The organism is Pectobacterium zantedeschiae (assembly GCF_004137795.1).
GTDB lineage: Bacteria > Pseudomonadota > Gammaproteobacteria > Enterobacterales > Enterobacteriaceae > Pectobacterium > Pectobacterium zantedeschiae.
Genome location: NZ_NWTM01000001.1, coordinates 1,437,622 through 1,668,307, shown reverse-complemented (window position 1 = coordinate 1,668,307; position 230,686 = coordinate 1,437,622). Strand labels below are relative to the sequence as shown.

Here is a 230,686-nt window from a genome sequence, read left to right as displayed (position 1 = left end):
CGTTGAGTGATCAGTTTACCGATGTTAAACATCACGGACTCAATGCTGGCGGGAATACCGATACTGAGCACTTCATAGAGAATCGACAGGGTGAAAGGTGCAAAGTAAGACTTGAAAGGAATGCGCAACGCACCGTTAAAACCGTGCATCAGCGTCAGAATTACGAGTATTGCGCCGATATACCGTGAAATGGTAATACCAATGCCTGCACCGATAAAACCGAGTCCGTCCCAGGAGAGGGCTCCGTAAATTAGCAGACTGCTGATGGCAATATTGAGGATATTCATCCCGATGTTGATGACCATTGGCAATTTGGTTTTACCTGCGCCCCGCAATGCGCCGCAGCCGACTAACGCGATGGCGACGGCAGGATATCCCCACACTGTCCAGCGAAGAAACGTGAGAGCAAGCGCTTTAACCTGTTCGTCGGCCTGTCCTGCGATCAGATCGATAATCGCTGAACCGGCGAATTCAACCAGAACAACTAACAGAAATGAGGACAGAACGAGTAATGACATCGATTGGCGAGCAGCAGAGCGTGCCTGCTTTCTATTGCGTTGCCCTAGACTGAAGGCGACAACAACGGCTGTCCCCAAGGCGACAGCGGTAAAGAAGGCGATAATAACCATATTGAAGCTGTCAGCCAGGCCGACGGCTGCCATGGCTTCTTTCCCCAGCCAACTGACAAGAAAGGTACTGAAAACCCCCATTAGCACGACGCAGAGGCCTTCAATAAAGATAGGGAAGGCTAGCGGTGAGATTTCTCTCCAGAAGAGAACGCGGTTGGAGTAACGCTTTTTATACCAGTCTGTATCTTTTAATTTTTTCATGAAACGGTCTTGGATAGATCTCAAGTTTCCCAGTAGGTGCGGTAAACAGAGCCACAAGAGGGCTCGCAAATAGCATTATTTTGCACCGTATTTATTCATACAGTGACTTATCCATACCGTTACTGATCCATTTTGTACGATCGCGCAGCATGGCTGTTTTTTAAAATGGCGTTCCTATTTACAGAGTATCAGCCGCCAAATCGATGTCCAGCTTGGAGTGCTTTCCTTGCATGGAAAGTTGTTGCACGTAGCTATTATTTAATTTAGATTTTACTTAATTAGAATAATCTAAATTAATGATGGCACGCATACAAGCTGCGATATCACCTTCATTGCCGACTGAACGACGCATTATGACGGAATTCAGTGGCTCAAAAGAGGATCACGATCATGTCAACACCACTTGCCATTTCACCCGCCCAGGCTCGAAAACTGCTAGATGAAGGCGCGGTTCTGATCGATATTCGCCAGCCAGAAGAGTACGCCCGCGAACACATTGCACAGGCGAGGTTACACCCGCTGAATTCCTCGGATGGGTATTCCCTTTTTGAAGTGGATAGGGAAGGGAAGGTTGTGATTTTTCATTGTTTGTCTGGCATGCGCTCAGAACAGAATGCTGAGATTCTGGCGCAGTCTGTGTTTCCAGCAACGGCTTTTTTACTTAATGGTGGAATGACTGCCTGGAAAAAGGCGGGTTTTCCAACAGAAATCAATAATAAACAACCAATTGAGTTAGTACGGCAGGTTCAAATCGCCGCTGGCGTACTGATTCTGAGTGGTGTATTACTGGGTTACAGCGTAAACAGCACGTTCTTCCTGCTCTCTGGTTTTGTCGGAGCAGGGTTGTTGTTTGCTGGAATGACGGGTTTTTGCGGCATGGCAAGGCTGTTAATGAAAATGCCGTGGAACCGTGGTGCTAAACGCTGATTTGCCGGGATAGTAAGCGGAGTGTTAACCAACAACGTTAAAGAATAGGGGCAGTAATATGGATATGAAGAACATTCCGTTTGGTACGACTGATTGGTCACAAATCGAACCCACTGAGCATAAAGGGGAATCGGGTATCGCATATTGGCGGACACAGCGTTTTGATAATATTCGAGTCCGTATTGTTGAATATACACCTGGCTATTTGGCCGATCACTGGTGCTCAAAAGGGCATATCCTGCTATGTCTTGAGGGTGAACTCCACACTGAATTAGACGACGGTCGTGTTTTTGTGCTCAAGCCGGGAATGAGCTATCAGGTCGCGGATAACGCGGAAGCTCACCGCTCCTATACTGAAACGGGCGCTAAACTGTTTGTTGTCGATTGATGTCAGGGGGCTAGTTCGGAATCACAGAGATTAGCCCTCGATTTTCGTTAGCCCATCCTATCTAGGTTCGCGTTCGTCGAACCAGGCAAATCACCAGTAAAAATCGCGCTACGCCATGTCCCCAGTTTGGTACTGTAGGAACATGCAGTTATGCCGCATTGTGAGCGTTATGACATAAGTAGATTAGCCAATCTGTCGAGATGGGGGAGGATCGTCTGTATAGAAACTCAAAGTCTTGATAGGGAAGATAAGTGACTCGTTTCTAAACCTGCTGTTGACATTACCATATGACCATGCAATTGGTATGGTTAATTAGCGTGCCGGGTATATTATCTACACTATTCAGGAGTGACGATTGTGTCCATCAGAATTGAACTTGCAGAACCGATGGAAGTGCTGAGTCTTCGAGTCGTTGGCCCTTACTACGAGAAAATCCCGCAGGGATTTGATGAAATACTCTCGTGGGCAAGGGAGCATCATCTTACCATCGACAAATCACTGGCATTTTACTGGGATGACCCAAGTAAAGTGGAGGCAGATAAATTACGGGCAGATGTGGCAATTACCTGTAAAGAGATACCGTCAACATTATCAGAAGACGCGGAAATACGTAGGGAAATCATTCCCGGAGGGCTTTATGCCGTAACGCACACCATCGTTGAGAATGGTGATTTTGCGAAAGCATGGACCGATTTTTATAAAGCCATTAGCAGCCAGGGATACCGACCAGCAGGCGATATCTGTTATGAAAGCTATTTGTGCGATGGAAGTAGCGGCAACTGGGAAATTGAAATATGGCAGTCTGTTGAATCTGTTGGCTCGAGCGGAAAAAAATAAAGTTTTAACTCAATGAAATGTATTAATTACTTTTCATTTGAATATAACTCGCTGAGTTATTTGATATCCATATTATCCTAATTATTGTTTTTTCATCAATAATCTTAAACGTTTACTAACGATCATGTTATTTATTACTGGTTGTCAGAACTAATCGTTTTCTAACATGAAACACTACCAGATCACATTCGAGAAAACATGACTATCTTCGCCGATTATACCAGTCACAGAACTTCCCAAAGATAAGCATTAGGATGATTGCAATAACCAAATGATAGACCTTCTCGCTCCAAGGTGCATATCCAACAAAGACAATATAGCAAATCCAGAAAAAACAAAGCGTCAGCAGTAAAAATCCTAACTGGTAGGATAAAAATAATAAAATTTTCTTAATGGCTTTAAGCATGAGATTTAATCTTTTTTCCTACTTTATCAATCAATGCGTTAAACATGTTATCGGCATATACTCTTTTTACTTTTAGTGATTCCATAATCGGCTCTACCTTATCAGTCAGTTCATCCAGATCTGCTTCGGTTATTGTTATTCCGTTCATGAGTGACAAGGTTACTTAGCTGCAATTGTAGTGTAATAGACGAATGGGCGGAACACATTCCTATTATATTAATATACTGCTATCTATTTGATGTAAATTAATCTTGTTAGAGATAGTCGTTATTGAACTCACCATGGTTGCAGATATGCTCACGTTTCAACAGAAAGATAAAATGTGAAAGCGATTACCAGAGACCAAAATATTGGCTTTCAGGTTTAGATAGCTTTTATGTCGTGAATAGCTCAAGGAATTTGTAGCGAAAGAAGGTATCATCTATGCCACTCGCTTAAAGAATTATCTGGTCAAGAATTGAGCGCGAGAGATGATGGATCGCAGGCGTTATTTTTATGATTAACTTATTATATGAGGGACTATGAACAGAAATATTTTTCCAGATGATTTTCTAGAACAACTTAGCAAAATAACGATTAAAGAAATCCCTGAACCTAACTTCTTTGATGTAGGTGGATGTGGGTATTTGGAAAACCCTACATCAGATTTAATGGTATTGTTTATGGGGGGACATGAAAAAGTAACGCCGTGGTTGTTGAAGGCATTATTAAAAGTGTTAAAAGTAGATGTTGAGGGTATGGATTTTTCGTCGCTCACTGCCGAAAGGGAAGTTGTCTGTAAAGACGGTGAGAGAATCGATATTTTAATAAGGCATGACAGATTTATAATAGGTATAGAGAATAAAATCATATCCGGAATTAACAATCCGTTTGATAAGTATGAAGAACGAATTAAAGAATACATTGATAATAATCAGGATGTATATAAGTGTATCCTCAAACCTTCATGGAATAAAAGCTCAGTAAATAATGACTGGGAAATTATTACCTATACAGAGTTAGCTGAGATGGCGATTTCTCTTTTTGGCCAGGATATGATTAATGAACCATTAAGTAAGTGGTTGATTTTCTACAAGGAATTACTGTCCCATCTATCTGCGTTGAGCGAGGAAAAAATGAGTAATTTATTGAATAATGAACAGTCTGATTTTATCTCGGAAAATTTCGGAAAACTCATAAAAGCTAAGCAACTGTTAGATTCGTTTGAAAATGATATCTATCAGGAAGGCAGGAGTGTCGTTGCAAAAATACTTCCTGACAGCAATATCACCAAGAGTATAAATAACTGGGATGAGGATTATAAAGCATTACATTTCATGCCTAGTGTGTGGGGGGATGGAAGTACGTATATGACTTTGGTGTATAGACCAGAGAGCAATGGGGATGGAATTGAATTTTATGTCAATTCTGAAATTAATAAAAATCAATATCCTGATATAGCCTATCTCAAGGAGGAGGTAGAAAAGAGCATAGCCAATAATGATTTCATACCGAGTGCAAGTAATGAAGATTATGCTGTCACTCTCTTGAAAAATGGAACCCATCTTTCTCTCAGTTTCTGGGGACCATCGAAAGATAAGAAGGGAGCAATGACGTTGCTGCATGATATGACGGTATGGGTGAATGAAAAAATAAAATCGACTTTGTAAGAACAAGGTCTTTACCCAATATGGGTTACCTTAACTCCAAAATGTAACCCATCTGGGATGACGGCACGGTCAGTTGCCTTGGCGCTTTTGACCTCAGTATTGTTCAGGGGCTTTGTCTGACGTGCCATATCGCTCTCCAATCAAATCCGCAAAGCTGTTTAGGCATAGGGTTTAGGCTACATGTTGCGTCGTATGCCTATATCTATGCCTAAAAAGTGTGGATTTCAATGTATCAATATGGAATTCAGTAGACAACAGAAAAACAGCAGGCTTATGCAACCTACTGTTTAATCTGTTCTTTATAGTTTTGCACGAAAGGATTAAAGTAAGCATTATAAATAATTGGAATATATAATTTATTTCTCATATTGATATTTGATATATGCCTATAGCTATGCCTAAAAGTCAAAGTCAGCCCACCAACAGAAAATATTGCCTCAAACTTCGAACCTTCAGAGGGTAAAGTATTACATTAGATCCACGCTATTCAAGTGATAGGAAATCTGGAAAGGGTGATCAGTAACTAGTCGTTCAGGCTAGTTCAACTATCCTTTCTGGACGGAAGAACAAAAGACACTGGATGGCAATTAAGATCACCATAGATATTAAATGTAAAATATATCGTTATTATCTAATTGATGAAAAAGAAGTTTAATAATTATTTCTTGCCATTTTTTTATGATTTTTTTGTAAATTATCTATTCATGATTTAATAATATATTGCACCTAGAGTGCTTTTGTAAAATATCTCAAGGAGAGGTCATGGATCATATTAAAATGAATACATTTATGTTTAGTAATGGTGAGCGATATTGCCATGTTATTAACAGCAGGACTGGAGAGCCACTTTTTGATCCTAATCTCTATATGATGACGAACGTCAGGAAAGAGTCTGTGTCGATCAACTCGATGGAGGCGGTTGCCGGAAGTCTGGTGTTATTTTATCGATTTTTGTATATGAGAGAAATAGACATCGTGGATCGGATCACCCGACTGAAATTTTTAAGCTCTCATGAAATCGATGCGCTGGCTGATTTCGCTTCGGAAAACTTCAAAAATAGAAAAAAACTGTCCGGTAGTCGAGGAGTGAAAGAGCCGACAAAGTATTCCAGACTGACATTCATTTGTCATTATCTTGACTGGCTATGCCGGTATCACTTACCACATTCGGTAGACGTAAACCTTGACGACAAGATCATGAGGATGGTGGTTGATCTGAAAAATAAAAGGCCTAATTCTGATGGATATCGTGACTATATCCCTGAAAAATCCTTAACGAAGGCGCAGAGAGATATTTTATTTAAAGTTGTCAGCGTTGAGTCTGAATTGAATCCATTTTCTCCTGAGGTTCAGGCACGGAACAGACTCATCATTGTATTACTTTTCAGTTATGGGATCAGAGCCGGTGAACTTTTAAATCTCAGGATCAGTGATATTAATTTTGCTTCTTCCTCTATCACTATCCAACGCCGCGCCAATGACAAATCAGATCCAAGGGTTAAGCAGCCTCTTGTCAAAACGCGGGGAAGGGAGTTCACTTCTGATGAAGAAGTTATGTCTGAATTATATAATTATATCCAGAACGACAGGCGAAAAATAAAAAATGCAAAGAAAAATGATTTTCTTTTTATTACCTACAAGAAAGGGAATACACAGGGAAAACCCTTGTCGATGTCGGCTTACCGGAAAATCATCAATACGATTAGTCAATGCTCACCGGAATTATACGGGTTAACAGGACATCAACTGAGACATACATGGAATGATAATTTTTCCTCCATGTCAGACGCCCATGATCTTTCTGAGGTAGGAGAAGGGCAATGCAGAGGGTATTTAATGGGCTGGGTGCCGGGATCTGAGATGGAGAAGATCTACAACATAAGACACATTATTACAGAAGCCAATAAAATTTCACGGCATGTTCAGAAAAAAATAATCAAGGAGATGCGATGAATAAAGTGAAAGAAAACCAATCCCATTTAATGGTAACACAGTCAGGTTATTCATTTTCTCTCTCCGATACGTATTGGCATCTGGATAAAAATAATACGGTCGATGTTTGTTCTGTCTTGCAAACATTACCCCCGTCATTGCATGAGGGTTATCTCAATACACTGGCTTTTTTTGCCAGTAAACGGAGTGCGGGTTACGTGGTAAATATCAATAACAGCATGAAGCGTTTTATCCGTGAGACGTCTCCTGGTTACATTAATGAATCAGCGATCCTGAATTACAAAGGCTCACCCGCAACACCGCTGGCAAGTCTGGTGACGCTGAGATGTTTTCTGATTAAGTGGCATTTTCTGGGTTATAAAGGTATCGATGAGAGAGCTATTACTCTGTTGAAAGCCATGAGAATAAAGGTTAAAGCGCCCGGAGACGTTGTAAAACAGGAAAACCCGGAAAAAGGTCCCTTAACGGATACGGAGCATAGCGAATTAAATAAGGCGATCCACCGGGCCAGAGAAAACGGTCATATCACACTGTCTGAGGCTGCGATGGCATTGCTGGTCAGCCTGACCGGGAGACGGTCATTGCAAATCACCTCATTAAAATACCGGGACATAAAAGAAGAGGGTAAGGGGGAGGGGGGCTGTTTCATCAATTTCCCCAGAGTAAAACAGAGGCTCGGATTCAGGGCGACCTTCAGACTCCTGAACGTTGATGAATATCTGTTTGATATTGTCAGGCAGCAGGCTGAGGCGTCGGTAAGCCGGATTGAACATATTCTTGGCCGTGCGCTTCAACCTACAGAAAAAGAGGACGTGCCTGTTTTTCTGTGTGAGTCGGTATGTCATCTGAGACAAGGTCAGAATATGACGGCGTTACTGGCTTCGGACAGGCTTCACGCTTCCCGAAACAGGGTGAATGCTGCACTGCTGAAAGTGGTGAACGCAGAGCAAGTCATCTCTGAAAGAACCGGTGAAATCATGAAAATAAGTTCGCGACGGCTCCGTTATACCCTTGGAACCAGAATGGCACGGGACGGGTATGATGTGCAGCTTATTGCGGAACTGTTAGATCATTCTTCCCCTGCCTGTGCCGGAATTTATGTTGAAAATTTACCTGACAGTGTCATCAGGATTAATCAGGCAGTTTCCGACAAATTATCCTTTTTTGCCGATGTTTTTCTTGGGAAGGCAAAGCCGAAAGAAAAAAGCGGCTTATCCTGCACGACAGCCATTCCGTGCCATCAGTGCCTTTATTTCAGATCTTTCACTCACCACTGTAATAACGAGGTGGCGCATGGGTAATGTGACCGTATTCAAATCTCAGGCTGCATTGAGTGTGGAAAGGAATACCGCCGCTTTTACTGTTTTTTGCCGGGATAAGCTTACCGTATTTGGTGCGGATTTGGACTGGTATTCGCCTGTCTGGAAAGGCATTGCAACGTTCCGCAAGCTGGGGACGGGGAGACGTGTATTGAGACATGAAGATGTCATGGACAGCGATTTCATTTCTTTTGCCAAAAGCTACCTTCGCTATAATCAGGCTTTACGTCCGGTCAAACATCACGGTGCGGCACTCATGGCACTGAAGTGTCTGGAAAAAGCGTTGTTGCAGGTTTGCCAGAATGCCCATATCTATAACACGTCGGTTTTAGTGCTGGATGAAGCGATGCAGGCAGCCAGACAGTATTATGAAAGTAATGTGTTATACCAGTGTGGCGCACAGCTTGAGAAACTGGCGCAGTTTCTTACGGATCATCACTTCGTCACCTGTGGTTTTTTTCGCTGGCGCAATCCGACTAAACCGGATATGAAAAATCACTACCTTCCTGAGAAAGACGATCCCGACAGAAAGCATAAATTACCGGACGAACGGGCTGTATTCGCCATCGCTGAAATTTTTTCACGACCGGATGATGAACTCAGTGAGCGTGATTTGTTTACCACCTCAGTTTTTGCCTTGCTGATGTGCTCACCAAGCCGTATTTCAGAAATTCTGGCATTACCGGCAGACTGTGAGATCACCCGAAAAGATAAAAATGGCGTGGAGCGTTACGGGCTTCGCTTTCATGCCGTCAAGGGCTATGGAGCCACAATCAAGTGGGTGCCGGATGTTATGGTGCCTGTCGCCAGAAAAGCAGTCAGCCGGTTGCGCAGCCTGTCGGAAAATGCACGTTCAGTCGCGCGACGGGCAGAAAAGCAAAAACACTCAGGAAAACGGGCTTCACCTGAGTCTTCCATGAAAGAGCCGCTCTCACCCGATGTGATGCAGGCTCTGCCTGCGGATTTCCCCTGGTTTGATAAAGAAAAACTCGTGCCATACAGCAACGCGCTGTGTCTGCTGAACAAATATCAGTGCTGTGAGAAAAGACAGACAAGAGCTTTTCAGATTTGCAGGCCAGCGTATCATTTCTTTGAATCTAATATCGCGAAGATGACATCTTCCGGCGCGGTGAAGAACATCTTTGCGCGTCATGGTTATACCGATGATGAAGGGAGCCCCTTATTTCTGCGCTCCCATCAGCCGAGACACCTTCTCAACACGCTGGCGCATCATGGTGAACTCTCCGAACTGGACATCGCCAAATGGTCAGGCAGGGTCAGTGTCATACAGAACCGTGCCTATAACCATGTTTCTCAGGAAGAGATGCGCAAGAAAATCCAGGGACTGAAGCTGGGCGCTCGCGGCTACACGCTGCCTGTCAGTATCCCCGTTATCACAGAAGAGCCGGATCACGGTGCAGTTCACGTCACGCCCTACGGTTATTGCGTTCATGATTATCTGATGCTCCCCTGTCAGAAATTAGCCAGCATGTTGTATTATGGCTGGGCAGAGGGAATGAATGAGCATGAGCGTATCGAAAAAATCCGTCAGCACCTTCAGATAGCGAAAAAGGCGGTGAAAGACGAGTATTTTGGTGCTGATAAGTGGGTGGCGCATCACGAAGCTGTATTATCGGTTTTAGAGAAAATGCAGAAATAAAAAATGAAAATATAACTTATAAAATTAATCCTCAGGAGGCAGTATGGCAAAACATTTAACCGCATCAGATATCACGATAATAAAAAATACCCTTCATCTCTGGAAAGGAAAGTTGACATGGGAAGCGCTTTGTATTGAAGTTGCCAGTTTTATCGGAAAGAAACCCAGTCGTCAGTCATTAAATATGTATGAGGATATCGTGGCTGCCTATTTAATGAAAAAGAAAATGATACAGGCAAGCCAGATTGCACCAAAGAAACCGGCCAGTCTGAAAATTGCGGCGCAAAGAATAAGACATCTTGAGAAAAACATGGAAATTCTTGAACAGCAAAATAACCGTTATAAAGAACAGTTCACATTGTGGCAGTATAATGCCTATAAATGTGGTATGAAATTACACCATCTTAATGCACCATTACCCGAAAAGAAGAAAGGCTGTAAAATAAAACAGACAGCGTAAATATATTTTTACTAATCACTTGATTTTTAATTTAATGATGATATCTATATCTTGTCAGGACGACAATATTAATCATTTTAATGCAAGGATGCATAGCTATGAAAAAAATAAATATGAATATAATGGAAAGATATCTGCTGTTGCTGGACAGGTTCGTTGATAAACTTAACGAGTCTGGTTTTTCAGAGGCAGAAATCACAGCGCAGTCTTATCTTTTTTGCGCAGGATTTTACATTAAGTATCAACAAGACATAGAAAATCTGACGTTCTCGAATCGTGAAGTGGTGTTGAGCTTTTTGCTTCTCTCTTACTATTGCCATATCGAAAAAATCAGCGATGATTTGATAGATAAACCACGACTGAACAAAGTTTTTCTCTCCATCATCAGTTTCATCACCAACAACGGTGGAAGAACTGAACGTATTTATATGCATGAAAAGAAAAAGTATGATGCAAACAAGCTAATAAGAGCTTCAACGGGCGTCAGGAAGAGTGGTTGTCGATTGTGATGAAAAATGTATTAGCTCTGATCTGACACTGTTGCGGCACAGAGCTAAATGTAATATAACCTGTATATTTCATGGGATGTTCGATAAGTATTAAAAAAATATACGTATCGAGGAGATAAAATCATAAAAGATAGAAATAGAAAGTAAAAACATACAGATAAAAAAAATCCAGATAGCACATGTCACTAAGAACTGAACCCCTCGTGGAGCTCCCCATGGTTTCGATATTTTGGTTACAACCCAAATAAATACAGCTATAAAACAGCAAACCCCAGCTAGTGCTAACAGAGATATTATTACCACTCCCAGAAGATTTCCTACATCTATCTTATCAGTCCTTGCGACCAAGGCTAACAGACCTGCGGTAACTGTTGCTATCGATATTCCCGCAATGGTTGTGAGATCAGCAATAACACTTAGTTTCTCTTTCGCATTCCCTTTCGTCAAAGTTTCTAAAATTATTTTCATGGTGAAGAACAACCTGACTATATGTTAATTTAAGAATTCAATTGTCATAACAATATCAGATAGATAAGGATATTGTTATGATAATTCTTATGTCTGTTTTTCGTTGTGAGTTCAACCGGTGGTTGCAGCATATCTGATTTGATTGTGTGCCGTCCTCAAAAACTGTTAGTTTAGTCTAAGGTAATGCGGATGAAAAAGCCCGTAGCGATGAAACTACGGGCTGATGCTTTCCCTAATGCTGTTTATGATATATCAGTTATTTGGAGGGGGAAATCTTCCACTTTCCTTCAAATTTAAAGAACTTAAACTCCATAGTTGAGATTTTTTCACCCAGGAAGGGGAGTTTTGTAGTGGCATAGTTAATTTGGCCACCTGAATAGAGGTGATATCATCGCCTCATAGTCAAAAACAGGTGACATTATGACCGGACGTAACAGACGCAATTTTAGCCCTGAGTTTCGCCTCGAAGCTGCCCAGCTTGTACTCGATCAGCATTACACCATTGCCGCTGCTGCCACGGCAATGAATGTCGGTAAATCCACGATGGATAAGTTGGTCCGCCAGTTGAAAGAAGATCGAGCGGGAAAATCCCCGATAGCTTCACCAATGAAACCTGAGCAGATTGAAATACGCAAGCTGAAGAAAAGACTTCAACACATTGAAATGTAAAGATATATATTAAAAAAGGCTACCGCGTTCTTGATGTCAGACTCCCTGAACAGTTCTCATTAGTTGAGAAGCTCAGGGCGTGGTTTCCTGTTGCCGTTGTGTGCAACGTGTTTGGGGTTCACCGCAGCAGCTATAAATACTGGCGGCAGCCAAAGAAGCCTGATGCCACACGCGTGGTATTACTCAGTCTTGTTCGTGAGAGCTACCGCGAAAATAATGGCTCCGCAGGTGCACGTAATATTGCCGCGATGGTCACTACCAAAGGCGTAAAACTGAGCCGCTGGCGGGCAACTAAGCTGATGAAAGAACTTAATTTCATCAGCTGTCAGCAGCCTGGTCATCGATATAAGAAAGCGTCTAAGGAACACGTAGAGATCCCCAATTATCTGGGACGCCAGTTTGCAGTAACAGAGCCCAATCAGGTCTGGTGCGGTGATATGACTTATATCTGGACGGGTAAACGCTGGGCTTATTTAGCCGTTGTGCTTGATCTATTTTCCCGTAAACCGGTTGGCTGGGCGTTGTCATTCTCCCCGGACTCAGCACTGACAGGTAAAGCGCGTCCATGGTCTGGGAAGCGCGAGGAAAGCCCGCTAATGTGCTGTATCATTCTTATCAAGGTAGCCACTATACCAGCAGAAATTTCAGACAGTTACTGTGGCGATATCAGATAAAGCAAAGCCTGAGTCGCTGGGGAAATTGCTGGGATAACAGCCCAATGGAACGTTTTTTTGGAAGTCTGAAAATGGACTGGGTGCCGGATAATGGATACGCTAATTTTAGCGAAGCCAACACAGCGATAACGAATTACATCACGGGATATTACAGCCGACTCAGACCTCATCACTATAATGGCGGTTTGACGCCGAATGCATCAGAACGATTGTTCTGGGAAAACTCTAAAGCCGTGGCCAGTTTTGCTTGACCACTACAAATCTATCCTCCCTTGTGGATCGTCAAATTGCAGACATAAAAAAACCAACCGGTTATGATTGGTTTTTGGGATATGGCAGGTAGTCAAGAAAGGTTCTAGCCCTTCAACTTAGACATTATGGCATGAAATTCATCAATATTTTTGCTATTGATCTGCCTGCTGCGAATTACGATAGACTTCGTAAGGTTTGCCATCAACGAAGCATGACATATCGCTGATACGAACAACTTTTTGCATTTGACCAATATCATAAAGATAAGGTAAGCCATCACCATCAACTGCAAAAAAGGTTAATAGTTTACCCGTATGCTTAACGATAGCCCCACCACCAGTATTCGGTGAGATAACCATTTCGAAAAGTTCTAAGCCTTGATTATGATCTGTTGTAGTTTCTCTAAAGCACGTATGGGAGATCATGTCGTTAGTTATATTGAGGAATTCGAAAGTAACATATGGTCTCATGGATATTTCCTTCAAATTTAGTAGGATTTATATAGTAACCTATAAAAAGTCTAATAAGAATGATGCTAGTCATCCTTATTGAGGAACATCAAGAGAGCGGAATCCATTTTATCCGTGAACTGAACTTGTATTTATTGGATTTGATCCTATATATCTAGACGTTTTTGCTCTCTTATGGTTGCGATAACTTCCTGCATATATATTCCCGTGATGAGCGATATCCCAGTGCACTATGCGGATGATGTTCGTTGTAATGACTGAAGGCCACCGCCAGATTCATCACCGCTGCCTGGCTGTTCGGTTTCGGCATGATGCTGATGTAGTCCCGTTTTATCGTCTTCACGAAGCTTTCTGCTATGCCGTTACTTTCCGGGCTTCGCACTGCTGTTGTGCAAGATTCCAGTCCCAGCAACCGGGCTAACGCCCGCGTATCATGAGTCCTGTAGGCTGAACTGACCTGCTACCTATTGTTTAAGACGCATCGATGTAAGTATGCATTCCGAACTTCCGCTCCTCGCTCAATGCAGCCTGTCAGATTTGATTGTGTTCTGTCCGCGAAAACTGTTAGTTCAGTCTAAGGTAATGCAGATGAAAAAGCCCGTAGCGCTGAAACTACGGACTGATGCTTTCCCTAATGCTGTTTATGTCATATCAATTATTTTGAAGGTGAAACTTTCCATTTGTCTTCAAACTTAAAGAACTTAAACTCCATGGTTGAGGCTTTCTCACCCAGAAACGGAAGTTTTGCACTGTATTCGACCGTGCATTTGTAGCCTCCATCGCTGTCTTTTTCTTTACAAGCGATTTTCTTAGCTGAATTGAAAACGACTCTGGCTGATTCAGACGGTGCGCCTTTGTTCATTTCTTCAGTAAAAGACTGCATTGCTTTCGTAATGTCAGTATCGGACGGTTCGCTGTCGCAGCCGGTAAGAAAAAATGACAGCACCAGTAACCCCAAAGATAATTTTTTATTCATCATAGCTCTCGTTAGCTGATTACTACCTGTTAAAAGGCTCCGTGCTTAATCTCACTGGCACCAGCACTGAACTCATAGGAATTGACCTTTTCACCTTTAAACGTAATGAGGATAGATTTTTCTTCAATATCCGTTCCTCCAATCAGCACCCCGACAAGAGGAATGTATGATGTAGGTTTACTGCGGTAGTTATGCATCGAATAAGACCACTTTTCCTCATCATCTGAGGCAATGCGTTTATCCGGCTTACCAAATGCGGTTAATACTTCTGACTTGGTGGTTTTTCCTTTCACGATTTTAGCTTTTACGTCTTCCGGCGTTACATTTTTCAGTGTTTGATTACCGAATGAATAACATCCAGAGAGTGTGAGTGATACCAATGCGACGATAATGAGTTTTTTCATTACTATATGCCTTGGGATTTATTATTAATTAATTTTTAACGTGTTAATGATTTAACAAAATGTCTGAATTCGATATCAAACTTGTCAACCCTGATGTTTAACAACCTGATCAGAGCGTGACAGACTAGTGTTGATAGCAAATAGGTATGCCAGAGTTCGACGTTGTCGAAATTGAAAAGAAAAATGCAAAGTGAAGTGTTAGCAATAATATTAAGCAGGATAAAAGTAACAGCAAAAAAAGGTGGGACAGGCATAGCAGAACTATAGCTTGCAGCAGTAAACTGAAATCTGGGCCCCAGAAGCAGCGTAATGGCACTTGGCCCAGATACAACAAAACATCTTCTGGGGAGGTTAATTTGTCGCTCTTTGGTGGTTTTATTAACAATCACTGCATCTTCAAATGATGTATAAGCGTTATGATCGCTATAGCAGTGAAATGCGTATTTTTTAATACGATGCGATTCTCTGAACGCCAACCCATGCGCAGAGATTTGTGTTTCGGCTCCGTCATCTTTTTTTACCCACAGGGTATCGTTGTTCGGGTCATAGCTGATGACCGTGCCTGAGAACGTTTCCTGAAATGTATATGCCCGACCGCAAAACTCAAATTTCTCGGTAGTGATTTGTTCTTTCCATTGTTGACGCACCCAGTCTCTGGAATCAGCGTCTTCTTTCCGGTTTTTCCTGTAGGTAAAAAAAGTCCAGATCAATAGAGGAGCAGTGACGGGCAGCCAGAGCCACCAGACTCCGATGGCATTTCCTCTGGAAAACCAGTCAATAAATAAAGGCAGCAATAATGCAGCCCAAAAACGTCTCATGAGTAAAATGCTCATACAAATTCCTTAATAGCTGAAAGTGAAGGTCATATTCGATGTATGAAGAAGTCAGGAACTATGCATGAGACGAGTTGTGTCATTTCATAACCTTTCGTTAGTTGAATAAGTAAATAGAACAGTTAAATCAGTATTTTATGAGATATCGCAAAGCTACATTTTGAACAGTTGTGATTAAACAAAGCAAATCGCTTGTAACGATCGATGGTTTACTTATGATAGATAAAATCTATTATAATTTATTTATAGATCGGTTATATCGATCGTTAATCTTGTCTTTTTTGTATGAAGAAGAGCTTGATGTAAGCCTTGCCAGCCCTACATTGGGAATGATGATGGGTGTGATTTTGGGGTAGTTTGAATGGTGTTTTTTGGTGTTAACGACGTAATTTCTATTATTTTCCCGCCAGTGATTGTGTTGTGTCTTCCTGGACGTTTCAGGATAGGGATTCTGAGTTTTCTCAGAACCTCAATGATGGTGCTGAGGTAGGGGATGGTTTCTAACCATCTGAACGTTGAAATCGCATAGCTTCGATTGGGAGCTTCTTTTACTGCTTCGGTTGCATGTGCTTCTTTACCACCGGCACCAGCTTCTTTTACTGCTTCGGTTGCATACGCTTCTTTGGCATTAGCATCAGGGAGAAGCGCTTTGGGATAATTGATTGCGTATTCGTCCTGACCAGCGTCTTTATTAAGGGCAAGCGTTTCGATGGGACTGTTAACGTCTTCTGTTGTGATTTCAGGGGCATCTATAGCAATGGTCATATCAAGAGCTTCGCTAACAGATGCTTCACTAACAGAGGTTTTCAATGAGAACAGAAAGTCATTATCGCGTTCAGGTTGGTAGTCGAATCTGTTTTGTAAGGCAGACCAGGAGTAACACTTACCTAGCTGCGATGCCTTGAAAGCAATCCCACCGTATTCGAATGAGAAGCCGTTCATTTTTCCTGTGGAAGCGATATTCGGGACTGCCATGATGTTTCGTGCGGCAAGCTGCTGCACAAATTCAGTGGTTGATAGTTTGCTGATTAATAATGTATCAAGGGCTTCCTGAATGATGGTTTTCGGACATAGCTCACCAGTCCTTTTCTCCTGCATCGCTTCGTTACGTGATTTTTTGCGTTTTGGCTTAGGGGAGGGCGACGCTGGGGATAGTGCTGCTCCCGATTCTGGCCCTTTGGTTCTTGTCAGATGGTGATCTTCTTCAAGCTGCTGAATGATACGTGTGCTGATGAGATTTTCGTTCTTACCAAGGTAGAGTTTTCCTGCATATAGAGAAACTCTGCTGGCTATGATATGAATGTGTTGGCCGTCAGCATCGTCATGTAGGATATAGCATTTCAGATGCGTTTCAGCGAAGCCCATGCGTGCCATGTAGTCATCAGCGATTTTTGACCACTGAGCATCTGTCAGCGCTTCGTTTTTCGGCAGGCGAAGCGAATTGTGCCAGACAGGTTTAGCGACATCAGGGCGAAGCATTTTTGTAGTATTAAATTCAGCGATCAGATCTCCGGCTATATCTCCCATCATGTTTCCACCAATGACGTTAGGTGTGCATTTATGGTGAGAGCCTGATCTTAATGCATAGAGAACGACACCAGCGAAGCTCTTACACCTACGGATTTTTTGCATTCCCTTCATGGGAAGCTCTCCACATATTAGCGGTGATCAGATTTGTGCGAAGCTCTGAGATCTGACGTTTCACAGCGAAGAGTTCTGTCTGTGTGAGGGAGCTTCCTGCACTTTTCTCATCGAGATGGACAACCAGCTTATTCAGCTTCTGTGAAATCTCACCAATGATTTTCCAGGCTTCTAGATTAATAGAGGGAATAACGGAGGGAAGGTTATGCTGAAATGCCATACGCAGCCATTCACCTTTGCGATAACGGCCACGGCTTTCATTCAGAAGCGACAACTCTTCATTATTTAATCTGACACTGACGCAATGGCAGCGAAGGATATTATTAAAAGTATTATCCGTGCTCATATGAACTCCTTTTCATATAAAAATAAAAGCATATTCCGTATGCTTAGAATTACTTATATGACAGAAGCCAACAATGTCAATGCATGATGTTGATTTTTCTTTTAATTTTTTTCAACCGAAGGGCGAAAAAAACAAGGGAGAACTCGAAGAAGCAGCGCAGCGCTTCGGAGAGTTAGCCCTTGTTTAATTATTTAAAAGTCGTTGACTAAATTTTATAATATGGTGGTTGTAATGTAACTGATAAATTAAAGGAGGTAATATGAAAACATCAAGGTTAATATGTTTTTTTTCTTTGTTGATAATTAATTTTTTGTGTTTAATGTATCTTTTTAATATTGGTGTCGCAAACGTAAAACATGATGCTTTAGGGCAATTAGCATGGGGGGTAAATATTATTAGTTTTATGACTTCTCATTTTATATGGGAATATTTTTGTAATGATGTTTTTTCCTTTATAGAAAAAATTAAGAGTTTTTATATTCATCATAAGTAATTAGTAATTTGATGACTGTTGAGGTTGCTAAGGCTGTTGTTATTAAATAGCCGATTAAATTTTTCATTGTTGAGTTGAAAAAATCCATAGGGTTGTTTGTGGTATTCATTATTAATGAGCATGCTGCAAATGTTGCTCCTGCGTAGATGAAAAAGTCATTGGCATGTTTCATTTTTTTTCCATGTATAGGGTAAAGATATTTGTAATTGTAATATCCAAATATAAATGGAATTATAAAAAAAACATAGTAAATATATTTTTTATAAAACACACTAATATATGTAAGTATAAGTAATAAAAGAAACAGTAGAATTAACGATGCCATTAATACAATGGTAACAGTAATAATAGATATGATTTTATTTTTCATTTATTGCTCGTATGTATGAATGCTATCGACAATGTTATTTGTTAAATAACCAATTGAAATTTTTTATAAGGCCGCAGTTGCGGCCCAGAAATTATGCGTATTGTATTAATTTCCAAGTGACAGCTTTGCCGTCATAAGGAGGAAATCGATTCCCTTTTGCAATAGGTGCTGTAGTCGAAGGATTTCCTACTACCTTCCAAACACCACTTTCAGGGCAATTTTCCCCTGTTTTTCCAGTTGTTCCGATTGGCGATTTTGTCATTATAAATATCCTTAATTATAGAAAATGATAGAAGAATTCTCCTGAGAATTCGGAGTTATTATAAACAAAAATGATTGTATTTTAATATTTTGATGTTTTTATCTTATGTATTGATAGGTGAATCGATTAATCATGTGTAATTAATGTATAATTTTTAAATTTTTCTGATATACATTGTATTTACGATTTGATTTACTTATAAAGTAATATTTAGCATGGTAATTATTCAAGCTGTCAAGAAAAAATGTCCAGTCTACTGTTTTTACCAAGATAATTTACTTGAGGGTGTAATAATAATAAAATGTCATAAATTTTAAGTTACATTGTTTAACATGGAAATCCTTATGCATTCAGTCGAGCCTTTCCCAAAAGGTGAATATCCCATTCATAGAGTACAAACTAAATAAAAAATACCATTTAGATATTATTATCTTTCTATCCTTTTGTCGTTCAATACTATTGATGCAAAAGGATCTGGCTAAATATAGACCAGATCCATTTAACAGTAGGAATTGAGATAAATTTATATCATTAGATTGGTGCAGTTTCTGTCGAATGAAAATCCTGATATAGCCAGTCGAGCCTTTCCCAGAGGATGAACGTCAGGATCTCTTTTACCTGTGGCTGTTTGGTCTCGATCACTGCGTAGATCAACGCTCTGCACTGGTCGATGATCTCTTCTTGTTCTAACGGAGTGTTATCGAACAAGACGCACCTCCGTAGCTTGCCAGAACAGATTAAAATAACGTTTACTGGATTGCTTAAAGTGCTGATCTTCCAATAGGGAATTGCTAGACTTGCTGATAGCCATGTCGTTAGTCCTATAACGTTGTGGTCAGCCCCTGTCTGGTAGGCCAATACCTTTCAGGGGCGAAACTGGTGATGAGTGTAATGTGCTTTTGTGATAGTGTACGTACCTATGGAATTTATCATATTGAAAAAGGTACGTACATGTCAACGATAAAACGAGATACGAAAAAATCTTCATTCGTGGGGAAATCACCGACCTTCCAGATTCGGATCTCGCCTGAGTTACGTGAACAGTTAGATGAAGTCGCAGCAAAAGAAGGCGTCAGTCTCGGCAATTGGTTCAAAGAGCTTGCCCGTAAAGACCTTCGCGATCAGGGGATTGAGCCGAAGGGGTGAATAGGCATTCTCTATTTTACCTGTTCTTGCACAGGAACTAGCAAAATCTATCTCACAGGAAATGTAAGTGAATGATTAAGTCGAAGATCTACTAGTAATAGCTGCGACGTATAAAAAATTACAGGTAAACAGCTTAGAATTATTGATACAATTTCTTATGAGCAATGATTCATGCCACTTTGATCTGTGGTTAGATTAAAAAATGAGAAATTCAGGTTTCTAGATTGATATATCATAGCGGGAACTTCATCACGTATTTTATATTCATTCCGAAGGACAGTGAATGAACGTTGAGTGTTGGAGATCATTTTGATAAGTATAGGAAAATTTTTGAATAGTCTGCTCTACATATTTTATGAGGATTAAATTAGATGGGAACGAATAGAGAGATAGCTATACATGCATTAAAGCGGTATCTTACCAAGAATTATGCAACACATATAGATATGAGCAATGTTGGGAGTAAAGCTGTAGATAAAGAGTTTAACCTAATGTCTCGATGCATTGCTGCACTATCAGTAAAAATTCATAATAACGAATTAGAGTATGATGTCTGCGCTGATTGTGTTTGTGATGGAAGCGATGATCATGGTGTTGATGCTATTCATGTTAATCATGAAAAGAGGACAGTGACAGTTGTTCAGTCAAAATTCGACTCAAGTGGCAATGGTTCTATAGGACGAAGTGAAATAAATGATTTTCTTAATTCATGCAAAGAAATTCTTTTAGAGAAATATAATCTTTTTAATAGCAGGTTTAGACGTTCAGAAATAGACTTAGATCAAGCTTATGATGCATCATACAAATATATTTTTGTTTTCTCCTATAGTGGAGGAAATCAGTTAAGTGTCGAAGTTCAAAGTATAATAGATCAAAATAGGAAAGAGCTTAATTATGATATTGGACCCGACGCAACTGCTATATCTATTATAAATTTGGATGATTTAAGGGACTTTATAAGCAATCCGAATTCTGTAAAAATTGATATGGATGATGTTGAAGTTCTCCAATATGGATTAAGCGATCATCCTTTACCAGCGGTGCATGGTATTGTTACTGGGGATATCGTCGCCCATTGGTGGGAGGATTATGGGGATAAGATTTTTGAGAAGAATATACGAGGAGGGCTTGGAGATGGTTCTGAAGTAAATCAAGCAATAAGAGATACACTAATTAGTCGTCCTGAACTATTCTATTATTTTAACAATGGCGTAACAATTCTTGTTGACTCTTTCGAACCTAGAAGACGTAATAATATAACCAGAAGAGAATCAGGTGGTTTTGATTTTAAAAACATGAGTGTTATTAATGGGGCTCAAACCATAAGCACTATTGGTAAAGCTTACTTATCTGGTGATGTTACGGCAGATGACTTGAGTAAAGTTAAAATATCTTGCAGGTTTATTAAATCACTTATTAATAATGATGTGGATTTAGCTGACAATGATTTAAATAACATATCATTAGATATAACTATAGCTAACAATAATCAAAATAAAGTTACATCTAGAGATTTTGCTTCTAAAGATCCAATCCAAATAGAGCTTAGAAGATCTATTGCCTTGGAGCATCCTTATCAGTATGAGATAAAAAGAAGTGATATGCCTCAAGCAAATCCATCTTCATATGTAATGGATATGGATGATGCTTTAAATGCATTAGTTTGTTGTAACTTCATTCTAAGAAACATTGCTAATTTAAAGTCTAATAGAGGACGATTCTTCGAAAGTCTATCTGGACCTTTATATAAAAGCGTATTTAACCCTAGTATTACTAGTGTTAAAGTTATCAATGCAGTGAATGTTTATCGTTCATGTTTGCAATACCTTTTATCGTTAGAAAAAACATGTGTTATAAAAAGAGATGAAAAAATTGTTATCCATGGTCGTTATGTATTGATTTCCATTGCGATGAATTCTTGTCTTAATGTTTTGAACTCGTCATCAGTGATCGCTGCAACGTCTCTGCCAAAATTTGAATCGACTATAGATAGTGCTTTTGACAGAATATCGGCCTATATTGATGAGCACTATCCAACAAGTCATATGCCAAGATTATTTGAAAACCAGAAAAAACTAAAAGAGCTTTATAGCCTTTTTGATATGGCGTGAAAATAAACCATATGTATTAATGATAGCCTCCTTTTACAGAGGCTTTTTCTTAAAATTCAGTTTTAACCATATCGAGCAACTATGAGCTAAAAGAATGTGTCAATGCCAATAATATATACCCCCCCTAAAATAAGGTAATGATTACGTAGTTTGTAGAGTGATTATTAGAGATAAGGTTTGTTTTTAAGATAGTAATGGTTGTCTTACAAAATAAAAAATGTGATTTTTGACATAAAAAACAAAAAACATTATAATATAAAATATAATTCAAAGAAGGAACATAAACATGAAAATTAGAAATAGCGGTAGCATTGATTTTATACGTTCTGATTCTAAAGGTAAACATGAACTTTACAGCTTTATAATGAGTGGGAAGATAGTAGGAGAAATAACTTTATCTAACGGTGATGTTTATGAAGTAAAAAAATCTGATGAATCATATTCTGATAGTGAGGGTTTTACAGTTAGAAAAATAAGATAGAACATTAATTTGTATAAATGGAGTTATTTAAGTGAATATAGCATTTACGGCGTTCTTTATTTTGTTATTAGTGCTTCCCGGTTTTTTGTATTTAAGTAAGTATGATAAAAAAGAGAATATATCATTAGAAAAGAAAAGCTTAGATGCCTCATCTGCTCAAGCCTTTTTTGTTGCGTTAATAATGCATATTATTGCGATCTCTTTAGCTCATGTTATTTTAAATAAAACTATAGATTATAAAATTGTTTTTAAAATACTTGTGAATGATAAGTTAATACCTTCAGAGGTAGATTCTGTTACTTCTAGTGTAAATTGGATTTCCATCTATTTCATTTTTATATTTTTACTTTCCTACTTCTCGGGAATTATTATGCAGTGGTTAAGGTTTAAATTTAACCCAAACAAAGAATCATGTTACTCTTTTAATTTACCTTGGTATTATGAATTAAACGGTATAGTTGAGAAAGATAGTCCGATACCTGATATGATTAAAATCACTTGTATGCTTGACTCTAATAATAAAACATATCTATATAGTGGAATTCTTGAAGATTTCTATCTAAATCCTGATGGATCACTCGATAGAGTAGTTATATCAAATGTTGAGAGAAGGATGTTGAAAGATAATATAAATTTAAAACTAACTTCAAATTTGAATAGTGATAAATTAATTATTAAATATTGTGAAATAAAAAACATTGCTATTAAAAGAATATTTATTAGTAATAATTAAAATTAACTGTTTTTTGTTCATCTTGCATAGGGGAATAAAATGATGACATTAAATATATATCTCAAGTTAGTGGTAAAATATAGCTAGTATACTATGTGTATATGGCTTAAATTTTTTTCCTGATTTTTAACCCTGCTATCACCATTGTTGATGGTGTGTTTTAAATTAATTTAATATATTCCCCTTAAGGCATAATTATATCAATTTTCATAAATACTTTGCAGAGTTCCGTTGGAAAAATTGAGCCACCATTATTTTTCTCAAACTTGCATTTACAAATTAAAGTAAAAGAGATTCATCGAAAAGCCCCAACCACCATGAACGGGCTAAAAGGGTAGTAGTTATTGTTTCTTGTTCGCAAACTCAAATGGGCTAACTACACCACTGCGGTTCGCATCCAGAAAATTAGCCCACCATTGCAGCATCAGTTTACGCTCATCGAGATGTTCAGCTTTGTGGATATAAGCGGCTCGCACAGAGTTGCGTTCCTGGTGACTAACATGATATTTCCTGTTCCGGGACTGTAAGTTGCTCATTTGCTGTAATGGCTAACTTAGCCAGCGACAGAAATGATGCTTGTTTTACCATATGAAGCTGACTCAACATGCTCTCCCCACCAAGCCATCATTTCTCTGCGCTGTTCAAGATACTGCGCCCTGTTATAGGCTCTCCTGACTTCATTAGTATCGATATGCGCTAACGCTGCTTCGATTACATCAGGGGGAAATCCTTTTTCATTGAGGATGGTCGAAGCAATGGCTCTCATACCATGAGCTACAAGCATATCTTTGAAGCCCATACGTTTGAGTGCCATGTTCGCTGTCTGGCTGTTCATTGGCTCAAGTGGATTACGATATCCGGGGAAGACATAATCCCTGTGCTTACTGATGGGCTTCATGACTTCCAGAATCCCCAGCGCCTGCTCTGAGAGTGGGATAACGTGCTCACGCTTCATCTTCATACGGCCCGCAGGAATACGCCATTCTTTTGCGTCAAAATCGATTTCATCCCAGCGTGATTCGGCAGCTTCGGCTGGTCGAGTCATGGTGAGTAATTGCCATTCGATAAGGCAGCGGGTTTGTCGCCCAATGCTGGCAAATGACAGTGTTTTCATCAGAAGTGGTAATTGCTCTGGCAAGAGGGCAGGGCGATGCTTCACCTTCGGCTTATGGAATGTTCGTCCAATTCGTGCGGCTGGATTTACAGATACCAGACCAGAGTTGAGGGCATAATCCATGACTTCATTAATACGCTGACTAAGACGTTTAACCGTTTCAAGTCTTCCAGCCGCATGAGTGGGTTCTAACGCTCCAATAAATCGTTGAGCCGTGATGTTAGCAATAGGCATAGAGCCAATGTGTGGGAACACATACTTGCTCATGGAGCGCCAGATATCGTTCAACGTATGTGTTGCCAAACCTGCTGATTCTTTAGTTTTAAACCATTCGGCAGCCACTTTTTCAAATGTGTTTTCTGTAGCATTTTTTTGCCGTGATTGCTCTGCTTGCTTATGCTCCTGCGGATCAACGTCTTTGCTAAGAAGAAGCCGTGCATCTTCACGGAGCTTACGTGCTTCGGCAAGAGATACCGAAGGGTAAGAGCCAAGGCTAATCATTGCACGTTTGCGAGTGAAGGGTTTGTAGTAGCGAAAACGCCAGAGTTTTGAACCGCTCGGAGTGACCTGTAATTCTAAACCGTCTCCATCGTAGAGGGTGACGGCACGGTCAGTTGCCTTGGCGCTTTTGACCTCAGTATTGTTCAGGGGCTTTGTCTGACGTGCCATATCGCTCTCCAATCAAATCCGCAAAGCTGTTTAGGCATAGGGTTTAGGCTACATGTTGCGTCGTATGCCTATATCTATGCCTAAAAAGTGTGGATTTCAATGTATCAATATGGAATTCAGTAGACAACAGAAAAACAGCAGGTTTATGCAACCTACTGTTTAATCTGTTCTTTATAGTCTTGTCTGGACTTCAGTAGACAAAACGTTGGGGGGAATTTGGTCGGCACGAGAGGATTTGAACCTCCGACCCCCGACACCCCATGACGGTGCGCTACCAGGCTGCGCTACGTGCCGATGCAGTGGTATTTATACTACCTTTTCCTGACCTTATTGCAATAGCCAGCGAGAACGACTGCTTTAGATTTAGGCAGTTAGTTGGCAATAAAGCGTCTTTCATTGGTTAGTACCTGCAAGAGCAGGGCAAGCTGCGGTTTTTCATCATTCAACCGATTTCCCGCTGTATCGTAAGCCCGGTAGTTACCGTTGCTTTCCAATACGATGATTTGTTCCGGTGTTGTGATCAGCAGCGTGCCGCCATTACCGTTAATCAACCACGGATAGCGCCGCTGGGCAGAGAACAAATCTTCACCTTGTGAATAATCATCCGTGCCATTTTTCACATGGAGCAGGCGTTGCATTAGCGTGGTCATGACGTCTTTGTTATCCGTCATCTTGGTAATGGTCTGTGCCGGCGTATTCGGCCAGTGAACAATAAGCGGTGTTTGCCATTGTGTTCGGGTGAAATGTGCCGCGTTGCTGGTGCTGGCATTCTGGTTTTGTGCGGTTGTCACAATGACGACTGTGTTATCCAGAATGTTCTTTTCCTGCAAGGTACGAATGATTTGGCCAATCTGACGATCAACGTCCTGAATATTCACTCTACTGCTTGGCTCAGCATCTTTGCTGGAAGCATTTTTTGGCGCACTGCTCAACTCAACGTAAGAGAACCAGGGTGCTGGATTACTATCGTTATTGAGCCACTCTTGCCATTGCGCGATGATGGCATCGCCGCTTTGCTGCTGCGGCGCGGGCAACGAGAAATCAGAAAGCAGCGCCTGACGATAGAGCGGACTGTTGAAGCCGTTCGCTGAAAATAGCCCGAATTGATAACCCTGTTGGCTTAGTGCGGCGATCAGCGCTGAGGGTTTACGCGCACTCAATATGCCATCCATATAAGTCGTCGAGAGGCCGTAAAACAGATTAAACAGAGCGGCATCTGGCTGAGAGCCCGAATCGTAGTGATCGCTGAAGCGCACGTTTTCTGAGGCAAAGCGCGACAGATTAGGCATACGATTTTGTATGGCGTCAGGCTGGGTATCGTCGATCATCACCATCAGCAGGTTATAGCCGCTGCCGTTATCGCGGAAGGTGATGTTATTGAGCGGATATTCTACTGTCATAGCCTCAGGATTACCCTGCTGCGTCAATCGGCGTTGATATTCCTGCGCATCCAACAGGCCATGTTTTTCCAAAAACCGACGAGCCGTCATTGGATAAGATAGCGGTAAGTTGGCACGCTGCATGGTAATCGGGCGATAGAAATTCGCATCAGCCCAGATGTACATCAGGTGCGACGCGAAGAACGCCGAGATGAAAACACCCGCCAATGGTTTGCCAAAGTGGCGGCGGTTCAGGCTGCGTAATTTTTGCCAGCACCAGGTGCCAAATAGCATTTCTGCCATGAAAATCAACGGAATGCCGATAAACATCCACTGCCAGTCGCGGGCAATTTCCCCTTGTCCTGGGTTGACGACGAGCTCCCAAACGGTGCTGTTGAGGTGCAGGTGGAAACGTGTAAAAACTTCAACATCGACTAACAGTATCGTCAGTCCGGTTGTTGCCAACGCCGCAGACAAGAACCGCAGCAGACGCTGCGACATCACAATGAATGTTAGCGGGAAGATAACCAGCAGGTAGGCAGCAAAAACGATAAAACTGAAATGGCCAAGCCAGCTAACCAGTGCGTAAATCCGACCGAACAGGGAGGTTGGCCAATCGGCAACAAACAGATAGCGGCTACCCAGCCCCAGAGTGAGCAAAATGTTGAATAAGGCGAACCAGTGTCCCCAACTGATCATCTGGGAGACTTTTTCGCGGTAGCGCTGACGGTTGGTTACCATACGTTGGTCAAAACTTAGTGAGCTTTATCGGCTTTTTTAATTGAAGCCTGTAGGGCTTCAGCGAAAGAACGCGCCAGAACCTGACGTTGAGCTGGCGCTATGCTGGTATTAATCAGGTTCGTCACCATGTTACCGAGCACCATTAAAGCAAGATCGGTCGGCGCGTGGTGCTTTTCCAGAACATTGACCATCTCAGAAAGCAGTTGTTCAACGTGTTCGTCACTATAACGGGATGATTGTGGCATAAAATGGCGTATCTCAAGCTGGTAAAGTCGCTTATCTTACCGTATAGGCTTATGCTTTTCCGCACTTTTATCATTAACGTACTTTTATCATTAAGTAGTGTAGACGCTTAGCGTGCGTACAGGTGAGAAGGTGCGGCTTTATGTGTTGCAGGCCGTTCGTATCAATGCTTGAATACGCGCCTTGCCAAAAGGAGAGTTACCATGAGTCTGGATATCACCCAGATTGCCCTGCATCAGCTAATTAAACGTGACGAACAAACGCTGGAAATGGTGTTGCGTGATTCACTGCTGTCGACCAACGCAGCAGTAGAAGAGATGATGGCTGAACTGCATCGCGTTTACAGCGCCAAGAGTAAAGCCTACGGGCTGTTTAATGAGCAAAGCGAGCTGGCGGATGCGCTGCGGGCTTGTCGCAAAGGGGATGAGGACTTTCTGAGCTTCTCACGTGCCGCAACCGGGCGTCTGCGTGACGAGTTGGCGAAGTATCCGTTTGCCGAAGGTGGCATCGTGTTGTTCTGCCAGTACCGTTATCTGGCGGTCGAATATTTGCTGATATCGGTGCTTAATAGCTGCAACAGCATGCGGGTTAATGAACAGCTGGATATCAGCACCACGCACTATCTGGATATCAATCACGCCGATATCGTTGCCCGTATCGATCTGACTGAATGGGAAACTAATCCTGAATCCACGCGCTATCTGACGTTCCTGAAAGGCCGCGTCGGACGCAAAGTGTCTGACTTTTTCATGGATTTTCTTGCGGCGTCAGAAGGGTTGGACACCAAAGCACAAAACCGCGGTCTGCTGAAAGCGGTTGATGAGTATTGTGATGAGGCTCAACTGGATAAAAACGAGCGCCAGAATTATCGTCAGCAGGTGTATAGCTACTGCAATGAGCAGTTACAGTCTGGTGAGGAAATCGAGCTAGCATCGCTATCGCAGGAACTGCCACCGCTGGGTGAGAAAACCTTTCAGCAGTTTTCAGCCGATCAGGGGTATGAGTTAGAAGAGAGCTTCCCCGCCGACCGCGGGACGCTGCGTCAGTTGACCAAATTTGCTGGCAGTGGTGGTGGTATTAGTCTGAACTTTGATGCGTTATTACTGGGCGAGCGGATTTTCTGGGATCCAGCGACAGATACGTTGACGATTAAAGGCACACCGCCGAATCTGCGCGATCAGCTACAGCGTCGGACGAGTGGTAGCAAGCAGTAGACATTGAGCCAGCGGATGTCTCTGTGTGGGCTTTTGTGAATGAAGATATTTTTATAAAAAAAACGCCGCATAAGCGGCGTTTTTCTTTCCCGGCGTCCCGGAAAACGACTTCAGCGCAAACTAAACGCGAACGAAGTCGATGTGAGTCAGTTTTGGCTTGTAAACGTGACGTTGTACAGCCTGAACTTTAACTTGAACTTCTTTGCCATCGATAGACAGGATCAGTGTTTCACCGTAGAAGCCTTCTTTCGCTTCCTGGTTTTTTACTGAATCGTGATCCAGTTCGATAGATACTGGTGCTTCTGAACCACCGTAAACGATGGCTGGGAATTTACCAGCGGAACGCAGGCGGCGGCTCGCACCCTTACCCTGACCTTGACGTGCTTCTGCTTTGATAGTAATCATTTTCTTCTCTACTTATATAAAGTAATCCTGCTACAGGCGACCCAGCAGCAGGTGGGGTTATTCAGCTTTTGCGAACAAAAGCGGGCTGAATTCTAGCGGAATATGGTTCCGCGGGCAAATGAATCCCAACATTACTTAGCCGCGTAGTTCATTGGCGCGGCGAAAGCGTCCCTGATAATCAAAGAGCTTTTCGCGTATTTGCCAGAATTTCCCGTTTTTACGGGCGACGACAAAATCGGGCGCACGCAATAATTTTTGTTGTGCAATGACGTCGGCGGTATTCTGCCAGTTAAATGGCGTTCCCGGTGCGCGTTGGTGAACGCGTAAAAATCGTTGTAGAAAGACGTAGCGCTGGGCGGGGGTATACAGGTGAAAACATTCGCTAATGCCGTCACCACCGTCTTCATCATGGTAGGTAATTTCTAGCCATTCTCCCTTTGCATTTTGACCTTGCTCGAAACTCATACCGCTACAACGCAAAACCAGCGCATCTTTCAGTTTCAGTGCGGCTTTCAACATATCGTCGGGGTCGACCAAGACCTCGTCACACTGGTGGCAGCGCCGCGCGGCAATGTCATTTTCGGCGCCGCAATGCGGGCAAACTTTAAACCGAAACCGGAAATCACACTGTTGGCGTTGGCCGCTTTCCGTCATGTCCCAGCCCTGACAGCGGCGGCCATAGTGTTCGATAATATCGCCGTCCGGGGTGGTTTTTCCCCAGAATAGGTTAGCAAAACCACACTCGGGGCAGAAAACCTGCACTGGCTGGCTACCTGCATGGGGTTTACTGTTGCCTACCTCTGGCGTGTAGAGGTCGTGTGGGTTACCCGCGTAATCCAGTATCAGACAGTCCTTTTTCCCTGGATACAAACGTAAACCGCGTCCGACAATTTGCTGATAAAGACTCACGGACTCCGTTGGGCGAAGGATGGCAATGAGGTCGACATGCGGGGCGTCGAAACCGGTTGTTAACACTGCCACGTTGACCAGATACCGCAGCGATTGCTGTTTAAAGGCATCAATCAGTGCATCTCGTTCGGCTGGTGGCGTATCGGCGCTGACCAACGCAGCCTGACCCGCGGGTAACAGCGCTGCAATTTCTTTGGCATGTTCGACGGTGGACGCAAAAATCATCACACCGCGCCGTGTTTGCGCATAATCGACAACCTGACTGATGATGTGCGGTGTGATGCGGTGCTGACGTTTGAGTTCAAGATTCAGGTCAGCTTCGCTGAAAAGTCCGTTGCTGCGGGCGACAAGTTTGCTGAAATCATATTGCACCACTGGCATATCCAGCCGATCAGGCGGCACCAGAAAGCCATGTTTGATCATGTAGCGTAGCGGTAGCTCATAGATGCAGTCGCGGAACAAACAACGCTCGTCGCCGCGCATCATGCCGTGATAGTGATACTGATATATCCAGCCTTTGCCAAGTCGATAGGGCGTGGCGGTTAAGCCGAGCAGTCGCAACTGCGGGTTGGTCGTTTGCAGATGCTGGATGATTTGTTGATATTGACTGTTGTCATCATCGCTAATGCGGTGACATTCATCAATGATCAGCAAGGAGAAGGCGTTATCGAACTGGTCAAGATTACGTGCGACAGACTGCACGCTGCCAAAAACCACCTTTCCCTGACTCTCTCGCTGTTGTAGCCCCGCAGCGAAGATATCCGCTTCCAAATTCCAGGCGCAATATTTGGCGTGGTTTTGCGCGACCAGTTCCTTGACGTGCGCGAGCACCAGCACTCGACCACGAGCAAGCCGCGCCAGTTCGGCGATCACTAGACTTTTCCCTGCACCGGTAGGCAAAACGATGACCGCCGGTTGGGTATGGCGCCGAAAATAGTCGAGTGTGGCGGAAACAGCCTCACGCTGGTAAGGCCGCAGTGTGAATGACATCGCTAGTGCTGGCAGATTTTACTGGCGCTAGTGGTGAAACCCGCATCTTGCGGGATAAATTTTCCGCGTTCAGACAAAAATTGCACCAGCATTGAAGCCGTCATGTTTTCGGCAGAGCAGGTATGAAAACGTGCGGCGTTGCCGAAGCGGGCTTCAATGGTGGTAATCAACTGTTCGGTGGTAAATGACTCGCCGGATGCGAGCATCATTTGCAAAACTTCATGACCGTGAATAGATGACATGCGATTGCCCTCAAAATGTAAAAAGTTGCCGCTATTATACCTTAAATAATTCAACTTTCGGGAAGGCGGCAGACAGAGGAGCCCTGATGAGCTTACTTAAGTGAGTGAATTTGGGTGACTACGCGCAGCCTGACGGTTGGCTAAAAAGAGCAATCGATGGGCGGTGAATTGCAGGACGTGCGGGTAAAGCCCCGTTATACTATGGCCTCATGATTTGAAACAGGTAGTTAGTTTTAATGCGATTGGACAAATTTCTATCCCAGCAACTGGCAATTAGCCGTTCGCTGGTGGCGCGTGAACTGCGTGCGCAGCGTGTTACCGTTGATGGCGAAGTGGTGAAGAGCGGTGCGTTCAAGCTATCCCCCGAGCATAACGTTGAATTTGATGGCAACCCGCTGGAACAGCAGAGCGGTCCACGCTATTTCATGCTGAATAAGCCCCAAGGCTATGTCTGCTCAACGGACGATCCCGATCACCCCACCATTCTGTATTTCATGGATGTCCCGGTGGCGCACAAGCTGCATGCGGCAGGGCGCCTGGATATCGATACCACGGGGCTGGTGCTGTTAACTGACGATGGACAATGGTCACATCGTATTACCTCGCCTAAGCATGAGTGTGAAAAAACGTATCTGGTGACACTTGAGCTACCGCTGGCCGAGGACACCGCAGAGCAATTTACGGCGGGCGTACAGCTGCATAACGAGAAGAATCTCACTAAACCCGCTACGCTTGAAAAGATAACGGATCATGTCGTGCGATTGACGATTAGCGAAGGACGCTATCATCAAGTGAAAAGGATGTTTGCTGCGGTGGGAAATCGCGTTGTGGAGCTACACCGCGAGCGTATTGGCGACATCTGTCTGGATAGTGAACTAGAGCCGGGAGAATTCCGGGCGTTAAGTGCTGAAGAGATAGCCAGCGTAAAATAATTCTATTAAGAACGACCTCATTTCTCATCTGGAGTTAGTTAGTGCAATTACGCCGTTCTTCTCATCTCGGGCTGATTTTTATTCTCGGCCTGATTTCGATGCTAATGCCGTTAGCTATCGATATGTATTTACCTGCGTTACCGACCATTGCTAACGAGTTTGGGGTGGGGGACGGGCATGTCCAAATGACACTCAGTACTTACGTGCTGGGTTTTGCTATCGGTCAGATGTTCTACGGACCGATGGCGGACAGTCTGGGGCGTAAGCCTGTTATTCTCGGCGGTACGCTGGTTTTTGCGTTTGCAGGCGTGGCCTGTGCGCTGGCGCAAACAGTAGAACAGTTGATTTACATGCGTTTCCTGCACGGCGTTTCCGCAGCAGCAGCAGCGGTCGTTATTAATGCGCTGATGCGTGATATGTTCTCGCGGGATGATTTTTCTCGCATGATGTCGTTTGTAGTGCTGGTGATGACTGTTGCCCCTCTAATTGCACCGATTGCTGGTGGCTGGCTGCTACTGTGGTTTAGCTGGCATTCCATTTTCTGGACGATCTCTGCCGCGGCTTTTCTGGCGTCAGCGCTGATTTTCTTTTTTATCAAAGAAACCTTACCGCCAGCGAAACGGCAGAAATTTCATTTGCGTACGACGATCGGGAATTTTGCCATTCTGTTCCGCCACAAGCGGGTGTTTAGCTATATGGTGGCAAGTGGGCTCTCGTTTTGCGGCATGTTCTCTTTTCTGAGTGCCGGGCCGTTTGTGTATATCAATCTGTATGGCGTTTCTCCTCAGAATTTTGGCTACTACTTTGCCCTGAATGTCGTCTTTCTGTTTGTGGTGACGCTGTTTAACAGTCGCAATGTACGGCGTCTGGGTGCTATGGCGATGTTTCGCGCGGGGCTGGTCATTCAGTTCGTGATGGGGATATGGCTGGTGATTGTCTGCCTGTTCGATCTCGGCTTCTTACCCTTGGTGTTTGGCGTGGCACTGTTTGTCGGCTGTATTGCGATGGTGGCGTCGAATGCAATGGCGGTTATTCTTGATGATTTCCCCCACATGGCAGGAACGGCCTCATCCTTGGCTGGCACGCTACGCTTTGGTCTTGGAGCGATTGTAGGGGTTATCCTATCACTGGCTTCATTCAACAGCGCCTGGCCGATGGTGCTATCTATGGCGCTTTGTTCGATCGGTGCATTTATGCTGTATCTGTACGCACATCGTTCCCCCGCGGCCTGATTTTTCCCTTCTTTCAGATGCAGGTAAGTGTGCCTGCATCTGAATGTGTCCTTCTTCTCCTTCTCCTTCTTCTCCTTCTGACAGCAATCGTCTGTCATTCCTTTTTGTTTTGCTAATGTAAAATATTTGACCTAAAAGTGAACGATGAGGCTAAAAAGGGTTGAGATATTAAATGGAAAAGGTTACATATAGCCGGAAAAGAAGAGCGATTCGTGATCAATTTGGCATTAATAGCGCTTGCAATCAGGTTTGTTAGCCACTGTCACGATATGCAAAATATGTGTTTGTTATTTTTTTGTTCACGAAAAGTGGCGAAAAATGGTGCGAGCACGCTACTATGATAAATATGTTACTATTTTGTGAATTATTACCTGAGGAAAACAGTAGTGGACGGTTTTCAACTTTCGGTAGTTCATCGTTTGCCGCAAAGTTATCGCTGGTTATCGGGTTTTACGGGTATCAACGTTGAACCGATTCCGCTGAGCGGCAGAGAAGAAGACAATAACCTGATTGGCCTCAAGCTGTTGAGCCATGATGGCGATATCGCATGGGAAATCATGCGCCAGCTTAATCAATCCCTGTCTGAAATACAGGTTGAATGCGCCGTTCTGGAATGGGAAGGCGAACCGTGTCTGTTTTTGCATCGCAATGATGAAAGTACGGCAATGTGCCGTCTGAAGAATGTCGGTGTCGCCATCGCTGAATCTGTATCGGCACAGTACCCTTTTTAAACCGTAGCGTCAGCAGACTGGCTGGCGCTACGGTATTCTCTTATTACGCTGACGGTGCTTTTGTCGTACAGGATGAGAACTGAAGCAGCTCCCGCGTATAATGTTCTGCAGGGTGCGTGAATATCTGTTTACATTCTCCTTGTTCGACCACTTCTCCCTGCCGTAACACAATAACCTGATGGCACAGCGAGCGGATAACCTGCAAATCATGGCTGATAAACAGGTAGGCGATTTTGTGCTTTTCCTGTAATGATTTCAGCAGTGCCAGAATTTGCGCCTGAACGGTTCTGTCCAGCGATGATGTGGGTTCATCGAGGATCAGCAGTTCCGGTTGCAGTATCAGAGCACGAGCGATAGCGATACGCTGGCGCTGACCGCCGGAAAATTCTGATGGATAGCGGTAGCGGGTGGTGGGATCAAGCCCGACCTCCTGCATCACCGCCACCACGCGTTGTTCACGCGCTTCTTTGCTCAAGGAGTGATGGACAGTCAATCCCTCAGCAATAATTTGCTCCACATTCAGCCGTGGGTTCAGTGCGGAGTTCGGATCCTGAAAGACAACCTGAATCCGGTGACGGAAGGGCAGCATTTGCTTACGGGTTAGCTCTTGCAGGGATTGGCCATCAAACCAGATATCACCACGCGATTGGATCAGACGCAGCAGCGCTAATCCGGTTGTGCTTTTCCCGGAACCGGATTCCCCCACCAGACCCAGGCTTTCACCTCTCCGTAAGGCAAAACTAATATTGTTAACTACCTGCTTTTCGTCAACAGTGCGGCGTAAAAGGCCGCGTTTGATAGGAAATGAAACGTGCAACTGTTCCACTCGCAGGAGCGGTTCACCGTCGTCCTCTATCGGCTGCGGCTCGCCTGACGGCTCTGCGTCGAGCAATTGGCGCGTGTAAGGATGCTGCGGCGCGCTGAAAAGTTGCTGACAGCTGTTGTGCTCTACTGCCTGACCTGACTTCATTACCGACACGTTATCCGCCAACTGACGGACGATATTCAGGTCGTGGGTGATGAACAGTAAACTCATCCCCAATTCCTGTTTCAACTCGTTCAGCAATTTCAGTATTTGCGCCTGAACGGTAACGTCCAGCGCCGTTGTGGGTTCATCTGCAATGAGTAAATCGGGTTGGGTCAGTAGCGCCATGGCAATCATGACGCGCTGACGTTCCCCACCGGAAAGCTGGTGCGGGAAATCATTCAATCGGCTTTTAGCCTGCCGAATACCCACGCGATCCAGACAGGTGATAACTTCGCTACGAGCTGCCTCGGTACGCATACCCCGATGCAGAGAAAGTACTTCAATCAGCTGCTTCTCAATGCTTTGCAGGGGGTTAAGCGACACCATTGGTTCCTGAAAGATCATCGCAATTCGGTTACCGCGTATCTGGCGCAGCGTTTTTTCATCGGCATGCAGTAGCGATTGCCCTGCAAAGCGAATATCGCCTTGCGGATAAACTACGGGCGGGGAAGGGAGCAAGCGCAAAACCGACAGTGCGGTGACGCTTTTCCCCGAACCTGACTCACCGACCAGCGCTAGCGTCTCTCCGGCATTCACCGCCAGTGAAAGTTGGTCGACAACACGCTGTTCCCGATCGCCTTTGCGGAAGGCAATGCTGAGATTATCTATCTGCAATAAAGGTGAACTGGACATATTAATGTGCCTTGCTGGGGTCAAAGGCGTCGCGTACCGCTTCGCCGATAAAAATGAGTAAGGAAAGCACGATGGAAAGCACCATAAACACGGTAATGCCCAGCCACGGTGCCTGAAGGTTATTTTTCCCTTCCAGCAATAAGGTACCTAATGATGGTGAGCCCATCGGCAGACCAAAGCCGAGAAAATCCAGCGATGTCAGTGTGGTAATCGAGCCGCAGAGAATAAAGGGCAGATAGGTCAGCGTCGCGACCATCGCATTTGGCAGCATGCAGCGGAACATAATGGCACGATCGCTGACGCCCATTGCCTGTGCGGCGCGAATATAGTCAAAGTTTCGCGTACGCAAAAATTCTGCCCTAACCACGCCAACCAGGCTCATCCAGCCGAAAAGTACGGTAATTGCCAATAGCCACCAGAAGTCCGGCTGAATCACGCTGGACAGCAAGATGATGAGAAACAGCGTCGGCATGCCAGACCAGACTTCGATAAAGCGTTGGCCCCATAGGTCAATACGTCCGCCGTAATAGCCCTGTGTCGCCCCGACGATAATGCCAATCACGCTGGACAGAATGGTGAGCGCTAGACCGAACAGCAGTGAGATACGGAAGCCATAAAGTACCTGTGAGACGACATCTTTCCCCTGACTGTCCGTACCCAGCCAGTTCTGCCAGGAGGGCGCTGACGGAAAAGATGCGGTGGTGGCATAGTTTATGGTGTCATAGCTGTAGCGAATCAGTGGCCAGATGGCCCAACCGTGGCTGCTGATACGTTCGGCGATATAAGGATCGCGGAAGTCAGCGGCGGTATCTAACTGCCCGCCGAACGTTCTCTCGCTATGATCAATAAGTACAGGCGTATAGAGCTGACCGTCATATTTCACCAGCAGCGGTTTGTCATTGGCGATCAGTTCTGAAAACAGGCTGAGGATAAACAGCACCATGAAAATCCACAGCGACCAGTAACCGCGACGATTACTTTTAAAACGCGCCCAGCGCGCCTCATTAATCGGGCTTAAGCGGCTCATTGGCGTCCCTCAAAATCGATACGTGGATCTACCAGCGTGTAGGTTATGTCGCTGACGATATTCAGCAACAAACCGATCAGTGTGAAGATATATAGCGTACCGAACATGACGGGATAATCACGTTGCAGCGTAGCGTCATAGCCCAGCAGGCCCAACCCGTTGAGAGAGAACATGACCTCAATCAACAGTGAGCCGGTGAAAAACATGCTGATAAAGGTGGCGGGGAATCCTGCAATCACCAGCAGCATGGCATTACGGAACACGTGGCGGTAGAGAATGCTCTTTTCATCCAGCCCTTTTGCTCGCGCCGTCACGACGTATTGCTTGCGAATTTCATCCATAAAGGAGTTCTTGGTAAGCATTGTGAGGGTCGCAAAACCGCCAATCACGGAAGCCAGAACCGGTAGCGCGATATGCCACAAGTAATCGGTAATTTTGCTGTACCACGGCAGGGTGTCAAAATTGCTGGAAATCAGGCCTCGAAGCGGGAACCAGTCCAGATAACTGCCACCCGCGAATAGCACAATCAAAATAATCGCAAACAAAAACGCGGGAATGGCATAACCGATAATGATTAGCGTACTGCTCCAGGTATCGAACGGTGTGCCGTTCTTCACGGCCTTCTTAATACCAAGGGGAATCGATATCAGGTAGACGATTAGCGTACTCCACAGCCCCAGCGTAATCGAAACTGGCATGCTCTCTTTGATCAGTTGCATCACTGAGGAACCGCGAAACAGGCTGTCGCCGAAGTCAAAACGTGCGTAATCCCACAGCAGTTTAAAATAGCGTTCATGGATCGGTTTATCGAAGCCATAGCGTTTGGTGATTTCCTCGATGACTTCTGGGTCAAGTCCGCGTGAGCCTCTATAAGCATTCTCGATGTTAGGCGCGCCGCTGGAGCCTGTGCGTGCCATCCCGGCATCTGTTCCGCTATTAGCGGTATAGCCGCTACCATGCCCCATTTCGATCGCTGCAATGGCCTGATCTACTGGGCCGCCAGGGGCAATTTGTACAATGAAGAAGTTAATCGTAATAATCGCCCACAGGGTTGGGATGACCAGCAAGAGGCGGCGTAACAGATACGTTCCCATTTTGATTCCTTAACGTCGCTCTGCGGGCAGCGTAGCTGCCTGTTTGGTATCGAACCACCAGCCATCAAAACCTAGCGAATAGGCCGGGCGCACAGCAGGCATGGCAAACTTATTCCAATAGGCAAAGCGGTCGTGATTGGAATACCACATCGGAATCATGAACTGATTCCAGGTCAATACTCTGTCCAACGCGCGGCCTAATGACAGTAGTGGTACTTTCTGTCCTTGATACTTAACGATATCCTCAATGAGTGAATCAATCGCGGAATCGTTGACGCCAGGTCTGTTGTAGCTTGAATTGATGTACTGCGAGCTCCAGTACATTTGCAGGTTGTCACTGGGGTAGAGGAACGCAGGGTACACCATTGCCGTCATATCGAAATCTCGCTTACGAATACGGTTGTTGAACTGCGTGCTATCGATATTACGCACGTTCATGGTGATGCCCAATTTTTTCAGGCTCTGCTGAAAAGGCAGGACATACTGCGAGTTACCGGCGCTTGGTAACAAAAGCTCGAACGTAAACGGCTGCCCAGTTTTGCTACTAACCAGCTTCTGATCTTTCAATTCCCAACCCGCCTCTTCCAGCAGCTTGAGTGCCTTAAGCCAATTTTGTCGGTCATAGCCGCTGCCGTCGGAGGAGGGGGGCGCGTAGCTAGGGCCAAAGACTTCGGCTGGTACTTTGTCCTTCAGGGGGGTCAACCAGGCCAATTCCTCAGCGCTGGGTTCGCCTTTAGCGGCATACTCGGTGTTTTGGAAATAGCTGTCGGTACGTTGATACGCGTTGTAATACAGCGCCTTGTTCATCCAGTTGAAGTCAAACGCCAGAGATAACGCCTGACGTACGCGACGATCCTGAAACAGCGGTCGCTGGATATTGAATGCTAGCCAGCGTGTATCTTGGGCGGATTGATTAACCTGATCCTGCTTAATGATGTAGCCACGCGCAAAGTTGCCACCCTGATATTGGGTCGCCCAGTTTTTTGGCGATCCTTCCTCTCGCAGATCGAAGGCACCCGCTTTAAAGGCTTCTAGTGCGACGCTGTCGTCCAGATAGTAGTCGTAGCGGATTTTATCGAAATTGTACTGGCCTTTATTGACCGGCAGATCGGCACCCCAGTAGTCTTTCACGCGTGAATAGGTGACATATTGCCCCGTTCGATAGGCGGTAATGCGGTAAGGACCACTGGCCGGGGGCGGATACGATAGCGGCTCGCTGAATTTATGATTCTTCCAGAATTTCTCCGGCATGATGGGCAGAGTAAGCAAGCTGAACATGCGGTTCTTGTCGGACACGGGAAAATCGAAACGTACAGTCAGCGGTGCAACAGCCTTGGCGGTAACATCTTTAAAATAGATGCGGAACTGCGGCACACCTTGCGTCATAAACATATTGTAGGTGAATGCCACGTCGGCAGCGGTGATCGGTGAGCCATCATGAAAGCGGGCTTTGGGATTCATCTCTATTTCAATCCAGCGGAAATCCGCTGAATGGCGTGTCGTTAGCGCGACCAGCGGATAATAGCTGCCGGGCTCGTCATCAGAGGGAGTGAAGAGCGAATCGTAGAGCCGTTCCGTGCGCGCTGCGGCCACGCCACGTAGTGCGAAACGGTTGAAGTTATCAAAAGTACCTAGTGCGCTGAGGGTGATGCTGCCGCCCTTGGGAGCATCAGGATTGACATAGTCAAAATGGCTGAAGTTCTCGGCATATTTGGGTTCACCTAATAGTGCAAAGCGGGTGCTGTTTTCAATCGTTTCGGCATGCAGCCCAAAATGGGTCGTGCAAAGCAATACGGCAGCGATAACGCGTTTTAACATCTGACGGCAATCTCCTGCGAGCGGACGTTATCTGATTAGGCGACGAGTGTAGACATGCCATACTGTAACGTCGGCGATGCCGATTTGTTCGGCATAAAGTTCTTGAAATAATTAACATTCCCATCGGGACGTTGCGTGTTTTCTTTTTATCATGAAATCAGGTGATAAACCTACCTTAATCACGGCCTGTTAATGTTTCAGGTTGTTGAGTCAGTCATATTTTGCGCAATATGCCGCAGAAGGGAAAGAACGCAGTGGCATCGAAGGGAATAGCAGGAATAAAAAACGCCGCTTAGGTTATAAGCGGCGTTGGTGTTGTCTCGTTTCGTTGGCTAGTTAAGCAATACCACAGCAAGGAACGGATATTGTTTAGCTTACTTTTCCTTTACTCAGAACACGACGTCCTTCTTGATAACGCTTATTCCAGTAGTCTTCCGTCATTTTGGAGATAATGACGCCACTGCTGGTTGATGCGTGGACGAACTGATCGTTACCGAGGTAAATACCAACGTGGCGTCCGGTTGAACCTGCACGGAACAGAACAAGGTCGCCAACGCGCAGTTTGTTGCGCTGAATCTTCTGGCCCATCTCTTGCTGTTCATAGGTTGAACGCGGTAAATCCATGCCAAATTGTTCGCGGAAGGTGCGCTGAACGAAAGCTGAGCAGTCAATGCCACGGCGACTATCACCGCCTAAACGGTAACGAACACCTTTCCAACTGGCATATTGGTTAAGTAACTTGGACTTGACGTCCACATTACGAACCAGTGCTTCAAATTCATCCTGAGAGGCTTGCAGTAAAAGACCATCTTTATCATTAACTGCATGCATATCAGTTTGAGCTTTATGGTTATATGCACTATTACTTCCACATGCGGAAAGCATCATTGCTACCGCGACGGCAGGCACTGCCCGCCAGATATATCTCAGAATCGGTTGAGACTTGACCATTATTGTTATGTTCCCTTGCTGTCCTTAACGATAAATATCGCTATGTAGTATCCCCATTTGAGTGGGGCATAAATGCCAAACGAAAACGAGACTCAGACTAAATCAGAGTTTCTTCTTAGCCAAATACTCATCAGCGAAAGTGTGCCAGAATGCACATTATTTCTCTTTCCGCCGCTAGTTCAGTATGCGCTAAAAAGCAAACTTGAACGAGACTACCGCAACAGCAGCAGGATTGCGAGAAGTTTTAACTAATTTATTTATAAGATTTAATGATGTGTTCAGCTAAAAAATGTCGATGTAAAAAATCTGAAATCATAAGGATTTATACTGTCGATTTGTTAGGTAATAGTCGGTTTAATAGAGCAATAGCGGCATCGCTTGCTGGTGTTAGTAACCACCAGCTCAGGCCTACCAGAACAACCGAGAGCGAGCCAACTGCAATATCGGTAAACCAATGTGCGCCGATCATGATGCGAGGCAATGAGAATATTACCGTGATGGCCAAGCCGATAGCGAAAGCGGTGCGGGTAAAATAGCGCAGCATAAAGGCAGCAAATATCATCAGCATCATCCCGTGGTCGCCTGGGAAACTATCTGATGAAGCATCTTTGGTAGGAATACCGGTTAAGTCTGAAACACGGTTGATGTCACTGAAATAGAGTGTTGGGCTGGCGTGTTGCACGGGTAATAAATGTCCTGCCTGGTTCAGTACTACGGCAGTTAACAGCATTATAAAGCCGATGATCAATAAACGGCGACGCTCTGTGGGGGTGGCCTTCAGATAAAACGACAGATACAGTAAACCCATCGCAATGAGCGCACAGCCGTCAAAGGCGCGGTTATTGGTAATGGCGACCAGATGTAAAAATGTCGGACTATCAACCAAAAGACGGTTGAAATAGAAAAAGATGTTACTGTCTAGCGTGAGCCAGAAACCATGGTTTTCCGGCAGGTACCAAGATAAAAACAGACCAATACCTACTACATTGAGTACTAAAATAGAAGAAAAACGAGCAAATGACATAAGGTAAAGCATCCAAACAAAGACGAAAAGATTTCAGTCTAGTCCACGTTAGTTAAACGAGCCTTTAACAACAAGGCTTGTAACGTATTCCATTCTGCTGGTGTTTCATTGATGACTTCGATACGGCTATCAATCGGTGCCGTTGATCGCGTTTCTATATTAAGATCGAATCCCTGACGGTTGACGACAAGTGTCCCTTCTTTTATACGCATCACCCCCTTAACTCGGTTCACGGGGGAAAGGCGGACCCAGTCCAGCAAGGCTGCGGTGTCAAAAACGGTTTCAGGCTCGAATATCCAACCGCAGGCATGGTAGCCCTGTCCTTGATTAAGAGAACGTCGCCAGGATTGTCCACCCGGTAGTTTCAGCGCGGCCAAACCATTGGTTGGTTGATGTGAATGGTGGTGGGCGCCGTCGGGCAGTTCACGTATGTTATGTCGCGGCTGATCGAGCTGCTGCCGGTCAACGTTTCCCTGACAGACTTCGATAATTTGCCGAGAATCGCCGCTTACCTGTTGCCAGTGCTGTAAGGCCGCGAGATCGTCGGTGGTATAGGTATCGCGCTTGTTGGCGATAATAATGTCAGCCGCGGCAAGCTGATCGCGGAAATTCTCATTTTCCGTGTAACGTGTGTCGCTTAACTGACGGGCATCCAGCAGACACAGCGTGGCCTGTAATGTCAGCCAAGGCTGATAGATATCACTCGTAAGCAATGAGAGAATTTGTTTCGGGTGGCCGAGACCCGTGGGTTCGATGAGTAATCGATGCGGTTTTTTCTGTTGCAGCAGCATATTCAGGCCAACCTGCATAGGCAAGCCGTTTACGCAGCACATGCAGCCACCAGGAATTTCTTTCAAAACCGCGCCGCTATCTGCCAGCAAGGCACCGTCAATGCCCACTTCACCAAACTCATTAACCAGCACCGCCCAGACTTCATCTTCCGGTTTTTGCGACAGAAGATGGCGAATAGTGGTGGTTTTTCCACTACCAAGAAACCCCGTAATCAAATTGACTTTCGTTAGCATGGCAGGCTCCTATGTAAATGGAAGGTTGAGATGTGCCGGATATGTCATCCGGCGACAGGTATCGTGCTGATGGTGCAAGGTATGCTGTTAGTCTGCGCGGCCCATGTAGCGACGTTCTGGGATGTGAATACGGATTTTTTCACCTGCGCTGAGATACTCTGGGACGGGGATAACCAGACCAGTACTCATGGTTGCTGGTTTGTTACGTGAGCTGGCGGAGGCACCTTTAATGCCGGGCGCCGTCTCAATAATTTCCAGGTCTACCGTTTGTGGTAGTTCCAGCGCGATGATTTGGCCATCCCAACTTAATACCTGAATCCCTGGCATTCCGCCCTCAGGGATAAACAGCAGCTCTTCTTCTATTTGATCTTTTTTGAAGAGGTACGGGGTGTAATCTTCATCATCCATAAAGACGTATTCGTCGCCGTCAATGTAAGAGAAGGTGACCGTACGTCGTGTCAGCGTGATGGTATCGATAATGTCGTCACCTTTAAAACGCTCTTCCACTTTCAAACCCGTGCGGACATCAGAAAAACGCATTTTATACAATGTACTGGCACCGCGGGCGCTGGGGCTTTGGACATCGATGTCCTTTACCAGCAATAACTTGTCGTTATAGTTAACGACCATTCCACGTTTAATTTCGTTCGCTCTTGCCATAAAAATTACCTGCTATAAGGAGTGTGATTTTTGTGGCGACACGTTACTCGCGCCGGAGAATTCAGGCAAGCATATACTCGTCATACTTTAAATTTCATGTGCGTTGGTCGCGCTACTCGGTTCATCCCTGAGCCTTGCCCTAAGGGCTAATGCTTAACACTGTTCAAAACGAATACATTTTGTCCTGAAACTCGAATTATTTAGAGTATAGGAAAAGGGGCGTGTGTTGGTTTTTTGCTACGGGGCTGCTATCGTGGCGATCTCTATCTCTTGTCAGCCCACCGGAGAGCTTGCTGATGGACTGTCGCCCCCACTGCGGTGCTTGCTGCATCGCAGCATCGATTTCAACGCCTATGCCGGGCCTGCCGCACGGCAAGCCTGCAAACACGCCCTGTATTCATCTTGATGAGGCGATGCGCTGCGGGCTATTCCATTCCCCTCTGCGGCCTGCGGTTTGCGCGGGGCTAAAGCCGCGTGCGGATATGTGCTTCAGCCACCGCGATGAGGCGATGATTTATCTGCTCAAGCTGGAAGCTGACACTGCGCCTTAAATGGCGGCGGTCAGGCGTCTTTTATGCGCCACATGCAATAGATAGAACCGACGATCATCAGTAGCGCGAAAAAGAAAACGGCGTGGTAGTCCCAGATTTCAGCAACAATACCGGCCAGCGAACCAGAGATGATCCAGCCAACACGAGTGGTGTTGGTAAACAGCGTCGTCGCAGCCCCTGCTTGTCCAGGCATTAAATCCTGAAAATAGAGCATGCCGATTCCGGCTAAAATCCCGATGAAAATGGCGTTCAGCACCTGTAGCGCTAGCAGTGCGGTTTCTCCATTGAAGAACAACAATCCACTGAAGAACAGCAGGCCGGATCCAACCGCAAGCCGCATCAGGAAGCGCTTACCGAAGCGTTTGGCAACGTAACCCGCAATCAGCATCACCGGAATTTCCAGCCCCGCGGCAACGCCCATCATGATACCCGCCAGCTTTTCTGGTAGGCGTAGCTCATGCACCAGATACAGCGGCATATTGATGAGGTAAATCCCGTTGCAGGTCCACATTAAGGTACATGCTATGAACAGCAAGAGCGTGTCCCGACGGTTGCGGCGCGGTGATTCCAGCGTGGAGGTGGTTTTCTCCACGGTTTTAGGCATGGAGGGCAGAAAGCATTTGACCAAAATGCCGCACAAGATAAAGACGACGGCGGCGGTCAGATACATCGTCGTGAAGCCGAATCCTAATGCCAGTGCAAAGGCGATGGGCGGGCCAACAACCCAGGCGAGAGAAATTTGCGCGCGGAGAATAGAGCTGAACATTGCCGCTTCACGACAGGTTTTGTCCGCATGCTCGCGTGCCAGCGCAAAAAGTTGTGGGTTTGCGGTTGAGCCAAAACTGCTCAGCAAGACGCCGATAAAAAGCAGAATAAAGTAGTTACGGTTCCACGCAAACAGCATGCAGGCCAGCGCGCCCAATAGGCAGCAAACGAAGATCAGCGATTTTCGATCGCCCTGGCGATCCGAGCGAGTAGCAAGTATTTGACTGACGATGATGCCGATAACCGCGCTACCAGTATAAAACATGCCGACCAGAAAAGGGCGAGCCTGCACTTCACTGGAAAGAAAGAGGCTGAGAGTAGGGAGTTGCAGGGCACCGGCCGTTCCAGTCAGAAAGGCAATAACCAAAAATGCTGACGATGTTAGGTCAAGCGGACGTCGCGTTGTGTTTGCAGGAGTAAACATAAATTGGTAGCGCTTGGAAAATAGGCAGAGGCTGTCGAGCGCGACATAGTACGCGGGTTTATAATGAAACAGAAATCTTGTTTCATTATTTTTCGTCAGCACGGCTTCAGCCATTTGATGGTTTTTGTTGGCGGGCAGCGTGTCATCCACGTTAAAATGTGCGTGATGTCAAAATTCTGTTATGTCAGCAGCGCAGAATGCTTGCATAAATGTCGTAATAGAATGAGACTTTTGAAACGTTTCAGCGGAATTTTTTTTGAAACGCCCTAACAATCGACACATTTTTTTCTCATAAAAGCTGAAACGATTCAACTTTCAGCAAGAGAGGAGAGCCATGTTCCAGTTGTCACAGCAAGATATTCATTTGGGCGCAGCGGCCAGTAATAAGCAGGAAGCTATCCAGCTTGTTGCTTCAGCACTGACCGATGCCGGGTGCGTTAACGCAGGGTATGTCGACGGCATGCTACAGCGTGAACAGCAAACATCTACCTATTTGGGAAGCGGTATTGCTATCCCTCACGGCACAACCGATACCCGCGATCTGGTATTGAAGACCGGGGTTCAAGTATTTCAGTTTCCTCAGGGGATTGCCTGGGGTGAAGATCAAACTGCCTATGTGGTGTTGGGGATCGCAGCCCGTTCTGATGAACACCTTGCGTTGCTGCGTCAGTTGACTCACGTCCTGAGCGACGATCGCGTAGCGGCACGTCTGGCAAGCACAACCTCAGCAGAAGAACTCCGTAGCCTGCTGATGGGCGAACAACAGCTGGCCGAGTTCCGTTTTGACACCTCGCTGATTGCGCTGGATGTGGCGACCGATAATCTGTTGACGCTTCAGGCGCTGAACGCTGGTCGTCTTCAGCAGGTTGGTGCAGCAGACGCCAGTTTCGTCAGCACCACCGTCAGCAATAAGCCGCTGAATCTGGGACAAGGCGTGTGGTTCAGTGATAGCGCCATCGGTAACCTGAGCAGCGCGGCTGCGGTAGCGCGTCCGGCCGCACCTTTCAGCGTTGATGGTGAAAATGTTGCCTTGCTGGTGACGGTTGCGGCGGCTGACGATCAGGCTTTTGCACCGATCGATTATCTGAGCAACCTGCTGATTGCGCAAAAAGCAGAACGCTTGCTGACGGCCGATGCACCGACGCTGCTGGCACTCTTGACCAGCGACGTACCGGAAGAGAGCGAAGTGCTGACGGCTGAATTTGCCATCCGCAACGAACATGGCCTGCATGCCCGTCCTGGCACCATGCTGGTGAACGTGATCAAACAGTTCACTAGCGAGATTACGGTGACCAATCTGGACGGTACTGGCAAGCCAGCAAATGGCCGCAGCCTGATGAAAGTCGTCGCGCTGGGCGTGAAAAAAGGTCACAAACTGCGTTTCACCGCCAGCGGTAGCGATGCGGAACAAGCACTGGCCGCTATTGGCGATGCGATTACGTCCGGTTTGGGCGAGGGGGCAGCATGAGCAGGAGAGTAGCCACAATCACCCTGAATCCAGCTTACGATCTGGTTGGTTATTGCCCGGAAGTTGAGAAAGGCGAAGTCAATCTGGTTCAGACAGCGGGTCTGCACGCCGCCGGTAAAGGTATCAACGTTGCCAAAGTGCTGAAAGATCTCGGGATTGATGTCACGGTAGGTGGCTTTCTGGGTAAAGACAACCAGGATGGTTTTCAGCAATTGTTCAGCGAGCTGGGCATTGCGAACCGTTTCCAGGTTGTGCCAGGACGTACGCGTATTAATGTCAAATTAACCGAAAAAGATGGCGACGTAACCGACTTCAACTTTTCCGGTTTTGAAGTAACACAGCAAGACTGGCAGCGTTTCGTCAATGATTCGCTGAGCTGGCTGGGGCAATTCGACATGGTCGCCGTTAGCGGCAGTTTGCCTGCTGGCGTCGATCCTGATGCGTTTACTGACTGGATGTCTCGTCTGCGCACGCAGTGTCCTTGCATTATTTTCGACAGCAGCCGTGAAGCGCTGGTGGCGGGACTGAAGGCTTCTCCCTGGTTGGTGAAACCAAACCGCCGGGAGTTGGAAATATGGGCTGGGCGTAAATTACCTGCGCTGGCTGATGTGGTGGATGCTGCTCACGCACTGCGTGAACAGGGTATCGCGCATGTTGTGATCTCACTGGGCGCGGAAGGCGCGCTGTGGGTGAATGCATCTGGCGCGTGGCTGGCAAAACCACCTGCCTGTGATGTGGTGAGTACGGTAGGGGCGGGCGACTCCATGGTTGGGGGGTTGATTTATGGCTTATTAATGCGTGAGTCCAGTGAGCACACTCTGCGTTTGGCTACGGCGGTTTCGGCTCTGGCCGTCAGCCAAAGTAATGTAGGTATTACCGATCGTCCTCAGTTGGCCGCGATGATGACGCGTGTCGACCTGAAACCCTTTAACTGATACAGCAGGAGACAAACAATGAAAACGCTGCTGATTTTGGATAAATCACTGGGCCTGGCGAGAAGCCAACTGGTGAAGAACCTACTCGGCGCTGCCGCTGCGAAAGCAGGGGTGACGTTTACAGAACAAGCTAACGACGCTGAACTGGCGATCGTTCTGGGTGCATCCGCTGCGTCGGATAGTGCACTGAATGGCAAGCAGGTTTATGTCGGTGATATCGAGCTGGCTGTTTCACTGCCGGACGCTTTTTTAGCGAAAGCGCAGGCTGAAGCAACGACGTATCAAGCTGTCGCGTCAGCTTCCGTTCAGCAACCCGCAACTGCCAAGCGTATTGTCGCGATAACGGCGTGCCCGACTGGCGTCGCACACACGTTTATGGCCGCGGAAGCAATTGAAAGCGAAGCAAAAAAACGCGGTTGGTGGGTTAAAGTGGAAACGCGCGGTTCCGTTGGTGCTGGTAACGCGATTACGCCAGAGGAAGTGGAGCAGGCCGATCTGGTGATCGTTGCTGCCGATATTGAAGTCGATCTGGCGAAGTTTGCTGGTAAGAAGATGTATCGTACCTCGACCGGGCTGGCATTGAAAAAGACGGCGCAGGAGTTAGACAAGGCGCAGGCTGAAGCTAAAGTGTATCAGCCATCTGGGCAAACCAGCGCTGCAAGCGCGAGCGAGTCTGGCCAGAAAGGTGGAGCAGGTCCATATCGTCACCTGTTGACTGGCGTGTCTTACATGCTGCCGATGGTGGTGGCGGGCGGCCTGTGTATCGCGCTGTCGTTTGTTTTTGGTATTGAGGCCTTCAAACAGGAAGGTACGCTAGCTGCCGCACTGATGAAGATCGGTGGCGGTTCTGCCTTTGCGCTGATGGTGCCGGTGCTAGCGGGCTATATCGCTTTCTCCATTGCGGATCGTCCAGGTTTAACGCCGGGTCTGGTTGGCGGGATGTTGGCAGTAAGTACGGGAGCGGGTTTCCTCGGCGGGATTATTGCCGGTTTCCTAGCGGGTTATATTGCCAGAGCGATCAACAATAAGCTGATTCTGCCGCAAAGTTTGACTGCGCTGAAACCGATCCTGATCATTCCGCTGTTCGCTACGTTGATCACTGGTCTGATCATGATTTACGTCGTCGGTACGCCGGTTGCGAAAATCCTCACCGGCCTGACAGGTTGGCTGCAATCCATGGGCACGGCGAATGCGGTGATTCTGGGGGCAATTCTGGGTGCGATGATGTGTACGGATATGGGCGGCCCGGTTAACAAAGTGGCCTACGTTTTCGGCACGACGTTGCTCAGTAGCCAGATTTATGCGCCGATGGCCGCTGTAATGGCTGCGGGTATGGTGCCACCGTTGGCTATGGGTCTGGCAACTGTACTGGCAAGCAAGAAATTTAACCCGACAGAGCGTGAAGGTGGTAAAGCGGCGTTTGTACTCGGCCTGTGCTTTATCTCCGAAGGTGCGATTCCTTACGCAGCGCGTGATCCAATGCGCGTTCTGCCTTGCTGCATCGTCGGTGGTGCACTGACAGGTGCGCTGTCAATGGCGGTGGGGGCTAAGCTGATGGCACCACACGGTGGTCTGTTCGTACTGTTAATTCCAGGTGCGATTACCCCAGTTATCGGTTATCTGTTAGCGATCATTGCGGGAACGGTGGTAGCTGGCGTGCTGTACGCATTGCTGAAACGCTCTGATGAACAACTGGCGAAAGTCGCGTAAGCCTGATTATCGTCATGAATTTTACTATGCAGGATAGTGGCGGAGAACGTTAACCGCCACGCTTGCAAAGTGAATAAAAGTATTGCCATGACACAAGGATGTGGATGAGATCGCGCCAGTTGGTATTCACCAGCTGGCGCTTTTTTATTGGAGTAAAGAGGATAGTTAGCTCTTGGCTTCGGACTTGAGCCAGGCGATTTCGTCGGCCCAGATATCGGGATTGACCGTTTCCAGAATCATCGGGATACCGTCAAAACGCGTGTCTTTCATGATGTAACTGAAAACGGTTTTGCCGATATTGCCTTCTCCCAGACTGTGGTGTCGGTCAACGCGACTGGCGAACGTGCTTTTCGCATCATTTAAATGCATTCCGCGTAGGTAGCGGAACCCAACAATACGGTCAAATTCAGCAAAGGTTGCTTCGCAATCCGCTTCTGTTCGCAGGTCGTAACCGCCAGCGAAAGCGTGGCAGGTATCGATACAGACGCCGACACGGCTTTTATCTTCCACGCCGTCGATGATGGCCGCCAGATGTTCAAAGCGAAAACCCAGGTTACTACCTTGCCCGGCTGTATTTTCAATCACGGCGGTGACGCCGTCTGTCTCCGCCAGCGCGATGTTGATGGACTCGGCAATACGTCTCAGACAGTCTGCTTCCTCAATCTGTTTCAGATGGCTACCGGGGTGAAAGTTCAGCAGGCTCAGCCCAAGCTGTTGGCAACGAGACATTTCATCAATAAACGCGATGCGTGATTTCTCTAATGCTTCTTCGTCCGGGTGACCCAGATTAATCAGATAGCTGTCGTGAGGCAGAATTTGTGCCGACGTATAGCCGTACTGTTCACACGCGGCTTTAAAACGGTCAATGACCTCTGTGCTGAGCGGCGCGGCCTGCCATTGGCGCTGATTCTTGGTAAATAAAGCGAAAGCCGTCGCCTTTATCTCATGTGCGCGAATCACGGCCTGATCGACACCGCCTGCTGCGCTAACGTGCGCCCCGATGAATTTCATGTTGGTCTCCTCTGATAACCGAGACATTATGGCATCGTCGCGTAGGTTGATCAGATGTTAACAGGTAAATAATTCATCGTTAGCCGAATAAATGCTCAAAGAACAGATTGATGCCTGCACCACCGATTATCAGCCAGATAAACAGAATAAGTGCCAGCAGCAGCGGTTTTGCCCCTGCCTGACAAATAGCGTTGAATCGGGTCGTCAGACCCAGTGCGACCATCGCCATCATCAGTAGTACATTATCAAGTTGAACTAACTGAGTGACGAGTGTCGGAGAAAAGAGCGGGAAGGAATTGAAGGCGGCGACGGCGATAAACCCTAACGCGAACCACGGGAACATGAGTGGAACTGCGTTTTCCGCATCACTTTTTTGCGTAGTTTTTCTCAGAAAAAATCCGAGTATAAGAAGGAACGGTGCCAGCATCATCACGCGCAGCATTTTGCTGATGACGGCGATGTTCTCCGTCGCACCATCGACGGCATGCCCGGCGGCAACGACCTGAGCGACTTCATGGATTGTTGAGCCAAAATACAGGCCGACAATTTGCGGTGTAACCTCAATCCAGTGATGTTCGAGATTGAGCTGGTAGATCCACGGATACAAAAACATCGCCGTCGTACCGAAAATCACCACGGTCGAAACCGCGACGGCAATCGCATTGCTAGGTGCTTTGACAACGGGGGCTGTTGCCATTATCGCCGCGGCACCGCAGATGCTGCTGCCAGCACCGATGAGAATCACGGTTTCATTGTCGAGTTTCAGCCAGCGTTTTCCAAGCCAACAGGCGAGCAAAAACGTCAGCGTGACGACGGTAAGATCGACGGCGACACCGGTAAAACCGACGGCAGCAACTTGCTGAAAGCTGAGCCGAAAACCATAAAGTATGATGCCCCAGCGGAGTAAATGCTGTTTGGCCCACTGTACGCCAGGATCGCACAGCGGATGAATTCTCGGATAAACGCTATTTCCCAGTATGATTCCAATCAGGATCGCTAATGTCAGTGAACCGGGTCCCCAGTGGGCGATTTTCGGAATATTTGCCAGCCAGAGAAGTGAAAAAGTTATTAAACTTACTAGCAGCAGGCCGGGTAATCGCGCTTTTGCTCCATCGGGTGGAGTCATCGCTTGTAATGTCGCAGGAAGAGCCATGGATTGGGTGCCTATTCTGACCGTGCCGAATTGAGAAGCCAGCTTATAATCCACGAGATTAAAAGAGAAATTGATTATATATTTATAACCTATAGGTATTTCAGATAAAGAGCGCACTATGCATATCACGTTACGTCAACTGGAAGTCTTTGCCGAAGTACTGAAAAGTGGTTCAACGACACAGGCCTCCGTTGTGCTTTCACTTTCTCAATCGGCAGTCAGCGCCGCTCTGGCGGATTTAGAAGGGCAGTTGGGTGTTCAACTTTTCGACCGCGTGGGTAAACGTTTGGTTGTGAATGAGCATGGCCGTCTGCTGTACCCCAAGGCGCTGGCATTGCTTGAGCAATCGATAGAAATTGAGCAGCTCTTCCGGCGTGATAATGGCGCACTGCGTATTTATGCCAGCAGTACCATCGGCAACTATCTATTGCCCGCGATGATTGCACGCTATCGCCATGATTACCCTGAAATTCCGTTGGAATTGCATGTTGGCAATACCAAAGATGTGATCACCCGAGTGTCCGAATTCAGTGTCGATTTAGGCTTGATCGAGGGGCCTTGCCATCACCCAGATCTGATTACGCAGCCCTGGCTGGAGGATGAGCTAGTGGTATTTTGTTCTCCTGAACATCCGCTCAGTCGGGGGACGGTATCATTAGCAGCGCTGGCGGATGCGCACTGGATCCTGCGTGAACGCGGTTCAGGTACGCGAGAGGTGCTAGATCATCTGCTGTTGACGCACCTGTCACATTTCCATCTGGTGATGGAGTTGGGTAATTCAGAGGCGATTAAACATGCGGTTCGTCACGGGATTGGTATCAGCTGCCTATCGCGGCATGTCATTGCTGAACAGTTGGCGTCAGGATCGCTGGTGGAACTGAAGGTGCCGTTACCTAAACTTACGCGGACGCTGTATCTGGTACATCATCGACAGAAACATCTTTCAAATGTATTGCAGCGTTTCCTGAGTTATTGCTGTGAAACGCCATAGCGAAAATATTTTCTGCTGCTAATAATCGGGCGCGAGTTATTAAGCTCTCTTATAACTCGACGATCTTAACTATCCTGCACAACGCTATTTGCTACAATCCCGCCTCGATTTTTAGCACGAGCATGCAGGATAACAATGGCTCAGCACGATATTCAACAAACTACCCAGGGCGCACCGACCCTGCGCCGTGAACTAAAAGCGCGGCATTTAACGATGATCGCGATTGGCGGATCGATTGGAACCGGGTTATTTGTCGCCTCTGGTGCGACGGTTTCACAAGCAGGCCCCGGTGGCGCACTCCTGTCTTATGCCCTGATTGGACTGATGGTTTACTTCCTGATGACCAGCCTGGGCGAACTGGCGGCGTTCATGCCGGTGTCCGGTTCATTTTCTACCTACGGTTCTCGCTATGTTGAAGAAGGTTTCGGCTTTGCACTGGGCTGGAACTATTGGTACAACTGGGCGGTGACGATTGCGGTCGATTTGGTCGCCGCGCAACTGGTGATGGGATATTGGTTCCCTGAAGTCTCTGGCTGGATCTGGAGCGCTTTGTTCCTGGCGCTGATGTTCCTGCTTAACTATATTTCCGTGAAAGGGTTTGGCGAAGCCGAGTATTGGTTCTCACTGATTAAAGTGACGACAGTCATTATTTTCATTGCCGTTGGCGTGATGATGATTACGGGGATCATGAGCGGTGCGGAAAATGCGGGATTCCACAACTGGCAAATCGGTGATGCGCCCTTTGCGGGCGGCTTTTCCGCGATGATAGGGGTCGCAATGATCGTCGGTTTCTCTTTTCAGGGGACTGAACTGATCGGCGTGGCGGCGGGGGAGTCTCAGGATCCGGGTAAAAATATACCCCGTGCGATTCGTCAGGTTTTCTGGCGTATCCTGTTGTTTTACATCTTCGCGATTCTGATTATCAGCTTAATCATTCCGTATACCGACCCGAACCTGCTGCGTAATGATGTTAAAGACATTACGGTAAGCCCGTTCACGCTGGTGTTTGAGAATGCGGGTCTGCTGTCTGCTGCTGCCGTCATGAACGCGGTCATCCTGACGGCGGTGTTGTCGGCAGGTAACTCCGGCATGTATGCCTCTACGCGGATGCTGTTTACGTTGGCATCGGAAGGCAAAGCGCCCCGTATTTTCGCTAAGCTGTCAAAAGGTGGCGTACCGCGTAATGCGCTGTATGCCACAACCGTGGTGGCGGCGCTGTGTTTCCTATCTTCTTTATATGGCAACCAAACGGTTTACCTGTGGCTGCTGAATACCTCTGGTATGACCGGCTTTATTGCCTGGCTGGGGATTGCGATCAGTCATTACCGCTTCCGTCGCGGCTATGTCATGCAAGGTCATGACCTGAGCCGCTTGCCTTATTTATCGAGTTTCTTCCCGCTTGGTCCGATCTTTGCGTTTGTTCTCTGCCTGATTATCACGCTGGGGCAGAATTATCAGGCATTTCTGGAAGATAAAATCGACTGGTATGGCGTCACGGCTACATACATCGGTATTCCTTTGTTCCTGCTGATTTGGTTCGGCTATAAGCTGTCTCGTGGAACGTGCTTCATCAAGTATCAGGATATGACGTTCCCGGACCATAAAGATTAATCACGAGAACTCTGTTACCGAAATCTGCTTTTAGCTTGTCATCTCTTTTACGCCGCCGATAAAATTTTTATCAGCGGCGTTTTTATTCGTCAATATTCCATTTTTATATCAAATATTTTGAATTTGATTGTTTCAGCGTAATCTCTCCAGAACGCTTTTTATCCTGCTTTTTCTGCGTGTTGGAACGAGGAAAACTGGCATTTATAAACCGCAGTTAAACGAAATTAAAAATGTTAATAATTATCATTTACGTTTATATGCATTCCCTTACACTATTTCTCGCAAAAAAAATTCAATAAAATAACGAGGAATCATGAACGGAAATTCTCTGATTAATCTCAAAAATGCAGTGGCTCTGGCATTAGCGGCAACAGCAGCAAACGCGGCGATAGCGGCAGGTAGTGATGATGTTCTGGTAGTCACCGCGAGTGGTTATGAGAAAAAGTTGACGAATGCGCCAGCTTCCATCTCTGTCGTTAGCGAAGAGGAACTCTCTCAAAAAAGTTATCACGATTTGGGAGAAGCGCTAAGCGGTGTGGAAGGCGTTGATGTCCGCAGCGGAACGGGCAAAACCGGTGGACTGGATATCAGCATCCGCGGTATGCCTAGTAGTTACACCCTAATTCTGATCGATGGTGTACGTCAGAATGCCAGCGGAGATACAACACCGAATGGTTTTGACACCATGAATACGGCGGTGATGCCGCCGTTGTCAGCCATTGAGCGTATTGAAGTGATTCGCGGGCCAATGTCGACACTCTATGGCTCCGATGCGATTGGCGGTGTGGTCAACATTATCACCAAGAAAGACAGCAAGCAGTGGCGTGGCAGCGTTAATCTGTCACATACGGTGCAAGAACATCGTAAATGGGGCGATAGTTCCACGCTGGGTTTCTATACCTCCGGCCCGTTGGTGAATGACCAATTTAGTTTGGCATTGCGCGGTAATGTGGAACATCGTCAGGGATCAAGCATCACCTCACTGAGCGGGACGGGTGACACGCGTGTTCCGTTCCCGACCAAGACTGATAACTACACTGTTGGTGGGAAGCTGAACTTTAAAACCAGCGACGCCAATACGCTGTGGGTTGATGGCGATATATCACGTCAGACTTACGATAACCGCAGTAGCCAACTGGGCCCGATTGGTGTTGGTGGCGGTGGATACCTCGATGAATTGCGCTTTGAGCGTAATAAACTGGCCATTGGCCATGATACCGACCTCTCGTTTGGTCGTTGGAGCTCAAATCTGTCATATGCAGTGACCGAGAACAAGGGACGACTGCTAACACCACGCGTATTGAATACCGCCAATGCAAGCCTTTCTGGTCGCGATCGTGAACTGAAAAATACCAACACTATATTTGATTCCATGCTGGTGTCCCCAGTCGGAGAGGATCATCTGCTAACGGTCGGCGGACAATTCTGGGATGCACGCCTCAAAGATGGCATCGTGCTGGCAAACAGTGGTGAAACGTTCGAACAAAAAAGCTGGTCGCTGTATGCAGAAGATGACTGGCAGTTACTCGATCCGCTGTCTCTGACGTTAGGTGCTCGCTATGAGAAACACGATAGCTTCGGTGGTCACTTGAGTCCGCGCGCCTATCTGGTATGGAATGTCGCAGACGACTGGACGGTAAAAGGTGGTGTCAGCACGGGTTACAAAACCCCCTCTCTGGCACAGTTACATAATGGCGTCAGCGGCGTTGCGGGGAATGGCTGGTCGACGGTTCTAGGTAATCCTAACCTGAAGCCGGAAGAAAGTACCAACTTTGAGACGGGGCTGTACTATGAGAATGCCGCCAACGTAAAAGCCAACATCACCGGTTTTGTGAACAATTACAAAAACAAAATTGATAGCTATACGATTAGCAGCAATAGAATAACGTTGCCAAATGGTAGAGTGGTTACGGAAAGCGTTGGTTCTAGCCGCAACATTGGTAAAGCCAGAACTCAGGGTGTTGAATTCGCAACGTCTTTCCCTGTGGTTGTTCCAGAATTAACGCTGGGACTGAATTATACCTATACACGCAGTGAACAAATCGGTGGGGATAATCCCGGCGCTGCACTCACTAACACCGCTAAGCATATGGCGAATGCTCGCCTGAACTGGCAAATTGACGAGCAGTGGGCTACCTGGTTGGCCGCCGAATATCATGGCAAAACCCCGCGTTTTCTCAGCAATTATGCCAATCTGAGTGATGATGAGAAGCTGGTGTATAATGCGCGCGGTGCCAACTTGAAAGCGTGGACGGTGATGAATTTGGGCGCCTCTTACAAAGTGACGAAAGATGTTACTCTGAATGGTACGGTAAACAATTTACTGGATAAGGACTTCTCCCAAGTACAATCGTATAACGGATACTACGCTGGTGATTACTTTGACTCCAGCCGTTCTACGACAGGTTATGTCACTCCGGGCCGTAACTATTGGATGTCAGTCAACGTTAACTTCTGATTGTCGTCTTTCCCCGAAGCGGATGTTCATCCGTTTCGGGGTGTTAACATGTTGCTCTACAGACTCTTTCATCCATATTTCTGCTTCACTCCGCTTTGCTAATTCCGCCTTTTTCTTCACCACACATTGATCTTTTCTATTTTCATCATGCTTTGTTGCCCTATTTTTGTGATATTTCTGAATATCGACGATAAGAATGTCGATGAATGAAATTCATTATATTAGGTATTGTTAATTGCTTTAATGCTGACTACGCTTCACGTTACGGAGTGATGGATTTTCAATGAGGCAGGAAGTGCAGCGTTATTAATACGTTCGTTGTCTTGTGTCATACAGAGAATTCGATTCATTATTTTTTATGAGCATACCTGTCGTGATTGTCGACTGCGGAACTCTTGATATCTGCAATCGGACATCAGTGTATGAATAGCAACCAGGGCGCGATGATGTTAAAAATTACCTTTTTGGATAAAGGCTCACTGCCTGAAACCATTTTCCTGAAAAAGACGAGTTTTAGGCGTCCACAATGCCGCCATGAATGGATTGAATATAACCATACCTCACCCGATCAAGTTATCGCCCGAGCCAAAGACACCCACGTTATCATCACAAATAAAACCCTATTAACACGAGATACTTTGGCCGCGTTGCCTACGCTGAAGCTGATTGCCGTAACGGCAACAGGGACTGACAATATCGATCTTACCGCAGCAAAAGAACTGGGGATCACGGTCAAAAATGTACCGGGATACTCGACACAAGCTGTATCCGAGCACGTTATTGCCATGATGTTCGCGTTGAAGCACAGCCTTATGGCATGGTATCGCGATCAGCTGGGCGATCGCTGGGTCAGTCAGTCACAATTTTCTTACTTCGATCACCCGGTCAAGGACATTGCGGGGTCTACGCTGGGTATCATCGGCGCAGGGACGATTGGGCGGGAAGTTGCGCGTTTGGCCCAGGCGCTGGGAATGAAGGTGATTTTTGCCGAACACCGAGGAGTATCACAGTGTCGTACCGGGTACCTGCCGTTTGAGGAAGTTCTGCGACTGGCGGATGTCATTTCACTCAACTGCCCACTAAATACGAATACGCGGCATCTGATTAATTCGGAGACGCTCGCATTGTGTAAGCCAACCGCGTTTATTATTAACACCGCCAGAGGCGGGCTGATTGATGAGAACGCGCTGGCATCGGCATTGCACCTGCGTGGAATTGCTGGTGCAGCGCTAGACTGCCTGACGCAGGAGCCACCGGAAAAAGATAATCCATTAATGATCGCGGCGAAAACCCTGCCTAATCTTCTGATTACTCCGCATATCTCCTGGACATCCGCCTCATCGCTGCAATTGTTGATGGAAAAGACGATTGAGAATATTGATGAGTATGCCCAGCAGAATGGACACAAATAAGGTGTAATTTGATTTCGCCGGGTATGAGGGAATATTACCCGGCAACGAAAATATGATATTCATCAATTTTAATTCATTATCAAAATTGAACGTTTGACTAGATTGAATCTTTCGTAATCTATTGTCTGCTTAACTTTTTATATCCAGTGAAGATGAACAGAGTGATACCTCAGTATTAAAGCAGTCATGTATTCTTTGTGATTATTCCTACATTTGTTTTTTATTGGAAATATTTACCTGTAAATAATAACAAATGTAAATAGTATCGCGTGGTGGTTAATTTCGTCTGCGATTAAAGCCTATTTAAAGCGTAATGGGAGAAAGGATTGATGGGGCGTTGAGAATCCGCCCCATTCATCTGACTGGGGCGGAAGCGAAGAGGTATTAGCGTTTCTGGATATACGTCATCGCCAGTGCGAGCGCCAGAACCAGACCTTTGATGATATCCATGGCGTAATAAGGCACTGAAAGCATAACCAGGCCATTTTGCAAGACGCCCAGAATAACCGCACCGAGCAATGTACCCAACGCATTCGGCTTGCCGGATCCCGCCAGAGAGAAACCGATGTAGGCTGCGGCAACGGCATCCATAAGGTAGCCGCCGCCAGCATTGACCTGTGAAGAACCGATGCGTGATGCGAGTAAGATCCCGCCTAGCGCGGCGAGTAATGAAGAGAACACATATGCCTGTACCCGATAACGCGCTGTGCGAATGCCAGCCAGACGAGCGGCTTCCGGGTTGCCGCCAATGGCATACATCCGGCGACCGTGCTTGGTAAGGGACAGATACAACTGCACCAATACCGTCACCGCCAGCATGATAACAACAATGACGGGCACCTGACCCAGCGTGGCAAAGAACTCAGGAATGACGCCTTCCGCCATTTCACCGCTGGGCAACACCATATTCTGCGTGATAGAACCGCCATAGCTGTAGGTCATCGCGACACCCTGAATAACAAACAGGCTGGCAAGCGTTGCCAGCATATCGGGAATCTTCAGCACGACGATGAGAAAAGCGTTGAATAGCCCGACCAGCGTACACAGCAGGAGTGTCAGGACAATCGCGCCAGTGGTACCGAATCCGTGCCAGACAAAAAGGGAGATAACCAGTGCATTGGCCAGCGACGCGGTTGATCCTACGGAAAGGTCAAATCCGCCTACCGACAGTGAAATAGAGACACCAATCGCAATCACCGTGACAATGGCGATAGAGCGCAAAATATTGATGATGTTATACGGATCAAGAAAGTTATCCGACGCCAGCCCGAAGAGGGTAATCAACGCGACAACGGTAATTAGCATGCCCCACTTATAGAGAAACTCGAAAACGTGGTGACGGAAGGGGAGCGCCCCGTTAGATGAAAGTGGGTGACTCACGCGGGAGTTCCTCCGGTTGAATATAAAAGTAGGGTTTCTTCGTCAATCTCAGCGGCATTCAGCTCTGCGACAATGCGGCCATCCCACAGCACGCAGATGCGATCGCAGAGTCCGACAAGTTCGGAAAACTCGCCCGATGCATAAATAATGCCTTTGCCCTGTCGGGCTAGGCCGTCAATCAGTGTGAACAGGTCCTGTTTGGCCTTGATATCGACGCCTTTGGTGGGTTCATCAAAAATCAGCACGTGTGCTTCACTGCGTAGCCACTTGCCGATGGCGACTTTTTGTTGATTCCCACCCGACAGGCGCGCTAGCTTTTGCACCGGGCCGGTGGTGCGAACCGCAAGCCGCTCAACAATCTGTTTTGCCCAGCGCAATGCCTTGCCACGGCTGAATATCCCCCAGCGGGAAAAGCTATCGGTTGCGGTGATACTGAGATTCATGGTGACGGATTCATCAATAAAAATGCCTTCCTTGCGTCGCTCTTCAGGAACCAGCGCCAGACCTTGCTCGACGGAGTGGTGAGGCGAATGAGGTCGCCAGGGTTTGCCACGATATTCTCCCTGTGCGATCTGGCAGGGCTCCGCGCCGAATAGCGCTTTGCACAACTCGGTTTTACCCGCACCCGCCAGCCCGGCAATGCCCAAAATTTCCCCTTTGTGCAGCGTAAGCGAAATATTGTGGAGCAATGTCTCGTCGTGCAAACCCGTGACCTGAAGCAGCGTCTCTTCGGAAGGTTCGGTACGGCGTGGTGGAAAGATATCATCAAGCCGGTGCCCCAGCATTCTCTCTACAATCTCTTCTCCACTCAGCCCTTGCATTGCGCCGCTGCTGACAAACTCACCGTCACGCAGGACGGTCAACGTATCGCAGATTTCGCTCAGTTCATGAATACGGTGGGAAATAAACACGATACCGATGCCATCGGCCTGTAAGCGACGCACGACCTGAAAGAGGCGCGCGCTTTCAGCTTGATCCAGCGGAGCGGTGGGTTCGTCTAAAATCAGGAAGCGGCACTCGTGGGATAATGCGCGGGCGAGCAAAATTTGCTGTTTCTCCGCCAGCGAACAGGTATCAAGCCGTTGACGGACATTAAGGTGGACGCCAAGTTGATCGAGCAGCGCCTGTGCCTGACGATATATCTGCGACCAACTCAGCAGATGCCCGTCCTGCGCTAGCGTATCCAGCATAATGTTTTCTGCCACGGACAGTGTGGGAACCAGCGCGACGTCGACTTCCTGCTGTACCAGATGAATGCCGTACCGCTTGGCGTCACGCGGTGAATGAACATCGACCTGTTTGCCATTAATCAGAATGTCGCCCTGATAGTGATCGTAAGCGCCTGACAGGATCGTCATCAGCGTGGATTTACCTGCACCGTTTGCGCCAGTCAGGGCATGAATCGAACCACCTTCCAGTGTGAAATTCACCTGCTTGAGGGCGTGGAAACCAGAAAAGGAGATGGAAATGTTGTGCATTTCCAGTCGGCTTTGAGGGGGTGAGGTCATGGTCGGTAACGCTCTTGGCGGTCAGGGTCATGAAATAACGGAAAAGAAAGGTAGCATATATCCCAGAAAATTTAATACAGCTTCACGAGTTTGAGCGCCGTGGGCTATGAACGAAAAAGCATAAATTAAATAAAAAAGTTCTTAATCTGCCGAAGGCAAGTGAATAAGATGCAATTATCAACAAGGTAGAGACTCATCTACCAGACAAACATAAGATAATAGCCGCGCTCAAGATAAGGGGCGGTGAGGAATGTTCAAACATGCACACCACGACCGTTCGCGTACAGGTTGGCCCTGCCAACTATTTCTCTTTTCCCGGTGCTATCGATAAGTTACTAGAGTTTTACCCGCCAGAGGTGCTGAAAAACGCGCTGTGGATCTACGGTGAGCGTGCTATCGCTGCGGCTCGCTCCTATCTTCCGGCCGAATTCGAGGCACCTTCAGCTCGACGCGTTCAATTTGGTGCGCATTGTAGCGAGGGGGAAGTCGCAAAATTGGTGGCTCATGCGGGCGAGGAATGTCAGGTAGTCATTGGTGTCGGCGGCGGGGCGGTACTGGATACCGCGAAGGTCGCTTCACGTCATATCGGCGTACCGCTGGTGGCCATTCCGACTATTGCGGCAACCTGTGCGGCCTGGACGCCGCTGTCCGTCTGGTATAATGATGCCGGCCAGGCCCTGCGCTTTGAAATTTTTACCGATGCCAACCATCTGGTGCTGGTGGAGCCGCGTATTATGCTCGCAGCGCCGGTGGAATACCTGCTGGCAGGGGTCGGTGATACGCTGGCAAAGTGGTATGAAGCCGTCGTTCTCAGCCCCCAACCTGAAACGCTACCGCTTTCCGTTCGTCTGGGCTTACAGACTGCACTGGATATCCGCAATGTATTGTTGCAACAAAGTGCGGCTGCGTTAGAGGCCGTCAAACGTGGTGAGTTGACGCAGGATTTTCTGGACGTAGTGGATGCGATCATTGCCGGGGGCGGCATGGTTGGCGGTCTGGGAGAACGATACACTCGCGTAGCGGCTGCGCATGCGGTTCATAACGGCTTGACGGTGTTGCCGCAAACCGAACGCTTCCTGCACGGTACTAAAGTGGCTTATGGCATTCTGGTACAAAGTGCCTTATTGGGCGACAACGCAACATTGCACCAGTTGAAAGCGGCGTTCAACGTGTTTGGTTTACCCACATCGTTGGCTGAGTTGGATGTGGATATTCGCGATTGCACGGCGCTTCAGGCCGTGATTGCACGCACTTTGCAAGCGGGGGAATCTATTCATTATCTGCCGTTGGCGCTAAATGAAGAGGTCTTGCTGGCAGCATTTAACGCCGTTGAGGTGAGCGGGGAGTAAATCACTGGGAAGCGGCGGAGAATATCTCCGCCCTTAAACAACTACTGTGTTTTCTCGTAGGGGAATGAATTTTTGATATAGCTGGCGTAGTAACGGTACTTTGTTTTGCTTGCCATCAGCTCTTCATAAATCATGCGTGCTACGCCGCTATACAGATAGATGCTTCCATTCAGTAATTCGACTTCTAACTGACTTTTTTCTGCATCGTACCCGACCGAAAACAACTCTGTTGATGAAACTCGTTTTCTCTGCAAAATTAATCACTCCAAACGTATCAATGCCGCATCCTGACGGTATACCACCTTTCGAGCGCTCTAGCCATATCGTGTTATAGCTCGAAATATATCGGGGTAAACCGCAGCATATCTTCATTAGCTCATGAATAATCAGTAAACGCTCACAGAATTCCTGCTCTGTCGCCTATCAACCAGTTTGTTATTCCTCATCGATGAGATGATTCTCGATCGTATTGTTAATCCTGAGCAAGAGCCCGTTGAAAAGCCGGTTGGCTTTCTATCCGCTCAATGTATTGCTGGATATGCGGGTAGCGGTTGAAGTCCAGTCGGTTCTTCGCTAAAAACAGCGGTACTGCCATTTGTATATCGGCACCGCTGAGCGACTCTCCAGCAAACCAGTCTTGTTTACTCAAATATTGTTCGATGAACTGAAGCTGAGTGCTCAATCGCGGCACAATAAAGGCCTGCTCAATACTTTGCACAATTTTTCGTGCTATCGGGCGGATGAAAAACGGCATCGGTGCGGACTCTGTTTTCGCTAATACCAGACGCATCACCATAAGCGGCATGAGCGAACCTTCGGCAAAATGTAGCCAGAAGCGATAGTCCAGCAACGCTTGTCCGCTCTGTGGGCGAAGCCTGCCATGGCCGTAAGTCTCAATCAGGTATTCCACAATGGCCCCAGATTCGGCAATCGTCAGTTCACCATCGGTAATTACCGGCGATTTGCCTAACGGGTGGATCTGCTTGAGCGACGCTGGTGCGCTAAAGGTTTTTGGATCACGTGCGTAGCGAATAATTTCATAGTCAACGCCCAGTTCTTCCAACAGCCAGGTCACGCGAGTTGAGCGGGATTTTTCGAGGTGATGAACGTGTATCATCATGTTTCCTTTTTGTTTGTTTTGGTTCCGTCATTGAGCACGGGGCAGGTGTGTGACTGTTTTACTGAGATTTGCTGTAACAGGGAAGGGAAATAGCACTCGGGAAGCGAATTGTCCCCGAGTGCTGTTATCAGCTAGATGAGCATAGCACCATTATTTGAACAACTATCATGCGAACAACTATTCTTCAAACAGATACTGTGCGTGAAAGCGCAGGTGATCTTCGATGAAACTGGCGATGAAGAAATAGCTGTGATCATAGCCGGATTGTGTCCGCAGCGTCAGCGGCCACGCATACAGGCTTGCCAATTCTTCCAGCTTTGCTGGTTGCAACTGGTCGGGTAGGAACTGATCGCAATCGCCCTGATCGACCAATATTGGCAGCTTCTTCTGACTGTTTGCCAGCAAATGGCAACTGTCATACTGCAACCACTGCGTTTCATCGTCGCCGAGGTAAGCGGTAAGCGCCTTACGCCCCCATGGAACCTGGCTTGGGTTAACGATCGGCGCGAATGCTGATGCAGACAGAAATTGCTCTGGGTTGCGTAGCGCCAGCATCAGCGCGCCGTGGCCGCCCATCGAATGTCCACTGATAGACTGGCGGCTATTCACGTTAAAATGCTGCTGAATCAGCGCCGGTAATTCGGTACTGATGTAGTCATACATCCGGTAGTGTGTTGCCCAGGGAGCCTGCGTGGCATTCACATAGAATCCCGCACCCTGACCCAGATCGTACCCTGCGTCATCCGCAACATCATCGCCGCGCGGGCTGGTATCCGGCATTACCAGCACCAGACCCAGCTCGGAGGCAACGCGCTGTGCGCCTGCTTTCGTCGTAAAGTTTTCGTCGTTGCAGGTTAACCCAGACAGCCAGTAAAGCACGGGCGGCGGGGTGTCATCCTGTGTCGGTGGCAGATAAATGCTGAACGTCATGGCGGTGTTCAGCGTTTCTGACACATGGCGGTAGCGCTGTTGCCAACCGCCAAACATACGGTGTTCTTCCAGCAGTTCCAGTGATGAGTTCATCGCTGTAAAGCCTCCTTTCTATTCCTGACAGTGGCGCAATTAATCGAAATGAATCACGGTACGAATCGATTTGCCTTCGTGCATTAAATCGAATGCCGTATTGATGTCGTCCAGCCCCATGGTGTGGGTGATGAAGTCATTCAGCGGGAATTCACCTTTCAGGTAGCGATCGACAATACCTGGCAGTTCACTACGGCCTTTTACGCCGCCGAAAGCAGAACCACGCCATACACGGCCAGTGACCAGTTGGAATGGACGTGTTGCAATTTCTTCGCCTGCGCCCGCCACGCCGATGATGATGGATTCACCCCAGCCTTTATGACAGCACTCTAGCGCGGAGCGCATGACGTTAACGTTACCGATACACTCGAAGGAGAAGTCCACGCCGCCATCAGTCAGCTCAACAATCACGTCTTGAATTGGCTTATCGTAGTCTTTCGGATTGATCAGATCGGTGGCACCCAGTTTACGTGCCAGGTCGAATTTGCTGGTATTGAGATCGATACCAATGATGCGTCCGGCACCGGCCATGTGGGCACCGATAATCGCCGACAAACCAATGCCGCCAAGGCCGAAAATAGCAACCGTATCGCCTGCTTTAACTTTTGCCGTATTCAGCACGGCACCCATGCCAGTTGTAACGCCACAGCCCAACAGGCAGACTTCTTCCAACGGCGCTTCTTTATTCACTTTCGCCAGTGAAATTTCAGGCACGACGGTGTGTTCTGCGAAGGTGGATGTTCCCATATAGTGGAAGATTGGCTGGCCGTTTTTGGAGAAACGGGTGGTGCCATCTGGCATCAGACCCTTGCCCTGCGTGGAGCGAATAGCCTGACATAGGTTTGTTTTGCCGGAGCGACAGAACTTACATTCACCACATTCCGGGGTATAAAGCGGAATGACGTGATCGCCAACGGCGACGCTGGTTACGCCTTCCCCGATGGCTTCCACAATCCCGCCACCTTCATGGCCAAGAATCGCCGGGAACACGCCTTCAGGATCTTTGCCAGACAGCGTATAGGCATCGGTGTGGCATACGCCAGTAGCGACGATCCGCACTAACACTTCACCTTTCTGAGGTGGCATCAGATCGACTTCTTCAACCGACAGTGGCTGGTTTGGACCCCAGGCGATGGCGGCGCGGGTTTTAATCATTTGCATGGTGGATACTCCTAATGGCATACCGTTATTGGTTGTTAGTTGAATGATAGGGCGCAGTGTTCATCACTGGGTCGCCTCTATTGAAAATGGTCGTTCACTGAAAATAAATGCTCATTCCGGCTGAGTGGACTGCTCGATAATGAGTTTTTTAAGTGCTTCGACATTGGGGCCGAAAGCGTCGCGCCGCCAGACTAGCCAGGTTGAGGCGGCTGCGATGTCGGGGGGTAATTCATGTACCTGAACGCGTGCCCCAGCAGGTAACGATTCGAGGACGGTATACGGCAACATGGCTAGCCCAGCGCCGCTGGCCACACAGGCAAGCATGGCGTGATATGAGTGGATTTCCATGATGGTAGCAGGGACGACACCATCCTGACGGAACCAGTTCTCCAGGCGCTTTCTGTAGGAACAGCTGGGGCGAAAGGCAAACAGCGTATCGTGGCTGGCATCTCGAGCATGTGTAATCGGCGAGTGTGCAGGGTCGGATATCAGCACTAATCGCTCCGCAAAGCACGAGCAACCATTCAGTTCATCGTACACGACGGGGCCATCAACTAACGCCGCTGCCAGCGTTCCTGCCCGCACGCGCTCGATGATTTCTCCTGACGTGCCGGTATTTAGGGACAGCGAGACATTCGGGTAACGCAGATGATAAGCCGCTAATAGCGTGGGCAAGCGGGTTGCTGCGGTGCTTTCCATCGATCCTAACGCGAAGTTGCCCGCAGGCTCCCCCGTACGTGTCATGCTGATCGCTTCCTCGCTGAGCGCCAGAATGCGCTGTGCGTAGCATAAAAAATTGTGACCAATCGGCGACAGACGCAGACGCTGTTTCTCACGGATAAACAGATCGGTGCCCAATTCCTGCTCTAACTGGCGTAACCGCGTGGTCAGATTTGAGGGCACCCGATGAAGCTGCTCTGCGGCGCGCGCGACGGATCCCGTTTCGGCGACGAGGCAGAACATGCGGAGTTGGGTCAAATCCATATCTTTCTCTTTTTGTAATGAACTAACGTTTGATTATTCATTTTTTGTGAAGTGTAGCGGCAAGCTGTGCATTTCGCAACTGGCTTAGAGCACGTTGATGGTGAACACAACCTAAATCTGGCGGTATGAAACATGCATGAGTGATGAAAATTACGGGCGTAATTATCATCAGGATTAATATCTGGATTTAGAAAGGAAAGAAATCGATGAAATGATCGCGCTCTGAATTAATAGCACCGCAATTACCTATTACAGCAAATAGGACATATTCTCTAAGAAAAGAGAACGGGATAAAAAATAAGAATAATCACAGAAAAATAAATTCGTATCTTCCCTGACACAATAGCAGAAGAGGGGAAATAAATAGATAATTAAAATAAACAGTTAAATGTATAGGTAAATAGTTGTAACCAAGCAATAGCCAAAAACTATCGCATTTCTTCATTTTGATCGCATTTGTTGATGTAAGGGCGTAAAGTGCCCGGCTAAAGTGCCGATAATGTTAATGTGTATTAGAAATACCTTATCGTTATTGTAAGGAAGTGTATCTTTTTGTCATTAAAGGAAAATAACTCTAACTAATGAGAGCCTTAGCTCTTCATTAAATGACGTAACACCCGGCGTATTTCCAATTAAAAATGTGCAGCCATGTTGTAGAAAGCGCAGAGGAAAATCGCCAGATAATTTATAGGAGTCTTCTGTGAACTTTTTAAAAAATATCACCATCAGGGCAATGCTTTTAACAATATTGGGGCTGTTTTTGGTTGTATGGGGTGGAGCATCTTTCTTTACCTCTACGTCATTAAGCAGCATGACTAAACTATTGGAGTCCGGCGAAACTCAGCGTAAAAACGTAGAGATGCTGGTAAAAGGCAATGACCAGTATTTTCGTACGGTTACTCGCTTGTTGCGTTCGATGGATTTTCAGGAAACGAGCGAAACTGCGGAAGCAGAAAAAGTATTTACGTCAGCAACAACGGCGTTTAAAAATACATCAGATCAACTGGCTGCGTTTAAAGCCGCTGCACATGTCGGCGTCGATAAAGATACGGCAGACAATATGATCGCGGCGTGGACCCAACTGCTGGATAATGGGTTAACGCCGATGCTGAATGCCGCGCGTGATAACCGCCAGGAGGAGTTTCGTCAGCTTTTCCGTAAAACGTACCCACCGCTGAGCGTGGCGTTTGGCAGCAATATGGAAAAATATCAGACCGCGATTATTTCGTCGTCAGAGACGTCAATGAATGCGGTCTATAGTCTGGCTAGCTGGAGTAATCATATCCTGTTAGGTGCAGCGATTATTGGGTTGCTTATCCTGCTGTTGACAGATCGCTATCTGGTTCATTACCTGGTCAAGCCGTTGAATATGATCAAAGGCTATTTCCAGGTACTGGCTGCCGGGCAGCTTGGCCACCCGATTGACGAGTTTGGTCGCAACTGTGCCGGACAACTAATCCCTTACCTGAAAGAGATGCAGGGAAGTCTGGTCAATACGGTTTCTATCATCCGCGACAGTTCAGCGTCGATTCATCAGGGCTCAAGTGAGATCAAAAGCGGAAACAACGATCTGTCCGCACGTACCGAGCAGCAGGCAGCCGCACTGGAGCAGACGGCGGCTAGCATGGAAGAATTGAGTGCGACGGTGAAACAGAATGCCGATAACGTCCATCAAGCCACGAAGCTGGCGCAGGAAGCTTCTGTGGCAGCGAAAAAGGGTGGCGATGTCACGGCAGATGTGATGGCGACGATGGCGAGCATTACGACAAGCTCAAAGAAAATTGCCGACATCACTAGTGTGATCAACGGTATCGCTTTCCAGACCAATATTCTGGCGCTGAATGCCGCGGTAGAAGCAGCCAGAGCCGGTGAGCAAGGTCGCGGTTTTGCGGTCGTTGCGGGTGAAGTCCGTAATCTGGCGCAGCGCAGTGCTCAGGCGGCGAAAGAAATTGAAGGCCTGATTACGGAATCAGTTCAACGCGTCAACATGGGGTCAAATCAGGTCACACAAACTGGCGAAGCGATGGATTCCATCATTTCTGCCATTACCCGTGTGAACGATCTGATGGGAGAAATCGCATCGGCATCGGATGAACAGAGTCGCGGGATTACTCAGATTGGTCAGGCTGTTACCGAGATGGATGGCGTTACGCAACAGAACGCCGCACTGGTACAGGAGTCTGCTGCCGCCGCTGCATCTCTGGAAGATCAGGCCCGGCAGTTGACGGAAGCCGTATCGGTGTTCCACTTGTCGGCCACAGACGGGCATCGTCGTCCTCAGCAACGTCTGGCAGAGAAAGCGCCAGCTGCGCAGAAGCCGATGTTATTAGCGGCCGCTGGCGGTAAGAAAGGCAATGCCAACGACAACTGGGAAACCTTCTGATAATTTCATGACAAACGGCGTCAGGACAGTGGCGGCCGCAAAAGTCAGGTAATTTATCGTTAAAAGCACTGAGATTATGTTCTCAGTGCTTTTTTGTTTATCGCAGAATAGCCGTTTTACTGTGTACTCTTCTATCCTTGCTACGGCGCACAGGCATACCCACTGCGCTTGATAACTTGAATCTATTTCAACAATCATGACATACAATCGCTGGATAATCGTTACTCTCTCAACTAGAGTGTTGACGGCGCTTGGGTCTGACCGAGGCCGTGATAGTGCGATAGGCATAGTTACACCTGCAGGAGAATAATAATGTCATCACTAAGTAAAGAAGCCGTTATGGTGCACGAAGCGCTGCTGGCACGCGGTCTGGAAACGCCGCTGCGCGGGGCGCTGTTGGATCGGGATACGCGTAAGCAACGTATTGCCGAGCATATGACGGAAATTATGAATTTGCTGAGCCTCGATCTGGGCGATGACAGTCTGGCTGAAACACCGACGCGTATCGCCAAAATGTACGTTGATGAAATATTCTCCGGTTTGGACTACGCCAACTTCCCTAAAATCACCATCATTGAAAACAAAATGAAGGTGGATGAAATGGTCACCGTGCGGGATATCACATTGACCAGCACCTGCGAACACCATTTTGTGACGATCGATGGGAAAGCTACCGTGGCATATATCCCGAAGGATGGCGTCATCGGTTTGTCGAAGCTCAACCGAATCGTTCAGTTTTTCTCGCAGCGTCCTCAGGTGCAGGAGCGTTTAACGCAGCAGATTTTGGTCGCGCTACAAACGTTGCTTGGAACAAACAACGTCGCAGTCTCAATTGATGCGGTGCACTATTGCGTGAAGGCGCGCGGCATTCGTGATGCGACCAGTGCCACAACCACGACATCGCTAGGTGGTCTGTTTAAATCCAGCCAGAACACGCGTCAGGAATTCTTGCGTGCGGTACGTCATCATAATTAATCCTCTCGTATAGGCGATGATGAAGAAAAGACATTTTGTCATCGCCAAATCAGCAAGCACCTTCGCTTTTTCTCCGTCAGTGCATACAATCGCTACTTTGATGATTTGAAAATATAATTTGTATGCCTTCTCAAACTGTACCATCACCTCATTTGCCACCCTCGCGGATCGTTGCGCTAGATTTTGCACGCGGTATCGCTATTTTGGGCATTCTGCTGCTGAATATTACGGCGTTTGGTTTACCGCATGCGGCATACCTGAACCCCGCATGGCAGGGACAAACCACATTATCTGATGCCTTAACATGGGCTGCGATGGATCTGATTGCACAGGCGAAATTTTTGACACTGTTTTCTCTTCTTTTCGGTGCGGGACTACAGCTTCTGCTCTCGCGGGGGAAACGCTGGGTACATGCACGCCTGTTCTGGTTGATGATCATCGGGCTGATTCATGCCATTTTTCTGTGGGATGGTGACATTTTGCTCGACTATGCGCTGATTGGGCTGGTGTGCTATGGCATGATTCGCCATGCGGAGAGCAGCCGCTTGTTAATGCGCACCGGAGCGGTTCTGTATCTTGTGGGAATAGGCGTGCTATTTGTCCTGAGCCAGATTCTGAGTTTACAACCGGGAAGATTCTGGCTGCCAGGCATGGCAGATGTCACCTATGAGGCATATTGGCGGGCGTTAGGTGGACCGGTAGCGTGGGAAAATCGCATTGATCTGTTAACGGAAAGCCTGTTATCGCTGGGCGTGCAGTACGGCTGGTTACTGGCGGGATCGATGCTGCTAGGCGCAGGGTTGATGCGCAGCGGCTGGCTGAAAGGTGAATTCAGTACTGCACACTATCGTAAGGTTGCCCTTTGGCTGATTCCGCTGGGTGTGGCAATTAATAGCATCGGTGTGGTGGGGCAGTGGCTGGTGGGCTGGGAGTATCGCTGGAGCGGGCTATTATTGCAGATCCCGCGTGAGCTTAGCTCACCATTACAGGCGATAGGGTATCTTGCGCTGTGTTATGGTTTTTGGGCCACGCTGTGCCAATGGCGAATCACGTATTGGATTACGGATATTGGACGTATGGCGCTAACCAACTATTTATTACAAACGCTGATTTGTGTGGCGTTGTTCAACCAACTTGGCCTATTTATGGCCTTCACCCGTCTGCAACTGCTGGCGCTGGTTCCCGCTATCTGGGTCGTCAATCTGGTCTTTTCCCACTATTGGTTACGTTATTTCCGCCAGGGGCCACTTGAATGGTTGTGGCGTAAACTCACCAATGCGATAGGGAAAACGGCGTAGGAAGATGCACTACGGTGCCGCTTTCTCTTTCAGCGGCGTGGGTTCCTGCGCTGTTTTCGTTGGTTGGTAAGGTTTAGTCTGATTCACTGGTGAAGTCAGCACTTGTTCCGGCAGAACGGCAGGGTAGTCTGGCGCATCTTCTGGGATCTTATGCTCTGCGGGAATCGGCACCTGTGGTCCTAAAAAGCGCGGCTCGCGTTTGAGAATATACAGGTCGAACAGTGCGCCGAGACGAGCACCAAATTCACGAACTCGCACGGTCATCATGTTTTTGGGTGACGGCACGGCGTAGCACTGTGCCTGAATACCAAGGTGCAGCGCGATGAAGAGTGCACGCTCACAGTGGAAACGCTGGGTGATGATGGTGAAATCGTTGGTATCAAACACCTTGCGCGTTCTGACGATGGAATCCAGCGTACGGAAGCCAGCATAGTCCAGCACGATATCGGAAGGTGGAACGCCTGCAGCGATCAAATCGCGACGCATTGTCATTGGTTCATTGTAACTTTGCAGCGCGTTATCACCGCTTAATAGCAGGTAGCTGACTTTCCCGCTGTTGTAGGCGTTAATCGTTCCTTGCATACGGAACAGGTAATACTGATTGATCACGCCAGTGCGGTAGTATTTTGCTGTCCCCAATACGACGCCGACCTGACGTGGCGGCAAGGTCTGAAGCTCATCGTAAATAAATGGCGCGGTTTTCCAACTGATCCAGCGATCGAGGGCAAAAGCAGAGAGCAGCAGCACGCCAATGAGGGCTAACAAACCGAATGTCAGGCGTTTCCACATGCTTATGCCTCAGGTAAGGCGAGTAGACTAATCATGTCTCAAGGCTACTTTACCTGACAGGGTGACGCAAGAAGCAGGCGAGGAACAGACGGTTTATTGATTGAATTTTCAGCGTTCGGGGCGATAGGGTGTGGAAATAAAACGCCAGCCTTTCGGGCAGAAAAGCTGGCGTGATGAGCGTATTAAACGCGGCTACCCCACAGATCGTATTCGTCAGCATGTTCGATTTTTACTTTGACGATATCACCGACTTTTACGCCAGTTTCTCCGTTCAGGTAAACCGCACCGTCTATCTCTGGCGCATCGGCCATGCTGCGTCCAATCGCACCTTCTTCGTCGATTTCATCGATCAGCACCAGCACTTCACGGCCAATTTTATCCTGCAAACGCTGGGTGGAGATTGCCTGCTGAAGCTGCATGAAGCGGTGGAAACGTTCTTCTTTAACTTCTTCCGGCACCTGACCTGGCAATTCATTAGCCGCTGCGCCTTCGACCGGGCTGAATTTGAAACAGCCTACACGGTCAAGTTTGGCTTCTTTCAGGAAGTCGAGCAGCATCTGGAAGTCTTCTTCCGTTTCGCCGGGGAAGCCGACAATAAAGGTAGATCGCAGCGTTAAATCAGGGCAAATTTCGCGCCAGCGCTTAATGCGCTCCAGCGTTCTTTCTACCGCGCCCGGGCGCTTCATCAGCTTGAGGATCTTCGGGCTGGCGTGTTGGAGCGGAATGTCCAGATAAGGCAGAACTTTCCCTTCGGCCATTAATGGGATCACATCGTCTACGTGTGGGTAAGGGTAGACATAGTGCAAGCGCACCCACACACCCAGCGAGGCCAGTTGCTCACATAGGCTGACCATACTTGTCTTGACCGGTTGGCCATTCCAAAAACCGGTACGCTGCTTCACATCAGCACCGTATGCCGAGGTGTCTTGCGAAATCACCAGCAGCTCTTTTACTCCAGCATCGACCAGACGTTTCGCTTCATCCAGTACCGAACCGATCGGCCGGCTATCCAAATCGCCACGCATGGAAGGAATGATGCAGAACGTACAGCGGTGGTTACAGCCTTCTGAAATTTTCAGGTATGCATAATGACGTGGTGTGAGTTTCACACCTTGTTCGGGAACCAGACTGGTAAACGGATTGTGCGTCGGTTTAGGGACATATTGATGAACGTGTGACAGCACTTGCTCGTAGCTGTGCGGACCGGTAATTTCCAGAACCTTAGGATGCACTTCGCGTATTTGATTTTCTTTGGCGCCCAAACAGCCTGTCACGATGACTTTGCCGTTTTCATTCAGCGCTTCGCCGATAGCTTCCAGCGACTCTTGTACGGCGCTGTCAATAAAACCACAGGTATTGACGATAACCAGTTCAGCGTCGTCATAACGTGGCACGACCTGATAACCTTCAGTACGCAGTTCGGTCAGAATCCTCTCGGAGTCGACGAGGTTTTTCGGGCAACCAAGGGAAACAAAGCCGATACGTGGTTGTGGGGGGGCGATATTGCTCATAAGGATAAAAAATAGTCAAAGTTATGTTCGTTAGGGCAGCGATTGTACCGATGTCAACATCAAATGCCTATAAGAAGATGAGGGAGAAAGCGATAACAATGGGGTTTTTTGCCCACGGGACGTAGGGGCGAATACCGTGCGTTTAAGCACTGAGAGACTCAGTGAGACTACGGGGAGAGGTGTTCCTGCGAACCTGTCCCCATATTTATCTTAAAAATGGCCTTAAGTGACAGGCATGAAAGGGAGGACTCACTTTTTCCGTTTTCCGGCGAAATTGTAGCGAATCATTAAGGCCAGTAGCCAGAAGCGTGGAGGGTAGAAGCGATATCTGTTAGTGGCTGTGCCTTCCGGTTGTGTTTTACGCCAGATTTAGCTTATCCCGACAAACCCATCCGTTTGATGCCGCCACAAACGGGCATATACCCCCTCTCGTGCCAATAAATCGGTATGGTTTCCTACTTCGACAATTCTTCCCTGTTGCATTACCACCAGACGATCCATTTTGGCGATGGTTGATAGGCGGTGGGCGATAGCAATAACGGTTTTTCCTTTCATTAATATATCCAGATTATCCTGAATAGCGGCCTCTGCTTCCGAGTCCAGTGCTGATGTTGCCTCATCCATCACTAAAATAGGGGCATCTTTCAGCAATACGCGTGCGATGGCAATACGTTGACGCTGACCTCCCGATAATTTGATACCCCGTTCTCCTACATGTGCATCTAGTCCTGAACGACCTTGTGAATCGGCGATTTGCATGATGAATTCATCTGCTTGTGCATTCCTCAGTGCTTGCATCAACTCTTTATCAGTGGCGTTGTATTTACCGTACAGCAGGTTATCGCGTATCGAGCGGTGCAGCAGCGAGGTATCTTGTGTAATCATCCCGATTTGCTCCCGCAGACTTTCTTGTGTCACGTCGGCAATATTCTGGTTATCGATGAGGATACTTCCACTTTGCAGGTCATAAAGGCGAAGAAGCAATCCGACCAACGTTGACTTACCTGCTCCAGAGGGCCCGACGAGACCAATTTTTTCCCCAGGCCTGATGCAAAAATTGAATTCTTCAATGATGTGGTGTGAGGTGTTGTAACGAAAATTAACCTGCTCAAAGGTGATAGCGCCATTCTGTATATTCAATGACGGAGCATCTACTTTATCGGTAATGCCAATAGGTTGAGAAATTGTCTTCATGCCTTCTTGTACGATACCAAGGTTTTCGAAGATGCTATTCATCACCCACATGATCCACCCTGACATATTTGCGATACGAATTATTAAACTGGTCACTATCGCGATCGCGCCAGCGCTTAGCAAGGATTGCGTCCAGAGCCATAGCGCAAAACCGATACTACCGATGATCAACAGATTATTCAGCATGATGATTGCCAGATCCATACTGGTGAGTACACGGTTGGCCATCTGCATTTTATGCGTTTGTTCTTCCATTGCATCCCGAACATAGCGAGTTTCAAGCATGGTATGAGAAAATAACTTCAAAGTGAAAATGTTGGTATAGCCATCAACGATACGCCCAATGAGTTTTGAGTTGGCCTCTGTTGACTCAATAGTCCGTGCCTTGACCCGTGGCACGAAATAGCGGATACAGCCGATGTATAATGCTACCCAGATAATAAGTATTAACATTAAACGCCAGTCCATTTCTGACAGCAGAAACAGCGTACTTAATATATAAATCAGCACATGCCAAATAGCAGAGACCGCCTGAACAGCTGAGTCACGTAGTGCTCCTCCTGTTTGCATAATGCGTTGTGCGATCCGTCCGGCAAAATCACTTTGAAAGAAATTCAGGCTCTGCTTGAGTACAACATTATAATTCTGCCATCGAATCATGTTCGTCATACAAGGGTTAATCGATTGATTAGTGAGTAAGTTACGTAATCCCATAAAAAAGGGATGAATGACGAGCATAAGGGTCGCCATCCAGAGAAGTTCATTACCATGTTCACTAAAGAAGCGGTTATTGGGAGTGATGCGGATGAGATCGATAATACGGCCTAAATAACTGAGTATCACCACATCAATAAGCGCGGTAATTCCCCCTACGACTAATAGTACAACGAAGCTTGGCCAGACTTGATATAGATAGTGAAAATAAAAGGCTCGTAATCTATTTGGGGGGGTATCTGTTGGCGCATCGCGGAAAATAGCTATCAGTTGCTCAAATCGACGATAAAGCATACCTACCTCTTTTATATTCATCCCTGAAGGAAGTAGCCTGCTCTGATATATCACAGCAGGCTTGGCTGTATTTTTCGATAATCCGTGAAAGTTTACTTTTATGCTCAATCTGGTAGACCTTTCTTAGCATAGGATCTTAGATAGAGAGGAAAATATCTTTCCCGAAAATACGCACGGCATGGTCATAAAAGCGGGACCAGAGTGTTACTCCCTGACCTAAGTAAGCCAGGTGCCACGGTTTAGGTGTGTTGACGAAATGGACAATAGTGGCGTTTTCATGAATTGCACTCACCGGCCGACCTGGGGGCATATAGCAATTATATTTATTATCCAGTGGTAGATAGAGGCCACGGATCGCTTTGTTCAGTGCGCACTGATCCTGAAAAATGAGTAAGTTGTCTGTGTCTTCACTGTAGGCAATCGCAGCTTCTATTGCGGGTAATGTAGCTGGGTGATGGAAATCCAATAGCATCACACCAGAGTTAAAGTAGCGGCCATTAGTGATACCATGCAGCTTGATCGCTTTGTCTACCAGAGGGTCAATCTGATCATTGCACGCCGCCAGCGGGAACTCTTCCATATCCATATATAACAGCGGCAGTGGTGAAAATTGGACAACAACATCTGAATCAAGATATAGGGCGCGGGCTACACCACATTGGGATAGGTAACGGCTGGCATAAATCCGAGCGTATGCCATTGTGCTCTGTACATCTCCCATAGTGTTAAACCCGTACTTAGTACGGCATTGAGAAAGTTGCATTTGCAACGTTGAGACCACTCGTAGCGTCAGAGACGAAAATTCCTTGTTGAAATTGTCTGCAATACGTTCCCATAGGCTATGGGTTTCCGGTAACACGAAAATATAGAGATCTGGTAAATTTTCACTACGTTCGATGGTGAGCGCTAACGAAATGAGTGCGACAATCGCTGGTGCGGTATACTCTGCATCGGTACAGAAAAAAATGGCACTTTCGGAAACGGTATGCAGTGGTGAAGGATGAACACCAAGTGAAGATTGTTCCTGTTGCTCTGTATTTTCTGGTTTATGATCTTGGTCGTTCCCGTTATGAATTCGTTGTTGCGTTGAATCTAATGTTATTAGTGCGCTCCGTAAGCGGATCAGGTCGGGTGAAGTAAACCAACCGTGCAGTTGTTCTATGGCACGTATCAGCCTGATTGTTTCTCCTGTCTGAGTCGCAACCAGCAAAATATGTTTGGCGTTGTACTGATAAGAAAAATCAAGGTTGAGCCAGATTTCTAACAAGGGAACAACGTCGTCGTAGCGCGCTAAACTGATCAAGCAATAGATAGCACTTTGGATAAGACGAGGAGATAGCGTTTCATATGCGCCAAGATCGGTCAACCATGCCAACCCTGCTTCTGGATTACCGATATCGCACTCGTAGCGGATACGAAGCCCTAAAAGTTCTTCAGACACCCTATAATCTCGAATTGGAATATTTTCGAACTGTTGGCGCAGTTCGTCTAAACGCCGGTCTCTAAATAGGTACTTTAAATAAAGTATACGAGTATTGAGATGCTGGCCGGCAAACTCTGACAAATGTGAAAGGATGGCATTCGCTTCTTTTAGGCTCCCGGCATTAATCAGACGGGTTGCGCTGTGGACAAGGCCGTCATAATTACGAGAAGAGTAGGCTATAGACGCGTTGTTAAAAAGTCTGGCAGTTGCACTGTCAGCACCATATTGCAGGGAAATGTTCAGATAACTGGCGGCCAAAATTCCCGATGAAAGCGATGTTTGCTGCTGGAGTGCAAGCAGCACCTCACGAGTATCATGCTGGTTGAGAAGTGTTTTGAATATCGCTACATGAATATCTTCAGGTGATGCATTATTGGTAAGAGAAGATGGATTAGACGTTGATTGTCTCTCTGGTTGCAGTGCGAGGTTTGGCAGCACTAAGTTCCGATCCTGTTTGGACATATCTATGTTCCTTGTATTGTTGGCTTTCTAAAATCGATACTAAACGTGAGATCTATCGGTGGTGTTTAATATGTGTCCCTCGTAGTGCGATCTTCGCTTATGGCATAAAAGACCTCCTCGCTGACTGTCTCTATTGCATGGTGCTTGTAGCCAGCCCAAAGTGCGGCTCCTCTACCGCTGTAGGTAAGATCCCAAGGTTTAGGCGTACTGATAAAATGCACGATAGTTGCATTCTCATCTTGAGGATGGGCCGTATCGTCAGGAACAATGAACCAGTTAAACCTTTCATCCAAATCCAGATACAGTCCCTGCACGGCTTTGTTTAGAGCGCATTGATCGAGATAGAGCAGTTTATTATCGAGTTGCTCGCTATAAGCGATGGCCGAATTTACTGTTAATTGCGTTGCTGGGTGCTGGAAATCAAGCAGTAAAATACCGGAATTGAAGTAGCGCCCACTTGGAATACCGTGCAACTTAATGGCGCGGCTGATTCTTGGGTGTGTACGTTCAGTACGTGCTGCGAGTGGATATCCTTCCATGTCCATATGCAGCAAACTCGTTGGTGAACGGCGCACAACAATATCGGAATCCAAATACAATGCCCGTGTAATGCCTAACTCTTGCAAATAGCGACTTGCGTAAAGCCGGGCGTACGCGGTGATGCTCAGCATTTTGCCGTAGTTTTGAAACCCGTAATGCGCCCGGCTTTCATCGAGATTTATCTGTAATGTCGACACAATTTGCACTGTCAGCGTAAATTTTTGGGCAAAGCAGTGTGCTATGTGGAGCCAGATGTCATGCGTTTCAGGCAGAACAAACATGTAAATTTCGGGGAGATCCTTAGTCTGTGTAATCGACATTGCCAATGAGGTTAGCGCTACCAGCGCTGGAACGTTATATGCGGTATCAGCACATAAGAAAATAGCGTGTCTTTGCCTTGAGGCTGTCATGGATATCATGTCGTTGGCGTAGGGGAAGGCTAGCTCTCTGGTGCTTTGGTGCTCATCAACAGAAGTAACTTTCGCATGAGCAGAATGGCGTGCTTCAATTGTTTGGAGTAATGCGCTACGCAGGTGTAACAGATCGAGCGAAGTGAACCAGCCATGTAATACCTCGATAGCCCGCACGAGCCTCAAGGTGCCACTGCTTTTTGACGCCGTATTCAGCACCAGTTCCGCGTGATCCTTAAAAGAGAAATTGAGACTGAGCCATGTTTCAAGTAAAGGCAAGGCCTCCTCAAATCTGCCGAGGTCGTTCAGGCATTGTGCCGCAGACCACATGAGGTCGACAGGTAACGTGTTTAGAGGACCTAACTTCTCCAACCATGTTAGCCCTGTATCGGGCCGTCCCGTCATACACTCGTATCTAACACGTAGTGTAAGGAGCTCAGTGTTGAGCTGATAATCGCGTAAAGAAATACGGACAAATTGTCTGTGCAACTCGTCGAACTGTGCAGTCTTAAGCATGAATTTCAAACGGAGAATCTTGATATCTGAAGTGTGGCCAGTGAATTCACATAGATGTGAAATGACCGACTCTGCATCTGACATCAGCTCTGCGTCGATTAGGCGAGTTGCGACGCCGACCAGCGCCTGATAACAGCTATGCACGTATGCCATTTGCACGCTCTTTAGCAAGCGGGCGACACCTTGGTCGGCACCATAGCGGAGGCATAATTGCAGGTAGCTAGCTGTCAAAACACCCAGAGAAACATTGGCGTTCTTTGTTTGCAGTGCAGCAAACGTGCGACTGGCATCGTGCAAATTGAGCACTATTCTGCTTATCTCAATATTGAGGAATGTGTCGGTTATGGTAAGGCCAGCCGAAGGCTCGGTTATTCGACTAGCCGATAAATGACCTGAAACCAAGGGTGGTGCAACGGGCCCTCTGGTGTGGTGTGAGAAAAAAAAATCCTTGTCTTGTGCCGTCATCTCTGCACTCCCTATTGCGGATATCGTGAGTTGGTACTGTCACCCAATGAAATGACGGCCAACGGTATCCGCCCGTAGTTGTACTACCTGCACTAGTATCAGACGCGGTCTCGATGGGACTGCGCCTATTAGATCGATAAAAGATTTGAAGCGCCCTGGTGTTGATAGGCGTTAGTGTTTATTAAAAGCCGTCTTCCTTCGCGGAGGGACGGGGAGGGGTAAAACAAAAAAGCTCATCGCCGACTATGCGTAGCGCATGGCGTTGGTATTCATTCCATAGCTTGAGGCCTTGTCCAGCGTAGCCCGCTTGCCAGGGTTTTGGTGCTTCAATGAAATGCACAATAATGGTGTCATCAACCGTCATTTGTGTTGGGCTACTGGGTGGCATGAATCTGTTGTACCGCTCATCCAGCGCCAGATAAAGCCCCGAAATGGCTTTGTTTAGTGCGCATTGGTCAAGGAAAAGCAACGAGCTATCCCCTTGTTCGCTATAAGTAATTGCGGTATTAATGTTAGAAATTGTGGCCGGATGCGTGAGGTCAAACAGCAGCACTCCAGCATTGAAATAACGCTTATTGGCAATCCGATGTAGTCTTATTGCACGTTTTATCAGCGGACTATTTCGGTCAGTGCGTGCAGCCAATGGGAACCCCTGCATATCCTCATAGAGCAGGGATAAGGGCGAATGCAGGATCACAATATCAGAATCCAGATAGAGTGCACGGGCCACGCCGATATGATGTAAATAGCGGCTTGCGTAGAACCGTGCGTAGGCTGCTGTACTCAATTTCTCACCCGCGCTATAGAAACCAAAATGTGCTCGTTTTTCATCCAGCTCCATCTGTAATGTTGATACAATTCGTAGCGTTATGGCTTGAAACGTTGCTGAGAATCGATCGGCAATACGTTCCCAACGGGGATGTATTTCGGGTGGAACAAAGATATAGATATCTGGTGGATTCTTGGCGCAGTCTATCGACATCGCCAATGACGTTAACGCTACAACGGTCGGGAGACTAAACGCGGCATCTGTACAGAAAAATATGGCATATTCAGATAGGGGGGGCACTAACGACAAAGGGACATCACCGAATGTTTGAGAGTTGCCTGTTGGAAGGGGGACGTTAGTTTGAACTGGGTAGGACGTGGTATAAGCCTGAAGCAGCGTCGTGCGCAAGCGGACCAGATCAGGACTGGTAAACCAGCCATGGAGGTGTTCGATAGTCTGCACCAGCCTGGGCGTTTCCCCCGTTTTTTCCGCCACCCGCAGCACGCGCTTAGTGTCCCTCTGATAGGAAAAATCAAGGCTAAGCGATGCTTCTAGTAAGGGAATAGCTTCCTCGTATCGTTCCAGCGTAGTCATGCAATCCACGGCCCACCGGAGTAAGAGAGGCGGTAGCGTGTTGAGGGGGGATAAGGCTATTAACCATTCCAGACCTGCTACTGGATTCCCCATCACACAGTCATATTTGATACGAAGCGCAAGCAGCTCGTCTGACGTTTGGTAATCTTTCAGGGGAATGTCTTTAAACACTGAACTCAGTTCATCAAGCTGTTCGAGTGCAAATAGATATTTTAAGCGCAAGATACGTTGAGCGGGATGCCGACTAGCGAACTCCGATAAGTGCAAAATAATCGTATTAGCCTCGTCCATGAAACTGGTGTTAATCAAACGTGTTGCGACATTAACAAGATCATTATGAGTGTTTCGGTTGTAGCGCATTCTGATCTTCTGAAACAGATTGGCCACACCGCGATCGGCACCGTACATTAGGCAGAGTTGTAAATAGTGGGCTGACACATGAGCTAAAGTCAGTTCTGGCATTCTCTGCCGTATTATTTCAATCACTTCCTTTGCATCATGTCTATTGAGCAATATTTTAAATACTTCCGAGTGAATATCCTGAAGTGGTTGTGTACTGGAATAATGTTCTTTTACAGGGTGAATAACTGATTCTATTCTAATATTTTCTGGAGGATGTGGTAATAAACTATCGTGTGGAATAAGTAAATCTTGGCCTTGTTGTTCCATATATGCACTCCTTGCTATTAGGATTTTTATGTGATGTACGTCACAGACTCTTCAAGTTAATGAACGATTTACAATTGACCGTTATTAATGGATGCGTTTTTTATTGCTTTGTATTGATTTGAAAAATTAACCATGATGTAGGTGTAAATGGCTTATTGTTTTTTTTGTTCGATGTTTAATTATGTGGGTTTAATTTATTCCTTTTTGTATAGATACGAAAAAATCGTATCTTATGCTAATATTTGTGGCAAATGAATATTTCAACAACCGCATTTTATGCACATTGCTGAGTGTTGGCATGTTTTTAATTGAATTCGAAATGGTTTCTATATTCCATGCAATATCAGGATGTAGATTCTAAATAGCTCTAATTTCAGAAAGATGGTAAACAAACAAAATAGAAGCGTGTGGGCATGAGATCAAAAGCTTCCACTTATTGGCTTGTCGTAACTTTTTTTTTGCACAAACATCGCCTGCCGCCTAAATTTACAGGACTTTTGTTGGATGGAGACAACGCTATGTCCTATTGCCCGATGCCTTGCAATTCTGCTTCACACACTCGGTTACGACGATTTTCTGCTGCGCCACACTGGTTGCTGCTGAGCGCAACGTTGCTGTTTTCCAGCCAGCTATTGGCGGCCGAACCGAAGGTGACTGAATTACAGGATAAGCTGGATCACCCGTGGTCATTAGCATTTTTGCCGGAAAATCAGGGAATCTTGATCACGGAACGTGCTGGGAATCTACGTTTATGGAAAGCGGATAGCGCGTTGTCTGCCCCCATTGCTGGCGTGCCGAAAGTTTTCGCCAAATCACAAGGTGGGCTACTGGAAGTTGCGCTATCGCCGGATTTTGCGCAGAACCGTCGCATCTACCTGAGCTTTGCCGAGGAGGGGAGCGATGGCAAAGCGGGAACCGCCGTCGGGTATGGCAAACTTTCCGAAGATAATAAGCGGTTAGAGAATTTCACTATCTTCTTCCGTCAGGAACCGAAGCTGTCGACGGGTAATCATTTCGGCGGCAAGCTGGCCTTTGATCGACAAGGGTATCTGTTTATCGCACTGGGTGAAAACAACGAGCGCCCGACTGCACAGGATCTGGATAAGTTACAAGGTAAAATTGTTCGCCTGACGGCAGATGGCAAGGTGCCGTCCGATAACCCGTTTGTTAACACACCTAACGTACGTCCTGAAATCTGGTCTTATGGGCACCGTAATCCACAGGGATTGGCGATTAACCCATGGTCTGGTGTGCTGTGGGAAAATGAACACGGCCCGAAAGGCGGTGATGAGATCAACATCCCTAAAGCGGGTGAGAATTACGGCTGGCCGATTGCAACACATGGCATCAACTATTCCGGGCTAAAAATTCCAGAAGCGAAAGGAAAAGAGATCGCAGGAATGGCGAATCCTGATTTTTACTGGGAAAAATCACCGGGCATCAGCGGGATGGCCTTCTATAACAGCGATCGTTTCCCGCAGTGGAAAAACTCGGTCTTTATCGGTGCACTGGCAGAGAAGAACCTGATTCGTCTGACGCTTGAGGGTGACAAGGTCGCTTCACAAGAGCGTTTGCTGAACGATCGGGGTGAACGTATCCGCGACGTAAGGCTGGGACCTGACGGCTACCTCTATTTGCTGACCGATCACGACAATGGCAAATTACTGAAGGTTGGGCTGGAGTAAAAAATCAGGCACCGCAAGGTGCCCCGTTGACAAACCTATGGAACGAGAACGGGGGTAATGGGATAGAAGAGTAAAGCGTTTGCGCCATGGATGGCGCAATCCGAGCTTACAGGGATGTACTTGCAGCGTCTTTACGATCTACCCATTATCACCGCTCTGCATACTTTGTCAGCAAAATCAGGCACCGGAAGGTGCCTGTGTCCACTTAAGACAGCGGAATCATGACGTGCTTTTGGTAAGCCGGACGTGCTGCCAACTGCTGATACCAGCGCTCCAGATGAGGATGCGTCTGACGTTCAATCGGCATATTTAGCCAGCCGTAGACAACGCAGCCTAGCGGAATATCACCAACGCCAAACCGATCGCCGGATAGCCACGGCTGACGAGCCAGAACCGTATCGACAATACTGAGCAGACGTTCACATTCAGCCATGCCTTTCTGTACCAATGCCATATCGCGTTTTTCCGGCGCGATGCGCACCATATTAATGAACACCGGGCCGAAAGACGCTGCAAGTGAGCTCGTCCAGTCCATCCACTTTTCTGCACCTGCACGTTCGCCCGCATCAGCGAGATACAGCGAATTCTGGCCGTACTGTGCCGCCAGATAACGTACGATGGTGTTGGATTCCCACAGCACCAGATCGTCGTCCTGCAAACAGGGAATGAGGCCATTAGGGTTCATCGCCAGATAATCAGCATCATGATTACGGCCGAATTGTCCGCCAGCCACTATGTGTTGATACGGCAGCGCAAGCTCTTCCGCGCACCACAGGACTTTCTTGACGTTGGTCGAATTGTCACGACCCCAAATCGTTATCATACCTACCTCTTTCTGCATAAAGGATGTTCAAATGTTTGCGACAGTCGATGAGAAATAATGATATGCCTTTTTAGTCTTTATGATTTAACTTGTCATTCTTAATAATGACAGCAAGTTACATTCAGACAGGAAAGTTACACAATGAAATTGACGCATTCTGTTCGCGCCGCTCTGGGCATCACGCTGTTTGCCGCCAGTTTGCAATTTGCTGTGGCCAGCAGCGATCCGCAGACGATCACGTTTGGCGTAGCACCTGGGCCGTATGGCGACATGGTGAATCTGGCGATTAAACCTGAGCTGGTGAAAAAAGGTTACAAGGTCGTCGTGCGTGAATTCAGTGATTACGTTCAGCCCAATCTGGCACTGGCAAACGGCAGCATCGACGCCAACCTCTTCCAGCATACACTCTATCTGGAGAAATTTGCCGAGGATAAAGGGTTAAAAATTTCTCCACTGATTGTTGTACCGACGGCAAGCATGGGCTTCTATTCGAAGAAGATCACATCGCTGGATGAGCTGAAAAAAGGAGATGTGGTCACGCTATCTAACGATGCCACCAACCTGGCACGTGGCCTGCGTTTTCTGCAATCGATAGGGCTGATTAAGATTAAGGCTGATATCGATCCAACCAAGGCTTCTGAGAAAGATATCCTTGAAAACCCACGTGGGTTGGTTTTCAAACCGATGGAAGCGGCACAGTTGCCTCGTACGCTGGATAGCGTGACGGCATCGCTGGTGAACGGTAATTTTGCGCTGGCATCAGGCATGAAGCTGTCATCGGCCATCAAGCTGGAAACGCTGGATGAGAACCTGAAGAATGTTATTGCCGTGCGCACCGACGATCTTGATAAGCCATTCGTGAAAGATACAAAAGCGATTGTGGAATCACCTGCGTATGCCGCTGTGATCAACGATCCTGCGTTGATGTATAGCCAGTTCCAGAAACCTGAGTGGATGCAGGCAAAAACGCCAGCGCCCGCACAGTAAGCGTTAAGCTGTACAGAATACTATTTGGCCGGTCTATGACCGGCTTTCTTCTTTTCCGCTCAGGCCAGGAGTTTGCGGATAATGATTCAGTTAGAAGGGGTTAGCGTTGACTTCTCACAAGGGAAGCAACCAGAAAATCGCGCAGTGGACAATGTGTCTCTGCACATCCAACGCGGAGAGGTTTACGGTATTGTCGGCACTAGCGGTGCGGGAAAAAGTACGTTGCTGCGGACCATCAATCTCTTACAGCGGCCGACCTCTGGCCGTGTGCTCGTCAATGGCGTGCTCATCAGCGAATTAGCAGGGCAGCCGCTGCGTGAACAGCGGCAAAAAATTGGCATGATATTTCAGCATTTCAACCTGATGCAGACGCGGACCGTGACAGAAAACGTCGCGTTTAGCTTGAAAGCTGCCGGGAAATCTAATGCGGAAATTGCTCAGCGCGTGCCGGAAATTCTGAATCTGGTGGGGTTGTCTGATAAAGCATCGTCTTACCCGGCACAGCTCAGCGGTGGTCAGAAACAGCGGGTGGGCATAGCCAGAGCGATTGCCAACGATCCTGAAGTGTTGCTGTGCGATGAACCGACCTCGGCACTCGATTTGGAAACGTCAGCCGCCATTCTGGTACTACTGAAAGAGATTAACGAGAAACTCGGTATTACCATCGTGCTGATCTCCCATGAGATGAGCGTGATTAAAGCTGTCTGCGATCGGGTCGCAGTGATGACGGGTGGTCGGGTGGTAGAAGAGGGGGATGTTTTCGATATCTTTGCTACGCCACAGCACGAATTTACCCACCAACTAGTATCTCATACGTTGGATCTCGCCTTGCCGCCTCGCTTGCTGGAGGACTTACAAGGCACATTATTGAAGATTCTATTCGTCGGTGAATCGGCGGAGCAGCCTGTGCTATCGGACGTTGCAACGCGCTTTGGTGTGTCCGTCAATATTCTACACGGTAAGATCGAATACATTGGTAATCGTGCGTTAGGCATACTCGTGGCGCTATTGACTCATCCATCAGACCCCGAAAAAGTGGCGGAAGCGGTGAAGCATATTCAGGTAAGAACGGCGAATGTGGAGGTGCTACATGGCTGATTTATGGATCGATCTGATCGCAGCGTTTGGTGAAACATTCCAGATGGTGGGCATTTCCACGCTGTTTGCTGTAATCGGTGGTTTACCGCTGGGGCTGCTGATTTACGTTACGGACAGGAACCTGTTCTGGCAAAATCGCGCCGTCTATCTGTTTGGCACCGTGTTGGTGAATATCATCCGTTCTATTCCCTTCGTTATTCTGCTGGTGCTGCTGCTGCCGCTTACACAGATTCTGTTGGGCAATACAATTGGACCTGTGGCGGCGGCAGTGCCGATGTCTGTCGCGGCGATCGCATTTTATGCCCGTCTGGTAGATAGCGCACTGCGTGAGATCGATCCCGGTATCGTGGAAGCGGCTGAAGCCTTTGGCGCCAGTCCGATGCGCATTATTGGCACGGTACTGTTGCCAGAAGCAAAAGCAGGACTATTGCGTGGTCTGACGATTACGCTCGTAAGCCTCATCGGCTATTCGGCGATGGCGGGCATTGTCGGCGGCGGTGGAGTCGGTGATTTGGCGATCCGCTTCGGCTATTACCGTTATGAAACCGAGGTTATGGTAATTACCGTGATTGCACTGGTTATTCTGGTGCAGGTGGTGCAGACGCTGGGTGACTGGCTGTCGAAACGCGCCGATAAACGCGAGCGCCGTTAGGCGTCACGTCTGGGCACGAGGGGGGACTGATGCTGCCATATCCCCTCGTACTTCTGCTATTTTTCTGATTATTCTACCGTTTGCATTTTCAGACATTCCTTATGTTTCGCTAAGTCCTTTTTTTATAAAAGTTTTTTTAGAACATTTCATTTCTTTGACTATCTTTACAGAAGCAGCGGTTTTCATCCTAGGGGTGACGCGTTACCTTTGTATGTTACTAAAGTTTTCAAAACATATTGAAAATTAATAATTTTTAACGACTGATGGACATTGCGGCGAACTCATGAAAACAACTCCTTTCCTGACCAGACTCACGTCTTTCTCTGTAGGTACGGTATTGCTTGTTGGTTTGGTGCCTCTCACCTATGCGGAACAGTTGCCAGCCGTGCCGCAAATTGACGCCAAAGCCTTTATTTTGATCGATCACAACAGCGGCAAGGTGCTGGCGGAAAGTAACGCCGATGAGCGCCTTGATCCTGCCAGCCTGACAAAAATCATGGCGAGCTACGTGATTGGGCAGGCTATCAAATCCGGTAAAATTCGTCCGACGGATGAAGTCACAGTTGGAAAAGATGCGTGGGCAACGGGTAATCCGACGCTGCGCGGATCGTCTCTGATGTTCCTGAAGCCGGGCGATCGCATCCCGGTTTCTGAGTTAAATAAAGGGATTGTCATTCAGTCGGGTAATGATGCCAGCATTGCACTGGCTGATTACGTCGCGGGTAGTCAGGATGCATTCGTCAGCCTGATGAACAATTATGCAAAGGCGCTTAATCTGACGAATACGCATTTTCTTACTGTACATGGTCTTGATGCGCCGGGGCAGTACAGTACCGCGCGCGATATGGCGCTCTTAGGGCAGGCGCTGATTCGCGACGTGCCGGAAGAGTATGCATTACACAAAGAAAAAGAGTTCACCTTCAATAATATTCGTCAGCCTAACCGTAACCGTCTGCTATGGAGCACGAACCTGAATGTGGATGGTGTGAAAACGGGTCACACCAATGGCGCGGGGCATAATTTGGTGGCCTCGGCAACGGAAGGCAATATGCGCCTGATTTCCGTGGTGTTGGGGGCACAAACGGATGCCATTCGTTTCCGTGAAAGCGAAAAATTGCTCACATGGGGCTTCCGCTTTTTTGAAACGGTAACGCCGATCAAGACAGATGCACCTTTTACCACGCAGCGAGTATGGTTTGGCACGGAGAAGGAGACACGGCTTGGGGTGGCGCAGGATGCGGCATTGACGATCCCAAAAGGGCAGATGAAGAATCTGAAAGCCAGTTTCACGCTGAATCAGCCACAGCTCTCGGCACCGTTAACCAAGAATCAGGTTGTTGGCACCATTGACTTCCAACTGGATGGTAAAAGCATCGGACAGCGCCAACTGGTGGCGATGGATGATATCCCAGAGGCCGGCTTCTTTAGTCGTCTCTGGGATTCGGTGATGATGAAGGTACAGCAGTGGTTTGGTGGGTTATTCGGCTAAGAGTCTATCCTAGTAGGGCTACCAATAACGCCGACTAGAACAGACTCTAATTTCCCGGATGGATTAACTGAATGCTGTTGTTAGAGAAGTAACGTAGGTATTGTTCTCCGGGGGCGCTGTCTGAAATCACCGTATCAAACAGCGTCATCGGGCCGATACAGGCGCGTTTGATCTGACCGAATTTGCTGTTGTCTGCCACAATAATGATTCGCTGTGCGGTCGCCATTGCGCGCTGCTTCATGCCTAGCTCGGCAAAATTAAAGCAGGTCGCGCCTGCGTTAAGGTCGATGCCTGCCGCAGAGATAAAGGCTTTATTCGGGCAAATGTTGTCCAGTTCACTGCGCTGGTTGAGCGGGGTGAAAATCGCGTTATCTGGATGATATTCCCCGCCGCATAAAATCACTCTGCACGCCTTTTTCTCCTGCAACGCCAAAAAGGTGTTCAGGGAATAGCAAATCGCAGTAAAAGGCAGCTCGTCGGGAATTGCATCAATAATGAAGGGAATGGTGGTGCCACAGTCGAAAAAAACGGTATCGTTTGCCTCCACAAGATAGGCGGCGGCGGTACCGATAGACTGCTTTTCTCTTACGTGTTTAGTCTGCTGGTCGGAGACAAAGTAGTTCGTGACACCGTTATTTTTCAGGTCGCTAACGACGTAGCCGCCGAGCAGCATGACGCTGGTGGAATCTGCATTTAGATCGCGGCGCACGGTCATCTCGGACACGCCGAGTAGCTGTGCGGCGTCCTTAAGATGGAGTTTATCGGTTTTCTTTAGTGCCTGAGCCAGTCTACCGATTCGTTCGTCGCGCCGCGTTTCCATAAAATTCCCTGCTAGTAGCTATTTTTTGTTAGTAGTTTCCTGCTGCGGCAGTTTCACCTGAAACGATAGCAACGCCTGAACTGGTGCCAATACGCGTGGCGCCAGCTTCAATCATACGTTGTGCCGTTTCGCGATCGCGAACCGCGCCGGAGGCTTTTACACCCATTTCGTTGCCGACGGTATTGCGCATCAGTCGAACGTGTTCTTCGCGTGCGCCACCCGTGCTGAAACCGGTAGATGTTTTGACGAACGCGACATTCAACTGACGACACATTTCACACACCAGCACAATCTGTTCGTCATCAAGCAGACAGGTTTCCAATATTACCTTCAACGGTATAGCCGCGCAAACCTCACGCACGGCCTGAATATCTGCTTTAACGGCGTCAATTTTCCCACTTTTCAGCCAGCCGACGTTAATTACCATGTCGATTTCCTGTGCTCCGGCATCAATCGCGGCTTTCGCTTCAAAAGCTTTACTGGAGGTCAGGCCTGCACCGAGAGGAAAACCGATAACGGAGCACACCTGTACCGTTGAACCTTTCAGTTTTTCGGCCGCTAAGGGAACGTAACCGGAATTAACACAGACGGCATAAAAATGGTGCGCTATCGCTTCATCGCACAGCGTGACGATTTGTTGTTCAGTGGCGTTTGCTGCCAACAGAGTGTGGTCGATATAGCGTGCATAGTCAGTCATGATAAATCCTTGGTTGTGTCGATAGAAAATCAGATAGCGTGATTATGGCACTCAATGATTTGAATGTCACAAAAATAACAAAAAAATTAATATTTGTTATTTTAATAACAAACAATGAAGCGAATGTGATAGCGGATGTGTGGATATCGGGAAATAGGGAAGAGGTATACTCTAATTAATTCAAATTTCAGGATAAAAACGGCAAGACGTTTTTGAACAGCGCTTGCGCTGACCCCGGAGGGGAGAGGCCATAAGGCCGAATAACGCTGCTTGCAGCGGCCCCTACGGGGCGATACACACGCAAGTGTGCCGAGTAGCGTAGCCAACTCACATGCAATTTGAAGTATGACGAGTATAAGGCAGAAAAGAAAACGCCCATCGTTCTTGAACCTGAAAGGCGGGAACGATGGGCTCCTCAATAAGGGGAATCAAAGAAAAGCAGTGGCACTTACTCAGACTTTAGATCAAAGAAAAAGTTCTGATTTTTTAGAAAATAATATTGACGATTTTTTACATTTCTCAGCCGGGCAATTCAGGCCAGATAACCACGATAAGTGAACCTGCTAGTGTGAGCAGCACGTTAGCGATGGCGTAGGTCCCCGCATAGCCGAGAGCAGGAATATTACTGCGTGCCGTATCGCTGATGATCTCCATGGCGGGTGCACAGGTCCGTGCGCCCATCATGGCACCAAACAGTAGCGCTCGGTTCATTTTCAGTACATATGCGCCGAACAGAAAACAAATCACCACCGGCACAAGGCTGACAATCAACCCTGAAGCCAGCATCTGGATACCGACTTCTCCCAGGCTACTGTTGATTGTGCTGCCCGCACTCAGGCCTACGCCCGCCATAAAGACCATGAGGCCAAATTCTTTGACCATGTTGAGCGCGCCTTGCGGAATGTATCCGAAGGTTGGATGGTTGGCACGCAGGAAGCCCAGCATAATACCGGCGAAGAGCAATCCGGCTGCGTTTCCGATGCCAAAGGTGAAGTTACTGAACTGGATCGTGATCAGCCCGACCATCATGCCGATAACAAAAAAGGCGCAGAAGGCCAGCAGATCGGTGACCTGACTGTGAATAGAAATGAACCCGATTCTGTCAGCAATGCTTTTTACCCGGCGGGCGTCACCGCTGACCTGTAAGACATCGCCTTTATTCAGTACGACGCTATCGTCAATCGGCATTTCAATCTGGCTACGGACAATTCGGTTAAGGAAGCAGCCGTGATCGGTCAGCTTCAATTGACTGAGGCGCTTGCCGACGGCGTTGTGATTCTTGACGACAATCTCTTCCGTCACGATGCGCATGTCCAACAAATCGCGGTCAAAAACTTCCTTGCCATCGCGGAAGTTGGAGTTCAGGCGGGAATGGGCATCGGGATAACCGACCAGCGCGATTTCGTCGCCGATTTGCAAGACGGCATCGCCATCGGGGCTGGCCAAAATTCCGTTGCGTCGAATGCGCTCAATGTAGCAACCCGTTTGGCGGTAGATCCCCAGTTCGCGCAAATTCTTGCCAGCCGCCCAGTCTACTAGCTCAGGCCCAACGCGGTAGGCGCGAATCACTGGTAGATACACTTTTCGCTGGCTGTCCGCATCCAGCCCGCGCTCGCGTGCAATCTGCTGCGCGCTGGTGGGGAGATCCTGATGTTGGAGTTTGGGCAGATAGCGGGCACCAAAAATGAGGCTGACCAGCCCGACCAGATACGTTAGCGCATAGCCCAGACTCAGGTGATCTTGTTCAATACTGAGTTGACTCCCCAAGCTGGCGGTATTGCGCAGCGTGTCACCTGCGCCGACCAGCACTGGCGTTGATGTCATGGAGCCTGCTAGCATCCCCGCCGTCAAACCAATCCCCCAGCCAAAGAGTTTGCCTAGGCCTAACGCCAGTAACATAGCGCTGCCGACCATCACCAGTGCCAGCATGAAATAATTTTTCCCGTCGCGGAAGAAAATAGAAAAGAAATTCGGCCCCGCTTCGACACCTACGCAAAAAATAAATAACATAAAACCGAGGCTCAACGCTTCGGTATTAATCGAGAAATGTTGTTGGCCGAGTAATAAAGAAACCACTAAAACGCCAATAGAATTACCGAGTTGTACTGGTCCGAGTCGCAATTTTCCCAGACAGAGTCCTAATGAAAGAACCACGAATAAAAGCAGAATGTAATTCCCGTTTAACAAATCAGCGACGTTTATATTCATGGAATGCAACTTGTTGTTTACCAGTAAGTTCTTGATGTTATTCATTATAGCGGCTAGATTTAGCCATGAAATGCATGAATTCCCGCGACGGCATCAATACGCGTCAGCTGAAAGGAATCAGCCTCATTCAGTATAATTTATCCGATAAAAATTGTTCAGTGTAATTATTGTTTAATTTAATGATTGTGGTGCCGCTGTTAACGAAATACGCGGATTATCGTCTTTTTTACAGACAACCAGTGCGTCGAATAAATCGTAGCGAAGCCTCATGTTTTTCATATCGGGGAATAGATACACCAATCATTTTTACCATACCGAACGCTTTCGGTATTTGGTTGATGAAGATTGGGAGGCATATTGAGAGGGGCGATTTATGGCAATAAATAAAGGTTGGGTCGGTGCGACCTGTTGTTTTCTATTGTTCACCGTGGTGTTTCTGAGCCAAAAGATTGAAGTGTCGGATGTCGTGGTGAATGATGGGCTGCGCGGTAGTCCTGGTATGTTGCTCTTTGTGTTGCCCGGTATGGTGGCCTGTTTTCTTTCCTCCCGCGGTCGCCTGCTTTACCCGTTGTTCGGCGCGTTGGCGGCTATGCCTGTGTGTTTATTGATTCTCCACCTGTGGAATACGCCGATGCGTTCTTTCTGGCAAGAGCTGGCCTATGTGATGAGTGCGGTCTTTTGGTGTGTGCTGGGGGCACTGGGCATGCTGTGTTTGCGTAGCCTGTATCGACGCTATCTTCGCTAAGTGAGTTCTGGACAATAGCCCATAAAAAAGCGCGGACTTTCGCCGCGCTCTTGTCCTGCCAGTCTGATTATTATGACTGGAACAGAGCCAGATGCTCTTTGGCATAGGCTTCAAAATCGGTGCAGCCACCGATATGTTTTTCATCCAGGAAAATCTGCGGCACGGTTTCAACCGGCTTTCCTACCGTCTTGGACAAATCTTCTTTCGAAATGCCTTCTGCGTGAATGTCTACATAGCGGAAGCTGAAGTCATCACGTTGCTCGGACAGTTTCTCTGCCAGTTCTTTCGCACGTACACAATAAGGGCAAGCCGGGCGCCCGAAAATTACAGCGAACATGTAAACTCCTTTGTAAAAGTAGAAAATGTGCTCATTCTTGAAACGTATAGCGTGACGCCTGTTGCAGACAAGGTCACGGCTAAAAATGTTACGGTTAATGAGGTTACTGCGAATCGCGCTACTATGCCCGTATTCATTGATGAAAAAAAGTAGTCATTACCTGTTACAACGATTTGTTGAAGCTATTTATACCCGTCATACTTCAAGCTGCATGTGCGTTGGCTAGACAAATTCGTTCCCGACGAATCTGTCTTTCTCTTGCCGCGTTACGAGGCCCATAAATGAGCCTCGCCCTGCGGACCAACGCTTCACGTTGTTCAAAACGCCAACGTATTGTCCTGCAACTCGAATTATTTAGGGTATAAAGAATGAAATAACTTTACCGACCCAAGGATGCCCGAGTGACACCAACCATTGATTTGCTGCAACGCCACCGTTCTATTCGCGCGTTTACATCTCAGGCTGTGACGGATGATCAACGTCACGCCATCATTGCCTCCGCACAAAGTGCGTCCAGCTCCAGCTTTTTACAATGCAGTTCCATTATTCGTATTACCGATCCTGCCGTGCGTGAAACGCTGGTTCACTATACCGGCGAACAAGGCTATGTGGCGCAGGCGGCAGAATTTTGGGTCTTTTGTGCCGATTTCCACCGCCACGTGGAAATCTTCCCACAGGCTGAAACCGGGCTGGCCGAGCAGTTGCTGATTGGTTGTGTCGATACCGCGCTCATGGCGCAGAATGCACTGACTGCCGCCGAATCACTGGGGTTGGGTGGGGTTTTTATCGGCGGAATCCGTAACCGAATTGCTGATGTAACGCAGTTGCTGCAATTGCCGACATTAGTGATTCCGCTGTTTGGCCTGTGCCTGGGGCACCCTGACGCTGAACCAATGCTGAAACCGCGCATGCCAACCGCCATGATGCTGCATGAAAATGTCTATCAGCCGCTCGACCGCGATGTGTTGGCGCAATACGATCGGCAAATGGTGGAATATTATCTACAGCGTACCGGGAGCCGCCGCGAAAGTTGGAGTGAGCACGTTGAACGCACGCTGAAAAAAGAGTTACGTCCGTTCATGTTGGACTACTTACATCAGCAAGGATGGGCGATACGCTAGTATCAGTAGGATATTTATGAAGATAGCCATTCTGTCTCGTGATGGGGCGTTATATTCCTGCAAACGTCTGCGTGAAGCGGCTGAGGCGCGCAAGCACAGCGTTGAGATTATTGATCCGCTCTCCTGCTACATGAATATCAATTCGGCGGCCCCGTCAGTGCATTATCGCGGGCGTCGGCTGGATAAATACGATGCGATTGTTCCGCGTATTGGTTCACAGATCACGTTTTACGGCACGGCGGTATTGCGCCAGTTTGAAATGCTGGGAAGCTACCCGCTGAATAATTCTGTTGCGGTGATTCGTGCTCGTGACAAACTTCATTCATTGCAACTGCTTGCCCGCGAAGGCATTGACCTGCCGATCACCGGATTCGCTCACTCGCCGGATGATACCGGTGACCTGATTGCGATGGTGGGCGGTGCGCCGCTGGTCGTCAAGTTGGTGGAAGGCACGCAGGGGATCGGTGTCGTATTGGCCGAGACACGTCAGGCTGCGGAAAGCGTAATTGATGCCTTTCGCGGGCTGAATGCGCATATTCTGGTGCAGGAATATGTGCATGAAGCTCAGGGTAGGGACATTCGCTGTTTTGTTATCGGCAATCGGGTTGTTGCGGCCATTGAGCGGCAGGCGAAAGCGGGGGAGTTCCGTTCAAACCTGCACCGCGGTGGTACGGCGAATAAAGTGAAAATTACGGCGCAGGAACGTGCGATTGCCATCAAAGCAGCGAAAACATTGGGTCTGAATGTGGCGGGTGTTGATATTTTGCGTGCCGATCGGGGGCCGTTGGTGATGGAGGTGAATGCTTCCCCGGGGTTGGAAGGCATTGAAACGACAACCGGACTCGACATTGCTGGCATGATGATTGAATTTATTGAGCAAAATACTCAGAGGCTCGTCGCAACATCAGCAACAATAGCCAAAAGTTAGCTTTCTGAAACAGGGGCTGCACCGTAAAATGGGGGCTGACTCTTAGTGTGTGGACATTGGGCTAAGGCTGACCTGCTGCGTCGTGGCGCTGCGGAACGAGGAAAGCGGGCGATGAAGTGCTTTTATCGTGGCATCGTCGCTCAATATTCCGTAAGCTATGTGCCGTTTTTGACATTGTTTCTGTTTTAATGCGGTTTCTGTTAAGCACCGCTTCTGCGTAAACGGTGTTCTCTTTTCAACAACGCTGTCTGTACGGCGGCAGGTATGAGGCAAACATGATGGATTCACTCATCGTCCCGGATTTGGCTATGCTACGGCGGTGGCTGGATCAACTGAATATTCTGTATTTTGAATGTGATTCCTGTCAGGCACTCCATCTTCCTCATATGCAAAATTTTGATGGTGTGTTCGATGCGAAAGTTGATCTGGTAGATAACGTGATCCTGTTTTCCGCACTCGCTGAAGTGAAACCCAGTGCGCTCATTCCTCTGGTCGGCGATCTAAGCCAAATCAATGCTAGTTCGCTGACCGTCAAGGCGTTTATTGATGTTCAGGACGACAACCTGCCGAAACTGATTGTGTGCCAGTCATTCAGCGTTGCCGCAGGCATGACGTTGGAACAATTCAGACATTTTATGCAGCAATCCGAAGAGCAAATCTCAATGGTGATCCTTGAGGCCAGCGCTAATAATCTGCTGTTTATCGGCGAGGAAGAAGAGGGCTCTGCTGCCAGAGTCATGACCTCACATCTGCATTGATACGGTTGCTGCCAAAGGCAGCAATTGGTTTTACTTATTTTCCTTTCACCGCCATTTATTCTGGTTATTTACCATTGTTGCCAGATATTTCTCTTTGTTTGCCGCTAAACGCCTCCATCACATCGATAAAATGTGAATAAATAATCGTTAAAACCCATTTTTTACGTTCAAGTATGGTGCGTACGATGTTGTGGGGTTATGCTTTATTCCTGTAAGAGACAGACAGTGCAATCAGGGCTATGTCTGTGTCTGAGCGAATAAAAATCGGTGCATACTCATTCACCGGTTGAATAGCGCGGCAGGATATATTTTGTATCGGAACGATACATGCTTACTCCCATGAATCACCCCCTTATATGGAGGAAGGAACGGATGTTCACCCAACGTAAAAAATGGCTATCGGGTGTTGTTACCGGCTTGCTGATGGCCGCGTCCGTCACCGCATCTGCGGAAGAGAAAACGCTGCATGTTTATAACTGGTCCGACTATATCGCACCGAACACGTTAGCCAATTTCCAGAAAGAAACCGGTATTAAGGTTGTCTATGATGTGTTTGACTCCAACGAAGTGTTGGAAGGCAAGCTCATGGCGGGCAGTACAGGTTTTGATCTGGTGGTGCCTTCTGCCAGCTTCCTGGAGCGCCAGCTCTCTGCGGGAGTGTTTCAGCCATTAGACAAGAGCAAACTGCCAAATTACAAAAATCTGGATCCTGAGCTGATGAAGCTCATTGCGCAGCACGATCCCGGTAACAAATATGCGTTGCCTTACCTGTGGGCGACCACCGGCATCGGCTATAACGTTGATAAAGTTAAAGCCGCGCTGGGCGCCGATGCACCCGTTGACAGTTGGGATCTGGTATTGAAGCCAGAGAATCTGGAAAAGCTGAAAAGCTGCGGCGTATCCTTCCTGGATGCACCGGAAGAGATCTTCGCCACCGTACTGAACTATCAGGGTAAAGATCCGAACAGCACCAAACCGGGTGATTACAGCACGTCAGCGACCGATCTGTTGCTGAAATTGCGTCCAAGCATTCGTTACTTCCATTCGTCGCAGTACATCAACGATCTGGCTAACGGCGACATCTGCGTCGCAGTGGGTTGGGCGGGAGATATCATGCAGGCGGGGAACCGTGCGAAAGAAGCGAAGAACGGGGTAAATATCCAATACAGCATTCCGAAAGAAGGTGCGTTGGCATTCTTTGATGTCCTCGCCATCCCGAAAGATGCTAAAAATCTGGACGAAGCCTACGCGTTTCTGGATTACCTGATGAAGCCGGAAGTGATGGCGGAGATCAGTAATCACACGTATTACGCGAGCGGTAATCTGGCCTCCTTGCCTTTGGTGAACGAAGAGATTCGTAACAACCCTGGCGTTTACCCGCCAGCAGATGTTCGCGCCAAAATGTTTACGCTCAAGGTGCAATCTCCTCAGATTGACCGTACGCGTACCCGTGCATGGACGAAGGTCAAAAGCGGCAAATAGCCTTTTGGATCTGAATAGTGACCCAAGCGTTTGATGGTTGCTGGTTTCAGCAACCAAAGAATGGATGGGTACAAAATACTCTAAATAATTCAAGTTTCAGGCAGGCGGCAAGGGAAGGCATCCCGATAAGCTTACTCAAGTAAGCGATTCGGGTGACAAATCTGCTAGGAGCCGATTTGAACGTAGCCAACGTACATGTAATTTGAAGTATGACGAGTATTAATGTGGCAAAGAACAGGCGGAGATACCGCCTGTTTGCGCTCTATATTGTGTTATACCGCTGACTGTAAAAAGTGCCTACTGGCGACATCAGCGGTGTGACTTGTTCTGCTTTTGCCGGAGAGCAATGCGAAGTGAATGACGCGATCCCCCGCCCTCAATTAAAACCTCAAAAAGCGGCCACGCCGCTGCTGGAAGTGCGTAACCTGACGAAGTCGTTCGATGGTCAGGCCGCCGTCGATGATGTCAGCCTGACAATTTATAAAGGCGAAATCTTTGCTCTGCTGGGTGCCTCTGGCTGTGGAAAATCCACGCTGTTGCGCATGCTGGCAGGTTTTGAGCTCCCCACGCAAGGGCAGATTGTTCTGGATGGTCAGGATTTGTCATTGGTGCCGCCTTACCAGCGACCCATCAATATGATGTTTCAGTCTTATGCGTTGTTCCCACACATGACGGTGGAAAAGAATATCGCGTTTGGTCTGAAACAGGACAAGCTACCGCGTGCAGAAATCAAAGATCGTGTGGAAGAGATGCTGTCGTTGGTGCATATGCAGGAATTCGCTAATCGTAAGCCGCATCAGCTTTCCGGTGGTCAGCGCCAGCGTGTTGCGCTGGCACGTAGTCTGGCTAAGCGTCCAAAACTGTTGTTGCTGGACGAGCCGATGGGTGCGCTGGACAAGAAATTGCGCGACCGCATGCAGCTTGAAGTGGTCGATATTCTGGAACGCGTAGGCGTGACCTGCGTGATGGTGACGCACGATCAGGAAGAAGCCATGACTATGGCCGGTCGTATTGCCATCATGAATCGCGGCAAGTTCGTACAGATCGGCGAGCCGGAAGAGATTTATGAGCACCCGAATACGCGTTTCAGTGCGGAGTTCATCGGCTCGGTCAATATGTTTGAAGGCATATTGCAGGAGCGTCAGGACGATGCATTGATCATCAAAAGCCCCGGGCTGGTGCATCCACTGAAAGTGGATTCGGATGTCTCGGTAGTGGATGGCGTTCCGGTTTACATCGCGTTGCGTCCTGAAAAAATCATGCTGTGTGAAGACGTTCCGGCTGACGGCTGTAATTTCGCCGTGGGGGAAGTGGTGCATATCGCTTATCTGGGCGATTTGTCGATTTACCATGTCAGACTTAACAGCGGACAAACCATTAGCGCGCAGTTACAAAATGCCTACCGCTATCGTAAAGGCGCACCGACCTGGGGAGATGAGGTTCGGCTGTGTTGGGATGCGGATAGCTGTGTGGTTCTGACGGTGTAGCGAGGAAGAATGCCATGACTCTATTTCCTGAACATCACACGGCGGAACCACCGGGCAAGGCCAGACTCTGGCTGCGTGTGTTGATGGCGCGCTGGCGTCAAAAGCACGGGCGCAAGCTGGTTATCGCGCTGCCGTATCTATGGCTGCTGCTGTTGTTCATGCTGCCATTCCTGATTGTATTTAAAATCAGTTTCGCTGAGATGGCGCGAGCAATTCCGCCTTATACCGATCTGGTTTCCTGGATGGATGACAAGCTGGATATTTCCCTGAACCTTGGGAACTACCTGCATTTGTTGGACGATCCGCTGTATTTTGATGCCTATATGCAATCGCTTCAGGTTGCTGCAGTATCGACGCTGTGCTGCCTATTTATCGGCTATCCGCTAGCTTGGGCAGTGGCGCACAGTAAACCCTCAACGCGTAATATCCTGCTATTGCTGGTAATTCTGCCGTCATGGACGTCATTCCTGATTCGCGTTTACGCCTGGATGGGGATTCTGAAAAATAACGGCATCCTGAATAATTTCCTGCTTTGGCTGGGCGTGATTGATGAACCGTTGATCATTCTGCACACCAATCTGGCGGTTTATATCGGTGTTGTCTATTCCTACCTGCCGTTTATGGTGTTGCCTATCTATACCGCGCTGACGCGGCTGGACTATTCGCTGGTGGAAGCATCGTTGGATCTGGGGGCTCGGCCGCTAAGAACCTTCTTCAGCGTGATCGTCCCGCTAACGAAAGGCGGCATTATTGCGGGCTCGATGCTGGTATTCATCCCCGCCGTGGGGGAATACGTGATTCCAGAGCTGCTTGGCGGGCCGGACAGCATTATGATTGGCCGTATTCTGTGGCAGGAATTCTTCAATAACCGAGATTGGCCAGTGGCCTCCGCGGTTGCCATCGTCATGCTGCTGCTGTTGATTATGCCGATTATCTGGTTCCACAAACATCAGAGCAAAACTGCGGAGGGGGAAGCGTGAATAATTTACCTGTCGTTCGCTCACCGTGGCGTATTGTGATTTTGGTGCTGTGCTTTACGTTCCTGTATGCGCCGATGCTGATGCTGGTAATCTATTCGTTCAACAGCTCCAAGCTGGTTACCGTGTGGGCAGGGTGGTCGACGCGCTGGTATGTCGAGCTTTTCCACAATACGGCAATGATCAGTGCGGTGCTCCTGAGCCTGACGATTGCCGCCGCCTCGGCAACGATGGCCGTGATCCTCGGAACGATCGCCGCCGTAGTGATGGTGCGTTTTGGCCGTTTCCGCGGAGCTAATGGGTTTGCGTTTATGCTGACGGCTCCGCTGGTTATGCCAGATGTGATTACCGGCCTGTCGCTGTTGTTGCTTTTTGTGGCATTAGGGCATGCCATTGGGTGGCCAGCGGAAAGAGGGATGTTAACTATCTGGCTGGCGCACGTCACGTTCTGTACTGCGTATGTCACGGTGGTGATCAGTGCTCGTCTGCGTGAGCTGGACCGTTCGATTGAAGAAGCGGCGATGGATCTGGGCGCTAACCCGCTCAAAGTCTTCTTCATTATCACGGTGCCAATGATTGCTCCTGCGCTGCTTTCCGGCTGGCTGCTGGCGTTTACGCTGTCGCTGGACGATCTGGTTATCGCCAGCTTCGTCGCTGGGCCTGGTTCGACAACGCTGCCAATGCTGGTATTCTCCAGCGTTAGAATGGGCGTTAATCCACAAATTAACGCATTGGCTTCCCTGATATTGTTAGTCGTTGGTATTATTGGGTTTATCGCCTGGTGGTTTATGGCGAGAGCGGAGAAGCAGCGCTATCGCGATATGCAAAAAGCGAGACGCGGCTGATTCGATTTCTCACCGTAATTTGTTAGCCTAGCGAAGTTTCCAGCAACGCCGCCAGAGTATGGGGGCGTTGTTGTTTTATATCAGCATCCAATTTTATGTGGGTGTCGTATTTTGGGCTGATAAATGGCCGCATAAAGGGAGAGCGTTGAAATTCTGTACACGAAGAAGGAAATGACACAACGCAAAGTTTATGCCCCGGTGCCAGTCATGGTGGCGGGGATTGCGATTATTGCTACCCGTTTTTTGGGGATTTTGCTGCTAGTGTGGGAGTTAGGGCTCAGCGATTTGAGCGGCTGGATTGGCAGTAACGCGGAAGCCTGGGATTCGACGTTAGTGCTAATGCTATCGCTTGTTATTGTCGGCATTGAGATCCGCTGTGGCTTTGCTGTTTTGGCCGGTGTGAACTGGGGCCGATGGGGGTATGTAGCCTGTCAGGCCGTGGTGGTGTGTTATCTGTTACTGGCATCGTTCAGTGAATTTATGCCGGCGATATTCCATATATCAGGAGAGAATAATGCAGCCGTGCTGCACCAACTCCTGCTGCAAAAGATCCCAGATCTTCTGGTTATTGTTTTACTGTTTCTGCCACGACGCAGTAAGCGCTTTTTTCTGCGCCAGAAATAGACATTTCTCTCTCCTGAGCCAGTCGATCCGCTGGCGTCGCCCATGAGTAAGCGGAAAGATCGCAGGGTGACGCCATCAGGGTGGTATAATCCTCTCATTCCGTCTTATTTTTTAATAGTTAGATTTTTATGCATTGTGCCCGCTACAGCACGGGAACCTGTCGTTCCTGCCAATGGTTGGAAAAAGCCTACCCACAGCAACTATCCGATAAGCAACAGCATCTTGAAGGTTTGCTACAGCCGCACGCCGTGCAGCGCTGGTTGCCAGTGCAGCCCTCTGCGCAGTCTGCGTTTCGTAATAAAGCCAAAATGGTGGTGAGCGGCAGCGTGGAACGCCCGCTGCTGGGGATGCTGCATCGTGATGGAACGGCGGTGGATCTCTGTGATTGTCCGCTTTATCCGCACAGCTTCGCGCCAGTTTTCGACGTACTTAAAGTTTTCATCGCCCGTGCAGGATTGACGCCTTATAACGTGGAGCGTCGCCGTGGAGAATTGAAATATCTGCTGCTGACGGAAAGTACGCAGCGCAGTACGTTTATGTTGCGCTTTGTCCTGCGCTCGGAAACGAAACTGGCGCAGTTGCGTGCCGCTTTACCTTGGTTACAACAGCAGTTACCGCAGCTTGAAGTGATATCTGCTAACATCCAGCCCGTGCATCAGGCAATTATGGAAGGAAAAACGGAGATTATCTTGAGTGATGCTGCCGCGTTGGCTGAGCAGTTCAATCAGGTGCCGCTGTATATTCGCCCGCAAAGTTTCTTCCAGACTAACCCACAGGTGGCGGCTGCACTCTATGCGACGGCGCGCGACTGGGTTGCAGAACTGAAGATTACCAGCATGTGGGATCTGTTTTGTGGCGTCGGGGGGTTTGGCCTGCATTGTGCCTCATCCTCAATGCGTTTGACGGGCATTGAAATCAGCGCTGAGGCGATAGCCTGCGCACGTCGCTCTGCGGAACAGCTGGGTTTAACACAGGTGGAGTTTCAGGCGCTGGATTCAACGCAGTTTGCGACAGCAAAAGCGGAAATACCGGATTTAGTGTTGGTGAACCCGCCGCGTCGCGGTATCGGTAGCGAGCTGTGCGCCTACCTGAGCCGGATGGCGCCAGACTATATTCTCTATTCTAGTTGCAACGCCGAAAGCATGGCAAAAGACATGACGGAGCTGAGGAATTACCGCGCGCTGCGCGTACAACTGTTCGATATGTTCCCGCATACGGCACATTACGAAGTGCTGACGTTATTGGAAAAATATTAGATTGAATAAGTAAATGTATTTGTCAAATCAGAGAGGGATTTTATGATCGAAAGCTCTATTATTTTCATTTTAGTAATACTGCTCCTTGCTTGGGGAGTAATGTCCGGTTTTTTTTATAGACAACCATCCTTCATGATTATTATCGGGCTATGTTTTTGTTTTGCGGGTGCCATTGTTATCGCTTCATTTGAGAGCCTGGAACCTCTAGAGCTTTTTAAAGACGTAAAATTATCTCTTTCCATCGTTAATTATACTATTGCTGCTGCGGGAGGGAGTTTGATTGCTGGTGGACTTATGTTGAAAGCCCAGCACGCGGCACGAAAGGAAAGAATAGAAGCAGAAAGAAGCTTATATCTTGAAGTCACACTGATAAATGATCTTATCGACTCTTTTGAAGAAAAAATGAAAAAAATGGATACCTCAGATGTCGATGAATTTAAACAAACATTAGCAGACGGAAAAATAGTGCTATATGAAAAAATTCAGGCATTGAAAGAAAAGAAGAAAAAGCTAGATAAGCTTGAATATGAATAACTAGCACAGTAGATAAGCATTGGATGGTTTTACCACCCAATGCTTGTTTAATATTATTGTGGGAACCACTTGTCATTGATGGTTTTATAAGTGCCATCGGCTTTGATGGCATCCAGCGCTTTATTTAGTTTTTCCAGCAGCGCCTTGTCATCAGGGCGAACGGCAATGCCCAATCCAGTGCCGAAGTATTCAGCATCAGTCACATGCTCGCCAACTGTTGCCAGTTCAGGGTTTGTCTTAATCCACTCATTGACGACAGCGGTATCGCCGAATACCCCGTCGATACGACCGTTCTTCAGATCCAGTACCGCATTTTGATAGCTATCGTAAGAGACGGTCTGTACTTCAGGGTGCTTATCGTGCATGTATTTCTGGTGCGTCGTACCGTTTTCCATACCAATACGTTTGCCTTTCATCGCGGCAAAGTCGCTGAATTTCCCTTTTTGCGCAATCACCACGGCAGAGTTGGCATAGTAGGGCTGGGTGAACGCCACCTGCTTGCTACGTTCAGGGGTGATATCCATACCGGAAATGACCGCGTCATAGCGACGGAATTTCAGCGCGGGGATTAGGCTGTCAAACGCCTGATTGGTGAACGTACAGGTGGCTTGCATTTGTTTGCACAGCGCTTTCGCCAGATCCATATCGAAACCGACAATTTCGTTGCTGGCATCCAGTGACTCAAATGGCGGGTAGGTGGCTGATGACGCAAAACGGATGGTGTCTGCGGCGGTGGCGCTGAAGGCGATTCCTGCCAGTAAGGTGGCGAGCACTAATTTTTTCATTACTTACTCCTGTCTGTTTTTCTTATACGGTAGACTTGCGGAAACATTCCGGCGTCATGGCGATTACCATGCCAGTAATTGAATTTATATGCAATTAAAATGATTAATAAATCGATTTATTGCATGTTTTTACATCAGCACGCCATAAAAAAAGCAGGCTATCAAAGCCTGCTTTCTAAACGGATAAGTGCGTTAAAGATCAGTTGCGGCGTTCGAATACCAGTGAACGGCGTTCAACCCAGCGCATCAATAGCGTTAGTAACCCGTTGACACACAGGTAGATAATCCCAGCGGCACCAAACACCATCACGTCATACGTACGACCGTACATCAGTTGGCTGTAGCCCATGACTTCCATCAGCGTAATGGTATAAGCCAGCGACGTGCTCTTAAATACCAGCACCACTTCGTTTGAATAAGAAGAGAGAGCACGTTTAAACGCGAACGGCAGCAAAATGCGTAATGTTTGCTTCTGATTCATTCCCAGAGCCGCGCAGGATTGCCACTGTCCGGCAGGAATGGCTTTTACCGCACCATAGAACAGCTGTGTGGTATAAGCCGCGCTATTGAGCGCCAGCGCTACCATCGCACACAGCCACGGTTGTGAAAGCAGGTTCCACAGCCAAGGGATTTGCTGAATAGAAGTAAATTGCCCTGGGCCATAGTAAATCAGGAAGATTTGCACCAGCAGCGGCGTACCGGTAAACAACGTAATGTAGCCTTTCGCCAACAGTGATACGACAGGCGTTTTTAGCGTCAGCACGACAGTCAGCAGCAGTGACAGCACCAGCGCCACGACAATCGAGACGGCGGTTAACGTCAGACTGGTATGCAGACCTTTTAATAGCTCAGGTAAATAAGCGAGCATCAGGAAGGTCTCCGCTCAAAACGCGTGGTGTGCAGATCAATGCGTTTCAGCACATACTGACTTAACAGCGTGATAACCAAATAGATTGCTGCCGCAACGACGTACCAGGTAAAGGGCTCCTGCGTCCGTGTCGCAATACTTTTGGTTTGCAGCATCAAATCGTTAACGCTAATCAGGGAAACCAATGCGGTATCCTTCAGTAATACCAGCCACTGATTACCTAATCCGGGTAGGGCGTGACGCCACATCTGCGGCATAATCAAGCGGAAAAAGATCGCAGACTTACTGAGCCCCAGCGCTTGTCCAGATTCCCATTGTCCTTGCGGTACCGCTTTCAGCGCACCGCGCAGCGTTTGAGACGCGTAAGCCGCATACAGCAGCGCCAGCGCAATCACACCACACAGGAAAGGGCTGATTTCAAACATGCCAATATCCAGTTTTACCGGAATCTGCACAATGAAAAGATTCAGCGTAAAACCATCCGCCAACATCATCAGCAGTTGGGAAGAACCGAAATAGATAAACAGCACGACCAGAATTTCTGGCAGACCGCGCAAGAGTGTGACTATCGCTGTACCCGTCCAGCTAACGGCTTTCCAGCGAACGGTTTCCCAAACGGCAAACAGCATCGCCAGCGCAAGGCCGAGCACCAGTGCACAAACGGCAAGGCCGACGGTCATCCCGGCGGCGCTTGCAAGAGGTTGAAATTCAATCATTGAGCGTCAGATTACTGCTGGAACCATTTTTTGTAGATGGTCTCGTAAGTGCCATCCTGCTTGATTTTGTTGAGCGCATCGTTGAATTTTTTCAGCAGCTCATCGTTATTCTGGCGTACCGCGATGCCCAGACCGACACCGAAGTAGTCTTTATCCGTTACGTTTTGACCCACTGATGCCAGTGTATCGTTCTGCTTCAGCCATTCGTTAACTACGGCGGTATCACCGAATACCGCATCCAGACGGCCATTTTTCAGATCCAGAACTGCATTCTGGTAACTATCGTAAGGCACAGTGTTGATATCGCTGTACTTTTCCATCAGATATTTTTGATGGGTCGTGCCATTTTGCACGCCAACGCGTTTGCCTTTCAGCGCAGCGACATCGGCAACTTTTCCTTTCTGGGCGATAAACAGGGCAGCATTATCATAGTAAGGCTGAGTGAATGACACTTGCTGCTGACGCTCTGGCGTAATATCCATTCCCGCGATGACGGCTTCGAAACGACGGAATTTCAGGCCGGGGATCAGGCTATCGAAAGCCTGATTGCTAAATGTGCAGTTGGCCTGCATTTCTTTGCACAGGGCGTTAGCCAGATCGATATCAAAGCCCTGAATCTGGTTATTGGCATCAACAAATTCGAACGGAGGATAGGAGGCTTCTGTCGCGAAACGGATAGTATCCGCGGCGTTAGCAGAGGCGGCGGCCCCTACTGCGAATAAGGCTGCAACAATCAATTTTTTCATTATCATTTTCCTGATAGCAATCAATGTGATAAATAACCAGCGAATTCAGGTGTCTGCGGCTGGGTAAAGTGCGTCGCATCCCCCTGCTCAACGATGCGGCCGTTTTCCATATAAACCACCCGGCTTGCCGTTTTACGAGCAAATTCAACTTCGTGGGTAACGATGACCTGCGTAATACCGGTTTGTGCCAATTCACGGATGATGTTGACGACCTGCGCGGTAATCTCTGGATCCAATGCGGCAGTGGGCTCATCAAACAGCAAGACTTGAGGTTCCATCATTAGCGCACGAGCAATCGCTACGCGCTGTTGCTGCCCACCCGAAAGATGAAGAGGAAAGCGATCGGCAAAATCATTAAGGCGCAGGCGAGTCAGCAACTTGTCAGCACGGGCTCTGGCTTCTTCTTTACTTAGCCCCAGCACGCGGCAGGGCGCTTCGATCAGATTCTGCACCACGGTTAAATGTGGCCACAAGTTATATTGCTGGAACACCATCCCGACGTTCTGGCGCAGTTCACGGATCGCGCTGTCGGATGGCGTGCGCTGAAAATCAAACTGATTACCAGCGATGGAAAGTGTGCCTGAACGCGGCATTTCCAGCAGGTTAAGAACGCGTATCAGCGAACTCTTTCCTGCCCCGCTAGGGCCAAGAAGAACCAGCGTTTCACCCGCAGGACAATCGAGGGTGATATCAAATAGCGCCTGGTATGTGCCGTAGAAACAGTTAATGCCGTTTAGTTGAATACTCATGCGTAAGAATTGAATAGACATTGATGCGGCGAATGTTAACGTCGGCAGAATAGTTATGCAATCACCGTGGGTTAAAATTTGCCAATAAGCGATTTGTTGGTTAAATAATAGCACAAAATAATGTATTACGACCCGAGCCCCGCTATAGGAGAGATGAATGCAACTATCTACTACGCCAAATCTGGAAGGCTTCACCATTACTGAATATTGTGGTGTCGTGACCGGTGAAGCCATTTTGGGAGCGAACATCTTCCGTGACTTTTTCGCTAGTATCCGCGATGTTGTTGGCGGACGTTCCGGTGCCTATGAAAAAGAGCTGCGTAAGGCGCGTCAGATTGCGTTTAAGGAACTACAGGAACAAGCTGAAGAGTTAGGGGCGAACGCCGTTGTAGGCATTGATCTTGACTATGAAACCGTCGGGAAGGATGCCAGTATGCTGATGGTAACCGTCAGCGGCACTGCCGTGAAGGTTCGCCGCTAGTCGCTAATGGGTTAATTGAGCGAGAATGGGCAAACACGTCGTGGAAAAGCACGGATATAGTGGAATAACGATGCTGAAATGGATGGTCTGCATAGCGTTGGGACTGTTGGCGGGTTGCCAGACGGCTCCCTCGTTGCAGGAACAGAATAATTATGTACTGGAGACGGCATTACAGTCGCGTGCGCAGGAATCCCGTATCCGCTTTTTGGTCATTCATTACACGGCGGAAGATTTTGCCACCTCGCTGAATATTTTGACGGACGAGCACGTCAGCGCCCATTACCTTATTCCGGCACATCCGCCGTTGCGGCACGGCAAGCCGCTTGCCTGGCAACTGGTGCCTGAATCTCAGTCCGCCTGGCATGCCGGGGCGAGTAGCTGGCGTGGGTTTAGTCGACTGAATAATTCCTCGATTGGTATTGAGATTGAAAATGCAGGCTATCAGCGCACGCTAACGGGCTATACCTGGGAGCCGTTCACCGCTTCGCAGATTCAGCTCGTGACCGCCATCGCTCGTGATATTGTCGACCGTTATCAGATTGCACCGCAGAATGTGGTGGCACACAGCGATATTGCCCCGCAGCGGAAACAAGACCCAGGACCGCTGTTCCCCTGGCAGGCGCTAGCGCAAGCGGGCGTTGGTGCCTGGCCGGATGCGCATCGGGTGGCGTTTTATCTGAATGGGCGTCTGCCGTTGCAGCCAGTGGATGAAGCGATTCTGTTGGAAAAGCTGGCGCGTTATGGTTATGCGGTGCCTGAAACGATGACGACACGCGAGAAGCGGCAGGTGATTGCCGCTTTCCAGATGCATTTCCGACCTATGAACTATCAAGGTCAGCCAGATGCCCAGAGTGAAGCGATTGTCGACGCACTGCTGGAGAAATACGGCAGCCGCTAAACCGCGTCCTTCTCCGCCAGTTTCGCAATACGTGCTGCCATGCCACGGAAGATAAACAGGTGAGCAGGCATCATCAGAAACCAGTAAACCAGCCCGTTGAACCCGGAAGGGTGCCAGCGGGCGCGGACATCTACGGTTCGGTGAGTGCCTTTGTCCGTGATAGTAAAGTTGAGTTTACCCAGCCCCGGTGCTTTCATGCCGAATAGCAGTACCAACTGGCGCTGTGGCGTGATCGAGATAACCTTCCAGCCGTCAATTCTGTCGCCCACTTCCAGCGTTGGGCGCTCGGGGCGTCCATAAGTCACGCCGTTACCGCAAAGATCGTCCAGTCGGGCGCGGATGTTCCACAGCGTATTCGCGTAAAAATAGCCCTCTTTGCCACCGACCTGCTGGATGACCTGCCAGAGCGCCTGACTGGAGGCTGTCGTCTCCATCGTATGACCCGCCTGCTTGGGATAAAAACCGTAATTCGGCTTCCAACGTGCACGTACCTCGGTGTCGTCGCCCCAGTCAGCCTGCTGCACGCTCTCCATTTCGCTTTGCAGCGTGAGACGCACTGCGTCATCAAAGCTCATCAACTTTTGTGGAATCAATGCCTGTAGCTCACGTCCATCGGCCTGTAAGTCGTGTTTTAACCCCTGAATCAGCGCGCGGGCGATGGATGGGGGAACGGATGTCACCAGATGCAAGAACCAGACAGACACCAGATGCGTCGGCATCGGAACGGGAATCAGCACTCTGCGTTTACCGCTGATCTGAATGAAACGCTCAAACATCGTCTGGTAACTGATGTATTCGGGGCCCGCGGCATCCATGATGCGATTCTCTGTTGCGGAGTGATGTGCAATGTCGATCAGATAAACCAGCAGGTTATCCAGTGCAATAGGCGACGATTTAGAGCGTACCCAGCGCGGCGGCGTCAGCACAGGAAGGTTATAGACCATATCGCGCATGATCTCGAACGCCGCCGAACCCGCGCCAATAATAATGCCCGCGCGCAGCTCCGTGACGGGAATACCACTACTGCGTAATACATCACCGGTGATTTGGCGCGCCTGCATGTGCGGTGAGGTGTCATCTTTCGCCTGAAGCGACCCCAGATAGATAACCTGTTTTACGCGGCTGGAGGACAGCGCCAGCAAAAGATTCATGGCAGCCATGCGCTCTCTGGCAACGAAATCTGCACCGTCACCCATGCTGTGCACCAAATAATAGAGCGTTTCCGCTCCCCACAGGCCATCAGGCAGGCTTTCTGGTCTGGTGAGATCAACCTGCTGGCAGTCAACGCCCGGCCAGTTTCGTGACGCGAGGGATTCGGTATTTCGACCGGCAGCGATGATCCGCTTGCCCTGTTTGCTTAAGCGTTCGGTTAAATGGCGGCCAATGTAGCCAGTTGCGCCCAGAATCAGGATCGGGGCTGAGGGGGATGTCATGCGCCAGCGGCTCCACAGCAAAATATAACCATGGCTTACTATAACGGGGAAAAAGAAGAAAGTGAGAAAAAGTGTGCGATAACAAGGCGTAATTTACTATGGCCTACCTGCCCGATAGCTGTGCTACCGAGCAGAAGGGGGTAAAGCGGGGGAGAATATCAGGCCAGAACGGTGTCGCCTTGTAGCTGGCAACTACAGGCCAGAACATAGCCTTGTGCGATCTCGGCTGGTGTCAGCGTCATGGTGCTGGTTGTAGTGTAATTACCAGACAGCACGCGGGTTTTGCAACTCCCGCAAACACCAGCTCGGCAGGCGGCGAGAACCTGAACCTTATTGGCTTCCAGTGCGGCCAGCAGGCTGATACCCACCGGAACACGCAGATTTTTCAGCGGACGACTGATGGTCAACGTGAGCTGGTCGGCATCTTCATCCACCACGTCATCTGCCGGGCGGAACTGTTCTTTGAAGATGCGGTTTGAGGCCACGCCACGCTGTTGACTTAGAGTTTCCATCTGGTTCATGTACGGCGCCGGGCCGCAGGTCATCACGGTACGGCTGGCGATATCTGGTACGTGTTCGGCCAGCAGGTCGCCGCTGATACGTCCGGTGAGGAAGCCGGGCGCTGCATCAAACTCTGCCATCAGCGTTAGATGCAGCTGCTGCGGGTAGCGCTGCATCAGATCTTGCCATTCGCTGGCGAAGATCACCTGCTGTGGATTGCGCACGTTGAAAATGACGTGGATGTCGGTTTGCGGTCTGTTTGCCAGCAACCAGCGGCACATTGACATAATCGGCGTGACGCCGCAGCCTGCTGCTGCCATCAGGTAACGATCGCTGACCGCGTTGGTGCAGGTGAATTCTCCTTGTGCATCGGACAGCCATAGATAATCACCGACTTTCAGCGTTTGAGTCAGCCAGCGTGAACCGACGCCGTCGTCCAGCCTTCTTACTGTCAACGTAATAAAGCGGCTGAGGCCTGGCGAAGACGAGATCGTATAAGCCCGTAGCGTTTCCTCGCTGTTAGCAATGCTGACTAGCGCATACTGACCCGGCTGATACGGATAAAAATCATGATTAACCAGTGAAATCGTCCAGACATCCGGCGTTTCCTGGGTAATCGAGTGCACCTGCATGCGGTTAGAACAAAGCGGTGTCGGCCCAGCGTGTGGTACTGGCATCGTCATAGTCAATCTCCATAACAAACGGATACGGTGAAGCGTGTAAAAATAGCGGCCTATGGGAAGGTAGGCTTAGCATGAGGCATCAATATCGACACCTCACGCTGCGTGACGAGGAACGCGCTCCTCCGTCCGCATTGATTCATCAAGCGGCCAGAATGGTGTTCATGTCCTGTTCAACGGTGGTAATTGCCCGCATACCGAATTTGTCATTCAGAATGGCAAGCAGATTGTCCGTCAGGAAGCCCGGTGCAGTTGGCCCGGTGTAGATATTTTTCACGCCGAGGGACAGCAGGGTGAGTAGGATGACAATCGCTTTCTGTTCAAACCAGGACAGTACCAGACTCAGCGGCAGATCGTTGACGCCACAGCCCAGTTTCTCTGCCAGTTTGACAGCCAGAATAATGGCCGCGTAGGCGTCATTACATTGGCCGACATCCAGCAGACGCGGCAGACCTTCCAGTGTCCCGAAGTCCAGTTTGTTGAAACGGTATTTACCGCATGCCAGCGTCATGATCAGGCAGTCTTGTGGGACATTCAGCGTGAAGTCAGTGAAGTAGCTACGTTCTTCACGGCTACCGTCACATCCACCAACCAGGAAGACGTGGCGCAGTTTTTTCTGTGCAACCAGATCGATCACGGTATCGGCGGCGCTCAGCAACGTTTCACGACCAAAGCCGACGGTGATCGTGTGCTCGATTTCGCTGTACGGGAAACCAGCCAGACCCTGTGCTTGTTCGATAACCGGGCTGAAATCGTCGCCTTCCAGATGATTCACGCCCGGCCAGCCGACGATGCTACGCGTCCAGATGCGATCGCCGTAGTTGCCTACGTTCGGGTCGATAATACAGTTAGAGGTCATGACAATTGCGCCAGGGAACTTGGCGAATTCGGTCTGCTGGTTTTGCCAGCCGCTGCCGTAGTTACCTGCCAAATGCTTGAATTTTTTCAGCTCTGGGTAACCGTGCGCAGGCAGCATCTCGCCGTGGGTATAAATATTCACACCCGTGCCTTCGGTTTGCTCCAGCAACATGCGCAGATCTTTCAGATCATGGCCGGAAATCAGAATGGCTTTACCGGCAATCGGGCGCACGTTAACGGAGGTTGGCTGTGGGTGACCGTAAGCATCGGTTTCGCCATGGTCGAGGATCGCCATGACGTTGAAGTTCATTTTACCGATGCCCATCGCGTTGTTCAGTAGGGTGTCAACATCGGATGGCTGTGTGCCCAGCCACGCCATGAAAGCATGATATTCGGCATAGATAGCGTTGTCATACTGACCGAGAACGTGGGCGTGCTCCATGTAGGCCGCTGCACCTTTCAAACCGTAGAGGTTGAGCATGCGTAAGCCATGGACGTCATCACCGATACTGGCTTTATCGCTGTCTAGCGCAAAATCTTCCGCTTGTTGCAGCAAGGCCGGAATATCGTTGCCAGCAAGTTGCAGTGCCGCCATCGGGTGATCTACGGTCACCGTGGCATCGTGCAGACGACAGCGAACCGCCAGCGATTCACGCAACGTAATGGCTTCCTGCGCGTAGCCAATAATACGTTGGGAATCGAAGTTAACGTTGGTTAACGTAGAGAAGAAGGCACGTGGCGCAAAGCTGTCTACATCATGATCGATAATATCCAGCTCGCGTGCTTTCAGCGCCCAGGCCGAAAGTCCTTGTAGCACAGCCACCAGCAGGTCTTGTAGATCGGAGGTTTCTGCGGTTTTGCCGCACATGCCCTGCGCGTAAGAGCAGCCATTTCCAACAGGGGTACGAATCGTTTGTTCACATTGCACACAAAACATAATGACTTCCTTTTTTTAAGTTGCATTTAAAATGCTTGTTTAAAGCATAGTGTCAGCCGAGGCAGGTAAAAAGGCTTTTTTAATGCAACTTTAGGTAAATTTGATTTAGCGCAATTTTGGTGATGGGCAATGAAAATCACTCTCAATCACAGCCCATAAACGAGGGGAAAAAGGTGAGAAGTAGGCGCTTATGAGGTAAATAATGCCATCAATATTGGTGCCGCGAGGCTTAACAAGAAACCGTGTACGATGGCAGCAGGTACGATATCAACACCCGCGCTGCGCTGTAAAACGGGCAGTGTGAAATCCATCGATGTTGCACCGCACAGGCCTAATGCGCATGAGCGATTGCGCTGTGCCAGCGCAGGAATCAGCATAATCGCCAGTAACTCGCGGGTCAGATCGTTGAAAAATGCCGCACTGCCGATGACGGGGCCGAGGGCGTCGGTCAGCAGAATGCCTGATAGCGAATACCACCCATAGCCGGATGCCATCGCCAGACCGGTTTTTAGCGGTAGCCCCAGAATCCACGCAGCAAGCAGGCCGCCACCGAGGGCGCTGATACCCACGATGAGCGCAATAACCAGACCGCGACGATTTAATACGATCTGACGCAGCGTCATTCCGCTGTTACGCAGTTGAATGCCCACCAAAAATAGCAGAAAAATCAGGGCATACTCGCTGCCTTTACTGGCGTGAGTGAACCCTGACCATTGCGTTAAACCGAGCGAAAAGCCTCCGAAGACTACGCCGCAGAGTTTGAATGATTCAACGATCATACGCAGTCGGGAAGGCGGGGCTGCATCTCTAAACTTGCTCTGCCACGCGCTACGTTTTTCCCACAGCCACAGCGCAACACCGTTTGCCGCGACAATGCACAACGCGAAGACAGCGGTGTAGCGGAAGATCAGTAACAAATTACTGCTGAGATTTTCCAGAAATGCCAGACTAATTCCCATCAAAAACAGAATAACGTACACCATCCAACTCAACAGTTGATTAATCAGCTGTAATGCTTTTTTGGCACGTAGCGGTACCAGATAGCCAATGATGAGCGGTAATAAAATAATTAATAATCCTGAATACATCACAGAATTGATGTCCTTACGCGAGAAAAACGGCGCTAACCCGTATTTTAGGATTGGCGGGGGTTGCCGTCGTTAGACAATGAGGCTTTTCTTCTTCATTTGTTACCCCGAGAGATGTCTATACGACGGAAATACAAACCGTGCATTGACAGCATCGTGGGATTCATCGGCTACACTTGGCGGGAAGAAAAACGATAATCTATTAAAATTAAACAAATTATCGGAGCGAGTAAAGCGCTGTCTGGCAGGATATTCTACTCGGAGGGGATCTTACCAGCAGAAATCCGCAGGCAGCCGCTACAGGAGAGAATAATGCATCTGGAAAGTATTGAAATCCTGGGGTTTCGGGGAATCAATCGTCTGTCGCTGACACTGGACGAAAATAACGTGCTGATTGGGGAGAACGCCTGGGGTAAATCGAGCCTGCTGGATGCACTCTCGCTGCTGTTGGCACCGACGTTGCCGCTTTATCATTTTGACATGCAGGATTTTCACTTCACTCCGGGGGATGAAAACAGTCGGGAAAAGCACCTTCAGGTTATTTTTACTTTTTGCGAGACGGCACCTGGCCACCATTTATCTCCTCGCTACCGTTCGCTTAGCCCCGTTTGGGTGGAGGGAAACGAGTCGTTATACCGCGTTTTTTATCGGCTGGAAGGTGAGGTGGACGAAAGTCAGTCGGTTTTCACCTGGCGCAGTTTTCTGGACGCCGACGGGCATCCGATACCGCTGGACGATATTGATGAGCTGGCTAGAGAAATTATCCGCCTGCATCCGGTGCTACGGCTGCGCGATGCGCGCTTTATGCGACGTCTGCGTTCGGGAACGCTGGCGGCGACGTTAGATAACAGCAATGAAAAGCTAGCTCAGCAGTTTGAGCAACTGATGCGTGAGCTGGTGCAAAATCCACAGAAGCTGACGGATAAAGAGCTGCGCCAGGGATTAGTCGCTATGCGGCAACTGCTGGAACACTATTTTTCCGAGCAGAACGCCACGGGTAACGACCGACGCCATCACCGCCATGCGCGAACGCACAACGGTAAATCGTGGCGGTCGCTGGATAACATCAACCGCCTGATTGCCGATCCCAATAGCCGCAGTCGCCGAATTATCCTGTTAGAGCTGTTCTCCACGCTGTTACAGGCGAAAGGGTCTGTGGCGTTGGATCCCCACGCTCGTCCACTCTTGCTGATTGAAGACCCGGAAACCCGGCTGCACCCGATTATGCTGTCAGTTGCGTGGGGGCTTCTGACGCAACTGCCACTTCAGAAAGTCACGACGACCAATTCGGGAGAGCTGCTGTCGCTGGTACCGATGGAGCAGGTGTGTCGTCTGGTGCGAGAGTCCTCAAGGGTTGCGACGTACCGTATTGGTCGTCAGGGCATGAACGCGGAAGACAGCCGGCGGATTGCGTTTCACATTCGTTTGAACCGGCCAGCCTCGCTTTTCGCCCGCTGTTGGTTACTGGTGGAAGGGGAAACCGAAGTCTGGATGTTGAATGAGCTCGCGCGTCAGTGTGGCCATCATTTTGAGGCGGAAGGGGTAAAAGTGATTGAGTTTGCCCAGTCGGGTCTTCGGCCATTGCTGAAGTTCGCGCGTCGTATGGGGATTGAATGGCATGTGCTGGTCGATGGCGACGATGCGGGGAAAAAGTATGCGGCGACGGCGAGGAGCCAGTTAATCGTACAGAATGAAAGTGAGCGAGATCATCTGACCGTCTTGCCGGCATCGGACATGGAACACTACATGTATCGTGAGGGATTCAGCCAGGTTTATCACCGCATCGCACAACTACCGGAGAAAGTGCCGCTATCGATGCACAAAATTATCATCAGGGCTATCCATCGTTCATCCAAACCTGATCTGGCAATTGAAGTGGCGATGGAAGCCGCCGCGATGGGCAGCGATGCGATCCCACCGCTTATTCGCAGCATGTTCTCCCGCGTCCTGTGGCTGGCCCGCGGACGTGCGGATTAGATGCGCGCGACGCATAGACTCTAAATAAAAATGCCGTTCAGTGTGCTGAACGGCATTGGTCGCATTGTATTAATTTTTACTGTTTAGCGTCGCGTGTTCTGAGTAGAAGTGTAGGGTGTATGTAGAAGGGGTCAGGATGCGGCCTCGGCGATTTGCGGGACGATCAGGCAGGCATGATTGCCTTTCGGCCCTTGATGAACATCAAACCTGACAACCTGTCCGGCTTTCAGAGTCCGGTAACCATCCATTTGAATCGTTGAGTAGTGCGCGAAGATATCGTCACCGCCCCCTTCTGGACAGATAAAACCAAACCCTTTGGCATTATTGAACCATTTAACAGTACCTGTCTCCATGCATTGACATCCTTCGCAAGAGTATTCTTTTCAGTAAGGTGTGGTTATTTGGTTACTACGAATACGAATTGATTAAAACCTCATCAATTCATCCGTACACTTTAGTGAAATCGATCCCGGCGTCAAGCGATCCACCGCGTGGTGGGGAAGAGAGTTTGTCAAAGTTTGATGCAGATAACGCTATTGATGAACCAGCAATCGTGTTGCGTAATCAAGATATCGAGTGCAGGCCTTGAATTTTGCTTTCCGGGAACCATTTCATTCCTCAGGTGGTAAAATAAAAAGTAGACGTGCTACTGTAAATGTAGAAATACCCGTAATGCCGATTGTTTAAGGATCGAGATTCCGGGGGCTACCACGATGCGAGGCATCCCAGCGAGAGTCTCATCATCAGTGTTTCCCCCTGAACCCATACTTAAGTGGCTGGGATTAAAAGGTACCCGTCATCTTTCAAGTCGCAGGCACGCATTTCCTGCTTCTCGGATCTATTGGGAATAAACAGACCAATGTCGCGAGTCGCGATGTTCGTTACATGATGTGGATAGAGAATGGGAAACAATAGTACGTGGTCACAATCGGAAAGCCTGACCGCCGATCAACAGAAAGAAAAATTGCAGCCACCGTCCATGTATAACGTGGTGTTGAATAACGATGATTACACCCCGATGGAATTTGTTATTGACGTTCTGCAAAAGTTCTTTTCTTATGATATTGAACGTGCCACACAGCTTATGTTAACTGTGCATTATCAGGGTAAAGCAATTTGTGGCGTATTCAGCGCTGAAGTGGCTGAGACCAAGGTCGTACAAGTTAATCGTTATGCCAGAGAAAACGAGCACCCGCTGCTCTGTACGCTGGAAAAAGCCTGAAGTCAGGCGATTTATTGGGAGAGGTGCCTATGCTCAATCAAGAACTGGAACTCAGTCTCAACATGGCTTTCGCCAGAGCGCGTGAGCACCGACACGAGTTTATGACCGTGGAGCACCTGCTGTTGGCTCTACTCAGTAATCCGGCCGCCCGTGAAGCACTGGAAGCCTGCACGGTAGATTTAGCCGCGCTACGCCAAGAGCTGGAAGCCTTCATTGAACAGACCACTCCAACATTACCGCAGAGTGACGATGAGCGCGAAACTCAGCCGACGCTCAGCTTCCAACGCGTACTGCAACGCGCCGTCTTTCATGTGCAGTCCTCCGGCCGCAGTGAAGTGTCTGGCGCTAACGTTCTGGTCGCAATTTTTAGCGAACAGGAGTCCCAAGCCGCCTACCTGCTGCGTAAGCATGACGTTAGTCGTCTGGATGTCGTGAACTTCATTTCTCACGGCACGCGCAAAGAAGAATCCGATCAGGCGCCGAACGCTGAAAGTCCCGTCAATGAAGAACAGGCAGGAGGGGAAGATCGTATGGAAAACTTCACCACCAATCTGAATCAACTGGCTCGCGTTGGCGGTATCGATCCGCTTATTGGCCGGGATAAAGAACTGGAGCGCACGATTCAGGTACTGTGCCGTCGCCGTAAAAATAACCCACTGCTGGTCGGTGAGTCCGGCGTGGGTAAAACCGCGATTGCTGAAGGGCTGGCCTGGCGTATTGTGCAGGGCGATGTGCCGGAAGTGATGGCGGAGTGCACGCTGTACTCGCTGGACATCGGGGCGCTGCTGGCAGGCACCAAATACCGCGGTGACTTTGAAAAACGCTTCAAAGCACTGTTGAAGCAGCTAGAGCAGGATAAAAACAGCATTCTCTTCATTGATGAAATCCACACGATTATCGGTGCTGGCGCAGCGTCCGGTGGTCAGGTTGATGCGGCTAATCTGATTAAACCGCTGCTTTCCAGCGGTAAGATCCGCGTTATTGGTTCCACGACGTATCAGGAATTCAGCAATATCTTTGAAAAGGATCGGGCGTTGGCGCGTCGTTTCCAGAAAATCGATATCACTGAACCTAGCGTGGAAGAAACCATACAAATCATTAATGGTCTGAAGCCGAAGTATGAGGCTCACCATGATGTTCGCTATACGTCAAAAGCGGTTCGTGCGGCAGTAGAGCTGGCAGTGAAATACATCAATGACCGTCATCTGCCAGATAAAGCCATTGATGTAATCGATGAAGCCGGCGCGAGAAGCCGTTTGATGCCAGTCAGCAAGCGCAAGAAAACGGTCAATGTGAGTGACATCGAATCGGTTGTTGCCCGTATCGCTCGTATTCCAGAAAAAACCGTCTCCGCCAGCGATCGTGATGTGCTGAAAAACCTCAGCGATCGCCTGAAAATGCTGGTGTTTGGGCAGGACAAGGCTATCGAAGCGCTGTCTGAATCCATCAAAATGAGCCGTGCAGGACTGGGTCAGGAGCGCAAGCCGGTAGGCTCCTTCCTGTTCGCAGGCCCTACGGGGGTTGGTAAGACGGAAGTGACATTACAGTTGGCAAAAGCGCTGGATATCGAACTGCTGCGCTTTGACATGTCTGAATACATGGAGCGTCATACCGTCAGCCGCCTGATTGGTGCACCTCCAGGCTATGTGGGCTACGATCAGGGCGGTCTGCTGACGGATGCGGTGATCAAGCATCCTCATGCCGTGCTGCTGTTGGATGAAATCGAAAAAGCGCACCCAGACGTCTTTAACCTGCTGTTGCAGGTGATGGATAACGGCACGCTGACAGATAACAATGGCCGTAAAGCGGATTTCCGCAATGTCATTGTCGTCATGACTACCAATGCGGGCGTGCGGGAAACACAGCGTAAATCCATCGGTATCATCCATCAGGACAACAGTACGGATGCGATGGAAGAGATTAAGAAGGTGTTTACGCCGGAGTTCCGCAACCGTCTTGATGGCATTATCTGGTTCAACCATCTGTCGACCGATGTTATCCAACAGGTTGTCGATAAGTTTATCGTTGAACTTCAGGCACAGCTAGACGCGAAAGGCGTGTCGCTGGAAGTGAGCGATGAAGCGCGTGACTGGCTGGCAGAGAAAGGCTATGACAAGGCGATGGGTGCCCGACCAATGGCGCGCGTGATGCAGGAAAGCCTCAAGAAACCGCTGGCCAATGAGCTGCTGTTTGGTTCGCTGGTGGATGGTGGTTCTGTAACGGTGGAACTGGATAAAGAGACGCAACAGCTGACCTATGGCTTCCAAAGCGCGCAGAAGCGGAAAGCGGAAAGCGTTAATTAATCGATACCGTTTGTTATCTAAAAGGGATGCTGATGCATCCCTTTTTTACTGGTGCGTCGACTATGGCTGATTAGGATACAAGTAAAGAACCTATCTAGGATCGCTTCTGACTAAGAAATGTTGCTTGTGTCCGTCGCGCAGACTCTCAATCGATGCCCATCAGGATCTATGGCAACAAAGGTATAGCCGAATTCAAGATTTATTGGTTCGAGTTCAAATTTTACGCCTAACTTTTTCCACTCCTGATATATCGTGTCTACATCATTTTGGGTGACATCGGACAGGCAAATTTCAAACCCACCAAATTGGGCTTGAGGTTTTGGATCAATTCCTGATTTAGACTGGATGCCTAAAATAAAGTCGGAGGCGAGAGGAAAAACAGAGAATTCCTCATAGGCTTCTAATGGTTCCGATTTTAATATTTTTTTATAAAATTCAGTGCTTAATAAAACATCTTCAACATAAATGATTAAGCTATTCGGTTTAAACATGTCACGTCCTTATATGAGCATTTCATCAATCATATCGTTATTCATCTTAACTATAAGTCAATTTTCTTTGAAAAAGAGATGATTTTATCTGACCCGATCGTTTAATCAGGATTAAAAGCCGATGAGTAGGGTGACGCTAGCGTGAAGGTAGGGACGGGAATGCACCAAAAAACAAAAGCCCTTGCCAATGAAGGGAAGGGCTGGGGAGGGAGTCACATCCTCATATACCGCTGTTATCAGCGATGAGCTAACCGGTTAACGGCTGCGGAAGACAATGCGGCCTTTACTCAGGTCGTACGGGGTTAACTCTACAGTGACTTTGTCACCCGTCAGGATGCGGATATAGTTTTTACGCATTTTACCTGAGATATGAGCGGTAACCACGTGCCCGTTTTCCAATTCAACGCGGAACATGGTGTTGGGCAGCGTATCAAGCACGGTGCCTTGCATTTCAATATTGTCTTCTTTGGCCATCGAATCCTCTAGGTCTAACTACCTTTATTTTTTAACCGCAAGATAATGCCGAAAAACCGACATTATGTAAAGAAGCGTTCACGTTTGGGGCGTTATTTACCCGCTTTTCTCTATTAAAAAGTCGGTTCTGCGAGCCGCTGTGGTAGCCAGCAACCGTCATCGACAGCGATATCCTGCCACTGGGAAAGCTGTTGTAGAAAGCGATCTCGGGGAATTTCACTCACGCCCAGCGAAGCGGTATGGGAGTTTAACACCTGACAATCAATCAACTGACCACCGTGGCGAATAAAATGTTGTTGAAACGCCAACAGCGCGAATTTTGATGCATTATCCGTACGGCTGAACATCGACTCACCGCAAAATAATCGCCCTTGTTCAACACCATATAACCCGCCAACTAATTCGCCATTATGCCACACTTCGACGGAATGCGCTTTCCCAGCCCGATGAAGCTGCTGATAAGCTGAAATTATGTCCGGCGTAATCCAGGTTCCATCATAGTGTTCGTGCGCGCAGGCATGAATAACATCATCAAATGCCTGATTCAACGTGGCATGAAAAGTATGGCGCTTCAGAAATTTTTTCATACTGCGGCTGAGATGAAATTCACCCGGAAGTAGCACCGCACGCGGATTCGGTGACCACCACAGGATAGGCTCACCGGGGGAGAACCAAGGGAAAATACCTTGCCGGTAAGCTGCCTTAAGCCTGGCAACGGAGAGATCGCCGCCAACGGCCAGCAGGCCGTTGGGGTCATCCAGAGCATGATTCGGGTCAGGAAACTGAAGTGATTGCGACGATAGCTGGTATAGGCGCATGTTTTTCAAGCGTTGTGCTTCATTGGAATTGCCTTAAACGTGTTGGCGAAATTGCCAATAACGCCCTTGTTGTGCCATCAATGCCTGATGGCTGCCTTGTTCGATCACTTTACCATCATCCAGAATACAGATGCGATCCATTGATTCTAAACCGTATAGCCGATGGGTGATGACGATCAAGGTCTTATCGGCACAGTGTTGGCGGAGCAGTTGCAGAATACGTTTTTCGGTTTCTGCATCTAATCCCTCTGTGGGTTCATCCAACAGAACTAACGGCGCGTCGTGCAATAAGGCTCGAGCTAAAGCGATACGACGCTGTTCGCCACCGGATAGCTGGCGACCACCTTCTCCCAACCAGGCATTCAGCCCTTCGTTTTCCAGCAGCTTTTCTAACCCGACCTGTTGTAATACTTCGGTCAGTTTTTCGTCCCGTGCAGTTGGTGCAGCCAGCAGCAGGTTATCGCGTAGCGTTGCGCTGAAAATATGTACGCGTTGTGGCACCACACTCATCATGGTACGGAGATCTTCTTCCCGCCAGTCGGCAAGAGGGTGGCCGTTAAGCGTAATATCACCGTATTCAGCATTCCATGCCCGAGTCAGCAACTGCAATAGCGTCGATTTCCCGCATCCAGTACGTCCCAGCAGCGCCAGATGTTCTCCCGGCTGAATGGAAAGGGAGATATTTTGCAGCACGGGCTGTGGCTGGCCAGGATAAGTGAACCCGACATGTGCGAGTTCGAGTGATGCCGCACGTGAAGTTTCTGGGCCATGTGTTGGGAACGTGACGTCAACGGGCTGACGAATGATTTGATCGACCCGAGCGGCGGAAGCTATAACTTGCCCCATGTGTTGGAAGGCTACCGTGACGGGCGCCAGCGCTTCAAAGGCAGCAAGTGAAGCGAACACGAACAGGGCGATCAATGCACCGGGCTGTGGATTACCGCCAACGCCATCGGCTGCCAGCCACAAGATCAGGGCAACTGTCAGCCCACTGCATAAAATCATCACCGCCTGAGACAGACCGGTAAGATTGGCCTGTTGGCGCTGGCGACGCAGCCAGTTAATTTCCACCAGTGCCAACTGCTGGCGGACGCGATCGAGTGCGCCGAAGACGGTGAGCTCCGCCTGACCTTGCAGCCAGGTTGTTAGCTGAAGGCGATATTGTGCGCGCAGTGCGGTCAAGTCCTGCCCGATACTGTTCCCCGCCTGATAAAAGATAATAGGCAGACACAACAGCAGTACCAGCATGATGGCACCAAGCGTCAGAGCCAGTGAGGCATCAATAAAGCTCAGGCCGTAACAAACGATAAGAATGACGGCGAAGGCGCTGATAATGGGAGAAATAACGCGAAGATAGAGGTGGTCGAGCGTATCAACGTCCGCTACGAGCCGGTTTAGCAGTTCTGCCTGACGAAATTGCGCCAATCCGCCAGGAGAGAGCGGCAGAATACGGGAAAATGTGAAAACGCGTAGGCGCAGTAGAACACGGAATGTGGCATCGTGGCTGACGACTCTTTCGCCATAGCGCCCAGCCGTGCGCGCGATGGCGGCACCCCGTACGCCTGCGGCGGGCAGCATATAGTTAAAGGTGAGTAGCCCGACGATCCCTGCCAGCGCGGAACCCGCCAGAAACCAGCCAGATAGGGCGAGTAGACCGATACTGGCTAGCAGCGTAGCAATTGCCAGCACCACGCCCAGACTCAAATACCAGAAGTGCTGACGATAAAGTGCCAGAAACGGTTTCAATACCCGCATCGTTTTCATCTGAGCCATTACAGCGCCTCCTGTCGTTGTGCCAGCAGTGCCGCGAAGGGGCCTGTTTCTGCTCGGAGTGTTTGATAATCACCTTGTTGAACTAACTGACCGCCTTCCATCACCCAAATTGCATCATACTCGGTGATATCGGTGAGCTGATGCGTGACTAGCAGCGTAGTCTGGGAACGTGCAGCGTCGTTCAGTGCCGTCATAACGAGCTCTTCGCTATGGGCATCCAGGCTGGCTGACGGTTCATCTAGCAGCAGTAAATTACAAGGATGAATGAGAGCACGGGCAACGGCGACGCGCTGCGCTTGTCCAACGGATAAACGTGCTGCGCCGTCACCGATCGTGGTTTCCAACCCCTGTGGAAGCTGTGGTAAAAATTCTTGCACATAGGCGCGCTCAATCGCCTGCTGCAACTCCACAATGCTGGCCTGCGGGTTGCCCAGCAGAATATTGCTACGCAGCGTCAGTTCCGGCAAATGGGGGTTTTGCCCAACCCAGCTCAACTGCTTACGCCATGATTCAGGCGTAAGTGTGTCCAGTGCCTGGCCGTTGACGGTGAGTGAGCCACGGTAGGGCAGAAAGCCCAGCAGCGCATTAAGCAGTGAACTTTTTCCTGCCCCACTGATACCGACCAGCGCGATACGTTCACCTGCTCGGATATTGAACGTCAACGGTTGAGTCAACGGTGTGCCATTCGGTGCGAGAACAACCAGGTTTTCTGCCCTAATGACAATAGCGGTATCGCTGCTGAATTCGTGTGTGCCAAAGCCGACCGTCTCGCCTTCTTCTGCCAAAAATGTCACCAGCGATTCTGCCGCACCAATAGCTTGGGCCTTGGCATGATAGAACGTGCCGAGATCGCGCAAAGGCTGAAAGAATTCCGGTGACAGAATTAAGACGAGAAAACCGGCGAAGAGTGTCACGCCCATTCCATAATGACCAAAATCCAGCTCCCCGAGATACGAGAAACCGAAATAGACGGCGACAACGGCGATAGAAATGGAGGCAAAAAATTCCAGTACACCCGAGGAGAGAAATGCCATACGCAGCACTTCCATGGTACGGCTACGGAAATCTTCGGAAGCATGACGGATTTGTTCGGTTTCAGCCTGACCGCGATGAAACAGACGTAGCGTTTCCATCCCGCGCAGGCGATCGAGGAAATGCCCGCTCAGGCGTGCCAACGCCAGAAAATTGCGTCGATTGGCATCCGCTGCACCCATACCGACCAGCGCCATAAACAGGGGAATAAGTGGTGCGGTTAGAAATAGAATCAGACCCGCAGCCCAGTTGAGTGGAAAGATCGTGATCAAAATAAGTAGTGGGATCAGTGCGGCAAGATACATTTGCGGCAGATAGCGGGCGTAATAATCCTGCATATCATCAACCTGCTCAAGAATCATCGTTGCCCAGCTACCGGCGGGTTTACCCTGTACCCAGGCTGGGCCAAGCTGTTGCAACCTATCCAGCACGAGCTTACGAATTTGCTGTCGAACGGCTTGTCCGCAAAGAAAACCAACACGCTCGCGTACCAAACTATTCAGTGCGCGCAGAATAAATGTGGCGATCAGAAAGAGGAAGGGTGAGATCAGGGATTCACGTGGGGCATGATCGATGATCAAGGCATGAAGCAAGGTAGCTAACAGCCAGGCTTGTGCCACGATCAACGCGCCGCTCAGGAATCCAAGCAGCAGTGAAAGTCGTAGCCACCGTTGCGCCAGCTTACTTTGCTGTTTCAGCCAGGCGGTCAGTTCTTGCTGTCTGGTTTTTTTCATCAGGCACCAGTTCGTTATATTGCAGAAATGGACTTAACAGAAAATAACTCTTATGTAACTGTTGGGTAACAAAATTATCTTCTATTATGCAGAATGCCGCCATGTTACCGCGAGAGGGGCGCGCTGAAAACGAAAAGGAGAGGGGAAATGGGTGGGGCGATCAATTTTTGTGTTACAGAAGGCAAGTCGGAAGGAAGAAAACGGAACGGCAGTTACCGCTCCGTTTCAGCATTGAACTACTTATTGACGGTCAGTCCGTCCAGGTAACGTTCAGCATCCAGTGCAGCCATACAGCCTGTACCCGCAGAGGTAATGGCCTGACGGTAGATATGGTCCATCACGTCGCCTGCGGCAAAGACACCGGGAATGCTGGTTTGTGTCGCATTGCCGTGAATACCGGATTGCACTTTGATATAGCCGTTTTCCAGTTCCAACTGACCGCCGAAGACGGCTGTATTTGGGCTGTGACCGATAGCAATAAAGACGCCAGCCAGTTCCAGTTCTTCTGCGGCATCGCTCTGTGTATCGCGGATGCGCACACCGGTTACGCCCATATCATCGCCCAGCACTTCGTCCAGCGTACGGTTGGTATGCAGGATGATGTTACCGTTTTTAACTTTGTCCATCAGACGGTCGATCAGGATCTTTTCTGAACGGAACGTCTCACGGCGGTGGATCAAGTGCACTTCCGCAGCGATGTTAGACAAATACAACGCTTCTTCTACAGCGGTATTCCCGCCGCCAACAACGGCGACTTTCTGATTACGGTAGAAGAACCCGTCGCAGGTTGCGCAGGCGGAAACGCCTTTGCCTTTAAATGCGTCTTCAGATGGCAGGCCAAGATAACGCGCTGATGCGCCAGTGGCGATAATCAGCGCGTCACAGGTGTACTCATCGCTATCACCGAATAAACGGAATGGGCGGTTCTGCAAATCAACGCGCTCAATATGATCGAAGATCACTTCAGTGTTGAACTTGGTCGCGTGTGCGTGCATGCGCTCCATTAAAAGCGGGCCAGTTAAATCATCGGCATCGCCCGGCCAGTTTTCTACTTCGGTCGTGGTCGTCAACTGACCGCCTTTTTCCATACCAGTGATTAATACTGGCTGTAAGTTCGCCCGTGCAGCATAAACTGCGGCAGTGTAGCCAGCTGGGCCTGAACCCAGAATCAATAACTTGTGATGTTTAACGGTACCCATGCTTTCCTCATTTCATGACGGCGGATAATGCTCATACGGATGGTTCCTACGACAACAGACTGCCTTACTACGAACAATTTATAACGATGAACATATCTACCACGAACAATGGGAACGATTGTAAGGAAATTACAGGAGTAAAAAAAGTATGCAGAAAAGTTGCTGGCTATTTGTTTAATCGTTAATGACGATGATGATGACAAATCGCTGAAAAATCAGCCACATTCATAAGTAAAATGATTGAAGTCATCTTGGCATATGGCTCTGGCTTATCCAATCTGGCAGTTTCTTCTGATTTTCGTTGTTTTACTTTGACAATCGGCTGTGCATTTGCGAAAACATCTGGGTAAGAGGAAATTTTTTGTGTGTGAACAGTTAAAAGCTCGGCTTTTTATTCGTTTTTGCGCAGGTAGGCCTTTGGGCTACGGATATGACGTGATGGCTTTCTTCGCGGGTAAGCATGCGTAGGGCGAGAATAAGAAGTTAATGACTGTTGATATACAAAATAGGCAGCGTGTCTTCTTTAAGGGTAACTCTGATACATGAGGTCTATCGGGGTAAAGCGTGTGCAGGGAAAAGTGAAGAGAGACAATAATAATGGTAGACACTAAAAAACGGCCAGGAAAAGATCTCGATCGTATTGATCGTAACATCCTGAACGAATTGCAAAAAGATGGGCGTATTTCCAATGTCGAGCTTTCCAAGCGAGTTGGGCTGTCGCCAACACCTTGTCTGGAACGTGTGCGTCGTCTGGAAAGACAGGGTTTCATTAATGGCTATACAGCGCTGCTAAACCCGCATTATCTGGATGCGTCACTGCTGGTTTTTGTTGAAATAACGCTAAACCGCGGCGCGCCTGATGTGTTTGAACAGTTTAACTCTGCGGTGCAGAAGCTGGAAGAAATTCAGGAATGCCATCTGGTTTCCGGTGATTTTGACTACCTATTGAAAACGCGAGTGCCGGACATGTCCGCCTACCGTAAGCTCCTGGGCGAAACGCTGCTGCGTTTGCCGGGTGTAAACGACACCCGTACTTACGTGGTGATGGAAGAAGTGAAGCAAAGTAATCGTCTGGTCATTAAGACGCGATAAACGTGTGGATGCAAAACCCGATAAATTCAGCTACACTCCTGTGAATTTATACAGTCCCAGCGCCGGGTTTTCTCGGCGCTTTGTCATAAACCTTACAGGCCCCTGGAGAGACTCTTGAGCCAGGAATATACAGAAGATAAAGACGTTACCCTGAAAAAACTCGGTGGAACACGTCGTTTGCTTGAAGCGATTTTAATCGTTGTGGCACTTTTTGCGGTTTATCTCAGTGTCGCACTACTCAGTTTCAGCCCCTCGGATCCCAGTTGGTCACAGACGGCGTGGCATGAGCCTATCCATAACTTTGGTGGTGTGGCGGGTGCCTGGTTAGCCGATACGCTGTTCTTTATTTTTGGCGTTTTGGCCTATGCTATTCCGCCGATTATGTTATCCCTGTGCTGGGTTGCTTTCCGCCAGCGTGATAACCAGCAATCTATTGAATATTTTACCTTTTCACTTCGTCTGATTGGGACATTGGCGCTGATCCTCACCTCGTGTGGTTTGGCTGCGTTGAATATTGACGATCTCTACTATTTTGCTTCCGGCGGTGTCTTGGGAAGTTTGTTGAGCAGCTCAATGATCCCACGTTTCAACAGTATGGGAGCAACGCTAATTCTGCTGTGTGTTTGGGGCGCAGGGTTAACGCTGTTTACCGGCTGGTCATGGTTAACCATTGCCGAGAAAATCGGTGCCGGTGTTTTGGGCTGTCTGACATTTATGTCAAACCGTTCGCGCCGCGATGAGGACTACCGTGAAGAAACCGAGCGTGAGGACGATGAACGTGATGCGCTCAACGTGCAGCACGATGCAGTATCAGGTGAAGCGGTAACACAACAGCGTGATGACGATGATGTCCTGTTTTCTGCGCCTTCCGTTGCTGATGCCATAAACGGCACGACGACAGATAATAGGGCAGAACAAGAACCATCACCTTCTGTCGAAAACGCGTCAGTAGCTACGCAACCGGCTCTTCTGGCAGAAACGCCAGCGGTAGCGTCAACGTTACCTGACTTGGCCGCATCTGGCATTGTTCCTCCTGTTATGCCATCAACGATTGATACAGCGCCGTCGCTGAATCCGCCACTCTATTCGTTTGAGGTTCCTGAAACGCCTGCAGCGATGCCAGTGAATGTAGCCACGCCTGATCCCCATAGCAGTGCGTATACACCCTACGGAAATAGTGTTGTACCGCCGATCGTCGTGTCTCCAGCGGTTCAACCATTTGCTGAACCTCCACAGCCTGCGCAAGATACGGATTTCAGCGCAAACAACACCTTTATGCCTGCGTTCAGTGCCGATGGGGATGATAATCCTCAGATTAAACGCGGCGTAGGGCCGGAACTGCCGCGCCCTAATCCGGTTCGTATTCCTACGCGCCGTGAACTGGCGTCATATGGAATCAAGTTGCCGTCACAGCGGCTGGCCGAAGAGCAAGCAAGGCTACAGGCGCAAAACGGCAGCGCAGAAAGGGAATTGACGAGCGAGGAGTATCAGGAAGAGACGCCGGATGACATCGCCCAGCAGGAAGCAGCATTGCAGCAGGCATATCTGGACCAGCAGCGTCAACGTTACGGTGATGAGTACCCGTTACAGGAAGACGATGAGGATGCGCTTCTGCAAGCGCAGCTAGCCAGAGATTTCGCTGCACAGCAGCAGTCACGTTATGACGACAGCATGTCGCAGCGCGATGAAGAAATTCCTGCTCCGATAGCATCACCTGCAACCCGAGAGCCGATTCAGTCAAACCCTGTGGTGTCACATAACGCCTTTTCATTCTCACCGTTTAGCGCGGAGAGTGAGCCTGAACCTGAACCGCGTACGTTCAGCGAATCCACCTATTCGCAGCCAGCCTGTAACACTGAGCCCGATCTTCCGCCGATGCATGCTGGCGAAGATGAAGATGCAAACGATGAACGTAACCCGTTGATGTTTGAGCAGCCAGTGCAATCGACGCCTGCGTCTGCTGATGTTATGCGACAGGAAAATGCAGCGGCTCCAGCGCATCATCCGGCAATGGATGGCCTGATTCATCCGTTCCTGATGCGTAATGAACAACCGTTGCAGAAGCCGACTACGCCGTTGCCAACGTTAGATTTGTTGACCCCGCCACCAGCAAGCGAAGCGCCTGTTGATAGTTTCGCGCTGGAGCAAACGGCCCGGCTGATTGAAGCGCGCTTGGCTGATTTCCGGGTAAAAGCGGATGTGGTCGATCACTCTCCTGGACCAGTAATCACACGGTTTGAATTGGATCTGGCACCGGGTGTTAAAGCGGCGCGTATTTCGAATTTGTCGCGTGATTTGGCGCGTTCACTGTCAGTCGTTGCCGTACGTATCGTCGAGGTTATTCCCGGTAGACCGTACGTTGGGCTGGAATTACCGAACGCACACCGTCAGACGGTTTATCTGCGAGAAGTGCTGGACTGCGACGCATTCCGCGATAATCCTTCGCCGCTGGCAATTGTGTTGGGGAAAGATATTGCTGGTGAACCCGTCGTTGCCGATTTAGCGAAAATGCCGCACCTTCTGGTTGCGGGTACGACGGGGTCGGGTAAATCGGTCGGTGTTAACGCCATGATCATCAGTATGTTGTATAAAGCAACACCAGAAGACGTGCGCTTTATCATGATCGACCCGAAAATGCTGGAACTCTCCGTGTACGAAGGCATTCCGCATTTGTTGACGGAAGTCGTGACCGACATGAAGGATGCGGCAAACGCGCTGCGCTGGTGTGTCGGTGAAATGGAGCGTCGCTATAAGCTGATGTCTGCGCTTGGCGTGCGCAATCTGGCGGGATACAACGAACGAGTGATGACGGCAAATTCGATGGGGCGTCCGATTCCCGATCCGTTCTGGAAGCCGGGCGACAGTATGGATATGACGCCACCCGTGTTGGAAAAACTGCCGTATATTGTCGTGATGGTCGATGAATTTGCTGACCTGATGATGGCGGTGGGTAAGAAGGTTGAAGAACTAATTGCCCGACTGGCACAGAAAGCGCGTGCTGCGGGAATTCACCTGGTGCTGGCGACACAGCGTCCTTCGGTCGATGTGATCACCGGGTTGATCAAAGCAAATATTCCGACGCGAATTGCGTTTACCGTTTCCAGCAAGATCGACTCACGAACTATCCTCGATCAAGGCGGCGCGGAATCGCTTCTGGGTATGGGGGATATGCTGTATATGGCACCCAACTCCTCAATACCTATCCGCGTCCACGGTGCTTTTGTGCGCGATGAGGAAGTTCACGCCGTCGTTCAGGATTGGAAAGCACGTGGTCGACCTCAATATATCGATAATATTATCAGCGGTGGTGATGACGCTGAAGGTGGAAGCCTCGGTCTTGATGGTGATGAAGAACTCGATCCTTTGTTCGATCAAGCCGTAGAGTTTGTGGTCGATAAGCGTCGTGCTTCCATCTCCGGCGTACAGCGCCAGTTCCGAATTGGCTATAACCGTGCAGCGCGAATCGTTGAGCAAATGGAAGCGCAGGGCATTGTGAGTTCTCCAGGGCATAATGGTAACCGCGAGGTCTTGGCACCGCCATCAATGGAATAGAACGCTGTATTGATTGACGTCACTCCTTCATAAGGGCTGCGTGAGCAGCCCTTAATGCAAAGAAGCGTAAAAGCGGCAATAAGCAGATAATTCACCTATCACCGCTCGAGTGGGTTCAGATAACATAGATCTACGAATAACGTGAGCGCGGTGTAAAGCGCCTGACCTTGCTAGAAGAAGGCACGTTATATTTAGAAATTCAAAGGATTATGCGTATGAAAAAGTGGTTAGCTATCAGTTGTCTGATTGCCGGTGTTACCTCAACCGCTGTCTATGCGGACGCGGCAAAAGATTTGCAGGGTCGCCTCAATAAAGTAAACAGTTTCCATGCAAACTTCAGCCAGAAAGTAACCAGTGCCGATGGCGCAGCGGTGCAGGAAGGGGAAGGCGAGCTGTGGCTGAAACGCCCTAACTTATTTAACTGGAAAACCACATCGCCTGATGAGAGTGCATTGATTTCTGACGGTAAAACACTTTGGTTCTACAACCCATTTGTTGAACAAGTCACTGCAACCTGGTTGAAAGATGCAACGGGAAATACGCCGTTCATTCTGATTACGCGTAATGATACCAGCGACTGGAATAAATATGACGTGCGTCAGAAAGGCGATGATTTTGAACTTACGCCGAAGTCAGCGAGCGGCAATCTGAAGCAGTTTGCGATTAATGTGACGACAAACGGCACTATCAAGCAGTTTACCGCAACGGAACAGGATGGGCAGCGGAGCACTTATGTGCTGAAGAACCAGCAAAATGGCGCGGTGGATGCTGCGCAATTCACTTTCACACCGCCGAAAGGTGTCACGCTGGATGACCAGCGTCAGTGAGGCCAGAGTGAGTAACCTGTCACTGGACTTTTCCCATAACGAATTCCAACCGCTGGCCGCACGTATGCGGCCAGCGACGTTGGCGCAATATATCGGTCAACAGCACCTGTTAGGTGCTGGTAAGCCGTTGCCTCGAGCCATCGAAGCAGGGCAGTTGCACTCAATGATTCTTTGGGGGCCGCCAGGAACGGGAAAAACCACGCTGGCAGAACTGATTGGGCATTATGGACAGGCTGATGTTGAACGCATTTCTGCCGTGACGTCCGGCATCAAAGAAATTCGAGAAGCGATCGAGCGTGCCCGACAAAATCGTAATGCGGGGCGACGAACCATTTTGTTTGTCGATGAAGTTCATCGCTTCAACAAAAGTCAGCAGGATGCGTTTTTGCCACATATCGAAGATGGAACGATCACCTTCATCGGGGCGACAACGGAAAATCCTTCTTTTGAGCTTAACTCCGCGTTGTTATCTCGTGCTCGTGTTTATTTGCTGAAAGCGCTAACGGCGGAAGATATCGAACAGGTATTGCTGCAGGCGATGAGCGACAGCGAGCGTGGCTATGGTGGACAGGATATTGTTCTGCCTGCCGAGACTGGACGGATGTTAGCCGAATTGGTCAATGGCGATGCTAGGCGTGCACTGAACAGCCTGGAAATGATGGCGGATATGGCGGAAATTGATGCGCAGGGTATGCGCGTTCTGACGTCAGCACTCCTCAACGAAATCGCTGGTGAACGCAGTGCCCGCTTCGATAACAAGGGCGACCGCTATTACGACCTGATTTCAGCCTTGCATAAATCGGTAAGAGGCTCCGCACCAGATGCGGCACTCTATTGGTACGCCCGAATCATCACTGCCGGTGGCGATCCGTTATATGTTGCCCGACGACTGTTGGCAATTGCGTCGGAAGATGTCGGTAACGCCGATCCACGAGCGATGCAGGTGGCGATTTCAGCTTGGGATTGCTTCACTCGCGTTGGCCCGGCAGAAGGGGAACGTGCCATCGCGCAGGCGATTGTTTATCTGGCCTGTGCCCCAAAAAGCAACGCCGTATATAGCGCTTTCAAAGCAGCGATGCAGGATGCCCGCGAGAAGCCAGACTATGATGTTCCCGAGCATTTGCGCAACGCGCCTACCCGATTGATGAAGGAAATGGGGCTAGGAGCAGAGTATCGCTACGCGCACAATGAACCCAATGCCTATGCGGCTGGCGAGAGTTATTTTCCGCCAGAAATGGCGGATACGCACTATTATGCGCCAACCTCACGCGGCCTTGAGGGTAAAATTGGCGAAAAGCTCGCCTGGCTTGCTGCTCAGGATCAAAATAGCCCGACAAAACGCTACCGTTGAACTAAGCGTTGCGGTAAGGTTATTGCGGTATTTTCTGAAACCGGCCGCGTAGCGTGCCGTGTACGCCACCATTTCATTTGATAATCATAAGCACAGGATTAGCATGCTCGATCCCAATTTACTGCGTAATGAGCTAGACGCAGTCGCCGAAAAGTTACTGGCTCGCAGAGGCTTTAAGCTGGATGTTGAGACCCTGCGTAAGCAGGAAGAACGTCGTAAAGTATTGCAGGTAGAAACCGAAAACCTGCAGGCAGAGCGTAACTCCCGATCGAAAGAGATTGGTGCAGCGAAAGCACGCGGTGAGGATATCGAGCCTTTGCGTCGAGAAGTTAACACATTAGGCGAAAAACTGGATGCCGCGAAAGCCGAGCTGGATCAGTTGCAGAATGAAATTCGCGATCTGGCGTTAACGATCCCGAACCTGCCGGACGACTCTGTGCCGCTTGGGAAAGATGACACGCAGAACAAAGAAGTTACCCGTTGGGGTGAGCCGCGTAAGTATGATTTCGCCGTGCGCGATCATGTTGAACTCGGCGAGATGGCTGACGGACTGGATTTTGCTGCCGCAGTGAAATTAACGGGTGCGCGTTTTGTCGTGATGAAAGGACAGATTGCTCGTCTGCATCGTGTACTTGCCCAGTTTATGCTGGATTTGCATACACAACAGCATGGTTATCAGGAAGCGTATGTGCCTTATCTGGTAAACCACGCCACGTTATACGGGACAGGGCAGTTACCTAAGTTTGGTGAAGATCTGTTCCACACCAATCCGTTAAGCGAAGAAGCGGAAAGCAGCCAATATGCGTTGATTCCGACGGCTGAAGTTCCGCTGACCAATTTGGTTCGTGACGAGATTTTGGATGAAGAATCTTTACCGTTGAAAATGACCGCACACACGCCTTGCTTCCGTTCAGAAGCGGGGTCATATGGTCGTGATACGCGTGGATTGATTCGTATGCACCAGTTTGACAAGGTTGAACTGGTACAAATCGTCCGTCCTGAAGATTCCATGCAAGCGCTGGAAGAGTTGACGACCCACGCTGAAACGGTGCTGCAACTGCTTAAATTACCTTATCGCAAGGTATTGCTGTGCACTGGCGACATGGGCTTTGGCTCCACCAAAACTTACGATCTGGAAGTTTGGTTACCCGCGCAGGACACGTACCGTGAAATCTCTTCCTGCTCAAACATGTGGGATTTCCAGGCACGCCGTATGCAGGCTCGCTGCCGTAGTAAGTCTGACAAAAAGACTCGTTTAGTTCACACGTTGAACGGTTCTGGCCTGGCGGTTGGTCGTACACTGGTCGCTGTTCTGGAGAACTACCAGCAAGCTGATGGCCGCATTGAAATTCCTGAAGTGCTGCGTCCCTATATGGGCGGGCTGGAATTTATTGGCTAATCGCGGTTATTTGAATAAAGCGCCTAAGGGCGCTTTTTTTACGTGATATCTTCGGTAATATTTTTTCATCGTAAAAGTATTTCCTCGACCTAATACCGTCAGATCTTCTTAATTTATAAGCTTAAAACTCTTTAAAATCAGTCCAGTAGTAACCTTCTGTTTTCACAGTCTACGCTCCTTCTGCAAGTATTGATTAATTCTTTCAATCCATAATTTGAGAAAGACGTTTTAGCACTTTTTGCCTGGATTGACTTTTATATACGCAGTGGCATGATGCGCTCACTCTTCTCCGGTTGTTTGGTTATCCACTTCGCTATGTCTGCTTATTCACGCCCAGTGCTGTTATTGCTCTGCGGACTTCTGCTGCTGACGGTTTGTATTGCGGTATTAAATACTTTGGTCCCACTTTGGCTGAGTTATCAGTCTCTTCCTGTCTGGCAAGTTGGCCTCGTTGGTTCATCCTATTTCGGCGGCAATCTGGTTGGAACGCTATTAGCGGGTAAATTAATCAAACTTTATGGCTTTAACCGTAGCTATTATTTTGCGGCTTTATTATTTGGTATCGCGATCGTTGGTCTCGGTATTTCTGCGGATATTGGCAGTTGGTTATTCTGGCGTTTTCTTGCTGGGATAGGTTGCGCATTGATCTGGGTTGTGGTCGAAAGTGCCTTGTTATGTAGTGGAACGCCGACGCAGAGAGGGCAACTGCTGGCTGCTTATATGATTGCTTACTACCTTGGCAGCGTGATTGGACAACTCTTGCTTGGTGTGTTGCCTACGTCATTGTTGAGCGTGCTGCCATGGATGGTCGCGTTAGTTATTCTGGCTGTATTACCACTGCTGTTTACTCGTCTTCCTACGCCGCCAGAGCAGCACGAAAAGCATGTCAATATGTGGAAAATGCTAACGTATCGTAGCGCGCGTTTAGGTGTACATGGCTGTATTATTTCTGGCGCAATTTTAGGTTCGTTGTATGGCCTGATGCCGCTATTTCTCTCCCATCAGGGAATGAATGATGCACAGGTTGGGTACTGGATGGCACTCCTGATTAGTTCAGGCATTGTCGGCCAATGGCCTGTCGGACGCATGGCCGATCGTTATGGTCGGCTATTGGTTTTGCGGGTGTTAGTCTTCGTGGTGATTATCGGCTGCATTGCCATGTTGAGTATTAGCCACTACGCCATGGCACCATCTCTGTTCCTGTTGGGATGCGCAGGATTTACGTTATATCCCGTTGCCATGTCATGGGCATGTGAAAAAGTACGTCCTGACGAACTGGTAGCGATGAATCAAGCGCTGCTCCTCAGCTACACGCTTGGCAGTCTTTGTGGACCAAGCGTTGCAGCAGTATTGATGCAGAGTTATTCCGATCAATTACTGTTTGTGCTAATCGCCGCAGTTGCGATGATTTATCTGATGATGTTGCTCAGAAAAGCCGATCATCATCCAACGCCATTAGCTACAGCTTGAGGTTGTGATATCAAGTCCGGCCAGCGAGCTTTGCCCGGCTTCCACCATATTATTCCACAGCGCTTCGGCTACCGGGCTAAGGCGCTGTTTTGCATTTCGGACCAGATAAAAGATGCTGGTTAATTTTAAACGCTCTGGCGCAATTGCGGTGAGTTTCCCTTTCTCAACCCAAGGGGCTGCATAGTGATCAGGAAGAAAACCAATGTGTGTTCCTGCCAACAGGAGCAGTAAACTCGCTTCTACATTCCATGCTGTGTCCTGCAAACCTTTCTTTGCAACAGGCCCTAACTGCTTACTAATTTCGTGTAGCGCATGTCCACCGATGAGCAGTCTGTTAGGGTTGAGTGTACCCTCATGCCATTCTCTTTCTATTCGTTCACCGTGTTCAGACGCGCAATAAAAATGGCTTTTTTCAACGAAAACTGGCTGGAAATGGATGTCGATTGGAACATCATCTGGTAAGACGCTTAGAATGATATCAAGGTGACCGTTTTTTAGACGCTCCATTAACGGGGTATAGTCACCGATCTCGAGTTCTACTGCGACATCAGGGCTTTGGTCGTACAATTTGCCGATAGCGTTAGAAATGACTTTATCTGGGTGAGTGACGGTATTATCCAGGCAACCAATCCGAGCTTTACCAATAAGTTGGTGTTTTATACTTGCCAATCGATTGGCGAAATCGTCCAACGTGGCAATGACAGATTTGGCTTCCTGATACACCACTTCGCCTTCCGTTGTGAGAGCAAACCCCCCACGTCCACGCTCACACAAAACAAGCCCAAGCGTATCCTCCAGGCGAGACAGATAGTGACTTAATACCGGCTGACTTAAACCTGTTGCGACTTGAGCATTTGTAATTCCTTGTTTTTCAACAATTTTGCAAAAAAGCTTTAACCAGCGGATCTCCAGTTTATCTAAGCGCATAGCATTTCCTTCGCATACATTACATATCTGAATGTTAACATCAAAATATATCTGTATTAATCGATATGAAACCCATTTATCTTGTCGTTACGCCACATTATTGATGTGGTCGCCACAAAAAATCGTGGTTTATGCGTCACATCAGGGTCTCTCATAAGCACAATGGTGTTGTTAGCTCGCTGACGACACCATTGTTCTATACGCCGTCAGGCAACCTCTATAAAATATCACAACGATACAAAATTATTTGCTGCTTATTTAATGGAGGAGTTATGTCTCAAGGGAATGCTGTACCTGAAAAAGAACAACAGGGACGGCAAATTTATGATTACGAATACGAACCTGTTCCTGCCGAAGCCAGAAAAAGCTGGTATGTCATCGCGTTAATATGGCTGGCAATGGGGATCGATATCTCAGGTCTATTTCTTGGTGCTTTCTTAAGCGGTGGTCTGCCTTTTTCTCAGGCCATTAGCGCTACACTTATCGGTTCTGCCTTTCTTGGCGTGCTAGCAGCATTATGTGCTAACGTCGGCTATGGATGTGGCTTATCAACAACGCTCCTGAGTATCTCCGTTTTTGGACGCCTCGGTGGAAAGATTATCGGTATTTTCTCCGCAGTTTCATTGATTGGTTGGTTTGCTTTTCAACTCGACTTTTTTGGTGTAATGCTGCAAAAAGCACTGCTACATTACCAATTAGAACCAGGACGTTTTCTTATTTTGGTTTTCGGTATGGTACTGATGACCTCTACTGCTATTTGGGGTGTCAGGGCATTGGGAAAACTGAGTATATTCAGCGTGCCATTAATGCTGATATTGATAATTACAGGTTTAGTTTTAGCCGCAAATAATCACCCAGAAATACCTATTCCAATAATTAAAGCGCCAATTAGTATGGGAAGCGCTATCTCTTATGTTGTTTCTATCTGGATAGTCTCTGCTGTGATGTCACCGGATATCGCGCGCTATGCGAAAACGCGTAAAGATGCACTTCTCGGTGCTGGATTAGGCTTCTTTTTGGGCAATAGCTCAACAATAGTCGTTGCGCTCATCCTGACTCATCTGGTTGGTACAGAAGATTTAGTTGAAGTGTTTTTCAGTATTGGCTTGGGAATGTCTGCAATTGTGGTGCTTATTTTTGCCCAGTGGACAACAAATAGTACCAACCTTGTTTCTGCATCATTGGGGTTATCCGTTGTTATTCGTGCGCTATCACGGCCGGTATTGGTTGTGCTAATGGCTATTGCCGGGTTGCTGTTGGCATATAACGGTATGATTAATAATTTTACCCAATTCTTGTCACTGCTTGGTGTCCTTATTTCTCCTATCGCGGGTGTCTATCTCGTCGAATATTATTTTATTAAGTCCTCTCGTTTGCAGAAAAGTGTATCAGAGGCTTCATTCTTGAATGTGGTGGCGGCTATATCTTGGTCACTTGGTAGTATTGTGAGCCTATTAACCTCCCCAGATTTTTTTGATTTATTTACAATAAGCTCGATTTCTGCGTTGGATGGCGTAATTGTGAGTATGGCAATTTATATTGGTATACATAAATTTTTCCCTCAATTGGCAGATTAAACGTGTTACGCCGATAACACGAGATCTTGGGTAGGGTATGTCTCGTTATATTAATGTACAAACCATTGATGATATAGCACTCGGGGCCGCTGTTCTTGGTACAGGAGGTGGCGGCGACCCGTATGTAGGTTCTTTGATGGCAAAATACGCATTAAAAAATGCGGCCGAGGTTCCTGTATTAGATTTAGATGAAATTAAAGACGATGATCTGTTTGTTCCCTGCAGCATGATAGGCGCAACAACGGTAGTGGTAGAAAAAATCATGTCAGCTAACCAGTTTGTTCGGGCGTTTGATGCAATGGAAAAGGCGCTTCTGCGACCTATCACTGCAACATTTCCCATCGAAGTTGGCGGTATCAATTCGCTTATACCGTTTGTCGTTGCAGCAGCAAAAGGTGTACCCGTTGTTGATTGTGATGCGATGGGTAGGGCCTTTCCCGAAGCGCAGATGGTGACCTTTTTTCTTGATAATTTGCCTTCTGCGCCAAATACGTTAGCAGATGAAAAGGGAAACACGGTTACCTTAAATCCTATTGATGGCATGTGGTCTGAGCGTTTGGCTAGGGTGATTGCGGAGCAAATGGGGGCCGCATGTGCCATGTGTGATTATCCATTACGTGGTAGTCAACTTAAGCGTAGCGCCATCAAAGGTACGCTCACGCTGGCGCAGAATATTGGAAGAACATTGCGTCAGGCCCACCAATCGGGTAGCCATCCCGTGCAATCCTTACTCGCTATACTTGATGGTCACGTCATTGCATCAGGCAAGGTCGTTGACGTCGATCGCCGTACCATCGCGGGGCTGGCCCGCGGCAAAGTGGTCTTGGATGGCATGGGGAACGACAAAGGTGAGTCGTTTACTGTGCTTTTCCAGAATGAACTCTTGTTGGCTTATCGTTCTTCACCGACGGCAGAACCTACTCAGGATAATCTGCTGGCTGTTGTTCCTGATTTAATCTCCATAGTAGATAGTGAAACTGGACGTCCGATTATTACGGAGCATTTGCGTTATGGGCAGCGGGTCGATGTCATTGCCTATCCGTGTAACGAAAAATGGCGAACGCCAAAAGGGATTGACGTTGCGGGGCCGGAATATTTTGGCTATCCGGTACAGTATGTACCAATAGAACAGCTTGCAAACCGCTGAGGTCTTCCCGATGTTACATAAAAATGGTTACCGACTCGGGATTGATGTCGGAGGCACAAACACGGATGCGGCAATTTTAGATGCTGATCTACGCTGTGTTGCGACGGCCAAATTTCCTACCAGCATGGATATCTATAGCGGCATTGAGCAGGTGATTGCTGAAGTATTGGCGCAATCCGGCATCGCGCCGCAGCATATTCGCTATGCAATGTTAGGCACAACCCAATGTACCAATGCGATTGTTGAGCGAAAAGGTCTGGATCGCGTCGGATTATTGCGTCTGAGTTTGCCAAGCAGCGATAGCGTCCCGCCGTTGTTTGGCTGGGATGACGAATGGCGAAGGACATTAGGCGAACATTTCAACCAAATTCACGGTGGTTATGAATTTGATGGCCGAGAGATTCATCCTGTACTGCGGGATGAAGTGCTGACGGCATGTGACAAGATGCGTGGGCATGTAGATAGCGTGGCTATCTGTGGCGTATTCTCTCCCGTCAACAATGCGCAGGAATTGCAGGTTGCTCAGTGGGTGAATGCGGTGCTGCCGGACGTTTCCGTGTCGTTATCCCACCGGGTAGGTAGTACGGGATTACTGGAAAGAGAAAATGCGACGATCCTGAATGCGTCGTTACAAAGTACGGCGAACCGTTTTGTTAACGGCTTTACACAAGCGCTAATTCGGCACGCTATTAAAGCTACGCCATTCTTCGGGCAAAACGACGGCACCTTGATGTCCGAGAGTATGGTGAAGCAGTATCCCATTCTGACAATGGCTTGTGGGCCAACAAACTCGATTCGCGGCGCGTGTCATCTTTCGGGATTGGATAATGCCCTGATTATCGATGTCGGTGGTACGACGACAGATATTGGCGTGTTGGTGAATGGCTTCCCGCGTGAATCAGCAATCGCTGTTGAAGTGGGTAATGTGCGGACGAATTTCAGAATGCCGGATATTATTTCTATCGGCATTGGCGGTGGGACCTGTGTTCGGCAGTCTCAGGATGGGGAGATCATTCTTGGGCCTGACAGCGTCGGCTATCGTCTTCTTGAGCAGGGCGTCAGTTTTGGTGGTGAGACGTTAACGCTCAGCGATATTATGCTGCAACTTCATCGCGAGCGATGGACATCAGTGCTTTCTCATCCAATGCCCGATCTGGATAAAGCGCTTTGTCAGTTGGTTTATCGTCAGATGATTGAGGAAGTGGAAAGTGCTATCGATCGGATCAAATCGTCGAATGCGGCTATTCCTGCTGTGCTTGTTGGCGGTGGCAGTATTTTACTGCCTGACGTTTTATCCGGTATCAGTCAGGTCATGCGTCCGCTGAATTTTGATGCGGCAAATGCAGTGGGTGTCGCGTTAGGGAAAGTAGGGGCGCAGATCGAACGAGTGGTTAAAATGCCGGACCACGATCGTGAAAAGGTAAAAAACGAATTACAGCAGCAAACTATCTGTCTTGCTGAAGAGACGGGAGCTATGTCGGGCAGCGTTGAAATCATCGATTATCAGGAAATTCCACTGGCCTATCTGCCGGGGAATGCAGTACAGGTGAAAATCAAAGCCGCAGGGAATTTGGCTTAGCGCCGTATATTAACAATGTAGTGATATCCATCAGCCAAACCGAAAATAGCGCGCCGTGAGCGCGCTATTTTTTCAGAAAGCATCAGAATTAGTACATTACCTTGTGACCATAGCTTTCAAGAATCGATTTAACTCGATCCATCGTATCGGCCTTCGGCGGTTTAACACCGTCTAATTTGTACTCTTCCCCCATCGCGATCCACTTGTGTTTGCCAAGTTCATGGTAGGGGAGAAGCTCAATTTTCTCGATGTTAGTCATATCCTTGGTGAACTCACCCAGCTTATGCGCGGATTCATCATCATCAGACCAGCCGGGTACCACCACATAACGTATCCAGGTACGCTGGTTGCGTTTTGCCAGATAGCGAGCGAAATCCAGGGTACGGTGATTCGATACGCCAACTAAATTCTGATGTATATCATCGTTCATTTGCTTCAGGTCGAGCATCACTAAATCGCTGACGTCCAATAGTTCGTCAATGACGGGATCGTAGCGACGCACAAATCCATTGGTGTCCAGACAGGTGTTAATGCCTTCTGCCTTACAGGCACGGAACCAGTCGCGTACAAACTCGGCTTGGAGGATAGCCTCGCCGCCTGATGCCGTTACACCACCGCCTGACGCATTCATAAAGTGGCGATAGGTCACGACCTCTTTCATTAGCTCTTCAACCGTCACTTCTTTACCGCCGTGCGTATCCCAGGTATCACGGTTATGGCAATACAGGCAGCGCATTAGACAGCCCTGAAAAAAGATGATGAAACGGATGCCTGGACCATCGACGGTGCCACAGGACTCAAAAGAGTGGATGCGACCGATTACTGACATTGCGAGGTTATCTCCAAATTTGACCGGACAATAGCGGTCTTTATGAGCGCAGTCATGAGAAAGCAGGTGCCGATCTGACAGGGATTTCTGACAGAAAAACACCGTGTGACAGATGCTGCGTCGAATCTGTTTTGCAAGCCATCCACATGATGAAGGCAGTATAGCGGGCTGGCAAAACAGGCTAACAATCTGAACGACAAGCGAGGGTAAGAAAAAGGCCCCACTGACGTGGAGCCTTTATTTTACGCCTTTTCAGACAGCCATGGAAATTAGATTGACTGTGTGAAAGTACGGGTAATAACGTCTTGTTGCTGTTCTTTCGTCAGTGAGTTGAAACGCACTGCGTAGCCAGATACGCGGATAGTCAACTGCGGATATTTTTCCGGGTTTTCCATCGCATCAAGCAGCATTTCACGGTTCATGACGTTGACGTTCAAGTGCTGACCGCCTTCAATACTGGCTTCATGGTGGAAGTAACCATCCATCAGACCAGCAAGGTTCGCTTTACGCACGTTGTCGTCTTTACCTAACGCGTTAGGCACGATAGAGAAGGTATAAGAAATACCATCTTTCGCGTAAGCAAACGGCAGTTTGGCAACAGAAGTCAGAGAAGCAACAGCACCTTTCTGGTCACGACCGTGCATTGGGTTAGCACCTGGTCCGAACGGAGCGCCTGCACGACGGCCGTCTGGTGTGTTACCTGTTTTCTTACCATATACCACGTTAGAGGTGATGGTCAGAACAGACTGAGTCGGAGTTGCGCCACGGTAGGTATTCAGTTTCTGAATTTTCTTCATGAAACGTTCAACCAGGTCACAAGCCAGTTCATCTACGCGAGCATCGTTGTTACCGAATTGCGGATATTCGCCTTCGATATCAAAGTCGATAGCCAGACCATCTTCATCACGAATTGGTTTAACTTTGGCATATTTGATGGCAGACAAGGAGTCAGCAGCAACAGACAGACCAGCGATACCACAAGCCATGGTACGGAATACGTCACGATCGTGCAGTGCCATCAGCGACGCTTCGTAGCTGTATTTGTCATGCATGTAGTGGATGACGTTCAGAGCGGTGACGTATTGTTTAGCCAGCCAATCCATGAAGTGATCCATACGATCCATCACTTCGTCGAAGTTCAGGACGTCACCTTTGATTGGTTCTGATTTCGGACCAACCTGCATTTTCAGTTTTTCGTCCACGCCGCCATTGATAGCGTACAGCATGGTTTTCGCCAGGTTTGCACGGGCACCGAAGAACTGCATTTGTTTACCAACAATCATCGGGCTTACGCAACAAGCAATCGCGTAGTCATCGTTGTTAAAGTCAGGACGCATCAGATCGTCATTCTCGTATTGCAGAGAAGAAGTATCGATGGAGACTTTGGCCGCATAGTTTTTAAAGCTTTGTGGCAGTTTTTCAGACCACAGAATGGTCATGTTTGGCTCTGGAGATGGCCCCATGGTGTACAGGGTGTTCAGGAAGCGGAAACTGGTTTTACTCACCAGCGTACGACCATCCAGACCCATACCAGCCAGAGATTCTGTTGCCCAGATTGGGTCACCAGAGAACAGCTCATCATACTCAGGTGTACGCAGGAAACGCACCATACGCAGTTTCATGACCAGATGGTCAATCATTTCCTGAGCTTCTTCTTCCGTGATTTTGCCCGCTTTCAGATCGCGCTCAAGGTAGATATCCAGGAAGGTGGAAACACGTCCGAAGGACATTGCCGCACCATTCTGTGATTTCACCGCAGCCAGATAGCCGAAGTAAGTCCACTGAACGGCTTCCTGAGCTGTTGCTGCTGGGCCAGAAATATCACAGCCATATTTAGCTGCCATTTCTTTAATTTGGCTTAGTGCATGGTGCTGATCGGCAATTTCTTCACGCAGACGGATTGTTGCTTCCAGATCTTCGCCGTTTTCCAGTTTGGATTGCAGAGAAGTGAACTGAGCAAACTTGTCTTTCATCAGGTAGTCGATACCGTACAGCGCAACGCGACGGTAGTCACCGATGATACGGCCACGGCCATAGGCATCTGGCAGACCAGTCAGAACGCCAGATTTACGACAACGCAGGATGTCTGGGGTGTAAACATCGAACACGCCCTGGTTGTGAGTTTTGCGGTATTCAGTGAAGATTTTTTTCAGTTGAGGATCCAGTTCACGGCCGTAAACTTTACATGAACCTTCAACCATTTTGATGCCGCCGAACGGAATTAACGCACGTTTCAGCGGAGCGTCAGTCTGAAGACCAACGATTTTTTCCAGACCTTTGTTGATGTATCCCGCGTCGTGAGACGTGATAGTTGCAGCAACATTGGTATCAAAATCAACAGGCGCGTGAGTACGGTTTTCCTGTTTGATGCCTTCCATGACGCTGTCCCACAGCGCGGAGGTCGCTTTGGTGGCGCCAGCCAGGAAAGACTCATCACCTTCATACGGCGTGTAGTTTTTCTGGATAAAGTCACGGACGTTGACATTATCCTGCCATTCACCTTTGCTAAAGCCTTGCCATGCATTGGCCAATTTTTCATTCAGCTCGGTCATTTTACACCTACCTTTGATATGGATTTCTTAAAACCCGACGTTGCGGCCGATTGCACCTTAGTGGTGCTTGTCTCCACCGCGCAAATAAATTACCCAATATGTTAAACCGACCATTACACCGCCGCCGATGATGTTCCCTAGGGTAACGGGAATCAGGTTATCGGTAATGAAGTGGCTAACGGTTAAATGTTCAAACTGAGACGGCACCATGCCAATGGCATTCCAGAATTCCGGGGCCGCAAAATTTTTGATAACAATGCCCATAGGGATCATGAACATGTTGGCGATGCTGTGCTCAAAGCCGCTGGCAACAAACATGGCTACAGGCAAAATCATGGCAAACATTTTATCTGTGAGCGTGCGGCCGGAGTAGCTCATCCACACGGCCAGACAGACCATCAGGTTAGCTAAGATACCCAGACATAGCGCTTCGATGAACGTATGTTCAAGTTTGTGTTCAGCTGTTTGCAGGACGTTGAGGCCCCACGCACCGTTTGCGACCATATGCTCTCCCGAGAACCAAATAAGTCCAACGAAGAAAAGCGCGCCAATCAGGTTGCCGACATAAACATTAGCCCAGTTACAGGCTAGTTGTTTCCAAGTAATACGTCCACTGGCTTTGGCAATCACGATGAGAACGGTTGAGGTAAACAAGTCTGCGCCGCAGACGACAACCAACATGAGACCAAGGGAAAAACAGATACCACCGATCAATTTTGCGATACCGAAAGGAATCGTTGCGGTCCCGGTGGTGGCAGTAATATAAAAAACGAAAGCGATCGAAATAAACACACCCGCCGTGATCGCTAAATAAAACGTCGTACACGGTTGTTTGGTAGCTTTATAGACTCCGGCGTCTTCAGCAACTTTTGCCATAGCGGCCGGTAGTAATAGAGTGAAGGGGTTGTCAGCTTTCACACTAACTCTCTCTTAAAAATTATCAGCGTTGAGATACTAACAAAGCAGTATACGGTAAAATTTGACGTGGATCATACTGCAAGAAATTAACAGGCCAGTAGGTAGGGTGGAGTAGTGGGTTTTAGTGGTTAATTGATTGAATAATATAATAAAAAAATATTTTAAATTTTATAAAAAGAGTTGAATGGTATGCGTTAAACCTACCGATTTAGCGTTAATAAAAATCATGTTTTGTAGAATTTCAGTACCACCTTGTCGAGGTAATTTAATTAAAAATTCACTATTCAATAACAATGTTCTGATTATGCATTACGAATAATAAATATTGCCCTTTGGATAATAAAATAGCCCTTTAAAATAAAGGGCTATTTGGGGCTGATGCAAATGGCTATTTGTAATGATTCGCACTCAGCGAAATAAGACGTGTGCTGGCTGCATCACACAGGAATTATTTGGTTTGCCAATAACGACGTTTAGCCTGTTGCAGTTTTTCATAGGCGGCCAGCAGCGACTGGTGCGCAGGCAAAGAGGTAAAGGTATCATCCACGGCAAATAGACCATAGAAGCACGCTTCGCCAGCAACGGCGGCACTGGCGGCCTCGACCGTCTCACTGCCGTACATTTTGGTAAAGGCGTCGTAATATTCTGCTGGATCGCGCTCAGGTTCTTGTGCCAGTAACAGCAGCGTTTGCAGGCAGCGGTAGTAATTGCTGCGTTGTGCCGTAAAGACGGAGTCGTTGAAATCTTGCGTCCACTCTGTCCAGGTGAGAGCCTGATCCAGATCGCCGCCAGCCAGAGCTAACATGGCTTTCAATTCACCAACGCGCAGAGTGAGCCAGCCGTTATCTTTGCCGGTGGCAATACCAAGCAACTCGCGTACGCGGGTGAAATCATCCAACCCTTCGTCGTCCAACTGCTGCAACAGTGCCAGATAGTCTTCTTGCTCCCATTTGCTGGCAGGCAAGGTCAGCAGCGTTTCACGCAGGTGAGCACCCATGCTGTTATTGGCTAATAGCAGATCGTCGGCAGGGTAGATGTCTGACATTCCCGGCACGATGATACGGCAGGCATAAACGGCCAAATGCTCATAGTCAGCGATGTAGACCTCTTTGTCTTCCTGCTTGAAGATCGCCATCAGCGTAGCGAATTCCTCTTCTGTCGATCCTTTAAAGCTCCAGTCGGCAAATTCATAATCCGCTTGTTTCTTGAACATATCCCAGGAGATCAGACCGCTGGAATCGATAAAGTGGGTTTCCAGATTAGCGTGCTCGGCAACTTCCTCATCATCGAACGTTGGTGGGGTGAACACGTCCAGATCTTTCAGGCCGCGACCTTGCAACAGCTCGGTGACGGTACGCTCCAGCGCTACGCCGAAGTCCGGGTGTGCGCCGAAGGAGGCAAAACAGGTGCCGTTAGCGGGGTTAAACAGCACCACGCAGATGACCGGATATTTCCCACCCAGTGAGGCATCATAAGAGAAAATCGGGAAGCCTTCTTTTTCCAGCGTTGCAATCGCTTCGACCACGCCAGGATAGCGGTTCAGAACATCTTGCGGAATTTCCGGCAGACTGATGGATTCAGCAATGATTCGGTTTTTAATGCTGCGCTCAAACACTTCGGATAGCCCCTGAACGCGGGCTTCGTTAGCGGTGTTACCGGCGGACATCCCGTTAGAGACGTACAGATTACCGATAATGTTCATCGGGATGTAGACGGTTTGCTGATCGGACTGACGAGTAAACGGTAGTGCGCAAATGCCTCTGTCGGCATTGCCGGATTGCAGGTCGATCAGATCGCTGGCGCTTAGTTCCTGTTCTGGGTCGTAAAATTGGTGCAGACGGGCATCCAGAATACCTTCCGGCAGTGCATCATCTTCTGGGATCGGGAACCATTTTTCATTCGGATAGTGAACAAAATCACCGTTAGCGATAGTTTTGCCGAGATAGAAGTCAGCAAAGAAATAGTTGGTGGACAGACGTTCGAAATACTCACCTAACGCGGAAGCCAGAGCCGCTTTTTTACTGGCACCTTTGCCGTTAGTGAAGCAGAGCGGGCAATCGCGGTCCCGAATATGGACAGACCAGACGTTTGGCACTGGGTTCAGCCATGACGCTTCTTCGATGTTAAACCCCAGGTCCTGGAGTTGCTGTTGAAAACGGGCGATGGAATCTTCCAGGGCGGCGTCTTTGCCTGGGATAAACGTTTGAGTCATGGTGTTCACTCTTATCGAGATTAGCGGAAGCGGCATGATACGGATTTTTCTGTCTGGACTCTATTTATTCATAACAGATCGGCAACAGCGAAAAAGAACAGACTGCGTAACGTGCCGTTTTGCATAATGAAAGCGCAATAAGCGTTGCAGCCGCGCTGGACGAGTGATAAAACCGATAGCAGGGTAAAAGTAGTGTGGTTATGACGGTCGTCCCGTTATAACTACGATCTTGTAACAGCGGTATTTTTATAACCGGCAGGTTTATAAAAATGGTATTTGTAACAACGGTGATAAAAATAGCTGCTATTTTTCAGGTGTGGTGAGGGGAAATGACTCAGATTTTTAATTTTAGCGCTGGTCCAGCAATGCTGCCGGTTGAAGTACTGCGTCGTGCTGAACAGGAACTATGTAATTGGAATGGCCTGGGTACATCGGTCATGGAAATCAGCCATCGTAGTAAAGAGTTTATGCAGGTTGCCGCTGAATCCGAACAAGATTTGCGTGATTTGCTGAAAATCCCCTCGAACTACAAAGTGCTCTTTTGCCACGGCGGTGCTCGCGCACAATTTGCGGCAGTGCCGTTAAACCTTCTGGGTGATCGCTCAACCGCAGATTACATCGATGGCGGATATTGGGCTCACAGCGCAATTAATGAAGCAGAAAAATACTGTACGCCTAACGTGATTGACGTTAAAACGCGCGTAGGCGATCTGCGCGGCATTAAGCCGATGCATGAATGGAAGTTGTCTGATGACGCGGCATTTGTACATTACTGCCCGAACGAAACCATTGATGGTATTGCGATTGAAGAAGAGCCAGATTTTGGCGATAAAGTTGTGGTCGCAGACTACTCTTCCAGCATCCTGTCTCGCCGTATTGACGTTAGCCGTTATGGTGTGATCTATGCGGGGGCACAGAAAAATATCGGGCCTGCTGGTTTAACGCTGGTTATTGTGCGCGAAGATTTACTGGGCAAAGCGCGTCGCGAGTTGCCATCGATTCTGGATTACCAGATTTTGGCAGACAATGATTCCATGTTTAACACGCCGCCGACCTTTGCCTGGTATCTGTCCGGTATGGTCTTCAAATGGCTGAAAGAGCACGGCGGTTTGGTTGAAATGGAAAAACGTAACCAAGAGAAAGCCGATCTGCTTTATAGCGCGATTGACGGTAGCGATTTCTATCGTAACGACGTCGCAGTGGCGAATCGTTCTCGTATGAATGTACCGTTTCTGTTGGCGGATTCAGGATTGGATAAAGTCTTCCTGGAAGAATCAGTCGCGGCAGGTTTGCACGCGCTGAAAGGTCACCGTGTTGTGGGCGGCATGCGTGCCTCTATCTACAATGCGATGCCGTTAGAAGGCGTAAAAGCGCTGACTGAGTTTATGGCCGACTTTGCACGTCGCCACGGTTGATTAACGCCACTCAGCTATACATTTTGTTCAACCCCGGATTTTCCGGGGTTTTTATGTCCACGTTGAAAGAATAGGCTTCACATGCAGGAATCCCTGACCTTACACCCCATCAAGCTGATTAACGGCACTCTTAACCTCCCGGGGTCCAAAAGCGTTTCTAACCGTGCGCTTTTGTTGGCAGCGTTGTCTGAAGGACAAACCCGACTGACTAACCTGTTAGACAGTGATGATGTGCGCCATATGCTGACCGCGTTAACGGCGTTGGGGGTGGAATATCATCTGTCATCTGATCGAACCGTGTGTGAGATTATTGGGCTGGGTGGCGCGTTTACGGCGGCGCAGCCGCTGGAACTGTTTTTAGGGAACGCGGGTACCGCAATGCGCCCACTGGCTGCGGCTCTGTGTCTGACGGATGGCGATATTGTGCTGACAGGCGAACCGCGTATGAAAGAGCGGCCGATCGGACACCTTGTCGACGCTCTACGTCAGGGCGGGGCGAAAATTGACTACCTGGAACAGGAAAACTATCCGCCGCTGCGTTTGCACGGTGGTTTCCAGGGCGGTGAAATTAGCGTAGATGGGAGTGTATCGAGCCAGTTTCTGACTGCCCTACTGATGACCGCGCCTTTGGCTGCGCAAGATACGCAAATCAGCATTCAGGGCGATCTGGTTTCCAAGCCGTATATCGATATCACACTGCATATGATGAAAGCGTTTGGTATTGATGTGCGCCATGAAAATTACCAGCGTTTCTTCATTGTGGGTCGCCAGCAATACCGCTCACCGGGCGATTATCTGGTTGAGGGTGATGCGTCCTCTGCTTCTTACTTCTTGGCCGCAGCGGCGATTAAAGGTGGCATTGTACGCGTGACCGGTGTGGGCCGTAATAGTGTGCAGGGAGATATCCGCTTTGCCGATGTCCTGGAAAAAATGGGGGCGACCGTGCGTTGGGGTGAGGATTATATTGAATGTGAGCGCGGTGAACTGCACGCAATCGATATGGATATGAACCACATCCCAGATGCTGCGATGACTATCGCTACGGCGGCGCTTTTTGCACAAGGTGGTGCCACCACGTTGCGTAACATCTATAACTGGCGTGTGAAAGAGACGGACCGTTTAGCTGCGATGGCGATTGAACTGCGTAAAGTGGGCGCAGAAGTGGAAGAGGGTAATGATTACATTCGCATTACACCACCAGCCAAGCTGAAAGCGGCAGAAATCGGCACGTACAACGACCATCGTATGGCGATGTGTTTCTCTCTAGTGGCGTTGTCGGATACCTCAGTTACGATTTTGGATCCGAAGTGTACGGCTAAAACCTTCCCTGACTATTTTGAGCAGTTGGCGCGCCTCAGCGAACTGGCTTGATTCTTCTCTAGGCACGGTTTCCGTGCCTTTTTTCTTGAACAATTTTCACTACCTTCCGCTCTATTTTTCTTCTGAAAGTGCGTAGCGCGTTCAGAGAATGCCTTATTTTTCCCGCCATTCCGGCATTAGGGTAACCTTTCTCCGTATTGATGCGTATAATGAGGCTCCGTGATGCCATAAACGGCATAAGCGGAACTTCCCAGTATTAAAGGAGAGAGAAATGACGGTGATGGCACCGGTAGTTACGGTTGACGGACCGAGTGGCGCAGGCAAAGGTACCTTGTGTAAGGCATTGGCTGAAGCTTTACAATGGAACCTACTGGACTCGGGCGCTATCTATCGTGTTTTGGCTCTGGCGGCGTTACACCACCATGTGGATATCAGTTCAGAAGACGCGCTGGTCCCACTAGCCTCTCATCTCGATGTGCGCTTTATTGCAGAAGACGGGCAACTGAAAGTCATTCTGGAGGGCGAAGACGTCAGCCACGAAATTCGCACTGAAGCCGTGGGTAACACGGCTTCTCAGGCAGCGGCTTTCCCTCGCGTTCGTGAAGCATTATTGCGTCGGCAGCGTGCTTTCCGCGAGGCTCCAGGGTTGATTGCCGATGGTCGTGATATGGGAACCGTGGTCTTTCCTGACGCACCCGTGAAGATTTTCCTTGATGCCAGTGCAGAAGAACGTGCACAACGTCGCATGCTACAGTTGCAGGGGAAGGGCTTTAATGTTAACTTTGAACGTCTTTTGTCTGAGATAAAAGAACGGGATGAGCGCGATCGCAGCCGCCCCGTTGCGCCGTTAGTGCCTGCTGCCGATGCGTTGGTGCTGGATTCAACGGAAATGACAATCGATGAAGTGATAGCGCGCGCGTTGGCTTATGCCCGCGAAATTTTAGCGTAATCACAGAAAACTGAATTTTTACCTCGCTGTAAGGATGCACAGCGGGGCATGTTAAACAACCCCATCGAGCAGGATGCCAGATGGACGTTAAATTGAAACCCTTAAGATTATCAAACATGACTGAATCTTTTGCTCAACTCTTTGAAGAATCCCTGAAAGAAATCGAAACCCGTCCTGGTTCCATCGTACGTGGTGTTGTTGTTGCTATTGATAAAGATGTCGTACTGGTTGACGCCGGTCTGAAATCTGAATCTGCCATTCCGGTAGAACAATTCAAGAACGCACAGGGCGAACTGGAAATTCAGGTCGGTGATGAAGTAGACGTTGCTCTGGACGCTATCGAAGATGGCTTCGGTGAAACCCTGCTTTCTCGCGAAAAAGCTAAACGTCATGAAGCATGGCTGACGCTGGAAAAAGCCTACGAAGAAGCTGCAACTGTTACCGGTATTATCAACGGTAAAGTTAAAGGCGGTTTCACTGTTGAGCTGAACGGCATTCGTGCGTTCCTGCCAGGTTCTCTGGTAGACGTTCGTCCGGTTCGCGACACACTGCATCTGGAAGGCAAAGAGCTTGAGTTCAAAGTTATCAAGCTGGATCAGAAACGCAACAACGTTGTAGTTTCCCGCCGTGCAGTTATCGAATCTGAAAACAGCGCTGAACGCGATCAACTGCTGGAAAACCTGCAGGAAGGCATGGAAGTTAAAGGTATCGTTAAGAACCTTACTGACTACGGTGCATTCGTTGATCTGGGTGGCGTTGATGGCCTGCTGCATATCACTGATATGGCTTGGAAACGTGTTAAACATCCAAGCGAAATCGTCAATGTGGGCGACGAAATCACTGTTAAAGTGCTGAAATTCGACCGCGAGCGTACCCGTGTGTCTCTGGGTCTGAAACAGCTGGGCGAAGATCCATGGGTCGCTATCGCTAAGCGTTACCCAGAAAGCACGCGTCTGACTGGCCGCGTAACCAACCTGACTGACTACGGCTGCTTCGTTGAAATCGAAGAAGGCGTTGAAGGTCTGGTACACGTTTCCGAAATGGATTGGACCAACAAAAACATCCACCCATCCAAAGTTGTTAACGTTGGTGATGTAGTGGAAGTTATGGTTCTGGATATCGATGAAGAACGTCGTCGTATCTCCCTGGGTCTGAAACAGTGTAAATCCAACCCATGGCAGCTGTTCGCAGAAACCCACAACAAGGGTGACCGCGTTGAAGGTAAAATCAAGTCAATCACTGACTTCGGTATCTTCATTGGTCTGGACGGCGGAATCGATGGTCTGGTACACCTGTCCGACATCTCTTGGAACGTGGCTGGTGAAGAAGCCGTTCGCGAATACAAGAAAGGTGATGAAATCGCCGCTGTTGTTCTGCAGGTTGACGCAGAGCGCGAGCGTATCTCCCTGGGCGTGAAACAACTGGCTGAAGACCCGTTCAATAACTACCTGTCTGTTAACAAGAAAGGTGCTATTGTTACTGGTAAAGTTACAGCAGTTGACGCCAAAGGTGCTACAGTTGAATTAGCAGACGGCGTAGAAGGCTATCTGCGTGCTTCTGAAGCTTCTCGCGATCGTATTGAAGACGCAACGCTGGTACTGAACGTTGGCGACAGCGTTGAAGCGAAATACACTGGTGTTGATCGTAAAAACCGCGTTGTTAGCCTGTCTGTCCGTGCGAAAGACGAAGCTGACGAGAAAGATGCAATCGCAACTGTTAACAACAAGCCGGAAGAAAACAATTTCTCCAGCGCGATGGCAGAAGCGTTCAAAGCAGCTAAAGGCGAGTAATCACAACGGTAGAATGAGCAACGTAAGTTGCTCATTCTTGTAACGGTAGTCAGTTATCCTGGCTATTGATAGCCACGCATTTGGAGGCGCTATGACCAAGTCTGAACTTATTGAAAGGCTTGCTGGACAGCAATCTCATATCCCGGCCAAAGTGGTTGAGGATGCAGTGAAAGAAATGCTTGAGCAAATGGCTTCTACGTTAGCTGAAGGCGACCGTATTGAAATCCGTGGGTTTGGCAGTTTTTCACTTCACTACCGTGCACCGCGTGTAGGTCGTAATCCGAAGACGGGTGATAAAGTTGAGTTGGAAGGTAAGTACGTCCCTCACTTTAAGCCAGGTAAGGAACTCCGCGACCGCGCTAATATTTATGGCTAATTTTTAGTCCTAAATACCAGCCTTATAAAAGCACCCACTTGGGTGCTTTTTTACGTTTATCGCTTTTGCTCTCTCAGAGCTGTCATCGTGCAGCCCGCGTTATCGATAACCGATAACGCGGGGAAAGGCTTATTTATTGTGACGTTCTTTCAGGCGATTGATGATAGTCGCCAGATCCAAATCCTGATCCTGTAGCAGCACCAATAGGTGATACATTAAATCAGCCGCTTCATTGGTCAGCTCTTCACGGTCATGGACTGTTGCCGCTAATGCCGCTTCCAATCCTTCTTCGCCGACTTTCTGCGCAATGCGCTTGGTTCCGCTGGCATACAGACGTGCAGTATAAGAACTGTCTGGGTCGGCATGCTTACGCTCTGCCAGCAGTTGCTCCAACTGATAGAGGAACGTCCAGTCGCTGGCAGCAGGTGAGAAACAACTACTGGTGCCCAGATGACAGGTCGGTCCGATAGGGTTAACCAGAATTAGCAGTGTGTCGTTATCGCAGTCTGGCGTGATAGAGACGACATTCAGAAAATGGCCGGAGGATTCCCCTTTCGTCCACAACCGCTGCTTGGTACGCGAGAAAAACGTAACCTTGCCGCTCTCTTCGGTAGCCTGCAACGCCTCCTGATTCATGTAGCCCAGCATCAATACTTCACCGGATACCGCATGTTGTACGACAACGGGCAGCATGCCGTCCGTTTTTTCCCAATCGAGCTGGTTTCGTTGTTCGTTATTTAGAAAGCACTCTTCGCTTAACACACTCGAATCTCCACGCCTTGTTGCTTAAGATATTGTTTCAGTTCGCCAATATTAATAATTTGCTTGTGAAACACCGATGCTGCCAGCGCGCCATCCACGTGGGCGGTCTGGAAGGCATCCAGAAAATGTTCCATGGTGCCTGCGCCGCCTGAAGCGATAAGCGGAACTGTGCAGACATCACGCACCAGATTTAACTGATGTAAATCATAGCCGTTGCGTACGCCATCCTGATTCATCATGTTCAGGACAATCTCACCCGCACCGCGCTTTTGCACTTCTTCTACCCAATCCAGCGTTTCCCAGGTGGTGACCTTGGTACGTGCTTCATCGCCGGTGTATTGATTAACGTGGTAGCGGCCTGTCGCGGCATCGTGCCAGGTATCAATCCCGACGACGATACACTGAACGCCATAACGATCGGCCAGTCGGGTAATCAACTCAGGGTCGGCCAACGCCGGTGAGTTGATGGAGATTTTATCCGCGCCGAAAGAGAGGATTTGACCCGCTTCTTCCACGCTTTTAATACCGCCCGCTACACAGAAGGGAATATCGATGACTTCCGCAACGCGTGACACCCAGCTTTTATCGACCACTCGGCCATCGGAAGAGGCGGTGATATCATAAAAAACCAGCTCATCAGCGCCTTCTTGCGCGTAGCGCTGTGCCAGTGGCACGATATCACCGATGATTTCGTGATTGCGGAACTGCACACCTTTGACGACCTGTCCGTTACGTACGTCCAGGCAGGGGATTATCCGTTTTGCCAGCATGAAATAGCCTCCGCAACGTTAAATTTACCTTCCAGCAGCGCACGACCCACGATAACGCCTTGCACACCGCTGCCGCGCAAATTGGCGATGTCAGTCAGATTACCGATACCGCCGGACGCCTGAAAGGCAATCTGTGGGTAGCGCTGGCTGATTTCACGATAGAGCTCGACGTTGGAGCCGCTCAGCGTACCGTCACGGGAAATGTCGGTACACAGTACATGCTTCAGGCCAAACGGCAGATATTGTTCGACGACCTGCTCAAGCGTGGCATCTGAGTTTTCCTGCCAGCCGCTGATGGCGACGAACTTGGTGCCATTGGCATCGATACGTACATCCAGCGCGAGCACCAGCGCTTCCGCGCCGTAGCGGGTGAACCATTGCTGAACGAGTTCCGGTTGCTTAACCGCGGTAGAGCCGATGACGACACGGCTGGCACCGGCTTTTAATAACGCTTCTACATCCTGCTCGGTGCGGATACCTCCGCCGATCTGAACGGGTACGTTAACGCCAGCTAGCAGGGTGGTTAATAGGGGAATCTGCCGAGCTGATGGGTCTTTTGCTCCGGTTAAATCCACCAGATGTAGTACACCTGCACCTTGTTGCTGGTAATCCTGCAAGCGGGGAAGCGGATCGCTGCCGTACTGGCGCTGCTGGCCATAATCACCCTGATGTAGACGGACAACCTGTCCATCAATCAGATCTAATGCGGGAATAATCATGACGTTTTACATCTCCAGGAAATTTTTTAGCAGTTGCGCGCCCGCAGCACCAGAACGCTCGGGGTGAAACTGCACGCCAAAGAAGTTATCTTTTTCCAGCGCGGCGGTGAAGGCTTCGCCATAGTTGGCTTGTGCAATCGTGTTTTCGCAAACTGGCATGGCATAGCTGTGCACGAAATAGAAATAGGCACCGTCATCGATATCGCGGAACAAACGATGTCCGGCTTTCGGAATCACTTGATTCCAGCCCATGTGTGGCAGCGGCAGGCCGTGGTCAACCATCTTTTTCACTGGTGCATCGACAATCCCCAGCGTGGGGATGCCACCGTTTTCGTCGCTGTGTGTCCCCAATAACTGCATACCGAGGCAAATACCGAGAACTGGCTGGGTACAGGCTTTGATCAGCGCGATCAGATCGCGCTCTTCCAGTTGATTCATTGCAGCTTGCGCAGTACCGACGCCTGGCAGAAATAGCTTGTCTGCTTGCAGGACAATCTCGGCCTCGCGGCTGACAACAGGTGTATACCCCAACCGTTGCACGGCGTAGGTCACCGAAGAGAGGTTAGCGCAGCCAGTATCAAGAATGACGACCTTCATCAAAGCACTCCTTTCGAGCTCGGCAGCGTGTCACCCTCAACGCGAATTGCCTGACGCAACGTGCGGCCGAAGACTTTAAACAGGCTTTCCACACGGTGATGATCGTTACGCCCTTTAGTTTTCAGGTGTAACGTACAGGCCATGGAATAAGACAGTGAGCGGAAGAAGTGTTCGACCATTTCCGTACTCAGGTCGCCGACGCGCTGATAGCTGAACTCTGCTTTATATTCCAAATGCGGACGCCCTGAAATATCCAGCGCACAGCGTGCCAGGCACTCATCCATCGGCAGGACGAAACCAAAACGGCCGATACCGCGTTTGTCGCCCAGTGCTTTATTCAGGGCTTCGCCCAGCGCCAGGCCGGTATCTTCTACGGTGTGGTGATCGTCAATGTACAGATCGCCTTTCACTTCAATGTTCATGCGGAACCCGCCGTGAGTGGCGATTTGATCCAGCATGTGATCGAAGAAGCCGACGCCGGTGTTGATTTTGCTGCCGCCTTCCTGATCCAGCCAGACGTTTACATCAATCGCGGTTTCACGCGTGACGCGGTTGACGTGCGCATGGCGGTTACGTTTGGTCAACTGGTTGGTGATCGCTTGCCAGTTCAGCCCGCCACGCTGGTAGAGCAGGCCAGTGATTCCCATGTTCTGCGCTAGTTGAATATCGGTCTGGCGGTCGCCGATGACGTAGCTATTTGCCGTATCCATCAGGCCGTCGTTCAAATAGGCGGTCACCAGCTCGGTTTTGGGTTTGCGACAGGTGCAGTTATCTGCTGGTAAATGCGGACAAATCAGCACTTGCTCAAAACGGATGCCCTGCGATGTCAGAATCTGCATCATCAGGTTGTGCGGTGGATCGAAGGTTTCCTGTGGAAAGCTATCGGTTCCCAGCCCATCCTGATTCGTGATCATCACCAGCGTATAACCGGCCTTTTGCAGCGCCAGCAACGAGGGGATGACATCTGGTTCCAGCGCCAGTTTATCCAGACGGTCAACCTGAAAATCCTCAGGCGGTTCAGCAATCAATGTTCCGTCACGGTCGATAAAGAGGTATTTCTGGCCCACGTGAGCTCCTTAAAATTAAGCGTTGATGCCCGGTAATGATTGTAATGCAGCAACAACGCGTTCACATTCGTAGCGGTTGCCGATAGTAATGCGTAAACAGCCTGCGAGACTGGGTTGCTTATTTTGGTCACGCAGAATAATGCCCTGATCCCACAACGTTTTAAATACGGCAGGGGAGGCGGTAAAGCGTACCAGCAAGTAATTACTCTCGCTGTGAAAGACTTCTTCAATGCAGGGGATATTTTTCAGTGTGTCGCTCAGCCAGCGGCGGTTGGCAGTCACCTCTGCGACATTCGCCTTCATTTTGGCGATCCCTTCGCTGCTCAGAGCCTGCGCTGCGATATCCGCCACGGGAGTGGACAGTGGATAAGGGGCAATCACCTTCAGCAGAAGCTCAATGACCTCTGGATTCGCCAACGTGAAGCCACAGCGCAATCCTGCGAGAGAAAAGGCTTTGGATAAGGTCCGCAGAATCACCAAATGAGGAAACTCGTCCAGCCAGACTGCGGTAGTCGCCTGCGGGCAGAATTCAATGTAGGCCTCATCGATAACGACCAGCGCTTTTCCCTGTGCCAGCGTAAGCAGTTGGCGTAAATCATCCCGTGCAATCAGGTTGCCAGTCGGGTTGTTCGGGCTACAAACATAAATGACTTTGGTACCGTCCAACTGTGCTTCAATCGCATCAAGATCCAACTGCCAGTCTGATTTGCTTGCCGCAGTGCGGCGTTCGACGCCAAATGTCTCGGCGCTGACGGCATACATACCGTAAGTAGGAGGACAAAACAGGATGGCATCTTTCCCCGGCTCGCAGAAAGCGCGAATCAGCAATTCGATACCTTCATCGGCACCACGGCTAACCAAAACTTGCTCCGGCGTTACGCCTGCATACTCGGCATAGCGGTTGATAACCATGACTGGCTGACATTCCGGGTATCGGTTCAACGTTTGCAACGTCAACTGAAACTCCGGTGCTTGAGGGTATTCATTGGCATTCAGCCAGACATCGCCATTACCGCCGAGACGACGGGCAGACTGATACGGGGTTAATGCACGGACGTTGGCGCGTGCCAGTTCTTCAATGCTGCTCATGCTTGCTCCTTCAGTGCTGCAACTCGCAGGGTAACGGCGTTTTTGTGGGCGGTCAGCTGTTCGGCCTGTGCCAGAGTTTCTATTGTTGGTGCCAGTTGCAGTAATCCCTGCGGCGTGAGCTGCTGTACGGTCATACGCTTTTGGAAATCAGCCAAACCCAGACTCGAGTAGGTCGACGTATAGCCATAGGTCGGTAGAACATGGTTAGTGCCGGAGGCGTAGTCTCCAGCGGATTCCGGTGACCAGTCTCCGAGGAACACTGAACCGGCGCTGGTGATGCTATCAACCAGTGATTCAGCATCGCGTGTCTGGATGATCAGGTGTTCCGGGCCATATTGATTGCTGATTTCAATACACTGCGCCAAATCACGTGCGACGATGACACGGCTGCTGGCAAGGGCCTGACGTGCGATGTCTGCACGCGACAGTTGTGTAAGCTGTTCCTCAACGGCATCTGCAACGGCTTTGGCCATTGCGGCATCAGGTGTGAGAAGAATGACCTGTGAATCCGGGCCGTGTTCTGCCTGCGACAACAAATCGGAGGCGACAAACGCAGGCGTTGCACCGCTGTCGGCGATCACCAGAACTTCTGATGGCCCAGCGGGCATATCAATCGCTGCGCCATCAAGCTGTTGACTGACCTGACGTTTGGCTTCGGTGACGTAGGCATTGCCCGGACCAAAAATTTTATCGACTTTCGGCACGCTATCGGTGCCAAACGCCATCGCAGCAATCGCTTGCGCGCCACCAAGCTGAAAGACTTCTTTAATGCCGCACAGCTGCGCGGCATACAGAATTTCATCAGCAATTGGCGGTGGTGAACACAGTACCACGCGACCACAGCCTGCGATGCGGGAAGGCGTTCCCAGCATCAGCACGGTTGATGGTAATGGGGCTGAGCCCCCAGGAATATACAGGCCGACAGTCGCGATAGGGCGAGTGAGCTGCTGGCAACGTACGCCCGGCTGCGTTTCGATATCGACAATCGGCAATTTTTGCGCGTTGTGGAATGTCTCGATATTACGCACGGCGATCGCCATGGCCTGTTTTACTTCATCACCCAAACGGGCAGCTGCAGCGATAATCTCGGCATCGGTGACGCGAATCGCATTCACCTGAATCTTGTCGAACTGTGCGCTGTAGTCACGTAAGGCGCTATCTCCGCGGCTTTTCACGTTGGTCAGAATATCGCTCACGACAGCGGTGATACGGTCTGACGCGGAAATGGCTGGACGAGTCAGCAACTGACGCTGTTCTTCTGCTGAACATCGCTGCCAGTCGACAAGCGTACTGAAATTGCCAGTGCTATTGGTGTTGTCAGCCATCGCCATCACTCCATCATTTTTTCAATGGGCAGTACCAGAATGGAGCTTGCACCCAACGATTTCAGCTTTTCCATGGTTTCCCAGAATAGCGTTTCGCTGCTGACCATGTGCATGGCAACACGACTTTGATCGCCAGCCAGCGGCAGAATGGTCGGGCGCTCCGCACCTGGCAGAAGCGCAATCACTTCTTCCAGACGTTCGCTAGGTGCGTGCAGCATGATGTATTTGGATTCGCGAGCCTGAATCACACCTTGCATACGGGTCAGCAGTTTATCTATTAGCTGCTGTTTCTCTGCGGGCATCTCGCCGTCGCGTTGAATCAGGCAGGCTTTGGAACGGTAAATGACTTCCACTTCGCGCAGGCCGTTGGCTTCCAGCGTGGCGCCTGTTGATACAAGATCGCAGATGGCGTCAGCCAGACCTGCACGCGGTGCCACTTCAACGGAACCGTTGAGCAGACAGGATTTGAAATTGACGGATTGTCGGTCGAGATATTGTTTGAGCAGGTGAGGATAAGAGGTGGCAATACGTTTGTTTTGCAGGCACTCAGGGCCAGTATAAGCCTCGTCCAACGGCATGGCCAGAGACAGGCGGCAGCCGCCAAAGTCCAGACGACGCAGCGTGAAGTAACGCGGGTCTTCACCCTGAGCACGACGGTTTAACAACTCTTCTTCCAGCACGTTTTCACCGATGATGCCCAGATCGACCACGCCATCCATCACCAAACCGGGGATATCGTCATCACGTACGCGCAGGATATCAATGGGCATATTTTCTGCAAACGCGATCAGGCGCTGTTGCTGTAGGTTGATTTTGATACCGCAGCGCGCCAGCAGTTCGCGTGAATCGTCGCTCAGGCGGCCTGACTTCTGCATTGCTATCCGTAAACGTGTTTTATCCAGCATGGAAACCTCATTAACCTGTCAAATTTAAATTTCTAGAAATATAGCGAGCATAAAAAAACCCTCGGAAGGTGATCTTCCGAGGGCTCTCTTTGTGTTCTGCGCCACTGGAAGATCTTAACGTCTTCCAGCACCAACTGCCCGAAAGACTAATCAGGATGATGGTGATGATGGTGGTTAAACAGAACGCGTGTCATAAGATGTCTCTTTGTTGTGTCAGTGTTTATTAAATCAATAATGATTTATCTGTCGAATAACCTAAACCATGTTCGGGCCGTTGTGCAACATTTTTTTAGCAGATAGGGACAGTTCGTTTTAGTAGGGCGATAGGTCAGCATAATCGTGCTGGATATCGGTTATTAATAGGCAGAAATGTCTGCTGAAATCGGACGGGCTCTGTAGCGATGGAGGGAAAAGCCGTTTACTCTGTTGACGAAGGTGTTAATCACAGGCTCCTTGCTGGGGAGAACGGAAGATGAAAAAAGTATCGATTGTGGGGTTGGGGTGGCTGGGGATGCCGCTAGCGTTGGCGCTGAATGGGCACGGTTACCACGTGACGGGAACGAAAACCACTCAGGATGGCGTTGAGGCGGCGAAGATGAGCGGAATTGAATGCTATCAATTGACGCTGACGCCTGAATTAGAATGTGATGCTGATGAGCTTAGCGCATTACTACAGGTTGACGTATTAATCGTGACGTTACCCGCTAGCCGAACGGCGGAAGGAGGGGAAGGGTATGCGCAAGCGGTACAGCAGTTGGTGAACATGGCGCGCGTGTTTCATGTTCCGCGCATTATCTTCACTAGTTCAACCTCGGTCTATGGCGATGGCGGCGGCACGGTAAGAGAAACGTCTCCGCTACAGCCGACGACAGTAGCAGGGAAAACGCTGGTGTCGCTCGAACAGTGGTTGCAGCATTTACCCGATACCTCTGTCGATATCCTGCGTCTTGCGGGACTGGTGGGTGGCGATCGTCATCCCGGCCGTTTCCTCGCGGGTAAAACCAATCTGCCGCGCGGTAATCATGGCGTGAATTTGGTGCATCAGGAAGATGTGCTGGCGGCGATCCTATTGCTGCTAAAGCTGCCCAACGGTGGGCATATCTATAATCTGTGCGCGACAGAGCATCCTGCCAGACAGGACTTTTATCCTGAACAGGCGCGCAGATTACATGTGTCTCCGCCGCAATTTGCACCCGTGACCGATAGTTCTCAGGGCCGAATTGTTGATGGACAGCGCATTTGCCATGAGCTTGGGTTTGACTATCAGTATCCTAATCCCTCGACGATGCCGTTAAACTGACTCAGTAGCTATTTTTTGTAGTATAGGCGACGCGGGTGACCAATCTTTCCGTAACGCATTTCGGTGTCGAGGAACTGATTTTCAACGCAGAATTCCAGATAACGGCGCGTCGTTGTTTTACTGAGTCCGGTTTTTTCGACGATATCATCGACAGAATAGAGCGTATCGCCACCATCACTGGCAAAAATCTGTTTGACCAGTCCTAGCGTGTTTTCCTCAATGCCTTTTGCCGATGAGGAGGAGGCCGGGCCGGACGATTGCAACTGGTAGAGGATATCGACATTCTGCTGATCGACAATTTTGTACGTGTGTTGTGTTTTCACGAATTGAATAAACCGCTCTAGCGACGAGCGCAGCCGCGGATAGGAAAGCGGTTTGATTATGTAGTCAAAGGCTCCGCAGCGAATCGCCTGAGCACAGGTATTCATATCACTGGCGGCGGTAATAAAGATAACAGAACAGTCCATTCCTTTGAGCACTTGGCTTTCAATCAACGAAACCCCTTCGCCGTCGGGCAAATAGTTATCAAGTAGAATGAGACGTGGCTTATGTTGCTGAAGGAGTTTTTTGGCTTCAAAAAGCGTAGCGGCAATTCCTACAACACGCAGATTGAAATGCTTTTCAATAAACTCAGCATGGATAGTGGCCAGCTTACTTTCATCTTCAACGATTAAGACATCGAAATGTTCAGTGTGCTGCATGGTGTGAATCCCTGTTAGTGTATGAAGTATAAAGAAGATCTCGTACCCTGTATTCCCTCCATACTTTAGGCCGCCTATCTGTTGTTCACGATATGGCAACCCAGATTATTGAGGGGAAAGCGGTATAAATAGGGAAAATACGCTGCCATTCGGCTGATTGGCCGAGACTTCAATGATTCCCTGTGCCTGATTAAGGTAGCTAGCGACCAGATGCAGCCCCAGCCCGTGATCGCCCTGCGTTTTGCTGGTCATGCCCATTTCGAACAGGCTATCGGCAATTGTTGGATCGATCCCTGTTCCCTGATCGGCGACCTCAATGACCAGCTCTTGTTCGCTGTTGTAGATGTACATTTCGACAGGATAATGTGGTGCAGCGGTGGCCAATGTGGCTTCCATGGCGTTATCCAGCAAATTACCAATGATGGACATCAGTTCTGTTTCGCTTAGCGCGGCAGGAATATGGGTGAGCTGGCAGCGTGGGTCGAAAACAATCTCTATGCCTTTTTCCCGAGCCGTCGCGTACTTGCCCAGCAGCAGACCGCACAGCGCCGGTGAACAGAAGCGATGGGAAACAAAATCCAGTACTACCTGTGCACTTTCCGACTGCGCTTCAATATATTTAATGGCTTCGTCATAGCGTTTTAAGTGCAAGAGTCCAGCCAGCGTAGCGGTCCAGTTCAGCTGTTCGTGGCGCAGAATACGCAGGCTGTTTGCATAACGTTTCACCTGGCTGAGCTGCATGCTGAGCGTATGAATATCGTTTTTACTGCGGAAACTGATCACCCAGCCCTGAAGTTCATCTTCCAGCATAATCTGCACCCGACTGGCAATGACGGTCGCGTGGTTAAAACGGCAGATCTCATCGTGGGTATCACTGCTCCACATTGCTTCACCGGAGAAGAAGGGCACAGGTTTGATCACGGCATCAATCGGTTTGCCGCGCAGCAGATGGGAGGGTTCATTTAGCCCGAGGATCTCTTTGGCAGCATGGTTAATGGCGGCAATACGGTGCTGTTTGTCGATGGCGATGACCCCTTCATAGATCGATTCGAGCAGCGCCTTCTGCTGCCTGACCAACATGCGGATCTCTAGGGGCTCAAGGCCAAACATCTGTTTCTTCAGATTACGTGAGAACCACCAGGAAAAGATGAACAGCGCGACAAACATCGCCACAATCGCCAGTAGAATACGCGCCAGTTTACTGAACGTCAGGTTATCGATGTGGGTTTTCAGGTAGCCCACGGAGACAATACCGATCACTTGACCATCAGCAATAATGGGCGCTTTACTGCGTAGTGAGACGCCGATGCTGCCGTGGCGTACGGTGATCGCGCTTTTTCCTGCTAATACGTCGAAATTGTCTCCCCCGACCATCTGCGTGCCGACGAGTTTGTCACTTTCCGAGTATTCAGAATGAAACAGGTGGCGCGCTTGATTATCGCCGATCACTATATAGCTTGCATCGCTGCGCTGTTTCAATTGTTGGGCGAGAGTATATATCTGTTTGATATTTCTATTTTTCACCGACTCAACCAGCGTCGGAATAATGGCGATTTCTCTGGCTTGCACCTGTGCGCGTGTACCCAGCTCAGAATACAGTTGCTTATCAATATCATGATAATAATAGATACCTGTCATTAGTAGTAGCGAAGAGAAGAAGACGATCAAATAGATAAATAATTTGATATGAAAGGAAAGTCTCAATCTCATGATGCTAGCAAGCCTTGTGGGGTAACTAGAAATAGTTACTGAATTTATCACGAATGGTATTAAGAATGGACTGAGAGAAAAAAACTTGTGAGCAATAACACATTTAAATATGTTGCTATCAATATAGCGTGGCAATAAACAGATAAAATTAAACGACTCTGCTTTGTTTAATAAACAACTTAATTACTTTTTATCAACATAATTCCTTTTAGGAAATAAACGCTATAAAAACCATAAGAACCTTAAAGTTTATTTCGTGCAAAAATCAATCTAACTGCCTGCATAGCAAACGATTATTGAATATAAACCATTAAATCCATAAACACCTTTAAAACTCGTTTTTTAATTTGAATGGAATCACATAATAATGTTTTATCGGCCATTATGATGCGCTGACAAAATAAAACGGGGGATGAGTTATGAGTACGACTGATATTGTAAATAATGAGGTGATTGAGAAAGTTTCATTAAAGGAAAAATGGTGGCACATTCTGGATACCTATAAAGTAGGTATTATTCCTGTGCCGCTTTTTGTGCTGGCAGGGGTATTAATCGGCATCGACTGCCTGAGTGGCAAGCTGCCCAGTGACATCGTTGTCATGGTGGCAACACTGGCATTCTTCGGGTTTGCCTGTGGTGAATTTGGTAAGCGTTTGCCGATTATCGGCAAGATGGGGGCGGCGGCAATTTGTGCGACCTTTATCCCTTCGGCGATGGTGCATTACGGCCTGCTACCGGACGTTGTCGTTGAATCCACGACTAAGTTCTATAAAAGTACCAACATCCTGTACCTCTACATTTGCTGCATTATTGTCGGCAGTATTATGAGTATGAATCGGCAGACGCTGATTCAGGGCTTCCTGCGTATTTTCTTCCCTATGTTGTGTGGTGAAGTTGCAGGAATGCTGGTGGGCATGGGAGTAGGTATTGCGTTAGGTTTGGATCCGTTCCAAATCTTCTTCTTCCTCATTCTGCCGATTATGGCGGGAGGGGTGGGTGAAGGTGCTATCCCGCTGTCTATCGGTTATGCCGCGATTCTACATATGGACCAAGGTGTAGCGCTGGGACGCGTATTACCCATCGTGATGCTGGGTAGCCTGACGGCGATCATCATTGCCGGTATTCTGAATCAGTTGGGTAAACGCTATCCGCACCTGACTGGTGAAGGTGAACTGATGCCGAATAAGGGTAATAGTCTGGGCAAAGGCGAGAACAGCGCACCAGCTTCTGTCTTTAGCGGTAAAGCCGATGTGACGACCATTGCTTCCGGCGCGCTGCTTGCCATCCTGTTGTATATGATCGGTATGCTTGGACACAAAGTGATTGGCCTGCCTGCACCGGTTGGTATGCTGTTTGCAGCGGTGCTGGTGAAGTTGGCTCATGGCGTTTCACCGAAAATGCTGGAAGGTTCTCAGGTCGTATATAAGTTCTTCCAGACCTCTGTGACATACCCAATTCTGTTTGCCGTTGGTGTGGCGATTACGCCGTGGCAGGAACTGGTGAATGCCTTTACGATTCAAAACCTGCTGGTGATTGTTTCTACCGTGGTGACACTGGTCACGACTGGTTTCTTTGTCGGTAAAAAGATCGGTATGCATCCGATTGATGTTGCCATTATCTCCTGCTGCCAGAGTGGGCAAGGTGGTACTGGTGATGTTGCGATTCTGACGGCAGGTAACCGTATGGTGCTGATGCCATTTGCGCAAATTGCTACCCGTATCGGTGGTGCTATTAACGTTTCGATTTCATTACTGATACTCGCTAACTTTTTAGTCTAATTTCATTCAGAAAATAATAAGATTCTGAGCTAAAGAAATAAATTTTTTAAAATACAGCATTGAAAAATCGCATGAGTTAACGAAATAAAACCTCTATTACACATAGGTTTATTTTGCACAGGAAATATTATGAAACTTGCAAGCTATCGTCATAACGGTAAGGACAGTTACGGCATTTATACGGCAACGGGGTTAATCGATCTCGGCGGTAAAATAGGCCATCTTTACCCTGACCTGAAAGCATTACTGGCGCAGAATGCACTACCTGTTGCATATGAGTTTAGTGCGAATGCATCGGATATTCCGGTCGCAGATGTGACATTCCTACCGGTTATTACCACACCAGGGAAAATACTGTGCGTAGGTATGAACTATGCGGCTAAACGTCAGGAATTTAATGAACTGAATCCTGCGCCAACATTATTTGTACGCTTTGCAGATTCACAAACTGGACACGCGACACCTGTTATCAAACCGCATTATTCCAGCGAATTTGATTATGAAGGCGAACTGGCAGTCATTATCGGTAAAGGCGGACAACATATATCTCGGGATGTCGCGCTTTCTCATGTCGCAGGCTACAGCTGCTACATGGATGGTTCGGCGCGTGACTGGCAGCACAGCTGGTTTACCGCGGGTAAAAACTGGCAAAAAACCGGTGCGTTCGGTCCATATCTGACCACCACGGATGAAATTCCCGACCCGCATGTGTTGGCAATCCGTACGTATCTGAATGGCCGTATGGTGCAGGACGACAATACCAGCAGCATGATCCATAAAGTCGCTGAACTGATTGAATACATCAGCACCTTTACCGAACTGAGTGCGGGCGACGTGATTATCACGGGGTCGCCGGGCGGCGTAGGTAAAAAACGCAATCCGCCGCTGTTTATGAACGCCGGTGACTGCATTGAAGTTGAAATCGAAAACATTGGTCATCTGCGCAACATGATAGTGGATGCAGTGGTACCGATGAAATCGGTTCCGACCGCTGAAGTCGTTGTGCACTAAGTTCAAGTGTCTGGCTCGCCGGTGTGAAAACCGGCAAGCCTGCAATGAATGCTCTAACTAATTCGAGTTGTGGGAAGAACCGTGATGTATGCCAATGATTCCGTCTTTTTTGACACGCTGGATGTGCGCCTTCGGGAGCAAGAGAGGGACGCGGTACAGCAGTTCCTTGCACACTGTCAGCTCGGCATGGATGACGATATTGACATCGTTGTTGTTGGCAAACTGGGCGGGCGGCTGATTGCCTGTGCGGGTCTAGCCTCCAACACCATTAAGTGCGTTGCGGTCGATCCTGAATTCAGGCACCTCAATCTGGGTGTGCAGGTAGTGAATGAAGTGATGCAGCAGGCGGCAGATCGCGGCCATTTCCACCTGTTCCTTTATACCCGACCGGAAAATGTCGACATCTTCCGCGGATGTGGCTTCTACCCGCTGGCGTGCTTTCAGGACAGCGCGGTGCTGATGGAAAACACGCCGATTGGCATTCAGCAATATTGTCAGTCTTTGGCCGCGTTTGCACAGCCCGAAACGCTTGCGGCGCGTGGAGATAAAAAGATCGGCGCCATTGTCATGAATGCGAACCCCTTCACATTAGGTCACTGCTATCTGGCGGAACACGCGGCGCAATCGTGTGATTGGCTGCATGTGTTCGTCGTTCGGGAGGATGTTTCCTTTTTCCCATTCAGCGAACGTCTGGAAATGGTGCAGCGCGGCGTGGAGCATATCCACAATCTAACGGTGCATGCGGGCTCAAAATACATGATTTCTAAAGCGACGTTCCCTGGTTATTTCCTGAAGGAAGAGAAACTGATCACCCGCGCCCATGCCGCGCTGGATTTAATCATTTTCAGGAAATATATCGCGCCAGCGCTCGGTATTACCCAGCGCTTCGTTGGCACCGAACCCTTCTGCCCGGTGACGAATCAATACAATCAGGACATGCATTACTGGCTGGAGAAAGACCAGACGGTATCTTCTCCTGCATTAAGTGTGGTTGAGATTGAACGTAAACGGCAAACCTCAGGACTGGCAATTTCCGCTTCTGAAGTCAGGAAATTACTCAAACTTCGGCAGTACAACCGTATTCAGGACATCGTGCCAGTTTCAACCTTTGAACATTTACAGCACTACTACGAACCCGAATACGCGTAATTAAAATTAATCAGGATAAATCTATGAAGATTATTAAGGAGTCCCTGGCGGGCACCTTTGAGTCCAGCGATTTGCTGGTCAAAGTGGCACCGGCAGACGGGAAGCTCACCGTGGTCATAAACAGTGAAGTGATTAAACAGTTTGGTCACCAAATCAAGCAAGTCGTAAATGACACACTGAAAGAGCTGGGCGTGCAGGAAGGGACGATCATTGTGGATGACAAAGGGGCGTTGGATTGTGTCATCCGTGCTCGCGTGCAAAGCGCGGTACTGCGTGCGACAGACGGGCAGCAGATTGAATGGGAGAAATTATAATGAACACGCTTCGCCGCAGTATGTTATTCCTCCCCGGCGCGAACGCCGCCATGCTGTCCAATGCGTTTATCTATAAGCCTGACTCCATTATGTTCGATCTGGAAGATGCCGTTTCCCTGCGGGAAAAAGACACCGCACGTCTGCTGGTTTTCCATGCGCTCCAGCATCCGATGTATCGCGACATTGAAACCGTAGTGCGTATCAACCAGCTCAGTACACCGTTTGGCCTGCTCGATCTTGAGGCTGCTGTACGCGGTGGTGCTGACGTTATTCGTTTGCCAAAAACCGATTCCACCGATGATGTGGATGAGTTGGAACGCCATCTGGTTCGTATCGAAAAAGCCTGCGGCCGTGAAGTCGGTTCCACTCGCATTATGGCGGCAATTGAGTCTGCGGTGGGCGTGATTAACGCCGTTGCCATTGCTCGCTCTTCCGAACGCATGATCGGGATTGCGCTGGCGGCGTTTGACTATGTGATGGATATGCAAACGGAACGCGGCGATGGTACGGAGCTGTTTTATGCCCGATGTGCTGTGCTGCACGCGGCTCGCGCTGCCGGAATTGATGCGTTCGACGTGGTTTATCCCAACGTCAATGATGATGCGGGGTTCCTGAAAGAGGTCGATCTGATCCGCAAACTGGGCTTCAACGGTAAATCCCTGATTAACCCGCGTCAGATTGAGCTGTTACACAACGCCTATGCACCCACGCAGGATGAAGTGGACTACTCCCATCTGGTGATCAAAGCCGCCGAAGAGGGCGAACGTGCTGGTTTGGGCGTCATTTCCCTGAACGGAAAAATGATCGATGGGCCAATTATCGACCATGCAAGAAGAGTGCTGGAACGTGCTCAAGCCTCCGGCGTTCGCAAATAGCCATTGCGTGATTACACCGCAATTGCCGCTCTCAGGAATCACAGGATTAGACAATGAGTCATTTTATTGAAGCACTGCAAAAGCAGTATCCAGAAAAACGTCATCTGCAACCCTTCGTTAACGCCAATCAAAATACGCCATGGCTGAATGATGTTGAACAAAAACATGAACGCAAATTGTGTACCGATCTGGAAGAGGCGATTCGTCACAGCGGACTGAAAGACGGAATGACGATCTCTTTCCATCACCATTTTCGCGAAGGCGATAAAGTTATCAACCGCGTGATTGATACGCTGGCCGGTATGGGTTTTCGAGATTTGACTTTGGCATCCAGCTCGTTGATGAGCTGTAACGCACCGCTGATCGAACACATCAAAGCGGGTGTGATCAGCCGTATTTACACCTCTGGAATGCGAGGCAAGTTGGCTGATGCCATTTCCCACGGATTAATGAAAGAACCGGTACAGATTCATTCTCACGGTGGTCGCGTTCATTTGCTGCAAAGCGGTGAGCTGAATATCGACGTTGCTTTCCTTGGCGTTCCATGTAGTGATGAATTTGGTAACGCCAATGGCACCGCCGGAAAATCTAGCTGCGGCTCGCTGGGTTATGCCATGGTTGATGCACAGTTTGCTCGCAAAGTGGTGCTGCTGACTGAAACGTTGGTGCCGTTCCCGAATATGCCTGCCAGCATCGTACAGGATCAGGTGGACTATATCGTTCAGGTCGATGAAGTAGGCGATCCGGCCAAAATCAGCGTAGGCGCAGCGCGCGTCACCAGCAATCCGCGTGAATTGCTGATTGCCCGTTCAGCGGCGGATGTGATTGAACATGCGGGCTATTTCAAAAACGGTTTCTCAATGCAGACCGGTTCCGGTGCGGCTTCTACGGCCTGTACGCGTTTCCTCGAAGATAAAATGCGTCAGCAGAACATTGTGGCGCGCTTCGCGCTCGGTGGTATCACCGGCGGTATTGTCGACCTGCATGAGAAAGGGCTGATCGAAAAGCTGATCGATACCCAGTGTTTCGATGCCAATGCGGCTGCATCGTTGGCAAAGAACCCCAATCATGTCGAAATTTCCACTAACGTTTATGCCAATCCGAGTTCTAAAGCGGCCTGCTGCGATCAACTGGATATGGTGATTCTCAGTGCGCTGGAAATTGATACCGATTTTAATGTCAACGTGATCACTGGCTCTGACGGCGTGATGCGGGGTGCGTCCGGTGGACACTGTGATGTCGCAACGGCAGCGAACCTGACTATCGTTGTTGCGCCGCTGATTCGTAGCCGTATCCCGACCGTGGTGCGTCAGGTGACGACGCGCGTTACGCCGGGAGAAAGCATTGATGTACTGGTGACCGATCACGGTATTGCCGTAAACCCGGCTCGTCCAGACGTTGCTGAACGTCTGCAACAGGCGGGACTGAATGTGATGACGATTGAGGCACTTTATCAACGTGCGATTGCGCTTGCTGGTGAACCACGTGCTATCGAGTTTCACGATCGTATCGTCGGCGTGATTCGCTATCGCGATGGCAGTGTAATTGACGTTGTTCGTCAGGTGAAAGAAGCCAACGAATAAGCGGTAAACGCATGAGGGAATCGACGATGACAAATGCTGTTTCCATCTCTTTGGAAACCTTACTCGCGGCGAAGGAACGCCGCGCAGTTCGCCAACAAGAATGGCTTGCTCGGCACGGTGCGACGCTGGTGTCGCTGACACTCGTCACGCCTGGACCAGTAAAAGATAGCAAAGGTTACCGGCAGGTGATGGCGGAAGCCGTCAAGGCATTTACCTTGTTGTGCCAGACGCGGGGTTGGATGGTGCTGGAGCAGCAGACATTCTGGCTGGCAACGGGGGCGGAAGGGTTGTGGGCAATCACCAAAGATGCACTGTCAGTGAAAGCGGCGACCATTGCGCTGGAAGATAATCACGAACTGGGGCGGCTATGGGATTTTGACATTTTTAGTCCAGAAGACGGTTCAATTGGTCGTTCCGTGCTGGCGCACGGGGGACGCGCTTGCTTATTGTGCGATCAGATGGCACACGCCTGTAGCCGCTCGCGTCGCCATTCGTTGCCCGAGTTGCTTGAGCATATTGAGGAAAAGGTTAATGCCTATTTTATGCCAGCCTGACGGTGTACGGCCAGTCTCGGCCTTTCATTCCGTCGTCAGAGAGCATCGGGAACGTTGCCCGTTACCAGATATCGACCAGCGGGTGGCGCATGCGCTGACGATGGAAGTCATGTTGACGCCGAAACCTGGATTAGTAGATCGCGCGAATAACGGATCTCACCGCGATATGGATGTCGCGCTGTTTCAGACTAGCATTCAGGCCATTTCTCCCTGGTTTCGACGTTTTACTGACGCGGGCTATCAGCATGCGAGCGTACCGTTAGCACAGCTACTGTCTCAGGTTCGTCCTATCGGTATCGCCTGTGAACAGGCGATGTTGTCAGCGACGAAAGGTGTGAATACGCATAAAGGTGGGATTTTCGCGTTTGGCCTGCTGTGCACCGCCGCCGGTTGGTTGGCAGGGCGGGGAGAATCTGTCACGCAGCGTAGCCTGTGCGGCAGCGTTGCCGCAATGTGTCACGACCTGGTGCGTAATGAGCTGGAGACATGCTCTGGGGCGGCAACGGCGGGGGAGCACCTCTATCAGCGGCATGGACTGACGGGCGCGAGGGGGGAAGCCGCCAGCGGTTTCAATACGGTATGCCAGTACGCGTTGCCCGCTTTGCAGCAGGCGATTACCGCTGGGATGAACGACGAAACAGCGCTGTTACGGACGCTGCTGGTGTTGATGGCCCATAACCCTGACACCAATGTCGTTTCACGAGGCGGCATGGACGGACTCGCGTTTGTACAAGATTACGCGCAGAGATTACTTGCTGGCCCACTGGAGCATCAGGCACTAATCAAGATGGATGAGGCGTTGATTGCCCGCAACCTTAGCCCTGGCGGCAGTGCTGATTTGCTGGCCTTAACTTGGCTGCTATATCACTATCCTGCTGAATAGTGGGCTGACGTAGGTAAGGCGCTGATTCGTCCTGTGATGGTTAGCGCCGATAATTCTCATTATGTGGCAGCTCATTAACACTTTTCTTATTGTTCCACTAAAGTTATTGAGCAAATTGCCGATATCGCTTTCACCAACCTCTACCCGTTATACTTTGAGTGGCCCATGTGCTAGCTGGTCAAATGTCTTTTCGACGAATTTGCCCTTTGCTTGCCACCTTCTTGTCACTCGAATTATTTAGGGTATGTATCATGCTGTTTCAGGTACTCCGAGTAATCGTTTTCAATATGCAACCAGTGCTGTGGAATTGTGCTGGCACACATGGGATTTGAAAGATAACGGAGAGGCGTGCATCAATATAAACCATTGACACAGAATCCATGTAAATATGGTGGGGATGAAAGCGGTGAATGAAAATTTGAAAGAGCAGTTTGTTAAGCGCAACAAACTGGCTATCTGTGCAACGCTGCGCGAATTAAAGAAGAATGATACGTCTCTGATGGTTCATCATTCTCACGGACAGTTCATCAGTAAAATTCTTGATGTCGTACCCGACAATAACCTATTTGTCTTCGATTTAGGTGGCATTGAACGTGAAAATAGCCGCGCGCTGTATGCGGGCTCGTTGTCTTTCGTTGCAGAACCCGCTGGCGCGAAAGTTGAATTCAATGCCGAAATTGCGAAAACGGTGAATTACGACGGGCTGCCAGCCTTTAGCGCGCAGATTCCCGAACTCCTTTATCTCATTCAGCGCAGAACCTATTTCCGTATTAATACGCCACTGTGGCCGCCATTGACGTGCCGTGGCGAACTGCCGGATGAGAGTGTTTTTACGTTCACCATCAAAGATCTCTCTCTGGGGGGATTGAGCCTCTATACCGACCGTGATACCACCGGGCTCTTGACCGAAGGCGATATCATTAAGAGTGTGGAAATGGATCTTGCTGACCACGGTTTCTTCTGTGTTGATTTACAGTTTGTCGGTCAGGCAATGGTGAAGATCGTCGATAACAAAGGCGAATTGAAACTGACTCAGCGTTTGAGTTTTAAATTCTCTTCGCTGAATGCGACACAGGAACGGGATCTTCAGCAGGTTATTTTTGAGTTGGAAAGATTGCAAAACGAAAAGAAAAAGCGGTTTCAGGAGTTGTAATTTTTAAGGACAACCCTTTGTTTAGGCTTCGCACATAACAGCAACGTTTTTCATTACGACTATTAACGTATTACCCGACTTATTTACTCATAAGTAATGCGAAAGCCAGCGTATAGGCGGCTTGATGCATAGCGGGGATAAATAAATTGTTTCCAACGTTCTCAGAGCCTTGTCAGATGAGATCGTCTGGGGCAGAATACGCGCCTTGCAAAATAACCGACGTCTAATAGCGTCGGTTATTTTTTTACATTTATGCTCGTCATACTTCAGGTTGCAGAGGTATTGGTGTGGTTTTACCTTCTCTCTGTGGCTCAGGTTGGCTGGGTATAGGGTCTTCAACGAAAGAGGCCGGACAACGATCCGGATAGATAATTTTGTGTGTGCCTGTGAGCACAGTGAGGAAAGGAAAGATGGGGCAATTAGCAAGTTTCGCACCGGTGCCCGCCGGTTTGTGCTGCAAAGGTATTGGTTATGGCGCGACGCAGTCGCAAGTTATCTCTGGTGCTGTTACAGCCACCTCTTCTCATCGTGATTCAGGCGAGTCCTGTATCCACCCCCTTATTTTCAGTACGTTCGAGTACCGCTTTAGTGCGTTTACAAACAACAATACCGCGTCTGCCGTAATGAACGGAGGTGTGCGTCATGTCGCTTGATACTCATCTGCCTAATGCTGGCGCCAAACGTACTCAGCTCAAAAGAACGCTCACGCTGTGGCCTGTTGTCATGATGGGGCTGGCGTACATGCAGCCGATGACCATTTTTGATACGTTCGGCATCGTGTCTGGTCTGACTGACGGCCATGTGGCTACCGCTTATGCGTTTGCGCTGGTCGCCATTCTGTTCACGGCGCTAAGCTACGGCAAACTGGTAAAACGTTTCCCGTCCGCTGGTTCAGCTTATACCTATGCGCAAAAAGCGATTAGTCCACACGTTGGGTTTATGGTCGGCTGGTCGTCACTGCTGGACTATCTGTTCATGCCGATGATCAACATTCTGCTGGCGAAAATCTATCTGGAAGCAATCTTCCCAGGTGTTCCATCATGGATTTTTGTGGCGGCGTTAGTCGGGTTGATGACGCTGTTTAACCTGCGTGGCATCAATCTGGTTGCTAACCTGAACTCTATCATCGTGGTGGTGCAGGTTGCCATCATGGCGGTGTTCCTGGGGCTGGTGATTCACGGTGTTTATCTGGGTGAAGGTGCAGGTACATTAACCAGCACACGTCCGTTCTGGTCCGAGAACGCCCATGTCGTCCCCATGATCACGGGCGCGACTATTCTTTGCTTCTCGTTTTTGGGTTTTGACGGCATCAGCTCTCTGTCGGAAGAAACGCAGGATGCAGGCCGAGTGATTCCAAAAGCCATCTTCCTGACGGCGTTGATCGGCGGCGTGATCTTTGTTGCCGTGGCGTATTTCCTGCAACTGTATTTCCCGGATATCTCGCGCTTTAAAGAACCGGACGCCTCTCAGCCAGAAATTATGCTGTACGTGGCGGGTAAATTCTTCCAGTCCGTCATTCTGGTTTTCTCCTGTGTCACCGTGCTGGCATCCGGTATGGCCGCGCACGCGGGCGTGTCTCGCCTGATGTATGTGATGGGTCGTGATGGCGTGTTCCCGGAGCGTTTCTTCGGCTATATCCACCCGAAATGGCGTACGCCGTCTTTGAACGTTTTACTGGTCGGCGTGATTGCACTGTCTGCGGTTTCGTTCGATCTGGTGACGGCAACCGCACTGATTAACTTTGGGGCACTGGTGGCATTTACGTTCGTGAATTTGTCGGTGATTTCACAGTTCTACATTCGTGAGCGCCGTAACCGTACCGTGAAAGACACCATTAACTTCCTCGTGCTGCCCGTGATGGGCGCGCTGACAGTAGGTGCGCTGTGGGTCAATCTGGAAGCTAGCTCAATGACGTTGGGCCTGGTATGGGCAACAATCGGATTGTTATATCTGGCATTTGTGACGCGTAGTTTCCGTCAACCGGTGCCGCAATGTAGCGAAGAGCCGGTGTAAGTCTATTGACGGCTTACTGATGAGAAAAAGCGGAGCCAATGAGCTCCGCTTTTTTATGCCTTATCCCACCAGATCCTGTGCATAAGCGTACAGCGCTTTGAGCTGTGCCATTTTCTCTTTATCATCTTCATGAAGCTGATATAGGTCGCTGAGTTCTGACAGGTAGGCTTGTAAGCGTTCAGACGTAAAGACTGCACGCCGATGCTGTAACCAGCGCTGCTGTTCGCTGTCGTCCAGCGTACCGGGGAAATTGCGGGCGCGGTAACGGAAAAACAGCGGCTCCAGACGATTGTCGGCAAACGTGAGATCTAGTGCGGGGAGATTCTGCGGTGCTGTCTCCTGAATAATTTTCATCGCCATGCGATCGGCATCACCAAAGAAGCCGTCATAAAGCCGTAAATCGACATCCTCAGATGCGGCGAAAGCGGGAGCATCGGCAAACAGCTCTACCACTTTTTCCCTGACGCTTGCGTGATTACGCAGCAGTTCCAGATTATCCAAACAGCGTTGACGATCGATACCCAACCTTGCCGCATCTTCCGGTCGTAAAGTATTGGCTGGTGCTAATACCGGGCATTTATTGATGTGTACCAGTTTGAGCGGAACGGCGCTCTGATCGGTAGCCAGGGCATCCCGGCGCGTATATAAGCGTTCACGTAATGCCTCGCTATCCAACTCTAGCAGCGGTGTCATATCGCCAGCCAGATCGCACATGATGACCGCATTACGGTTATCCGGGTGCCAGGCGAGCGGCACAACCCAACTGGTGTTGCTCCTTGCTGCGCCAAACATGCCGGAAACGTGAACGAGCGGCTTCATTTGCGGGATATCAATCAGCGCGGAGATTTTGTTTTTATTACGTAGTGGGAACAGATATTCAAACAGCTTGGGCTGTGCCTGTTTGAATAGTTTCGCCATCGCAATAGTGGCATAGACGTCGGACATTGCATCATGCGCCTGCTCGTGCGATATACCGTTGGCTTTCGTCAGATGTTCAAGGCGGAAACTGGGCAAACCGTCATCATTTTCTGGCCAGACGATGCCTTCCGGTCGCAGGGCATAGCAGGCGCGTAGTGCATCCAGCAAATCCCAACGAGAATTGCCGTTCTGCCAGCTATAGGCATAAGGATCGTAGAAGTTACGATAGAAAATATTGCGGCTGACTTCATCATCAAAACGAATGTTGTTGTAGCCCATAATGCAGGTGCCGGGCACGCTAAATGCGTCGTGGATCTGACGGGCGAACTCTGCTTCATTGACACCTTTTGCCAGCGCGACCTGCGGAGTGATTCCGGTGATCATTACCGCTTCGGGTTCTGGCAGGTAATCATCCGCCGGACGACAATAAATGACCAGTGGCTCACCGATAATATTGAAGTCCATATCGGTGCGGACGCCAGCAAACTGCGCGGGGCGATCGCGCGCGGGATGTTTGCCAAATGTCTCGTAATCATGAATGAAAAAAGTGGGTTGTGTTTTATCGGCCATATATGCAGTTAGCTACGTGTACGCGCTGAGCCTGACGTCAGGCAAAACAGACTGGAAAACAGCAAGGATACCATCTAATCGACCTTTCTGTGGCGCTTTCCTGATTTGCACCACTTCCCTGACTTACATCAATAGGAAGGAAGACATAATCACTAGGCATGTGTGTGTCCATTCGGTTACACTTTTTGTTTTAATGCGAATGATAATTAAATTCGATTTTTTGCAAAATTATCTCAAGGCATAATTTCGATAAAAGGAGAAAGAAATGCGGTTTCCCTCGATGATAAAAATGACGCTGCTGGCTTCCGCGCTAGTGGTGGCTGGCTGCGATCAGTCTGATTCAACACCTGTTGCAAGCAAAACGGTAGCGATCGAACATACAAAAGGTGTGACGCAGGTCCCTGTGAATCCGAAAAAAGTCATCGTGTTTGATACCGCTATTCTGGATACGATGACCGCGCTGAATATTGAGGTTGCAGGCGTGCCGCAGGGTGACGCCAAAATCTTTCCAGATGTCCTTGCTCAATATCGTGACAGCAAATACTTGAATGCGGGCACGCTATTTGAACCGAATTATGAAGCGATTAGCAGTGCCGCTCCCGATTTGATTATTGGCGGTGGTCGTGCTCGTGATGCCTATGACAAATTAAATGCTATTGCTCCGACGATCGCACTGGATATAGATGATCACCAATTCATGACCAGTTTCACGCAGCGAGTCGAACAACTGGGGGAGATTTTTAGCAAGCAAGACGAAGCTAAAGCCAAGCTGGATGATTTTAAACAGCGCATCGCTCAAACGCGTGAAAAAGCTGATAAAGCGGGGACTGCACTATTGGTGATGGTGACTGGCGGCAAAATGTCGGCATACGGCCCGAAATCTCGTTTCGGCTTTGTATTTGATGAATTGGGATTTAAACCTGCAACGGAGTTTCCTGATTCCGGTCGTCACGGTAATGTCGTGACGTCTGAACTTCTGTTAAGTGCTAACCCGGATTGGCTATTTGTTTTCGATCGTGATAGCGCCATTGGTAACCAGAAGGAAGGGCAATCAGCAAAACAGGTTCTGGATAACCCATTGGTGAATAAAACCAATGCCTGGCAGAACAACCGTGTCATTTACCTTGATTCTTCTTCGATTTACATCGCTGGTGGTCTGCAAAGCTATCTGCGTATGATCGATGATGTCAATAAAGCACTTGATGCCAAACCCTAAGACCGCATCGTGACCTCGGTGATGAAAACGTTTTATTTTTCGGTGGGTATCATCTCCATGTTGGGGATGATTACCACCAGTCTGTTTATTGGGGCAGGGCAAGTCACGTTCGATGCGGTATGGACCGACCCGATGATGCGTGACATTTTCTTTATCAGCCGCGTTCCGCGTACGCTGGCACTGCTGTTGGCTGGGAGTGCCATGAGCGTTGCCGGATTGATCATGCAACTGCTTACGCAGAACCGTTTTGTCGAACCTTCACTGGCTGGTACAACCCAGTCAGCGGGGTTTGGATTACTGGTTGTGATGGTGATCGCGCCTTCGGCTTCCCTGATGGTGAAAATGGTTGTTGCCAGCGTGTTTGCGATGGTTGGCACATTACTGTTCATGATGCTGTTACGGCGTATTGTTCTCAAATCAGCATTGGTGGTACCGCTGGTTGGGATCATGCTGGGGTCGGTCATCGGTGCGGTAACCACATTCGGCGCAATGCATTATGACTTGCTACAGTCGCTTGGCAGTTGGGAAGCGGGAGATTTTTCCGGCATTTTACAAGGGCGTTATGAACTGCTCTGGCTGGTAGGGATCCTCACGTTATTGGCGTGTTGGACAGCAGATCGCTTTACCGTTGCTGGAATGGGGCGTGAGTTCTCTGTCAATGTCGGCCTGAACTATCGAAAGGTTATGCTGCTGGGGCTTTCCATCATCGCGGTGATTAGCGGTGTCGTCGTCGTCGTTGTGGGCGCATTGCCGTTTCTGGGGCTGATTGTGCCAAACCTCATCAGTATGTTGATGGGCGATAACGTACGGAAGACTATCCCTTGGGTCTGTTTGCTCGGCGGAGGGCTCGTGCTGCTGTGCGATATCATTGGCCGTGTGGTGCGTTATCCGTTCGAGATCCCGGTTAGTGTTATTCTGGGCGTGATTGGTGCCGTCGTGTTCCTTCTCCTGTTGTTGAGTCAGAAACGTCATGTCAGTTAATGAATTCAAAGTTGATACCCACGCTGCCACTGCGCCCGTGGCGCATAGCACGGTGCCTTATCGGCGTTTGTGGTGGCTGGGGGCGGTGGCATTAGCGACAATCGTAGTGTTCATGACCATCAACCTGGGCGGTAACCTGCGCTACATCCTGATACACCGCAGTTTGATTTTATCCACGATGGTATTGGTGGCGTTTGCCGCTGGCGTGTCAACAGTACTGTTTCAGACGGTGACTAATAACCGCATTCTCACGCCGTCTATCATGGGGTTTGAGGCGTTGTTTGTCCTGCTGCAAACCGCGGTTCTGTTTTTCTTTGGAGTACAAGGCATTACGGCGGTTGGTGTCAGTGGCAAGTTTATCCTCGAAGCGTTGCTACTGGTGATCTTTTCCTCATTACTCTATCGCGGCCTGTTTACCGGGCGTCACAGTAATCTCCACCTGGTTCTGCTGGTTGGCATCATCTGTGGCACATTGTTTCGCAGCGCCTCCAGCCTGATGCAACGACTCCTGACGCCCAGTGAATTTGCGGTACTGCAAGGCCGAATGTTTGCCACCTTTACTCGTGCCGCACCGGAACTGATTGCGCTCTCTGCTGTGATCATACTGATTGTTGCCCTGTATGTGTGGCGCTTGCGTTTCCAACTGGATGTGCTTGCGTTGGGAAAAAACACGGCGATTAATCTGGGTATTGCTTACAAACGCCATGTGACAGTAGTGCTGTTGTTGGTGTCAGTGCTCGTTGCTATTTCGACGGCGCTGGTAGGTCCGTTAACCTTTTTAGGATTTATGGTGGCGAACTTAGCCTACCTGATCGCCGGTTCCAGTCAGCACCGTATTTTGCTGCCTACTGCATTTTTGCTTGGCATTATCGCGTTAGTGGGTGGGCAGTTGATTCTTGAACACCTGTTAGGTATGGCTGGGGCGCTATCTGTTGTACTCGAGTTTATCGGTGGGTCGCTGTTTATTGTGTTGCTACTGAAAAAGGTTTCCGTGTGATTGAGATCGGCAATGTAACTAAAACGTATAATAACGTGACAGTATTGAATGATGTCACGGCGACGGTGCCTCGTGGTGGCGTCACGTCGATTATCGGCCCAAATGGTGCAGGGAAGTCGACATTGTTGTCTATCATCAGCCGCCTGCTGGATGCAGACCGTGGGCAGGTAAAAGTTAACGGCATGGATGTGATGACAACGCCAAGCGATAAGCTGGCGACGTGTTTGTCTGTGCTACGGCAGGAAAATCAGTTTACCAGTCGCTTAACGGTGGCAGAACTGGTGGGTTTTGGACGCTACCCTTATACCAAAGGGCGACTGAATGCGGATGACCACGAACGCATCAGTGCTGCGCTGGCTTTCCTCAACTTGACCGAGCTGAAAGATCGGTTTTTAGATGAGCTTTCCGGCGGGCAGCGGCAGCGGGCCTATGTTGCGATGGTGCTGTGTCAGGATACGGAGTATGTGTTACTGGATGAGCCGCTGAATAATCTGGATATGAAACATGCCGTGGCGATGATGAAGCAGATTCGTCGTGCAGCCGATGAATTAGGTAAGACTATCGTTCTGGTTATCCACGATATCAACTTTGCTTCTGCCTATTCGGACTACATTATTGCTATGCGCAAAGGGCAGATTATCTACACCGGAAAGCCAAAAGACATCATGGTATCCGATGTGCTGGAAGATATCTTCGATACAGAAGTGGCCATTGAAGAGGTTCATAACCAACGCATCGCCGTATATTACCGCTAATAGTTTGGTGACAGAGTATCCGCTTAGCGATGCGTTAGCGCAAAGGGCGTAAGCACTGCTTGAAAGACGCTGGGTATAACCTGTATGGTGAATGCATAAGAATTTATGTATGACTTAAGGTAAGGGCTAAAGATGGATAAGGACACTAAGCCGTGTTTCCAGGATGTGCTGGAATTCGTGCGCATGTTTCGTCGTAAAAACAAGCTTCAGCGTGAAATTGTCGACAACGAAAAGAAAATTCGTGATAACCAGAAGCGTGTTCTGCTGCTGGACAACTTGAGCGAATATCTTAAACCTGGCATGTCGATTGAGGACGTGCAAAATATTATCGCCAACATGCGTGGTGATTATGAAGACCGCGTTGATGACTACATCATTAAGAACGCTGACCTGTCGAAAGAACGTCGTGAGCTGTCTAAAAAGCTGAAAGCGATGGGCGAAGTTAAGTAACTCAACGCACTGTTTTCTATTATGAAAGGATCGCTTAGGCGGTCCTTTTTCTTTTGATCTCTAATCGCCGCATGATTCTCCTTTTCCTGCTTAAGCCATTTTTCAGTCAATAGTGACTACATTGAACACCTGAAAAACTGGAGTCCAGCTCGCGCGCTGCATGTCACTTTTTGCAATGTAGCTGTTTTATTGCGAAGCCTTTTCCTACCTGAGTTTCTCGTGCTGTTGCATCAGCCTGAGTTACTGCAACATTTCAGCGCTAATCACAGGGAAAGAGGAAAGGTGCATCATGGTAATCGGCGATGTCGGTAAATAGTCTGGCTTGGGCGAGCGTATTAGGCATCCTGCCGCTGCTATTTTTACCGCAGATTCCTACGCTAACGCCGCTGTGGTGGGGCGTAGTGGTATCGACCTGCGTGATGTTAGTGGGATATCGTCATGCGGAGATACGCTTTGTGGCTCTTGTTGCCATGAGTTTTTGCTGGGCCTCGTTGAATGCTCAAACACTGCTATTGCAGATTGAACGCTTCACGCAGGGTTCGGTTAATACCGTTGTGACGATAAGTAGCATACGGTTTAGTGAACACGATGACACCTCGATCATGGTGCGGTTGGAGGAGATTAATCAGCGTAGGATCTTCCCTCCGCTATATGCCCAACTGACCTTATCACCCACTATGGAAAACTGGTGCGGTGGCCAACGTTGGGCGATCACGGCCAATTTTCGCCCCATTCATAGCCGACTAAATGAAGGCGGTTTTGACAGTCAACGCTGGGCGATGGCTAAACGGCAACCATTATCAGGCCGTGTGTTAACGGCAAATGTGCTTGATGGTCACTGTGATTTTCGCCAACGAACGATCGCGCAGGCGGAGCAGCAGGTGCAAGGATTGTCGTGGCGTTCTATTTTACTGGCGCTGACGTTTGGTGAGATGAAAACAGTTAGCCCAGAACTCAAAGCGCTTCTTCAGAATACCGGGACGATGCATCTGATGGCGATCTCTGGCCTCCATATTGTGCTCGCGGGTCTGGTTGGTTGGGGAATGGCGCGCTGCTTACAGTATGGTTTTCCCGTATCGCTGATTGGCTATCGTTTCCCATTACTGATGAGCACGGTAGCTGCATGGGGATATGTCTGGTTGGCAGGAGGAAATCCACCGGCGGTGCGATCGGCACTAGCGCTTAGCGTATGGGCCTGCCTAAAAATGCACAACATCACCTGCTCAGCATGGCAGGTCTGGCTATGGTGTGTCGCGTTGATTCTGGTCAGCGATCCGCTGAGTGTACTGTCAGACAGCTTTTGGCTATCTTGCCTGGCGGTAGCATCGCTGATTTTCTGGTTTCAATGGGCACCACTTCCTCATCGGCTACAGATCGAGAAGCGCTGGTTCTGGTTGAGTTGGGTCCATCTGCAAACTGGAATTACGTTGCTATTAATGCCCTTGCAACTGCATATTTTCCACGGTTTTAGCATCACCTCTCTGCCCGCAAACCTCTGGGCAGTGCCGTTGGTGTCCTTCGTTACCACGCCACTCATTTTGCTGGCATTGAGCACTATCGCATTCTCTCCGCTGAGTGAAATTTTGTGGTGGTTAGCGGACATTTCTCTGTGTGTGGTATTCGCACCGCTGACTTATCTACAGACGGGATGGATTTATCTTGATGCGTCGCTGCTGCTAGCGAGCGTCGCGGGGTGGGGAGCTGTTGTGATATGGCGTTTTAGCTGGTGGCGAATTTATCCCGTGAGTGTTGGTGTTTTGATTCTGGTTTTATTGGTTTTTCGCATAAAGAGTGATGAGCCGGATTGGCGTGTGGACATGCTGGATGTCGGCCACGGTCTGGCAATCGTGATCGAACAGCATGGGAAGGCGGTGTTATACGATACGGGAAATCGCTGGGAAGGGGGAGACATGGCGACGCGAGAAATCTTACCTTACCTACGATGGCGAGGTGTGGACGTGGAAAGCATTATCCTGAGCCACAGCCATATGGATCATATCGGGGGGCTAGAGACGCTACAGGCAGCTTACCCTAAAGTAACGATATATAGCGCGATAAAATCGATAAGCCATCGTCCCTGTCTACGCGGAGAGCATTGGCGTTGGCAGGGGTTAAGTTTTACCGTTCTGTGGCCGTTAGCACTCGTCGGACGAGCAGAAAATAATGACTCCTGCGTTATCCGCGTCGATGATGGGAAATACAGCGTCTTGTTGACTGGCGATCTGGAGGCTGATGCAGAAAAAGCGTTGATGAAGTTAGATCGCAGTGTACTGCATGCGAATTTGTTACAAATCCCCCATCATGGCAGTAAGACCTCATCGTCACCTCCCTTTATTCGTGCTGTTAATGCTGAGTTGGCTATGGCCTCGGCAGCACGCTATAACCCTTGGCGGCTGCCTGCAGTAAAGATAGTCGAGAGATATCGGCAACATGGTTACTCATGGCTGGATACTGCATCATTCGGGCAGTTAAGTGCTCGTTTTTTCAGCGATTCATGGCGTGTTCTACGGTTCAGGGATCACATATCGCCGCGTTGGTATCATCAGTGGTTTGGCGTTGAGCGGTATAATGAGTAAAATGGTCGGCTATTTATTCCCGCTTCAGGTTTATTACATGCTGAATGATAAAGATCTCTCCACCTGGCAGACGTTTCGCCGCCTATGGCCGATGATCTCTCCTTTTAAAGCAGGGCTTGCTGTTGCTGCAATCGCACTCATTATTAATGCGGCTGGCGATACACTCATGCTTTCACTGCTAAAACCATTACTGGATGAAGGATTCGGCAAAACCGATCGTTCGGTATTACTCTGGATGCCGCTGGTTGTCATTGGGCTGATGTTAGTGAGGGGGGCGTCGGGTTTTGTCTCCAGCTACTGCGTTTCTTGGGTTTCTGGCAAAGTGGTGATGAATATGCGTCGCCGACTTTTCTCTCATATTATGGGGATGCCGGTCGCGTTCTTTGATCAACAGTCAACAGGAACGCTTTTATCTCGTATCACCTATGATTCTGAGCAGGTTGCGTCTTCGTCATCTGGTGCGTTGATTACCGTTGTCAGAGAAGGGGCATCGATTATTGGCCTGTTCGTTCTGATGTTCTACTACAGTTGGCAGTTGTCCATCATCCTGATTGTTATTGCGCCGATTGTATCGATCGCCATGCGCCTGGTATCCAAACGGTTCCGCAATATCAGTAAAAACATGCAGGATACGATGGGGCACGTCACCACCAGCACGGAGCAAATGCTTAAGGGCCATAAAGAAGTGCTGATGTTTGGTGGGCAAGAAGTGGAAACCAAACGTTTCGATCAGGTCAGTAACCGCATGCGTCAGCAGGGCATGAAAATGGTATCTGCCTCGTCAATTTCTGACCCTATCATTCAGTTGATTGCTTCACTGGCGCTGGCGTTTGTATTGTATGCTGCCAGCTTCCCTAGCGTAATGGAGACGTTAACAGCCGGGACGATCACTGTAGTGTTCTCTTCCATGATCGCGCTGATGCGTCCATTAAAATCACTGACTAACGTGAATGCACAGTTCCAGCGTGGTATGGCCGCGTGCCAAACGCTGTTCGCCATTCTAGACATGGAACAGGAACGTGACACGGGCAAACTAGAAATCAAACGTGCGAAAGGTGAACTCGAATTCCGTCAGGTGAATTTTGCCTATCCGGCAAGAGAAAATCTGACGCTGAAGAATATCAATCTGCATATCCCCGTGGGTAAAACGGTAGCGTTGGTTGGCCGTTCTGGTTCAGGCAAATCGACCATTGCCAGTTTGATCACGCGTTTTTACGATATTCAGTCAGGTGAAATTCTGCTTGATGGCCATGATTTACGCGAGTATCGCTTGTCTTCTTTGCGTAATCAGGTGGCGCTGGTTTCTCAAAACGTCCATCTGTTCAACGATACGATAGCGAACAATATCGCTTATGCTCGCAACGAACACTATAGCCGTGAGGAAATTGAGCGCGCTGCAAAAATGGCGTATGCGATGGACTTCATCAATAAGATGGAGAACGGTCTGGATACGGTCATTGGTGAAAACGGCGTGATGCTTTCTGGCGGACAGCGACAGCGTATTGCGATTGCCCGAGCGTTGCTGCGCGATAGCCCGATCCTGATACTGGATGAGGCCACGTCGGCGCTGGATACTGAATCTGAACGTGCGATTCAGGCTGCGTTAGACGAACTGCAAAAAGATCGTACCGCGCTGGTGATTGCACACCGCCTTTCCACAATAGAAAAAGCGGATGAGATTCTGGTCGTTGAAGATGGCAGAATCATTGAGCGAGGTAACCATACCGCGCTACTGGCAGCTAACGGTGCCTATGCTCAGCTACATAAAATGCAGTTTGGCGAATGATTGAGCGTATCTGGTCCGGGCAATCGCGTCTCTATTGGCTGTTACTGCCGCTTTCGTGGCTGTACGGACTTATCACTTTTCTGATCCGCCAGAGCTATCGGTTCGGGTGGCGGAAAAGCTGGTGCTCTCCCGTACCCATCGTGGTCGTAGGCAACTTGACGGCAGGTGGCAATGGGAAAACCCCTGTAGTCATTTGGCTTGTCGAACAATTGCAGCGTAGGGGCTATCGTGTCGGGGTGGTATCACGTGGTTACGGTGGAAAAGCTGAATGCTATCCACTGCTGCTGGATGAGACGGTGACGACGGCGCAGGCAGGTGATGAGCCGGTGCTCATTTTCCAACGTTCGGGTGCGCCAGTTGCGGTTGCCCCACGTCGTGCGGAGGCTGTGAGCGCGTTATTGGCACGGCATACTCTAGATGTGGTGATCACAGACGATGGATTACAGCATTATGCTTTAGCAAGAGATATCGAACTGGTCGTGATTGACGGAATGCGGCGTTTTGGCAACGGGTGGTGGCTGCCCGCAGGGCCGATGCGGGAAAGAGAAAGTCGCCTGGCATCGGTAGATGCCGTCATTGTTAACGGCGGTATTCCGCGACCAACCGAAATAGGGATGACATTAACGGCAGGTATGGCAGTTAACTTACTGTCAGGTGAATCCCGACCACTTAGCCAGTTGCATGATGTGGTTGCGATGGCGGGTATCGGACATCCTCCTCGTTTTTTTGCTACGCTGCGTGATGCTGGCGTCAGTATTGCACGCGAAGTCGCCTTTGCCGATCATCAATCGTATCAATCAGAACAGCTTGAATCGCTGACACAAGATGCGACGCAGCCGTTGCTGATGACGGAAAAAGATGCCGTAAAATGTAAGGTGTTCGCGCAGAGTAACTGGTGGTATCTGCCCGTAGATGCCGTGCTTGCTGAACCCCAAGGAGCACAGTTGCTCGACAAACTGGAAAATATGCTTAAGCAACATGTTGGTAGCAGAACGTAAGTCGGCCAGTATCACGATTTTAGATATCCACGTGAGAGCATTGCCTTATTAGATCGCTGCCATAGCGAGAAAGAACATGCCGGTCATCGATCGGCCAAAGATGGAGGAAGCATGGATCACCGTTTACTTGAGATTGTTGCCTGTCCTGTTTGTAATGGTCGGCTGTATTTTAATAAAGAGAAACTGGAGTTGATATGTAAGGTCGATGGGTTGGCCTATCCAGTTCGTGATGGTATCCCCGTGCTGCTGGAAAATGAGGCGCGTAAACTCGGAGCTGATGAGATAACACAATGACCTTTACTGTGATCATCCCAGCGCGCTTTGCGTCAAGCCGACTGCCGGGTAAACCGCTGGCAGACATCAACGGTAAACCGATGGTCGTTCATGTGATGGAACGAGCACAGGAATCCGGGGCACAGCGCGTCATTGTTGCCACCGATCATCCTGACGTCGAGGTTGCCGTACGACATGCCGGTGGTGAGGTGTGCCTGACTCGTGCCGATCATAATTCTGGCACCGAACGTCTGGCTGAGGTCATCGAGCGCTACGGCTTTACCGATGATGACATCATTGTTAACGTTCAGGGCGATGAACCACTCATTCCTTCCGTTATCATTCGTCAGGTGGCGGAAAATCTTGCAGCCAGTAAAGCAGGAATGGCGACACTGGCCGTGCCGATTGAAACCAGCGAAGAAGCATTTAATCCGAATGCAGTAAAAGTGGTGACTGATGCTGAGGGATACGCGCTGTATTTTTCTCGAGCGACGATTCCCTGGGACAGAGAGCGTTTTGCTCAGTCGAAGGAAACCATTGGCGATCATTTTCTGCGTCATATCGGTATCTATGCCTACCGTGCAGGTTTTGTTCGTCGTTATGTCACATGGGCCCCGAGCCAACTGGAGAAAATCGAATTACTAGAGCAACTGCGTGTGCTGTGGTACGGCGAGAAAATTCATGTTGCGGTCGCTAAAGCTATTCCTAGCGTCGGTGTTGATACGCCAGAAGATCTGACCCGTGTGCGACAAGTCATGGCCGATCAGTAAAACATATTACACTAATCTGCTATGAGTATTTCATGGGTATCTATTCTTGACGGAATAGAGGCCCATGGAATTCTTCTTAATACCACTACTTTATTTTTAAATTATTTAGCACTTATTTAGATAACTATATCCTAAATAATTCGAGTTTCAGGCAGGCGGCAAGGGAAGGAATCCCGATGAGCTTACTCAGGTAAGTTATTCGGGTGACAAATCTGCCGGGAGCAGATTTGAACGCTGCTTGCAGCGGCTCTTCAGAGCGAGGCCCACGACGGGCCGAGTATTTGAACGCAGCCAACGCACATGCAACTTGAAGTATGACGGATATATTCTTAAATTTTCTCAAACTACGTTGCAACGCTTTATTCATGCAGATCATGCATTCCCGTCCTGAATTAAACCACGCGAGTGGAACTTTTATTTTTAAATTTAAATGCTACTATCAATTCGCCATGTTTTCGCATGGCGTTTTTTTGTTATTTCAACTAAGGATGGTAATGGTATGAATGCTAAACGTTATATGGCAAAAATTTTTCTCGGCGGTATGTTAATGGGCGCTGCTGCAAGCAGTAGTGCGGCAGTTTATTACATGGCCCCTAACGGTGATGACGCGAATAACGGTAGTAAAAACTCCCCCTGGAAAACGATCGATCGCGCACAGAAAACGTTAAATCCTGGCGATCGCCTGTGGATCCGTGGCGGAAAATACGTATTCACTAAAGGGTTGAACGTCTGCGCTACTCGTACCGATGTGGTGAATGCGATTACGCTGAGTAAGAGCGGCACTGAAGGTAAGCGCATTGAGTATTGGGCGTCTAGCGGAGAAGTGCCGATTTTTGATTTCAGCCAGATGCAGGATGATTGCCGTGTCAAAGGGTTTAACGTGGTTGCAGATTGGGTTTCCGTGAAAGGATTGGAAATAACCGGTGTTCCGCAACGTAATAATCTTAACCATGAATCCTGGGGTGTGTGGATTCGGGGAAGTAATAATATATTTGAGCAACTGAATATTCACCATATTATGGGGACGGGGCTATTCATCCAGCGTGGGGGAAATAATCTGGTATTGAATAGCGACTCTCACCATAATTACGATCCACTGACTTCTAATGGTGCCGGTCAAAGCGGAGATGGCTTCGGTGCGCATATCCCAGCTAACCAGCCAGGTAATATTTTCCGTGGTTGCCGTGCGTGGTCAAACTCGGATGATGGCTTTGATTTAATTAATGCCTATTCTCCGGTGTTGATTGAAAACTCCTGGGCCTGGTCACACGGTTATCTACCGGGAACGACACAGTCACTGGCTGCGGGTAACGGTAATGGCTTTAAAATCGGTGGCTACGGTGGCGTTTATGTGGCGAATGCGGTGAAACATACCGTGCGTAACTCGGTTGCGTTTTTAAATAAAGCAGCGGGTTTTTATGCCAATCACCACCCAGTAGCGAACGATTTCTTTAATAACACGGGTTATAAAAATAACCCGAACTTTAATATCCGTGGTATTGATGCAAACGGAAAAGCAATTGGTTTGGGCACGCTGCGCAACAACGTTTCTCACGGTGGTAAAGACTTGTCTTTCTCCGACGGAGCGAATATGCGCTATAACTCATGGGATCTAAAAATTGCAGTATCAGACGCTGACTTCGAGAGCGTCTCCGTGACCGGATGGGATGCTCCACGTCAGGCGGACGGTAGCCTGCCAGTACTGAAGAGCCTGCATCTTGCTTCGGGTAGCGCGTTGATCAACAAGGGTGGAGACGTTAAACTGCCTTACAAAGGCTCGGCTCCAGACCTGGGTGCTTTTGAACGCGAATAACGACAGTGTGTTAATACACTAGTCAGTCACTCACTATATTCCCTGCTGACAGGCTGGGAATATCGCTGCAATAACCTCGGCAGGGCGTGCTCCCTGCCGTCATTGATCCCCGTTTATACTCTAAATAATTCGAGTTTCATGCAGGCGGCAAGAGAAGGAGTCCCGATGAGCTTACATAGGTAAGTGATTCGGGTGACAAATCTGCCGGGAGCAGATTTGAACGCAGCCAACGTACATGTAACTTGAAGTATGACGAGTATATTTGATCTGAGTTGAAGAATTTGTCATCAGCTCGCCGCATCATGGTGGGTAGAGCTATTTGGCTCAACTGAGGTATAGCCGTTTATGGAACAGTTGAAATCGGAACTCAGTACGGTTTTGGGGGAAAGCCTCAGCCGACTTGAGCGCATAAGCGAACAGCCCTATGCGGATTTGTATGCCTTGTATGATAAAGAAGGTAATGCGATTCCTTTGTTGGCCAAAAGTTATGTTTGCCAGGGTGTGGCGCAGCAGGAAGCCTACAAACTTTCGATGCTGGCGCGTGAAGGTGATGTCCGTTTGCCAACCGTTTACGGGCTGGTGGTGACACAACAGAAGCCTTACCGGGAGCTGCTGCTGATTGAACGCTTGCGCGGTGTGTCGGTGGAAGCGCCACCAAGAAATGGCCAGCGCTGGATGCTGCTGATGGATCAGATTGTTGAAAACGTATTGGCCTGGCACCGAATTGATAGCCATGGCTGCGTGGGGGCCGTAGACAGCACGCAGGACAACGATTGGTTCAGTTGGTATCAACAGCGTCTGGAAGTCTTGTGGTCTACGTTACTTAATGTCAATGCCCCGCAGCTCACACAGCAGGATCGTACCGTGCTTTATCGCTCGCGCCAGTGTTTAGACATGCTGTTTGATGATTTTGACGATAACTGTGTGCTGGTACACGGCAATCTTTCTCTACGCAGTATGTTGAAGGATGCGCGTAGCGACCAGCTATTAGCGATGATTAATCCAGGGATGATGCTGTGGGCTCCCAGAGAATATGAACTCTTCCGGCTTTGCGAATCCGGCATGCCGGAGCAACTGCTTTATCACTACCTCAAACAAGCGCCGGTATCTGAATCCTTTGTCTACCGGCGCTGGCTCTATGTCATTTGGGAAGCGGTATCCCGTTATATCCATACGGGACAGCTAGACCGTCAGCTATTTGATGTGGCTTCCCGCGAACTGTCTCCCTGGCTGGAATGAATCGGTGGTTGTTCCTCGTTGTGCGGTGCTGCCGTGGTTCCCTTTAGTAACTGCCAGAGACGACCGAGCGTTTCGTACCAGGCTCGCTCGCTGTGTGATAAATAGTAAGCGGAAGGGAATACCTTCTCCCACGGATTGAGCGCAGAGGTGATCGCCATCTGATTCGCCGGAGCAGGAATCGGCGCTAGTCCCTGAGCCTGGAAAAAGCGAATGGCGCGAGGCAGGTGGTTAGCCGAGGTCACCAGCAGGAAAGGGCGATCGCCAACAATTTTAGCGGTTTCTACTGCTTCTTCTTCCGTATCCCTTGGCGTATCCAGAATGACGATGTCCTGTCGGGGAATACCCAAGCTTTCTGCTACCAGCGCCGCTGTTTTTGCACTGCTAACCGGGTTACCTTGTGCCGCACCGCCGGTAAAAATCAACTTTGCGCCGGGGTTGGCATGATAAAGACGAATACCTTCTGTGACGCGTGGGAGGCTGTTACTAATGAGGTTGGAGCTGGGCGCCCATTCTGCGTTATAGGTATATCCCCCACCTAGCACGACAATATAGCCGGCTTTGCTCGCCTGTGGCGTTTGTTGCCAGGTCGGGTACTGTGACTCCAGTGGTAACAATAGCCGATCGGCAACAGGTTGCAGGCTGAGTAGAATAAGCACCAGCCAACTGGCTAATATGATCGTTTTTCCCGTGCGCTGCCGCTGGGTAAACCAGAGTAATAACAGGCCGACACCCATCAGAAGCAATAGTAATGGCAGTGGTTGCAGAAGGCCACCGACGAACTTTTTGAGTGTGAAAAGCATAAAATTGCATTCCTTTTGAGTGAAAAACCCGCATCCGGGAAGATATCATGCGGTAAGGCCATTTATTCTAAGCCAGCCTGTGCCAAAATGGCAGGCTGGAAAAAATTGCATCGCGCAGACATGAGCTGCACGAGCTTTCCCCGTTTATATGATGCGGAACAATGACTGATGCAGGATCGCAATTTTAACGATATCGCCGAAAAATTTGCTCAGAATATCTATGGCACAACGAAGGGGAGACTTCGGCTGGCGGTATTGTGGCAGGATCTTAGCGATCTTTTGGCTCAGCTTCCGGCACGGCCTTTGCGCATCCTTGATGCGGGAGGTGGTGAAGGGCAGATGGCCTGTCGTCTGGCGGCTTTAGGACATCAGGTATTGTTGTGCGATGTTTCCGATGAGATGATTCAGCGCGCCAAAAACGCGGCAGCGGCACAGGGCGTCGCTCATAATATGCGTTTTGTGCAGTGTGCCGCACAGGATATCGCGCAATATATGGAAAGCCCCGCCGATCTGATATTGTTCCACGCGGTGCTGGAATGGGTCGCGCAACCGCAGCAGGCGCTGAAAATATTGTATGATTGCCTATCGCCGGGTGGGGCGCTGTCTTTGATGTTTTATAACCATCACGGGTTGTTGATGCGGAATATGGTGCTGGGCAACTTTGATTATGTTCAGGCTGGCATGCCGAAGAACAAACGGCGCTCTTTATCGCCAGATCACCCGTTGGATCCGCAAGACGTGTACGGCTGGCTTGATGAGATGGGGCTGACCATTAGCGGAAAAACTGGCGTGCGTGTGTTTCATGACTACTTGCAGAATAAGCAGCAGCAGATTGATAAATTTGCCGACATTCTTGAGCTTGAACAGCGGTACTGTCGGCAAGAGCCTTTTGTGAGTTTGGGCCGTTATATCCATGTCATGGCGCATAAACCCCATTTGAAGGATGCATTATGAGTGATTTTTCCCAGACTGTACCCGAACTGGTCGCCTGGGCACGAAAAAACGATTTCTCTATTTCCCTCCCCACCGAACGCCTGGCGTTTTTGATGGCGATCGCCACGCTTAACGGCGAACGCATGGATGGTGAAATGAGTGAAGGTGAGCTGATTGATGCTTTCCGTCACGTGAGTCAGGGATTTGATCAGACGAACGAAACCATTACCGTCCGCGCCAATAACGCGATTAACGATCTGGTACGTCAGCGGTTACTTAACCGCTTTACCAGCGAACAGGCGGAAGGTAATGCGATTTATCGTCTGACGCCGCTGGGGATCGGCATTACCGATTATTACATTCGGCAGCGTGAGTTCTCGACGCTGCGGCTTTCCATGCAGCTCTCTATCGTGGCGCAAGAGCTCAGCCGTGCTGCCGATGCGGCGGAAGAAGACGGTGATGAGTTCCACTGGCATCGCAACGTATTTGCGCCGCTGAAATATTCCGTTGCCGAGATTTTTGACAGTATTGATTTGTCGCAGCGTGTAATGGATGAACAGCAGCAGGGCGTTAAAGACGATATCGCGGCGCTGTTAAATCAGGACTGGCGAGCGGCGATCAGCAGCTGTGAACAACTACTGACGGAAACCTCGTCTACGCTGCGTGAATTGCAAGATACGCTTGAAGCCGCAGGCGACAAGTTGCAAACGAGCCTGTTGAGTATTCAGGATGCGATTATGAATAATCCGCATAACCTGGAGTTTGTCGATAAGCTGGTCTTTGACCTGCAAAATAAACTCGACCGCATTGTGAGTTGGGGACAGCAGACGATAGATTTGTGGATTGGGTATGACCGCCACGTACATAAGTTTATTCGTACCGCGATCGATATGGATAAAAACCGCGTCTTTGCCCAGCGGTTGCGTCAGTCAGTGCAGAGCTATTTCGACAACCCTTGGGCGCTGACATTCGCTAACGCGGATCGTCTGCTGGATATGCGTGATGAAGAACTGACGTTACGTAGTGAAGAAGTCACTGGTGAACTGCCGCCGGAACTGGAATACGAAGAGTTTAGTGAAATGCGCGAACAGCTAATCGCGCTGGTCGAGCAGGCGCTGCATAAATATAAAGTGCAACAGATCCCGCTTGATTTGAGTGAAGTGATGCGTGAATACCTCGCGCAGCATCCTCGCTCGCGGCATTTTGATGTTGCCCGAATCGTGGTCGACCAGGCAGTACGTCTGGGCGTAGCCGAAACAGATTTCACTGGATTGCCAGCATTGTGGCAGGCAATCAATGATTACGGAGCCAAGGTGCAGGCCCATGTCATCGACAAATATTGAACAATTTATGCCAGTAAAGCTGGCAACCGCGCTGTCGAATAACCTCTTTCCCGCGCTGGACAGCCAATTGCGCGCCGGGCGCCATGTCGGTATTGAAGAACTGGAAAACCACGTCTTTTTGATGGATTTTCAGGAAGTGCTGGAGGAGTTTTACAGCCGCTACAATGTGGAATTGATCCGCGCGCCGGAAGGATTTTTCTATCTGCGCCCGCGTTCCACCACGCTGATCCCTCGCTCTGTGTTGTCTGAGCTGGATATGATGGTAGGAAAAATTCTCTGCTATCTCTATCTGAGTCCTGAGCGTTTGGCGCACGAAGGCATTTTCAGCCAGCAGGAGCTTTATGAAGAGCTGCTCAGTCTGGCGGATGAAAGTAAGCTGCTGAAGCTGGTTAACCAGCGTTCCACCGGTTCCGATCTGGATCGCCAAAAGTTGCAGGAAAAAGTCAGAACATCGCTTAACCGCTTACGTCGGCTAGGCATGATCTACTTTATGGGCAACGACAGCAGCAAATTCAGAATTACCGAGTCGGTGTTCCGCTTCGGAGCCGATGTGCGCAGCGGCGATGATGCTCGCGAAGCACAGCTACGAATGATTCGCGATGGTGAAGCGATGCCTGTTGAAGGTACTTTGTCGCTGAAAGATGACAGCGACGATAACGATCGCACCGATGATACCGCGCCAGAAACGGGCGACGATGAATAAGAGCTTATCCCATTCCTACTGGGGCAGGCTTTAAGTGTTGAGGATGAACAGGAATGATTGAACGCGGTAAATTTCGCTCACTAACGCTGGTCAACTGGAACGGCTTTTTCGCCCGCACCTTCGATTTGGATGAACTGGTTACCACGCTATCCGGTGGTAACGGTGCCGGGAAATCCACCACGATGGCCGCCTTTATTACGGCGCTGATCCCTGACCTGACGTTGCTGCACTTCAGAAACACCACCGAAGCGGGTGCCACCAGCGGTTCACGCGATAAAGGCCTTCACGGTAAATTGCGCGCTGGCGTCTGTTATTCTACGCTGGATGTCGTTAACTCGCGTCATCAGCGCGTGCTAGTCGGCGTTCGTCTCCAGCAGGTTGCGGGGCGCGACCGTAAAGTCGATATCAAGCCTTTCACCATTCAGGGATTGCCGACGGCCATCCAGCCGACACAAATTCTGACGCAGGTGGTTGGCGATCGTCAGGCGCGCGTGCTCTCGTTACAAGAACTGAAAGATCGCGTCGAGGAAATGGAAGGCGTTCAGTTCAAGCAGTTTAACTCCATCACCGATTATCATTCACTGATGTTTGATTTGGGCGTAGTGCCGCGCCGCCTGCGTTCTGCCTCCGACCGTAGCAAGTTTTATCGCCTGATTGAAGCCTCGCTATACGGCGGTATTTCCAGCGCGATTACACGCTCGCTGCGTGATTACCTGCTGCCTGAAAATAGCGGCGTACGTAAAGCGTTTCAGGATATGGAAGCAGCGCTGCGTGAAAACCGTATGACGCTGGAAGCGATTCGTGTTACCCAGTCCGATCGCGATCTGTTTAAGCACCTGATTTCCGAAGCGACGTCCTATGTTGCCGCTGACTATATGCGGCACGCTAATGAGCGACGCATTCATCTGGATGGGGCACTGGAACTGCGTCGTGACCTGTTCTCCAGCCGTAAGCAACTGTCGAGTGAGCAATATCGTCATGTGGAAATGGCGAGAGAGCTGGCGGAGCAGAGCGGTGCTGAAGGCGATTTGGAAACGGATTATCAGGCTGCCAGCGACCACCTGAATCTGGTGCAGACAGCGATGCGCCAGCAGGAAAAAATCGAGCGTTATAACGCCGATCTGGAAGAATTGAGCTATCGCCTCGAAGAACAGAATGAGGTGGTAGAAGAAGCGCGTGAGCAGCAGGCGGAAAACGAAGAACGTGCTGACGCCGCTGAACTGGAAGTGGATGAGCTGAAAAGTCAGCTTGCCGATTATCAGCAGGCGTTGGACGTCCAACAAACGCGTGCTATCCAGTACCAACAGGCGCAACAGGCATTGGAGCGCGCCCGCACGCTGTGCCAGTTACCGGATTTAACCGCAGACAATGCAGATGAATGGCTGGACAGCTATCAGGCGAAAGAGCAGGAAGCGACAGAAATTCTGCTGATGCTGGAACAAAAACTGAGCGTGGCAGATGCGGCGCACGGCCAGTTTGAGCAAGCCTATCAGTTAGTGAGCAAAATTGCTGGCGCAGTTAATCGTAACGAAGCCTGGCAGGTTGCACGTGACTTGCTGCGCGACAGTTCGTCACAACGCTATCAGGCGGAGCGAGTACAGCCGCTGCGGATGCGGTTGTCTGAGCTGGAACAGCGCCTGCGTGAACAGCAGGACGCTGAACGGCTATTGCAGGATTTCAGCAAACGCAACGGCCAGGACTATCAGCCAGAAGAGTTGGAGTCGCTCCAGCAAGAGCTTGATGCCCGTATCGAAACGCTATCATCTTTGGTGGCGGAGGCGGGTGAGCGCCGTATGGCGCTGCGTCAGGAACTGGAGCAAACCCAGCAGCGAATTCAGAAGTTGACGGTGCGTGCGCCAGTCTGGCTGGCTGCACAGGAAATGCTGACGCAACTGAGCGAACAGAGCGGCGAAACGTTTGAAGATAGCCGTCAGGTGACGGAGTTCATGCAGCAACTGCTGGAGCGTGAACGTGAAACCACCGTTGAACGTGATGATATCGCCGCCCGCAAACGCCAAATCGAAGCACAGGTTGAACGATTAAGTCAGCCAGGTGGCTCAGAAGATCCGCGCCTGAACGCGCTGGCGGAACGTTTTGGCGGCGTGCTGTTGTCTGAGATTTATGATGATGTGACGCTGGACGATGCCCCGTACTTCTCGGCGCTTTATGGTCCATCCCGTCACGCGATTGTGGTATCCGATCTTTCTCTGGTCCGCGATCAGCTTGCGGGTCTGGAAGACTGCCCGGAAGATTTGTATCTGATCGAAGGCGACCCACAGTCGTTTGATGACAGTGTGTTTGCCGTCGAGGAACTGGAACGCGCGGTGGTGGTGAAAGTCGCGGAGCGCCAGTGGCGTTATTCGCGTTTCCCTGACGTGCCGCTGTTTGGTCGTGCCGCGCGGGAAATGCGTCTGGAAAGCCTGCGTGATGAACGAGAAGCGCTGGCAGAGCAGTACGCGACGCTGTCATTTGATGTGCAGAAAACGCAGCGCTTGCACCAGTCTTTCAGTCGTTTCATTGGTACCCATCTGGCGGTCGTTTTTGATGAAGATCCTGAAGCGGAAATCCGTACGCTCAGTTCTCGTCGCGGCGAGCTGGATCGGGCTATGGCCAGTTTTGATGGCGAAAACCAGCAGCAGCGTCAGCAATATGAGCAGGCGAAAGAAGCCAGCACACAGCTGAATAAATTGATTCCGCGCATTAGTCTACTGTGCGACGAGACGTTGCAGGATCGCGTAGAAGAGATTCGTGCGGAGCTGGATGAAACCGAAGAATCTGCTCGTTTCATTCAACAGCATGGCGCGACGCTGACTAAGCTGGAACCGTTGGTTGCTGTCTTACAAAGCGATCCGCAGCAACATGAGCAGTTGCAGGAAGATTATGCTCAGGCGCAGAACGCACAGCGGCAGGCAAAACAGCAGGCATTTGCACTGACTGAGGTTGTGCAACGTCGCGCGCACTTCAGCTATGCCGACTCTGCCGGGATGCTGGGTGAAAACGCGGGGTTGAATGACAAACTGCGTCACCGTCTGGAACAGGCTGAAGCAGAACGGGCCAAAGCACGCGAACAGCTACGTCAGCATCAGGCACAGTTGACGCAATACAGTCAGGTTCAGGCATCGCTAAAAAGTTCTTACGATGCCAAGCAGGACATGCTGAAGGAGTTAACACAAGAGCTTCAGGATATCGGCGTGCGTGCCGATGCTGATGCGGAAGCGCGTGCCCGGCAGCGTCGTGATGAGCTACATGCCGCATTAAGCACTAACCGTTCGCGGCGCAATCAGTTGGAAAAACAGATTACGTTCTGTGAAGCGGAAATGGACAGTTTGCAGAAGAAATTACGTAAACTGGAGCGCGATTACCACCAGATGCGTGAGCAGGTTGTCACGGCGAAAGCGGGCTGGTGTGCAGTCATGCGTTTGGTGAAAGACAACGGCGTTGAGCGTCGTCTGCATCGCCGTGAACTGGCTTATATGGAAGGCGATGAGCTGCGTTCTATGTCGGATAAGGCGCTGGGTGCGCTGCGTCTGGCCGTGGCGGATAACGAACATCTGCGCGACGTGTTGCGGCTTTCTGAAGATCCGAAGCGACCAGAACGCAAGATCCAGTTCTACATTGCTGTTTACCAGCATCTGCGCGAGCGTATCCGTCAGGATATTATCCGTACCGATGATCCGGTAGAAGCCATTGAGCAGATGGAGATCGAACTTAATCGTCTGACAGAAGAGCTGACGGCACGTGAGCAGATGTTGGCAATCAGTTCACGCAGTGTGGCAAACATCATCCGTAAAACAATCCAGCGTGAGCAGAACCGCATTCGGATGCTAAACCAGGGACTGCAAGCGGTCGCGTTTGGTCAGGTGAAGAGTGTCCGCTTGAACGTCAACGTACGCGAAACGCATACCACGTTGCTCAATGTGTTGTCCGAACAGCAGGAAATGCATCAGGATCTGTTTAACAGCAATCGTCTGACCTTCTCGGAAGCGTTGGCAAAGCTGTATCAGCGCCTGAATCCAGAAATTGATATGGGGCAGCGCACGCCGCAAACGATCGGCGAAGAGTTGCTGGATTACCGAAACTACCTTGAAATGGAAGTGGAAGTTAACCGTGGCGCGGATGGTTGGTTGCGGGCGGAAAGCGGGGCGCTGTCTACCGGGGAAGCCATCGGTACGGGGATGTCCATTCTGGTCATGGTGGTACAGAGCTGGGAAGAAGAGTCTAAGCGTTTACGCGGCAAAGATATCATTCCGTGTCGCCTGCTTTTCCTCGATGAAGCGGCACGTCTGGATGCCAAATCGATCGCCACGCTATTTGAGCTCTGCGATCGGCTGGAAATGCAGTTGGTTATCGCTGCACCGGAAAATATCAGCCCCGAGAAGGGAACCACCTATAAGCTGGTACGTAAAGTCTACCAGAATAACGAGCACGTCCATGTGGTCGGGCTACGTGGATTCGGAACGGAAGCGCCAGAGACGCAAGAGCAAGCTTCGTAGCGATAAACCTTGCTGTTGTTTTCTTCTATAATGATAAAGCCGCTTTTTTAAGCGGCTTTATTTTTGCTTAGAGGCTATTTTTGCTTAGAGAGTATGTTGGCGATGAATAGGTTCATCAAACGCGTAAGATAATAACCAGAAGAAGAAGCAAAAATATTTTTCTCTTTATATACTGACGATAAAGCGATGGCAGACCGTAGAGGGATTGACGGTTGTATGTTGTAAAGCCACGTGCCGTAATAACGGACGTCATATAAAAAACGATCCTATTTCATTCTTTATCGTTTTCTACGATGAATGGAAAATGAAAAGATGAGCTTATACCAGTGTGAACGTATGCGAGCGAATTCGGTTTGTTATTTCCATATTCAACGTGGATTGTCATAAAAGCATAGTGATTAATGAGTACAGGGGATAAATGGATGTTGTTGTTACATAAACGAAAAATGGTCAGGCTGCTGTTGCGCGTGGGTTGTATTTGGGTCGGAAGCCTGTCTCCTTCGTTTTCGGTGCTGGCAGCATCTCCGACAGTGATATCCGGCCTATCACAACATTCGGGTGTGGTTTCTGTAGAAAATAGCCGTGCAGGGCTTTTGAAAGCACTGCCGCATGGCATAACGGTACATTATCTCTCTGATTTATCATCGCTTTATGCCCAACATCAAATGCAACCTATGTGGGCAGATAATCGCGCGGTTCAACAGTTTCAACAACAACTCGCCGAATTAGCGATCGCAGGTGTGCAGCCGCAGTTCACCACCTGGGTGACTTGGCTGACCGATCCTCAGTTGACCGGGTTTGCACGTGATGTCGTGCTATCGGATGCGATGCTGGGTTATTTGCAGTTCGTCTCTGGGGTAGAACGTAGTGGTAATGACTGGCTCTACAGCAACGTACCTTATCGACTGCAATCACCAGCGCTCAATATTGTTTCGCAATGGCAACAGGCCGTGAAATCTGGCACCAGTGCGGCCTATGTCGTGTCGCTGGCACCGCAGCATTCGCAATACGTCAAAATGCATGAAGCATTGAAGACGATGCTGACGGACAATCGTCCGTGGCCGAGCCTGAATCTGGCAGAGTCTCTGCGACCGGAGCAGCAGAGTCGAGAACTGGCAGTACTACGTGAAATTTTGCAGCGTACTGGCATGCTGTCGTCAACGGAGAACATCACGCTGTTTAACGAAAATACGACAGCGACGACGGTATCGACGGGACAGGCTCTGCTGGTCGACAGCAGTAGCACGATAGACGATCGCTACACGGGAGAACTGGTTGATGCGGTTAAACGTTTCCAGCATTGGCAAGGGCTGGAGGATGACGGTGTTATTGGTAAACGTACCCGTGACTGGCTCAATGTTTCTCCGCAAATGCGTGCTACGCTTCTGGCTCTGAATATCCAGCGTCTGCGCTTGCTACCGGATAATGTTCATACTGGCATTATGGTGAATATCCCCAATTATTCGCTGATCTATTATCAGGATGGTGCTGAGCGTTTATCATCGCGCGTCATTGTTGGACAGCCCAAACGTAAGACACCGTTGATGAGTAGCTCGTTGTATAACGTGGTGGTCAACCCACCATGGAATGTCCCCACGACGCTGATTCGGCAGGATATTATTCCTAAAGTAGTGCGCGATCCTGGCTATTTAGAGCGCCATGGCTATACGGTATTGTCCGGCTGGAGTCAGGATGCTGAAGTGATTGATCCCTCGATGATCGATTGGCAGGTAGTATCCCCAGAACGCTTCCCATATCGTCTGCGTCAGGCACCGGGTGCAAACAACTCGCTGGGGCGCTATAAATTCAATATGCCAAACTCGGAAGCGATTTATCTGCATGACACGCCTAATCACAATCTGTTCCAGCGCGATATTCGGGCGCTGAGCTCCGGTTGTGTGCGGGTCAATAAAGCATCGGAACTGGCTAGCATGCTATTGCAGGACGCGGGATGGAATAATAATCGTATTTCTTCTACGCTGGATCAGGGAAACACCACCTTTGTTTCAATGAAACATCGGATTCCGGTCAATCTCTATTATCTGACCGCATGGGTGGCTGAAGATGGTAAGCCGCAGTTCCGAACAGATATTTACAATTATGATGATACTGCCCGCGCTGGGACGAAAGTCCTCTCCAGAGCAGGGCTGTTGCTTCAGTAAGTATTGAAAACACGGGCATTAGCAGTATTAGGTTTTTATTATTTTGCGGGAGAAGGATGCGATCTCCCGCAAACCCGTGAGCAAAGCGGGTTGACTCACTTTTCTCTGGCAGTTAAGGTTCAAGGCGGTGCGTTTTGTACCTCCTTTATACCGTTCTTTTAGCCAGGGTACTTGTTCTATGGATCACATTGACAACCATCGCCGTAAGTGGCTTGCACTGGGTGGTGCCGCATTGGGTATCGCACTGCTTCCTGGTCAGGCATTTGCAACGTTATCTACACCCCGACCACGAATTTTGACACTGGACAACCTGAATACCGGAGAGCGGCTAAAAACGGAATTCTTTGATGGTAAACGGTATAACAAATCAGAACTTTCCCGCCTGAATCACTTTTTCCGCGATTATCGTGCTAATAAAGTCAAAATGATCGACCCGCAACTTTTCGATCAGCTCTATCGTTTACAGGTTATGTTAGGTACCAACAAGCCCGTACAGCTTATTTCTGGTTATCGCGCGATCGACACTAATAATGAATTACGTGCGCATAGTCGAGGCGTGGCAAAGCAGAGCTATCACACAAAGGGGCAGGCGATGGATTTCCATATTCAAGGCGTCCAACTGGCCAACATTCGTAAAGCTGCCACCAAAATGCGCGCTGGTGGGGTTGGTTATTATCCCCGCAGTGGTTTCGTTCATATCGATACTGGCCCAGTCCGCACCTGGTAGTCTTCTGCCTCAGCGCTACACTTTTTTGATACGGCTCGCTATTACATCGCGAGCCGTTCAGTTTGTTCAACATGGAGTGATATGAAATATCAAATTGTTTCAGTGACGGCATTTAGCCAGAACTGCACGTTGCTATGGTGTGAAAAAACCAATGAGGCTGCCATTGTCGATCCCGGCGGTGATGCAGAAAAGATCAAGCGTGCTGTCGCAGATGCAGGGATTGTTGTTAAGCAGATTCTGTTGACGCACGGTCATTTGGACCATGTCGGCGCAGCTGCGGAACTGGCTGAGCACTATCAGGTAGCGATTATTGGCCCGCAGATTGAAGACGCTTTCTGGTTGGAAGGGTTGCCAGCACAGAGCCGCATGTTTGGTCTGGAAGAGTGCGCACCACTGACGCCATCACGCTGGTTACAGGAAGGTGATGAGGTGAGCGTGGGGGAGACAACACTAGAGGTTTTCCACTGCCCGGGTCATACGCCAGGACACATTGTTTTCTTTGATACCGAATCACGATTGGCACAAGTAGGTGATGTTATTTTCAACGGTGGCGTGGGGCGTACTGATTTCCCGCAGGGAGATCATCAGGCGTTGATCGCGTCCATTAAAAACAAACTGCTGCCGCTGGGTGACGACGTGACGTTTATTCCGGGACACGGCCCTATGTCAACCTTAGGGCATGAGCGCAAAACTAATCCTTTCCTGCGTGAAGATGCTGCGATTTGGTAGTGTTTTATTGCGTTGAAAAGTAGAAGTAAAAAAACCGACACAGTGTGTCGGCTTTTTTGATCGTTGGACGACTCAGAGTACGGCGACAATCGCTTCGCAGAGCGGTGCCATGTTTTCTGGCGTCATCCCTGCAACGTTGATACGGCCAGAATTCACTGCGTAAACGCCGAATTCATCACGCAGACGCAGAACCTGTTCCTTGGTTAAACCGCTGAATGAGAACATCCCATTCTGGTTGATGATGAAGGAGAAATCCTGCTGCGCACCTTTTTCCTGTAAGGTATTGACGAACAACTGACGCATACGCTGAATACGTTCACGCATTGCCGTCAATTCCTGTTCCCAAATGGCTTTCAGCGCGTCGTTGCCCAGAATGGTAGCGACAATGGTCGCACCGTGTGACGGTGGGTTAGAGTAGTTGGCGCGAATGGCGGCTTTCACCTGACTAAATGCTTTGTCTGCGGTAGCGGCATCTGCGGCAACCAGCGTGCAGGCACCGACGCGCTCATTGTACAAACCGAAGTTTTTAGAATATGAGCTGCATACGATCAGTTCATCGTGCTTCGCAGCGAAAAGTCGCAGGCCTTCTGCGTCTTCTTCGAGCCCACGGGCAAATCCCTGATAGGCGAAGTCAAACAGCGGTAGCCAGCCTTTTGCTACTGACAATTCTGCCAGCTTAGCCCACTGTTCAGCGGTAGGATCAATACCGGTCGGGTTGTGGCAGCAGCCGTGGAACAGTACCACGTCACCTGCTTGTGCGGCGCTCAGGCTACTTAGTAAGCCATCAAAATCCAGCGCGTGGTTCGCGGCATCGTAGTAATCATACTGGCATACTTCCAAACCGACGGCAGAGAAGACGTTGTTGTGATTTGGCCAGGTTGGATTGCTGATCCAGATGCGTTTGGCAGACGTCTGATTAGCGATAAAATCAGCAGCTACGCGCAACGCACCCGTTCCGCCTGGAGTTTGTGCTGTACGAGCACGTTTGTCGGCAATGATGGCATTCTGCTGGCCAAACAGCAGTTCCTGCGTGCACTGACCGAATGCTGGCAGACCGTCAATGCCCAGATAATTTTTGGTGGTTTCATTTTCCAGCAGATAGTGTTCTGCTTTTTTTACGCTGGTCAGAACCGGAGTTTTGCCGGTTTCATCTTTATAGACACCAATACCCAGATTGATTTTATTCGCGCGGTCATCGGCGCGGAAAAGATCGGTCAGCCCGAGAATAGGATCGGCTGGTGCGGCAGAGATATTTTCAAACATTGCCAGAATGTTCCATAACTGAGATGAAATATGAATCCTCAGAGTACCGTCAGTAAAAGGCTTTGCCAACCGTTGATGTCAAAAAGAAAGGGAAATAACAGGGAGAAGGAGAGAGACGAAATAAAAGACTGGTTAGACGAGAATAATTGGCGCAAAGCAGAAAAAGAAAACGTGGCGAGTATTTTCAATGTCGTCTGCAGTGGTTCATCAGTGATGGCTATCCAACACGCAATAAAAAAGACAGAGCCAAAGCCCTGCCTTTTTCTGCAATACGAACGATTAGCTCGTTACGTTATGCTGCGACAACTTAGAACTGGTAGATTACACCGACGTCAACAGTGTCGTTGTTCGGAAGACCATATTGGTTATCTTTCTTAATCAGGCTGATATCGTACTCAACGTAGGTAGAGAAGTTTTTGTTGAATGCGTAAGTTGCGCCAACGCTTGCGTATTTAACGCCGTAGTCATTTAAATTAGCAGCGGTATTGATTTTATCTTTACGAGAAACGTAAGCCAGAGTTGGAGTCAGGCCGAAATCGAAGTTGTACTGTGCAACCACTTCAAAGATTTTGCTTTCATCAGCTAAAGTAGTACCAGTTGTTCTGAAGAAGTTACGACCTTCGCCATAGGTTGCTGCAACGTAGACGTTGTTCGCATCGTATTTCAGACCAGTAGCCCATACGTCTGCGCGTTCACCGCCAGCCGTTGATGCACGCTGATTGGCAGTACGTTCTTGAGAACCGTAAGAAGCAACAACACCTACGCCGAAATCAGTGTCATATGACAGAGACGTTGCCCATGCATCGCCGTGGCTGCGATCGATACGAGTACCGCTTTCATTCTTGGCAACGTATTGCAGACCAAAACCTAAGTTGTCAACCAGACCAAAGAAGTTAGAGGTGTTATAAGTTGCGGCGCTGCTGACACGACCAGTCAGAGTATCAGTGACGCTGCTATCGCCGCCGTTTTCTGGCAGAACGTCGGTGTAAGCCAGACCGTTGTATGCAACACCTGTGTTGCGACCATAGTCTAAAGAACCGAAATCAGAGAATTTCAAACCAGCAAATGCTTTACGAGTTTTACCTTGACCCGCGTTATTTTCTTCAGTGTTATTAGCATCGAATTGGTATTCAAAAGTACCGTAACCAGTCACATCGCTAGTGATCTGAGTCTGGCCTTTAAAGCCTAGACGTGCACTGGTATTGTCTTCGCTATCTGCGTCTTGATTAGCAAATTTATAACCCGCGTGTACACGACCAGTCAGATCCAGCTTGTTCGCATCTTTATTATAGATTTCTGCTGCGTTGGCAGCACCTGCGACTAACAGCGCTGGGATTACTACTGCAAGAATGTTGCGTTTCATCATTATTACCCTCATTGGTGTTATTTAGACACCTGCCACTGCCATAAATAATTCTTTAGGGAACTATTCCTGAAAGTTTGGTGTCTTCCTGTGTCTGAACGCAGTTTTCCATTCGCTCGCTAGTTAATCCACCCTAAAGATGCTACAAACTTCGCAATCGAGTAACAAATGGAAATAATGTGTGTCTAAATGTAAAAATTAGGGAACTTTGTGAGACATAACAAAAATTAAAAAAAAAGAGCCGGGAAACCCGACTCTTCTTTTCTACATATTTGTTTTACTTATATTAAATTTTTATTTAGAAACTGGCGTTCCTTGGTGTGCGTGGGAAAGGAATCACATCGCGCACATTTTGTACTCCGGTAACATAGGCAATTAATCGTTCGAAACCTAAACCGAAACCGGAATGGGGAATGGTGCCGTAACGACGTAAATCACGATACCACCAGTAATCTTCTTTATTCAGCCCCATCTCTTCCAGACGGCTGTCCAGCTGCGTCAGACGCTCCTCACGTTGAGAGCCCCCGATGATTTCACCGATTCCCGGTGCCAGAACATCCATCGCGGCAACGGTTTTGCCGTCGTCGTTCATACGCATATAGAACGCTTTAATATCTTTCGGATAGTTTTTAACGACAACCGGTGCTTTGAAGTGTTGCTCCGCCAGATAGCGCTCATGTTCAGAGGAGAGATCGACGCCCCAGTAAACAGGGTTCTCGAACTGCTGTCCGCAGTTCAGCAGAATGTCGACAGCATCGGTGTAATCTACCTGTGCAAAATCGGAGCTGACAAATTTCTCTAGTCGTGTGATCGCTTCTTTATCAACGCGCTCAGCAAAGAATGCCATATCATCGGCGCGCTCGTTCAGTACGGCTTGGAAAACATATTTCAGCAAATTTTCCGCCAGAGCAGCGACGTCATCCAGAGAAGCGAAAGCAACTTCGGGTTCGATCATCCAAAACTCAGCCAGATGGCGGCTGGTATTGGAGTTTTCGGCGCGGAAAGTTGGGCCAAAGGTATATACGTTGGACAGTGCACAGGCGTAGGTTTCGCCATTCAACTGGCCAGATACGGTCAGGAACGCTTCTTTGCCAAAGAAATCTTGGCTGAAATCCACTTTACCTTGTTCGGTACGTGGCAGGTTTTCCAGATCGAGGGTAGAAACGCGGAACATTTCACCCGCGCCTTCGGTATCAGATGCGGTAATCAGCGGGGTAGACACCCAGAAGTAACCGTTCTCGTGGAAGAAGCGGTGGATCGCCTGCGCCAGCGTATGACGAACACGCGCAACGGCACCGATCAGATTGGTACGCGGGCGCAAATGCGCGACTTCACGCAGGTATTCAATGCTGTGGCGTTTCGCCGCCATGGGATAGGTATCAGGATCGTCAACCCAGCCGACGACGTTGACGTTGGTTGCTTGCAGCTCGAAGCTCTGACCTTCACCCGGAGAGGCGACAACGTTACCGGTGATTTCAACGGAGCAACCCGTAGTCAGACGCAGTACGTCATCCTGGTAATTCGAGAGATTATTATTAACGACAGCCTGTAATGGATTAAAGCAGGAGCCGTCATAAACGGCGATAAAGGAGATACCGGCTTTAGAATCTCTCCGGGTACGTACCCAGCCGCGCACGGTGACTTCGCTGTCAACGGCGACACGGCCTTGCAGTACATCGACTACAGGCACTACGCTCATAAAATTCTCTCTTTAATTAATCGTGTTTAAGAAATATATCGTGTTTAAAACGGTGAGTGGCCCAATCCGAGCCATTCGCTATGTTACTTGCGATGCAACAGGACACAAGCAGAAATCACCGGAATGGCGCGAAGTTTTCGCTCATGTCGGTGAATCTGCTGCAAAGTTGGTCAACCTCTATGGATGAAAGCCTTAGCTGGCCTTTTTCACGCGGGGTAAGTCAAACGCTTTGCGTAACTCACACACGAAGTTCTGATCCTGACAAATGGTTTTACCTGGGCTATCGGAGAGCTTTGCCACCGGCTTGCCATTACATTCCACCAGCTTGATCACGATATTCAGCGGCTTCACGTCGGGAATGTCACACGTCAGACGAGTACCCATGCCAAATACCAGATTCACGCGCTGGTAGAAGTGGCGATACAGCGCCAGCGCTTTATCCAGATTCAGATTGTCGGAGAAGACCAACGTTTTGCTCATCGGATCGATGTTCAAGCGTTGATAATGTGTGATGGCTTTCTCTCCCCAATCGACCGGATCGCCAGAATCGTGACGCAGTCCCTGATAAGCTTCGGCAAACGGTAAATCGAAATCGCGGAGGAAGGCATCCATCGTGATGCAATCAGTCAACGCAATGCCTAAATGTGCGGGATATTCACGTAGCCACATTTGTAGTGCAGCACGCTGGCTGTTTGCTAGCGTCGGACTAATTTGCTGATGTGCCTGAAACCACTCGTGCGCCTGCGTGCCGACAGGCGTGATACCCAAGCGGCGCGCCAGATCGTAATTGCTGGTGCCGATGAGATAAGGGAAATCGGCTTGCAGCGTTGTAACGATGGTTTGCTGGACATCGCGTGAGAAACGACGACGTGTGCCGAAATCCATCAGTTTAAACTGGCTGAGATCTACATCCACGCTACGCTGACGGAAGATTTCCAGTGAGGCTGACAGCTGGGTTAGCGCTTGCTCTGTCGTGACGTTGGGCGAACGATGCCGATGTACGACTTCACTAATTACTGCTAGCAGAGGGACTTCCCACAGAATCACTTCACGCCACGGTCCGGTGATGCGGATATCCAGCTTGCCAGCGTTATTCTTGATTGAAACCTGCTGCGGATTGAAACGAAAGTCCCGCAGCCAGTGGAGATAGTCCTGCTGAAAGAACGGCAAAGAAGAAAGATAGGTGAACTCATCGTCACTCAATGACAAGAAACGCATCAGATCAACCTGATGGGCGATCTCGTCGGCGTAAATGCCTAATAACTCATCACCGCGACAGCGAAACTCAGCCGCAACGTCGACATCATAGTAGTGATGATACACCGCCTGCTGCATGTGCAGCTTGTAGGCATCGGTATCCAGCAATGAGTGCAGAATCGGGGAAGTGTGCAAAGTCATAATGCGTTACAGCATCCTTGTAAGATGCCTATCCACCATCGGGACAATCAGCAATGTCCGGTCAGTATACCTTGATTATCTGTTTATTACATTACGACAACATAGCGAGACGTGCGGGAGTAAACCACGGTACGATGATTATCCTCATTATTTTGTCGTGGTAACATTAAGATAACAGGCTTAGACTTGATCTTTGATGCTTATGACGAGGTGGAAACTTTATATGAATCAACAGCCGCAAATAAAATATCGCCATGACTACCGTGCGCCGGATTACACCATTACCGACATTGCGCTGGATTTCGATCTCCATGCTGAAAAAACTCGCGTAAAAGCCGTTAGTCAGGTGGTGTTACAGGGGGAAACTGGCGCGCCGTTGAAGCTGGATGGTGAAGGACTAACGCTGATTAGCCTGAGCGTTGATGGACAGCCGTGGACACATTACCAGCAGCAGGACGATGGCCTGATTGTGACACAATTGCCCGCGCGTTTTACGCTCAGCATCGAAACGGACATCAATCCTGCCGCCAATAGCGCGCTGGAAGGGCTATACCTCTCTGGAGAAGCACTCTGTACGCAGTGTGAGGCCGAAGGTTTCCGCCACATTACCTATTACCTTGACCGGCCGGATGTGCTGGCAAAATTCACGACGCGTATCACCGCGGATAAAGCTCGCTATCCTTATTTACTCTCTAACGGCAACCGTATTGCACAAGGGGAGCTGGAAGGTGGCCGTCACTGGATTGAATGGCAGGATCCGTTCCCGAAACCTGCTTATCTTTTCGCGCTGGTTGCAGGAGATTTTGATGTCCTTCAAGATCGCTTCACCACACGTTCCGGCCGTGATGTTGCATTAGAGCTGTTTGTTGACCGTGGCAACCTCGATCGCGCTGGCTGGGCGATGACCTCGCTGAAAAACTCGATGAAGTGGGACGAAGAGCGTTTCGGTCTCGAATACGATCTCGACATTTATATGATCGTCGCCGTTGATTTCTTCAACATGGGGGCGATGGAAAACAAAGGGCTGAACGTATTCAACTCTAAATACGTGCTGGCCAAGGCTGAAACTGCGACGGATAAAGACTATCTGAATATTGAAGCGGTGATCGGCCATGAATATTTCCATAACTGGACGGGCAACCGCGTTACTTGCCGCGATTGGTTCCAGCTTAGTCTGAAAGAAGGGCTGACTGTGTTCCGCGATCAGGAGTTCAGCTCCGATCTGGGGTCGCGTCCGGTGAATCGTATTGATAACGTGCGTGTGATGCGCGGTGCGCAGTTTGCTGAAGATGCCAGCCCGATGTCGCATCCGATTCGTCCCGATCAGGTGATTGAGATGAATAACTTCTACACGCTGACGGTCTATGAAAAAGGATCGGAAGTGATCCGCATGATGCACACATTATTAGGCGAAGAAGGCTTCCAGGCTGGTATTCGTCTATATTTTGAGCGTCACGACGGCAGCGCAGCGACTTGTGATGACTTTGTGCTGGCGATGGAAGAGGCTTCCGGTGTTGATCTCACGCAGTTCCGCCGTTGGTACAGTCAGTCGGGCACGCCAGTGCTGACCGTACGTGATGATTACGATCCGCAGACGCAACAGTACCTGCTGAGCGTGAGCCAAATGACGCCAGTTGGTGCCGACAAACAGCAGAAGCTGCCGCTACATATTCCATTAGATATTGAGCTGTACGATCCGCAAGGGCAGGTGATCCCGTTACAAAAAGAGGGGCAACTGCTGGCGTCTATACTCAATGTGACCGAATCCGAACAGACCTTTATTTTCGATCAGGTACCTTGCCGCCCGATTCCTTCTTTATTACGTGAGTTCTCTGCGCCAGTAAAACTTAACTATGCTTGGAGCGATGAACAACTGACGTTCTTGATGCGTCACGCGAGCAATGCGTTCTCACGTTGGGATGCGGCACAGAGTCTGCTGGCCAATTATATTCGCCTGAACGTTTCCCGCTATCAGCAAAAGCAGCCGCTTTCCGTGCCAATGCATGTTATCGATGCCTTCCGTGGCGTGTTGCTGGACGAAAAGCTGGATCCGATGCTGGCTTCTCAGATTTTGACATTGCCTAGCGAAAATGAAATTGCTGAGCTGTTTGATATCATCGATCCTACGGCGATCGCTGCCGTACGTGAAAGTATGACGCACACCATGGCGAAAGAAATGGCCGATGAGTGGCTGGCGGTATATCACGCGAATCACGCGCCACAATATCGTATCGAACATGCGGATATGGGCAAACGCGCGCTGCGTAATATCTGTCTGCATTATCTGGCATTCAGCGATGCGGATCAGGCGAGTAAACTGGTGCGGGAGCAATTCCGTCAGGCGGATAACATGACGGATTCGCTGGCCGCGCTGTCGGCGGCGGTGGATGCTCAACTGCCTGTGCGTGATGAACTACTGGCGCAGTTTGATGACCGCTGGCATCAGGATGGTTTGGTCATGGATAAATGGTTTGTACTGCAAGCCACCAGCCCGGCTGATGATGTGCTGACTCGCGTGCGTGAGCTGCTGCAACACCGTTCATTTAGCTTGAACAATCCTAACCGCCTGCGTTCATTGGTGGGGGCGTTTGCGGCCTCGAACCCGTCGGCTTTCCATGCTGAAGATGGCAGTGGTTATCGCTTCCTGACGGAAATTCTGACCGATCTGAACACCCGGAATCCGCAGGTTGCGGCACGCGTGATCGAACCGCTGATCCGCTTAAAACGTTATGATGCTAAACGTCAGGCGCAAATGCGTCAGGCTCTGGAGCAACTGAAGACGTTGGAAAATCTGTCTGGCGATCTGTTCGAAAAGATCAGCAAGGCACTGCAAGACTAATCCTGCTACACTAATCCATCTGTCACACGCGGTAGCCTGCCGCGTGTGACATTTTCCTTCAGGCCAATTTCTTACTTCCGCAAACGTTTTACTTTCCGCAAAGATGGCACTACCATCACCGACCGTGAGTTAAACCGTAATCCACTATTGCTTACTTCCAGCGTAGGCAAGATACCTTTGCGATAGGGATCTCAGGAGACAATATGTTCTATCCCGTTATCAAAAAAGCCCTGTTTCAGCTCGATCCAGAGCGTGCGCATGAGCTGACCTTCCAACAATTACGCCGTATTACCAACACGCCTTTTGAATTTCTCGTCCGTCAATCTGTTCCGACTAAACCTGTTACCTGCATGGGATTATCTTTTAAAAACCCGCTTGGTCTGGCTGCGGGATTAGATAAAGACGGCGAATGTATCGATGCATTAGGCGCAATGGGGTTTGGTTTTATTGAAGTGGGAACGGTAACGCCGCGTCCACAATCCGGTAATGACAAACCGAGATTATTCCGCGTAGTGGAAGCGGAAGGTCTGATCAATCGGATGGGCTTCAATAATAAAGGTGTGGACTATCTGGTCGAGAATGTAAAGAAAACCCGTTTTGGCGGCGTATTAGGGATCAACATTGGCAAGAATAAAGATACGCCAGTTGAGCAAGGTAAAGACGATTATTTGATCTGTATGGATAAGGTTTATCCTCACGCGGGTTATATCGCTATCAACATTTCGTCACCCAATACGCCGGGATTACGCAGCCTGCAATATGGTGAAGCGCTGGACGATCTTTTGTTAGCGATAAAGAATAAGCAGACAGAATTAAAAGAGAAGCATCAGAAATATGTTCCTGTGGCAGTGAAGATCGCGCCGGATCTTTCTGAAGAGGAATTGATCCAAATTGCCGATAGCCTGGTTCGTCATAACATCGATGGTGTGATTGCCACGAACACAACTCTCGATAGAAAATTGATTCAGGGATTAAATCACTGTGGGCAAACGGGGGGATTAAGTGGGCGTCCTTTGCAGACGCACAGCACGGAAATTATCCGTCGTTTGTCACAGGAATTAGCGGGGCGTTTACCTATTATTGGCGTTGGTGGAATTGATTCTTTGGTTGCCGCGCGTGAAAAAATGGATGCTGGTGCGTCGCTGGTACAGATATATTCAGGCTTTATTTTCCACGGTCCTCGTCTGATTAAAGATATCGTTACACATATTTAATCCGAAATTCCTTTCATTTCTAGCTGGGGGTTTATTTATCCCCCCAGCTAGTCTATATTTTATCCGTTTGCGTTAATAATCTATCAACTGATGTCTGATGTTCTTACCGGATGTTCATTACGATGAATGATTATTGTGATGTAAGAAAACACAATCAGCCATTTCTGATATTTCTACTGTGAAGGCGAAGGGTAAATAATATGAAGTTAAAACCTGACGATAACTGGCGCTGGTATTTTGATACTGAACACGATCGCCTGATGTTGGATTTGGCTAACGGCATGTTATTCCGTTCTCGTTTTCCGTCTAAAATGTTAACGCCGGATGCATTTAATGAATGTGCATTTTGCGTTGACGATGCCGCGTTATTTTTTACTTATAATGACAAATGTCAGAAAGCGGCATTGCATCGTGACCTTCAAGGCGAGCTGGTTTTGAATGCACTCGTAGCAACCCGATTCCTGAAACCGTTAATGCCGAAAAGCTGGCATTTCATCCAACAGCCGGATGCTGTGTCCTATTCACCGCAGGCGGGTGACGTTGTGCAAGTACAGCTCACTGAAACCCATGAAACGGCATGCTTTTTGGTAGCGGAAGCGGGAGATAAAGCCTGCCTCTGTCTGCTGGCGCAAGAGCAGCTGTCATTAAGTGGGAAAACCATGGTGCTGGGTGATGCCATAAAAATCATGCACGACAGATTAATTCTGGCCGTTGTTCAGAATAGGTCGGAGTGGGAAACCACGCTGGGTGAAGGCACGTCAGCATTTGAGTATGCCAAAGTCGTCTAATCCCCGTCATACTTCAAGCTGCATGTGTGTTGGCTGCGTTCAAATACTCGGCCCGTCGTGGGCCTCGCTCTGAAGAGCCGCTGCAGGCAGCGTTCAAATCTGCTCCCGGCAGATTTGTCACCCGAATCACTTACTTGTGTAAGCTCATCGGGACTCCTTCTCTTGCCGCCTTTTTGCAACTCGAATTATTTAGGGTATCGATTCGTCATACTCCAAGCTGCATGTTCGTTGTTGTACTTCATCGAATTATTGCAGATGAATGTCGCTCTGTGGAATACAGCTACAGCTGAGAATCTCGCCGTTTGCTCTGATGGCGCTTTGCTTCAGTGCAGAAACCTCCCCGCTGACTAACGTCAATTTACAGCAACCGCACAGTCCGGCCCGACAAGAGTAGGGGACTCGAATGCCCTGTTGCTCCAACTGCTCCAGTAAAATTTGCTGATTATTCCCTTGTAACGATTTTCCCTGGTAGTGGATGGTGATGGCCTGTTCGCTTTTTTCAGGAACGACAAGACTTTCGACGACCTGACCAGAACCATAAGGACGCGGTGGTTTGGTCGCCAAAACTTCCAGCGTGTCTCCCACGCGAATAATGCCTGTATTTCTGGCGACCAGATTTTGCCCAAAATCAACGTCGCCGTTGTCGGCAGTGCGGAAAGATTGCAGCGTTGCCAGCGGTTCTGCTGATGGGTGCTTACGGCCACGCTCGATGCTGACGGTGGTGAAAATACAGCGACTACAGGGTTTGACGACGTCAAAAATAATTTCGCCAATCCGAATGGTTTTCCAGCTATCTTCGGCAAAGGCTTCCGCGCCTGTCACCACCAGATTGGGGCGAAATTGTTCAATTTTAATTCCAGCGGAGCAGCGCTGGCGCAGCGCCTGAAATGAGGCGTCATTAATTAACAGAAACGGATAGCCGTCGGCAAACGCCAGAGGAACGTCTGGATAATGCTTAACCCGCCGCGACGGTTCATTACCGACCCAACGGAGCTGCACCGCGCGCTGAAAATAATGGCTTAGCCACGTGTTGATGGTATCGGGTGCGACGAGTGCGGTGAAATGCGTACCCCAGACTTCTGTCGGCTGAGGAGCTTCGATGAAGTCGGCAAAACGAATGGTGGCAGTTTGACCATCTGGTGCGGCAACAAATAGCCCATCCGGGAGTAATGCGGGAGTAAATAACACCATTTGTGGATATTGGCGGGCAGTAATAAATGTGCCATCAGGTTCGGTGATCATGAAAGCACGATCGTTCGCCAAACCGCTGACAGACGCCATCGCGTGGGACAGCTGTAGCCCCCGCATCGATTTTACTGGGTGTATATAAAGCCGCGTTACGCCGATCACTGACTTGTTCCTTGCCGAAGTAAAGCGGCAACTTTATGACAAGCGTCTCGGATTAGCTATAATGCGCCCCAATTTCTTTTTTTTTACATATTTTGGTGATAGTGACGACATGAATGCTTTGTTTGCCAGCACGGCGCGGGGACTGGAAGAGTTATTAAAAAGCGAACTCGAATCATTGGGTGCGCAGTCCTGTGCGGTTGTGCAGGGCGGTGTCCATTTTGAGGGTGACAACCGCCTGCTGTACCAGAGCCTGCTGTGGAGCCGTCTGGCGTCGCGCATCCTGCTGCCGCTGAATGAATTCAAGGTACACAGCGATCTGGATCTGTACCTGGGCGTGCAGGCGATTGACTGGTCAACGATCTTTAGCATCGATAAAACCTTTGCTGTGCATTTTACCGGTACCAATGAAGATATCCGCAACAGCCAGTATGGTGCGTTAAAAGTAAAAGATGCGATTGTGGATAGTTTCACGCGCAAAACGGGACAGCGACCGGACGTGGCAAAACAACAGCCGGATATTCGCGTTAACGTCTTTTTACAGCGTGATACAGCCAGCGTTTCGCTGGATTTAAGCGGCGAAGGCTTACATCAGCGTGGTTATCGTGATTTGGCGGGGTTGGCACCGTTAAAAGAGAATCTGGCGGCGGCGATTGTTTTACGCTCTGGCTGGCAAAACGGTACGCCGATGATCGATCCGATGTGCGGTTCCGGTACGTTACTGATCGAAGCGGCAATGATCGCATCCGACCGCGCGCCTGGTTTGCATCGTACGCACTGGGGATTTAACGCCTGGTTAAAACATGATGCTGAACTGTGGCATGAACTGACCAGCGAAGCACAACAGCGTGCTCGCCAAGGTCTACAGGCGACTACGTCACGCTTCTTCGGGTCGGATAATGACCGTCGAGTGATTGAGATCGCTAAAGCCAATGCGCGTCGGGCAGGCGTTGCTGAACTGATTTCTTTCGGCGTAAAAGATGCCGCACAGTTACAGAATCCGTTGCCGGAAGGCCCTAAGGGCACAGTCATTAGCAACCCGCCTTACGGTGAGCGTCTGGAGAGTGAGCCTGCGCTGATTGCCTTGCATAATATGCTGGGTCGTAAAATGAAAAGTGATTTTGGCGGCTGGCAGCTATCGCTTTTCAGTGCGTCGCCAGAGCTGCTGAGCTGCCTGCAACTTCGTGCTGAACGTCAATTCAAGGCGAAAAATGGCCCACTGGACTGCGTGCAGAAGAATTATCAACTAGCAGACACACAGAGTGAATCTGCGGGGCAAATCGCGGAAGATTTTGCTAACCGCCTGCGTAAGAACCTACGCAAGTTGGAGAAATGGGCGAAGCAGCAGGGGATTGAGTGCTATCGTATCTACGATGCCGATCTGCCGGAATATAATGTCGCTGTTGATCGCTATGGCAGTTGGGTCGTTGTTCAAGAGTATGCACCGCCGAAAACCATCGATGCTCAAAAAGCCCGTCAGCGACTGTTTGATGTGATTAACGCCACGCTGAGCGTGCTGGAGTTACCGTCAAACCGCCTGGTACTGAAAACGCGCGAGCGTCAGAAAGGCAAAAACCAGTATGAAAAACTGGCGCAGAAAGGCGACTTCCTTCTGATGGAAGAATTTGGTGCCAAACTGTGGGTTAACCTGACCGACTACCTCGATACTGGATTGTTCCTCGACCACCGTATCGCCCGTAAAATGCTGGGTGAGATGAGCCGTGGTAAAGATTTCCTTAACCTGTTTGCCTACACGGGCACGGCGAGTGTTCACGCTGGACTGGGCGGCGCACGTTCAACGACCACCGTCGACATGTCGCGCACCTATCTGGAGTGGGCGGAGAAGAACCTGCGGGTGAACGGCCTGACTGGGCGTCAGCATCGTCTGATCCAAGCGGATTGTCTCTCGTGGTTACATAACGGTCACGAGCAGTTTGATGTGATCTTCATTGACCCGCCGACCTTCTCTAACTCAAAACGTATGGAAGAGTCGTTTGATGTCCAGCGCGACCATCTTGCGTTGATGAAAGATCTCAAACGCCTGTTGCGCCGTGGTGGCACCATCATGTTTTCGAATAATAAACGCGGCTTCCAGATGGATGTTGCTGGTCTGACCGCGCTGGGGCTGAACGCCAAAGAAATTACTGCGCAGACCCAATCACAAGATTTTGCTCGTAATCGTCAGATTCATAACTGCTGGCTGCTAACGCATGCCGGTGAGGAAAAGTAACCGATGTCTTTAATTAGTGTTTCAGGTGCATGGCTGTCGTTTAGCGATGCACCGCTGTTGGATAACACCGAACTCCATATCGAAGAGAATGAACGCGTTTGTCTGGTTGGGCGCAACGGCGCGGGTAAATCGACCCTGCTGAAAATTCTGGCTAAAGAAATCCCTCTGGATGATGGCCGCATCATCTATGAACAGGATCTGATTGTTGCGCGTCTGCAACAGGATCCCCCGCGTGATGTGGCTGGCAGCGTCTTTGATTTTGTTGCTGAAGGCGTGGCCGCGCAGGCGGGGTACCTGAAGGATTACCATGCCATGCTGCGTCTGGTAGAGAGCGATCCGAGTGAAAAGAACCTGAACCAGTTAGCTAAGCTACAGGATGTTCTGGAGCATCAGGGACTCTGGCAACTGGAGAGCCGCATTCACGAAGTGCTGGAACAGCTTGACCTGTCCGCCGATGCGCCGCTGGCTTCGCTCTCCGGCGGTTGGTTGCGTAAAGCCGCACTTGGCAGAGCGCTGGTGAGTTCACCACGCGTGCTGTTGCTGGATGAGCCAACTAACCATCTGGATATCGAGACGATTGACTGGCTTGAAACCTTCTTGAAAACATTCCAGGGCAGTATTGTCTTTATCTCCCATGACCGTTCATTTATTCGCAATATGGCGACCCGTATTGTCGATCTTGACCGTGGCAAACTGGTTTCCTGGCCGGGTAATTACGAAAAATATCTGGAAGGGAAAGAAGAAGCGCTGCGGGTTGAAGATCTGCAAAATGCAGAGTTTGATCGTAAACTGGCGCAGGAAGAAGTGTGGATCCGTCAGGGCATCAAGGCTCGTCGCACCCGTAATGAAGGGCGCGTGCGGGCATTGAAGGCCATGCGTCAGGATCGTGCGCAGCGTCGTGAAGTGATGGGCTCGGCGAAAATGCAGGTTGAAGAAGCTGCTCGTTCCGGCAAGATTGTTTTTGAGTTGGAAGACGTAAGCTATCAGATTGACAATAAGATACTGACGCGCAATTTCTCCGCTCAGGTACAGCGTGGGGACAAGATTGCGCTGGTGGGGCCGAATGGCTGTGGTAAAACCACGCTGCTAAAATTGATGTTGGGTGGATTGGAACCTGTCAGCGGACGTGTGCACTGTGGCACGAAGCTGGAAGTTGCCTATTTCGATCAGCACCGTGCTGAACTCGATCCAGAACGCACGGTGATGGACAACCTGGCGGAAGGCAAGCAGGAAGTCATGGTCAACGGTCGCTCACGTCATGTGTTGGGCTACTTACAGGACTTCCTATTCCATCCGAAACGTGCGATGACGCCAGTAAAAGCGCTATCAGGCGGGGAACGTAACCGTCTGCTGTTGGCACGCCTGTTCCTTAAGCCTAGCAACCTGCTGATTCTTGATGAACCAACCAACGATCTGGACGTGGAAACGCTGGAACTGCTGGAAGAATTAATCGAAAGCTATCAGGGAACGGTTCTGCTGGTCAGCCACGATCGTCAATTCGTCGATAACTCTGTCACCGAATGCTGGATCTTTGAAGGTGATGGCAAGATTTCCCGCTTCGTCGGTGGATATTTCGATGCGCAACAGCAGCGTGCCACGACAACACCACTGCGAACGACGGCTGCTCCTGCGGTAACTGTTCCGGTGACGAGCGCGAACACAGCACCGTCCGCTAAACGGAATGTCGTGAAATTAAGTTATAACCAGCAGCGCGAATTAGAGCAGCTACCGTTGCGTATTGAGCAGTTGGAACAGGAGATTGAGTCGTTGCAAGCGCAGATGAATGACGCCAATTTCTTTAGCCGCCCACATGACGAAACGCAGCAGGTATTGACCGCGTTGGCGGAGGCGGAAAGCGCACTGGAAAGCTGCTTTGCCCGCTGGGAAGAGCTGGAAGCACAGAAAAACGGCTAGCCTGCGTTGTTTGTGCTATGTCATCAATACGGGAGGCGACTCCCGTATTGATAGAAGATATTTTCGGTCAGAAGCTGACGCGTTTTGAAGGAGAGAACCGGGTGTGTTCCCATCACGATCGGCATGACTGTAATCTTCAACGTGAGCATGGCATTCACTATGAACATGGCCTTGAACACAAGCATCATCACCATGATGACTATATGCTTTGCCCGCAGTGTGACCTGCTGGTAGAACTACCCGTCTTGCTACATGGACAGAAGGCGACCTGTCCACGCTGTAAAACGGCGCTAACCAGCCGCCAGACTGAGCCGCGTAAACGGCCGGTTGGCTATGCGGCGAGTGCGTTATTCATGCTATTGCTGGCAAACCTTTTTCCCTTCGTTTCCATGCGAGTGGCGGGAATCACCAGCGAAATTACCCTGATGCAGATTCCTAAAGTGATGGTGGCGGAAAATTACGCCAGCGTCGCGACGCTGTTTATGCTTTTTGTCCAACTGGTTCCGGCTTTCAGTATGGCGACCCTTATTTTGCTTTGTCTGCATGCTTCGCTGCCATTGGCATTGAAAAAAGGCATGGGAAAGATGCTGTTTCATCTTAAAAGCTGGGGAATGGCCGAAATTTTTCTGGCTGGCGTGTTGGTCAGCTTTGTCAAACTCATGGCCTATGGTGACATTGGTATTGGCACCAGCTTTATGCCGTTTGTCCTGTTCTGCCTGTTACAACTGCTCGCTTTTCAAAGCCTCGATCGCCGCTGGCTGTGGAATGACATTGTCGCGCCTCCAGCACTGCCTGCTCCCCCGATTTTGGGGGAAAGTGGGCTATCGCAAGGGCTACGTTCCTGCTCATGTTGCACCGCTATTCTGCCAGCCAACCAGTTAATATGCCCACGCTGCCACTCACGCGGACACGCTCGTAAGAAACACAGCCTGCAATGGACGCTGGCGCTGCTGATCACTTCTGTGATGCTGTATGTCCCCTCGAATCTGATGCCGATTATGGTGACCGAAGCCTTCGGTGATCGTATGGGATCGACGATCATGTCGGGTGTCATCCTGCTGTGGGGAATGGGCTCTTATCCTGTCGCTATGGTAATTTTTGTTGCCAGCGTGATGGTGCCGACGTTAAAAATGCTGGCGCTAGGCTGGCTGTGCTGGCAGGCCAATGGCAAAACCAAAAAAACGAAAGACAGCGAGCGGATGCATGTCATCTATGAGATGGTTGAGTTTGTTGGGCGCTGGTCAATGATTGACGTATTCGTGATTGCCGTATTGTCTGCAATGGTGCGCATTGGTCGTCTGATGAGTATTTATCCCGCTGTTGGAGCGGTACTATTCGCGGCCGTGGTGATTCTGACCATGTTTGCCGCAATGATGTTTGATCCCCGTTTGTTATGGGATCGTCGAGATGATGTTCTTCATAAGGAGTCTTCCGTTGGCGAAAGATAATCATGCCGTTGCGGATGTAGAAACGATTAAACGCTGGTCGCCGATCTGGATTGTGCCGATTGTCACGGTGCTGATCGGGGCCTGGATACTGTTTTATCATTTTAGCCATCAGGGGCCACAAATTACGCTGATTACCAGCAACGCTGAAGGCATTGAAGCGGGTAAAACCGCAATCAAAAGCCGCAGCGTCGATGTTGGGGTGGTCGAAAGCGTTGTGCTGAGTGACGATCTTCATCAGGTGGAAATCAAAGCGCGTCTGCATGATGGTATGGATAAACTGCTAAAACAAGATTCCGCTTTCTGGGTAGTGAAGCCGCAGATTGGGCGAGAAGGCGTTTCCGGTCTGGGGACGCTATTATCCGGTGCCTATATTGAGCTACAACCCGGAGCTCATAAGGATGAGAAGCGCGAGTTTACCTTGCTGGATGCGCCGCCGCTGGCCTCGCCGGATGCGAAAGGCATCAGGGTGATACTCGACAGCGACCAATCCGGGCAGTTGAATGCGGGTGATCCCGTCCTGTTCCGTGGCTATCGCGTGGGGTCGGTGGAAACCAGCGAATTCGATCCGAAAGCGCGCAAGATGCGCTATCAGCTGTTTATCGCGGCGCCGTATGACGGTTTGGTCACCAGCAATGTCCGTTTCTGGAAAGACAGCGGCGTCGCGTTCGATATGTCGGCACAAGGCATGCGTGTCGAAATGGGCTCGCTGACCACGTTGTTTAGCGGTGGTGTCAGTTTTGATGTCCCGGCTGGATGGGAACTAGGGGATGCGGCCAAGGCAATGGCGCAGTATCGGCTCTTTGATAGCCAGCGCAGTATTCAGGATTCGCTGTACACCGAATATAAAGAGTATCTGCTGTTCTTCAGCGAATCGATCCGTGGTTTACAGGCGGGAGCTCCGGTTGAATTCCGCGGTATTCGACTGGGTACGGTTGCTGAAGCGCCATTTTTCCCAAAAAATATGCAGCAGGAACTGGATGATGATTATCGCATTCCGGTGCTGATTCGTATTGAACCCGATCGGTTCGAGAAGAAGATTGGCGGCTCGTTCGACTTTGAACAGCACCTGAAGCAGGCTCAATCGCTGGGGCTACGTGCTTCGATGAAGTCGGCTAACCTCCTAACAGGAGCGCTCTATATCGATTTCGATTTTTATCCAAAAGAGAAAGTAGATAAAAAGCTATTGGTGCTGGATGGCTACCCGATTCTGCCTACCATTGACGGTGGTCTGTCACAGATTCAGCAGAAGCTGATGGCGGTGCTGGATAAAGTGAATAACCTGCCGTTGAACCCGATGGTTAATGAAGCAACGAAGACACTGACGGAAAGTCAGGCAACGCTGCGTGAAATGCAAAAAACGCTGGCGACGTTGAACAAATTGACGTCCAGCAAAGCGATGCAGGATCTGCCGGAAGATATGCAAAAAACGTTGCTTGAGCTGAATCGGAGCATGAAAGGCTTCCAACCCGGCTCACCAGCATATAATAAGATGGTGGCGGACATGCAGCGGTTGGATCAGGTCTTGCGGGAACTACAGCCTGTGCTGCGTACCCTGAACGAGAAAAGCAATGCGTTAGTGTTTGAGGCCTCTGGTAGTCAAGATCCTCAGCCGAAGAGGGCAAAATAATGATGAAAGTATGGACGTTAGCTCTGGTGCTGGTATTGAGCGCCTGTAGCAGTAGCAATACGCAGAAAACGTACTATCAGCTACCGACAATAGCGGATACCAGCACGCCGCAGACCGCTGTAACTCAAGGGCGTCCGCTATGGGTTGAGCATGTCAGCGTAGCGGATTATCTCGTCAACACGGGACTGGTCTATCAGACCAACGATGTGCAGTACGTGATTGCCAGTAATAACCTGTGGGCCAGCCCGTTGGATCAGCAATTGCAGCAAGCGCTGGTGGCTAATCTGGGGCATAAGCTGCCCGGTTGGATTGTGACCACGCAGCCACAGGGAAGCGAACAGGCTGTGCTGAACGTTTCTGTCACTGGTTTTCACGGCCGTTATGATGGCAATGTCGTCGTCCGTGGAGAGTGGATGCTGACCTATCAGGAAAAAGTGCTTAAACGCCCCTTCAGCGTGTTGTTGCCACAAACGGAAGATGGCTATGACGCGTTAGTAAGAACGTTGGCGCAAGGCTGGCAGCAGGTTTCTCAGTCGATTGCTCAGCAGGCTGGTACGCTTAACTAAGTGTTACTGGTGGTTGGCATTATCTGCTCGTTGTTTGAAACAACGAGCACGCTAAAAACCACGTTTCTAAAGATCAGACCTCTAAAGATGTAATGCTGTGATTGCATTGCATTTTTAGGGGTTTTTTATTGTTTTCAGCTGGTTAGCTTTTTCCGTTCTTTAACGGAGAAAATTCCTATTTTGGATCACAAATATGACACTGGCGTGAATTTTGCGCCTTGACCTTTGGCGGCAGAATCGGTATTGATAGTCTGTGGTTGCTTATAAAGTAATCATTGTTTTCTTTCCACCAGATAAATAATGAGGGAAATAAGGCATGAAGAGACAGAAACGCGATCGCCTTGAACGGGCTCATTCACGTGGTTATCAAGCTGGTATTGTCGGTAGACCAAAGGAATTTTGTCCTTATCAATCAATTAATGCCCGGTCTTACTGGTTGGGAGGCTGGCGAAAAGCCATGGAGGACAGGGCTGTTACCGCTTAGCGCGCCTTGTCATTAGAGGGAACGCCTCCGCTTTGCGGAGGCTTTTGTTTTTTAAGGGCCAAATGCCTTGATTCTGCTTCTCTCTCTGTTCAATCGACACAGAGCTCAACTGACAGATACGTTCGACCAACACGACTAACAAATGCATGAATTTTGGATGACGATCCAAGGCTTTGTGACTTCTGTAACGTCATTTACGTATTTATTTCGATTTCGATCATTTGTCGCCATTTTATTATTCGTTATTGCGCGATTTAGCTTTTAAATTGAGCGAATAGGGTAATTATTCATTATTTTTTGTTAAAAAATCTATCATTACTACCTGAATGGTATAGCTCAAGCTGGCAATGTAGTGTAATTTTTTATTCGGAATTTTCTGAAAAGCAGTTAGAGATTAGAGAGAAGAATATAGTGAAATTACGAACCAGAATTGCACTGCTATGCGGTACGACCTTGTTAGGGATGCTAATTTTATCTGCGGTGGCGCTGAACACACTCTATAACACGATGATGAGCGAGCGCACTGGCCAGCTTTCTACGTTGGTTGAACTGGCTCATTCGGCGGCACAGAAGGCGTATGAGCTGGAGAAAAGTGGTCAACTGTCGCGCGACGAAGCAGAGAAAGAGGCCAAACGGACGATCGGCAGTTTCCATCAGGGCGATCGCTATTTCTTTGTGCGCGGCTACACGAATGACGTGAACTATGTGCACCCTAATCCTAAGCGTATTGGCATCGTCGATGCGAATGGCGGTAAGGAAGCAGGAGAACGCTACCGTGCTTCGCTTCAAGGCAATACGATTGGCACCGTGATCGCGGAAGGGACGCGTCCTGGGCAGCAGAATAAGGTTGAGAAGCTCTATGCCGTCATCAAATTTGAGCCTTGGGACTGGACGATTGGCTATGGTGATTACATTGACGATATTCAGCAGACCTTCTGGCGCAATGCACTGATTTTACTGTCTTTAGGACTGGTTCTGTTGTTAATTATTTCCGCATTTGCATGGAATATGTTGCGCACGTTGATGCGCCAGCTTGGTGGAGAGCCGCAATACGCCGTTGATGTTGTACGTGAAATCGCGGAAGGCAATTTACGCGTTGAGGTTGAAACAAAGCCGGGCGACCAAACCAGTATTCTTTACGCTATCCGTGCGATGCGCGACAACCTGTCGCATTTGGTTAATCAGGTCCGCAGCAGCACAAACTCTATTGCCACGGCTTCGACACAGATCGCATCGGGTAACGGCGATTTGTCTGCCCGAACTGAATCGCAGGCCAGCGCATTAGAGCAGACGGCATCGGCAATGGAACAGTTGACCGCAACGGTGAAACAGAATGCGGATAATGCGCGCTATGCAAATGAACTCGCTGTATCTGCATCGGACGTGGCGGTGCGCGGTGGTAACGTTGTGAGTCGGGTCGTGGTGACGATGGACTCCATTAGTTCATCATCTCGCAAAATTGTAGATATCATCGGCGTTATCGATAGCATTGCCTTCCAGACGAACATCCTGGCCTTGAATGCGGCAGTGGAAGCAGCGCGTGCTGGTGAACAAGGGCGTGGTTTCGCTGTGGTCGCGAGTGAGGTGCGCACGTTGGCACAGCGCTCTGCATCCGCAGCCAGAGAAATCAAAGGACTGATTGATGATTCTGTTGCCAAAGTGGGAGAAGGCACGGATTTCGTGAAGCAGGCTGGCGATACCATGAGTGAAGTGGTTGAAAGCGTGCACCGTGTAACGTCCATGATGGGCGAGATTAGCATCGCGAGTGCGGAACAGCGTTCTGGTATTGAACAGGTTAACCTCGCGATATCGCAGATGGATCAGAGCACCGAACAGAATGCGGCGTTGGTTGAAGAAGCACTGGCTGCGGCACATTCGCTGAACGAGCAGGCACAAGAGCTGTCGCGCACCGTTGAACAGTTCCGTGTGGACGAATCCGCAGGTAGTTATTTAGCGCTAGGTGCAAGATAACCCGCGCAAAAATGGCAGGGTTCAGTTCGTAGACTGAACTCTGTCGACATTCGACTGCCGTTGGCGGTCCAAAACGCCAGCCCTGTCTTTTTGTCGAACTTGGTCAAGGCCCATCCCATCTCCATAAAAGAAAACGCCCCTGACTTGCGTCAAGGGCGTTTTCTTTTATATGGCGGTGAGGAAGGGATTCGAACCCTTGATACGTTTTCACGTATACACACTTTCCAGGCGTGCTCCTTCAGCCTCTCGGACACCTCACCGTGGCCTCGCTATGTGTCTTACCAGCGGACGGCGCTAATGTAGGTAAATTGCTGAACAGCGTCAACAAACTTCTGCATTCCATGCGTGCAATTAGCTAAAGTTAACGCAATTTGTTGCTTTGCTCACCGTTTTTACTCTTGCCTTCGTTCATTCACTCGTCTTAAACCGAAGAATTATGTTTCATTTGTGTTAATCATGCGTTGTAAACTCGCTGACTGGCTGCGGAATACCCCTGAAAATGGTATGCTGACTTGCAAACGTTGACTCAGGAGAACCTATGTATCCCGTCGATTTACATATGCACACCGTTGCCAGTACACATGCTTACAGTACCTTGCATGATTACATCGCCGAAGCACAGCAGAAGAATATCCGCCTGTTTGCCATTACCGATCATGGCCCGGATATGGCGGATGCGCCGCATTACTGGCACTTCATGAATATGCGTGTTTGGCCGCGTCTGGTTGATGGCGTCGGTATCCTGCGCGGTATCGAAGCGAATATTAAAAACATTGAAGGTGATATCGACTGCACCGGACCTATGTTAGATCAGGTCGATGTGATTATTGCGGGTTTTCACGAACCGGTTTTCCCACCGCAGGATAAAGATACGCATACTGCGGCGATGATCGCGACTATGGCGCGTGGTGATGCACATATTATTAGCCACCCAGGCAACCCAAAGTTTCCCGTCGATATCCGCGCGATTGCGGAGGCTGCGGCGAAATATAATGTTGCGCTTGAGCTGAATAACTCCTCTTTCATGCATTCCCGTCAAGGCAGTGGGCCAAACTGTCGGGCGATTGCTGAAGCCGTACGTGACGCGGGTGGGTTACTTTCTTTAGGTTCTGATTCCCATATTGCGTTTTCTCTGGGAGACTTTACTCACTGTGAACGTGTTTTGCAGGAAGTGAACTTCCCACAGGATCGGGTATTAAACGTAAGCCCACGGCGTGTGTTGGATTTCCTCGAGCAACGTGGAATGCCTGCTATCGCTGAACTTGCTGACTTGTGACGGTGTCACTTAAGCGCCGTGACTTAAAAACAGTGCCACTTAAAAATAAATAGGGTTATGAATGAACGAGTTTTCTATTGTGTGCCGCCTATTGGGCACGCTGTTTTATCGCCAGCCGCAGGATCCTTTGCTGACACCGTTATTTACGCTGATTAAAGAAGGGAAACTGGTACAGCATTGGCCGCTGGAGCAAGATGCATTGCTGGCCCGCTTACAGAAAGGGCTGGATTTACCCGCGATGGCGGTGGATTATCAGGCGCTCTTTGATAGTGAAAACGGTTCGGTTTCACCGCTGCGTTCGTCCTATGAAAGCGATGCTGATGATGCAGATATTCGTACTTTTCTGCAACAGCGCGGCATGCCGTTGAATGAGGGGGCGATCGGCCATTTTGGTAGTTTGCTGCTTGCGGCGTCATGGCTGGAAGATCAGGCACAAGAAGACGAAACGGCGGCGCAGATTACTCTGTTCGATGAATATCTATTACCGTGGAGCGATCGTTTCCTCGGGAAAGTGGAAAGTCACGCTACCACCGCATTTTATCGCACACTGGCGATAGTGTGCCGCGAAGCGCTGGAAGCCATGCGGGATGAACTGGGCGAGAGCGAAGAAGATGAAGACGACGAGTCTGAAGCAGAAGAGTAATGGGCCAAGTCGGCTATGCCGATAGCAGGCATAGCCGGTACAAACATAGCCGATAGCCAAACATTACGTATGCTATCGGCGAGTAGACGCTAGTCAGTAAACAGGATAACAATCTGGCCGGGTTTGATTTCGATGCCTTTCGCCATTTTCTTCGCTAACGATTCTGTCGTGCTCTTATCGGCATTCAACACATAAGCCGGTTTTTGGTCAAAATAACTTTTTAATGATTGATTGAGGTAAGGGCTCAACGTTTTCATTACGGTCTGCATTTTTTCCGGCTGTACGGTGTAATCAACCAGTTCCATGTCTTTCAGGTAAATGGCCCCCTGAGTTTTATCAAATACCGGCTGTGCTTTCAGAGTAAGTTTCATATCAGCAGTCTGGTTGCCCAGCAGGGACGAGATATCGACCTTAGCATTGCCCGCTAGCGTGACTTTGCCGGGTTCTGCACGGCCAATCTGACTGGATAGTTCGGTCAACACGATATGTGCATCGACTACGCCGGGTACGCCCAACTGCTTCTGATAATCATTGTGCTTTTGTAGGTACTCATTCACTTCCTGTTCACTGAGCGTGTATTGCGTGAGTTTATTACAGCCGCTGAGTGTAAAGGCGAGCAGCACTGTAGCCGCTACCATCCATCCTGATTTTTTCATTATTTTGACCTCTTAATGCTGTTTGTTACGCGCACAATTTATTTATCTGGGCAGTCTATTCATGCGAAAGAAAACCATGATTTCGCTTAGGCAGCGTGCGCCCGATGCACAGGGTAAACAATAGGATAGCACTGAAATGGCCGATAATGCCGCTTCAGGAACGAAGCGGCGGAGTAAAATTGAATGGCTAAATTGCCAGACTGCTGAGTAGCGTTACCTGAGTCTGCTTCGCCATGTTATCTCGATAATCTGCAACGCGAGAAGGAGGCGTCACGCCGGCAACGATAGACAAAGAACGGAGTAGTGGAAAGAGATCGATGTCATCCGTTGATAGCACGCCGTTACAGGCATTCGACTGAACAATCAGCGGATCAAGATCCTGTAAATCATTGTTCAGTTTCTTAATCAGCCCCTGAGAATGACTCAGATGGTCAGCAAAATTGCCTAGTTGGGCTTCCTTCTTATTCACAAAATATTGCCGGGCGGACGCAGAGGCAAACTCTTCAAAGGCTGCTTGAGCAAAGCGGGGGATAATCAGACGTGGCGTATAGTCCGTAACTTTACGCAGCCAGGCAGCGATTGCTGGATTGGTTGAGCCCGTTAGCAGCGGCTTGCGGTCGTAACTATCGATGAAATGAACGATGTCCATACTTTCTGGCATGTAGCTGCCGTCATCTTTTTGCAGAATAGGCACCATCTTTTGGCCAATCAGGCGCTCTGGCGTCGCAGCGTCATCGTTCGCCAATATTTGCAGTTCGACAGGGAGGTTTTTCAGGCCGAAGATCATGCGTGCTTTAACGCAGTAGGGACAGTGATCGTAAATGTAGAGCTTCATACGTCGTCTCCTAAATTACAAGGTGTAGACAAAGGCCATCGTGCGCCACGTGTGTAACCCATCATCAAACAAGGTCAAGCGGGTGTGCGAGAAGGCTCGCAGCGAAACAATTGTTTGAATGTATTAGGAAAGTATAGAAGGGCTTTACCGACGAGATCAAACTCGTCGGTAAAATTCAGACTAATGACCACCCAGCATTGCAGGTTCGATACGGCGTTGATTGAACTGCCAATACAGTGCGGCTAACGTCAGAAACCCGATTGTGCCGAGCATGAACCACGGCAATTCCGGCTGATTCAACGCGTGTCCAGTATCGAATAGCCAGCCACCGCCGCTGTAGCCAATCGCGCCACCGAGCGCGAGTCCGAGCCGACTGAAGCCCATATAGCTGCCTCTGGCTCTGGAATCGGCCAGCGAGGCGCTCAAGGTTTCACGCGCAGGTTCAGCGATAATCGAGCCTATGTAGAACAGACTGATAAGCATCAGCAGCGGCTGAAGTTCTGTCGTCATCCCAATTGGGAACATGCTGACGGACATGATGAAAAGCCCCGCCATCAGGCGCTGTTCCAGCCGGAAATGTTTCTCGCTCCAGCGGGCGATAGGGTAAAGCAGCGTCAGCGACAGCCCGGCTTCAATGGCGTACATCCATTTCACCGCAGAGGGTGTTCCGGCGATTTCGTTGACCATAATGGGTAGCATTAACAGAACCTGAACGGCCAACATGTAGTAGCCCGTTAGCGTTAATACATACATCAGGAAACGGCGGTCGCGAATCACGCGTGTCAGCCCTTCCATTATTGGCGTTCTTACCGTCGAAATCCGGTATGCTGGTAACAGCCAGGCATTAAGCCCCGCCACAAGCACGAAAATGACTGCACCAACCCAGCAGACAATCTCGAAATCGTACTGGAGCAGCCAACTGCCGAGTAGGGCACCAATGACGGCACCGGCGCTGTCTTGCATCATCAGCAGCGAATAGAAGCGGCCACGTTCTTGTGGGCGGATCAGTTTGATCACCAGCGCGGTACGCGGTGGATCGAATAGCGTGCCACCCAAACCGGATAACGCGCAGGACAGCCAGAGCAGCCAAGGTTCGTCGGCAATCGCCATGAAAACAAAACCGGAGGCACGCAGCAGCATCCCGGTGATAATCATCGGTTTGGCACCAAAACGGTCAGCAATAGCCCCGCCAAAAATACCCAGACCTTGCTGAATAAATTGACGCAGTCCTAATGCGATACCGACTAATAATGCGGCCCAGCCGAGCTGATCGACAAAACGAATGGAAATAAGGGGGAAAACAACGAAGAACCCTAAAACCACCAGCATATTATCTAGTAATAAAAAATATTTACCCAAGCTCCGAGCTTGCGACATCAGAGGCATGTTTCACCACAACGAAGGAAGGAGGAAAATAACAGACGTGACTATTTTGTACTCTAATTCGACTTTGGTATAGCCTATTGTTGGATAATATTTTTTTATCGATTTAACGTTATCCGAGTAGCATTTCAGCGAGAAAAAATGGCTTTCCTGATTCAACTGCGCAATAACTCGGCGACGAAGATTTTACGTCTATGAATTTATGTGGTTATAGTAAGGATTATCGGAAATACCGATATTTTCTGCTTATGTGAAATAGTCACTTTTTCAGCGCCGATGAATTTTACTTATCGATAACATGGGGAGTAGGGGAAAATGTTTGGCTATCGTTCAACGCCAGCAAGAGTGCAATTGACAACTGATAGGCTGGTGGTGCGCCTGGCTCACGAACGCGATGCATGGCGTCTGGCTGAATACTATTCTGAAAACCGTGATTTTCTTAAGCCGTGGGAACCGGTTAGAGACGCGAGTCATTGCTATCCATCAGGCTGGCAGGCGCGGCTTAGCGTGATTAACGATATGCATAAGCAGGGCAGTGCTTATTACTTCCTCCTGTTGGATCCGAATGAAAACGAAGTGTGTGGCGTGGCGAATTTCAGCAACGTGCTGCGGGGATCGTTTCATGCCTGCTATCTGGGCTATTCGCTCGGACAAAAATGGCAGGGGCAGGGGTTGATGTATGAAGCGTTGCAACCGGCAATACGTTATATGCAACGTCAGCAGCATATGCACCGCATTATGGCCAACTATATGCCGCATAACCAACGCAGTGGGAGTTTACTGACGCGTTTGGGGTTCGAACGTGAAGGTTATGCGAAGGATTATCTGCTCATTGATGGCAAATGGCAGGATCATGTATTAACCGCGCTGACCAACGCCGAGTGGAAGTCTCCGCGTTAAGGAAAAATGATGAAATACCAATTAGATGCTCGTGAAGCTCGCGTGATCGGCTGCATGCTGGAAAAGCAGATCACTACGCCGGATCAATACCCGATGTCGTTAAACAGTATCACCACGGCCTGCAATCAGAAAACTAATCGCGAGCCAGTGATGGAGCTGAGCGAAAGTGAGGTCCAGCAAACGCTGGATTTGCTGGTGAAAAAGCATTTCCTACGTACACTCAGCGGCTTTGGTAATCGCGTTGTGAAGTACGAACATCGTTTTTGCAATTCTGAATTTGGTGACCTGAAGCTCTCTCCTGCGGAAGTGGCACTGGTAACGACACTTCTGCTGCGTGGTCCACAGAC

General features: G+C 49.1%; 197 protein-coding genes, 2 tRNA genes, 3 pseudogenes and 1 other annotated feature (2 of these 203 running past the window's edge). Of the genes and pseudogenes, 110 read left to right on the top strand and 92 right to left on the bottom strand.

Annotated features, from left to right (window positions below):
- Positions 1 to 830, bottom strand: partial view of an EmmdR/YeeO family multidrug/toxin efflux MATE transporter gene (locus CLR69_RS07605; RefSeq protein WP_129713162.1) — the 5' portion only. Its footprint begins 574 nt before the window's first position; only the first 830 of its 1,404 coding nucleotides appear in the window; the start codon lies at positions 828 to 830; its stop codon lies off the left edge, out of view.
- Between the two features lie 390 nt (positions 831 to 1,220).
- Between CLR69_RS07605 and CLR69_RS07600 the strand changes: the two genes are divergently transcribed.
- The 9 genes from CLR69_RS07600 (at position 1,221) to CLR69_RS07550 (ending at position 10,938) form a co-directional block, all read left to right on the top strand.
- The gene (locus CLR69_RS07600) at positions 1,221 to 1,757 is read left to right on the top strand and encodes a rhodanese family protein (RefSeq protein ID WP_129704259.1); all 537 of its coding nucleotides are present in this window, start codon (positions 1,221 to 1,223) and stop codon (positions 1,755 to 1,757) included.
- Between the two features lie 58 nt (positions 1,758 to 1,815).
- On the top strand, positions 1,816 to 2,145 hold the full coding sequence (locus CLR69_RS07595; protein WP_129713161.1) for a DHCW motif cupin fold protein: 330 nt from the start codon (positions 1,816 to 1,818) through the stop codon (positions 2,143 to 2,145).
- A gap of 357 nt (positions 2,146 to 2,502) precedes the next feature.
- Complete coding sequence (locus tag CLR69_RS07590) at positions 2,503 to 2,982, top strand: GyrI-like domain-containing protein (RefSeq protein WP_129713160.1); 480 nt, start codon at positions 2,503 to 2,505, stop codon at positions 2,980 to 2,982.
- A gap of 927 nt (positions 2,983 to 3,909) precedes the next feature.
- The gene (locus CLR69_RS07580; protein ID WP_129711512.1) at positions 3,910 to 5,037 is read left to right on the top strand and encodes a PD-(D/E)XK nuclease family protein; all 1,128 of its coding nucleotides are present in this window, start codon (positions 3,910 to 3,912) and stop codon (positions 5,035 to 5,037) included.
- Between the two features lie 762 nt (positions 5,038 to 5,799).
- Positions 5,800 to 6,990, top strand: a complete 1,191-nt coding sequence (locus CLR69_RS07570) for a tyrosine-type recombinase/integrase (protein ID WP_129711511.1) — start codon at positions 5,800 to 5,802, stop codon at positions 6,988 to 6,990.
- Positions 6,987 to 8,291 (top strand): site-specific integrase, encoded by a 1,305-nt coding sequence (locus tag CLR69_RS07565; RefSeq protein ID WP_129711510.1) that lies wholly within the window; start codon positions 6,987 to 6,989, stop codon positions 8,289 to 8,291. Before CLR69_RS07570 ends, CLR69_RS07565 begins: the two co-directional genes overlap by 4 nt.
- Entirely contained in the window at positions 8,284 to 9,969 is a 1,686-nt protein-coding gene (locus tag CLR69_RS07560) for a DNA-binding protein (RefSeq protein WP_129711509.1), read from the top strand. Before CLR69_RS07565 ends, CLR69_RS07560 begins: the two co-directional genes overlap by 8 nt.
- A 43-nt stretch (positions 9,970 to 10,012) precedes the next feature.
- Positions 10,013 to 10,429 (top strand): hypothetical protein, encoded by a 417-nt coding sequence (locus CLR69_RS07555; RefSeq protein WP_129711508.1) that lies wholly within the window; start codon positions 10,013 to 10,015, stop codon positions 10,427 to 10,429.
- Positions 10,430 to 10,527: 98 nt separating this feature from the next.
- Positions 10,528 to 10,938, top strand: a complete 411-nt coding sequence (locus CLR69_RS07550) for a hypothetical protein (RefSeq protein ID WP_129711507.1) — start codon at positions 10,528 to 10,530, stop codon at positions 10,936 to 10,938.
- 90 nt (positions 10,939 to 11,028) lie between these two features.
- Here the strand turns inward: CLR69_RS07550 and CLR69_RS07545 are convergent, their stop codons facing one another.
- Complete coding sequence (locus CLR69_RS07545; protein ID WP_129711506.1) at positions 11,029 to 11,406, bottom strand: hypothetical protein; 378 nt, start codon at positions 11,404 to 11,406, stop codon at positions 11,029 to 11,031.
- Positions 11,407 to 11,826: 420 nt separating this feature from the next.
- Between CLR69_RS07545 and CLR69_RS07540 the strand changes: the two are divergent.
- Positions 11,827 to 13,000, top strand: a pseudogene (locus CLR69_RS07540) (IS3 family transposase).
- A gap of 153 nt (positions 13,001 to 13,153) precedes the next feature.
- Here CLR69_RS07540 and CLR69_RS07535 read toward each other — a convergent pair.
- From CLR69_RS07535 to CLR69_RS22850, 10 genes and pseudogenes are all read right to left on the bottom strand, one after another.
- The gene (locus CLR69_RS07535) at positions 13,154 to 13,471 is read right to left on the bottom strand and encodes a hypothetical protein (protein ID WP_129711505.1); all 318 of its coding nucleotides are present in this window, start codon (positions 13,469 to 13,471) and stop codon (positions 13,154 to 13,156) included.
- Between the two features lie 172 nt (positions 13,472 to 13,643).
- Positions 13,644 to 13,922: pseudogene (locus CLR69_RS07530) on the bottom strand (integrase core domain-containing protein); the annotation flags it as partial.
- Between the two features lie 204 nt (positions 13,923 to 14,126).
- The gene (locus CLR69_RS07525) at positions 14,127 to 14,450 is read right to left on the bottom strand and encodes a hypothetical protein (RefSeq protein WP_242451566.1); all 324 of its coding nucleotides are present in this window, start codon (positions 14,448 to 14,450) and stop codon (positions 14,127 to 14,129) included.
- 26 nt (positions 14,451 to 14,476) lie between these two features.
- Positions 14,477 to 14,851: an META domain-containing protein gene (locus CLR69_RS07520; RefSeq protein WP_129711504.1), complete on the bottom strand. Its 375-nt coding sequence runs from the start codon at positions 14,849 to 14,851 to the stop codon at positions 14,477 to 14,479.
- A 35-nt stretch (positions 14,852 to 14,886) separates the two neighbouring features.
- The gene (locus tag CLR69_RS07515) at positions 14,887 to 15,684 is read right to left on the bottom strand and encodes a hypothetical protein (RefSeq protein WP_129711503.1); all 798 of its coding nucleotides are present in this window, start codon (positions 15,682 to 15,684) and stop codon (positions 14,887 to 14,889) included.
- A 318-nt stretch (positions 15,685 to 16,002) separates the two neighbouring features.
- Complete coding sequence (locus tag CLR69_RS07510; RefSeq protein WP_129711502.1) at positions 16,003 to 17,325, bottom strand: relaxase/mobilization nuclease domain-containing protein; 1,323 nt, start codon at positions 17,323 to 17,325, stop codon at positions 16,003 to 16,005.
- Positions 17,300 to 17,671 carry a hypothetical protein gene (locus CLR69_RS07505; RefSeq protein WP_129711501.1) on the bottom strand — a complete coding sequence of 124 codons (372 nt, stop codon included), beginning with the start codon at positions 17,669 to 17,671 and terminating at the stop codon, positions 17,300 to 17,302. The genes CLR69_RS07510 and CLR69_RS07505 overlap by 26 nt, the downstream gene beginning before the upstream one ends.
- Positions 17,672 to 18,135: 464 nt before the next feature.
- Positions 18,136 to 18,336: a hypothetical protein gene (locus CLR69_RS07500; RefSeq protein WP_129711500.1), complete on the bottom strand. Its 201-nt coding sequence runs from the start codon at positions 18,334 to 18,336 to the stop codon at positions 18,136 to 18,138.
- A gap of 289 nt (positions 18,337 to 18,625) precedes the next feature.
- Positions 18,626 to 18,796 carry a hypothetical protein gene (locus CLR69_RS22855; protein WP_165345952.1) on the bottom strand — a complete coding sequence of 57 codons (171 nt, stop codon included), beginning with the start codon at positions 18,794 to 18,796 and terminating at the stop codon, positions 18,626 to 18,628.
- Positions 18,797 to 19,327: 531 nt separating this feature from the next.
- Positions 19,328 to 19,504 carry a hypothetical protein gene (locus CLR69_RS22850; RefSeq protein ID WP_015730165.1) on the bottom strand — a complete coding sequence of 59 codons (177 nt, stop codon included), beginning with the start codon at positions 19,502 to 19,504 and terminating at the stop codon, positions 19,328 to 19,330.
- Between the two features lie 243 nt (positions 19,505 to 19,747).
- Between CLR69_RS22850 and CLR69_RS07495 the strand changes: the two genes are divergently transcribed.
- The 4 genes from CLR69_RS07495 (at position 19,748) to CLR69_RS07480 (ending at position 23,267) form a co-directional block, all read left to right on the top strand.
- Complete coding sequence (locus CLR69_RS07495) at positions 19,748 to 19,942, top strand: toxin-antitoxin system HicB family antitoxin (RefSeq protein WP_129711499.1); 195 nt, start codon at positions 19,748 to 19,750, stop codon at positions 19,940 to 19,942.
- A 371-nt stretch (positions 19,943 to 20,313) separates the two neighbouring features.
- Positions 20,314 to 22,053 carry an AIPR family protein gene (locus CLR69_RS07490; RefSeq protein WP_129711498.1) on the top strand — a complete coding sequence of 580 codons (1,740 nt, stop codon included), beginning with the start codon at positions 20,314 to 20,316 and terminating at the stop codon, positions 22,051 to 22,053.
- Positions 22,054 to 22,339: 286 nt separating this feature from the next.
- On the top strand, positions 22,340 to 22,534 hold the full coding sequence (locus tag CLR69_RS07485) for a hypothetical protein (RefSeq protein WP_129711497.1): 195 nt from the start codon (positions 22,340 to 22,342) through the stop codon (positions 22,532 to 22,534).
- 31 nt (positions 22,535 to 22,565) lie between these two features.
- Entirely contained in the window at positions 22,566 to 23,267 is a 702-nt protein-coding gene (locus CLR69_RS07480; protein WP_129711496.1) for a hypothetical protein, read from the top strand.
- A 341-nt stretch (positions 23,268 to 23,608) separates the two neighbouring features.
- Here the strand turns inward: CLR69_RS07480 and CLR69_RS23130 are convergent.
- The 5 genes and pseudogenes from CLR69_RS23130 to CLR69_RS07455 form a co-directional block, all read right to left on the bottom strand.
- Positions 23,609 to 23,800, bottom strand: a pseudogene (locus CLR69_RS23130) (integrase); the annotation flags it as partial.
- A gap of 20 nt (positions 23,801 to 23,820) precedes the next feature.
- Positions 23,821 to 25,050: an integrase domain-containing protein gene (locus CLR69_RS07470; RefSeq protein ID WP_121265076.1), complete on the bottom strand. Its 1,230-nt coding sequence runs from the start codon at positions 25,048 to 25,050 to the stop codon at positions 23,821 to 23,823.
- Positions 25,051 to 25,267: 217 nt separating this feature from the next.
- Positions 25,268 to 25,344: transfer RNA gene (locus CLR69_RS07465), tRNA-Pro, on the bottom strand.
- A gap of 77 nt (positions 25,345 to 25,421) precedes the next feature.
- Positions 25,422 to 27,170, bottom strand: coding sequence for an LPS biosynthesis-modulating metalloenzyme YejM (yejM, locus tag CLR69_RS07460; RefSeq protein ID WP_129704307.1), 1,749 nt, complete (start codon positions 27,168 to 27,170; stop codon positions 25,422 to 25,424).
- 14 nt (positions 27,171 to 27,184) lie between these two features.
- Positions 27,185 to 27,415 (bottom strand): YejL family protein, encoded by a 231-nt coding sequence (locus CLR69_RS07455; protein WP_005967239.1) that lies wholly within the window; start codon positions 27,413 to 27,415, stop codon positions 27,185 to 27,187.
- 201 nt (positions 27,416 to 27,616) lie between these two features.
- On the opposite strand from CLR69_RS07455, the gene yejK reads away from it, so the two are divergent.
- Positions 27,617 to 28,627 carry a nucleoid-associated protein YejK gene (yejK, locus tag CLR69_RS07450; protein ID WP_129704309.1) on the top strand — a complete coding sequence of 337 codons (1,011 nt, stop codon included), beginning with the start codon at positions 27,617 to 27,619 and terminating at the stop codon, positions 28,625 to 28,627.
- 120 nt (positions 28,628 to 28,747) lie between these two features.
- On the opposite strand, the gene rplY is transcribed toward yejK, so the two are convergent.
- The 3 genes from rplY to CLR69_RS07435 all read right to left on the bottom strand — a co-directional run bounded on the left by rplY (position 28,748) and on the right by CLR69_RS07435 (position 31,173).
- Positions 28,748 to 29,032, bottom strand: a complete 285-nt coding sequence (gene rplY / locus CLR69_RS07445; RefSeq protein WP_129704310.1) for a 50S ribosomal protein L25 — start codon at positions 29,030 to 29,032, stop codon at positions 28,748 to 28,750.
- A 135-nt stretch (positions 29,033 to 29,167) separates the two neighbouring features.
- Positions 29,168 to 30,931: a DNA repair helicase RadD gene (gene radD / locus CLR69_RS07440; protein WP_129711494.1), complete on the bottom strand. Its 1,764-nt coding sequence runs from the start codon at positions 30,929 to 30,931 to the stop codon at positions 29,168 to 29,170.
- A gap of 2 nt (positions 30,932 to 30,933) precedes the next feature.
- Complete coding sequence (locus CLR69_RS07435; protein ID WP_129711493.1) at positions 30,934 to 31,173, bottom strand: YecH family metal-binding protein; 240 nt, start codon at positions 31,171 to 31,173, stop codon at positions 30,934 to 30,936.
- A 236-nt stretch (positions 31,174 to 31,409) separates the two neighbouring features.
- Between CLR69_RS07435 and rsuA the strand changes: the two genes are divergently transcribed.
- The 3 genes from rsuA (at position 31,410) to CLR69_RS07420 (ending at position 34,068) form a co-directional block, all read left to right on the top strand.
- On the top strand, positions 31,410 to 32,105 hold the full coding sequence (gene rsuA, locus CLR69_RS07430; protein ID WP_129704316.1) for a 16S rRNA pseudouridine(516) synthase RsuA: 696 nt from the start codon (positions 31,410 to 31,412) through the stop codon (positions 32,103 to 32,105).
- Between the two features lie 41 nt (positions 32,106 to 32,146).
- Positions 32,147 to 33,337: a Bcr/CflA family multidrug efflux MFS transporter gene (locus CLR69_RS07425; protein ID WP_129711492.1), complete on the top strand. Its 1,191-nt coding sequence runs from the start codon at positions 32,147 to 32,149 to the stop codon at positions 33,335 to 33,337.
- Positions 33,338 to 33,723: 386 nt separating this feature from the next.
- Positions 33,724 to 34,068: a YejG family protein gene (locus tag CLR69_RS07420; protein WP_014699583.1), complete on the top strand. Its 345-nt coding sequence runs from the start codon at positions 33,724 to 33,726 to the stop codon at positions 34,066 to 34,068.
- Positions 34,069 to 34,111: 43 nt separating this feature from the next.
- Here CLR69_RS07420 and yejF read toward each other — a convergent pair whose 3' ends face one another.
- The 8 genes from yejF to yeiP form a co-directional block, all read right to left on the bottom strand.
- Entirely contained in the window at positions 34,112 to 35,728 is a 1,617-nt protein-coding gene (yejF, locus tag CLR69_RS07415; protein ID WP_129711491.1) for a microcin C ABC transporter ATP-binding protein YejF, read from the bottom strand.
- Between the two features lies 1 nt (position 35,729).
- Positions 35,730 to 36,755: an ABC transporter permease gene (locus CLR69_RS07410; protein WP_129704324.1), complete on the bottom strand. Its 1,026-nt coding sequence runs from the start codon at positions 36,753 to 36,755 to the stop codon at positions 35,730 to 35,732.
- Positions 36,752 to 37,849 carry a microcin C ABC transporter permease YejB gene (locus CLR69_RS07405; protein WP_129704325.1) on the bottom strand — a complete coding sequence of 366 codons (1,098 nt, stop codon included), beginning with the start codon at positions 37,847 to 37,849 and terminating at the stop codon, positions 36,752 to 36,754. Before CLR69_RS07405 ends, CLR69_RS07410 begins: the two co-directional genes overlap by 4 nt.
- A gap of 9 nt (positions 37,850 to 37,858) precedes the next feature.
- On the bottom strand, positions 37,859 to 39,667 hold the full coding sequence (locus CLR69_RS07400) for an extracellular solute-binding protein (RefSeq protein WP_129704327.1): 1,809 nt from the start codon (positions 39,665 to 39,667) through the stop codon (positions 37,859 to 37,861).
- 369 nt (positions 39,668 to 40,036) lie between these two features.
- Positions 40,037 to 40,618 carry a bifunctional murein DD-endopeptidase/murein LD-carboxypeptidase gene (gene mepS, locus CLR69_RS07395; RefSeq protein WP_129704329.1) on the bottom strand — a complete coding sequence of 194 codons (582 nt, stop codon included), beginning with the start codon at positions 40,616 to 40,618 and terminating at the stop codon, positions 40,037 to 40,039.
- A gap of 322 nt (positions 40,619 to 40,940) precedes the next feature.
- Entirely contained in the window at positions 40,941 to 41,642 is a 702-nt protein-coding gene (locus CLR69_RS07390; RefSeq protein WP_129704331.1) for a phosphatase PAP2 family protein, read from the bottom strand.
- Positions 41,643 to 41,680: 38 nt separating this feature from the next.
- Complete coding sequence (locus tag CLR69_RS07385) at positions 41,681 to 42,667, bottom strand: CobW family GTP-binding protein (RefSeq protein ID WP_129711490.1); 987 nt, start codon at positions 42,665 to 42,667, stop codon at positions 41,681 to 41,683.
- An 87-nt stretch (positions 42,668 to 42,754) separates the two neighbouring features.
- On the bottom strand, positions 42,755 to 43,327 hold the full coding sequence (yeiP, locus tag CLR69_RS07380) for an elongation factor P-like protein YeiP (RefSeq protein WP_039300896.1): 573 nt from the start codon (positions 43,325 to 43,327) through the stop codon (positions 42,755 to 42,757).
- A 296-nt stretch (positions 43,328 to 43,623) separates the two neighbouring features.
- Here yeiP and CLR69_RS07375 point away from each other — a divergent pair, with 296 nt between their 5' ends.
- Complete coding sequence (locus CLR69_RS07375) at positions 43,624 to 43,878, top strand: hypothetical protein (protein WP_005967276.1); 255 nt, start codon at positions 43,624 to 43,626, stop codon at positions 43,876 to 43,878.
- A 10-nt stretch (positions 43,879 to 43,888) separates the two neighbouring features.
- On the opposite strand, the gene CLR69_RS07370 is transcribed toward CLR69_RS07375, so the two are convergent.
- Positions 43,889 to 45,067 carry a sugar efflux transporter gene (locus CLR69_RS07370; protein WP_129711489.1) on the bottom strand — a complete coding sequence of 393 codons (1,179 nt, stop codon included), beginning with the start codon at positions 45,065 to 45,067 and terminating at the stop codon, positions 43,889 to 43,891.
- A 334-nt stretch (positions 45,068 to 45,401) separates the two neighbouring features.
- Here CLR69_RS07370 and fruB point away from each other — a divergent pair, with 334 nt between their 5' ends.
- The 3 genes from fruB to fruA are packed head-to-tail and all read left to right on the top strand — an operon-like array spanning position 45,402 to position 49,180.
- Complete coding sequence (gene fruB, locus CLR69_RS07365; RefSeq protein WP_129704337.1) at positions 45,402 to 46,535, top strand: fused PTS fructose transporter subunit IIA/HPr protein; 1,134 nt, start codon at positions 45,402 to 45,404, stop codon at positions 46,533 to 46,535.
- Positions 46,532 to 47,470 carry a 1-phosphofructokinase gene (fruK, locus tag CLR69_RS07360; protein WP_129711488.1) on the top strand — a complete coding sequence of 313 codons (939 nt, stop codon included), beginning with the start codon at positions 46,532 to 46,534 and terminating at the stop codon, positions 47,468 to 47,470. The genes fruB and fruK overlap by 4 nt, the downstream gene beginning before the upstream one ends.
- An 18-nt stretch (positions 47,471 to 47,488) precedes the next feature.
- On the top strand, positions 47,489 to 49,180 hold the full coding sequence (fruA, locus tag CLR69_RS07355) for a PTS fructose transporter subunit IIBC (RefSeq protein ID WP_129711487.1): 1,692 nt from the start codon (positions 47,489 to 47,491) through the stop codon (positions 49,178 to 49,180).
- A 165-nt stretch (positions 49,181 to 49,345) separates the two neighbouring features.
- Here fruA and nfo read toward each other — a convergent pair whose 3' ends face one another.
- Both nfo and CLR69_RS07345 read right to left on the bottom strand, forming a co-directional pair.
- Complete coding sequence (gene nfo / locus CLR69_RS07350) at positions 49,346 to 50,191, bottom strand: deoxyribonuclease IV (RefSeq protein WP_129711486.1); 846 nt, start codon at positions 50,189 to 50,191, stop codon at positions 49,346 to 49,348.
- Positions 50,192 to 50,270: 79 nt separating this feature from the next.
- Positions 50,271 to 51,344 carry a YeiH family protein gene (locus CLR69_RS07345; protein ID WP_129711485.1) on the bottom strand — a complete coding sequence of 358 codons (1,074 nt, stop codon included), beginning with the start codon at positions 51,342 to 51,344 and terminating at the stop codon, positions 50,271 to 50,273.
- 118 nt (positions 51,345 to 51,462) lie between these two features.
- On the opposite strand from CLR69_RS07345, the gene yieE reads away from it, so the two are divergent.
- From yieE to CLR69_RS07325, 4 genes are all read left to right on the top strand, one after another.
- Positions 51,463 to 52,335, top strand: a complete 873-nt coding sequence (yieE, locus tag CLR69_RS07340) for a DNA-binding transcriptional regulator YeiE (protein ID WP_129704347.1) — start codon at positions 51,463 to 51,465, stop codon at positions 52,333 to 52,335.
- A gap of 135 nt (positions 52,336 to 52,470) precedes the next feature.
- A complete protein-coding gene (locus CLR69_RS07335; protein WP_129704349.1) occupies positions 52,471 to 53,946 on the top strand; it encodes an amino acid permease in 1,476 nt (491 codons plus the stop codon).
- A gap of 313 nt (positions 53,947 to 54,259) precedes the next feature.
- Positions 54,260 to 56,404 (top strand): TonB-dependent receptor, encoded by a 2,145-nt coding sequence (locus tag CLR69_RS07330; RefSeq protein WP_129711484.1) that lies wholly within the window; start codon positions 54,260 to 54,262, stop codon positions 56,402 to 56,404.
- Between the two features lie 422 nt (positions 56,405 to 56,826).
- A complete protein-coding gene (locus CLR69_RS07325) occupies positions 56,827 to 57,816 on the top strand; it encodes a 2-hydroxyacid dehydrogenase (protein ID WP_129704353.1) in 990 nt (329 codons plus the stop codon).
- A 384-nt stretch (positions 57,817 to 58,200) separates the two neighbouring features.
- Here the strand turns inward: CLR69_RS07325 and CLR69_RS07320 are convergent, their stop codons facing one another.
- Both CLR69_RS07320 and CLR69_RS07315 read right to left on the bottom strand, forming a co-directional pair.
- Positions 58,201 to 59,121, bottom strand: coding sequence for an ABC transporter permease (locus tag CLR69_RS07320; protein ID WP_242451635.1), 921 nt, complete (start codon positions 59,119 to 59,121; stop codon positions 58,201 to 58,203).
- Between the two features lie 71 nt (positions 59,122 to 59,192).
- Positions 59,193 to 60,704, bottom strand: coding sequence for a sugar ABC transporter ATP-binding protein (locus CLR69_RS07315; RefSeq protein ID WP_129711482.1), 1,512 nt, complete (start codon positions 60,702 to 60,704; stop codon positions 59,193 to 59,195).
- A 260-nt stretch (positions 60,705 to 60,964) separates the two neighbouring features.
- Between CLR69_RS07315 and CLR69_RS07310 the strand changes: the two genes are divergently transcribed.
- Entirely contained in the window at positions 60,965 to 62,053 is a 1,089-nt protein-coding gene (locus tag CLR69_RS07310; RefSeq protein ID WP_129711481.1) for an oxidoreductase, read from the top strand.
- A gap of 41 nt (positions 62,054 to 62,094) precedes the next feature.
- Here CLR69_RS07310 and CLR69_RS07305 read toward each other — a convergent pair whose 3' ends face one another.
- From CLR69_RS07305 to ptrR, 5 genes are all read right to left on the bottom strand, one after another.
- Positions 62,095 to 62,307, bottom strand: coding sequence for a KTSC domain-containing protein (locus CLR69_RS07305; RefSeq protein WP_039350901.1), 213 nt, complete (start codon positions 62,305 to 62,307; stop codon positions 62,095 to 62,097).
- Between the two features lie 218 nt (positions 62,308 to 62,525).
- Positions 62,526 to 63,170, bottom strand: a complete 645-nt coding sequence (locus CLR69_RS07300) for a glutathione S-transferase family protein (protein WP_129711542.1) — start codon at positions 63,168 to 63,170, stop codon at positions 62,526 to 62,528.
- 180 nt (positions 63,171 to 63,350) lie between these two features.
- Positions 63,351 to 64,196 (bottom strand): S-formylglutathione hydrolase, encoded by an 846-nt coding sequence (fghA, locus tag CLR69_RS07295; protein WP_129711480.1) that lies wholly within the window; start codon positions 64,194 to 64,196, stop codon positions 63,351 to 63,353.
- Between the two features lie 39 nt (positions 64,197 to 64,235).
- Positions 64,236 to 65,357 carry an S-(hydroxymethyl)glutathione dehydrogenase/class III alcohol dehydrogenase gene (locus CLR69_RS07290; protein ID WP_165324954.1) on the bottom strand — a complete coding sequence of 374 codons (1,122 nt, stop codon included), beginning with the start codon at positions 65,355 to 65,357 and terminating at the stop codon, positions 64,236 to 64,238.
- Between the two features lie 111 nt (positions 65,358 to 65,468).
- A complete protein-coding gene (gene ptrR, locus CLR69_RS07285; RefSeq protein WP_129711479.1) occupies positions 65,469 to 66,341 on the bottom strand; it encodes a putrescine utilization regulator PtrR in 873 nt (290 codons plus the stop codon).
- Between the two features lie 700 nt (positions 66,342 to 67,041).
- Here ptrR and CLR69_RS07280 point away from each other — a divergent pair.
- The 3 genes from CLR69_RS07280 to yeiB all read left to right on the top strand — a co-directional run bounded on the left by CLR69_RS07280 (position 67,042) and on the right by yeiB (position 70,997).
- Positions 67,042 to 68,724: a methyl-accepting chemotaxis protein gene (locus CLR69_RS07280; protein ID WP_129711478.1), complete on the top strand. Its 1,683-nt coding sequence runs from the start codon at positions 67,042 to 67,044 to the stop codon at positions 68,722 to 68,724.
- Between the two features lie 312 nt (positions 68,725 to 69,036).
- Positions 69,037 to 69,699: a GTP cyclohydrolase I FolE gene (gene folE, locus CLR69_RS07275; RefSeq protein WP_129704368.1), complete on the top strand. Its 663-nt coding sequence runs from the start codon at positions 69,037 to 69,039 to the stop codon at positions 69,697 to 69,699.
- Positions 69,700 to 69,821: 122 nt separating this feature from the next.
- Positions 69,822 to 70,997, top strand: a complete 1,176-nt coding sequence (yeiB, locus tag CLR69_RS07270; RefSeq protein WP_129711477.1) for a DUF418 domain-containing protein YeiB — start codon at positions 69,822 to 69,824, stop codon at positions 70,995 to 70,997.
- 9 nt (positions 70,998 to 71,006) lie between these two features.
- On the opposite strand, the gene sanA is transcribed toward yeiB, so the two are convergent.
- The 6 genes from sanA to CLR69_RS07240 form a co-directional block, all read right to left on the bottom strand.
- A complete protein-coding gene (gene sanA, locus CLR69_RS07265) occupies positions 71,007 to 71,786 on the bottom strand; it encodes an outer membrane permeability protein SanA (protein WP_129704372.1) in 780 nt (259 codons plus the stop codon).
- A 182-nt stretch (positions 71,787 to 71,968) separates the two neighbouring features.
- Positions 71,969 to 73,297, bottom strand: coding sequence for a 30S ribosomal protein S12 methylthiotransferase RimO (gene rimO, locus CLR69_RS07260; protein WP_129704374.1), 1,329 nt, complete (start codon positions 73,295 to 73,297; stop codon positions 71,969 to 71,971).
- A gap of 369 nt (positions 73,298 to 73,666) precedes the next feature.
- Positions 73,667 to 75,499: an ABC transporter ATP-binding protein gene (locus CLR69_RS07255; RefSeq protein WP_129711541.1), complete on the bottom strand. Its 1,833-nt coding sequence runs from the start codon at positions 75,497 to 75,499 to the stop codon at positions 73,667 to 73,669.
- Positions 75,500 to 75,635: 136 nt separating this feature from the next.
- A complete protein-coding gene (locus CLR69_RS07250) occupies positions 75,636 to 77,444 on the bottom strand; it encodes a glycosyltransferase family 8 protein (protein ID WP_129704376.1) in 1,809 nt (602 codons plus the stop codon).
- Between the two features lie 65 nt (positions 77,445 to 77,509).
- On the bottom strand, positions 77,510 to 79,375 hold the full coding sequence (locus CLR69_RS07245) for a glycosyltransferase family 8 protein (RefSeq protein WP_129711476.1): 1,866 nt from the start codon (positions 79,373 to 79,375) through the stop codon (positions 77,510 to 77,512).
- 181 nt (positions 79,376 to 79,556) lie between these two features.
- Positions 79,557 to 81,407 carry a glycosyltransferase family 8 protein gene (locus CLR69_RS07240; RefSeq protein ID WP_129711475.1) on the bottom strand — a complete coding sequence of 617 codons (1,851 nt, stop codon included), beginning with the start codon at positions 81,405 to 81,407 and terminating at the stop codon, positions 79,557 to 79,559.
- Positions 81,408 to 81,925: 518 nt separating this feature from the next.
- Between CLR69_RS07240 and CLR69_RS07235 the strand changes: the two genes are divergently transcribed.
- Positions 81,926 to 83,092: a PQQ-dependent sugar dehydrogenase gene (locus tag CLR69_RS07235; protein ID WP_129711474.1), complete on the top strand. Its 1,167-nt coding sequence runs from the start codon at positions 81,926 to 81,928 to the stop codon at positions 83,090 to 83,092.
- Between the two features lie 205 nt (positions 83,093 to 83,297).
- Here CLR69_RS07235 and CLR69_RS07230 read toward each other — a convergent pair whose 3' ends face one another.
- A complete protein-coding gene (locus tag CLR69_RS07230; protein WP_129711473.1) occupies positions 83,298 to 83,915 on the bottom strand; it encodes a glutathione S-transferase family protein in 618 nt (205 codons plus the stop codon).
- Between the two features lie 141 nt (positions 83,916 to 84,056).
- Between CLR69_RS07230 and CLR69_RS07225 the strand changes: the two genes are divergently transcribed.
- The 4 genes from CLR69_RS07225 to CLR69_RS07210 all read left to right on the top strand — a co-directional run bounded on the left by CLR69_RS07225 (position 84,057) and on the right by CLR69_RS07210 (position 88,141).
- Entirely contained in the window at positions 84,057 to 84,902 is an 846-nt protein-coding gene (locus tag CLR69_RS07225) for a MetQ/NlpA family ABC transporter substrate-binding protein (protein WP_129711472.1), read from the top strand.
- A gap of 81 nt (positions 84,903 to 84,983) precedes the next feature.
- A complete protein-coding gene (locus CLR69_RS07220) occupies positions 84,984 to 86,000 on the top strand; it encodes a methionine ABC transporter ATP-binding protein (protein ID WP_129711471.1) in 1,017 nt (338 codons plus the stop codon).
- Positions 85,993 to 86,652: a methionine ABC transporter permease gene (locus tag CLR69_RS07215; protein ID WP_129704390.1), complete on the top strand. Its 660-nt coding sequence runs from the start codon at positions 85,993 to 85,995 to the stop codon at positions 86,650 to 86,652. Before CLR69_RS07220 ends, CLR69_RS07215 begins: the two co-directional genes overlap by 8 nt.
- Before the next feature lie 283 nt (positions 86,653 to 86,935).
- Positions 86,936 to 88,141, top strand: coding sequence for a serine hydrolase (locus tag CLR69_RS07210; protein ID WP_129711470.1), 1,206 nt, complete (start codon positions 86,936 to 86,938; stop codon positions 88,139 to 88,141).
- Positions 88,142 to 88,187: 46 nt separating this feature from the next.
- On the opposite strand, the gene deoR is transcribed toward CLR69_RS07210, so the two are convergent.
- From deoR to CLR69_RS07195, 3 genes are all read right to left on the bottom strand, one after another.
- Positions 88,188 to 88,961, bottom strand: a complete 774-nt coding sequence (gene deoR / locus CLR69_RS07205; RefSeq protein ID WP_129711469.1) for a DNA-binding transcriptional repressor DeoR — start codon at positions 88,959 to 88,961, stop codon at positions 88,188 to 88,190.
- A 28-nt stretch (positions 88,962 to 88,989) separates the two neighbouring features.
- Positions 88,990 to 89,658, bottom strand: a complete 669-nt coding sequence (gene deoC / locus CLR69_RS07200) for a deoxyribose-phosphate aldolase (RefSeq protein ID WP_129704396.1) — start codon at positions 89,656 to 89,658, stop codon at positions 88,990 to 88,992.
- A 519-nt stretch (positions 89,659 to 90,177) separates the two neighbouring features.
- Positions 90,178 to 91,866 carry an aspartate:alanine antiporter gene (locus tag CLR69_RS07195; RefSeq protein WP_129711467.1) on the bottom strand — a complete coding sequence of 563 codons (1,689 nt, stop codon included), beginning with the start codon at positions 91,864 to 91,866 and terminating at the stop codon, positions 90,178 to 90,180.
- 373 nt (positions 91,867 to 92,239) lie between these two features.
- On the opposite strand from CLR69_RS07195, the gene CLR69_RS07190 reads away from it, so the two are divergent.
- Positions 92,240 to 92,611, top strand: coding sequence for an inner membrane protein YbjM (locus CLR69_RS07190; protein ID WP_129704400.1), 372 nt, complete (start codon positions 92,240 to 92,242; stop codon positions 92,609 to 92,611).
- Between the two features lie 70 nt (positions 92,612 to 92,681).
- Here CLR69_RS07190 and CLR69_RS07185 read toward each other — a convergent pair whose 3' ends face one another.
- Positions 92,682 to 92,948: a GrxA family glutaredoxin gene (locus CLR69_RS07185; RefSeq protein ID WP_039300768.1), complete on the bottom strand. Its 267-nt coding sequence runs from the start codon at positions 92,946 to 92,948 to the stop codon at positions 92,682 to 92,684.
- Between the two features lie 401 nt (positions 92,949 to 93,349).
- Between CLR69_RS07185 and nfsA the strand changes: the two genes are divergently transcribed.
- The 10 genes from nfsA (at position 93,350) to CLR69_RS07135 (ending at position 102,960) form a co-directional block, all read left to right on the top strand.
- Complete coding sequence (gene nfsA, locus CLR69_RS07180; RefSeq protein ID WP_129704402.1) at positions 93,350 to 94,069, top strand: oxygen-insensitive NADPH nitroreductase; 720 nt, start codon at positions 93,350 to 93,352, stop codon at positions 94,067 to 94,069.
- 16 nt (positions 94,070 to 94,085) lie between these two features.
- On the top strand, positions 94,086 to 94,997 hold the full coding sequence (gene rimK / locus CLR69_RS07175; RefSeq protein ID WP_129704404.1) for a 30S ribosomal protein S6--L-glutamate ligase: 912 nt from the start codon (positions 94,086 to 94,088) through the stop codon (positions 94,995 to 94,997).
- Positions 94,998 to 95,275: 278 nt separating this feature from the next.
- Positions 95,276 to 95,755, top strand: a complete 480-nt coding sequence (locus CLR69_RS07170) for a type III secretion system chaperone family protein (protein WP_129704936.1) — start codon at positions 95,276 to 95,278, stop codon at positions 95,753 to 95,755.
- Positions 95,756 to 96,127: 372 nt separating this feature from the next.
- Positions 96,128 to 97,237 (top strand): spermidine/putrescine ABC transporter substrate-binding protein PotF, encoded by a 1,110-nt coding sequence (gene potF / locus CLR69_RS07165; RefSeq protein WP_129704406.1) that lies wholly within the window; start codon positions 96,128 to 96,130, stop codon positions 97,235 to 97,237.
- 353 nt (positions 97,238 to 97,590) lie between these two features.
- On the top strand, positions 97,591 to 98,724 hold the full coding sequence (potG, locus tag CLR69_RS07160; protein ID WP_129711540.1) for a putrescine ABC transporter ATP-binding subunit PotG: 1,134 nt from the start codon (positions 97,591 to 97,593) through the stop codon (positions 98,722 to 98,724).
- A 14-nt stretch (positions 98,725 to 98,738) separates the two neighbouring features.
- A complete protein-coding gene (gene potH / locus CLR69_RS07155; RefSeq protein ID WP_129704408.1) occupies positions 98,739 to 99,704 on the top strand; it encodes a putrescine ABC transporter permease PotH in 966 nt (321 codons plus the stop codon).
- Positions 99,701 to 100,546 (top strand): putrescine ABC transporter permease PotI, encoded by an 846-nt coding sequence (gene potI / locus CLR69_RS07150; RefSeq protein ID WP_129704410.1) that lies wholly within the window; start codon positions 99,701 to 99,703, stop codon positions 100,544 to 100,546. Before potH ends, potI begins: the two co-directional genes overlap by 4 nt.
- Positions 100,547 to 100,717: 171 nt before the next feature.
- The gene (locus tag CLR69_RS07145) at positions 100,718 to 101,170 is read left to right on the top strand and encodes a YbjO family protein (protein ID WP_129704412.1); all 453 of its coding nucleotides are present in this window, start codon (positions 100,718 to 100,720) and stop codon (positions 101,168 to 101,170) included.
- A gap of 128 nt (positions 101,171 to 101,298) precedes the next feature.
- The gene (gene rlmC / locus CLR69_RS07140; RefSeq protein ID WP_129711466.1) at positions 101,299 to 102,426 is read left to right on the top strand and encodes a 23S rRNA (uracil(747)-C(5))-methyltransferase RlmC; all 1,128 of its coding nucleotides are present in this window, start codon (positions 101,299 to 101,301) and stop codon (positions 102,424 to 102,426) included.
- 42 nt (positions 102,427 to 102,468) lie between these two features.
- Positions 102,469 to 102,960, top strand: coding sequence for a hypothetical protein (locus CLR69_RS07135; protein WP_129711465.1), 492 nt, complete (start codon positions 102,469 to 102,471; stop codon positions 102,958 to 102,960).
- A gap of 53 nt (positions 102,961 to 103,013) precedes the next feature.
- On the opposite strand, the gene artJ (CLR69_RS07130) is transcribed toward CLR69_RS07135, so the two are convergent.
- The 5 genes from artJ (CLR69_RS07130) to artP form a co-directional block, all read right to left on the bottom strand.
- Positions 103,014 to 103,745 carry an arginine ABC transporter substrate-binding protein gene (gene artJ, locus CLR69_RS07130; protein WP_010306608.1) on the bottom strand — a complete coding sequence of 244 codons (732 nt, stop codon included), beginning with the start codon at positions 103,743 to 103,745 and terminating at the stop codon, positions 103,014 to 103,016.
- Positions 103,746 to 103,944: 199 nt separating this feature from the next.
- Entirely contained in the window at positions 103,945 to 104,613 is a 669-nt protein-coding gene (gene artM / locus CLR69_RS07125; protein ID WP_129704420.1) for an arginine ABC transporter permease ArtM, read from the bottom strand.
- A complete protein-coding gene (gene artQ / locus CLR69_RS07120; RefSeq protein ID WP_129711464.1) occupies positions 104,613 to 105,329 on the bottom strand; it encodes an arginine ABC transporter permease ArtQ in 717 nt (238 codons plus the stop codon). Before artQ ends, artM begins: the two co-directional genes overlap by 1 nt.
- Before the next feature lie 11 nt (positions 105,330 to 105,340).
- Positions 105,341 to 106,075, bottom strand: coding sequence for an arginine ABC transporter substrate-binding protein (gene artJ / locus CLR69_RS07115; protein WP_129711463.1), 735 nt, complete (start codon positions 106,073 to 106,075; stop codon positions 105,341 to 105,343).
- Positions 106,076 to 106,095: 20 nt separating this feature from the next.
- Complete coding sequence (gene artP / locus CLR69_RS07110) at positions 106,096 to 106,824, bottom strand: arginine ABC transporter ATP-binding protein ArtP (protein WP_129704424.1); 729 nt, start codon at positions 106,822 to 106,824, stop codon at positions 106,096 to 106,098.
- A gap of 157 nt (positions 106,825 to 106,981) precedes the next feature.
- Between artP and CLR69_RS07105 the strand changes: the two genes are divergently transcribed.
- Together CLR69_RS07105 and CLR69_RS07100 are read left to right on the top strand one after the other, a co-directional pair.
- Positions 106,982 to 107,305 (top strand): heavy metal-binding domain-containing protein, encoded by a 324-nt coding sequence (locus CLR69_RS07105; RefSeq protein ID WP_129704426.1) that lies wholly within the window; start codon positions 106,982 to 106,984, stop codon positions 107,303 to 107,305.
- A gap of 70 nt (positions 107,306 to 107,375) precedes the next feature.
- On the top strand, positions 107,376 to 108,203 hold the full coding sequence (locus tag CLR69_RS07100) for an N-acetylmuramoyl-L-alanine amidase (protein WP_129711462.1): 828 nt from the start codon (positions 107,376 to 107,378) through the stop codon (positions 108,201 to 108,203).
- Here CLR69_RS07100 and CLR69_RS07095 read toward each other — a convergent pair.
- The 4 genes from CLR69_RS07095 to CLR69_RS07080 form a co-directional block, all read right to left on the bottom strand.
- The gene (locus CLR69_RS07095; RefSeq protein WP_129711461.1) at positions 108,200 to 109,636 is read right to left on the bottom strand and encodes a DUF2867 domain-containing protein; all 1,437 of its coding nucleotides are present in this window, start codon (positions 109,634 to 109,636) and stop codon (positions 108,200 to 108,202) included. The genes CLR69_RS07100 and CLR69_RS07095 overlap by 4 nt on opposite strands.
- 158 nt (positions 109,637 to 109,794) lie before the next feature.
- Entirely contained in the window at positions 109,795 to 110,820 is a 1,026-nt protein-coding gene (gene hcr, locus CLR69_RS07090; protein WP_129711460.1) for an NADH oxidoreductase, read from the bottom strand.
- Positions 110,821 to 110,959: 139 nt separating this feature from the next.
- On the bottom strand, positions 110,960 to 112,612 hold the full coding sequence (gene hcp, locus CLR69_RS07085) for a hydroxylamine reductase (RefSeq protein ID WP_129711459.1): 1,653 nt from the start codon (positions 112,610 to 112,612) through the stop codon (positions 110,960 to 110,962).
- A 188-nt stretch (positions 112,613 to 112,800) separates the two neighbouring features.
- Positions 112,801 to 113,700, bottom strand: a complete 900-nt coding sequence (locus tag CLR69_RS07080) for a LysO family transporter (RefSeq protein WP_129711539.1) — start codon at positions 113,698 to 113,700, stop codon at positions 112,801 to 112,803.
- Between the two features lie 312 nt (positions 113,701 to 114,012).
- Here CLR69_RS07080 and CLR69_RS07075 point away from each other — a divergent pair, with 312 nt between their 5' ends.
- Positions 114,013 to 115,677 carry an ATP-dependent endonuclease gene (locus tag CLR69_RS07075; protein ID WP_129711458.1) on the top strand — a complete coding sequence of 555 codons (1,665 nt, stop codon included), beginning with the start codon at positions 114,013 to 114,015 and terminating at the stop codon, positions 115,675 to 115,677.
- Between the two features lie 131 nt (positions 115,678 to 115,808).
- Here the strand turns inward: CLR69_RS07075 and cspD are convergent, their stop codons facing one another.
- Positions 115,809 to 116,030, bottom strand: coding sequence for a cold shock-like protein CspD (cspD, locus tag CLR69_RS07070; RefSeq protein WP_010306383.1), 222 nt, complete (start codon positions 116,028 to 116,030; stop codon positions 115,809 to 115,811).
- 548 nt (positions 116,031 to 116,578) lie between these two features.
- Here cspD and clpS point away from each other — a divergent pair.
- Both clpS and clpA read left to right on the top strand, forming a co-directional pair.
- Positions 116,579 to 116,899 (top strand): ATP-dependent Clp protease adapter ClpS, encoded by a 321-nt coding sequence (clpS, locus tag CLR69_RS07060; protein ID WP_039300706.1) that lies wholly within the window; start codon positions 116,579 to 116,581, stop codon positions 116,897 to 116,899.
- A gap of 29 nt (positions 116,900 to 116,928) precedes the next feature.
- Positions 116,929 to 119,202 (top strand): ATP-dependent Clp protease ATP-binding subunit ClpA, encoded by a 2,274-nt coding sequence (gene clpA / locus CLR69_RS07055; RefSeq protein ID WP_129711457.1) that lies wholly within the window; start codon positions 116,929 to 116,931, stop codon positions 119,200 to 119,202.
- A 110-nt stretch (positions 119,203 to 119,312) separates the two neighbouring features.
- Here the strand turns inward: clpA and CLR69_RS07050 are convergent, their stop codons facing one another.
- The 6 genes from CLR69_RS07050 to trxB form a co-directional block, all read right to left on the bottom strand.
- Positions 119,313 to 119,693: a VOC family protein gene (locus CLR69_RS07050; protein ID WP_129711456.1), complete on the bottom strand. Its 381-nt coding sequence runs from the start codon at positions 119,691 to 119,693 to the stop codon at positions 119,313 to 119,315.
- 255 nt (positions 119,694 to 119,948) lie between these two features.
- Positions 119,949 to 120,167, bottom strand: coding sequence for a translation initiation factor IF-1 (gene infA / locus CLR69_RS07045; protein ID WP_002211347.1), 219 nt, complete (start codon positions 120,165 to 120,167; stop codon positions 119,949 to 119,951).
- 113 nt (positions 120,168 to 120,280) lie between these two features.
- Positions 120,281 to 120,985 (bottom strand): leucyl/phenylalanyl-tRNA--protein transferase, encoded by a 705-nt coding sequence (aat, locus tag CLR69_RS07040; RefSeq protein WP_129711538.1) that lies wholly within the window; start codon positions 120,983 to 120,985, stop codon positions 120,281 to 120,283.
- Between the two features lie 33 nt (positions 120,986 to 121,018).
- Positions 121,019 to 122,758 carry a heme ABC transporter ATP-binding protein/permease CydC gene (gene cydC / locus CLR69_RS07035; protein WP_129711455.1) on the bottom strand — a complete coding sequence of 580 codons (1,740 nt, stop codon included), beginning with the start codon at positions 122,756 to 122,758 and terminating at the stop codon, positions 121,019 to 121,021.
- Positions 122,758 to 124,524, bottom strand: coding sequence for a heme ABC transporter permease/ATP-binding protein CydD (cydD, locus tag CLR69_RS07030; protein WP_129711454.1), 1,767 nt, complete (start codon positions 124,522 to 124,524; stop codon positions 122,758 to 122,760). The genes cydC and cydD overlap by 1 nt, the downstream gene beginning before the upstream one ends.
- Positions 124,525 to 124,760: 236 nt before the next feature.
- On the bottom strand, positions 124,761 to 125,723 hold the full coding sequence (gene trxB / locus CLR69_RS07025; protein WP_129704446.1) for a thioredoxin-disulfide reductase: 963 nt from the start codon (positions 125,721 to 125,723) through the stop codon (positions 124,761 to 124,763).
- Positions 125,724 to 126,320: 597 nt separating this feature from the next.
- Here trxB and lrp point away from each other — a divergent pair.
- The 6 genes from lrp to CLR69_RS06995 all read left to right on the top strand — a co-directional run bounded on the left by lrp (position 126,321) and on the right by CLR69_RS06995 (position 135,414).
- Positions 126,321 to 126,815 (top strand): leucine-responsive transcriptional regulator Lrp, encoded by a 495-nt coding sequence (lrp, locus tag CLR69_RS07020; protein WP_005967536.1) that lies wholly within the window; start codon positions 126,321 to 126,323, stop codon positions 126,813 to 126,815.
- Between the two features lie 114 nt (positions 126,816 to 126,929).
- On the top strand, positions 126,930 to 130,367 hold the full coding sequence (locus CLR69_RS07015; RefSeq protein ID WP_129711453.1) for a DNA translocase FtsK 4TM domain-containing protein: 3,438 nt from the start codon (positions 126,930 to 126,932) through the stop codon (positions 130,365 to 130,367).
- Between the two features lie 215 nt (positions 130,368 to 130,582).
- Positions 130,583 to 131,194, top strand: coding sequence for an outer membrane lipoprotein periplasmic chaperone LolA (gene lolA / locus CLR69_RS07010; RefSeq protein ID WP_039489875.1), 612 nt, complete (start codon positions 130,583 to 130,585; stop codon positions 131,192 to 131,194).
- A gap of 7 nt (positions 131,195 to 131,201) precedes the next feature.
- Positions 131,202 to 132,545 carry a replication-associated recombination protein A gene (locus CLR69_RS07005; protein WP_129711537.1) on the top strand — a complete coding sequence of 448 codons (1,344 nt, stop codon included), beginning with the start codon at positions 131,202 to 131,204 and terminating at the stop codon, positions 132,543 to 132,545.
- 103 nt (positions 132,546 to 132,648) lie between these two features.
- Entirely contained in the window at positions 132,649 to 133,944 is a 1,296-nt protein-coding gene (gene serS / locus CLR69_RS07000) for a serine--tRNA ligase (RefSeq protein ID WP_129704450.1), read from the top strand.
- Positions 133,945 to 134,259: 315 nt separating this feature from the next.
- Positions 134,260 to 135,414: an MFS transporter gene (locus CLR69_RS06995; RefSeq protein ID WP_129711536.1), complete on the top strand. Its 1,155-nt coding sequence runs from the start codon at positions 134,260 to 134,262 to the stop codon at positions 135,412 to 135,414.
- Here the strand turns inward: CLR69_RS06995 and CLR69_RS06990 are convergent.
- Positions 135,400 to 136,341, bottom strand: a complete 942-nt coding sequence (locus CLR69_RS06990) for a LysR family transcriptional regulator (protein WP_129711452.1) — start codon at positions 136,339 to 136,341, stop codon at positions 135,400 to 135,402. The two genes, CLR69_RS06995 and CLR69_RS06990, sit on opposite strands and share 15 nt — an antisense overlap.
- Positions 136,342 to 136,613: 272 nt before the next feature.
- Here CLR69_RS06990 and CLR69_RS06985 point away from each other — a divergent pair, with 272 nt between their 5' ends.
- Genes CLR69_RS06985 through CLR69_RS06975 form a run of 3 tightly spaced genes read left to right on the top strand, consistent with a single transcriptional unit; the run spans position 136,614 to position 140,644 of the window.
- Positions 136,614 to 137,918, top strand: coding sequence for a cytosine permease (locus tag CLR69_RS06985; RefSeq protein WP_129711451.1), 1,305 nt, complete (start codon positions 136,614 to 136,616; stop codon positions 137,916 to 137,918).
- Between the two features lie 37 nt (positions 137,919 to 137,955).
- Positions 137,956 to 139,065, top strand: coding sequence for a DUF917 domain-containing protein (locus CLR69_RS06980; protein ID WP_129711450.1), 1,110 nt, complete (start codon positions 137,956 to 137,958; stop codon positions 139,063 to 139,065).
- Between the two features lie 10 nt (positions 139,066 to 139,075).
- Positions 139,076 to 140,644, top strand: a complete 1,569-nt coding sequence (locus tag CLR69_RS06975; RefSeq protein ID WP_129711449.1) for a hydantoinase/oxoprolinase family protein — start codon at positions 139,076 to 139,078, stop codon at positions 140,642 to 140,644.
- Positions 140,645 to 140,732: 88 nt separating this feature from the next.
- On the opposite strand, the gene pflA is transcribed toward CLR69_RS06975, so the two are convergent.
- The 4 genes from pflA to ycaO all read right to left on the bottom strand — a co-directional run bounded on the left by pflA (position 140,733) and on the right by ycaO (position 147,155).
- Positions 140,733 to 141,473: a pyruvate formate lyase 1-activating protein gene (gene pflA / locus CLR69_RS06970; protein WP_129704460.1), complete on the bottom strand. Its 741-nt coding sequence runs from the start codon at positions 141,471 to 141,473 to the stop codon at positions 140,733 to 140,735.
- 269 nt (positions 141,474 to 141,742) lie between these two features.
- Complete coding sequence (gene pflB, locus CLR69_RS06965) at positions 141,743 to 144,025, bottom strand: formate C-acetyltransferase (RefSeq protein WP_129704461.1); 2,283 nt, start codon at positions 144,023 to 144,025, stop codon at positions 141,743 to 141,745.
- 57 nt (positions 144,026 to 144,082) lie between these two features.
- The gene (focA, locus tag CLR69_RS06960) at positions 144,083 to 144,943 is read right to left on the bottom strand and encodes a formate transporter FocA (RefSeq protein ID WP_129711448.1); all 861 of its coding nucleotides are present in this window, start codon (positions 144,941 to 144,943) and stop codon (positions 144,083 to 144,085) included.
- A gap of 448 nt (positions 144,944 to 145,391) precedes the next feature.
- A complete protein-coding gene (gene ycaO, locus CLR69_RS06955) occupies positions 145,392 to 147,155 on the bottom strand; it encodes a 30S ribosomal protein S12 methylthiotransferase accessory factor YcaO (protein ID WP_129704465.1) in 1,764 nt (587 codons plus the stop codon).
- A 329-nt stretch (positions 147,156 to 147,484) separates the two neighbouring features.
- On the opposite strand from ycaO, the gene serC reads away from it, so the two are divergent.
- From serC to ihfB, 5 genes are all read left to right on the top strand, one after another.
- Entirely contained in the window at positions 147,485 to 148,570 is a 1,086-nt protein-coding gene (gene serC / locus CLR69_RS06950) for a 3-phosphoserine/phosphohydroxythreonine transaminase (RefSeq protein ID WP_129711447.1), read from the top strand.
- An 81-nt stretch (positions 148,571 to 148,651) separates the two neighbouring features.
- Positions 148,652 to 149,941 carry a 3-phosphoshikimate 1-carboxyvinyltransferase gene (aroA, locus tag CLR69_RS06945; RefSeq protein WP_129711446.1) on the top strand — a complete coding sequence of 430 codons (1,290 nt, stop codon included), beginning with the start codon at positions 148,652 to 148,654 and terminating at the stop codon, positions 149,939 to 149,941.
- A gap of 220 nt (positions 149,942 to 150,161) precedes the next feature.
- On the top strand, positions 150,162 to 150,839 hold the full coding sequence (cmk, locus tag CLR69_RS06940) for a (d)CMP kinase (protein WP_107169745.1): 678 nt from the start codon (positions 150,162 to 150,164) through the stop codon (positions 150,837 to 150,839).
- Between the two features lie 116 nt (positions 150,840 to 150,955).
- Positions 150,956 to 152,629, top strand: a complete 1,674-nt coding sequence (gene rpsA, locus CLR69_RS06935; protein WP_039357911.1) for a 30S ribosomal protein S1 — start codon at positions 150,956 to 150,958, stop codon at positions 152,627 to 152,629.
- A 91-nt stretch (positions 152,630 to 152,720) separates the two neighbouring features.
- Entirely contained in the window at positions 152,721 to 153,005 is a 285-nt protein-coding gene (ihfB, locus tag CLR69_RS06930; RefSeq protein ID WP_005967571.1) for an integration host factor subunit beta, read from the top strand.
- Between the two features lie 129 nt (positions 153,006 to 153,134).
- On the opposite strand, the gene hisIE is transcribed toward ihfB, so the two are convergent.
- From hisIE to hisL, 9 genes are all read right to left on the bottom strand, one after another.
- Positions 153,135 to 153,767, bottom strand: coding sequence for a bifunctional phosphoribosyl-AMP cyclohydrolase/phosphoribosyl-ATP diphosphatase HisIE (gene hisIE, locus CLR69_RS06925; protein WP_129711445.1), 633 nt, complete (start codon positions 153,765 to 153,767; stop codon positions 153,135 to 153,137).
- Positions 153,761 to 154,537, bottom strand: a complete 777-nt coding sequence (hisF, locus tag CLR69_RS06920; protein WP_129704473.1) for an imidazole glycerol phosphate synthase subunit HisF — start codon at positions 154,535 to 154,537, stop codon at positions 153,761 to 153,763. The genes hisIE and hisF overlap by 7 nt, the downstream gene beginning before the upstream one ends.
- On the bottom strand, positions 154,519 to 155,256 hold the full coding sequence (gene hisA / locus CLR69_RS06915) for a 1-(5-phosphoribosyl)-5-[(5-phosphoribosylamino)methylideneamino]imidazole-4-carboxamide isomerase (RefSeq protein WP_039300630.1): 738 nt from the start codon (positions 155,254 to 155,256) through the stop codon (positions 154,519 to 154,521). Before hisA ends, hisF begins: the two co-directional genes overlap by 19 nt.
- Positions 155,257 to 155,262: 6 nt before the next feature.
- Positions 155,263 to 155,853 carry an imidazole glycerol phosphate synthase subunit HisH gene (gene hisH, locus CLR69_RS06910; protein WP_129704475.1) on the bottom strand — a complete coding sequence of 197 codons (591 nt, stop codon included), beginning with the start codon at positions 155,851 to 155,853 and terminating at the stop codon, positions 155,263 to 155,265.
- Complete coding sequence (gene hisB / locus CLR69_RS06905) at positions 155,853 to 156,920, bottom strand: bifunctional histidinol-phosphatase/imidazoleglycerol-phosphate dehydratase HisB (protein ID WP_129711444.1); 1,068 nt, start codon at positions 156,918 to 156,920, stop codon at positions 155,853 to 155,855. The genes hisH and hisB overlap by 1 nt, the downstream gene beginning before the upstream one ends.
- Positions 156,921 to 156,935: 15 nt before the next feature.
- A complete protein-coding gene (hisC, locus tag CLR69_RS06900; RefSeq protein WP_129711443.1) occupies positions 156,936 to 158,009 on the bottom strand; it encodes a histidinol-phosphate transaminase in 1,074 nt (357 codons plus the stop codon).
- On the bottom strand, positions 158,006 to 159,334 hold the full coding sequence (hisD, locus tag CLR69_RS06895; RefSeq protein ID WP_129711442.1) for a histidinol dehydrogenase: 1,329 nt from the start codon (positions 159,332 to 159,334) through the stop codon (positions 158,006 to 158,008). The genes hisC and hisD overlap by 4 nt, the downstream gene beginning before the upstream one ends.
- Before the next feature lie 5 nt (positions 159,335 to 159,339).
- Positions 159,340 to 160,239 (bottom strand): ATP phosphoribosyltransferase, encoded by a 900-nt coding sequence (gene hisG / locus CLR69_RS06890; RefSeq protein ID WP_129704483.1) that lies wholly within the window; start codon positions 160,237 to 160,239, stop codon positions 159,340 to 159,342.
- Positions 160,240 to 160,288: 49 nt separating this feature from the next.
- Positions 160,289 to 160,410, bottom strand: a sequence feature (His leader region).
- Positions 160,386 to 160,433, bottom strand: a complete 48-nt coding sequence (hisL, locus tag CLR69_RS06885) for a his operon leader peptide (RefSeq protein ID WP_106389040.1) — start codon at positions 160,431 to 160,433, stop codon at positions 160,386 to 160,388. It overlaps the preceding feature by 25 nt.
- 278 nt (positions 160,434 to 160,711) lie before the next feature.
- Here hisL and CLR69_RS06880 point away from each other — a divergent pair, with 278 nt between their 5' ends.
- Complete coding sequence (locus CLR69_RS06880; RefSeq protein WP_129704485.1) at positions 160,712 to 161,539, top strand: SDR family oxidoreductase; 828 nt, start codon at positions 160,712 to 160,714, stop codon at positions 161,537 to 161,539.
- An 8-nt stretch (positions 161,540 to 161,547) separates the two neighbouring features.
- Here CLR69_RS06880 and CLR69_RS06875 read toward each other — a convergent pair whose 3' ends face one another.
- Positions 161,548 to 162,240, bottom strand: coding sequence for a response regulator (locus tag CLR69_RS06875; protein WP_129704486.1), 693 nt, complete (start codon positions 162,238 to 162,240; stop codon positions 161,548 to 161,550).
- 105 nt (positions 162,241 to 162,345) lie between these two features.
- On the bottom strand, positions 162,346 to 163,950 hold the full coding sequence (locus CLR69_RS06870; protein ID WP_129711441.1) for an ATP-binding protein: 1,605 nt from the start codon (positions 163,948 to 163,950) through the stop codon (positions 162,346 to 162,348).
- A 419-nt stretch (positions 163,951 to 164,369) separates the two neighbouring features.
- On the opposite strand from CLR69_RS06870, the gene CLR69_RS06865 reads away from it, so the two are divergent.
- From CLR69_RS06865 to CLR69_RS06815, 11 genes are all read left to right on the top strand, one after another.
- The gene (locus tag CLR69_RS06865; RefSeq protein ID WP_129704490.1) at positions 164,370 to 165,728 is read left to right on the top strand and encodes a 2-hydroxycarboxylate transporter family protein; all 1,359 of its coding nucleotides are present in this window, start codon (positions 164,370 to 164,372) and stop codon (positions 165,726 to 165,728) included.
- Between the two features lie 129 nt (positions 165,729 to 165,857).
- Complete coding sequence (locus CLR69_RS06860; protein WP_129704491.1) at positions 165,858 to 166,739, top strand: fumarylacetoacetate hydrolase family protein; 882 nt, start codon at positions 165,858 to 165,860, stop codon at positions 166,737 to 166,739.
- Positions 166,740 to 166,823: 84 nt separating this feature from the next.
- Positions 166,824 to 167,888, top strand: coding sequence for a [citrate (pro-3S)-lyase] ligase (gene citC, locus CLR69_RS06855; protein ID WP_129711535.1), 1,065 nt, complete (start codon positions 166,824 to 166,826; stop codon positions 167,886 to 167,888).
- Between the two features lie 23 nt (positions 167,889 to 167,911).
- Positions 167,912 to 168,202 carry a citrate lyase acyl carrier protein gene (gene citD / locus CLR69_RS06850; RefSeq protein ID WP_113631898.1) on the top strand — a complete coding sequence of 97 codons (291 nt, stop codon included), beginning with the start codon at positions 167,912 to 167,914 and terminating at the stop codon, positions 168,200 to 168,202.
- The gene (gene citE / locus CLR69_RS06845) at positions 168,202 to 169,077 is read left to right on the top strand and encodes a citrate (pro-3S)-lyase subunit beta (RefSeq protein ID WP_129704495.1); all 876 of its coding nucleotides are present in this window, start codon (positions 168,202 to 168,204) and stop codon (positions 169,075 to 169,077) included. Before citD ends, citE begins: the two co-directional genes overlap by 1 nt.
- Positions 169,078 to 169,130: 53 nt before the next feature.
- A complete protein-coding gene (gene citF / locus CLR69_RS06840) occupies positions 169,131 to 170,660 on the top strand; it encodes a citrate lyase subunit alpha (RefSeq protein ID WP_129711440.1) in 1,530 nt (509 codons plus the stop codon).
- 26 nt (positions 170,661 to 170,686) lie between these two features.
- Complete coding sequence (gene citX / locus CLR69_RS06835) at positions 170,687 to 171,214, top strand: citrate lyase holo-[acyl-carrier protein] synthase (RefSeq protein ID WP_129704499.1); 528 nt, start codon at positions 170,687 to 170,689, stop codon at positions 171,212 to 171,214.
- Positions 171,192 to 172,097, top strand: coding sequence for a triphosphoribosyl-dephospho-CoA synthase CitG (gene citG, locus CLR69_RS06830; RefSeq protein WP_129711439.1), 906 nt, complete (start codon positions 171,192 to 171,194; stop codon positions 172,095 to 172,097). The genes citX and citG overlap by 23 nt, the downstream gene beginning before the upstream one ends.
- A 397-nt stretch (positions 172,098 to 172,494) precedes the next feature.
- Positions 172,495 to 173,250: a flagellar brake protein gene (locus CLR69_RS06825; protein ID WP_129704950.1), complete on the top strand. Its 756-nt coding sequence runs from the start codon at positions 172,495 to 172,497 to the stop codon at positions 173,248 to 173,250.
- Between the two features lie 410 nt (positions 173,251 to 173,660).
- Positions 173,661 to 173,903 carry a hypothetical protein gene (locus CLR69_RS06820; RefSeq protein WP_129704503.1) on the top strand — a complete coding sequence of 81 codons (243 nt, stop codon included), beginning with the start codon at positions 173,661 to 173,663 and terminating at the stop codon, positions 173,901 to 173,903.
- Entirely contained in the window at positions 173,893 to 175,263 is a 1,371-nt protein-coding gene (locus tag CLR69_RS06815) for an APC family permease (protein WP_129704505.1), read from the top strand. Before CLR69_RS06820 ends, CLR69_RS06815 begins: the two co-directional genes overlap by 11 nt.
- A gap of 60 nt (positions 175,264 to 175,323) precedes the next feature.
- Here CLR69_RS06815 and sbcB read toward each other — a convergent pair whose 3' ends face one another.
- The gene (gene sbcB, locus CLR69_RS06810; RefSeq protein WP_129711438.1) at positions 175,324 to 176,751 is read right to left on the bottom strand and encodes an exodeoxyribonuclease I; all 1,428 of its coding nucleotides are present in this window, start codon (positions 176,749 to 176,751) and stop codon (positions 175,324 to 175,326) included.
- A 265-nt stretch (positions 176,752 to 177,016) separates the two neighbouring features.
- Here sbcB and CLR69_RS06805 point away from each other — a divergent pair, with 265 nt between their 5' ends.
- From CLR69_RS06805 to CLR69_RS06750, 12 genes are all read left to right on the top strand, one after another.
- Complete coding sequence (locus CLR69_RS06805) at positions 177,017 to 177,967, top strand: siderophore ABC transporter substrate-binding protein (RefSeq protein ID WP_129711437.1); 951 nt, start codon at positions 177,017 to 177,019, stop codon at positions 177,965 to 177,967.
- A gap of 21 nt (positions 177,968 to 177,988) precedes the next feature.
- Positions 177,989 to 178,948, top strand: a complete 960-nt coding sequence (locus CLR69_RS06800; RefSeq protein WP_129711436.1) for an ABC transporter permease — start codon at positions 177,989 to 177,991, stop codon at positions 178,946 to 178,948.
- Positions 178,938 to 179,945 (top strand): iron chelate uptake ABC transporter family permease subunit, encoded by a 1,008-nt coding sequence (locus tag CLR69_RS06795; protein WP_129711435.1) that lies wholly within the window; start codon positions 178,938 to 178,940, stop codon positions 179,943 to 179,945. Before CLR69_RS06800 ends, CLR69_RS06795 begins: the two co-directional genes overlap by 11 nt.
- A complete protein-coding gene (locus tag CLR69_RS06790) occupies positions 179,942 to 180,700 on the top strand; it encodes an iron ABC transporter ATP-binding protein (protein WP_129704515.1) in 759 nt (252 codons plus the stop codon). Before CLR69_RS06795 ends, CLR69_RS06790 begins: the two co-directional genes overlap by 4 nt.
- A gap of 132 nt (positions 180,701 to 180,832) precedes the next feature.
- Positions 180,833 to 181,150, top strand: coding sequence for a PTS system regulator TmaR (gene tmaR / locus CLR69_RS06785; protein WP_005967626.1), 318 nt, complete (start codon positions 180,833 to 180,835; stop codon positions 181,148 to 181,150).
- A 302-nt stretch (positions 181,151 to 181,452) separates the two neighbouring features.
- A complete protein-coding gene (locus tag CLR69_RS06780) occupies positions 181,453 to 183,726 on the top strand; it encodes a ComEC family protein (protein ID WP_129711434.1) in 2,274 nt (757 codons plus the stop codon).
- 37 nt (positions 183,727 to 183,763) lie between these two features.
- On the top strand, positions 183,764 to 185,512 hold the full coding sequence (gene msbA / locus CLR69_RS06775) for a lipid A ABC transporter ATP-binding protein/permease MsbA (protein WP_129704952.1): 1,749 nt from the start codon (positions 183,764 to 183,766) through the stop codon (positions 185,510 to 185,512).
- The gene (lpxK, locus tag CLR69_RS06770) at positions 185,509 to 186,510 is read left to right on the top strand and encodes a tetraacyldisaccharide 4'-kinase (RefSeq protein ID WP_129711433.1); all 1,002 of its coding nucleotides are present in this window, start codon (positions 185,509 to 185,511) and stop codon (positions 186,508 to 186,510) included. Before msbA ends, lpxK begins: the two co-directional genes overlap by 4 nt.
- A gap of 111 nt (positions 186,511 to 186,621) precedes the next feature.
- Positions 186,622 to 186,804: a Trm112 family protein gene (locus CLR69_RS06765; protein WP_005967647.1), complete on the top strand. Its 183-nt coding sequence runs from the start codon at positions 186,622 to 186,624 to the stop codon at positions 186,802 to 186,804.
- Positions 186,801 to 187,553: a 3-deoxy-manno-octulosonate cytidylyltransferase gene (kdsB, locus tag CLR69_RS06760; protein ID WP_131534988.1), complete on the top strand. Its 753-nt coding sequence runs from the start codon at positions 186,801 to 186,803 to the stop codon at positions 187,551 to 187,553. Before CLR69_RS06765 ends, kdsB begins: the two co-directional genes overlap by 4 nt.
- A 499-nt stretch (positions 187,554 to 188,052) precedes the next feature.
- Complete coding sequence (pelN, locus tag CLR69_RS06755; protein ID WP_129704522.1) at positions 188,053 to 189,366, top strand: pectate lyase PelN; 1,314 nt, start codon at positions 188,053 to 188,055, stop codon at positions 189,364 to 189,366.
- A gap of 345 nt (positions 189,367 to 189,711) precedes the next feature.
- Positions 189,712 to 190,605 (top strand): YcbJ family phosphotransferase, encoded by an 894-nt coding sequence (locus CLR69_RS06750; protein ID WP_129711432.1) that lies wholly within the window; start codon positions 189,712 to 189,714, stop codon positions 190,603 to 190,605.
- Here the strand turns inward: CLR69_RS06750 and elyC are convergent.
- Positions 190,557 to 191,405, bottom strand: a complete 849-nt coding sequence (gene elyC, locus CLR69_RS06745; protein ID WP_129711431.1) for an envelope biogenesis factor ElyC — start codon at positions 191,403 to 191,405, stop codon at positions 190,557 to 190,559. The two genes, CLR69_RS06750 and elyC, sit on opposite strands and share 49 nt — an antisense overlap.
- Before the next feature lie 168 nt (positions 191,406 to 191,573).
- On the opposite strand from elyC, the gene cmoM reads away from it, so the two are divergent.
- The 7 genes from cmoM to CLR69_RS06710 all read left to right on the top strand — a co-directional run bounded on the left by cmoM (position 191,574) and on the right by CLR69_RS06710 (position 202,495).
- A complete protein-coding gene (gene cmoM, locus CLR69_RS06740; RefSeq protein WP_129711430.1) occupies positions 191,574 to 192,359 on the top strand; it encodes a tRNA uridine 5-oxyacetic acid(34) methyltransferase CmoM in 786 nt (261 codons plus the stop codon).
- Positions 192,356 to 193,681: a chromosome partition protein MukF gene (mukF, locus tag CLR69_RS06735; RefSeq protein ID WP_129711429.1), complete on the top strand. Its 1,326-nt coding sequence runs from the start codon at positions 192,356 to 192,358 to the stop codon at positions 193,679 to 193,681. Before cmoM ends, mukF begins: the two co-directional genes overlap by 4 nt.
- Positions 193,662 to 194,384 (top strand): chromosome partition protein MukE, encoded by a 723-nt coding sequence (gene mukE / locus CLR69_RS06730; protein WP_129711428.1) that lies wholly within the window; start codon positions 193,662 to 193,664, stop codon positions 194,382 to 194,384. Before mukF ends, mukE begins: the two co-directional genes overlap by 20 nt.
- Positions 194,385 to 194,437: 53 nt before the next feature.
- Positions 194,438 to 198,877: a chromosome partition protein MukB gene (gene mukB / locus CLR69_RS06725; RefSeq protein WP_129711427.1), complete on the top strand. Its 4,440-nt coding sequence runs from the start codon at positions 194,438 to 194,440 to the stop codon at positions 198,875 to 198,877.
- A gap of 422 nt (positions 198,878 to 199,299) precedes the next feature.
- Positions 199,300 to 201,039: a L,D-transpeptidase gene (gene ldtD / locus CLR69_RS06720; protein WP_129711426.1), complete on the top strand. Its 1,740-nt coding sequence runs from the start codon at positions 199,300 to 199,302 to the stop codon at positions 201,037 to 201,039.
- 178 nt (positions 201,040 to 201,217) lie between these two features.
- A complete protein-coding gene (mepK, locus tag CLR69_RS06715; RefSeq protein WP_129711425.1) occupies positions 201,218 to 201,766 on the top strand; it encodes a peptidoglycan L,D-endopeptidase MepK in 549 nt (182 codons plus the stop codon).
- A gap of 81 nt (positions 201,767 to 201,847) precedes the next feature.
- Positions 201,848 to 202,495 (top strand): MBL fold metallo-hydrolase, encoded by a 648-nt coding sequence (locus CLR69_RS06710; protein WP_131534987.1) that lies wholly within the window; start codon positions 201,848 to 201,850, stop codon positions 202,493 to 202,495.
- 72 nt (positions 202,496 to 202,567) lie between these two features.
- Here the strand turns inward: CLR69_RS06710 and CLR69_RS06705 are convergent, their stop codons facing one another.
- The 4 genes from CLR69_RS06705 to pncB all read right to left on the bottom strand — a co-directional run bounded on the left by CLR69_RS06705 (position 202,568) and on the right by pncB (position 208,218).
- A complete protein-coding gene (locus CLR69_RS06705) occupies positions 202,568 to 203,758 on the bottom strand; it encodes an amino acid aminotransferase (RefSeq protein WP_129704538.1) in 1,191 nt (396 codons plus the stop codon).
- A 307-nt stretch (positions 203,759 to 204,065) separates the two neighbouring features.
- Positions 204,066 to 205,124 carry a porin gene (locus CLR69_RS06700; RefSeq protein WP_277950124.1) on the bottom strand — a complete coding sequence of 353 codons (1,059 nt, stop codon included), beginning with the start codon at positions 205,122 to 205,124 and terminating at the stop codon, positions 204,066 to 204,068.
- Positions 205,125 to 205,419: 295 nt separating this feature from the next.
- Positions 205,420 to 206,820: an asparagine--tRNA ligase gene (gene asnS, locus CLR69_RS06695; RefSeq protein ID WP_129711424.1), complete on the bottom strand. Its 1,401-nt coding sequence runs from the start codon at positions 206,818 to 206,820 to the stop codon at positions 205,420 to 205,422.
- Positions 206,821 to 207,012: 192 nt separating this feature from the next.
- Complete coding sequence (gene pncB, locus CLR69_RS06690) at positions 207,013 to 208,218, bottom strand: nicotinate phosphoribosyltransferase (protein ID WP_129711423.1); 1,206 nt, start codon at positions 208,216 to 208,218, stop codon at positions 207,013 to 207,015.
- A 223-nt stretch (positions 208,219 to 208,441) separates the two neighbouring features.
- On the opposite strand from pncB, the gene pepN reads away from it, so the two are divergent.
- From pepN to CLR69_RS06675, 3 genes are all read left to right on the top strand, one after another.
- Positions 208,442 to 211,057 (top strand): aminopeptidase N, encoded by a 2,616-nt coding sequence (pepN, locus tag CLR69_RS06685; protein WP_129711422.1) that lies wholly within the window; start codon positions 208,442 to 208,444, stop codon positions 211,055 to 211,057.
- Positions 211,058 to 211,260: 203 nt separating this feature from the next.
- Complete coding sequence (gene pyrD, locus CLR69_RS06680; protein WP_129704546.1) at positions 211,261 to 212,271, top strand: quinone-dependent dihydroorotate dehydrogenase; 1,011 nt, start codon at positions 211,261 to 211,263, stop codon at positions 212,269 to 212,271.
- Between the two features lie 200 nt (positions 212,272 to 212,471).
- The gene (locus CLR69_RS06675; RefSeq protein WP_129704548.1) at positions 212,472 to 213,059 is read left to right on the top strand and encodes a cell division protein ZapC; all 588 of its coding nucleotides are present in this window, start codon (positions 212,472 to 212,474) and stop codon (positions 213,057 to 213,059) included.
- 246 nt (positions 213,060 to 213,305) lie between these two features.
- On the opposite strand, the gene CLR69_RS06670 is transcribed toward CLR69_RS06675, so the two are convergent.
- Positions 213,306 to 214,409: a YcbX family protein gene (locus CLR69_RS06670; RefSeq protein ID WP_129711421.1), complete on the bottom strand. Its 1,104-nt coding sequence runs from the start codon at positions 214,407 to 214,409 to the stop codon at positions 213,306 to 213,308.
- A 109-nt stretch (positions 214,410 to 214,518) separates the two neighbouring features.
- Between CLR69_RS06670 and rlmKL the strand changes: the two genes are divergently transcribed.
- The 7 genes from rlmKL (at position 214,519) to CLR69_RS06630 (ending at position 224,646) form a co-directional block, all read left to right on the top strand.
- Positions 214,519 to 216,636 carry a bifunctional 23S rRNA (guanine(2069)-N(7))-methyltransferase RlmK/23S rRNA (guanine(2445)-N(2))-methyltransferase RlmL gene (gene rlmKL / locus CLR69_RS06665; RefSeq protein WP_129711420.1) on the top strand — a complete coding sequence of 706 codons (2,118 nt, stop codon included), beginning with the start codon at positions 214,519 to 214,521 and terminating at the stop codon, positions 216,634 to 216,636.
- A gap of 3 nt (positions 216,637 to 216,639) precedes the next feature.
- Positions 216,640 to 218,550, top strand: a complete 1,911-nt coding sequence (locus tag CLR69_RS06660) for an ABC transporter ATP-binding protein (RefSeq protein ID WP_129711419.1) — start codon at positions 216,640 to 216,642, stop codon at positions 218,548 to 218,550.
- A 152-nt stretch (positions 218,551 to 218,702) separates the two neighbouring features.
- Entirely contained in the window at positions 218,703 to 219,998 is a 1,296-nt protein-coding gene (gene pqiA, locus CLR69_RS06655) for a membrane integrity-associated transporter subunit PqiA (protein ID WP_277950129.1), read from the top strand.
- The gene (gene pqiB / locus CLR69_RS06650) at positions 219,958 to 221,625 is read left to right on the top strand and encodes an intermembrane transport protein PqiB (protein WP_395303004.1); all 1,668 of its coding nucleotides are present in this window, start codon (positions 219,958 to 219,960) and stop codon (positions 221,623 to 221,625) included. The genes pqiA and pqiB overlap by 41 nt, the downstream gene beginning before the upstream one ends.
- Positions 221,625 to 222,191, top strand: a complete 567-nt coding sequence (pqiC, locus tag CLR69_RS06645) for a membrane integrity-associated transporter subunit PqiC (protein ID WP_129711418.1) — start codon at positions 221,625 to 221,627, stop codon at positions 222,189 to 222,191. Before pqiB ends, pqiC begins: the two co-directional genes overlap by 1 nt.
- 316 nt (positions 222,192 to 222,507) lie before the next feature.
- Entirely contained in the window at positions 222,508 to 222,675 is a 168-nt protein-coding gene (rmf, locus tag CLR69_RS06635) for a ribosome modulation factor (RefSeq protein ID WP_010276992.1), read from the top strand.
- Between the two features lie 411 nt (positions 222,676 to 223,086).
- Positions 223,087 to 224,646: a methyl-accepting chemotaxis protein gene (locus CLR69_RS06630; protein WP_129711417.1), complete on the top strand. Its 1,560-nt coding sequence runs from the start codon at positions 223,087 to 223,089 to the stop codon at positions 224,644 to 224,646.
- A gap of 170 nt (positions 224,647 to 224,816) precedes the next feature.
- Here CLR69_RS06630 and CLR69_RS06625 read toward each other — a convergent pair.
- Positions 224,817 to 224,906, bottom strand: a tRNA-Ser gene (locus CLR69_RS06625).
- A gap of 278 nt (positions 224,907 to 225,184) precedes the next feature.
- Here CLR69_RS06625 and CLR69_RS06620 point away from each other — a divergent pair.
- Together CLR69_RS06620 and CLR69_RS06615 are read left to right on the top strand one after the other, a co-directional pair.
- Positions 225,185 to 225,922, top strand: coding sequence for a phosphatase (locus CLR69_RS06620; RefSeq protein ID WP_129704564.1), 738 nt, complete (start codon positions 225,185 to 225,187; stop codon positions 225,920 to 225,922).
- 61 nt (positions 225,923 to 225,983) lie between these two features.
- Positions 225,984 to 226,565 (top strand): TorD/DmsD family molecular chaperone, encoded by a 582-nt coding sequence (locus CLR69_RS06615; RefSeq protein WP_129704566.1) that lies wholly within the window; start codon positions 225,984 to 225,986, stop codon positions 226,563 to 226,565.
- Between the two features lie 89 nt (positions 226,566 to 226,654).
- Here CLR69_RS06615 and CLR69_RS06610 read toward each other — a convergent pair whose 3' ends face one another.
- From CLR69_RS06610 to mdtH, 3 genes are all read right to left on the bottom strand, one after another.
- The gene (locus tag CLR69_RS06610) at positions 226,655 to 227,221 is read right to left on the bottom strand and encodes a lipoprotein (RefSeq protein ID WP_129704568.1); all 567 of its coding nucleotides are present in this window, start codon (positions 227,219 to 227,221) and stop codon (positions 226,655 to 226,657) included.
- Positions 227,222 to 227,408: 187 nt separating this feature from the next.
- On the bottom strand, positions 227,409 to 228,056 hold the full coding sequence (grxB, locus tag CLR69_RS06605; protein ID WP_129711416.1) for a glutaredoxin 2: 648 nt from the start codon (positions 228,054 to 228,056) through the stop codon (positions 227,409 to 227,411).
- Positions 228,057 to 228,236: 180 nt separating this feature from the next.
- Complete coding sequence (gene mdtH / locus CLR69_RS06600; protein ID WP_129704573.1) at positions 228,237 to 229,442, bottom strand: multidrug efflux MFS transporter MdtH; 1,206 nt, start codon at positions 229,440 to 229,442, stop codon at positions 228,237 to 228,239.
- 312 nt (positions 229,443 to 229,754) lie between these two features.
- Here mdtH and rimJ point away from each other — a divergent pair, with 312 nt between their 5' ends.
- Positions 229,755 to 230,339, top strand: coding sequence for a ribosomal protein S5-alanine N-acetyltransferase (gene rimJ, locus CLR69_RS06595; protein WP_129704575.1), 585 nt, complete (start codon positions 229,755 to 229,757; stop codon positions 230,337 to 230,339).
- A gap of 9 nt (positions 230,340 to 230,348) precedes the next feature.
- Positions 230,349 to 230,686, top strand: the 5' portion of a protein-coding gene (locus tag CLR69_RS06590) for a YceH family protein (RefSeq protein ID WP_129711415.1). 301 nt of this gene lie beyond the right edge of the window; only the first 338 of its 639 coding nucleotides appear in the window; its start codon is at positions 230,349 to 230,351; the stop codon falls past the right edge of the window.

Bases quoted from the DNA above. Each gene is read 5' to 3' on its own strand.
- CLR69_RS07600 (WP_129704259.1), top strand. From the start codon at position 1,221: ATGTCAACACCACTTGCCATTTCACCCGCCCAGGCTCGAAAACTGCTA.
- CLR69_RS07595 (WP_129713161.1), top strand. From the start codon at position 1,816: ATGGATATGAAGAACATTCCGTTTGGTACGACTGATTGGTCACAAATC.
- CLR69_RS07580 (WP_129711512.1), top strand. From the start codon at position 3,910: ATGAACAGAAATATTTTTCCAGATGATTTTCTAGAACAACTTAGCAAA.
- CLR69_RS07570 (WP_129711511.1), top strand. From the start codon at position 5,800: ATGGATCATATTAAAATGAATACATTTATGTTTAGTAATGGTGAGCGA.
- CLR69_RS07565 (WP_129711510.1), top strand. From the start codon at position 6,987: ATGAATAAAGTGAAAGAAAACCAATCCCATTTAATGGTAACACAGTCA.
- CLR69_RS07560 (WP_129711509.1), top strand. From the start codon at position 8,284: ATGGGTAATGTGACCGTATTCAAATCTCAGGCTGCATTGAGTGTGGAA.
- CLR69_RS07555 (WP_129711508.1), top strand. From the start codon at position 10,013: ATGGCAAAACATTTAACCGCATCAGATATCACGATAATAAAAAATACC.
- CLR69_RS07550 (WP_129711507.1), top strand. From the start codon at position 10,528: ATGAAAAAAATAAATATGAATATAATGGAAAGATATCTGCTGTTGCTG.
- CLR69_RS07545 (WP_129711506.1), bottom strand. From the start codon at position 11,406: ATGAAAATAATTTTAGAAACTTTGACGAAAGGGAATGCGAAAGAGAAA.
- CLR69_RS07535 (WP_129711505.1), bottom strand. From the start codon at position 13,471: ATGAGACCATATGTTACTTTCGAATTCCTCAATATAACTAACGACATG.
- CLR69_RS07525 (WP_242451566.1), bottom strand. From the start codon at position 14,450: ATGATGAATAAAAAATTATCTTTGGGGTTACTGGTGCTGTCATTTTTT.
- CLR69_RS07520 (WP_129711504.1), bottom strand. From the start codon at position 14,851: ATGAAAAAACTCATTATCGTCGCATTGGTATCACTCACACTCTCTGGA.
- CLR69_RS07515 (WP_129711503.1), bottom strand. From the start codon at position 15,684: ATGAGCATTTTACTCATGAGACGTTTTTGGGCTGCATTATTGCTGCCT.
- CLR69_RS07510 (WP_129711502.1), bottom strand. From the start codon at position 17,325: ATGAAGGGAATGCAAAAAATCCGTAGGTGTAAGAGCTTCGCTGGTGTC.
- CLR69_RS07505 (WP_129711501.1), bottom strand. From the start codon at position 17,671: ATGAGCACGGATAATACTTTTAATAATATCCTTCGCTGCCATTGCGTC.
- CLR69_RS07500 (WP_129711500.1), bottom strand. From the start codon at position 18,336: ATGAAACATGCCAATGACTTTTTCATCTACGCAGGAGCAACATTTGCA.
- CLR69_RS22855 (WP_165345952.1), bottom strand. From the start codon at position 18,796: ATGACAAAATCGCCAATCGGAACAACTGGAAAAACAGGGGAAAATTGC.
- CLR69_RS07495 (WP_129711499.1), top strand. From the start codon at position 19,748: ATGTCAACGATAAAACGAGATACGAAAAAATCTTCATTCGTGGGGAAA.
- CLR69_RS07490 (WP_129711498.1), top strand. From the start codon at position 20,314: ATGGGAACGAATAGAGAGATAGCTATACATGCATTAAAGCGGTATCTT.
- CLR69_RS07485 (WP_129711497.1), top strand. From the start codon at position 22,340: ATGAAAATTAGAAATAGCGGTAGCATTGATTTTATACGTTCTGATTCT.
- CLR69_RS07470 (WP_121265076.1), bottom strand. From the start codon at position 25,050: ATGGCACGTCAGACAAAGCCCCTGAACAATACTGAGGTCAAAAGCGCC.
- yejM (WP_129704307.1), bottom strand. From the start codon at position 27,170: ATGGTAACCAACCGTCAGCGCTACCGCGAAAAAGTCTCCCAGATGATC.
- CLR69_RS07455 (WP_005967239.1), bottom strand. From the start codon at position 27,415: ATGCCACAATCATCCCGTTATAGTGACGAACACGTTGAACAACTGCTT.
- yejK (WP_129704309.1), top strand. From the start codon at position 27,617: ATGAGTCTGGATATCACCCAGATTGCCCTGCATCAGCTAATTAAACGT.
- rplY (WP_129704310.1), bottom strand. From the start codon at position 29,032: ATGATTACTATCAAAGCAGAAGCACGTCAAGGTCAGGGTAAGGGTGCG.
- radD (WP_129711494.1), bottom strand. From the start codon at position 30,931: ATGTCATTCACACTGCGGCCTTACCAGCGTGAGGCTGTTTCCGCCACA.
- CLR69_RS07435 (WP_129711493.1), bottom strand. From the start codon at position 31,173: ATGTCATCTATTCACGGTCATGAAGTTTTGCAAATGATGCTCGCATCC.
- rsuA (WP_129704316.1), top strand. From the start codon at position 31,410: ATGCGATTGGACAAATTTCTATCCCAGCAACTGGCAATTAGCCGTTCG.
- yejF (WP_129711491.1), bottom strand. From the start codon at position 35,728: ATGTCCAGTTCACCTTTATTGCAGATAGATAATCTCAGCATTGCCTTC.
- CLR69_RS07410 (WP_129704324.1), bottom strand. From the start codon at position 36,755: ATGAGCCGCTTAAGCCCGATTAATGAGGCGCGCTGGGCGCGTTTTAAA.
- CLR69_RS07405 (WP_129704325.1), bottom strand. From the start codon at position 37,849: ATGGGAACGTATCTGTTACGCCGCCTCTTGCTGGTCATCCCAACCCTG.
- CLR69_RS07400 (WP_129704327.1), bottom strand. From the start codon at position 39,667: ATGTTAAAACGCGTTATCGCTGCCGTATTGCTTTGCACGACCCATTTT.
- mepS (WP_129704329.1), bottom strand. From the start codon at position 40,618: ATGGTCAAGTCTCAACCGATTCTGAGATATATCTGGCGGGCAGTGCCT.
- CLR69_RS07390 (WP_129704331.1), bottom strand. From the start codon at position 41,642: ATGTCATTTGCTCGTTTTTCTTCTATTTTAGTACTCAATGTAGTAGGT.
- CLR69_RS07385 (WP_129711490.1), bottom strand. From the start codon at position 42,667: ATGCTAACGAAAGTCAATTTGATTACGGGGTTTCTTGGTAGTGGAAAA.
- yeiP (WP_039300896.1), bottom strand. From the start codon at position 43,327: ATGGCAAGAGCGAACGAAATTAAACGTGGAATGGTCGTTAACTATAAC.
- CLR69_RS07375 (WP_005967276.1), top strand. From the start codon at position 43,624: ATGGACTGTCGCCCCCACTGCGGTGCTTGCTGCATCGCAGCATCGATT.
- CLR69_RS07370 (WP_129711489.1), bottom strand. From the start codon at position 45,067: ATGTTTACTCCTGCAAACACAACGCGACGTCCGCTTGACCTAACATCG.
- fruB (WP_129704337.1), top strand. From the start codon at position 45,402: ATGTTCCAGTTGTCACAGCAAGATATTCATTTGGGCGCAGCGGCCAGT.
- fruK (WP_129711488.1), top strand. From the start codon at position 46,532: ATGAGCAGGAGAGTAGCCACAATCACCCTGAATCCAGCTTACGATCTG.
- fruA (WP_129711487.1), top strand. From the start codon at position 47,489: ATGAAAACGCTGCTGATTTTGGATAAATCACTGGGCCTGGCGAGAAGC.
- nfo (WP_129711486.1), bottom strand. From the start codon at position 50,191: ATGAAATTCATCGGGGCGCACGTTAGCGCAGCAGGCGGTGTCGATCAG.
- CLR69_RS07345 (WP_129711485.1), bottom strand. From the start codon at position 51,344: ATGGCTCTTCCTGCGACATTACAAGCGATGACTCCACCCGATGGAGCA.
- yieE (WP_129704347.1), top strand. From the start codon at position 51,463: ATGCATATCACGTTACGTCAACTGGAAGTCTTTGCCGAAGTACTGAAA.
- CLR69_RS07335 (WP_129704349.1), top strand. From the start codon at position 52,471: ATGGCTCAGCACGATATTCAACAAACTACCCAGGGCGCACCGACCCTG.
- CLR69_RS07330 (WP_129711484.1), top strand. From the start codon at position 54,260: ATGAACGGAAATTCTCTGATTAATCTCAAAAATGCAGTGGCTCTGGCA.
- CLR69_RS07325 (WP_129704353.1), top strand. From the start codon at position 56,827: ATGAATAGCAACCAGGGCGCGATGATGTTAAAAATTACCTTTTTGGAT.
- CLR69_RS07320 (WP_242451635.1), bottom strand. From the start codon at position 59,121: ATGCTAATTACCGTTGTCGCGTTGATTACCCTCTTCGGGCTGGCGTCG.
- CLR69_RS07315 (WP_129711482.1), bottom strand. From the start codon at position 60,704: ATGACCTCACCCCCTCAAAGCCGACTGGAAATGCACAACATTTCCATC.
- CLR69_RS07310 (WP_129711481.1), top strand. From the start codon at position 60,965: ATGCACACCACGACCGTTCGCGTACAGGTTGGCCCTGCCAACTATTTC.
- CLR69_RS07300 (WP_129711542.1), bottom strand. From the start codon at position 63,170: ATGATACACGTTCATCACCTCGAAAAATCCCGCTCAACTCGCGTGACC.
- fghA (WP_129711480.1), bottom strand. From the start codon at position 64,196: ATGAACTCATCACTGGAACTGCTGGAAGAACACCGTATGTTTGGCGGT.
- CLR69_RS07290 (WP_165324954.1), bottom strand. From the start codon at position 65,357: ATGCAAATGATTAAAACCCGCGCCGCCATCGCCTGGGGTCCAAACCAG.
- ptrR (WP_129711479.1), bottom strand. From the start codon at position 66,341: ATGGATTTGACCCAACTCCGCATGTTCTGCCTCGTCGCCGAAACGGGA.
- folE (WP_129704368.1), top strand. From the start codon at position 69,037: ATGTCATCACTAAGTAAAGAAGCCGTTATGGTGCACGAAGCGCTGCTG.
- yeiB (WP_129711477.1), top strand. From the start codon at position 69,822: ATGCCTTCTCAAACTGTACCATCACCTCATTTGCCACCCTCGCGGATC.
- sanA (WP_129704372.1), bottom strand. From the start codon at position 71,786: ATGTGGAAACGCCTGACATTCGGTTTGTTAGCCCTCATTGGCGTGCTG.
- rimO (WP_129704374.1), bottom strand. From the start codon at position 73,297: ATGAGCAATATCGCCCCCCCACAACCACGTATCGGCTTTGTTTCCCTT.
- CLR69_RS07255 (WP_129711541.1), bottom strand. From the start codon at position 75,499: ATGCTTTATCGTCGATTTGAGCAACTGATAGCTATTTTCCGCGATGCG.
- CLR69_RS07250 (WP_129704376.1), bottom strand. From the start codon at position 77,444: ATGTCCAAACAGGATCGGAACTTAGTGCTGCCAAACCTCGCACTGCAA.
- CLR69_RS07245 (WP_129711476.1), bottom strand. From the start codon at position 79,375: ATGACGGCACAAGACAAGGATTTTTTTTTCTCACACCACACCAGAGGG.
- CLR69_RS07240 (WP_129711475.1), bottom strand. From the start codon at position 81,407: ATGGAACAACAAGGCCAAGATTTACTTATTCCACACGATAGTTTATTA.
- CLR69_RS07235 (WP_129711474.1), top strand. From the start codon at position 81,926: ATGTCCTATTGCCCGATGCCTTGCAATTCTGCTTCACACACTCGGTTA.
- CLR69_RS07230 (WP_129711473.1), bottom strand. From the start codon at position 83,915: ATGATAACGATTTGGGGTCGTGACAATTCGACCAACGTCAAGAAAGTC.
- CLR69_RS07225 (WP_129711472.1), top strand. From the start codon at position 84,057: ATGAAATTGACGCATTCTGTTCGCGCCGCTCTGGGCATCACGCTGTTT.
- CLR69_RS07220 (WP_129711471.1), top strand. From the start codon at position 84,984: ATGATTCAGTTAGAAGGGGTTAGCGTTGACTTCTCACAAGGGAAGCAA.
- CLR69_RS07215 (WP_129704390.1), top strand. From the start codon at position 85,993: ATGGCTGATTTATGGATCGATCTGATCGCAGCGTTTGGTGAAACATTC.
- CLR69_RS07210 (WP_129711470.1), top strand. From the start codon at position 86,936: ATGAAAACAACTCCTTTCCTGACCAGACTCACGTCTTTCTCTGTAGGT.
- deoR (WP_129711469.1), bottom strand. From the start codon at position 88,961: ATGGAAACGCGGCGCGACGAACGAATCGGTAGACTGGCTCAGGCACTA.
- deoC (WP_129704396.1), bottom strand. From the start codon at position 89,658: ATGACTGACTATGCACGCTATATCGACCACACTCTGTTGGCAGCAAAC.
- CLR69_RS07195 (WP_129711467.1), bottom strand. From the start codon at position 91,866: ATGAATATAAACGTCGCTGATTTGTTAAACGGGAATTACATTCTGCTT.
- CLR69_RS07190 (WP_129704400.1), top strand. From the start codon at position 92,240: ATGGCAATAAATAAAGGTTGGGTCGGTGCGACCTGTTGTTTTCTATTG.
- CLR69_RS07185 (WP_039300768.1), bottom strand. From the start codon at position 92,948: ATGTTCGCTGTAATTTTCGGGCGCCCGGCTTGCCCTTATTGTGTACGT.
- rimK (WP_129704404.1), top strand. From the start codon at position 94,086: ATGAAGATAGCCATTCTGTCTCGTGATGGGGCGTTATATTCCTGCAAA.
- CLR69_RS07170 (WP_129704936.1), top strand. From the start codon at position 95,276: ATGGATTCACTCATCGTCCCGGATTTGGCTATGCTACGGCGGTGGCTG.
- potF (WP_129704406.1), top strand. From the start codon at position 96,128: ATGTTCACCCAACGTAAAAAATGGCTATCGGGTGTTGTTACCGGCTTG.
- potH (WP_129704408.1), top strand. From the start codon at position 98,739: ATGACTCTATTTCCTGAACATCACACGGCGGAACCACCGGGCAAGGCC.
- CLR69_RS07145 (WP_129704412.1), top strand. From the start codon at position 100,718: ATGACACAACGCAAAGTTTATGCCCCGGTGCCAGTCATGGTGGCGGGG.
- rlmC (WP_129711466.1), top strand. From the start codon at position 101,299: ATGCATTGTGCCCGCTACAGCACGGGAACCTGTCGTTCCTGCCAATGG.
- CLR69_RS07135 (WP_129711465.1), top strand. From the start codon at position 102,469: ATGATCGAAAGCTCTATTATTTTCATTTTAGTAATACTGCTCCTTGCT.
- artJ (WP_010306608.1), bottom strand. From the start codon at position 103,745: ATGAAAAAATTAGTGCTCGCCACCTTACTGGCAGGAATCGCCTTCAGC.
- artM (WP_129704420.1), bottom strand. From the start codon at position 104,613: ATGCTCGCTTATTTACCTGAGCTATTAAAAGGTCTGCATACCAGTCTG.
- artQ (WP_129711464.1), bottom strand. From the start codon at position 105,329: ATGATTGAATTTCAACCTCTTGCAAGCGCCGCCGGGATGACCGTCGGC.
- artJ (WP_129711463.1), bottom strand. From the start codon at position 106,075: ATGAAAAAATTGATTGTTGCAGCCTTATTCGCAGTAGGGGCCGCCGCC.
- artP (WP_129704424.1), bottom strand. From the start codon at position 106,824: ATGAGTATTCAACTAAACGGCATTAACTGTTTCTACGGCACATACCAG.
- CLR69_RS07105 (WP_129704426.1), top strand. From the start codon at position 106,982: ATGCAACTATCTACTACGCCAAATCTGGAAGGCTTCACCATTACTGAA.
- CLR69_RS07100 (WP_129711462.1), top strand. From the start codon at position 107,376: ATGCTGAAATGGATGGTCTGCATAGCGTTGGGACTGTTGGCGGGTTGC.
- CLR69_RS07095 (WP_129711461.1), bottom strand. From the start codon at position 109,636: ATGACATCCCCCTCAGCCCCGATCCTGATTCTGGGCGCAACTGGCTAC.
- hcr (WP_129711460.1), bottom strand. From the start codon at position 110,820: ATGACGATGCCAGTACCACACGCTGGGCCGACACCGCTTTGTTCTAAC.
- hcp (WP_129711459.1), bottom strand. From the start codon at position 112,612: ATGTTTTGTGTGCAATGTGAACAAACGATTCGTACCCCTGTTGGAAAT.
- CLR69_RS07080 (WP_129711539.1), bottom strand. From the start codon at position 113,700: ATGTATTCAGGATTATTAATTATTTTATTACCGCTCATCATTGGCTAT.
- CLR69_RS07075 (WP_129711458.1), top strand. From the start codon at position 114,013: ATGCATCTGGAAAGTATTGAAATCCTGGGGTTTCGGGGAATCAATCGT.
- cspD (WP_010306383.1), bottom strand. From the start codon at position 116,030: ATGGAGACAGGTACTGTTAAATGGTTCAATAATGCCAAAGGGTTTGGT.
- clpS (WP_039300706.1), top strand. From the start codon at position 116,579: ATGGGAAACAATAGTACGTGGTCACAATCGGAAAGCCTGACCGCCGAT.
- clpA (WP_129711457.1), top strand. From the start codon at position 116,929: ATGCTCAATCAAGAACTGGAACTCAGTCTCAACATGGCTTTCGCCAGA.
- CLR69_RS07050 (WP_129711456.1), bottom strand. From the start codon at position 119,693: ATGTTTAAACCGAATAGCTTAATCATTTATGTTGAAGATGTTTTATTA.
- infA (WP_002211347.1), bottom strand. From the start codon at position 120,167: ATGGCCAAAGAAGACAATATTGAAATGCAAGGCACCGTGCTTGATACG.
- aat (WP_129711538.1), bottom strand. From the start codon at position 120,985: ATGCGCCTATACCAGCTATCGTCGCAATCACTTCAGTTTCCTGACCCG.
- cydC (WP_129711455.1), bottom strand. From the start codon at position 122,758: ATGGCTCAGATGAAAACGATGCGGGTATTGAAACCGTTTCTGGCACTT.
- cydD (WP_129711454.1), bottom strand. From the start codon at position 124,524: ATGAAAAAAACCAGACAGCAAGAACTGACCGCCTGGCTGAAACAGCAA.
- trxB (WP_129704446.1), bottom strand. From the start codon at position 125,723: ATGGGTACCGTTAAACATCACAAGTTATTGATTCTGGGTTCAGGCCCA.
- lrp (WP_005967536.1), top strand. From the start codon at position 126,321: ATGGTAGACACTAAAAAACGGCCAGGAAAAGATCTCGATCGTATTGAT.
- lolA (WP_039489875.1), top strand. From the start codon at position 130,583: ATGAAAAAGTGGTTAGCTATCAGTTGTCTGATTGCCGGTGTTACCTCA.
- serS (WP_129704450.1), top strand. From the start codon at position 132,649: ATGCTCGATCCCAATTTACTGCGTAATGAGCTAGACGCAGTCGCCGAA.
- CLR69_RS06995 (WP_129711536.1), top strand. From the start codon at position 134,260: ATGTCTGCTTATTCACGCCCAGTGCTGTTATTGCTCTGCGGACTTCTG.
- CLR69_RS06990 (WP_129711452.1), bottom strand. From the start codon at position 136,341: ATGCGCTTAGATAAACTGGAGATCCGCTGGTTAAAGCTTTTTTGCAAA.
- CLR69_RS06985 (WP_129711451.1), top strand. From the start codon at position 136,614: ATGTCTCAAGGGAATGCTGTACCTGAAAAAGAACAACAGGGACGGCAA.
- CLR69_RS06980 (WP_129711450.1), top strand. From the start codon at position 137,956: ATGTCTCGTTATATTAATGTACAAACCATTGATGATATAGCACTCGGG.
- CLR69_RS06975 (WP_129711449.1), top strand. From the start codon at position 139,076: ATGTTACATAAAAATGGTTACCGACTCGGGATTGATGTCGGAGGCACA.
- pflA (WP_129704460.1), bottom strand. From the start codon at position 141,473: ATGTCAGTAATCGGTCGCATCCACTCTTTTGAGTCCTGTGGCACCGTC.
- pflB (WP_129704461.1), bottom strand. From the start codon at position 144,025: ATGACCGAGCTGAATGAAAAATTGGCCAATGCATGGCAAGGCTTTAGC.
- ycaO (WP_129704465.1), bottom strand. From the start codon at position 147,155: ATGACTCAAACGTTTATCCCAGGCAAAGACGCCGCCCTGGAAGATTCC.
- serC (WP_129711447.1), top strand. From the start codon at position 147,485: ATGACTCAGATTTTTAATTTTAGCGCTGGTCCAGCAATGCTGCCGGTT.
- aroA (WP_129711446.1), top strand. From the start codon at position 148,652: ATGCAGGAATCCCTGACCTTACACCCCATCAAGCTGATTAACGGCACT.
- cmk (WP_107169745.1), top strand. From the start codon at position 150,162: ATGACGGTGATGGCACCGGTAGTTACGGTTGACGGACCGAGTGGCGCA.
- rpsA (WP_039357911.1), top strand. From the start codon at position 150,956: ATGACTGAATCTTTTGCTCAACTCTTTGAAGAATCCCTGAAAGAAATC.
- ihfB (WP_005967571.1), top strand. From the start codon at position 152,721: ATGACCAAGTCTGAACTTATTGAAAGGCTTGCTGGACAGCAATCTCAT.
- hisF (WP_129704473.1), bottom strand. From the start codon at position 154,537: ATGCTGGCAAAACGGATAATCCCCTGCCTGGACGTACGTAACGGACAG.
- hisA (WP_039300630.1), bottom strand. From the start codon at position 155,256: ATGATTATTCCCGCATTAGATCTGATTGATGGACAGGTTGTCCGTCTA.
- hisH (WP_129704475.1), bottom strand. From the start codon at position 155,853: ATGAAGGTCGTCATTCTTGATACTGGCTGCGCTAACCTCTCTTCGGTG.
- hisC (WP_129711443.1), bottom strand. From the start codon at position 158,009: ATGAGCAGCATTGAAGAACTGGCACGCGCCAACGTCCGTGCATTAACC.
- hisD (WP_129711442.1), bottom strand. From the start codon at position 159,334: ATGGCTGACAACACCAATAGCACTGGCAATTTCAGTACGCTTGTCGAC.
- hisG (WP_129704483.1), bottom strand. From the start codon at position 160,239: ATGCTGGATAAAACACGTTTACGGATAGCAATGCAGAAGTCAGGCCGC.
- CLR69_RS06880 (WP_129704485.1), top strand. From the start codon at position 160,712: ATGAAAAAAGTATCGATTGTGGGGTTGGGGTGGCTGGGGATGCCGCTA.
- CLR69_RS06875 (WP_129704486.1), bottom strand. From the start codon at position 162,240: ATGCAGCACACTGAACATTTCGATGTCTTAATCGTTGAAGATGAAAGT.
- CLR69_RS06870 (WP_129711441.1), bottom strand. From the start codon at position 163,950: ATGAGATTGAGACTTTCCTTTCATATCAAATTATTTATCTATTTGATC.
- CLR69_RS06865 (WP_129704490.1), top strand. From the start codon at position 164,370: ATGAGTACGACTGATATTGTAAATAATGAGGTGATTGAGAAAGTTTCA.
- CLR69_RS06860 (WP_129704491.1), top strand. From the start codon at position 165,858: ATGAAACTTGCAAGCTATCGTCATAACGGTAAGGACAGTTACGGCATT.
- citC (WP_129711535.1), top strand. From the start codon at position 166,824: ATGTATGCCAATGATTCCGTCTTTTTTGACACGCTGGATGTGCGCCTT.
- citD (WP_113631898.1), top strand. From the start codon at position 167,912: ATGAAGATTATTAAGGAGTCCCTGGCGGGCACCTTTGAGTCCAGCGAT.
- citE (WP_129704495.1), top strand. From the start codon at position 168,202: ATGAACACGCTTCGCCGCAGTATGTTATTCCTCCCCGGCGCGAACGCC.
- citF (WP_129711440.1), top strand. From the start codon at position 169,131: ATGAGTCATTTTATTGAAGCACTGCAAAAGCAGTATCCAGAAAAACGT.
- citX (WP_129704499.1), top strand. From the start codon at position 170,687: ATGACAAATGCTGTTTCCATCTCTTTGGAAACCTTACTCGCGGCGAAG.
- citG (WP_129711439.1), top strand. From the start codon at position 171,192: ATGCCTATTTTATGCCAGCCTGACGGTGTACGGCCAGTCTCGGCCTTT.
- CLR69_RS06825 (WP_129704950.1), top strand. From the start codon at position 172,495: ATGAAAGCGGTGAATGAAAATTTGAAAGAGCAGTTTGTTAAGCGCAAC.
- CLR69_RS06820 (WP_129704503.1), top strand. From the start codon at position 173,661: ATGGGGCAATTAGCAAGTTTCGCACCGGTGCCCGCCGGTTTGTGCTGC.
- CLR69_RS06815 (WP_129704505.1), top strand. From the start codon at position 173,893: ATGTCGCTTGATACTCATCTGCCTAATGCTGGCGCCAAACGTACTCAG.
- sbcB (WP_129711438.1), bottom strand. From the start codon at position 176,751: ATGGCCGATAAAACACAACCCACTTTTTTCATTCATGATTACGAGACA.
- CLR69_RS06805 (WP_129711437.1), top strand. From the start codon at position 177,017: ATGCGGTTTCCCTCGATGATAAAAATGACGCTGCTGGCTTCCGCGCTA.
- CLR69_RS06800 (WP_129711436.1), top strand. From the start codon at position 177,989: ATGAAAACGTTTTATTTTTCGGTGGGTATCATCTCCATGTTGGGGATG.
- CLR69_RS06795 (WP_129711435.1), top strand. From the start codon at position 178,938: ATGTCAGTTAATGAATTCAAAGTTGATACCCACGCTGCCACTGCGCCC.
- tmaR (WP_005967626.1), top strand. From the start codon at position 180,833: ATGGATAAGGACACTAAGCCGTGTTTCCAGGATGTGCTGGAATTCGTG.
- CLR69_RS06780 (WP_129711434.1), top strand. From the start codon at position 181,453: ATGTCGGTAAATAGTCTGGCTTGGGCGAGCGTATTAGGCATCCTGCCG.
- msbA (WP_129704952.1), top strand. From the start codon at position 183,764: ATGCTGAATGATAAAGATCTCTCCACCTGGCAGACGTTTCGCCGCCTA.
- lpxK (WP_129711433.1), top strand. From the start codon at position 185,509: ATGATTGAGCGTATCTGGTCCGGGCAATCGCGTCTCTATTGGCTGTTA.
- CLR69_RS06765 (WP_005967647.1), top strand. From the start codon at position 186,622: ATGGATCACCGTTTACTTGAGATTGTTGCCTGTCCTGTTTGTAATGGT.
- kdsB (WP_131534988.1), top strand. From the start codon at position 186,801: ATGACCTTTACTGTGATCATCCCAGCGCGCTTTGCGTCAAGCCGACTG.
- pelN (WP_129704522.1), top strand. From the start codon at position 188,053: ATGAATGCTAAACGTTATATGGCAAAAATTTTTCTCGGCGGTATGTTA.
- CLR69_RS06750 (WP_129711432.1), top strand. From the start codon at position 189,712: ATGGAACAGTTGAAATCGGAACTCAGTACGGTTTTGGGGGAAAGCCTC.
- elyC (WP_129711431.1), bottom strand. From the start codon at position 191,405: ATGCTTTTCACACTCAAAAAGTTCGTCGGTGGCCTTCTGCAACCACTG.
- cmoM (WP_129711430.1), top strand. From the start codon at position 191,574: ATGCAGGATCGCAATTTTAACGATATCGCCGAAAAATTTGCTCAGAAT.
- mukF (WP_129711429.1), top strand. From the start codon at position 192,356: ATGAGTGATTTTTCCCAGACTGTACCCGAACTGGTCGCCTGGGCACGA.
- mukE (WP_129711428.1), top strand. From the start codon at position 193,662: ATGTCATCGACAAATATTGAACAATTTATGCCAGTAAAGCTGGCAACC.
- mukB (WP_129711427.1), top strand. From the start codon at position 194,438: ATGATTGAACGCGGTAAATTTCGCTCACTAACGCTGGTCAACTGGAAC.
- ldtD (WP_129711426.1), top strand. From the start codon at position 199,300: ATGTTGTTGTTACATAAACGAAAAATGGTCAGGCTGCTGTTGCGCGTG.
- mepK (WP_129711425.1), top strand. From the start codon at position 201,218: ATGGATCACATTGACAACCATCGCCGTAAGTGGCTTGCACTGGGTGGT.
- CLR69_RS06710 (WP_131534987.1), top strand. From the start codon at position 201,848: ATGAAATATCAAATTGTTTCAGTGACGGCATTTAGCCAGAACTGCACG.
- CLR69_RS06705 (WP_129704538.1), bottom strand. From the start codon at position 203,758: ATGTTTGAAAATATCTCTGCCGCACCAGCCGATCCTATTCTCGGGCTG.
- CLR69_RS06700 (WP_277950124.1), bottom strand. From the start codon at position 205,124: ATGATGAAACGCAACATTCTTGCAGTAGTAATCCCAGCGCTGTTAGTC.
- asnS (WP_129711424.1), bottom strand. From the start codon at position 206,820: ATGAGCGTAGTGCCTGTAGTCGATGTACTGCAAGGCCGTGTCGCCGTT.
- pncB (WP_129711423.1), bottom strand. From the start codon at position 208,218: ATGACTTTGCACACTTCCCCGATTCTGCACTCATTGCTGGATACCGAT.
- pepN (WP_129711422.1), top strand. From the start codon at position 208,442: ATGAATCAACAGCCGCAAATAAAATATCGCCATGACTACCGTGCGCCG.
- pyrD (WP_129704546.1), top strand. From the start codon at position 211,261: ATGTTCTATCCCGTTATCAAAAAAGCCCTGTTTCAGCTCGATCCAGAG.
- CLR69_RS06675 (WP_129704548.1), top strand. From the start codon at position 212,472: ATGAAGTTAAAACCTGACGATAACTGGCGCTGGTATTTTGATACTGAA.
- rlmKL (WP_129711420.1), top strand. From the start codon at position 214,519: ATGAATGCTTTGTTTGCCAGCACGGCGCGGGGACTGGAAGAGTTATTA.
- CLR69_RS06660 (WP_129711419.1), top strand. From the start codon at position 216,640: ATGTCTTTAATTAGTGTTTCAGGTGCATGGCTGTCGTTTAGCGATGCA.
- pqiB (WP_395303004.1), top strand. From the start codon at position 219,958: ATGATGTTCTTCATAAGGAGTCTTCCGTTGGCGAAAGATAATCATGCC.
- pqiC (WP_129711418.1), top strand. From the start codon at position 221,625: ATGATGAAAGTATGGACGTTAGCTCTGGTGCTGGTATTGAGCGCCTGT.
- rmf (WP_010276992.1), top strand. From the start codon at position 222,508: ATGAAGAGACAGAAACGCGATCGCCTTGAACGGGCTCATTCACGTGGT.
- CLR69_RS06620 (WP_129704564.1), top strand. From the start codon at position 225,185: ATGTATCCCGTCGATTTACATATGCACACCGTTGCCAGTACACATGCT.
- CLR69_RS06615 (WP_129704566.1), top strand. From the start codon at position 225,984: ATGAACGAGTTTTCTATTGTGTGCCGCCTATTGGGCACGCTGTTTTAT.
- CLR69_RS06610 (WP_129704568.1), bottom strand. From the start codon at position 227,221: ATGAAAAAATCAGGATGGATGGTAGCGGCTACAGTGCTGCTCGCCTTT.
- grxB (WP_129711416.1), bottom strand. From the start codon at position 228,056: ATGAAGCTCTACATTTACGATCACTGTCCCTACTGCGTTAAAGCACGC.
- mdtH (WP_129704573.1), bottom strand. From the start codon at position 229,442: ATGCCTCTGATGTCGCAAGCTCGGAGCTTGGGTAAATATTTTTTATTA.
- rimJ (WP_129704575.1), top strand. From the start codon at position 229,755: ATGTTTGGCTATCGTTCAACGCCAGCAAGAGTGCAATTGACAACTGAT.